We start from the raw sequence: 230,686 nt of genomic DNA, 5'->3' as shown, positions 1-230,686 counted from the left end.
TTAATATTTAGCTGGAATGAGTCTAGTTCTCTTCTCAGAAAGAATAACTAAAACATTTTGTCCTTCATTTATTACAGGATTGTCTTTATCTTCTTTAGCCTGTACAATGGTGATAACACCTGTTGCACGCACAGCTGCTATAGCATTTCTTAAAAGTCTGCTACCTTCGTAATAATCATCTTTCAAATTCGATCTATCAACTTGTACGATATATTCTATACCGTTTGATGTTCCCAAAGCAGCTTGCATTGCTGCACCAGTAACACCTCCAACAATAGCACCACCAACAATTAGAGCTAAGTTGTTACTTCCACTAGCAGCAACCGCCCCACCAGCAACAGAGCCAGCCAGAGCACCAGTTGTATTATCGCCGAGTTTTTCATTCTCCGTAATTTTTATATCTCTTTTGGCAAGAAGCTTTCCTTCCAACACAATATTTAACGTTGAGTCACTAGTATATGTATTCGCTGCAAGATTTCGACCGCAACTAGAAAGAGTAGAAGCGATTATAAGAATCAGAAAAGAACATAAAAATTTTTTTATCATAAAATACTCTTTAATAATTATAGCTACCCTGTTGGGTACTGTTACATTGATAGTAAAAAAGTTGTTACGAACCTAAGAGGTTGTCGGAAATAACTAAGCAAAACTTAATTATTAAGTCACTTATAAAAAAGCTAGTAAGTAAAATAATGATAACACAAGTTTTAAAAAAAAGAAGAAATAATTTAGATAAATAGCAATTATAAATTATACAATTCGGAATTATAAGTTTTGGTGATAGTATTATACAATCACCAAGCGTCTATTAGCGAGGAGCCACTTTAGTGACATTGATGCAATCCAAGAATAATGGATTGCCACGAGAACTATGTGGGATAGCAATTATCTTTTTTACTTTTTTCTGTGATATGCTCACATCAAAAGAACCTATTCTGATTAATATCTGCATGTAAGATTGATTTGTAGCACATCCTGCCATACCTTTTCCCAGCCTTTGGTATGAGTAATATTAGGGAATATCTTTTGTTGTATACAATTTGAAGAACTAGCTTTTATATAGCCATGCATAATACTGCTAGGTACTATTTTATCCTTGCTTCCTGAAATATGTAATTGCGGGATATTATTGATTTTTATGGCATAATCTATGGGATTTAATGACTTCTTTAATCCATATACTTTATGGTGTTCACTAAAATTTTTAATATCAAGATTACCTGCTACAGTTATTATATCCTTAATATGTTTATTTCTTGCTGCCACCAAGATAGCAACACCTCCCCCACCAGAGAAACCAACTAAACTAGCTGGCTTATCATTATTTATACTATTTATTACTATATTTGTTGATTCTATAACCTCTTCAGCCATTCTTTTGTCTGTCCAATAGACTTGATTACAATTAGGATTAAGCTCTACTGGTGTATATTGGCATGGACGAGCTATATAAACTACATTAGGTCTAGTATCAAGAGTAGCAAGCTTAAACAACATAATCTTGGAAGGAGTTGGATTGCTAGCGACAGTATAACGTCCAATACTTCCATCACCCTCAATATAAAATACATAAGGGCTATCTTTATCCGAGATATGTTGGTAGGTTGTAATGACAAAATCCCCAGCCTTAACAAGTTTCTTCTCAAACCTGTTTATTGATGCTAGTTTTTCTGCTTCCTCAACCCTTGTTTCTATAGACGAAACACAAGAAGAAAGAGCCAGAGATACAGAAACTACTGCAACTCTAGAAAGGTATTTCATCATCTAAATCGCTATGGTCAAAGTTAGTAACCGTATTTTTGGGTACAACAGTATCTGATGTTTGAATACCAACGCCTCTAGAATCTAACAATATAAATTGCGAGTTAAAATTCTGCAGCACTATTTCTGTCGTATATTTTTCATGCCCAAGGTTATCTACCCATTTTCTAGTTTGTAAAATACCTTCTAAGTAAACTCTAGTTCCTTTTTTGGCATAATTCTTTACAACAGATACCAACCCTTCATTAAATACTACCACTCTATGCCATTCGGTTTTTTCTTTCTTTTCTCCAGTAGTACGATCTTTCCATGTCTCAGAAGTAGCAACACTAAAACTTGCTATCTCTTTACCGTCTGCCGTATGCCTAATTTCTGGGTCACGCCCTAAGTTACCTATTAATATTGCTTTATTTAAACTACCTGCCACAAATCTTCACCATCTAAAATAATATTTTATTATTGCAATAATAATTCAAAACAACCTATAATGCTACAAGTTTTTTGAAAGTTCCTTAAAAATTTATGATAAATTATGATGCAAGAATATATTAAAGTTCGCGGTGCTAAGGAGCATAATTTAAAGAATGTAAATGTTGATATTCCAAGAAATAAGTTTGTGGTAATTACCGGTCTTAGTGGTTCTGGTAAATCTTCACTAGCTTTTGATACTATTTACGCAGAAGGGCAACGTAGATATGTGGAAAGTCTATCTTCCTATGCTAGGCAATTTCTACATCTTCAGGATAAACCTGATGTTGAATCAGTCTCTGGTTTGTCACCGGCAATAGCTATTGATCAAAAAACTACATCTAAAAATCCACGTTCTACAGTAGGTACTATAACTGAGATTTATGATTATTTGAGATTACTATATGCAAGGGTAGGAGTACCTTATTCTCCAGCAACAGGTCTACCTATAAAGAATCAAACCATATCAGAGATGATAGATGCTATTCGTGATTTTCCTAAGGGAAGTAAATTATACATTTTAGCACCCATTATCAGAGGGCAAAAAGGTGAATTCAGACGTGAAATTCTTGATCTTAGAAAACAAGGTTTTGGCAGACTGGTAATTAACAATGAAATTTATGAGATTGATGATCTACCAAAATTTGATAAGAATAAAAAACATAATATTGAAGTAATTGTTGATAGGATTTCTCTAGAAGGTGATTTAGGCAATAGACTTGCAGATAGTTTGGAAATAGCTCTTAAATTGGCAGATGGTATAGTATATGTCGAGATTGTTGATTTACCAAACGGAGTAGAAACCCACCTTACTAAAGGTTCGAGAATCATTTTTTCAGAAAAATATTCTTGTCCAGTTTCTGGTTTCCAGATTACTGAGATAGAACCAAGAATCTTTTCCTTTAATAGCCCATTTGGTGCTTGTCCTAAATGTGAAGGTCTTGGCAAAGAATTAGTTCTTGATAAAGAATTGATTATTCCAGATGGCAAAATTAGTATTAAAGATGGAGCTATAGCACCTTGGGGTAAAATATCCTCAAAGTTCTTTTTAGAAACATTAAGAGCCTTGGCAAGTCATTATGAGTTTTCATTAGACACTCCCTTTATAGAACTACCACATACTACACAGCAAGTATTGCTCCATGGCTCGGGTGAAGATACTATAAAGTTTCAATATCATGATGGTTCTAAATCTCGGGTTATACAGCAGCCTTTTGCTGGAATAATACCTAGCTTACAAGAAAAAGAACATAAGGATAATTCTTCTGTAGTAAAAGAAGAATTATTAAAATACAAAGCAGAACACAAATGTACAGCTTGTGAAGGTTATAGATTAAAGACAGAGTCTCTTTGTATTAAAATTGCTGATATGCATATAGGAAAAGTATCTGCCTTGAGTATTTTACAACTACAAAAATGGTTTAATCAATTAGACCAACAGCTTAATAAAAGACAAGTAGCTATTGCCGAGCGTATTTTAAAGGAAATCAAGGAAAGGTTACAATTTCTTATGAATGTTGGTCTTGAATATCTTGCTTTGTCTAGAGGGTCAGGTACTTTATCTGGTGGAGAAAGCCAGCGTATTCGTTTAGCGTCACAAATTGGTTCAGGACTTAGTGGGGTGTTATATGTACTTGACGAGCCGTCAATTGGTTTACATCAGCGTGATAATGCTCGCTTAATAGAAACTCTCAAAAATCTTCGAGACCTTGGTAATACAGTTCTGGTTGTTGAGCATGATGAAGAAACAATGTATGAATCGGATCACATTATTGATGTTGGACCAGGTGCTGGTATTCATGGTGGACATATAGTAGCCCAAGGAACAATTGAGGAAATTAAACAATGTGCAAATAGCATAACTGGCAGTTATTTAAGTGGTAAACAATTTATTGAAGTACCAGCAAATACTCGAATATCCTCTTCCGGTAAGGTAATAGCCTTAACTGGAGCTGTGTCTAATAATTTACAAAATGTTAATATTACAATCCCTTTGGGTAGTTTTACAGCAATAACCGGTGTATCCGGCGGAGGAAAATCAAGCTTAATAATTCATACTTTATATAAAGCCGCTTTAAAGTTTTTAGAACCATCTTCAAAAGTCTTTCCGGGAGAATATAAATCAATTACCGGTCTTGAATATATTGATAAGGTTATTGATATCAATCAGTCGCCAATAGGTCGCACACCAAGATCAAACCCAGCAACTTACACAGGGGCATTTACCCATATTAGAGACTGGTTTGCTGAACTACCAACTGCAAAAACTCGGGGTTATAAAGTTGGTAGGTTTTCATTCAATGTTAAAGGTGGGAGGTGTGAATCATGTCAAGGCGATGGTCTGATTAAAATAGAAATGCATTTTTTGCCTGATATTTATGTAAAATGTGATGTGTGTAATGGCGATAGATATAACAGAGAAACTCTTGAAATTAAATATAAGGATAAGTCTATATCTGACGTTCTTAGGATGACAGTTGAAGATGCTATGAGCTTTTTTGAGAAAGTACCATTAATTTACGAAAAACTGGTTACTTTAAATGAGGTAGGACTTGGTTATATAAAAATTGGTCAATCGGCTACTACTTTGTCTGGGGGTGAAGCACAAAGGATAAAATTAGCTAAAGAATTATCAAAACGCTCAACTGGTAAAACTTTATACATACTTGATGAACCAACAACAGGTTTACACATAGATGATATTAATAAATTGCTTAAAGTACTACATAAATTAGTTGACATGGGTAATAGCGTGGTAGTTATTGAGCATAACCTAGATGTTGTAAAAACAGCGGATTACGTTATAGATGTTGGTCCTGAGGGAGGGGATAAAGGTGGAGAAATAGTAGCTACCGGGACTCCGAAGGATATTGCTTGTTGTAAAGAGAGCCATACTGGAAAATATTTAAAAAATTACCTATAATTAGCTTAGTGGACAAAAATTTTGCTATATACTATATGATATAATGGATCGATGGTTATTATGAAAAAGGCAGTGGCTTTAGTAAGTGGCGGTGTAGATTCAGCTACCGTACTAGCAATGATAAAAAAAATGAATTACGAAATTTATGCCATAAGTTTCAACTATTCTCAACGCAATAATGTTGAACTGGAGAAGGTTAAGCAATTAGTTCAGAACTATAACGTCAAACAACATAAAATTATAAATATTGATTTACGTAACTTTGGCGGATCAGCTCTCACTGACAATGCCATAGACGTACCAAAATATAAAGATCATAGTGAATTACCGGACAATATACCAGTTACTTATGTACCAGCACGTAATACCATATTTTTAAGTTATGCTTTAGGATTTAGTGAAATAATAGGAGCTTTTGATATTTTTATAGGGATACACGCAACTGATTCCGCTAATTATCCAGATTGCCGCCCGGAATATTTAGTAGCTTTTAATAATCTGGCAAATCTTGCAACTGCTGTAGGAGTATCAGGTAAACAAATTACCATTCATGCTCCCTTAATAAATATGTCAAAGGGAGAAATTATCAAGGCTGGTCTAGAATTAGGGGTAGATTATTCTAAAACGATTTCTTGTTATGATCCATCAGATGAGGGGTTGTCTTGTGGCACATGTCATTCATGCTTAACTAGACTTAAAGCCTTTGAAGAAAATAATGTAACTGACCCCACTAATTATAAAAAATAAATTATCTTCTAACATATGCTTAACCCATCTATATACCATCAATTTCCTATATTAGACCTAGGTGATATAGTTCTTAGGGAATTAACTAGTGATGATTCCGAAAACTATTTTACCTATATGAATAAGTCAGAAATGCTACCATTCCTGACCGAACAAAATTGTCCATCGGACACAGCTCAAGCTACTGATGAGATAAGATATTGGTCCAGCTTATTTCATAATCATCGGGGATTTTACTGGGCTATTTCCCTCAAAGATACTAATAAACTTATAGGGACTGCTGGGTTTAATAGTGTTTCTGCAATGCACCTCAAAGCAGAAATAAGTTACGATCTTGATCCGGAATTTTGGGGTAAAGGAATTATGCTAAAATCTATCAAAACTATTTTAAGATTTATCGAATATGCTGGAATTGTTCGCACCCAAGCAACTGTTATAACTGACAATACTCGCTCAATTAATGTTTTGGAACGATGTAATTTTGTTAAAGAGGGATTGCTCAAAAAATATGAGATTGTGCAAGGAATAAATAGGGACTATTATATTTACGCTAGAGTGCTGTAGCGAGCGTTCACGGAAAAAAGTTAAAGTACAAGATGTTATTGCGAGGAGTGTGTAAACACGACGAAGCAATTGTAAGTTTAATCGTTTTCTGGATTGCTTCGTCGCCACTAAAGTAGCTCCTCGCAATAACGTCGTTTAAGCACCGATTTAACTAGTCTCATAGCTATACTAAAAAAATAATGAAAACAGCTATTAGTGGAACATAAAAATCTGCTATATATATAAGTTGTGAATTAAAGGAGGACAAAATGAAGCTACCTATAGCCGATAAGATCGATTACAGTTTTTTATTGCACGGTCAGAAAATTACAGATGAATATAACTGGCTTAGAGATAGCGAATGGCCTAATGTTAGCGATAAAAAAATCATAGAATATTTACAGGCAGAAAATAAATACTCCGAGCAATTTTTTGAGCCATTACAAAAAGAAAAAGATAAAATCTTTGAGGAGTTAAAGGGCAGAATTAAACTTGCTGATCAGTCAACTTATGTAAAAAAAGATAATTACTATTATTATACCAGAACTGAAGAAAATACTGAATATCCTATATATTGTCGAAAAATGGGGTCAATGGATGCTCCGGAAGAAATTATATTAGATATCAATGTTATTGCCAAAGATAATAAATTTACTGATCTAGGTCTAGCATCAATCTCCCCCGATCATACGCTACTAGCTTATAGTGTTGATTTCACCGGTGATGAAAAATATACAATTAAAGTCTATAATTTAAAGACCAAAGAATATTTACCAGATGAAATACATAATGTGAGTCGCAATATAATTTGGCATGAATATCTGAAAGGGTTCTTTTATATGCCGATTAATGAAAATTTTCGTCATGATAAATTAATGTTTCACTCTTTAGGAGATATCACTTCCAATGACAAGTTAGTATATCAGATAACAGATTCATTATATCAGCTGAACGTTAGTAAGTCATCCAGTCGACAATATATTTTCGTTGATGTATCTGGTCATAATGAAAATGAAACATATGCTGTAGAAATGTCTGATCATAGCTTTCAGCCTAAGCTTATTAGACCTCTAAAGGGAGGAGTTTTTTATGATGTTGAGCATAATGGTGATAATTTTTATATTAATACCAATGAAGGGGCAAAAAACTTTCGCATAGTATTAGTAAATGTGCATAATTTTCAAAATGATTTATGGGAAAATAATTATATACCAGAAGACCCAACTAGATATTTAGCTAGTTTTAATATTACTAACAATTATTTAATAGTTAATTATCGTGATCAAGGATTACCAGTTATTAAAATAAAGCATCTTAAAGAGCAGAATGAAAAAATTATTCATTTCCCGGATGCTGCTTTTACTGCTTCAGCCTTATCTACTAATTTTGATGAAGATGATATTCGAGTAAATTATTCTTCGCTTGCTAGACCGAACACCACTTATAGTTATGATTTTAACAGTGAGCAACTATCAATATTGAAAGTACAGGAAATACCAAGTGGCTTTAATCCTGAAGAATATATGGTAGAAAGAATATTTGCTGATAATGATGGGGTTAAAGTACCAATTACCTTATTATATAAAAAATCGTTGTTTAACAAGGATGGGAAGAATCCTTTATATTTATATGGTTATGGTTCATATGGTATCAGCATACCAGTATCCTTTAGGAATACAGCTATTTCTCTTGTAGATCGAGGGTTTGTTTATGCTCTTGCTCATATTAGAGGTGGAGACGATCTTGGGCATGATTGGTATCAAGCTGCTAAATTCCTCAATAAAAAAAGAACTTTTGATGACTTTATTGTTTCTGCTAAACAGTTAATTAAAGAAAAATATACTAGCCAGGGTAATATAGTAATTTGTGGAGGAAGTGCAGGAGGGATGTTAATTGGAGCGGTCATTAATGAACAACCAGAATTATTTAAAGCAGCCCTTGCCCATGTACCTTTTGTTGATGTATTAAATACTATGCTCGATGAAGAACTGCCATTAACCCCTAGTGAATTTAAGGAGTGGGGCAATCCTAAAGAGCTAGATTATTTTAACTATATTAAGTCTTATTCTCCGTATGATAATATAAAAGCTCAAAACTACCCGAGTCTATTTATCACGGCTGGAATTTCTGACCCTAGAGTTGGGTATTGGGAAGCAGCTAAGTGGGCAGCAAAGATTCGAGCAACAAAAACAGATAATAACATATTATTGCTAAAAACTAATATGGATTCAGGGCATAAAGGTTCTTCTGGTCGTTTCGATTATCTAAAAGAAGCAGCCGATGAGATAATATTTATATTTAGGGCTTTTGGCATAATCAGATAGTATAGTTAACCGGATTGTAAGCGTTTACGGTTTTTTTGCTATTTTCTTATGATGAATAAAAAATATGCTCACCAAGCGTCATTACGAGGAGCCGCTTTGCGACGACGCGGCAATCCAAAAAGTGACCAGGAATAGATTGCTTCGTCGTCTACGCCTTCTTGCAATGACGTCTTGTACTTTAACTTTTTTTCCGTGAACGCTCACGATTCTATAGTTACTATTATGTAGACGTTTTAGTTATATCATCATATCTCTTCAATCTAGATAATATAGGTTCTAAATCAGATAGCTTAATCATACAAGGTCCGTCACTTGGAGCATCATCTGGCTCTTGATGAACTTCCATAAAAATACCAGCGACTCCAACGCTAACAGCTGCCCTTGCCAGTATTTCAACATATTTCCTCTCGCCACCACTACTATTGCCTATACCACCTGGCTGCTGAACCGAATGGGTTGCATCGAAAATTACTGGAGCCCCAGTTTCTGCCATAATTGGTAAACTACGCATATCTGATACTAATGTATTGTAACCAAAACATATTCCCCGCTCGGTAAGCATGATATTCTTAGCCCCAAAGCTTTCCAGCTTAGCATGGACATTCTTCATATCCCAAGGAGCAAGAAACTGTCCTTTTTTCACATTAACCACCTTATTGGTCAGTGCTGCAGCCCGCAATAAATCTGTTTGTCTACATAAAAAAGCGGGAATTTGGATTATATCAACAATTTCAGCAACCCTGGCACATTGACTCTCTGTATGAACATCGGTAATAATGTGACAATTAAAGGTTGATTTTACCTTATACAAAATTTCTAGCCCTTTGTCAAGCCCACTACCACGAAGACCATTAATTGAAGTTCTATTTGCTTTGTCAAATGATGATTTATAAATAAATGGTATGTTAAGTTTAGCCGTAAGAGTCACAAGCTTGTCTGCCATAAATAGTGCATGATCTAGAGTTTCTATTTGGCATGGTCCAGCAATCAAAATAAATGGTAGAGCATTGCCAATTTTGATATTATGTAAGTCAATTATTTTTTGCATAAGTACAGTTGCTCCTTAAATTCTATTTCGCAATAGGCAAGCTAGATTCTTGTTGCTTATCATCAACTTGCTCTATTTTCTTAATTATTCCCGAATTCTTCTTAGAAGACAGATTAGCCAGAATAACAGCGTTAATCATAAATAACGTGGCAAGTACTACCGTAGTTCTAGTTAAGAAATTAACCACCGTCCGACCTGCAACAACACCCATAGTCCCATTACCACCACCAATACCACTTAATCCATCACTACCAGTCTTTTGCATCAAAATTACAATAATTAGCAATATTGCTATCACAATATGAACAAAAAGTAATATATTTATCATTTTTTAAAAACCCTAATAATTTAACCCTAAAAATAATTAATTAATTATCGTAGACAGCCTCCTAGCAATAGACCTCTTGCATAACCTAATCTAATTGGTAATTTTGTTGTCAAAACTCGTCTCCGTTCCTCACGTACATCTTAGTACGCTGCGGTACTCGACTTCGTTTTTCCTAAAAATTCCTCAATTATCTTTAGGTTATGCAAGAGGTCTAATGATGCCAGTTCGAGTTAGCTATATTTAACATTTGAACTAGCATTTGATAATCAAGTGAGGATTTGCCAACCATAACCCCATCAATATTCTGTATACTTAATATCTTTTCTATATTATCTAAATTTACAGATCCACCATATACTAAGCTGATATTATTTGCAACTTGCCTTTGCTTGAGATAATAATTAAGGGCATCAAATATTTCTGTTAATTCTTCTTGTCCAGGAGTAATCCCTGTTCCTATAGCCCAAATTGGTTCATATGCTACTATTAAATTTTGTTCACCTACTATATTTGGCAAAGATTCCTCTAACTGCTTTAATAAAAAATCTTTATAATTATTGTTTTGTCGTATAGCTAAATCCTCTCCAATACAAATAATAGGGGTGACTTGAGACTCCAAACAATTTTCTGCTTTTTGTCTTATTAATGCATTAGATTCTTGCAAGAAATTTCTTCGTTCACTATGACCAACAATAGAGTAATTAATTTTACTCAGTTTTAATAGTAAGCTAGAATATTCTCCAGTGTAACTCCCCTGCCCAGCAAATTGACTAACATTCTGTCCACAAAACTCTAAAAATTTGAATTTGTCAGATAGATAAGCAAGATAAGGAACAGGAGGAGCTATAATAAGCTGATTATTATACTGTTGTTCTGTAAGCTTAGTACAAAATTTAAATGCCTCATCTAAGCTCATATGCATTTTCCAATTAACAATAATAAGTTTTTTCATAAAAATCACTTGCAGATATTAGTGGACGAACTATTTTAGTGTATTGTAAACACTTAAAGAAGAAAAATTTTATATTTATGTTAAATAATATTAGAAACGCTGCTGATAGTTTTGTAATGCGTATTCTACTTGGCGTAATTGCCTTCGCCTTTGTTGGATGGGGAATTAAAGATGTATTGCATACTAGCAATAATTTTGATTTGATTACCTTTTCTGATGCAAATAATATTAGCCAAGAAGATTTTCTAAAAGAAAAAGCCGAACAAATTCGGGCTATTCAAAGACAAAGTGGCGCAAATCTTAGTGAAGAAGATATAAAGCAGTTAAATATTGATAATTTTATTATTAAAAAACTTATCAATAACCGTATTATCAACTATTTAGTTGGCTATTATAATTTAGATTTAACTGATGATACTGTGATCGAGTTAATTAAGGAAAATCCTAATTTTAAGAATGAACATGGTCTATTTGACATAGAGAGATTTAAAGGTTTTTTAAAAAATTCTTACATTAATGAAGAAGATTATTTGTCTGACATTAAAGAACATACTTTAAAGAATCTTCTAATTAGCATTTTTATAGAATCATTTCCTGCGCCAAAGATAATGGTCAAAAATATTGTAGATTACATAGCTGAAACAAGAGATGTAGAACTTGTACAAATTGATCTACGACGTCAATCTAAAGACTTAGTAATAACTCCTCCAACCATATCGCAGTTAGAAGATTTATACCAAAATAACCTAACATTGTTTGAAGTACCGGAAAAACGTAATTTGTCTTATGTAAAAATATCAAGTGAAATGTTATGCCAAAAAGTTCATAATAATGATGAGGAGTTATTAAATTTTTATCAGGACAACAAAGAAGAATTTGCTAATAAAAAGTTTAGCGAGGTCAAAAAACAAGTTAACGAATTACTGCAACAACAAAAAGCAGAAGAATTGAAACTATTAATGATTAAAAATCTAGAAGATGACGTTGCATCTGGCTCAAGTTTAACAGAAATTGCTGGGAAATATGAATTACCCATACAAAATTTAGAGTCTATAAGTTATCAGGATTTAGCAGTTAATAAAATTGATATTGCCCAAAATGCGGACAGTATTTTTGATCTTGCAGAAGGGGAATTATCATATCCAATAGAATTAACTGAAAAAGGAGCTTTTATATTGGTTGAGATTAAGTCTATTCAACCAAGCAAAGTGCAAGAATTCTCGGTAGTTAAAGAGCAAGTGCAAAAACTATGGAATGAACAATATTTAAAAGGTCTAAATTTAAAAACCATAGAAACTATTGCTAAAGAGTACACCCCAACTAAGAATAAAGAATTTTTGAAAGTTATTACTAGCCAATCTACAGCTTTTTCTAGGTCTGAAATTCATAATAATCATCAGCTACCAGCAGAATTATTATCAGCAATTTTCCGGACTAATATTGGCTCCAATACTCCAGTTTTTCAGTCAAAAGATAAGGCGTATTTTGCTTATATAAAATCAAAGAAAATTGATAAGAAAAAAAACCAGGAAATTCAGAAAAAAAATGAGAAGGATATTGCAAGTGCCATACAAAATAATGTTATTGATGAGATGATTAGCTATGCTATCAAGAAAAACAAAATGAAACAGGTGGGATCGTAAACATTTTTAATTAATTTTCCGCCTGAAGAAATTTGCACTATCATATTAGAACCTAATATAAAGATAAAGGTATGGTAAGAATAATTGAGCAATAAAGAAAGTTTAATTAGGTTCAAATATGGAAGAAATAAGGAAATACCCAATTAGTGAAAGCAAATTTAAAGAATTAATAGAGCCAATAATAAAAAGAGAACTCAGGAAACCAGGACGCCAATGAAAGTGAGTCATTATAAATTTTTTTGTGGCGTTCTGTATGTACTGAGGACAGGAGTGCCCTGGCGTGACCTTTCATCAGAATATGGAAATTGGCACACAATCTATACAAGATACAAAAGATGGAGTGAGAATGGATTCTTTTGGCACTTGTTGTATCACCTTCAAAGCGTTAAACAGTTGTTAATGGACATAGTATTTGTTGATGGCTCAATTGTACCATTACATCGACATGGAGGAGGTGCTTTAAAAAAATAAAGGTTCACAATCAACAGGTAGGGGTAGGAAGGGATTAGGTACTACAATCCATTTAGCAATTACCAGTAATGGTTGTATTAACTGCCAATTATTTCCCGCTCAAAGGCAGGATTGCAAAACAGTTGAGCAATTATGGCCTTGGGAAGAAATTGACTTTGTTGTTGCGGACAAGGGATACGATAACGGCAATATTAGAAATTTTATCAAATCAAAAAATGCTATTCCCGTTATTCCATATAAAGGAGTTTATTTGCCTAATGACTCCAATTTAACGCCAGAGGATTTTTATGATACCAAAATTTACCGCAACAGCATATTATTGAAAGGCTTTTTGGCAGACTTAAGGAAAATAAAAGAATTGCCATGCGTTTTGATAAGCTTGATTCCACCTTCCTCAGCTTTATCGCATTGGCTCTTGCTAAATTATTTAAATTATTTTGTTAACAGTGCCATATATAGTAAAGGCAGTTGAGTTATGTTAGTGATTGTGATAATATAAAATGAAAAATGTCAACTAGCCCATACAGTATAGATTTAAGAGAAAAAGTAATAAAATATCTAGAAGCAGGAAATAGTCAAAGGTCAGCATCTAGAGTTTTTCAATTGAGCCCTACAACAGTAAATACATGGCATGTAAGGTATAAGAAAGAAGGTCATTATCAAGCAAGGAAGTATAAAGGAGCAAAGCCTAGTATAGAAATGGATGATTTTATCAAGTATGTAGAAGAAAATCCTAATAGCAAAACGGAAGATATTGGTAAGAAATTTGGGATAAGCGCTAGTGGGGCAAGATATTGGCTAAGACAATTGGGATTTAGTTATAAAAAAAAGCCTTTACCTATGTGGAAGCTAATGCTGAAAAGCGATGTAAGTATTTAGAAGATATCAAAGATCTAGCTACAGATGCGCTTGTGTATATAGATGAGAGCGGAATAGAGATGAACATTACCCAAGATAGAGGTTGGGGAAAGAAAGGTCAAACACTACAAGCAAAGAAGAGTGGGAAGTATTACCAAAGGACGAATATTATAGCAGGTTTGGTAGGTAATAAATCTATAGCCCCTTTTGTATTCAATGGCACCTGTAATACCGAACTATTTAATAATTGGGTAGAGCAATTTTTGATAAAAGAGCTTATAGCTGGTCAAGTTGTGATTTTAGACAATGCTGCTTTTCATAAGTCTAAGAAGACTAAAGATTTAATAGAATCAGTAGGATGTAGGGTAATATTTTTACCACCTTACTCTCCTGACCTAAATCCAATAGAGAAATTTTGGGCTAATATGAAAAGGTGGATTAAACAAAAAATCGGGCTTTCACAAGAATTGTATAACACCATTTGTGCATTCTTTGCTGTAACATAACTTAACTGCTTTTGCTATATCTTATAACAAAAGTGTGAGGTACTTATGTATGTTTATTACGTATTTTTATATATAATCTATTTTGAAATTTACACACTTTTTGGTATAGAACCACTGGATTTATGATAGAATCATAAAAGTCTAATTAAAGTATCTAAAAATACTGAATCAAATGTTTGTACCAATTCAGCATCAAACCAATAATATTTACAACTAGCAGAGCTTAAAATTATCTAGAGCAGTTATGTTACTAATTAGATAGTGGTTTGGTATTACTTGTTTTTCGATCATTATGAAACAATTAAATTATTTTAACCAACTAAAAAATTTGCACCTTTATGAAGTGGATTTTAGAAATGAAACAAATGACTTATGTTATATTGGTTTTCTCTAAATATATTTCTACAATTTTATGCCTTTTTTGCACTAGGAGCCTGTCGGAGAATAACGAATTTACTCTAATTAATGCTCAATTTATAAAACAAGCCGTAGGTGGTACGGTAAATTTTCTTATTTTTTAAGATATTTTCTATTTTCAGACAGATTCTTAGGCTCATAGTTACTTAAACTTAAATTATGAACTATCAAGATATTATTGCAGCATTAAGAAATGACCCTAATTTTGATGAAGTCAAAGTTAAGGAGGCACTTAATTTTGCCATAAAGCATTACAGAGATAATAATCACCAATTCATAGAAATAGCAAAAACCATCACCTCAGTATACCCTGATACCAGTTCTACTATTGCAGCATTACTGTTCTTTAGTTTTGCAAAAGCTAACTTAAAGGCATCTAAAATTCAACATTTTAATACTGAAATATCTAAGATATTTAATGCATTAACTAAGCTTTTTCAAATTCACAACACATATCGCCATGATACAATACAGGAGACTATCAAGTTATTATTATCATTAGAACCTAATATAGGAATAAGAATCTTATTAATTAGATTTGCATATTTACTGAATCAAATAATATTTGACTCAAAAGTATCAGATATTGAATATTATTTAATTAGTAATGAAATAAGTAAGATATATGTACCATTATTTCAAGAAGTAACAATAGAGAACATTAAAACTGCATTACAAGATGCTTGTTTAACAATATTACATCCACAGTTACAAGAATTGATAGTCACTAGTTTAACAGAACAATATCCCAATCAACAACAGTTAGTTATTAGCACCATTAATACATTGCATGATATTTTATCTGTTGTAGACATAGCATATATAGTAAAGGCAGTTGAGTTATGTTAGTGATTGTGATAATATAAAATGAAAAATGTCAACTAGCCCATACAGTATAGATTTAAGAGAAAAAGTAATAAAATATCTAGAAGCAGGAAATAGTCAAAGGTCAGCATCTAGAGTTTTTCAATTGAGCCCTACAACAGTAAATACATGGCATGTAAGGTATAAGAAAGAAGGTCATTATCAAGCAAGGAAGTATAAAGGAGCAAAGCCTAGTATAGAAATGGATGATTTTATCAAGTATGTAGAAGAAAATCCTAATAGCAAAACGGAAGATATTGGTAAGAAATTTGGGATAAGCGCTAGTGGGGCAAGATATTGGCTAAGACAATTGGGATTTAGTTATAAAAAAAAGCCTTTACCTATGTGGAAGCTAATGCTGAAAAGCGATGTAAGTATTTAGAAGATATCAAAGATCTAGCTACAGATGCGCTTGTGTATATAGATGAGAGCGGAATAGAGATGAACATTACCCAAGATAGAGGTTGGGGAAAGAAAGGTCAAACACTACAAGCAAAGAAGAGTGGGAAGTATTACCAAAGGACGAATATTATAGCAGGTTTGGTAGGTAATAAATCTATAGCCCCTTTTGTATTCAATGGCACCTGTAATACCGAACTATTTAATAATTGGGTAGAGCAATTTTTGATAAAAGAGCTTATAGCTGGTCAAGTTGTGATTTTAGACAATGCTGCTTTTCATAAGTCTAAGAAGACTAAAGATTTAATAGAATCAGTAGGATGTAGGGTAATATTTTTACCACCTTACTCTCCTGACCTAAATCCAATAGAGAAATTTTGGGCTAATATGAAAAGGTGGATTAAACAAAAAATCGGGCTTTCACAAGAATTGTATAACACCATTTGTGCATTCTTTGCTGTAACATAACTTAACTGCTTTTACTATACCATATCTGGGAGAGTTAAATCTTATTATTCTATTGCTAAGAAGATAGTACAGAAGTCTAGTAAAGTAACAGAATTATTTGATATTATTGGCATTAGAGTAATAGTAGAGGAAGAAGGTCAATGTTATAAAATATTGGATACTATTTATAATAATTATAAACATATTCCAAAACGATGTAAGGATTTTATTAAGTTTCCTAAGAAAAGTGGTTATCAATCATTACATACGGTAATAGTTAAAGATTCCCAGAAGATAGAAGTACAAATACGTACTAAAAGGATGCATCACATTGCACTATTTGGTAGTGCATCACATTTGCAATATAAAATGCCATCAATAAGAACTAACACTACTCTACATAGTGTTTATGATCTATTAAATAAATATATATTAGATATATTAAACCCGTTTACTATCAACATCAGACTGAATGATGTTAGAATAGCTAATGAGTCAGTTGCTCTAAGATCAGAGGTGACATGGTTAATAACACAAGATATTGAGATATCACAGTTGCATTACCGATTTTCCTACCAAGAACATGCTGCATATTATGTTGCTGAAATTATAGCAGTTAATATCATTGAAGTAAATCAATTATCTCGACAGTTAGTTAATATTGATGACAGGATAGATATAGATGCTGTTAGGACGTCACAAATTCAAGAACAATATTTAGCAAATATACGAACTAGCTATCAAGAGCATGATAATCTAATATCAGGCGTTAATAAGCAAGTTGATCATAACCAACAATATGCTGAAGCATTACTCAATAAACCACCATACATCAAGACTGATCTACCACTTGATAATATGGATAATGATTACAGGGACAATCATAGTATCCAAAACAATAAGAAATCAAATACCTTAGAAGTAATAAAGAATAATGCAACAATAATACCAGACCCATCAATAGAACTATTAGAAAAGCTATCGCCCCCAGAGCCATCTCAAGAGACAGTAACCACCCACTATCAAGATATTGACTGGTATTCAGAGTTAATATCATTAAAATCTAAGACAAGCACAAATGCACAGAATGATTGCAGTGTGCCAATAAGCACTGAAGAGTTTTTGCAAATTACTTCTGCTAGGGAGTTGGCAGGAGATACGGAACGTAAAATTACAACATACATAGATGTAGCTGAGAATTTATGCCCCGACTCAAAGACAAAATTGTCAGCAGCAATAGATTTACCAAAGATATCTATTAGACTTCCTGCAAAAGTTGCTTATGTGAAAGGATTTGAAAGAGACTCTTCACCTCAAACCGCAGTGTACTATAGTATATGTGAGGATTCTAGTACCCCATTATTGTCCAAATTACCAGCAGAACTAGAGTCTTGCAGGGATTATATAAATCAGATAACACGTCGAACTACATCAACACAGCTGTATTGTTTGGTGACAAAAATATTCATGATCTTAATAAAGACTCATGGAGAATTCCAATTAAAACAATTGCCTCTATACTACAAAAAGATCCCATTACTATTGATCTTCGAGACGAGAAAATAAAAGATTCAGACATTGAAGCACTTGTTTCTATACTAAAAGAGTATAATATTACACACTTGACTCTTAATACTAATGATAAATCTTATAAGATATTTAAGGCATTTATTTCTCTACTAAAAGATACTAATATTATACACCTTAATCTTGGATATAACGACATATATGACGAAGAATTTGAGATGCTTGCTTCTATACTTAAAGATACTAATATTACACACCTTAATCTTGAACATAACTACATAACAGGGATTGAGATATTTGCTTCTACACTCAGAGATACTAAAATTACGCACCTTAATCTACAAGGCAACCAAATAGCAGAAGATTGTGCTAAAACACTTGTTTCCATATTAAAAGACACTCAAATTATATATCTTAATCTATCAGGTAATAATATAGGAGATACTAGTATATCAAGTGTTGAAAATGATACACTTACTTTACCACAAGATACTAAAATTACATATCTTGACCTTGGATATAACAGTATGGGTGATGCAGAAATTAAGACACTCGCCTCTATACTACAAAACACTCAAATTACATATCTTAATCTTGAATACAATAAGATAGGAAATTTAGGAGCGATAGAACTTGCTTCTGTATTAAAAGATACTAAAATTACAAAGCTTATTCTTGATGGTAACCTTATAGAGAATAAAGGAATTAAGGAACTTATTTCTATACAAAAAAATACTAAAATTATCATTACTTTTAAAGAACAGCAGAAAGAGACATATGATAGTGGATATAGTACGTGTGAAGAGGATATAGAGGATTATAATCTTCAAAATATGGAAATAAAAGGTTCAGATATAGAGGCACTTGTTCCTCTACTAAAAGATAGTATTAGTACCCACATAGATCTGAAACACAACTACATCAATACATTCGTCGAACAGAATCTTCATTCTGTTGAAGAATGTGAGCCTACATTAAAAACTAGAATTATGTATCTTGATCTAGAAGATAATGCAAGAGATATTTTTGATATTACAGCTCTTACTTTTATATTAAAGCATATTGAAGTTGAACATCTTAATCTAGCATGCAATCGTATAGGAGATGATAATGATAATATGAAGAAACTTGCTAATATATTGAAGGATACTAAGATTAAACACCTTGATCTTCAAAACAATCTCATAAATGATTTAGATATTGAGGCACTTGTTGCTATATTACCAAAAACTAATATTACACACTTAAATCTTAATGATAATGAAATAACAACTAAAGGAGCAAAAATACTTATTGATACATTAAATAATACTAAGCTTGAAAAGCTTGATCTTAAGCATAACTATATAGAAGATAAAGATATAGTGACTGATCAAAAGCCAATAGATTGTCAAATTGATTTTGATGATCAAAAGACTATTTATCCTGGAGATTTTTATCCTGGAAATTTTCCTAAACTACAAAATATTACATATCCGTTGCAAGACAGAATAAAAGATAACAGCTCCCCTGTATCTCAAGTAGAGGATAAATTTTACCATTCAACGAATCACGATTATCAAAAAAGGTTAGTGGATGAAAAGAGTGAATTATTAGGAGAGACAAGTCAATCATTTATTTTGTCAGAAAACTTTTGACATATCAGTTGAAGTAGTTGAGATTTAATCTTACATTTAGTAAAATAAACAAATTATTAAATGGAGATTAAAATGAATTTAAATCAGAAAATAATAAGACCAAAATAGGATTACTTGAACTAGCAAAAAGCTTAGGAAATGTATCTAGTGCATGTAAGACAATGGGGTATAGCAGAGGTAGTTATTATAGATTCAAGGAATTATATGAGAATGGTGGCGATGAAGCCTTGTATGAAATAAGCCGTAAGAAACCCATATTGGCTAATAGAGTTGATCCATATGACAAGCTTCATGGATTGCCATGCTCACATACGTTCGCTCGCAATGACGGAGTATATCCAACCCAAGCGTCTATTAGTGAAGAACCGCTTGGTGGTGACGGACAATCCATTTTCAATTACTTTCTTGGATTGCTTCGTCCGCTCACGCCTTCTCGCTAATAGACGTCTTGTACTTTAACTTTTTTTCCGTGAATGCTTACTACCAAATTACTATTTTAAAGCTTTTAAACCTTCTTCAAGACCTTTCGTGGAAAATGGCAAATTTACCTGTTGACCGGCTGAATTCATAAAACCAACAATAGGATTATCATAGCTTGATAAAATGGTTTTAAGATCAGTGTCTGATATATCAGCAATAGCCTGGCAAGAATCTTTTGTGCAATTAACGTACTTACCTGGAGCAACTAATTTTTTGGAACTGATAATAGACGTACCTGGAGCAACAGAAACGTCAGTAGGAATTATTTGTATCATTTTTAAATTTCTTTCCTTACCGCTACCAAAATAGCCTATTTGATATATAGCCAACACCTGTTGTTTATCATCTTTAGTAGAATTAAGAGCCTGATTTAAAAAACAAATCCGTTTTTTATCAGCACTTGTGGTGCATTTAACTACCCAATCTGAAAAGGCTTGCCCTTCTTTAACCGCAGCATCAACTCTGATAGGATTACCAAAAAATAACCCTAAACCTATTACAGCAAGACCGGCTGTAACAAATAATGATTTTTTAACACATTTTGTCATAAATTTTACTAATTTATTAATTATTTAATATTATCTGGTAGGCAAAGATAAGTTCAAATAGTTGATCCATATAAAAATCGTGCTTATTCGAACTTAAAAACTGAAATATATCTAAATTTAATGTATTTGTCAATCATCTGCGATAAAAATGTCGATTTCCTGTTTAAGATTTTGAATCTTTTCTGGTAAATCTAAATAAGCAGCTATCGCCAAAAATAATCCTAAATATTTTTTAGGATCGACTAAATTTGCTAGATCGTCATAAATTTCCGAGGAGTCATTGGTAGAAAATTTATTATATAATTCTACAATTTCAAAAGATGGGCTTGCTGTAAAGGCAGTTTGTAATAACTCAATATTCTTATTACTCCATTTAGAGGAGTTTAAAGATAGATAAAGATTTAGTGCTTCAATATGGGAAGCTATAAGTTTAATAGCTGATTCTAAATAATATATCGCCTCTTTTGTTTGGTTAGTCTCTAACATATTTTTAGCAGCTATAACATAATAATCAGCTATTTTGTTTTTAAGAGACTCTAGTTTCTGTCCGTCAACTCTGCTAAGTTTAGATACCACAAAAACAAATTTTGTCCATAGAGCAAGTTTGGCATAACAATTAAGTAAAATTTCTAAAGTTTCACTATCAGATTCATTTAAGTTAAACGATCTAACAGCATAATACTCAGCTATGTCATACATATTATTCTGATAATGTATTTGTGCGAGTCTTTTGGTAACAAAAGGAATATAATGTTTAGATTGTTCTAATTCCTGAAAATATTTTATTTTTACTGAAATATCTAGTTCTGATTCTGCTAAAAGTAAAATATGAAACACCTTATTTTCCTGGCTTAAACGGTAAGATATTTTTTGGCTCGTTACTGCTGATTTTAATTTTTCACCAGAAACGTATTCTGCCATAGCTTTCATTAGTAAGTAATTATCGTTATTGGCTCTTTTAGTAAAGAAAAGAGCTTTTAAATTAGTAGGTAGATTAATAATTAAACATAATATTTTAACAGAAATAGCAGTAAAAAGTGTAAGTAATATATATAAAATAACGAAAGTAAAAAATGTTGTTTCTAGATAATAGTCATATAAGTTTAAAGTTAATCTTGAGTCAAGTTGATTTAACATAGAAAAACTAAAATATAACAACAAAAATGTAATACAAATTATCAATAATCTTATCATTAGTTTACTCTACGAATTCTTGTTGTAATTTTCTTGTTGTAGTTCTTCTGAATAAAAGAAATTAATAAAATAATCTAGGTTTCCTATTATTTTTAATTTCAGCTTTTCTTTATCTTTGAGGCTACTAGATTTTTTTTCAATTTTGATAAATTGCTTGATCCAGCAATCGGTTTTTGGAAAGATCCTTACTAAACCTAAATTATTATCAAGTAAATAATTTTTATTATAATAGTGCATATCTATCAAAATATTTTTTATTTTTGCAGGTAACTCCATAGTTTCAATTTGATAAAGTTGCTCTGTATAATCTTTATCTTGCAGAAAATTCTTTACCAGAAGATTGATGCTAAGTAAATAATTACTGTAAACATTGGAAGGGGCTTTAGATTGTTCTGGTTGGTGGGGGGTACTCACAGAAGAATTATCATTATCTTCCTGAGGTGCATTCTCCTCTAAATTGGTAGTATCTGAAGATGGGGGGATTTCTTGTATTGTTACGTTATTAGATAACTTAGAATCCGTCTTTTTATTATTTAAAAAAGTCATATAAGTTATCGATATGGCAAATAATACAACCAAAATAATTGTAAAAATAATAGGGTTGTTTCTACGGACTTTTATTATATTAGTTTCTGATTTTTGCATTATTTTGGGCATTATAAATTAATAATTCTAACATTTGCTGAGGTTGTCCATTATCACAATAAACCACATTTTTAGTAAAAGAGCTAATAATATTTGCTACTTTTTTACTTATAGTAATAACTAAACTATTGGCTAAGGATTCTAGCAAATTATTTTTTATTAATAATTCAATAAAAGTCTTAGTGCAGTTCTGTGAATATAGTAGAATAAAATTGATGCCCTTTTCAATTTCTGCTATGTGCTGCAGCTTAGTTGCATATTTTACCTGATAAATAATGTGTCTTTTAATCGCTTGAGGTAAATCTTGGGTGATTTCATTTGACGACAAATATACGGTTTGGTGATATATTTCTGGTGGAATGTTTTCTAGCAGCTCTTGTACATTGCTAGCAACATATTGCACTATAAAATTATTTTGTTCTAGAATTAATTTTGATGAATTACCGACTATCCACATATTCTTCTTTTCGATATTTTGATGTCTGGCTAGGATTTTAGCAGCAAATTTACTAGTGATAATGACATTAGGATAATCATATAAAAGGGTACCATCTAATGGCAAAGTTTGATATTCCACTAAAGGACAACATATATAGTTAAAGCTACATTGATGATTACGCTGCAACTCTTGAATAATGTCGTAATTATCTTCTAAGCTTCTAGTTAATAGCACCGATTTCATAGAGCCAGATCATTGGATAATTTTTGATAATCTATGGCAAGTGGATTAGGCCCAATAATAGATAAAGTAGGTTTGCTAGCAAATATTTTGTTAGCAATATTTATGATATCTCGGTTTGTTATATTCATAATATATTCAATAGTGTCCTCAATAGGTAAATATTTGCCAAAAACAGCAAAATTCTTACCAATTTCTTCTGACTTATAAGATGAATCTTCTTGGGATATATGGATACTAGTTTTTAATTGTATTTTAGCCCGATCAATTTCTGAATCTTTGATCTCTACAGAAATATTGTTAATTTCATTGACTAATTGTTCTGCAAGAAATGGTAGTTTATCATGACTAGTGGAAACGTATATGCCAAAAATCCCACTATCATAGTGTGAGCTATTATAGCTACCAATTGAGTAGGCAAGTCCAAGCTTTTCTCTGATTTGTTGAAATAATCTTGATGACATACCGTTACCAAGTATTAGTGACAGAGCTTGAGTATGATATAATTGCTGTATGTTAAAATAGGGTACACTTTCGAACCCCAGAACTAAGGTAGTTTGCTCAAGTTCTTTGGTAATAACACTATGCCCCCCAGTGTATCTAGCTTTCTCAAAATGATTATTTGGTTTATCTTTTAATGAACAAAATAATTTTTCAGCAAATTCTACAATTTGTTGATGCTCAACATTTCCTGCCACTGATAAGTAAATATTTCCGGCATTATAATGTTTATCAATATAATTGCTAAAATGTTCCTTATCAAATTTTGCTAAACTGTCATAAGTTCCCAAAATTGACCGACCAAGTGCTTGATTTTCATAAGCACTACTGTAAAATTTTTCGTGAATAAGCTCATCGGGATTATCCTGTACACAAGCAATTTCTTGTAAAATCACCTGATATTCTTTGGCTATTTCTTCTTCTGAAAAAACTGAATTTTGCAAGATATCTGCCAATATTTCTAGAGCAGTATAACAATTCTCACTCAATATTTTTGAGTAATAAACAGTCTGTTCATGACCGGTATAAGCATTAAACTGCCCTCCTATAGAGTCAAATTCTTCGGCAATTTGCTTAGCGGTTCTAGTTGTTGTTCCTTTAAATGCCATATGTTCAAGAAAATGAGATATCCCTATTTCTGAATATTGTTCATAGCGGCTACCTACATTAACAATGAGATTAATAGCTACGGATTTTATATTAGGCATATGGTAAGTAACAACAGTTAGTCCATTGTTAAGTTTGCTTGAGTTAAAGGTCATTTTATCACTTATTTATTAGTTTAAAGAGTATAGCTTAGTATTACGTTGTCATTGCGAGGATGCATGAGCCAACGAAGCAATCCAGAAAGGTGTTGTAAAATGGATTGCTTCGACCATTACATGGTCTCGCAATGACGCATATGCACCCCAACCGTCATTGCGAGGAGCCACTTTGGTGGCGACGAAGCAATCCATTTCTAATCTAATCACTTCATGGATTGCCACGCTCACGTACGTTCGCTCGCAATGACGCCAGAAGGTGGATTGCTTCGTCGACCTATGTCTCCTTGCAATGACAGTAATACTAATCAAGTACAGACAAAAAATATAACCATTTACCAATACTTATGCAAGAGGTCTATTTATTTACTACATATTTTTATATATATTTAGTATAATAGACTTTTGTATAATCTAAAGATATTCTCGTGTTTAAAAAAATCAATTTCGCTAAAATGCATGGATTAGGTAATGATTTTGTGATTATCAATCAGCGTGATTTACCTATAAATTGTGATTTACAGCAATTATCGCTAAATATCTCCAATCGTCGTACTGGTATTGGTTGTGATCAGTTTATTATTTACGATCAAAAAACTAATTACTATGAAATGGCTGTATATAACCAAAATGGCTCAAGTGCCAAATTATGTGGGAATGCTTCAAGATGTCTCACCAAGTTGTTACATCTTGATTTCGGTATAACAGAAGTTACTTTAAAAATATACGGAAAAGAATTGTCTTGTAAGATATTAAGTGACAACGAGATCGAGGTGAATACTGGGGTAGTTAGTTTTGAGGAAGATTGGATGCCTTCAGCCGAAAAGATTTGGCCAATTATGGAGCGTTATATGATTGATATCAAGGAAGTTATTTGTGCTGATATTGGCAATCCACATTTTATTATTTTTAGTGATTTAGCTACTAAAGATAAAGAAATAATTGGAGAGAAATTACAAGCAAAAGAGTTGTTTACTGATGGGGTTAACGTTAATTTTGCTTCAATCAAGGATAATAAAATTTATTTATCGGTTTGGGAAAGAGGAGTTGGCTTAACTCTTGCTTGTGGTAGTGGGGCATGTGCTAGCTTTGCTTCAGCAGTAAAGCTTGGCTTTGTTAGCTCTCCTTGTGAAGTAGTCTTTCAATTAGGTAGTCTACAAATGTCAAAACAAGGGGAGAATATCATGATGCTTGGGTCTACTGCTTTAGTGGTACGTGGAGAGTTTTTTTATGGCTAAACCACAAGAAGTCGTAACTCAAGAGGTTGTAACTTTTGGCTGCCGATTAAATATTTATGAAAGTGAAGTGATTAGAACTAACTTAGCTCTTTCTGGTTTAGAAAATGTCATGGTATTTAATACTTGTGCTGTCACTAAGGAAGCTGAAAAACAATCACGTCAAGCAATTCGTAAAGCTAAGAAAAATAACCATAATGCAAGAATTATTGTTACTGGCTGTGCTGCTCAGAATAACCCAGATATTTTTGCTAATATGGTTGAGGTCGACAAAGTACTTGGTAATGAGGAAAAATTGATTGCTAGCAATTATCAATTTACTGAAGAAAAAGTAGCAGTAAATGATATAATGTCTGTTACGGAAACTGCTAATCATCTGGTGGCTAGCTTTGATGGCAAATCTCGGGCTTTTATTCAAGTGCAGAATGGTTGTAATCATCGTTGTACCTTCTGCATTATACCTTATGCTAGAGGCAATAGTCGCTCAGTCCCAATGGGAGTGATAGTACAGCAGTTAAGGACATTAGTAGCTAATGGGTATAATGAAGTAGTATTTACCGGAGTTGACGTTACGGCATATGGATCAGATTTACCAGGAACTCCAACTTTTGCCCAGATGATTAGAAGGATTATAGGGTTGGTTCCGGAACTAAAAAGACTTAGATTATCTTCTATTGATGTAGCTGAAATCGATGATGATTTGTTTGATTTGATGGCTTATGCTCCACAAATTATGCCGCATTTTCATATTAGTTTACAAGCTGGTGATGACATGATACTTAAGCGTATGAAACGTCGCCATAATCGTCAAAATGTTATTGATTTTTGTCATAAATTGCGTAACTTAAGAACAAATGTATCATTCGGGGCAGACATTATAGCTGGTTTCCCGACGGAAAATGAGGTAATGTTTGAGAATACAAGAAAACTTATCTCTGAGGCGGATTTGCAATATTTACATGTTTTCCCGTATTCTGAGCGTGATGAAACTCCAGCTGCCAGAATGCCGCAAGTAGCAAAATCTGTTAGAAAAGCTAGAGCAGAAATTTTAAGGGTAACAGGGGAGCAACAATTACAACAATTTTTCCAAAGGAATATAGGGCATGAAGTGGAATTACTTGTAGAGCAAAATAACATAGCTCATACAGAAAATTTTATTCCGGTAAAGTTGCAAGGTAATTTTGACGTTGGGCAAATTATTAAATCTCGGTTAGTTGCTATAGAGGATAATTATATGATTTCAGAAATTTTGGTATAGTAGACTTACCTAGGCTCTGTGAACAAAATTTTAATTGTTTAGATTTCGACTCTTTTTAGCTGCAAATTATAAGATTTTTTTGAAATAGAACTAACTATTCCGGCAAAAATCTTATTAATTTTCGCTTAAAAATACTCAAAATCTAAACAATTAAAATTTTGTTCACAGAGCCTAGCATAAGTCAAAATCTGATAGAGATATATGTAGTTTTATCAATTTAATATTCTTTTATGACAAAAAAGTTAAAGCATGATTCATTAGTTAAAACAATAATGGCTGATCCTGTGGCAGCACAAGAATTTCTGGAATATTATTTGCCTAATGATTTTAAGAGTTTAGTAGATTTATCAAAAATAACAGTAGAAAAAGAAAGTTACATAGAAGAATCTTTAAACAAGAAATATAGTGATATAGTGTATGGAGTTGCTACCGAGAATCAGGGTAAGGCTTTTGTTTATGTGTTGATTGAGGCTCAGTCGGGCGTTGATTATTGGACAGCTCTGCGATTATGGAAATACACATTGTTATTATGTGAAAGGCATAAAAAAGGAAGAAAGAAATTACCATTAGTATATAATTTAGTAATTTATAATGGGAGGGAAGTGTATACTGCTCCTAGGAATTTATGGAGCTTGTTTACCGATGCAGTTATAGCCAAGAAAGTGATGACAGAAGATTATCAATTGGTCGATTTACAAAGCATGTCTGATGATGAAATAATGAAGAAGAAGCATGTTGGGATGTTAGAATATATGCTCAAGCATATACATGAGCGGGATATGATAAAGCTTTGGGAAGAATTTCTACAAAGGTTTAAATTAGAGATATTAATTGATAAAGAGAATGGTTATATTTACTTAAGATCGTTTTTATGGTACACTGACATAAAATTACCTGAGGCAAGACAATCAGAATTAGAAGAGCTACTAGCTAAGTATTTGTCAGAAGAAGAAAAAGGGAACATTATGAGAACTGTTGCACAAAAATATATTGAGGAAGGTGAAGCTAGAGGTATCCAGCTAGGCGAGAAGCTAGAGGCGAAGCTAGAGGCAAAGCTAGAAGAAATTTCGAAGTGGCAAGAAATCTTCAGAAAGCTGGAATATCGATTGAGATAATATCTCAATCTACTGGGTTAACTAAAGAGCAAATTGAAGAATTAGAATAAATATAAGTATTCTTACAATTGCCACGCCACCTAACTAGGACTCGCTAATAGACGTCTTTTCAACTACTATTTCCTTAGGTTGACACCTATGTGCAATGACGCTAAGGCTAAATACTAATCGGATTTATAACGTTGTCAATTTAAGTTAATTCACTATATAAATAATTGCTATGAAAAAATTTAAAAGCATTGCTGTCTATGGTGGCGGTAGCTGGGGAACTGCACTAGCCTGTCAAGTGGCAAGGTGCTATGATGATGTGTCGATATTGGTACGTGAGAATAGTATTATCCAGGAAATATTAAATAATCGAACTAATAGCAAATATCTTGGTTCTGATATTACATTACCAACTAATCTAGTTCCTTGTGATAATTTATCAGCTTTACTAGACAAAGAAGTAATAATTATTGCGGTACCATCTTTTGTTTTCCAAGAAACTTTGAAGATATTAAAAGATGCTGGGATATCTGAAAGCGTAGCGTTATTAGTTGCAACTAAAGGATTTGGCAGAGACCCTACGGAGTTATTATCTGATAAAGTAAAAGCCATATTACCAGCTAATCCTTTAGCCTTTATAGCTGGACCTAACCTAGCTAAAGAGGTTGCTCAAGATTTATTAACTTCAGTAACCATTGCTTCTTTAGATGTTAATCTTGCCAGACGACTAGCAATTAGTTTGGCATCTCAACAGTTTAAGGTGACCATAACTGACTATATGGTAGTGATGCAAGTGGCGTCGGCTGTTAAGAATATTATAGCAATAAAGAGTGGTTGGTATGATGCAAAAGGTTACGGACAAAATGCAAAAGCCGGACTTATAACTCAAGCGATTCAAGAAATAAGAATTTTATCTGAGGCTATTGATGGAGAGCTTGGAGATGCTTCTATTTTGTGTGCTCCGGGTATATTAGGGGATTTGGTGCTAACTTGTTATTCTAAGGAATCACGAAATACTAGATTTGGTTATGAGCTTGGTAAGCATTTAGATGTTGAAAATTTTTTAAATCAAAATTTATACTTAGTGGAAGGGATAGAATCTGCTAGACTGGTACTGGATCTCATAAGAAAGTATAACCTAGTACTGCCTATTATTGAATCAGTAATTAAAGAACTGAAGATAATATGAAATTCTTTAGCAAATTACCGCAAACATTATCACAAATAGTTAGTAAAATAATATTATTAGAATGTTGTTTGTTATTAGTAATTTTTCCGCTAGAAAATTTTAGAATTAACACAGAAACTGTTATTTTTCCAGCTTTTGAAGTTAGTTTACTTTACTATTTTGCTACATTTTATCATATTGGTTTTTGGCTAATATTTTTAGTAGGAATAATTTTTGACCAATTATATTCTATGCCAATTGGTACAAATTCCTTGGTTCTTGTAACTGCTCACATAATTTTACAATTTGCTGGAAAATTCTTTATAGTTAGAAGTTATTTGACAAATTTCTTGATTTTTGGGTTATATTATTTTTTTATATTACATTTTAGATATTTGCTAATTTTAACTAAAGGTCTATCTTCCCAAGGGTATCTTACGATGTTAATGCACTATCTTACTACGATATTTTCCTATAATTTGCTACGAATTCCTCTTGATAAGGCATTGTTCCCCAAACGTCAAGGAGAGGAAGTTTAACCCTCAAACGTCATGGCTCAGAGCTACTTTAGTAGAGACAAAGCAATCCAGAAAAGTATTAGAAATGGATTGCTTCGACTATTACATGGTCTCGCAATGACGTTTGGTATAGTCAATTGATGAGAAGTTGGGGACGTTGTCACTCGTCGCTCGCCTATTACTTATAGGCGTCGCTCCATCGCTCCTAGCCCCAAATTCTCCTGAATTGACTATATCTAGTACTACAAAAACATAATAGGAATCGCTATCAAAAAAATATGCTAAATAATAAAATATTACATAACCAGTTAATATCAAGACGGTCTTTTCTGATAGGTTCAGGAAAACTGACATTATTTTCATTATTGGCTGGAAAAATGTTTTATATGCAGTTATTTGAAAGTGATAAATATCGTACTTTATCTGATAAAAATCGTATAAGTTTTATTCTAGTTCCGCCATTCAGGGGACAAATTTATGATGTTAACGGTAATGTTTTAGCTACCAACCAAACTTGTTTTAGGTTATTACTGGATATGCATGAGGCTAATAATTACAAACAGGAATTAATTCTAGTAGCAAATATCTTGCAACTAACTGAAGAAAAACAAAATTACATTAATCAAAAAATAAAAAAAGCCAATAAACGTGTTCCTTTACTGATATTAGATAATCTTAGTTGGCAACAAATGTCACTCATTGAAGAACAAAAGTTAAATTTAACTTCTGTTTTTGTAGATGTTGGTTATGTAAGATTTTACCATTTTTCAGAAGCGGCTTGTCATGTAATAGGTTACACTGGACAGATTAATGAGCAAGAGAAACAAGAGCTAGAAATCAATAATTTAGGGGATTTTAATATTGGTAAATCTGGTGTAGAAAAATATTATGAAGAAAAGTTACGTGGGAAATTTGGTTATAAGCAGATAGAAGTAAATGCTTTAGGCAAACAAGTCAGAGAAATTACCAATCTTCCAAGTCAACAAGGAGAGGACTTACATCTAAATATTGATGCAGAGTTACAACAAAGAGTGCAGCCTTATTTAACTAAACAAGGCTGTTCGGCTATAGTTATTGATACAAATAATGGTAATGTTTTAGTGCTGGCTATGTCGCCGGTATTTGAAGCTAATAATTTTGTAAAATTGTCTCAAGATTATTGGCAAAGTTTAATTAATGATCCTTATAAGCCGTTAATTAATAAAACCATACAAAGTACTTATCCACCTGGGTCTATATTCAAAATTATTACAATTTTAGCTGGTTTAGAGAGTGGAATTAAACCAGATAAAACGGTTAATTGTACTGGGGATTCAGTATTAGGTACTAATAGCTTCCGGTGCTGGAGTCGTCATGGTCATGGCACAGTGGATATGTATAATTCCATTAAGCATTCTTGTAACTCTTATATGTATGAAATAGCTCGCTTAACAGGTCATAAAAAAATATTAGATATGGCAAGAAATTTTGGTTTCGGTACAAAAACTGGTATTGATTTGACTGGAGAAGCCTCAGGTTTCCTTCCTTCAGAAGAATGGAAAATGAAAAAATTTAACTCTAAATGGACGATTGGTGATACTCTTAACTTATCGATAGGGCAGGGATTTTTATCAGCTACTCCAATCCAGTTAGCTAGGTTTGTAACGGCAATTGCTAATAATGGGAAATTGTATAATCCTAGAATTGCTAAAGATATATCGGTATTTGATCAGGTTAACATCAATCAAAAATACTTAGATATTTTAAAAGAAGGCATGTATAAAGCAGTTAATACTGAAGGAGGGACGGCTTATTATAGTAGAATTTTGGCAGAAGGACATCAATTAGCTGGTAAAACAGGTACGGCACAAGTACAAGCAAAAGCTAATATAGATGATGATTTAAGTAGTAAATCAGTTGTTTGGCAAAGGCGTAACCATGCTATATTTGCCGGATTCGCTCCCTACCAACAACCTCGTTACTCTATTCTGGTCTTTGTCGATCATGGCGGAGGTGGAGGTAGGGCAGCGGCTCCTATAGCCAACAAAATTATGACTATGGTGCTTGATAAATATAGCTAACTCGATTATTAGACTTCCTGCATAAGTCAAAAAAGCCCTCGGGATTTTTAGGAGAAACGAAGCCTGCTACCTTCACATTCTTAGCACTTTTCTATCTCGAAGATAAGTCGCCTATAAGTAATAGGCGAGCATTGAGCGACGACATCACCAACTTCTCATCAATTGACTATATCTGGTAGAAAAGATATATTGGGATTATGGCTTAGTGAAAATGAGGGAGCAAAATTTTGGCTTGGTAATTTTAATGAGATGAAGAATAGAGGACTAAAAGATATACTGATTGCCTGTAGTGATAATCTTGCTGGTATGTCTGAGGTGATAGAAGCAGTTTATCCAAAAACTGAACATCAATTATGTATCGTATAAAGATAGGAAGCAATTAGCTGTTGATTTAAAGCCGATATATACTGCAGTAGCGGAAGAACAAGCCCATTTGGCGTTAGTATCGTTTGAAGAAAAATGGAATAAACAATATCCACAAATTGCCAAATCTTGGTATAATAACTGGAATAATTTAATGACCTAATTTTGGAAATTTACACAGTTTTTTGGATAGTCCCATGAAAGCAACATTATATATTTTAAGTGTACTTGGACTTGGGGCAATAAAAGCTAGTATAGTAAAATCTCTTGATAGCAGTATTCCTGTTTCTTTAGTGGTATTTTCCCAATTTTTTCTTTGTATTGTCTATTTTTTACCAAAAGTTATAAAATCTGGTGGTAGATTAATAGTGTCGCAACATTATTGGGTATTAATTAGCAGGGGATTATTAGGTACAGCATATTGGTATTGTGTGTTTTTATCAGCAAATTACTTGTCTCTTTTCAATGTCAGTGTACTTACAAATCTTTCTCCACTTTGGGTGTTACTAATAACTGGCATTTTTATTGATAAATCTATTAACAAAGAACTATTATTTTTAGCGATAATTGGCTTTATTGGGTGCTTATTAGTATTAAAACCATCAAGAGAAATTATAAATTTGGGAGCAATTTTTGGATTATTTAGTGGAATATTTATGGCACTAACTCCCATATCAACAAAAAGTTTGTTGAAAATAGAGAATTCAGATAGAGTACTAGTATATTATTTTGGGATAGCTTCTCTTAGTATGTTACCTTTTTTAATGAATTTTGCTATAACACAAGTATCTTCAAAGGATTGGATTATGCTATTAATCAATGCTCTGTTGATGCTTTTACACCAAATATTATTAAATAAAGGATTAAAAATTGGTTTAGTTACTGAAATAAGTATTTTAGCTTATAGCAGTGTTTTGTTCTCTTTAATTTTAACAGTAGTTATTTGGCAAGAAATACCAGATATTTTCTCAATTGTTGGAGCAATAATAATCTCAAATGGAATATATATAGCCAGGAGACAAAAATCATGATCAGAAAGCAAACCAAAGTTTTGGGAACATATTTAGTGATCGTTCACGAATTTTTTTGTTATTTTCTTATGATGAATAAAAAATCTGCCTCGCCAAGCGTCATTGCGAGGAGACCGTAAGGTCGACGAAGCAATCCAGGAAAGTGATTAGAAATGGATTACTTCTTGGCTTAAGCCTTCTCGCAATGATGTTTTGTACTTTAACTTATTTTCTGTGAACACTCACAAAAAATGAGCAATACCGCCAAAATAATGAAAACAGCTATTAGTGGAACATAAAAATCTGTTATATTTATAGATATAGCCGAATTTGCAATAACTTGTTATATCTAATTCAGGTTAATTATATTTTGAACTATTCTCAACAACCTCCTAGTAATATTGGATATTGGGTAATCTTTTATGATAAGAAGAATAATTATATTTACTATCATTGCAATTTCATTGTTAATATGCTCTATATTAGTTGCTGTAAACTTTGTTGACTATAATTCTGTCAGTAACAGTTTTGTCAATGAATTAAAAATTTCTCCTCAAAATCTAAAAAACATAAAAATAACTAAATTTCCTATACCTTATTTGACTATTGATCGTATAAAAGAAGATGGAAGGCTAGAATTAGAAAATATAAAAATTTACTTTGCTCCATGGTCATTATTAATTCTTAGACCAAAAATTAGTGCTGTAACCATAAATAATGCCACAATATATTCAGATGAGCAGGATTTTGACATTATAAACCATGATAGGATAGTTAGTTCATTGATAACAAATGGTATAATAGATATAAATTTTGATGTTAAAAATCTGACTATTCTAAATAAAGATAACCAACCTATTCTTACTTTAAATAACTGCTCTCTATTTAAAAACAATCCTATTTCTAGTAAAATTTCATTCAAGGGAAATGGGGGGTATGTGGGAAAATTATCTGGATTCTTTGAAAGAAATGCTAATCAAATAAATCTGGACCTTACTATCGCTAATAGTGATTATAATTTTCACCTGTTAGAAACCTATATAGATTCTAAACTAATAAATGGCAAAGCAGAATATCTAATACAACATTTAGCTGATATATTACATATTCTTATACCAGATTTAGATTCTTTATTTAGAAAAATTAACCCGAATGAAAAGATAAATATCAAGTTTGACATTTTGTCTACTCCTCAATTACTCAAACTAGAAAATATAATTATAGATTCTAATTCACTAGCAGGTAACGGTTCAATATATTTGAACAAAAGTGACGAGGTCACTAGTATAATAAAATTACATTTTCCTAAGATAGATACAAAATCACTAATTACCTCATCAAATAATATTAAACAATTTAGCAATTCAGTCTTTGGGTTAAGGTTTCTCTTTGATAACAAATCAATTATCACCAATATTTTAGTTGATCAAATAATATTAAATAATGATGAGGTATTAAATAATACTAAAATTTTGCTTAATTTAGACAAAGGGGTATTAGTGGTTAATGATTTTTCTGGTACAATAAAATCTGGAGGAAATTTTCAATTTGTAGGTAATGTAACTCAAAACTCAGTAAGAAGTATATTTGATGGCACAATTTACTTGCAACATAATGACCTTAATTCTGTATTGAATACTTTAGGTTATCAACAGGCAGTTAGTAAAAAGCCTACAGCTTTTATTTTATCCTCAGATTTAAAACTAACTTTAATAGATGTATATTTACAAAACCTTATGCTGAAAACTGAAAACACTAAAGTTACCGGTAATATTACGGCTAGATTTATTGGTTCTATGCCGCATTTTATAGCTATTCTTGACTTCTCCTCGATAGATTTAAATAGAGAGGATTATCCGATAATTTCTCCAATGGTGAAATTTGCCAAAAGTTTGTCAGAAAATATGAAAGATGAATCATATCTAGCTAAATATATTCCCATTAGGACAGTTGATTATTTAGGTAATTTTGATATCACGATCAATGATATACTTATGGAAAATAATTCATTTGGTAAAGCATATATATTAGCAAATATTTCGCCAGGTAATATTGAAATTAGTAATCTTGATATAAGAACCAATAGTGATTACATCAATCTTAGTGCCAATTTGTTAGCAAATAATATTAAACCACAATTAGAAGTTACAATAAATGATGGTTCTCTTAATGTTAACTATTTAACGGCTGAATCTTTACTTAATCTACGAAATAAATTACTAAATGAATTTGATTTAGAAAAAATAGAGTTAAAATTAGATGGCATGTTATCAAAAATAATGCAGGATGCTCTAGTATTACAAGATATTAAATTTGCTTTAGCAAATAACAATACCTTATTTAAAATCAGTAACCTTGAAGCAAATCTACTTTCTGGTAAATTAGCAGCAGAAGGTAATATTTTATTAGATCCATATACTCTTAACTTTGTTTATGCCCTAAATTCTATTGATTTAGCTCAATTATCTAATATCTTTCCGAAAGGGTTACTAAACAATTATGGGGGGATGAGTATCAATGGAACACTCGCCACTAATGGTGATAGTTTAAAAAAATTGTTATATGAGCTTAGCACTCAATCAGAGTTTGTCGTAAAAAATGCTAAAATCAGTAACTTTTCCATTGATTCATTTATAGAAAAAGTTAATAATAAAGATTATAATCTTAAATATTTAAAAGAAGATTTAGCCCACGCTGTGTATCAAGGGCAAACTGAGTTGGATAGTTTGCGTGGCAACATTCAGTTAAAAAATGGTATAGTTACAATAAAAGATGTAGTATTTAATACGAAATATACTAGTGGGTCTGCATCATTAGCTGTAAATGTATATAATTGGGACATGACATTATCTTCAATATTATCTTTCTATATAGCAGACTTAAAACTTAATTTAAACGATTCTAGTAATCAAAATACTCCTGTAAATCTTAAAATAAAAACATCAGGTACTATGTTAGACCCTATAAAAACGTTAGATGAAACTGAATTAACAAAGGCTTTAGAGAACAAAAAAAAATCTACAATTACAAAATAATAAAGGTTATTATTAAAAATTTTTAAGGATTACAGTTTAGGATAATTTTTTATCTTAACGATATTTTAATCTTGCTATGACTTGTAATATTGTTATATCTTAACAAGATATATAAAAATATATAATTATGTTAATGCGATTACAACTATTGCTATTTTTTTCCTGTATAATAACGTTCAGTATAAGTTCATGTCCTGCTTATGCTGCAAAAAAGCCGGTATCTTTGCCAACTCAGACAAGTCTTGTTGTAGATTGCAAAACCGGTAGAATATTGCATGATAGAAATTCTACTACTAAAATATATCCAGCTTCATTGACAAAACTAATGACCTTGTATTTATTATTTGAAGCAGTAGAATCTGGCAGATTATCAATGAACCAAAAATTATATGTTTCAAAAAATGCAGAAAGAATGTTGCCATGTAAGCTAGGGCTTAGAGCGAAAGAATCTATTACTGTAAGAGAGGCTATTTTAGCCCTAATTGTTAAATCTGCAAATGACGCGGCTATGGTTGTAGCTGAAAATATCAAAGGTAGTGAGGAAAAATTTGCTCAGTTGATGACTATTCGGGCTCATCAGCTTGGTATGAGAGATACTTATTTTAAAAATGCTTCTGGATGGCATCATCCTTGTCAAAAAACTACCGCTCGGGATCTTGCTAAACTATCTATAGCTATTAAGCGAGATTTTCCCAAATATTATAGTTATTTTTCTAAAAATAACTTTGTTTTTAGAGGTAAAACTATACGAGGGCATAATAAAGTGAATGAAACTTATGAAGGAGTTGAAGGGTTAAAAACTGGCTATACCACTCCAGCTGGCTATAACTTGATTACTGCTGCAACTAGAAAAAACAAATCATTGGTTGCTATTGTCACTGGTGGCAGATCTGCTGAGTCTAGAAATTTGCAAATGGTAAAACTATTAGATACGCATTTTGATAAACTGAGCAGTAATAAGACAATGGCTAATAAATTGATAGCAAAGATAACGGTACCATCAAAAACATATAGCAGAAAAATAAAGTCAACTAAAGTTGCAACAAATCTTAAAGTAAAAAACAAAAAAAAGCTGGTTCAAAGTTAGGGAGGGGTAAGTAATCTCAATTTGGTATAAGAATAAGCCTTTTAAAGATATGGTTAATAGTATAGTCAATTGAATAGGGAGAATATAAAAGCAAAAATGAGCAGATTGGTACAAAAAGAGGGGGGACATATTCAAAGCAATCTAACTAAAAAACAAAAAAAGGTCGTTTTGTTACTCTCAGTCGGTACATTCTTAGAATATTTTGATCTGATGCTCTATATACATATGATGGTAGTTCTTAATGAACTTTTTTTCCCAAAATATGACCCGTATGCAGCACAATTACTTTTATCCTTTACTTTTTGTGCTACATATTTATTGAGACCTATAGGGGCGTTAATTTTTGGATGGATTGGTGATAATGTAGGTCGTAAATCAACCGTTATTATCACCACTTTCATGATGGCAATTTCTTGTCTTATCATTGCTAATTTACCAACTTATGCTGAAATAGGTATCACTGCTACTGTGATTTTATCAATATGTCTTATTGTGCAAGGTATTAGTTCCATGGGAGAAATAATAGGGGCAGAGCTATATTTGACTGAAACTATAAAACCACCACAACAATATTCAGCTGTATCATTATTGGTTTTCTTATCTATATTAGGGGGAACATTTGCTTTGGGCATTGCATCTATTGCTACCTCTTGCAATTTCAATTGGCGTTATGCTTTTTGGTTTGGTGCATCAGTTGCGTTAATTGGTTCAGTAGCTAGGACGACTTTACGAGAAGCCCCAGAATTTGTCGACACAAAACGGCGAATAAAAAGAATTTTTGCAGACATTAATGAAGAACAAGATATACTAAAAAATAACCCTATTTGGACAAAAAAAGTTAATAAAATCACAACCTTATCTTGTTTTTTAATGGGTTGTACTTGGCCGGTATGTTTTTATTTAGCATTTGTTTATTGTGGAGAAATTCTTAGAAATAATTTTGGTTATACGGCTGAACAAGTCATTCGCCAAAATGTCTTCGTTTCAGTGGCAGAAATGTTAGGAATTTTGCCATTGGTATATTTAAGTTATTATATATATCCTATAGTGATTTTAAAAATCAGACTAGTAATTTTCTGGGGTTTTATTTTGATTTATCCATACTTATTAAATAATGTTAGAACGCCATTTGATATTCTTTTACTCCAGTCATTTATGATGTTTTTTGTACCTCGTTTCACTCCAGCTACATCAATTTTTTACAAATATTTTCCTATTTTTAAACGTTTTACTTATTGTGGTTTTATATATGCTGTATCACGTATGGTGATGTATGTTATCACATCTTTTGGGCTTATTTATTTAACAGAATATTTAGGTAATTATGGATTGCTGATTATTACAATTTCAATCATGATTGGATATAGTTTTGGCATATTGCATTTTGAAAAATTAGAGAAAACGACTGGAAATTATCCTAAAAAGAAAAAATGGTTTCTCTTAATGAATTAGGTAGTATTATATGGTTAAATGATGTCTAAAGAAGGTTTAATTTTTGTTGGTGTAGTACTATCAGCACAAGGAATAAAGGGCAATGTTATAGTAAAATCTTTTACTATTCCAAATACTAATATCATTAAAATGAATTTAGTTGATGAATTAGGAGAAAAAATTATTCTTAAACTACTTAGTCAAAATTCTAAAGGTGATATAATATGTAGATTTAACCAAGTGAATAATAGAACCTCCGCTGAAGGATTAAAAGGATGTAAGCTTTTTTGTCATAGGTCAGATTTCCCTTCCTTAAGTGAAGAGGAATTTTACATTGAAGACTTAAAAGGTTTATTAGTACTAGATGCCAATTTAGTCGTTATCGGAAAAATTATAAATATTTTTAATTTTAATGCAGGTGATATTATTGAAATTGAGTTTGTCAACAATAAAACAGTAGAGTTATTTCCTTTTAACAAACAGTTTTTTCCAGTAATTACTAAAGAACATGCTATTCTTACAAAATTCGAGTCATCCTGAAATAAATTCAATTAGAAATGGATTGCTTCGACCATTACATGGTCTCGCAGTGACGCTTGGTGAGTAGATTGCTTCGTTGCCACTAAAGTGGTTCTTCACAGAGCCTATAGACGTTTGTAAACTTTGAGTACTCCTTGTTTAGCTATAGAACTTAACATGCTGTAATATATTCCTTGCAGCCTCACTAGCAGAGAGATTTGTAACATCAAGCTCAAATAAATTAGGATGAGAAATTTGAATTAATGGATATTCTGGATAAACATCTTGTACATCGATTGATTTATAACGAAGCAGCCTATCTAGATGTTGAATTCGTTTAATATTTTCTTCTTCTGAAATCAGTAATTTTACTGGAATAAACACTGATCTGCGATTTATTGCTAGCTGTTGTACTTGGTTAAAAAGCTTACGATCACCATCAACTTCATACAGACAATTGGTAAGAACATAACTATTACTAATTTCTTGGCTTAAAAAATTAAAAATACCATCTCGTATAAGTCTAATTGCATCCCAAGCAAATTCTGGAATAGGAGTTAATCCATCATAATTTAGTAGTGAAAAAATAGGATTATTGATATGTTGGTTATCACATATACTATAACCAGCCCTTGCTATTTCTTTTGCTATAGTATACTTTCCGGTTCCTGGTTTTCCTATTAGGTAGATAATAATAGTAGCCACTTTGTTGATCTCACTTCTTCAAATTTTCTGCAGTACATATAAGAACATTACCATCAATTTGTATTATGCGAAGCGTGTCTCCTTTATACGCTGATTTTACAGAGTCTCTGCTGAGTTTGGCATTCATAATCGTTCCTGACCACAATACCTGTCCTTTTTCTCCTACTAGGAGTTCATTACTATATACTTGTACTTCTTGACCGAACATATCAGAATACTCGTATTTACCATGTTTTTTGCTAACATAGAATTTTAGTGGATACCATAAAATAATCAACCATATAAAAGAAGCAAAACCAAAAACTATATACTGGTATTTTAAAAGATTCGGATAATTACTCAATATTATTGTATTGGATATTCCGCCTAAACCCAAAAATAAAAAACCAACATTTGGAATATTAGCAAATTCTATAATTATACAAATAATGCCAGCGATCAGCCACCATTCTACTATTGAAATTTCAAAGATGCTCATATGATACCTTTAATTAATCTTCGATTCTGAGGTTATTAATTAAGACAATTCCTACTATAACTCCTGGTTAAACAATTGTAAACAACCATATCCTATCTCATTAAAAACAGGAATATTATAATTATTAAAAAAATAAAGAAATACACAAAATGACTAGGCTCTGTGAACAAAATTTTAATTGTTTAGATTTTGAGTATTTTTAAGCGAAAATTAATAAGATTTTTGCCGGAATAGTTAGTTCTATTTCAAAAAAATCTTATAATTTGCAGCTAAAAAGAGTCGAAATCTAGCAATTTAAATTTTGTTCACAGAGCCTAGAATAATAACGAATGGAATGATAATAAGCTAAGTTTACTTTGAAATAATTTTAGTTGGTTCAAGCAATTATCATTTAGTCATGAACAAATGTCTTTAAAAACATTATAACATTAGCTATATCTTGAGGCTTATTTAAACCAGCAAAAGACATCTTTGTTCCAGGTATATATTGGCTAGGTTTATGCAAAAAATGAAATAAACTTTCTTCATCCCATATTCCCCCTTTGCTAGATAGAGCAGTTGAATATTTATAATTCTCTGCTTTAGCTTTTTCCGTCCCAACGATATTCCATAGATGTGGTCCAACCTTATTAGCTTTACTATTGTCAAAGGAATGGCACATTAAGCATTTTTTTGCTATTTCCCTTCCCGCCTCAGCATTAGCAGTTTTCATCAATTCCTCTATATTCACTGGTGCTTCCGCAATCGCGTTCGCATCAGATCCATTAGGCGAATCTTCTGTTACTTCTACTTTGTAGCCTCGAGATTCAGGATGTAAAACTGGCTTATACAGAATATCTGTTATAAACCCTACCATCATTGCAATTAAACTGGCTAATAAAATAGAAGCAGCAATTTTATTTAACTCTATTCCAGACATATGTTTAGTGTCGTCTCCGTAGAGAGAATATGTATTACCATAAGATAGTTTTGTACTGGAGCGGGTGAAGGGATTCGAACCCTCGACTTCGACCTTGGCAAGGTAGCGCTCTACCCCTGAGCTACACCCGCTTTTAAAACACTGCAAATGGAAAAATAATTATTCTTATTCCAAATGGAGGTAAAAAGACTCACTTGTACGAAACAAATCATAAATATAGGATATACTATAAAAAGATCAAGAAGAAATAACATCAAAAGAAATTTAAATGTTATTCATGATCCTGCACCGAAGTAGGGATGACATTAAAACCATAGATATTTATCTTAAAATAATATAAAAATATCTTGCTTAAAAACACTAAATCAACTAAAAATCATTACTTTAATATTAATTAATTTGGAACAAATTATGGGTCAAAAAAACAATCCTAATGATGGTTTGTCAAAGAATCAAACCAATGATATTAACTATGATGATTTTCCTTATGAAAGTTTTCCTTTTGCTTATACAAGACCAGAGCATTTAAGAACTATAGGTCTAGTATTTGGCATGCAACCTCCTATGGTAGAAAATGCTAGGATACTTGATATTGGTTGCGGTGAAGGCGGTAATATGATTGATTTTGCCGAAAGTTATCCAGAATCTTATTCTTTAGGGATTGACTTGTCAAAAGTACAAATTAATAACGGATTGGAAGTAGTAAAGAGTTTAGGTCTAAAGAATATTGAGCTAAAATGTTTATCGATATTGGATATTGATGAATCATTTGGTAAATTTGATTATATAATTTGTCATGGGGTAATTTCTTGGGTGCCGGATGTGGTTTGTAACAAGATTTTTGAAATATCTAGTAAATTATTAAGTCCTAATGGTATTGCCTTTATCAGCTATAATACTCTGCCAGGTTGGAATATGCAGAAAACTATTAGAGATATGATGATGTTTCATAGTGCTATCTTTACTGATAACCATGATAAACTACAACAAGCTAAATTATTATTAGATTTTGTTAGTGATTCTCTAGAAAAATCAGAGAGTCCTTATTCTAAGTTCTTACAGCACGAAACTAACTTTCTTAAGAAGTTAGGCAATTCATATTTGTTACACGAATATCTCGGAGAAGAGAATACAGCTTTTTACTTCCAGGAATTTGTAAGTAACGCTAGAAAACATAATCTGAATTATCTTGGAGATTCCTCACTTTCTGCTATGTTTGTCGGTAATTTGCCGGAAAAGACGGCAGAAAAATTACAATCGATAAATGATATTGTAAGAACTGAACAATATATGGACTTTATTACTAATCGTAAATTTAGAACTACTTTGTTATGTCACAATAATGTCATGATCAATAGGACAATTGAACCAAGTAAATTATCTGACTTCTATACTACTTTTAATATCATACCAGTCAGGCTTGAAAGTGAGGTGGATTTAAACAATGCAGTAGAAAATTTGGAATTTTATTATAATAATTCAGAATCCCCTGGTATTTCAACGTCTTCTTCTATAATGAAGACCGTCTTCTATGTTTATGCCGATAATATTGGTAATCCTTTGACTTTAGATCAAGTCTCTAAACTGGCTATGAAAAAGTTAGAGAAATTCCAACTTAAAGATTTTAAGGAAGAATTAGATTCTGTAATTATAAAACTGGTGTTACAAGGGTATGTGCAAATATTCGCAACAAAACCTAGCTCAATATATGATGTCTCATCAAAACCAAAAGTAAGTGAGTTAGTAAGATATCAGGCTCAAAAGTTAGGACAAACTAATTTGGTTGTGACAAATCGAATTAATGCTTTGGTTCCATTGCAATTGCATGAAAAATATATTATTGAACTATTAGATGGTACAAATTCTATCCAGCAGATTGAAGAAAAAATGTTTGAAAAATTTGCTTCTGGACTATTAGTGGCGTCTAATAAAGATGGTATAGTAAGTGATGAAAAACTTTTAAAGCCATATATTATACATTGTGTAGGTGTTTGCTTACAAAAATTCAAAATGAATTATTTATTAATTGGATAAAGTGATGTTAGTTGAGAAAATTAAGAGCAAAGCTGAATATGAAGAAATAAATGTAATTATCGAGATTCCAATGGCAAGTAATCCAGTAAAATATGAGATGGATAAGGAGTCAGGAGCGATATTTGTTGATAGATTCATGCAAACTGCCATGTTTTACCCTGGTAATTATGGATTTATCCCACATACTCTGTCAGAAGATGGTGACCCAGTAGATGTATTGGTCATAGCACATTATCCTGTTGTACCTGGTTGCGTAATTAGATCACGCCCCATTGGGGTTTTAATGATGGAAGATGAATCTGGATTGGATGAAAAAATTATTGCTGTGCCTAGCTCTAAGCTAGATATTACTTTTGATTCAATAGAAGATTTAGATAGTCTTTGCCCGATTCTAAGGCAACGAATAGTACATTTCTTTGAACATTATAAAAATCTAGAAAAAGGTAAATGGGTAAAGATAATTGGCTGGGAAAATGCTAAAAAAGCCAAAGAGTTAATTGATACAGGTATATCAAGGGCAAAGAGTTAGCTTTGATATAGTGGCATATACTCAAAATTGGAATAACAAATGAAAGGCGAGGGATATACATTATTTCGTTCTGGAATTATAATAGCTTTATTTACCTTAATTTCTCGTATATCTGGTCTTGCTAGAGAATTATTTGTCGCTTCATTATTTGGAGCTGGTAGTGTTGCTGATAGCGTTAATGTTGCTTTTAAATTACCCAACCTATTTAGGCGTATTTTTGGCGAAGGGGCTCTATCAGTCGTTTTTGTACCTATTTTTAATACAAAAATCATAGAATCTCGTGAGGCAGCACGCCATTTCACCGGTATTATATTTACTATTTTACTAATTACTTTAGTAATGGTAGTAGTGCTAATGCAACTTATGATGCCTTCCTTAATGTTTATTATTGCTCCTGGTTTTCATGAAGATCCAGAGAAATTTAATTTAACAATTGCTCTGTGCCGTATCACTATGCCATATTTGGTTTTTATTTCGATAGCGGCGATGCTTGGGGGTATTCTAAATTCAGTAAAGAGGTTCGCAGCTTTTGCTTTTTCTCCGATTATTTTAAATATTCTTGTGATTATTACAACGGTAGCATTACAAGAATGTATATCTGCCCCTATATCGATTAGTTTATCTCTGGTGATTGCTGGCTTATTACAAATCATTTTTATGTTTTATTGTGTCATTAGAGTTGGTTTATCGTTTCCGCTAGTTTTTGATCCATATAATAGAGATGTAAAAAAGTTTTTGTCCAATATGGGGCCAGCGGTTGTTAGCTCAGGATTTCAGCAGCTTAGCTTATTTATCTCGCAATCAATAGCTAGCTTCATCGAAGGGGCGATTTCAATATTATCTTATGCAGATAGAATATACCAATTTCCTTTATCAATAATAGGGGTAACTTTTGGTACTATATTATTACCAGAATTATCGAAAACCTATCAAATGAATGATTTAAAGAAAGCGGCAAATATCCAAAATAATGCTATTAAAGTTGGGCTGTTATTATCTTTACCAGCGGCTTTTGGTATTATTGTGCTATCAGAACCAATCATTCATATAATATATCAGCGGGGGGCTTTTACCTATGCTGATACCATTAAAACCGCTGAGGCTATTTCTGCTTTTTCCCTTGGTTTGCCAGCTTTTATACTTGGCAAAATTTTGACCCCGATTTTTTATGCTAATCATGATACAAAAACTCCTTTAAAAATAACCTTATATTCCCTTACGGTGAATACTATATTAAATATTATTATGATGAGGCAGTTTGGTCACCTTGGTATAGCTCTTGCCTGTTCTATTACCGCTTGGTATAATGTTTGGTTGTTATACGTACACACAAAGAAATATGGTCTTTCTTTTATTGATGCAAAATTATACTTATTTTGTGGCAAGATTTTATTAAGCTGCATAATAATGACACTAGTAATTTGGGTAATTAAACATTATTATGCCCAATATTATTATACCGAATTCTTATTAGTAAAAGCTTTTATGCTAGCAGCAACAATTATAGTTGGAGTAGCAACGTTTTTTCTAATGGTTTTTTGTTTTAAGCTTTATCCAAAGAAATGTATTAATGATGAAAACTGAGTCTAATTATCAAGATTTTTTGAAGACTATAGCCATGATAACTATGGTAATAGATCATTTGGGGTTATATTTTTTTCCTGAGTACGAAATAATGCGAGTTATTGGTCGTACTACTATGCCGATTTTTTGCTTTTTTGCTGGCTATAATTTTCATACAAAACCAAAAATTAGAATTTTGGTAGTTGGAGTTCTGCTATATATTTTTACTACCATATTATTTAGGGAATTTACTGTAACTAATATACTTATCCCTATTTTTTTAGGACAATGCTATCTTTATTATTTTCGTAATAGCTTAAATAATTTTTTCTATAAAGGCTATTGTCATGTTGTTTTCCTTGGCTCTCTTTGGTTCTGTAGTTGGTTCCTTATTGATTACGGAACCTTATCTATGGCTATCATGCTACTTGGCTATATTGCTAAGCATGATCTAGGTAATCTTAGGCTTACCATTGCAATATCTATAATTTTGTCCATAATGCATACCATAGCTATTTTTCAGTTTTCGTATATTTACGTATTTATAGTCATTATATTCGGGGTTTTAGGATATATATTTATGGTCGCAAGAAATTTTGAGCAGAAACTTGCTGTAAATTTACGGATTATCAGTCATAATGCTTTATATATCTACGCTATACATCTAGCAATTTTACAATTTTTATTTTTTAAACTCTACTTATAGCTCAAAATATAATTACTTTAGTAGACTTCCTGCATAAGTCAAAGAAGCCATCGGGATTTTTAGGAGAAACGAAGCCTGCTACCTTCGCGTCTTATCTTCCAGATAAAAAAGTGCTTGAAACGTCTAAGTAATGGGGTTCGCAGAGATTTTTTATGAGATTTGTAGTCATGTAAATATTACTTTTTACTGTTAAAGCACATTCTCATCAGCATTTCTTCAATTTATCTGGCATAATGATGCACCAAATGACAACATGTAGTCAGTAAAGAAAATTTAATTTCCTATCCCATATACCGCATACTAATCCCTTTTTATGGCATAATTTTTGCTCCTTCTCATCTGGAAGATAAGAAGCGAGTTTTGCAAGGGGTCTAATGACGGAAGTATAGCTAATCGAGTTAGCTACAAAGTTATATCCGAATCAGAGGAGAGTTCTCCTGACAGTTCTAATCCACTATCTATTGGTGAAGTTGATTGAGCTAAACTATCTTGACTAACTGTATATTCAGATGGTTGATTAGTTGCTTTTTGCGTTGGTACTTCTTCGTTAAGTATCTTAAAAGCCTGATCTAAATATTTGGTATCATTTTTGCCAACATGTATTGCATGCATTCCATTGTTAGATGCTATATATCCATTATTGGGATCATCGTCTATTAAAACAACATTTTGATTATTATCAACACCAAAATAGCCCTTAGCTTTTTCTATATGGTTCTGTTTACCCATGTGAGACATTCCCTCTCCAAGGGGATACGACACTACCAGAATTTTTTCAATTGCCTCTTTTCCTAAGAGCTGATCAAGAGCATATTTGATGGCATCAGGATATGAGCAAAAAGATACAATGGCTATATGACATTCTACTTTTAATGCTTCTTTCAATAGTTTTACTAATTGATCCTTGTTTTTCCAACCTTTTGTTTCATCTGCTAGGAATCGATCTACATGAGGTCTAAAATCTGATATTTTTCTTAATAGTTCTTTGTTTTGTTCATTTTCTGTTTCATTTGCTAGAAACTCCTCTAAATACTTCGCATTAGGTACAAAGGCATCACTAAGAAACCGCTCTAGAGAGTGTTTTACCATTGTTCCATCAAAATCAACACAGAGTAATGTATTATCAGATTTAGTTCCCAGCTCTAGTTTAGTTTTTTTTTCCCAAGACTCATTTTCTTGCTTAACTTCTGGTTTGCTAAAATCCAAATGGAGGGATTTTGGTAATAATGATAATCTTTTTGACATCTGTTCTCTTATGTTTAGTTTATTATTTTTGCAATAGGTAGCTTATCGGGAAACCTAAAAACTCGTAATCTAATAAACTAAAATTCCAAATTCTACAAGTACAAATTATTTAACTTAAAAGTGTTCTAGTTGTTTCCGACAGCATCCTAACCCCAAATTCTCCGGAATTGACTATATATAATAAAAATACTATACAAACAGTATAAGAACTCTATTCCCTTTTGATCTATTATGCTCTATAATGCAAATCAAAAAATATATTAAAGGTTTTTGATGTCTGCTATTCGCAATATTGCTATTATCGCCCACGTTGATCATGGTAAAACCACTCTAGTTGATAATATGCTTAAGCAAAGTGGAACTTTCCGAGCAAACCAGGAAGTAGCAGAGCGTGCTATGGATTCAAATGACCTGGAACGTGAACGTGGTATAACCATTTTAGCTAAATGCACCTCCTTGATGTGGAAAGATATCCGTATCAATATAGTTGATACTCCTGGTCACGCTGATTTTGGTGGCGAGGTAGAACGCATTCTTACTATGGTAGATGGGGTTATACTACTAGTTGATTCTTCTGAAGGCACAATGCCTCAGACAAAATTTGTGTTGTCAAAAGCTCTGAAACTTGGTTTAAAACCAATTGTTGTTATCAATAAAATTGACCGCCCTGATAGAAGGGTAAGTGAAGTAGTCGATGAAGTATTCGAATTATTTATGGCATTAGAGGCAAATGATGAACAATTAGATTTTCCTATTATCTATGCTTCAGGGCGTAGTGGTTGGGCATCGCGTCATTTAGAAGATGAACAAAAAGACCTTGCTCCACTTTTTGATTTGATAGTATCTCATGTGCCTACTCCTATTGCTGATAGCGATGCTCCCTTTTCTATGCTTGTTACCACTAGAGAATATAACCCATATTTTGGTCGTGTGCTTACCGGTCGTATCCATAGTGGGACAATTAAGACTAACCAAAATGTTAAAGTGCTTAATCGTGATAATATGGCAATTGAAAATGCTCGAATAAGTAAAATACTCTCATTTCGGGGACTAGAACGTGTAGCTGTCGATGTTGCATATGCTGGAGATATTATTGCCATTGCTGGAATTCAGGATGCTACTGTAGCTGATACGATATGCGCTCCTGAGATAATGGTAGCACTGCCATCCTTACCTATAGACCCACCAACATTATCTATGACCTTTGGAGTAAATGACTCTCCTCTTGCTGGACGAGAAGGTTCAAAACTTACTGCTAGAGTTTTAGGCGATAGATTGATGCGAGAGATCGAAAGTAACGTAGCAATACAGGTCAGCCAAACTGAAGAAAAAGATGCTTTTCAAGTTGCAGGTCGTGGCGAGCTACAATTAGGAATATTAATCGAGACTATGAGACGTGAAGGTTTTGAGCTATCAATCAGCAGACCATGCGTATTATTCAAAGAAGATGAACAGGGGAAGAGATTAGAACCAATTGAAGAAATCCAAGTTGATGTTGATGATGATTTTGTTGGGGTTGTGGTTAAGTCACTTGCCATACGTAAAGCAGAAATGACTGATATGCGTCCATCTGGTGGCGGTAAAACTAGAGTAACATTTTTAGGACCATCACGTGGTCTTATTGGCTATCACGGTCAATTCTTAACTGAAACTCGGGGTACCGGTGTTATGAACCGTGTTTTCCATAGCTATGCTCCCTATAAAGGAGCTATTGAAGGAAGGCGTAATGGAGTGTTAATTTCTAATGGAGATGGTGAAGCTGTTGCCTATGCTCTATGGAATCTTGAAGATCGTGGAAAAATGTTTATAAACCCTAATGAACTAGTATATCAGGGAATGATTATAGGAGAACATAATCGGGATAATGATCTAGAGGTCAACCCTCTAAAAGCCAAGCAATTGTCAAATGTCAGGGCTTCAGGTAAGGATGAAGCTATGCGGCTCATTCCACCAATCATTATGAAATTAGAACAATCTATCAGCTATATCGAAAATGATGAAAGGGTAGAAGTTACTCCTAAATCAATTAGACTTCGTAAGGCAATGTTGAATCCTAACGACCGGAAGAGATCGGAAAGACGCGAGGGCTAACTTTTTGGGGTCATCTTGAAAATGATCGGGAATGGATTGCTTCGTCGGCTACGCCTTCTTGCAATGACATTTAGGGACTTAATAATATCAAAAATCTATTCGGGTTAGCTATATAGCTCTATTCAAGGTCTAGGGTGCTAATCCCATGCTGGGTTTTATCCCATTTGAAGGGCATAAAAACAATCTGCCAAATAGCCTTATAGCTTGCTACCGTGTGCAGTAAAAAATACAAAGACCATACTAACAAGGCAGCAACATCTAATACTCGAAAATTAGTTATTTTGCCTTTTTTGCTCAGTAAAATAAAAAAAGCACTGCCATAAAGGTACGAAAAAGCAAAAAAACTATTAACTATCCACAAATAATTAACTACAGCCAATTTATTAATTTTAATAGTTATTATTAGAAATGGTACACAACAAAAACCATAAGAAGAAAAACCAATAAAAATGAAAATAGTAATTATTTGATAGAATTTAAACCTTTTATATTTGTCTTTTTGGGCAAGGAATACCAAAAATGTTTGGATAAATCCTTTTATCCAACGAGACCTTTGATTTATCCAATTGATAATATCTATAGGCGATTCCTCTAAAGTATAAGAATCGATCATATGAACTTTATAACCAAATGAATATAGCCTAATTCCTAAATCAGCATCCTCAGTAACATTATAAGCATCCCAGAAGCCTATTTTTTGTAAAGCATCAACCTTAAAATGATTGCTAGTTCCCCCAAGAGTCACCGGTAAGTTCATTATACTTAAACCTTTTAGAAGATATTTAAACCATAAACAATATTCTATACTAAAAAGCTTAGTGAGTAAATTTTCATTCTCATTATAAAAATTAAGTTTAGCTTGCAAACAGACATATTCTTTTGGTAAACTATCAAAGGTTATTACGGCTTTAAGAAGTTGATCAGTATCAGGGATATCTTCCGCATCATATATTACTACATATTTTCCTTTACAATATTGCATGGCATAGTTAAGAGCTTTCGGTTTAGTTCTAGGTAGAGTAAATGGCACTTTAATCAAATGTATATAACAAGGTAATTCATATAGAATGCTTTCCTTGATCATCAAATAATCATCTGCTTCAACAATGATTTTGACATCTAATTTATGTTTAGGATAATTAATATTAGCAATACAACTAATTATTGACTTTAATTTGCCTGATTCTTTATATAGTGGGAGTAAGATAGTATAAATAGGTAGGGAATCATTGGAATATATATCACTAATTTTAAATATGGTATCTGGCGTAATTGCCGCTTGGTTAAATAGTATAATTTTTAAAATATTTTGTGAAAAATAACAGATAATATTAATTATATGAAAAAGATGTTTAAAATTAAGTAATATAGCAAAATATATCAAAAAAAATATGATAATTGACTTAGTGTAATTGATGTTTTTTGCTATCATGTATAATGAGAGAAATTCAAGAAAATATTTGGATTTGATGATATTCAAGTGACTAAAATTTCGTTCAAGTAATTGATAAAAATCATTCTTTCTAACCAACTTAATTTGCACGTTATAATGTATGGCTGATAACTTTCCTAAATAGGCTAGGTCATTTATAGCAAGCACCTCATTACTTTTACCGTTTTCATAAATGAAATAACCATTTCTGACATATTGATCAATTTTTGAATAATCATAAATCTTAACCTGTGTTTCTTGTACACTTAATAGTGGCAATAATTTATACTTATATAAAATTTCTATAACCATCTCATTATTAATAATCCCTTCTTCGATTATCGTGTTAAAAAAATCATTCTCAGCTAATTTGAGCTTAATATGAGATATTTGTAAATCAGTAACTAGCCGTTCTTTTGCTAGGTTCTGTTGACAAAAATTTTAACGTAACCATATTAAAGTTCCAACGAAATTTAGAAAAGCTAAGAAAGTGGCTGGAGCCTTATCAAATCTAGAAAATATACGCCTAAAATGTTTGATTTTACCAAATAAGCACTCAATTAAATATCGTTCCTTATAAGTATGTTTATCATATTCACGTTGTACTTTACGGTTAGATTTTGGTGGTATAACAATCTCACACCCCTTATTTTCTAAACTTTCTACAAATGCACTACTATCGTATCCTTTATCGGCTATCACAGTCGTATTCTGAACATCTTGAGTAAGATTTCCCGCTTGAGTTATATCATTTCTTTGCCCAGCAGTTAGTATAAACTTTAATGGATTACCAAGGGCATCAACAAGGGCATGAATTTTAGTACTAAAACCACCTCTACTTCTACCTAAAGCCGCTTCTTCTTGATTACCTTTGATATATCCAGATGAGCAAGCATGTGCTCTCACAATAGTTGCATCAATCATAATTGATTCCATATCTGCATCTACTTTAACATAATCCATTAAATCCTCCCATATACCTTTGTCAACCCATCTCTTAAATCTGCGATAAATACTGTACCAACAACCATAATCATCAGGTAGAAGACGCCATTGGCAACCTGTTCTAACAATAAACCATATTGCTTCAATAAAATGTCTCGTTTTTTCTTCATTCTTGTTGTGTATACCATTTCTTTCCTTAAAAAATGATAAAATTACTTCCCATGCTTGTTCTTCTATGTAATACTTCATATTGGTAGTTCCTTTTTTTGATAACTAGAAACTACCATTTCTTCTTACTATGGCAACTTTTTATTCCTCTTGCCTAACTATAATTTTTGTCAACAGAACCTAGAATATCTAAAAATTCTATATTCAGGCTCCTTATATATCCATCCATATTGAAAATATTACTCCCGATATTTTATAACGTTGCTTAATCAGGCTTTTATCCGAAAAATACCCTATTTGTGTTGTTATACTATTTTTCTTTAGATTACCAAACTTAATATTTTTTGCAATTGAAAATTGCTTATATAAAGTTTTATTATAAATATTACCGTAATTTTTTCTAATATAATATTTGGCAAAGCTTAATAACATAATGCCATTTTTAAATTCAACGCCCTCAGATATTGAAAAACTATAATGACTTCTTTTGCCATATGGATTATTTAGGTTCTGCCCAAAACTCAAAATACCTTGAGCAAATACTGAAGTTTCACCTAAAATTGTCCGTATTTTTTTGGATATTGCTGATAACAATAATAATTCATAAGAAAATTGCTGCTCACACCCATCTTGAGTTATGTATATTCTTGGCTGAACTGAGACTACCCGATGAATATTCTGAAAAAGCTTAATTTTATAAAATATACCAATTTCTTTATTGTTAGATAGGTAGTTCATATCATTACTTCCCTGAAATTTATTTTCTTTATAAAGCAATTGAATAGCTAAATTTTGGTTATTATTAATGCCATATTCGATAGCAAAAATTCTCATTAATTGATCTTGGTATGAAGATATTTCTCTTGAGCTACGTTCTAAAGATTGAATTTGGCAAAATAACTTATTATACAGAGCTGATGAATTGTTAACCAACTTGATACGTTCTCTTAAATGGGCTAGTTTACGCTGAATTTGTAAAAAGAGATCGGCTCTTATTTGCTTAATATTTTCAGAATTTTTATCGATAGTAGCAGTAGTAGCCATATATCTATACCTACCTGAGTCGATTAACCAAGCTGATCCATAAACCTTATTTGCTATAGAAATTATAAATAATAATATAAAAATGATTGTTATTTTCACTTAACAGCAACTAATAGTTTAAATTTACTAAAATACAACCTATTATAAATTTAGTAAAATTAAATATAACCAACCCGATTAATATATTAATGTATTTAGTTAGCTTGAAATATATCAAGTAGCATGCTATAATTTTTACTAATTTGTCTTAGTGATCGATATAAAGTAATATATGATAGTGTATAATTATGGCTGAAGTTTTTTTTAATGGTCCTGCCGGTCGGATTGAAGGACTATATACTAAATCTAGTGATTCTAAAGCTCCACTTGCTTTAGTATTACATCCACATCCACTTTACGGTAGCACTATGAATAACAAAGTGGTTTATTATGTGTATAAAACATTAGTGTCTAATGGATTTACAGTACTCAGAATTAATTTCCGGGGAGTTGGACGTTCCCAAGGAGAGTTTGATAATGGTGTTGGCGAAATGACCGATGCTGCAACAGCACTTGATTGGTTACAGCTTAACAATCCTACTGGTAGTATAAATTTGATAGCAGGCTTTTCTTTTGGAGCATGGGTAGCCATGCAACTTATCATGAGAAGACCAGAGATTAATAATTTTATTATGGTATCTCCACCAGTAAATAAATATGATTTTTCTTTCTTGTCTCAATGTCCTATTTCTGGCTTTGTAATACAAGGTGACAAAGATAGTATTGTGTCAGAAGAATCAGTGCTTGAACTGGTAGGTAAATTGTCTAAGCAAAAACATATAACTGTTGACTATAAGCTCATCCAAGGAGCCGATCATTTCTTTCGGAATAAAATTGGTGAATTTACCCAGGCAATTAGTGATTACTTACAATTAAGGTTATTGAATAATGAGATTACTCATTTAAATAAGGACTTTCTTACTGAAGGAAATTTGGCAAAAAAATCTCTTAAAAAAGTTTTCTTAGATTAACAATGAACCATTGGTTATAAATAAAAAAAATAGGTCTCTATGGCAAATCAGGAAGAAACTAAATTATTACTACGCAATAAGCTATTTGAAGCTTTAAAAGAAATTATAATTGTAGATGGTAAAAACCCAGATAAAAGACTACTTAAAAAATGTGGAAGAATTGCCGATAGTGTAATAGCACTTTCTCAAGACCCATCAGAATCTAATATTAATTTGTATAAAAAGGAATTGAAGAATTTTCCATATTCTGGACACATTTTAGGTAAAACATTAAAGATAATAAAAGAGATGTTTCCTGGAGAGCAAAATCAAGACATAAGGGAGATAATAGATATCCCTCTTATGGACGCATTTAAAGAAAGTAAATTAGCAGCAGCACCCAGAACAGAAGGAAATAAACCGATACCAGCACCTAGAACAAACAAACTCGAATCTATGTTACGTGATAGAGCAATTTTGAAGCAGAGTGGTTTTTCACTAAAGGGCAATAAGCAAGCTGGTGTATCTGCCGGATATATTGCTCAAGAAAATAAGACAGGTAATACTTTTATTTTAAAACATTTCTATAAAAGCTATAAGGATTGTTTAACCGCAGATAAACAAAAGTGGGATAAACAAGCTTTGTCAGACAGAACTGACGGTGTACAGGAGTTAATAGGTTCTTCTATGTATCAGTTTTTATTGTATGATCGTGCCCCTAAAGAGGAATTAGTAGTACCTAATAAAGCCAACAACAACTCACTTTACGTCCGCTCCAAATTCTTTGACAATGTGGTGCAACTTTCAGAATTTTCTGGTTTATTAGGTCAGACCAGAGTTAGAGGTAATAATTTAAACTTACAAAAACTAGAAGGGTTTGAAAAAGTCATTGCTGCTTGTCATATGTTAGGAGAAGGGGATTACCATGCCGGTAATTTGATGGTACAAGACGGTAAAACTGTAATGAAAATAGATCACGGTAAATCTTTTATGACTTTTCATCAAGATTTTGGTTCTATGATCGAAGAAACATATAAAATGTTTTCCCATGATGGAGTTGGATATACTGAAGCTATTAGGCAAGGTAACTTATCATTTAGCATTGAAAAATATAGTAAATCATTAGAGCAAATGATACATCAGTTAGATGAGCAGCAAATAGAGGCTATGGTTGATCAAAAAGTTGATGAATTGAAAAAAGTTGGATTTGATCCAAAAGGTCTCACTGTTAGTGCAAGACTCCAGGATAATAACTTTGAAAACATATCTATTAATAACTTTGATGAATTAAGAATATTTTATAAAGAAAATATAAAGGAAAATCTTAATAACATGAAAGAGATTGCAAAATCAGCAGATATAGTGAGCAAATTTAGTGACGTCTCTCCTGAATTTAAAAAAGGTCAGTGGTTAGAAACTTTTGCTCACTCACCTATTAAAGATCCAGTAGCATACGCAGCTCACCATAATATTCAAATTGAAGGGAAAACTGCTCTAGAATGGGCTAGTGAAAATGATTATCAAATTAAAGTTCCTGTTCATCCTGTTACAGAAATCGTTCAGGAAACACAATGGAAAAGAAGTAAGGATGGAGCATGGGAAGAACAAAAAGTCTCAGTACCTAAAACTCAAAAAAGTGTAACAAGTTTGGATCCAGCACAATATGTTACAGATATAGAAAAGCTTCTAAAATCTTTTGAAGATAAAGTTGATGACTTCGCACAAAAGACAATAAAAAGCAAAAAAATCACTAAAGAAAAAGTAGAACAATTTTATGACAAATTATTAACCCATCTTAACAAAAAACAATGTCTCACTGATAAGGATGTTGAGAAAATAAAGGCAGACCCAGAGTATAATCTGAATATTCAAAATACAACTAAATTAATAGAAATGACAACACCTAATTTAACTAATATGGATAAGATGTGTTATAAGGTAGCAAATTTTTGTAAAAAAATAGGGCTTTCTAGTTTATCTAACCATCTTATGAATAAGATTACTCCTGAAAATTTATCTAATATCCAGAAGATAGAAAATGTTTTAACTGAGAGCATCAAATTTAAAGAAACATTGCTAAAACCTAGAGTAAGTAAAGAAGTAATCCAAACAAAAGATCTTATACCTCAAACAAAAAAAACAAAATTGGGTAGGAGTTAATTAGTAGGAGTTCTTTGCATTATAAACCTTAATAAGTTTTAGATGTCTCATGCGTCATTGTGAAAAAGTGCTTTACGGCAACGCAGCAATCCTAGGCTCTGTGAACAAAATTTAAATTACTAGATTTCGACTCTTTTTAGCTGCAAATTATAAGATTTTTTTGAAATAGAACTAACTATTCCGGCAAAAATCTTATTAATTTTCGCTTAAAAATACTCAAAATCTAAACAATTAAAATTTTGTTCACAGAGCCTAGAAATGACCAGGAATGGATTGCTTCTTGACTTACGCCTTCTCGCTACTTATCTTCCAGATGGAGAGGAGCAAAAATTATGCTATAAGACGGGATTAGTATGCGGCACAATGTCTAAAAAATTAAATTTTCTTTACTGACTACATGTTGTCATTTGGTGCATCATTATGCCAGATAAATTGAAGAAATGCTGATGAGAATGTGCTTTAACAGTGGAAATTGATGTTTAAAAATATTATATCGATTAATTTAAATCATGTCAAGTAAAAAGTGATATTTACATGACTACAAATCTCATAAAAAATCTCTGCAAACCCCATTACTTAGACGTTTCAAGCACTTTTTTATCTCGAAGATAAGGAGCTAGCACAAATCTTAAAGATTAATTTACTGATACTGCCTCAACCTTGATAACTCTAGCCTCTGAAACGTATAAAACTTTTCAGGGTTCTGAAATGCCTCAAAAATGCAAAATGATAAAATTCGTATTTCAGAACCTTGAACTGAATGGCAAAAAACTTGAGACCTCTCTACGTTTCCTGTTCGATATTTTTGAAAAAACGACCACTCGTACGGAAGTGGCGGGGCGTAGTGAACAATTTCCGAACCCAGTCAGATACCAAATTGCTTATTATACAAGTAATTAAGCTCTATTATTAGAGCTTCGTTATTTCATATTCTAACTCCATATTTTTTCCACAAAATGCTAAGGAAATTTTTAATATTTGTTTTACATGTGAGTACTCTTTTATTTTACTATCATATTTTTTATCAATAATTTGTTGCAAGCCAGTTTTGGCTATATCAGCTAGACTTTCTGAGGATTTAGCTACCTTGTACTCAACGATAATCGCATTCTCTCCCCTACCAACTATAGAAGTTAAGATATGATCACACCGACCATGTCCAACCTCTCTATTTGACTCTATATTATACCTAACCGTCAGAGGGGCAAGCAAGCCCCCAACTAGATTATGGTAATCTTTTTCCTCAGTTAAATCGTGATATCTAGTTGATCTTAGTAAATATTTTTGTAATCTTTCAGCAAATTGATCAATTTGTTGATTGGTTAATAACTCGATAAAATTATCATAATCACTGATATTAATGTTTAACTTTTTAGTAACCCACTGTATCACTCGCTCAACATAAATATTACGCACTTCTTTATTTGGTATGCTCAAACTATATCTTGGATACTCTTCATTATCATTTGCTAGCATTGGACTAAGATAACCAGTAAATAATAGTAAACTAAAAAATACATTGCTGTTGTCTGCTAGATCGGCAAAGGAAATTTGTTTATATAATCTTTTCACTATAGATTTTCCTGCTAACAATTGATCTAACTCTTGTTGCATCTCATCTGAGAGCAGTATATGATCAATCCAATCAGTCCCACCACTATCAATCCAATAATGATCAAGCTTGCCTTTACTTGCCAAACATTGCATAATCGACCATGGATTATAAATGACTTCTCCACCAAAATTATAGCCATTATACCAATTTTTAATTTCTTCTGAATTCGTAGTGGTTGGCACTTTGCTTAATAATTCATCAACTTCAGTTTGAGTAAAACCGTAACTGCTAGAAAATCTTTCATCTAGTAAACTACATTCAGTTAAATTATTCAAATCTGAAAACAAATTAGCCTTAGCAACACGCAATATACCAGTAATAACACCTTTTTGTAATGAATCATTGGTTTTAAGACTATTACCAAATATTGCCCGAAATAGAGCTAATACTTCCTCAAACTCTTCTGCCTTACTGCCAAACTTCATATATGCACTATTAATTGGCGTATCATATTCGTCGATTAATATATAGACTTTTTGATTAAAATGTTTATAAAGTAAATCGCTTAAAAATTTCAAACTATTTTTAATGTCATCTTCTATTAACTTGCCTGTAAAATATCTTTGTAATATTTCTTTTTGTGCATCAATCAATAATTTTTCATCTTGTTTTATATAACGCTCTAAATAACGATGCTTGGCAAATAAATTAATTATTTGACTTTTAATTCCCACCTCAATTTCCTCATAACTACTTCCTCTAACACCCTTAAAACTTATAAGAATAACTGGAAATTGACTTTGGCGTTTCATAGAGTTTGCTACATTAGCAATTTTTAATGGCTTTAGTTCTTTAGTTTCATCAAAACCCAAATCCACCTCTCCTCCACTAAACAACTTATAATTAACTCTTTGTTCTTGCGGCAAGGGTATCCCATACTCATCCACCTCTATCTCAAAGAATCTCCGCACCATATCCATATTCAGACTTTTACCCCACCGCCTTGGACGGGTGATTAAGGTGACTTTACCACTATCTTCTAGCAACTCTTTGATCATTAGACTTTTGTCAACAAATATGTCGCTATTAATCAACAAATCGTAAAAGTCATCGGTACCAACAAACATTCTTGGCTGATAATTATTGTGGTTTTTTTCTTTCATATTTTACTCAATCAACTAAAATTCACTCTTATGTCTAATAATTTATAACAACTCATGAACATGGTATTTACTCATAACTTGCTTATATGCTTTATTATAACATAATAATAACTTGCACTAACTATTTATCAGTAAAAAATTATAAAATTTTTTACTCCTTATCCCAAATTTGCGTAATAAAGTATTTTAGAGATTTTTTATCTAAGGAGTCGTAAGAAAATAATATGTATAAATTAAATTCTACCTACAACTAAAATTATATAATCATTGTATAATTGCCACTAAACTAAATATTTCACTAGTTTTTTATAAAATACACTTTACATACCAAAATATATTATATACCTTATAAAATATATAGGTTTTTAGAAATAAAGGAATTTATAGTCAATACAAATTAGGTTCTTGATATTGTTACAAGTTCCTAAACGTCATTGCGAAGAGGCATGAGCCGATGAAGCAATCCAGGAAAATGGTTAAATTTGGATTGCTTCATTGTGCTTTGCTACTACTCGCAATGACTATTGGGATACATATACGTCATTGCGAGACCATGTAGTGGTCGTGGCAATCCAGAAAATGATTAAAAATGGATTGCTTCGCTACTGCTCGCAATGACGGAAAAGCTATCTAGAACTTTAACGAGTAGCTATATGAGGAATTTTGGAGATTATTGAAGTAAAAAACTAAAGAGGTTTTATGTCAAAAGAAAGATTACAAACACTAAGAAATAAATTTAATAGTTTAAGCAATAATCCACTGATGGATATTGATGGGAATTTGAGTAGTTTGCAGAGTAAGCTGAGTAGTGAAAAATCCAATAATAATAGCTATATATCGCAAAATAGTAGTTTATCGTCACAATTATCACAAGCTCAAAACGATCTTGCTAATAAGCAAAATACTCTTCGTAATGCTCAAAACGATCTTGCTAGTAAGCAAAGTACTCTTAATAGTACTCAATATAGTCTTAGTAATATTCAATGTAATCTCACTAGTAAGCAAAATAATCTTGCAACATTACAAACTAAGCTTAACGGACAACAGGCTTTAGTAAGTAAAATACACGAATATTTAAGCGATTTTCAGGATAATCCTGTATCTATCACAGGAATGGTAGAAAATGATCAGCTAGCTGCCAAGCTGATTGGTGAACTAGCACAATTAAATTTGGAGTAAATTTATGAGAATACGAGATTTTATAAAAGACAATATTGCATACGCTGAGGAACTTGTTGAATATAAGGAATTTCGAGTGGAAACAGAACTTTTATCTGCAAATGTAACATTAAAAGACAATGGTTGTTTATCACAAGTTACAACTTTAAAGAGGATACAAAAGTTTATTTTACATAATGGTCAGGAAAGACTTTTCCACGAAGAAACTAAAACTGTTTGCTGTGATGGAGCTCTAATAATTAGCAATCACTTTTCTGATGCTGGTAATAGTGAGAGTAAAATATTTACTCCTCTTAATAATGCCTTAAACGTAATTGCTCCAATACTTGACATAATTCCGGAGATTACTTCATACCAAAATAGTAATAGTAGTTATATAACACAAAATTCCTAAAAGAGTCAGGAGGTTGCTCGAAAGAAACAGGAAGTTTCTCAAAAAAGCCAAGAGATTTCTTGGAAGAATCAGGAAGTTTCTCAAAAGACTCAAGAAATCGCTCAGAAAAATCGGGAAATTACCGAAGTACAGCAAAAGATAGCAGGGTTGCAGTCACAGGAGAATAGTTTGCAAAGCCAGATAAATAGTTTCCAAATTGGTAATAATATTAAGGCATTAAATGCTAAACAAAAAGCTCATATTCTACAGAAACTTTGGGATAGTAGTGATGCAGATTCTGTTTCAGTAATTAATGCTATCAAACAATATGGTTTTGATCCGCATTATGTACATAAAAATGGTCAATCTTTGACCCAGTTAGCTTTAAGCAGAAATGATGTTGCTTTATTTGATTTGTTAATAGCTAATAAAATTGATTTCAATATTAGCAATGCCAACCTAACTATCTTCAAGTTAGTGTTGAATTCAGGTAATAACAATTTCATTAATAAAATGTTTGCCACGGGGCAAGATTTTACTAAATCGCTATTAGATGTGGTACTAAAAGATGACGCGGTGATGCTTGACAAAATATTTAGTCATAAAGCAGAATTAAGCCAGGTTAGCTATTCAGGTTACAGCCTATTACAATTGGCATTAAAGCATGGTTGCTATAAAGCGGCAGAACAAATATTACGATCTAATCCTCAGGCGATCAATCAACTAACAACCAAGGGATTGTCTGCGTTACAACTAGCTGTGCTAACGGATGATAAGCCAGGGATAGAGTTGCTGAAAAAGTTTGGAGCAAATTTTGAGCTTGAGTTAAAAAATGCTATTAGCAAAAATTATGGAAAGAACGTTACTAAGATATTAGAAACTAATCCGGAACTACTAAATAAATTAGAAGCCCAAGGTAATAGTCCTTTATACCATGCTTTGTTACAAAATAAGCTGGCAATAGCAGACGCTTTGTTGAATAAGGGAGCTGATAGTAAAATAGTTATGCAAAAGGCTTTGGCAGAAAATAATTTACAGATGGTTAAGGATTTAGTTGCTTTAAATGCTGATAGTGCAGAACTAGTAATAAGTGACAATAAACCTGCTTTGTATCTTGCATTAGAACAAGATAAAACAGAGATTGCTAAATTGTTATTAAAAACCAGTGATTTAATGTCAGTGGTTAAATTGTCAGCAGATAAAGCACAAGCTAATATTGCCGTAAAATTAATTAAGTTGCAACCTAGTTTATTAGCCAATTTAGCTCAAATAGAGAATAGTAAGGTAATCGAGAAGTTACTTGAGGATTCTGGGTTTATATCGCTTGTAGAATCTTTAGCAGACAATAATGGTAATAATTTACTGCATCTTGCTTGTAAAAATAATAACCATCAATTAGCCACAGAGATTTTAGAAAAAAATCATATTGATGTTAATAAACAGAATAGTGAAGGTAAAACAGTTTTTCATATATTGTTAGAGAATTCAGCAGATTTTGCAGAAAAATCCCAGTTAGCGGAGGTTCTTTTAAAACACCATCCTGATATTCATGTATCAGATACTAGCGGTCATACACCAATCGATTTAGCTGTAGAACATTATGCAGGGATACTAGCTATGTTCTATCAGCAAGATTTGATGGGGGATAGTACTCATACAGAGCTTAATTAAATTTATTCACTATCTCAAAAGTAGTTTTAATAACTTTTGAGATAGTGGGGTAGTAGCGAGATGTTTGATTTCTATGTAAGTAGCGACAAAGCAGTTTTAGAGTTACATAATGAAGATATTGATTATATAAGGATTTATAATAATTTAATAGACCCTACTGATACTATTTATTGTATCTTACCTTTCTCACGAGATAATAAGCCATTATATTGGCATAGTACTACTACACTTACAGGTCCTCCTGCCGATTTAGTAATTCTTACCCAAAACCTCAACCGTAGTAGTTTGTCTGTTGAAGATGCAGATTTCAGGCAGTTTCGTAGTATTACAGTTAGTGATAATAAGTTTTATCGGGATGGTGATAGGTTTTTGGTAATTCAACAAGACGAACATAATAACAATTCTGTTACTTTTAGAAATTGTCAGGCTTTGAATGCTGATTTTTTCTGTAATAAACTTACCTGGATAGGTGGTAGGGTAAAAAATAATTTATCTGTTGAATTACATGGTTTAAATAGTGAGCTAACAATAAAAGGTAATGATGAGGCAAGAGCGGTCATCGGCACTCTAATTATACCAGAAAATATTAAGCCACTAAGAGTTTGTTTAGAAAATGTTGCTATTATAACTAATTTTTCTTGCGAAAATGTAAAAACCCTATCGCTTAAGAATGTTAAGTATGGTAGTGGAGTTTGCAAATTAATAGCTGAAGAAATAGAAGAATTATCTAATTTTCAGAATCTTAGTACTGAGTTTATTGTTAAGTCAGAAATAGCTAATATTGGATCATTTATCTCACCGATAGGCAAGGTCTATATTGATGTTTATTCATTCATTGAATTTAAGGCTGATGGTGATGGTAGGTTTCAAGGGCTAGACCTAAATATTGATGTGAGTCGAGCAATTGAGAAAAAGATCGAGATGCCATATGGTATCGTTAAATTTGACAAGATCAATATTAAAGGAGCCAGTGTCATCGATATTCCAGGCATTTTAATAGCTGAGCAGGTGGAAATCATTAATTGCCTACAATTAAATCTCAACGAATCAAGAATAGGACATTTAAAATATCAAGCGGCTCAAGGAAAAGTATTTTTTGGTAAACATTCTGCTAAAACCACGATAATTGATAGTTTGTGGTTAATAGGTAATATCACAGCTAATTTTCAAGGACCTACCGAACTATTTGATCTAGATAGTGAAGGAAGGAGTCATATAGTTATCCTCAGCGATTATAAAGGAAAATTTATCAAACTAAATCTTAATCTTGATGCCAGACGAGATAATATTAGTTCTGATAGAGATGGTTATTTTGGTTTGCACATTCAGAATGCTGGTAATAAGAAAGTTGAAATAGATGCAATTTTAACCAAGCTAAATAGTTTTAATATTAGTGGTAGTGTGAAACTTGGGCAGATTATTTGCCAGCCTATTGATAGTAAATATAATTTAATTCAAATTAATGTTCAGTATCTATCTCACATTAGCATTGATGGTTTTTTTGCTGGATTTGATCATAATATAGTTATTGAAAAAGCTACTGGAAAAATTAGCTTAGTTCAATCAATGGATAGAGCTTTATCTACTAGCCAAATTATTGCTGGTATTAATTGTGCAATGCAAGATTTTTTAACTATCAGGGCTGGTCAAGGTTTAAGCTTTCATGGCAATATTAAAGTTATCGATGGTAATATTGAGTTATATAGCCTCTTTGGCGTATTATCAGCAAGAGGCTCACTCACATCTGAACAAATCAAACTTTTAGCTATTGGGGGAAGTCTTGACATTAGTGCTCATCTTAATACCAATAGTTTAGTTACCTATTCTAAGACAGACTCTTACATACGAGATACTATCATCAATGCTATTCAATTTTAGCTCACACAATAGGACATTATATCCAAACTGGTAGTAATGTTACCACCAGTAAGACTGTGATTGTCAGTGAGAATGGTGATATTATGCTGAGAGCTTCATCGATGCAATCGGCTCTATTAGAAATGACCAGTGGTAAGGATATTGGAGTAGATAAATCTAATATCCAAGCAACTGATCAAAGGTATAGAAGTGATAATACTTATATAATGGATAGTAATATTTCTGGGCAGACTAGTAGTATCCAATCTCAGAAAGATATTGGTATTATTAGAACTAATATTATGGTTCAACAAGTTACTAATCAAACTGGTCAAGACTTAATGGTAGTGGCGTCTAATGTTACCAGCCATCAAATGGCAAATGTGGCGGGTAGAGATATTGCGGTTAGTAATTCACAGGTAAGTAGCCGTCTGTTAAAGGTTGTCAGTGATAGAGATACTAGAGTCGATACATCTAATATCCAGGCAACTGACCAAAGTTATAGAGGTGATAATGTTTATCTAACCGATAGTAATATTTCTGGACAGACTAGTAGTTTACAAGCTCAGCAAGATATTGATATTCTTAGATCTAATGTTATTGAACAGCGAGTTACTAATCAAGCTGGTCAAGATTTAAGAATAGTGGACTCTAATATTACCAGTCGTCAAATGGAAAATGTGGCGGGTAGAGATATTGGAGTAGATAGTTCTAATATCCAGGCAACTGATCAAAGTTATAGAGGTAATAATGTTTATGTAACTGATAGTAATATTTCTGGACAGACTAGTAGTTTCCAATCTCAGAAAGATATTGGTATTGTTAGATCTAATATTATTGAACAGCAAGTTACTAATCAAGCTGGTCAAGATTTAAGAATAGTGGAGTCTAATATTGCCAGTCGTCAAATGGAAAATGTGGCGGGTAGGGATATTGGAGTAGATAAATCTAATATTATTGGTCAGCAAGTTACTAATCAAGCTGGTCAAGATTTAAGAATAGTAAACTCTAATATTGCCAACCATCAAATGGAAAATATGGTGGGTAAAGATATTTCAGTTAGTGATTCATCCATTATTAGTAGATTATTAGTCAATTATGCTGAAGGGAGCGTAACGTTCAGCAACTCTCAAGTCTTTGCCTCTCAAATGTTTACCGATACTCAGAAAAATATTACTATTGATGGTAGTAAAATTTTATCTGATAATAATTTATTTTTTAGAAGCATAGCTAATTATCTAGCAATTAATAGTGATATATCATTAAGCCAGTTTCCGACTAATTTATTCTTATATAATTCTAGTGCTAGAGATAGTAATGGCAACTTGCTAGTAAGATGTGGCTTCCCATTTAAAGAAATAGAAGCACTTGGTTTAGTAGATGCTAGAGGTTACAGTAGCCCTTCTTCTAATGAGTTTCAGTACCATTTAATTAATAGTAGTAAAATTGATCTTAGCATTTTTCAGGCAATAGCTGAGCAAAACCCTCAAAGCATTATTATTGATGCACATACTGGAGCAATAATTGGTAGCAGGTTAAGTGCTAAAGATCATCAGGTAATTATTAAGACGAAAGATGGTTTAGAATTACTGCCATTATCATTATACAATGCTACGATGTTTAGTGGTGGATTTAATGATCTTGGTATCAAATCCGTCATTAGCAAGATTGAAGCTGGAGCAATAGATATTGATGCTGGAAGTTATCTCAAAAGCGTAGGGGTATTATTAAGAGCTAATTCAGGTAGCTTAAAAGCAGATTACATAATGGATCAATCGTTTATTAAGGAATCGGCTGCCCGGCATGCTAGTTTACAAGCATTAAAACCATGGCTTAAGGCACCAGAATTATATGATATGATTGTAAATGACCAAATAGTTCCTACTAGGTTAGAATTTTCAGAAATCACTAAAATTGATCTTGGTAAGGGTAAGATTGATTTATTCTATCCTTATAGCAGCAAGCGAGTAGATTTAAGGCAGAGAGAAGGTGATGTAACCATAGAACGTGACGTAGATTTTCCTTATGAAGTAATGGCAGTGTATGTGGATTCAGGGAAGATATTCTTTGGTATTCCTAAGGTAGAGCAGTATTTTATTAGAAAATTTAGTTGGTTTGGCAGTAAGACTAAAATGTATGAACGCCACGTTACCGATCATGTACATGTTACTGGACAAAATTTATTTTTCGGGGCATCAGGTGACATTGAAGTACATGGCACAATTCAGGCAAGTGGTGAGTTAGGACTAAAAAGCAGTGATGGTGATATTAAGCTATCAGCTGACGAGATAGAGGTCAATAAAACTATCAAATGGAAATCCTTTTTTGGGAAAGATTTAACCTTTAACTTTAAAGAACCAGTCATCAAACAATCAGTTCTGAGAGCAGAAAATGCTTATATGATGGCAAATAATATTGAAGTTATCGGTAGCTTAATCACTATAAAAGATCATTTTCAAATAGTCAGTCAGAATAATATCAAGGTACTACCTATTGCCTTAATGACCAGCTATTGTCATCATGCTGGCAAAACTACTACCAGTGAGACCGCTATAAAGCATGTAGTATCGGAAATTAATGCCAGCATATTAAATATAGATGCAGGTAGAGCTGTGGGATTTATTAGCACCTTAATTGAAGTAGAAGAGATGAATCTGCATGCCGAAGACTTAAAAATTGGTCATGTGAAAGATATATTTGATAAGCAGGTGGAATTTAAAGGCAAGAAGAAGTTGTTTGGAGGTAGAAATAGCTGGACTAGTCATGATCACACTGAAACAGTTTTGCCAACGGTGATCAATGCTGGTAATCAGAGGATTGTTATTGATCAGGATGCTACTATAGAAACTGCCCAGATTTTTGCTGAACAGGATATATTAATGCAAGTTGGCGGTAACCTAACTGTCAAAGATGGCTATAATCTGCATATCCATGACTATCACAAGAAATCCTATAGTCTATGGTCATCTGATGGTAATTCGATGACATTTAATAGCACCAAAAATGTCAGAGAGTTTAATGAAGGGCATGATAGCGTACCAACTATTATCTGTGCTGGTGGTACTTTCTATGGAATAGTTGGTGGGCAAATGCATATTCTAGGCAGCAAGATTATTGGGCAGGATATTCATCTAGTAGTACCCAATGGTTTAAAGCTAGAAGCCTCAAAATATACTGATAAATCACTAATTTTCTGTAGTGAATCTGGTTTTAAGGTTGGTTTTTACCACAAAGGTAAGAGTGAAGGTGGGTTTAGAGCAGCAGCAACTGTAGATAGTGATCAGCAGAAATTATGGGACCAGCATTTAAATTCTTCTGAATTAGTAGCCTCTAATGCCCTAACTATTATGGCAAAAGACGGAACATTTGAGCAAATCTCTTCGGATATATCTGCTAAAATTATTCAAGTAGAAGCACGTAACTGGCAAGCAAAAACCTATGATACTGAGACTATCGCCAAACATATTGAGCAGCATGCTGAATTAGGGATAAAGCTTGCTGTTAAGCAAAATGTCACTAACGTTATAGATAAAGTTAAAATGTTGGTTACCAAGAAAGGTAGCCATGTTGTTGATAATCTTGATCGAGTTTTTAAAGCCTACGATGCATATAAATCATTAGCCATGTTACCAACTAATGCAGTAAATGTTGGTTTGTATGCCTATTTATCTGCCAGTCAGAGTGAAGAAATGACCTGTTCTACCGTAGCCGTAGATAATATTATTAATGGTGAAACGATCATTGCCCATGTTAAAGATGATATTCGTTTTCAAGGCGTGAAGATGACAGCGAAAGATGTCGATTTTACTGCCGCTAATTTTACCTTTGAAACTAGTAGTGATAAATATAACTATCAATATTAGTGGTCGAACAAAAATATGCTATAATAAGTGGGGGAGACAAAATTGAACAGGCTAAGGGGGTAGCAGCTAAGGAACAACAAGTTGCTAAAACTAGAGACCACACTGAACTGCCAGCTCATCCTGAACATAGTGAAGAACCTGGTCAAACTAAGGATGAGCTAGATGTTAAGTTACAGAAGATTATTCAAGAATTTGTTAAAGATAAACCAGAATATGCTGAGAAAATTAACAAAATAGGTTATAAGGAACTTAAAGAACAATTAGTAGAATATACCACATCCAGTCATGACCAACTGCAGGAACAAGATTGGTGGGGAAACATCACTAGTGGTATTAAAGAATTATTTGGAGTAAATGAAGCAGAAGCTGCTCTTCCATTAATAATACCGGTGGCTGAAATAATTAAATATGGTGGTGCAGCCTTAATTTTATCTCTCACAGCATCTAAATTAGCTAGTGAAAGTGATGGAAACAATTGGCAAAGCGACTTTGAAAAAAGAAAACATGATGATAGAGGTAAATCATCTGATACTACTAGTCAGCAGCAGAAAACTGCCACCTCTAGCAGCTTCATGCCTAATCTTGATCCGGATGATTTTGAACCTGATGATGAGGAGGATAAGACATCAAGAAAACAAAATTGTGAAAAATCTGAAAGTCCAATATGGAAGGAGTTAAAACCTTACAAAGGAAAAACTAAAACTAACGGACTGAGTGGAAATAAACAGAGATTTTACGAATGGGATCATACTCATAATGATATAGAAATATATGATAGTAATGGTTGTCATCAAGGCTCAATAAATCCAAAAACTGGAGAATTATATAAAGAAGCAGTTAAAGGGAGGAAACTTGGAATATGGTAAAATAAAAGCACAATATTATTGTTGTGCTCAATTCAGTTTTCATATGAAGGAAAAAGAAAGGATTATTATTTATGATCCAATGAACCGTTCACATCTAATAAAGGTTGATAAGCATATAGGACAAGAAATAGATTTTTGCCCTTGGTGTGGTACTAAATTACCTGAGAAAGTATCATATGACAAATGGTGGAATATTCTAGAAAAAGAATATAATATTACAGATCCTAGAAATTCAGAAAAAGAAAGAGTACCAGCTGAATTTTGGACCGACGAATGGTGGAAAAAACGAGGACTATAATGCGGTAAGAAGCAATTTGCAACAAACCTCTTCCAAAATTTAGAAGACGAAATAACCCAGGCGGAAGCAAGTGGTAGTAGTAAAGCTGATCTGCAAGCAATGTTACATATTTCGCAAGTATTTTACAAAAAGGAGCAAAGTGATGCCATCAAAGAAGGCAGACCAATAAAAGATTTTGGGGAATTTGCTCAGCATCTAAACCAACATATCTACAACGATTCAATCTTTGCTGGCAAAGTCCACGATAATATAGTTAAAATTTTACTAAAAACCCAATTAGTGGTCGAACAAAAATATGCTATAATAAGCGGGGGAGACAAAATTGAACAGGCTAAGGGGGTAGCAGCTAAGGAACAACAAGTTGCTAAAACTAGAGACCACACTGAATTTCCAGCTCATCCTGAACATAGTGAAGAACCTAATCAAACTAAGGATGAGCTAGATGTTAAGTTACAGAAGATTATTCAAGATAACCCAGAAATCAACCAGAAAATAGAGGAGCATGGAGGATATGATAATTTAAAACAACGATTGGTAGAAATAGCGAAAGAATTATTTGGTATATCAGAGGCACAGGCTTGTCCTGCTCCTATGATAGCAGCTGGGATAGCGACTGGTGGGGAGGGTGCTGTAGCAACTGGAACTGCTTTTGGAGGAATTGCGGCAGTTAATGCAATTACGGATATTCCTAAAAATGCATTGGTAGCATGGTTGTTTAAAAATATAGGTGATGGATCTTCCGGTCAAATTCTTAAAATTGCACTTACACTTGCTGTAAAGCCAGAAAGTGTAATGAATATAATGAACCCACAACAACAAAATGACTTTGAAAAAAGAAAACATGATGATAATAGTAATAAACCATCTACAAGCAAACAACAGCAGAAGGTGTCTGCTACTTCCTTTATGCCATCAGATCCAAATGATAATGATCCTGATGATGAATTCTCCCATTTTAAAAAGAAAGATGGGTCAAATCGCTATGAATGTGAAAAACAAGAGAGTCCTGAATGGAAAAGCTCTCAAAACTTTAAAGATGAATTTAGAACTAATGGTGGCACTGGCAAAAATAAAGAATATTATCGTTGGGATATGAAACATAAAGATATTGAAATATATGATCATAAAGCTCGGTATATTGGTTCAAAAGATCCTGTAACTGGAAAAATATATAGACAAGGGGATATGAGAATACATCCTAAACTGGAGCATTTAATATGAAATTTTGCTGCAAAGACTTTCCAAGCAAACAAAATGGTCGAGCAATAACTTTTTATTGCGAACGTACCGAAGATTCAATTATTAATTATTATCCAAGAGAAAGAGATTATTTAACAATTCATGGAGAGGCAACTGGTTATAGTATACAATATTGTCCTTGGTGTGGAACTAAGCTACCAAGGGAGTTGTGGGATGAATGGTATGATATTTTAAGTAGTGAATATGGAATAGAAGACCCCACTGAAAATGATAGAGAAAAGGTACCAGCCGAATTTTGGACCGATGAATGGTGGAAGAAGCGAGGATTATAGTGCAGTAAAAAGCAATTTTAGACAAACCTCTTCCAAAATTTAGAAGACGAAATAACCCAGGCTGAGGCAAATGGTGATAGTAAAGCTGATCTGCAAGCGATGTTACATATTTCGCAAGTACTTTACAAAAAAGAACAAAGTGACGCCATCAAAGAAGGCAGACCAATAAAAGATTTTGGGGAATTTGCTCAGCATCTAAACCAACATATCTACAACGATTCAATCTTTGCTGGCAAAGTCCACGATAATATAGTTAAAATTTCACTAAAAACCCAATTAGTGGTTGAACAAAAATATGCTATAATAGGTGGGGGACAGGCTAAGGATAATCAACCATTTGCCCCAAACATACCAGCTAGCAACAAGCCAGTTGCTGAATCAGCCGAGTTTAAATGGACTGAAGAGGGGATAACAAAGTTACTTGCCACTAATCCTGCAAACAAGATAACACCACCAATACCACCATTAGACATAATGGTTAGAGAGCAATCACTGCCGACTACTTCAAGAACGGTAGCTATTTCTGACATATCAGTAGAGGAAAGCAATATTAAAAACTTAAGCGATGATGAGCTAAGAACCGCATTTAGGTCAGTAACAAGTGGTACAAAATATATTTTCTTTGGACCAGATGAATATGGTGCAAAAATAATAGAAGAACATAAAAAACGATTCCCTGAGGCAGAAGGACAAAAAAATATAGAAGTATTAGGAGTGAGATTACTCTTTAATCCACTAATTAACCTAGCAGTGAAAGAAGCTACTGGTACTAAATTGCTAGGTGAGACTGACCCTACATATCTTGTACCGACAAGAGTTGCTTTACCTACTGTTATAGTAAAGGCAGTTGAGTTATGTTAGTGATTGTGATAATATAAAATGAAAAATGTCAACTAGCCCATACAGTATAGATTTAAGAGAAAAAGTAATAAAATATCTAGAAGCAGGAAATAGTCAAAGGTCAGCATCTAGAGTTTTTCAATTGAGCCCTACAACAGTAAATACATGGCATGTAAGGTATAAGAAAGAAGGTCATTATCAAGCAAGGAAGTATAAAGGAGCAAAGCCTAGTATAGAAATGGATGATTTTATCAAGTATGTAGAAGAAAATCCTAATAGCAAAACGGAAGATATTGGTAAGAAATTTGGGATAAGCGCTAGTGGGGCAAGATATTGGCTAAGACAATTGGGATTTAGTTATAAAAAAAAGCCTTTACCTATGTGGAAGCTAATGCTGAAAAGCGATGTAAGTATTTAGAAGATATCAAAGATCTAGCTACAGATGCGCTTGTGTATATAGATGAGAGCGGAATAGAGATGAACATTACCCAAGATAGAGGTTGGGGAAAGAAAGGTCAAACACTACAAGCAAAGAAGAGTGGGAAGTATTACCAAAGGACGAATATTATAGCAGGTTTGGTAGGTAATAAATCTATAGCCCCTTTTGTATTCAATGGCACCTGTAATACCGAACTATTTAATAATTGGGTAGAGCAATTTTTGATAAAAGAGCTTATAGCTGGTCAAGTTGTGATTTTAGACAATGCTGCTTTTCATAAGTCTAAGAAGACTAAAGATTTAATAGAATCAGTAGGATGTAGGGTAATATTTTTACCACCTTACTCTCCTGACCTAAATCCAATAGAGAAATTTTGGGCTAATATGAAAAGGTGGATTAAACAAAAAATCGGGCTTTCACAAGAATTGTATAACACCATTTGTGCATTCTTTGCTGTAACATAACTTAACTGCTTTTACTATAGTGGTGGCAACAAGATATTAAAAGATCCGGCACCAAAGCATAAAATTATAGAAGGAAAAGCAATTAATTTAGAAACCCCAGAAACATCTGGACTACCAAAAGAACCACACCTTCCAACCCACAGTGATATTACTGCTAAAACTAAAATTGTAGAAAAAACTTCGATGCTTGCTAATAAAGTTGAGCAAGAATTACCAACTTCTGAAGTTGGAGAAGTGAAATTAGGGGCATCAAATGTAGCTAGTGATCTACCATTACAAAAACGTATTGAGACAGTTACCGGTATTACAAAACCTGTAGACCTTAAACTAGAACAATATACTACATATCTTAAACAATATGAAAATTGGTCTCAACTTTCAGATTTAGCTAAAAAAGTGCCAGGAGAATTGGGCGTAGCAGTTTATAATAATAAGATGGATGGATTAAAATGGAAAAAAGGTGGGGATAGTATTAGAATAGATAAGGGAAATCCAGCTGCTAAGTACGTAACCCAGCAAGTTGACCATGTAGCAATAAGTTATAATGGTAAAGTTGTTGATCATACTGGTAACAATTATATCTTTAAAGATGAGGTAACTGGTGGCGTGTATAAGATGGATCGGGCTATGTTTGATGTTGGGAAAAGAAATGCAGAACACGGTTTTGATTTAAATATGCAAATAAAAGAGCCAACAAAACACCCAGATGCCCATATTCCAGCAGATCAATGGGCTAAATGGAAAAGTTTTCATAAACCAGATTAAGAGGTAATATTAATGACAACAAAATTTCTATTATATCCTCAACTTCGCATGGAAGTTAAAGGTTCATTTGAAGATTTAGCCGATTATGATAGGCAAATGAAAGAATGGGTGGACGAGCAATATCCTCATCCTTATAGTGATAGTTTGACATATTATGTAATAAACACATTATACGATAGTTGTGATTTGGATAAATATAAAGAAAGCAACATTGGTGAAATATTATATGACGAGGATGAAGCACAGCAAATCTATAAATTTTGTAAATGGTTTGGAGATTTAATAGATTCAATATCACTACATACTAATGAAACAAATTCAGATTATTTAAATCACCCAGAATGGTCTAAAGTTTATATTGGAGCCAAAGAGATGTATGAATTGATGGATAGAAATGATAAAAAATATCATTTTTCCGAAATAGCAAATAGTTAAAGTGTAGAAGTCAAGATTTAATCTTACAGACCCCATAAATTAACTTATTAGATTGTCAGATAAATTTTGACTGTCAGATAAGTGTTCAAGATACAAGATATCATTATTTTTTTCAAACGCTAATTTTTTACTATCTTTAAAGGTTTGCATTGGAGTTTTACCATAGCAATACTTGCCGGAATGAGGACGTTCGTTATTATAATAATGTAACCAGGTATCAAGATCTTTTTGCAATTCAAAAAGTGAATTGTAAATCTTTTTACGCATTGCAGTATCATAAAACTCATTTTTCATGGTTTTATGAAACCTCTCACATATCCCGTTAGTTTGAGGGGAATATGCTTTTGTAACGGTGTGTTCTATTCCTTCAATACTTAAAAACAATTCAAAGGCATGATGTTCTATATTTCCTTTATATTCAGTACCACGATCAGTTAATATACGTAGTATAGGAATACCTTGTTCTTCGTACCAAGGTAGAACTCTATCATTTAACATATCAGCAGAGGTTATAGCTGTTTTGTCTGTGTATAATTTGGCATCCGTCACCCTGGAATATCTATCGATAAAAGTTTGACCATAAACCTTACCTATTCCTTTAAAGTTGCCAACATAGTAAACATCTTGACAACCAAGATAGCCTGGATGTTCTGTCTCTATTTCCCCATGTGCCTCTTTAAGATTCTTACGATTCTCCAAGACACGTAATTGAGCTTCCGTAAGTATAATGCCATCCTGAGCCATTTTAGTTTCTAAAGCTACTAGCCGTTTCTTAAGATTATTGAGATCGTTCCTAAGCCAGATAGATCTAATGCCGCCGGGAGATACTAAAATCCCATCTTTTTTTAATTCGTTCGATACACGAAGTTGACCATAAGCGGGGTACTCTATTGCCATGTCTAATACCGCTTTCTCTACAATAGGATCAACTCTATTAGCCAATATGGGTTTCTTACGGCTTATTTCATACAAGGCTTCATCGCCACCATTCTCATATAATTCCTTGAATCTATAATAACTATCTCTGCTATACCCCATTGTTTTACATGCACTAGATACATTTCCTAAGCTTTTTGCTAGTTCAAGTAATCCTATTTTTGGTCTTATTATTTTCTGATTTAAATTCATTTTAATCTCCATTTAATAATTTGTTTATTTTACTAAATGTAAGATTAAATCTCAACTACTTCAACTAATTATTATTTTTTAAAACCTTCAGATATCTTGTCAACTGTTTTTAGGCAATGCCTGACAAGTTGCTGATGAGTTCTTGACAGAAGAGTTGACTTTATATATATTGCAACTTGTCTATATGCCATAGATATTAATAAAGGGGGTGTAGCTCAGTTGGTTAGAGCGTCTGCCTGTCACGCAGAAGGTCGCGGGTTCGAGTCCCGTCACTCCCGCCAATTCGGCACAACTTGCTACTTTTTGCATTTCTGCGAATGGAAAAGCCAGAACGTAATGCATCTTACAGCCCTCGAGTGTTAGGTTCGAAAATATAAAATTTAATAATTCCCTTTTTTCAGCAATTGTCGAACCTCTAAAAGTTTCATAGGCGTTTCTGCTGATACATATAAGGTCTGCAAGCTTTTTAGAAAGCTTATCATCTACTTTGTCATAACTCTTAATTAATTCAGTTAATTCATATTGTCTTTCCTTTAATTGAGCTTTCTTATGCAAAAATTCTTCTCTAGTTAAGGTGCCATCTGTTAAGAAATCCATCAATCTATTGAGTTTATTTTGAATAACGGTATGCTCTTGTTTTAATTCGCCAACTTCAAGGTTAAATTCATAAGCATTGCCTTGATTGACATTTATTAAATAATCCATTATTTGTTTTAACATCTCAGGATTTTTTATTTGTAAGGTTTTTAATACTTCCTCAATTTGTCTTAATATTTCATCTTCCCTAACCCAAATAGCCTTTTTAGGATCTTCTGGGCTCCAAGCTCTTAAGTAAGTCCATTCTGATATTTTGCCATTTTCATATTTTTTACTCTTAGTATCAGAAGTAATTAAATTACCGGTAACGGCACATTTAAGGATGCCTCTAAATAAAAATTCTTTACCTCGATATTGAAAAGGTTTTTTATGCCAACCCATACGTACTGCCTCACAAGCTTTAAAAATTTCTCTATTAGTAAGTGTTTGATAATGATGTAACCATAACTCTCCTTTTACTCTCATTTCTCCATAATAAAAAGGATTTTGTAGTATGCGATATATAACTGACTTAACAATATGATAGCCCTTCTTACTACGCAATCCCCAATCCTTAGCTTTGGTTACCATTTCTGATAAGGTATAGGCTCCTGTAGCATAGGTGTCAAATATCTTGCTAATAATACTACCATTAACTGGATCAATTACTATTATCCCTCTACCCCTTTCATCCCGTTTATTTAAATATCCAATAGGAGCAGAACCATACCACTCCCCATGAACTTCTATTTTTTGCTTAAAACTTTTTCTAACATTTTCACTTAATAAATCAGTATGACTTTTAGCGACTACCACGCTTATGCCCCACATCATTAATTCATGACCACTTGACTGCTGGTGAATAACATAACCTTCACTGTTAAAATGCAATTCCAATTTACCTTGTTTAACTAGCTCATCTAGTATAGGAAATTCTTTTTGGCTTCTTTGAACACGATCAACTTTATCAACAACAAAAGCGATAGGTTCTCGCTCTTTCTTAATGAATTTGATAATTTCCATAAAATGTTTATGATTACCTTTGGTAGAAGATTCAATAAGTTTAAAGGTTTGTATAATATGCAAACCTTTACGTTCGCAATATTTTTCTAACCGATCTTTTCGTACTTCAAGTGAGTAACCTTCCTCCTGATCTTTAGAAGAAACACGCGATAAAATAATTGCCTTTACCGCTTTGTTAGTCATTATTAAACTCCTTTATTTCTGATAATTTTTTTATTGTAAAAGATACTATAATGTTCTGCATAATGGGTAGTTTTTGATGAAAGACCATATGGCGAACTACTAATATCTTTAAATACTAATTTGCTAGAGATTTTGACATCCAAAAATAACGTTTGTCATTCCAACTGTTATTCTAACCAGTTTCCCAATAAAGTCAATCTTTAGTTGCCGATTCTTTTTCTTTATCTATTCTAAGTCGAATCTCGATAAATCTTTGGCAAAACCTTATAAAATTTCTTGCTAGCCTTCTTGATTCTTCTTCACTTATCTCTTGATCATGTGAATTACGAATGGTTAATGCTAAATTATTAAATATTTCTTCTGGTGTTCTTTTATCTTTATTCATATTTTTTCTCATTTTTTTATCACTTTATATTTTAATTGTTCTAGTAATTTTTTTCCAAGAGTTCTGTACTAATTCCATAAAAATCATTAGGAGTAACAACTCCATGAGTTGCTAAAAAAATTCTTTCCATCACTTTGGGTCTTGGGATGGTTTTTTCGTAGAGATATTTGTAAATGTGAGCTGGTGAGACTTTAAATAATTTAGTGACCTTACCGGTTGTTAAATTATTTACTTCTATCCAAATTGATAGTTTCATAATAACCTTTAAATAAAAATTAATTGTAATGTGAATATATCTAGAGGAACGGTTTTTAGCATGATATCTAGTATTTAATGTTATTTATAAAATAAAATTATTAACTTGTGGGGAAGGGTAACTTTAAGCAATTAGTTGTATTAATAAGTATGAGTTTTCTAGAGCTTTCATTAACTGGACTAATAACCCTTATGGCTATCCTGCCAAAGATCGGTCAGGAAAACTCGCCATGATTGAGCCAGCCCATTTAGGCAATCTTATGAACAAGATTACTTCAGGGATAGCACCAAAATCAACAATAGAACCAAATATGATAATTAATTAAAGAAAAATTAACTAAGGAGAAATTATATGAATTATTACGATTTTAACAATGCTGAACCAATTAATTTTAATTTAATCCCGCAAGGAACTATTGCTAAGGTTAGTCTGATGATTAGGGATGGTGGTTATAATGACCATGAACAAGGTTGGTTTGGCGGTTATGCAACTAAGAATGAGCTAAGCGAAGCTGTCTATTTAAATTGCGAGTTTACCATTTTACAAGGTGAATATGTAAAACGCAAAATATGGGGGTTGATTGGTTTATATAGTCAGAAGAAGAATAACCACTGGGGTGATATAGGACGCTCCTTTATTCGCTCTATGTTAAATTCAGCTAAAGGTTTTAGCGACAAAGATAATTCAGATGCTGCCCAGCTAGCAAGAAGGATTAATAGTTTTGCTGATTTAAATGGTTTAGAGTTTATAGCTAAAATTGACATTGAAACTGATAAATTAGGAAATCAAAAAAATGTTATTAAATCAGCTATAGATACCAGCCATAAGGATTATACTAAATTTATGGATAGTAGAACTGATTTAGCTAGCTGGATGTAGATATGCTAGATTTTAATCATCAACTGAAAACATATCATCAAATATCCGATCGGCTAAATAAGTTAATAGATCAAGCATTAGAGCTTGAAAGGCAAGCTGGGCAACCTCGTAAATATCTTGGTGCATCTCGTTTGGGAACACCTTGCTCTAGAGCATTGCAGTATGAGTATATCAGCAGCAAGCAAGGAATCAATCCTAACTTTAGAGGTCAAATATTAAGGATCTTTGACATTGGACATTTATTTGAAACATTAGCTATTAGGTGGTTAAAAGCCGCTGGTCTTGAGCTAGTTACCAAAGATCAGCATGGTAAGCAATTTGGTTTTGAGGTAGCGGATAAGAGAATTGCCGGTCATATTGATGGTATTATTTATAAAGCACCTAAGCAACTTGGCATAAACTGCCCTGCTTTATGGGAGGCTAAAACAATGAATAATAAAGCATGGAAAGAACTTGCTCGCAAAGGTTTGGTATTATCTAAACCTTTATATGCTGCTCAAATTGCTCTATATCAAGCTTATATGGAGGAAAGCATAGCTGGTATTTCTATAAATCCATGCTTATTTACTGCTATTAATAAAGATAATTGCGATATATATCATGAGCTTATCCCATTTGATGGAGAGCTAGCCCAAAGAATGAGTGATAAGGCGGTTAATATTATCCGTGCTACTGAAGTTGGCGAGTTATTGCCACGAACCTTTAACAGCAGAGAATTTTATGACTGCAAAATATGTTCATATCAAAATAAATGTTGAGACTGCAAGACTGAAGGTAAGTTATGAACATTCTGCCGATTAAGGATGATATTCAAACGTATTTTTGGGTGGTTTTTGGTTATCTTGACGGATTAATACCCTTACGTTCCTTTGCTGAAAAAGGTAGTAGTAGTAATAAACTACCGACTAATATATGGATTAAGGCTGATGATTCTATGACTAGTAAAGCTTTAAACTTTGCTAACATAGCTAATCAGAGACGAGCAGCTTTTTGTGTCATTCCAGCAATTGTTGAACAGTACGGTCAAGCTTCTAGTAACAGCATCAAGCAAATGCAGGTACTACTGATTGATATTGATGATGGTGATGTAGAAGGTAAGTTATTCTTACTGGAGCAAACTCTAGGTCAAGCTACTATGATTATTGAATCAGGTGGCGTTACCTGTGAGGGTTTAGCCAAAATCCATGTTTACTGGCAATTAACTAAAGCGATAGAAGGTAATCAGTTAAAACAATTACTAGAACTTAGATATCAAATAGCTCATATTTTCGGTGGCGATACTCATTTTAAATCGGCTCATCAACCAATTAGGGTAGCAGGTTCAGTCTATCATAAAGGTGGGATAGCTAAGTTAGTTAAAATTAGAACTTACACGCCAGTAGAATATGAACTTGAGCCATTAATTCAGTTGGTTAAGGAACTACCACTCAATAATCTAGCTAATAATAATTTTATAACCACTTCCGCTTTACCAATCAATAAGATACTTACTGAAAAGGTTTATGAAGGAGGCATAGGAGAACAAACTAGGTTTAATCATTTAACTAGAGTAATTGGTTATTGGCTGCGTCGCTGCCATGATGGGTTGATTAGCGAAGATAAAGCAATAGAAGAAATCTATAGTTATAATCTAGCTAATGTATTACCTGCATGGTCAATTGATAAAATAAAGCAGATGGTTAATGGCTTATGGAAAGTACATATAGAAAAATATGGTACTCCTAAACAGCAACCACAACAGATTACCAATACAGTTATCAGCTTCTCTTTAGGCGATTTTCTAGCTGATCATAGTCAACTGCCACAGGATATAATTGCTCCACGAATCTTAACACCTAGCGGTATATTAAGTCTTTGGCGGAGCCCCTAAAGTTGGTAAAAGTGATTTTTTATTATCACTATTTGTTCATATGTCAGCAGGTAAAGAATTTGTTGGGTTTAAACCAGCAAGACCATTAAGGATATTTTATTTGCAAACAGAAATTGGTTACCATTATATGCGAGAGAGGTTACAAAATATCCAGCTGCCAAAAGAGTTGCTTGATAAGGCAGAAACTAATTTGCATATTACAGCTAATAATAGATTACTGCTCGATGAACAAGGAGTCAATATTGCTGCTAAACATATTAGACAGATTTTCCCTGAACATCCACCGGATATTATTGCCATTGACCCTATTCGCAATAGTTTTGATGGTGGTAGACATGACTCTACCGAGAACGAAAATGATGCCATGATGTTTTTTCTGCAAAATAGAATTGAGTTACTGAGAGATAAAATAAATCCTCATACTGGCATTATTCTTGTTCATCATACTAAAAAAATTAGTCGTATACAATTTGAAGATGATCCATTTCAAGCATTTAGTGGAGCAAGTAGCTTGAGAGGTTATTATACTAGCGGGATATTATTATATAAACCTGAGATAGATAGTAATAATCGTCATTTAATTTTTGAATTGCGTAATGGCAAGGAGATTGGCAACAAGATTATTCATAAGGTTGCTGGTATATGGGAAGAGTTAAATCCTATGGAGAAACGTATTGCATATAAAGTAAAGGGTAAGCTTTACGATCGCGAACGTGAACGCCGTATTAAGGTTATTATTAAACTACTTGAGGCAGATGCTTTAAGAGGTAAGTTTTATCTAATGAAACAGTTTGCTCAAAAATATCAGAATTATATAGATTTAGGTGGTAGAAGAGCGATTTATGATGACTGCTCAGTTGCTGCTACTCAAGGAGTAATTAAGTTTTTTGATAATCCTGAGGAGTATGGAATAAAGCTCGCAAGTGTTGTTAACGCAAGCTTTGGTTATATATGTACTGAAAATATGATGATGGAAAAAGAGGAAGTCATCAATATTGAAACTGGAGAAACAATAAAAAATTATATTCAAATACCACCCACGCATTACAAATGTGATGGTGATGGAAGGAAGAAAAAGATACTAAATAATAATAACTGGCAAATAGATTTAGAAAAAATTGGTGAAAATACTGTAAATAAAACAAATTTAAAATGCAGCTCATAATGCATAGTGCATAATGCATTTCATAGTGCAGTGCATGATGAAGTCAGCCGCAATGCCTTATAAATACTGCAATTGTAGAGAATTCCATAATGCATCTGCACTACAAAAAGAAATGCATTAAGGGGTTGCTCTCTAGCCCTTATTTATCAAGGGATTGCAGCCAGCTTCATAATGCAGCATTTTCCCCCTTTATAAATAAAGGGCTTTTTAATAAGCCCAATTTATTTTACGGGGTAATTCACCTGAGTCAAAAATTAGCTGGATTAAACTTTGAAAAATCATTGAGGAAAAAATGAAAGAAGAAAAAATAGTGGATAACGCCTAACCAATTGTCTATTTTTCACATTATATTACTTAGTGCTTTATAGTTTTTGTGCTATACTGCTTCTTAGGTACTAATAACTACTAATAGCAGCATATATGGATAAAATAACTCCTCGCGTGGATTTAGCTTTCAAAAAGATCTTTGGTGTAGAAGAGAATAAGGATTTGCTGATATCCTTGATTAATTCTATCGTTGGACAAGAGGATCAAGTGGCAGAGGTAACTTTGCTTAATCCATATAACCCTAAAAACTTTAAGAATGATAAACTCTCAATATTAGACGTTAAAGCCAAATCTGTTGATGGCAAAAGGTTCAATATTGAGATTCAAATTAGCGACGAAGCTGATTATGATAAGCGAGCTTTATATTACTGGACTAAATTATATACTGAGCAATTAAAGGTAGCTCAGGACTATTCGACCTTAAGCAAAGCCATTGGTATTCATATACTTAATTTTACTTCTATTCCTAAAGTAGATAAATATCACAATGTTTTCCATATAGTCGAAAAAGATAGTGGCTTGTTGTATTTCAAGGATCTCGAATTACATACTATTGAGCTTAATAAGTTTACTGATAATTCTCATGAGGAATTAGCTGATATACTGAAAAAAGTAAAAGACTCTCTAGATATGTGGTTAGCTTTTTTAACAAGACATGACCTACTTAACAAAGATAATTTGCCTAAAGAACTGGACAATATTGCCTTAAAAAAAGCTCTAACAGTGCTAAATGTTATGAACTTTACTGACGAAGAAAGAGAGGCCTATGAAGGTCATCTCAAATGGCTGCGTATAGAAGCTAATACTATCAAGAAATTTGAGGATAAAGGTAGAGCGGAAGGTAAAGAGGAAGGTAGAGCGGAAGGTAGAGTGGAAGGTAGAGTGGAAGGTAGAGTGGAAGAAAAAATATCTATGGCAAAAGAAATGCTATTAAACAATGAGTCGATGGAAAAAATTATTAAATACACTAAGTTAAGTAAATCTCAAATAGAAAATCTAAAATGACTTACGATTCTCAAACTGTTACTGCTCTAAAATCGACAATTGGTTAGGCGTTATCATCTTCTTAATCTTCTTGTCGTATAATATTGAGGACAATTTGTCAATTCCCTTCTAATTGCATAATGTACCAATATGAATATTAATAACTACAAAACATCAGACATTGCTCATAACTTAAATATAAGCACTCGTAGAGTTCAACAATTAGTAAAAATTGGTATATTACCTGCTCCAATTGAAGGTCAATATAATCTAGCTTGTTGTATACAAAACTACGAACAATATTTGCAAAAAAAGTTAGTGCAAAAAAATCAAGGTCAAAGTACGTCAAGTTATGGTAACGTAGTTACTCAAAAACTACGCTTACTAAAAGCCCAGGCTGATAAAGTCGAATTTGAGGTAGAAATATTGGAGGGTAAATATATTTTAGCGACTGAAGTAGAATTATTATGGTCAGGATTAATAATAGCCTTTCGCTCAAGAATGTTAAACATACCAACTAATTTGGCTAGGCAATTAATGACAGTTAGTAATGACTTTACAGCAATAGTTAATATTCTTTCGCAAGAAATAGAACAAGCTTTGTTAGAGCTAAGCAACTATCAGCATGACCCAGCAGATGAATCATTATCAACTGAACCGACAAACGATGATCAGTCGGATAGCGAAGATAGTAGCTCCGCCACTTAAGCTTTTAGTAAGCACATGGGCTGATTGTTACCGAAAATTATCTAGTGAATCTTCAGCTGAATCAGGAAGTTCGAGAGCTAATAAGGCTCCCTATCAACGGGAGATTATGGATGCTGTATGCAATCCGAATATTGAAATGATCATAGTAAATAAATCTTCTCCTAAATATATTTTATCTATACTTACTTCAGAACAAATTGAGCGGAATTATTATAATAATGATTACACCGTATTATTAGTTAAGGAAAGTTCAGGAGAATTTGGGGCTAGGAGCGATGGAGCGACGCCTATAAGTAATAGGCGAGCATTGAGCGACAACGTCACCAACTTCTCATCAATTGACTATAAAGCTATTAGAAGATGTTTTAACTATGCAGCACGGTACTAAGTAATTATTCCAGAAGGTAATAAAAGAGACATTGCTAAAATATCACATGAAATTAAGGGGGCATTAACCATCAAAACCATATCCCATGCCAATGAGTTATTGAATGTTGTTTTTATTAACAAAAAATAAACATATTTTAACATAAAATTAGTTGACTATTTAATGCAGGTTATATTTAATTAAAAATGTAACTATTGCTAACAAGGTTTAAACACGGTGAAAATACGATATATGGCTGATAATTTTGAGGACGATAAAGACGATAAAAATAATAAAGGGCAGAAAGATATAGCGTATTTAGCTCAGTTTGATAATGTTGTTAATGATATCAAGTTACAGATTCATACTACTAATCCAGCTGAATTGGCAAGGCTTAATGCTTCCATAACCAGCTTGTTGAATAGCAATCTTCCACCTGAGACATTAGCCAAACTACAAAATTTACAAGCATTCGTTAGAGAAAGAGAAGAGCAAGCTGAACAAGTTGTACTTTCACAACAATTAGAAGAAGAAAGAAAGGCTGAAGCCGATAGGCTGGCATCTTTATTAGAGAGGGAAGTAAAAGAAGCTGCAAAACTTGAACAAATTCACCAGGAAACTGCGAGATTGGAAGAACAACATAAAGAATTTACAAAAGATGCAGATGAGTATTTATCTGCAATGAAAGACGAGAATGCTAAATTAGATGATGTAATTAAAGATATTGAAAAAGATGGGGATGTAAATCAAAATAAACTACTACCACTCATAAAAACAGAAGAACAGATAAAAAAACAAAACGAAGAATATAAAAAATTATATAAACATCGTGACGAAATACACAAACATTATAATGAAGTAAGTACTCATCATCAGGGATTGCTAACAGAAAGAAAAAGGTTAGGCAATGAGCTTACTGCCAAGGAAAAGACAGAAAAACCTCAATCACCAACTATAATTAATACAAAAGAACTAATAAAGCATCAGGATAAGAAAATCAAGGCATTTGAGCCTGTTTTGGCAAAAGTTATGGAACAGAAAAAAGAGGTAGATGCTGGAATTCAAGAATTGGAGGAAGCTAAAGTAGAAGCTCAAAAGCAATACACAAAAATCGATAAAATAGCCGAAGAATGTAAAGGCACAGATCCTGGGAAACACAAAATATTAAAGCAATTTACTACTTTGCTCAAAAACCAAGATAATGCTGTTACTAATGATGGAAAGATTGAAGATACACTTCTCCGCAGTGAGGTAATAGATAGGTCAAAAAGGGAAAAGAAATCAGAGTATGAAGTCGATGGGTTAGGAAATGACGACACTTCACAACAACATATTAAAGCTACTAAAGTGGAAAAAGGAGAAATAGCTAAAATCCCCATAAATGTTAAACACATGATAAGTAAAGCTACTGTTTCAGCAGAAGATAAAATTTCGCCTTTAACTACCCCAAACAATATAAAAAAAAATACTAAAGGACAAACTAAATAAGGTGGATAGCTATGACAAAATTAAAGCAAAATAATTATTTAGATCAAGCTAAAACCTTAATTAGAACTGCTAATAATTTATATGACCATGCTCTAGATGGTCTAAGTAAAGTAAATATCATAATAGAGGAACATGGATTAACACCAGAAGTAATTAGTGGTTCTAAAGCAATGCATTTTGAATTAAAAGAAGCTTTACTATTTGGTAAAGGAGAGGCGGCTGCCGGGCTTGCCTATCTTTATCGTGAAGGCTTGGGAGTAGAGAAGAGCGAATATAAAGATAAACTCTATGTATCTATTGGAGCTAAATTAGGTGATTCATCTTGTCAGGAATTGCTACCTCAACGGAATCATAAAGATGTGGAGTTAGAAGCCAAAAAATGGCTTAAGGCTATCAAGGTAATTACTAAAAAATATCCCAACAAGGATGCAGAGATAACTTCAGCAGATACAGTTTGGGTTCAAGGACAATTGGAACATTATTGTGGAAAACAGCATTCATCGTATCCAGCAGCTATGTATGTTCCATCATCTACTCCAAGCAATATCAAGAGGAATACTAAAGGTCAAACTAAATATAGGTAGGTAAACGATATGACAAAATTAAAGCAGAGTAATTATCTAGATCAAGCCAAAACTTTAATTAGGACGGCTAATAATTTATATGACCATGCTCTAGATGGTCTAAGTAAAGTAAATATCATAATAGAGGAACATGGATTAACACCAGAAGTAATTAGTGGTTCTAAAGCGATGCATTTTGAATTAAAAGAAGCTTTACTATTTGGTAAAGGAGAGGCGGCTGCCGGGCTTGCCTATCTTTATCGTGAAGGCTTGGGAGTAGAGAAGAGCGAATATAAAGATAAACTCTATGTATCTATTGGAGCTAAATTAGGTGATTCATCTTGTCAGGAATTGCTACCTCAACGGAATCATAAAGATGTGGAGTTAGAAGCCGAAAAATGGCTTAAGGCTATCAAGGTAATTACTAAAAAATATCCCAACAAGGATGCAGAGATAACTTCAGCAGATACAGTTTGGGCTCAAGGGCAATTAGAGTATCATTGTAAAGAACCGCAACCGTTATATCCAATACTTCCCCATAATGAAGGTGGGGCATCTACTGGTTCTATGCATCCGCTTGGACAAGTAGATGAAACGGCAATGACTGGTAGAGATTCTGAGGATTCTAGCTGTTGTGTAGTTATGTAGGGTTTAGAAAATGTTATTGTGAGGAGGCGTAAGCCGACGAAGCAATCCTGACAAGTTTTATGGATTGCCACGCTCACGTACGTTCGCTTGCAATGACGGAGTAATGTTAGCCAGGTTAGGTGTAAGTTTAGAAAACGTCATTGCGAGGGGAGCTGTAGTAGTGATGAAGCAATCCAATTAAAGTTAGGGAATAAAAAAAATAAATAATACTGCAAAAATAATGAAAACAGCTATTAGTGGATCAAAAAAATCTGTTATATTTATAGATATAAGCGAATTTGGTATAGCTTGTTGTTCTGGATTGCTTCGTTGACCTGCGGTCTTCCTCGCAATGACAATGACATCGCGTCATTGCGAGGAGGCGTAAGCCGACGAAGCAATCCAATAAAGTGTGGATTGCCATGACCTACTTGCGTGGTCTCGCAATGACACATATAGAAATTATGTTTAATAAAATAACCACTGGGGAAATATGAACTATATGAAGTCAACAGCAACATTGAGTGAATTATGAGTAAAGCTGTTCCAGAAAATACCAGGATTATACCTAATCAGCAGACCAGCCTTACAAAAGAACAAAAAGAAGCTGTTGGTTTACTATCAATTGGTACATTCCTAGAATATTTTGATCTGATGCTATATGTTCATATGGCGGCGTTTCTTAATGAGTTGTTTTTTGAGCCAACTGATGCTAAGACAAGCTCTTTAATGATATCATTTGCTTTTTGTACTACCTTTATTTTCCGACCTGTTGGGGCAGTAATATTTGGGTGGTTGGGCGACAATATCGGACGTAAATCTACCGTGATCATCACAACTTTTATGATGGCTATGACATGTCTGGTGATGGCTAATCTACCTACTTATGCTCAGATAGGGATTACCGCTACCTGGGTAGTAACAATCTGCCGGGCTTTGCAAGGTATATCTTCTATGGGAGAGATGACAGGGGCACAACTTTATTTAACGGAAACCATTAAGCCACCAGTGCAATATGCAAGTGTCGGGTTAATGGGGGTTTGTTGTGACTTAGGGGGGTTAATGGCTTTAGGGGTTGCCTCACTTGTCACTATGCATGGTTTTAACTGGCGTTTGGCATTTTGGATTGGTGCAGCAGTGGCATTAGTTGGCTCTGTTGCCAGAACAACCTTGCGAGAAACCCCAGAATTTGCTGATGCCAAACGTCAAATCAAAAAAGTTTTTGAAAAAGCCAATATTGATACAGCTAGCTTAACAAACCACCCAATATTGCAAGAAAAAGTTAATAAAAAAACCGTCATAGCTTTCTTTTTATTAAAATGTGCTTCACCGGTATGTTTTTATTTTCTTTATATATATTGCGGTAATATTTTAAAAACTAATTTTGGTTATACCATGGCTGAAATTATTCAACATAATTTTATTGTCTGTCTAATGGCGTTCTTAACCATATCAATATTATCTTATTTAAGTTTAAAAATATATCCATTACTAATCATAAAAATTATACTGATCATATGCTCTATTTTTATCATATTTTGTCCATATTTATTGAATCATATTAATGCTCCTTATCAATTATTTTTGATACAATTGGTTATGGTTTTATTATATGAATGCTTAGGTCCTGCTGGTCCCATTCTTTATAAATGCTTTCCGGTATTTAAACGTTTTACCTATATTAGCATTATATTCGCTATATCTCGAGCTTTGATGTATATCATTACCTCTTTTGGTTTTATTTACATTACTGACTATTTTGGTCATTGGGGATTATGGGTCGTTATGGTTCCGATGATTATCGGTTTTGCTTACGGACTATTGTATTTTGAAAAATTGGCAAAAGAGTGTGGCGATTTACCTATTGCTTTTAGAGACACGGCTATTTATTCCGAAAAAAACAATTATTCGAGTCAACTATGAGTGAATTAGTTCAAGAAAACACCAGGATTGTACCTACTCAGACTAGTTTATCGAAAGAACAAAAAGAAGCTGTTGGGTTACTCTCAGTAGGGACTTTCTTGGAATATTTTGACTTGATGTTATATGTCCATATGGCAGTATTGTTGAATGAGTTATTTTTTCCACAGAGTGATCCGCACACTACTACTCTTCTGTCAGCTTTCTCCTTCTGTGCTACTTTTGTTTTTCGACCAATTGGTGCTTTGCTATTTGGTTGGATAGGCGATAAAGTAGGTCGCAAAGTTACGCTGTTTGTCACAACTTTCATGATGGCATGTTCTTGTTTGGTGATGTTTAGTTTACCGACTTATGCACAAATTGGCATTACCGCTTCGGTATTAATCACTATTTGTCGGATAGTGCAAGGTATGTCATCCTTAGGAGAAGCAGTAGGTGCTGGATTATATTTAACGGAAATGACTAAGCCACCAATGCAATATCCTGTTGTTGGTTGTATTTCAATATTTGCTGGTTTAGGTGGAGTATGTGCTTTAGGTATTGCAACGTTGGTTACTTCACATGGCTTTAATTGGCGATATGCTTTTTTATTTGGTACAGTGATTGCCTTAGTGGGAGCTATGGCAAGAACAAGACTTAGAGAAGCACCAGAATTTGCTGATGCAACCAGAAGGCTGCTAAATAAACTTAAAACTTTCGGTTTAGAGAAAAAGGATATTACTAATCAAGAAATGCTAAATGAAAAAGTTAATATAAAAACTATATTAGCTTATTTATCAATTGAATCTACAGGACCAATTATTTTCTATTTTGTATATATACATTGTGCTACTATGCTGAAAAGCACCTTCAATTATAGTGCTGAACAAATTATTAGTCATAACTTGTTTGTTATAATGGCAGAGCTAATTACCAGTATTCTAATTACTTATTTGTGTTATAAGATATATCCAATAAAAATTTTAAAAATAAAATTAGTAATTTGTGCTAGTATTATTATATTTATGCCCTATATATTAACTGCAGCTAGCTTAACAAATCACCCAATATTGCAAGAAAAAGTTAGTAAAAAAACAGTAATAGCTTTGTTTTTATTCCAATGTGCTGGACCAGTAAGTTTTTATTTTATTTATATATATTGTGGTAATGTTTTAAAAACTAACTTTGGTTATACTATGGCTGAAGTTATTCAACATAATTTCATTGCCTGTATAATAGAGTTTCTAACCATATCAATATTATGTTATTTAAGTTTAAAAATATATCCATTACTAATACTAAGAGTTATATTGATTATATGTTCTATTTTTATCATATTTTGTCCATACTTATTGAATAATATTAGTTCTCCTTGTCAATTATTTTTGATGCAATTTGTTATGATTTTATTGTATGAATGCTTAGCTCCTGCTCTTCCCATTTGTTATAAAAACTTTCCGGTATTTAAACGCTTTACCTATGTTAGCGTTATATTCGCTATATCTCGAACTTCGATGTATGTAATCACTGCTTTTGCTTTTACCTATCTTTATGATCATTTTGGTCATTGGGGATTATGGATTATTATGGTTCCAACAATTATCAGTTTTGCTTACGGACTATTGCATTTTGAAAAGTTGGCAAAAGAGTATGGCGATTTACCTATTGCTTTTAGAGACACGGCTACTTATTCCGAAAAAAACAATTATTCGAGTCAATTATGAGTGAATTAGTTCAAGAAAATACCAGGATTATCCCTGATCAGCAGACCAGCCTTACAAAAGAACAAAAAGAAGCTGTTGGTTTACTATCAATTGGCACATTCCTCGAATATTTTGATCTGATGCTATATATCCATATGGCAGTATTGCTCAATAGCCTGTTTTTTCCCAAAGATGATCCAAACTCTGCATCTCTTTTTATTGCGATTGCATATAGTATCACTTTTGTTTTTAGACCATTTGGAGCATTACTGTTTGGTTGGATAGGAGATAATATTGGTAGAAAAATAACCATTATTATTACAACCTTTATGATGGCAACCTCGTGTTTTATCATGGCTACATTACCAACTTATGAACAAATTGGCATTACGGCTTCATGGATTATTAGTATATGTCGTGCAATACAAGGTATATCTTCCTTAGGTGAAAGAGTGGGAGCAGAACTATATTTAATGGAAATAACAAAACCACCAATGCAATATCCTGTCGTAACAATAATTACGGTTTGTGCTTCCTTAGGATCAATGTTTGCATTAGGGTTAGGCTTCTTAATTACTAACTATGGGTTTAATTGGCGTTATCTTTTTTACTTTGGAATGATAATTGCCATTATAGGTACAGTTGCTAGAACTAAGTTAAGAGAAACACCAGAATTTGCTAATGCAAAATTGCGATTAAGAACATTTTTTGATACGCACTATATTGATAAAAAAATATTAAAAGGTGACATCATTTTAGAAGAGAAAGTACAGAAAAAGACAGTATTATTCTATTTTTTAATTCAATGTGCTGGTCCAGTGCCAACATATTTTGTGTATTTTTATTGTGGTAATATACTCAGGAATTCTTTTGTTTATAGTGTTGGAGATATTCTTTATCATAACTTTCTTATTTCAATAATACAACTACTTACTACGTTGGTATTATTGTATCTAAGTTATATAATATATCCTTTAAAGATTCTTAAAGTTAGGTGGATGATTTTTTTTGCTTTTATAATATTTTGCCCTTATTTCCTTGATAAGGTCAGTACCCCGATACATTTATTTATAATACAAGTGTTGATTATATTATTTGCACCTGACTCCTCTCCAGCTAGTGCCATTTTCTACAAATATTTTCCTATTTTTAAACGCTTTACGTATAGTAGTTTTGTATATGCTTTAGCACATGCCATAATTTCCATTGTTACATCTTTTGGTTTCATATATTGTACAAAATATATGGGGCAACTAGGGATATTATGTATTATGTTACCTATAGTAATGAGCTATGGATTTGGAATATTTTATTTTGCAAAATTGGAGAAGGTAACTAGTAACTACGAATCATATTAGTCTCTTCGTCAAAAAATTGCTGGAGTAAGAGATCATTTTAAAATAAGACGCTTTTTGACTGTAAAGACTAGTTATTGGTTTTGTAATAAGTATGTATTACTTTAGAACATAATTCTGCAAAATTTTGTTCAATTGTTGGTGTATTGTAATACATGCTAAGACTCATAAACCTACTAAGAGTTTCTACTATAGTTTTCCTAGCTTTTTCTGAAGATTTAGCCCCAATAGTTTGCAAATTATGCAGTCGATCAAATAGCTTGATCAATAAGACATCATATTTTTTCTGTTGAAATAATATATTCAATGTTTCCGCCGAGCTAATCTTGCCGTGAGGCTTGTTTCTGCTTAAATCTTCTACTTGACTAGCAATATGCTCTCCAAAAACACTTGCAATCATACTTCTAGTAAGCTTTGTATCCTCTATAGTATCATGTAGGATGCTGGTAACAATAATGTCAGTGCGGTAAAGATGATCAGAAACCATATATGCTACCTCTATCGGATGAGAGTAATAGGGATCGCCAGATTGTCGCATTTGGCTACCATGATATTTTTTGGCATAATATATACCTTTTTTAACCTCATTCATATTTACTGGTATAGTTACTTGCTGATTCAGCTCAACTAGTTTATTAACTAACCTATCAGCATATTTACAGTTTACATACCTTGCTTCCCAATTATTACTATCTTCCATTTTAATACCCACCATATTACTTTAATTATAGAGTATATTAAACTAGAAATTAAAATACTACTAAATGATTTATTATATGCTTCTTAAAATAATAAGTATTCTGTTATATTTAAGTTACATTCAGATATAAATCAATTGAGTCTTATATATTTCCAACTATAATGTTCTAACTTTAATATAAAAATATTATCTGTTTTAATTCAGTATAATCAATACGTCGGTCTAAATGAACAAAATTTTTATGGATACCGATAGTCCAATCTAGTTGCCAAGCAGTGGCAATTAAATCGCCTTTAATGGTTTTATCTAGGGTTAGAACGTCAAAGGCACAGCAGCCTCCTCCACTATGGTGCGGGTAGTCGTAAATATGAAAGGAGTTTTTAGCTCCGTTGATTTTCTTGTTATACTCTCGGCAACGGCAACCTGAACTAACAGACATTGGTTTATTAAAAATCTTGCGTAAATTTACTAATTTCTCTGCAAATCCAGTAGCTAGTACTATTTTCCCTGTTTGTTTGCAAGCTAATTCTTGATAGGTAAAATATGGGATATAATATGTATTGTTCATATTTATTTTATAATTTTAACTTTTATTTGGTTGGTTTCTTCATTTTTTCTAATAGGCGTTTTGGTTATAAATCTTAAAATAATATTAATAATGGCAATAATAGTAACGCTCATTGCGGTTTGGTGTTCTTCTGATAGTTCAATATTAAAATCAGCTAGCCAAGCAGTTAATATAGTGACTAGGTTAAATATAATGGTTCTAAACCCTTGTAATTTTTGCATAAATATACCTTTTAGTTGTTTTGAAAATTTGTTATTTGAAGATTAATCTTATAATGGCTATGTTAGGATCGTAGGATTATGGGGTGGTAAATAAGCTTTATATAGAAGTAATGGGAATTATGACTTTTGCCATTTTTCACCATCAAATCGATAATGACTACCATCATCGTCTAATACTACTTCTAGCCATTTATACGGTATAATAAACCGCCAGCCATGTTCTAATTTTTGAGCGATGTTATTCTCGTGACCAATAAATTCTTGTTCGGCGTTTGCACCAATTATATATAGTTGACCAAGTTTTTGGTTATCTATCTCTACTTCAGGAGAGGTGATACCAATAGCTTGCACTACTGGATTTATCAGTATATCAAGTAAACTAAGAGCTTCATTATGGGTAATTTCTTTCTGCACCTGCCCACTATGAATCAAAGGTAGTTTTAATCTAGCTGTGTGTGACATGTGAGTTAGTTAATATTATCTAGAGATATAGTGGTTTCGTAACCTCGACCTACCAAGCTAGAGAGTTGCTAAATAGTGGCAGTTAGGTTTCGAGCAATCAAGCTTTGGTTTGTTACAGTTGAATCAGCTAATTGTTGCTCTTTGCTGTATATTACGCTTTGACAAGATGATTCCAATATTCTGACTAGTTGTTGATCGCGTTTAATATCAATTTCATATTTCTCAAATTCTTTATTAATTGGCGTGTCAACATAATCATGCCACTCATTATCAACTCTAGCTCTTCTAATCCAGCTGATTATAATATTATAGTTTTCATCGTGTTTAGCTGTAACATGAACTGGAGCAAATGGTTTCAGACATTTACCAGTATAGGTAAAAGTAACAGGGGTTGTTTCAGCAAGAGTTTTGCCTATTGATATAGCTTTATAATGGATTGGACGACCAATTAAATTATTATTAATTGGTATTAGAGTTGTTGCATCTGTTAGCATAATAAATCTATCGCCTATTTGGTGGTTATTAATTGCCCATTCAGTGCCTTGCCTGCCTCTTAGAAGTTTGCTTAATTTGTATTTATTAGAACCAATTAGCTCAGCTTCTTGGAATTGAATCAGTTCATTGCCTATTAGTGCTTTATTAGCACCATTTAATAAAGTTAGCTCATTTACAGTTTGTAGCCTACCATGTAATAACTGAATGACAATGATATTTTGATTATCAATAATTAAACTAGATGCTGGTAAAAAATTATTTAATAAAAAACCTGATATAGCTTGATTAGTTGTAGTGAATAGTGGTTTATAATTCTTACCATCTTGGCTTTGATAAATTATTGCTCCATTCCAGTTGCTATCATCAGCATTTACTATTAGCTGCAACGTACCTTGTTTACTACCGTATCCTCCATATCCTATATAATTGTCTGATGAAAAAATAGGAACTTCTATTAGCTGTAAAATAGATGTAGCTATTGGTTTTGGTATGTCACATTTCTTTGGAAGATAGTTGGTATTACTAGGCTCTGTTGACAAAATTTTATGTTAAGTTATCAGAGGAGAATAAAGAAGTTGCAATAGTAAGAAGAAATGGTAGTTTCTAGTTATCGAAACGAAGAAACTACCGATATGAAGTATTACATAGAAGACCAAGCATGGGAAGCAATTTTATCATTTTTTAAGAAAAAAAAAGCTATACACAACAAGAATGAGGAAAAAATAAGACAGTTTATTGAAGCAATATGGTTTATTGCTAGAACAGGTTGTCAATGGCGTCTTCTGCCTAATTATTATGGTTGTTGGTACAGTGTTTATCGCAGATTTAAGAGATGGGTTGACAAAGGTATATGGGAAGCTTTAATGGATCATGTTAAAGTAGATGTAGATATGGAATGTAAAAGTCAAGATTTGATCTTACAGACCCCATAAATTAACTTATTAGATTGTCAGATAAATTTTGACTGTCAGATAAGTGTTCAAGATACAAGATCTCATTATTTTTTTCAAACGCTAATTTTTTACTATCTTTAAAGGTTTGCATAGGCGTTTTACCATAGCAATACTTGCCGGAATGAGGACGTTCGTTATTATAATAATGTAACCAGGTATCAAGATCTTTTTGCAATTCAAAAAGTGAATTGTAAATCTTTTTACGCATTGCAGTATCATAAAACTCATTTTTCATGGTTTTATGAAACCTCTCACATATCCCGTTAGTTTGAGGGGAATATGCTTTTGTAACGGTGGGTTCTATTCCTTCAATACTTAAAAACAATTCAAAGGCATGATGTTCTATATTTCCTTTATATTCAGTACCACGATCAGTTAATATACGTAGTATAGGAATACCTTGTTCTTCGTACCAAGGTAGAACTCTATCATTTAACATATCAGCAGAGGTTATAGCTGTTTTGTCTGTGTATAATTTGGCATCCGTCACCCTGGAATAGCTATCGATAAAAGTTTGACCATAAACCTTACCTATTCCTTTAAAGTTGCCAACATAGTAAACATCTTGACAACCAAGATAGCCTGGATGTTCTGTCTCTATTTCCCCATGTGCCTCTTTAAGATTCTTACGATTCTCCAAGACACGTAATTGAGCTTCCGTAAGTATAATGCCATCCTGAGCCATTTTAGTTTCTAAAGCTACTAGCCGTTTCTTAAGATTATTGAGATCGTTCCTAAGCCAGATAGATCTAATGCCGCCGGGAGATACTAAAATCCCATCTTTTTTTAATTCGTTCGATACACGAAGTTGACCATAAGCGGGGTACTCTATTGCCATGTCTAATACCGCTTTCTCTACAATAGGATCAACTCATATTAGCCAATATGGGTTTCTTACGGCTTATTTCATACAAGGCTTCATCGCCACCATTCTCATATAATTCCTTGAATCTATAATAACTATCTCTGCTATACCCCATTGTCTTACATGCACTAGATACATTTCCTAAGCTTTTTGCTAGTTCAAGTAATCCTATTTTTGGTCTTATTATTTTCTGATTTAAATTCATTTTAATCTCCATTTAATAATTTGTTTATTTTACTAAATGTAAGATTAAATCTCAACTACTTCAGCAGTAATAGTTTGAGGATCGTAAGTCATTTTAGATTTTCTATTTGAGATTTACTTAACTTAGTGTATTTAATAATTTTTTCCATCGACTCATTGTTTAATAGCATTTCTTTTGCCATAGATATTTTTTCTTCCACTCTACCTTCCACTCTACCTTCCACTCTACCTTCCGCTCTACCTTCCGCTCTACCTTCCTCTTTACCTTCCGCTCTACCTTTATCCTCAAATTTCTTGATAGTATTAGCTTCTATACGCAGCCATTTGAGATGACCTTCATAGGCCTCTCTTTCTTCGTCAGTAAAGTTCATAACATTTAGCACTGTTAGAGCTTTTTTTAAGGCAATATTGTCCAGTTCTTTAGGCAAATTATCTTTGTTAAGTAGGTCATGTCTTGTTAAAAAAGCTAACCACATATCTAGAGAGTCTTTTACTTTTTTCAGTATATCAGCTAATTCCTCATGAGAATTATCAGTAAACTTATTAAGCTCAATAGTATGTAATTCGAGATCCTTGAAATACAACAAGCCACTATCTTTTTCGACTATATGGAAAACATTGTGATATTTATCTACTTTAGGAATAGAAGTAAAATTAAGTATATGAATACCAATGGCTTTGCTTAAGGTCGAATAGTCCTGAGCTACCTTTAATTGCTCAGTATATAATTTAGTCCAGTAATATAAAGCTCGCTTATCATAATCAGCTTCGTCGCTAATTTGAATCTCAATATTGAACCTTTTGCCATCAACAGATTTGGCTTTAACGTCTAATATTGAGAGTTTATCATTCTTAAAGTTTTTAGGGTTATATGGATTAAGCAAAGTTACCTCTGCCACTTGATCCTCTTGTCCAACGATAGAATTAATCAAGGATATCAGCAAATCCTTATTCTCTTCTACACCAAAGATCTTTTTGAAAGCTAAATCCACGCGAGGAGTTATTTTATCCATATATGCTGCTATTAGTAGTTATTAGTACCTAAGAAGCAGTATAGCACAAAAACTATAAAGCACTAAGTAATATAATGTGAAAAATAGACAATTGGTTAGGCGTTATCCACTATTTTTTCTTCTTTCATTTTTTCCTCAATGATTTTTCAAAGTTTAATCCAGCTAATTTTTGACTCAGGTGAATTACCCCGTAAAATAAATTGGGCTTATTAAAAAGCCCTTTATTTATAAAGGGGGAAAATGCTGCATTATGAAGCTGGCTGCAATCCCTTGATAAATAAGGGCTAGAGAGCAACCCCTTAATGCATTTCTTTTTGTAGTGCAGATGCATTATGGAATTCTCTACAATTGCAGTATTTATAAGGCATTGCGGCTGACTTCATCATGCACTGCACTATGAAATGCATTATGCACTATGCATTATGAGCTGCATTTTAAATTTGTTTTATTTACAGTATTTTCACCAATTTTTTCTAAATCTATTTGCCAGTTATTATTATTTAGTATCTTTTTCTTCCTTCCATCACCATCACATTTGTAATGCGTGGGTGGTATTTGAATATAATTTTTTATTGTTTCTCCAGTTTCAATATTGATGACTTCCTCTTTTTCCATCATCATATTTTCAGTACATATATAACCAAAGCTTGCGTTAACAACACTTGCGAGCTTTATTCCATACTCCTCAGGATTATCAAAAAACTTAATTACTCCTTGAGTAGCAGCAACTGAGCAGTCATCATAAATCGCTCTTCTACCACCTAAATCTATATAATTCTGATATTTTTGAGCAAACTGTTTCATTAGATAAAACTTACCTCTTAAAGCATCTGCCTCAAGTAGTTTAATAATAACCTTAATACGGCGTTCACGTTCGCGATCGTAAAGCTTACCCTTTACTTTATATGCAATACGTTTCTCCATAGGATTTAACTCTTCCCATATACCAGCAACCTTATGAATAATCTTGTTGCCAATCTCCTTGCCATTACGCAATTCAAAAATTAAATGACGATTATTACTATCTATCTCAGGTTTATATAATAATATCCCGCTAGTATAATAACCTCTCAAGCTACTTGCTCCACTAAATGCTTGAAATGGATCATCTTCAAATTGTATACGACTAATTTTTTTAGTATGATGAACAAGAATAATGCCAGTATGAGGATTTATTTTATCTCTCAGTAACTCAATTCTATTTTGCAGAAAAAACATCATGGCATCATTTTCGTTCTCGGTAGAGTCATGTCTACCACCATCAAAACTATTGCGAATAGGGTCAATGGCAATAATATCCGGTGGATGTTCAGGGAAAATCTGTCTAATATGTTTAGCAGCAATATTGACTCCTTGTTCATCGAGCAGTAATCTATTATTAGCTGTAATATGCAAATTAGTTTCTGCCTTATCAAGCAACTCTTTTGGCAGCTGGATATTTTGTAACCTCTCTCGCATATAATGGTAACCAATTTCTGTTTGCAAATAAAATATCCTTAATGGTCTTGCTGGTTTAAACCCAACAAATTCTTTACCTGCTGACATATGAACAAATAGTGATAATAAAAAATCACTTTTACCAACTTTAGGGGCTCCGCCAAAGACTTAATATACCGCTAGGTGTTAAGATTCGTGGAGCAATTATATCCTGTGGCAGTTGACTATGATCAGCTAGAAAATCGCCTAAAGAGAAGCTGATAACTGTATTGGTAATCTGTTGTGGTTGCTGTTTAGGAGTACCATATTTTTCTATATGTACTTTCCATAAGCCATTAACCATCTGCTTTATTTTATCAATTGACCATGCAGGTAATACATTAGCTAGATTATAACTATAGATTTCTTCTATTGCTTTATCTTCGCTAATCAACCCATCATGGCAGCGACGCAGCCAATAACCAATTACTCTAGTTAAATGATTAAACCTAGTTTGTTCTCCTATGCCTCCTTCATAAACCTTTTCAGTAAGTATCTTATTGATTGGTAAAGCGGAAGTGGTTATAAAATTATTATTAGCTAGATTATTGAGTGGTAGTTCCTTAACCAACTGAATTAATGGCTCAAGTTCATATTCTACTGGCGTGTAAGTTCTAATTTTAACTAACTTAGCTATCCCACCTTTATGATAGACTGAACCTGCTACCCTAATTGGTTGATGAGCCGATTTAAAATGAGTATCGCCACCGAAAATATGAGCTATTTGATATCTAAGTTCTAGTAATTGTTTTAACTGATTACCTTCTATCGCTTTAGTTAATTGCCAGTAAACATGGATTTTGGCTAAACCCTCACAGGTAACGCCACCTGATTCAATAATCATAGTAGCTTGACCTAGAGTTTGCTCCAGTAAGAATAACTTACCTTCTACATCACCATCATCAATATCAATCAGTAGTACCTGCATTTGCTTGATGCTGTTACTAGAAGCTTGACCGTACTGTTCAACAATTGCTGGAATGACACAAAAAGCTGCTCGTCTCTGATTAGCTATGTTAGCAAAGTTTAAAGCTTTACTAGTCATAGAATCATCAGCCTTAATCCATATATTAGTCGGTAGTTTATTACTACTACTACCTTTTTCAGCAAAGGAACGTAAGGGTATTAATCCGTCAAGATAACCAAAAACCACCCAAAAATACGTTTGAATATCATCCTTAATCGGCAGAATGTTCATAACTTACCTTCAGTCTTGCAGTCTCAACATTTATTTTGATATGAACATATTTTGCAGTCATAAAATTCTCTGCTGTTAAAGGTTCGTGGCAATAACTCGCCAACTTCAGTAGCACGGATAATATTAACCGCCTTATCACTCATTCTTTGGGCTAGCTCTCCATCAAATGGGATAAGCTCATGATATATATCGCAATTATCTTTATTAATAGCAGTAAATAAGCATGGATTTATAGAAATACCAGCTATGCTTTCCTCCATATAAGCTTGATATAGAGCAATTTGAGCAGCATATAAAGGTTTAGATAATACCAAACCTTTGCGAGCAAGTTCTTTCCATGCTTTATTATTCATTGTTTTAGCCTCCCATAAAGCAGGGCAGTTTATGCCAAGTTGCTTAGGTGCTTTATAAATAATACCATCAATATGACCGGCAATTCTCTTATCCGCTACCTCAAAACCAAATTGCTTACCATGCTGATCTTTGGTAACTAGCTCAAGACCAGCGGCTTTTAACCACCTAATAGCTAATGTTTCAAATAAATGTCCAATGTCAAAGATCCTTAATATTTGACCTCTAAAGTTAGGATTGATTCCTTGCTTGCTGCTGATATACTCATACTGCAATGCTCTAGAGCAAGGTGTTCCCAAACGAGATGCACCAAGATATTTACGAGGTTGCCCAGCTTGCCTTTCAAGCTCTAATGCTTGATCTATTAACTTATTTAGCCGATCGGATATTTGATGATATGTTTTCAGTTGATGATTAAAATCTAGCATATCTACATCCAGCTAGCTAAATCAGTTCTACTATCCATAAATTTAGTATAATCCTTATGGCTGGTATCTATAGCTGATTTAATAACATTTTTTTGATTTCCTAATTTATCAGTTTCAATGTCAATTTTAGCTATAAACTCTAAACCATTTAAATCAGCAAAACTATTAATCCTTCTTGCTAGCTGGGCAGCATCTGAATTATCTTTGTCGCTAAAACCTTTAGCTGAATTTAACATAGAGCGAATAAAGGAGCGTCCTATATCACCCCAGTGGTTATTCTTCTTCTGACTATATAAACCAATCAACCCCCATATTTTGCGTTTTACATATTCACCTTGTAAAATGGTAAACTCGCAATTTAAATAGACAGCTTCGCTTAGCTCATTCTTAGTTGCATAACCGCCAAACCAACCTTGTTCATGGTCATTATAACCACCATCCCTAATCATCAGACTAACCTTAGCAATAGTTCCTTGCGGGATTAAATTAAAATTAATTGGTTCAGCATTGTTAAAATCGTAATAATTCATATAATTTCTCCTTAGTTAATTTTTCTTTAATTAATTATCATATTTGGTTCTATTGTTGATTTTGGTGCTATCCCTGAAGTAATCTTGTTCATAAGATTGCCTAAATGGGCTGGCTCAATCATGGCGAGTTTTCCTGACCGATCTTTGGCAGGATAGCCATAAGGGTTATTAGTCCAGTTAATGAAAGCTCTAGAAAACTCATACTTATTAATACAACTAATTGCTTAAAGTTACCCTTCCCCACAAGTTAATAATTTTATTTTATAAATAACATTAAATACTAGATATCATGCTAAAAACCGTTCCTCTAGATATATTCACATTACAATTAATTTTTATTTAAAGGTTATTATGAAACTATCAATTTGGATAGAAGTAAATAATTTAACAACCGGTAAGGTCACTAAATTATTTAAAGTCTCACCAGCTCACATTTACAAATATCTCTACGAAAAAACCATCCCAAGACCCAAAGTGATGGAAAGAATTTTTTTAGCAACTCATGGAGTTGTTACTCCTAATGATTTTTATGGAATTAGTACAGAACTCTTGGAAAAAAATTACTAGAACAATTAAAATATAAAGTGATAAAAAAATGAGAAAAAATATGAATAAAGATAAAAGAACACCAGAAGAAATATTTAATAATTTAGCATTAACCATTCGTAATTCACATGATCAAGAGATAAGTGAAGAAGAATCAAGAAGGCTAGCAAGAAATTTTATAAGGTTTTGCCAAAGATTTATCGAGATTCGACTTAGAATAGATAAAGAAAAAGAATCGGCAACTAAAGATTGACTTTATTGGGAAACTGGTTAGAATAACAGTTGGAATGACAAACGTTATTTTTGGATGTCAAAATCTCTAGCAAATTAGTATTTAAAGATATTAGTAGTTCGCCATATGGTCTTTCATCAAAAACTACCCATTATGCAGAACATTATAGTATCTTTTACAATAAAAAAATTATCAGAAATAAAGGAGTTTAATAATGACTAACAAAGCGGTAAAGGCAATTATTTTATCGCGTGTTTCTTCTAAAGATCAGGAGGAAGGTTACTCACTTGAAGTACGAAAAGATCGGTTAGAAAAATATTGCGAACGTAAAGGTTTGCATATTATACAAACCTTTAAACTTATTGAATCTTCTACCAAAGGTAATCATAAACATTTTATGGAAATTATCAAATTCATTAAGAAAGAGCGAGAACCTATCGCTTTTGTTGTTGATAAAGTTGATCGTGTTCAAAGAAGCCAAAAAGAATTTCCTATACTAGATGAGCTAGTTAAACAAGGTAAATTGGAATTGCATTTTAACAGTGAAGGTTATGTTATTCACCAGCAGTCAAGTGGTCATGAATTAATGATGTGGGGCATAAGCGTGGTAGTCGCTAAAAGTCATACTGATTTATTAAGTGAAAATGTTAGAAAAAGTTTTAAGCAAAAAATAGAAGTTCATGGGGAGTGGTATGGTTTTGCTCCTATTGGATATTTAAATAAACGGGATGAAAGGGGTAGAGGGATAATAGTAATTGATCCAGTTAATGGTAGTATTATTAGCAAGATATTTGACACCTATGCTACAGGAGCCTATACCTTATCAGAAATGGTAACCAAAGCTAAGGATTGGGGATTGCGTAGTAAGAAGGGCTATCATATTGTTAAGTCAGTTATATATCGCATACTACAAAATCCTTTTTATTATGGAGAAATGAGAGTAAAAGGAGAGTTATGGTTACATCATTATCAAACACTTACTAATAGAGAAATTTTTAAAGCTTGTGAGGCAGTACGTATGGGTTGGCATAAAAAACCTTTTCAATATCGAGGTAAAGAATTTTTATTTAGAGGCATCCTTAAATGTGCCGTTACCGGTAATTTAATTACTTCTGATACTAAGAGTAAAAAATATGAAAATGGCAAAATATCAGAATGGACTTACTTAAGAGCTTGGAGCCCAGAAGATCCTAAAAAGGCTATTTGGGTTAGGGAAGATGAAATATTAAGACAAATTGAGGAAGTATTAAAAACCTTACAAATAAAAAATCCTGAGATATTAAAACAAATAATGGATTATTTAATAAATGTCAATCAAGGCAATGCTTATGAATTTAACCTTGAAGTTGGCGAATTAAAACAAGAGCATACCGTTATTCAAAATAAACTCAATAGATTGATGGATTTCTTAACAGATGGCACCTTAACTAGAGAAGAATTTTTGCATAAGAAAGCTCAATTAAAGGAAAGACAATATGAATTAACTGAATTAATTAAGAGTTATGACAAAGTAGATGATAAGCTTTCTAAAAAGCTTGCAGACCTTATATGTATCAGCAGAAACGCCTATGAAACTTTTAGAGGTTCGACAATTGCTGAAAAAAGGGAATTATTAAATTTTATATTTTCGAACCTAACACTCGAGGGCTGTAAGATGCATTACGTTCTGGCTTTTCCATTCGCAGAAATGCAAAAAGTAGCAAGTTGTGCCGAATTGGCGGAGAGAAGGGGATTCGAACCCCTGACACGTTACCGTGAACACGCTTTCCAGGCGAGCGCCTTAAACCACTCGGCCACCTCTCCATAACTCTATACAAATTCAGCCACAGCTATAAAACTAAGAATTTGCTACTTCAAAGAATTGTTAGCATAATATTCACAATATTCTTTAACTGGGCAAGCAGGACAATTTGGTACTCGTGCTTTGCAGATATACCTACCAAGTAATATCAACCAATGATGAGCGTGTTGTAACCATTTTGCATCAATAATTTCAACTAATTCAAATTCCACTTTTTTGGGAGTATTACTACTTGCCAGCCCCAATCTTTTAGAGACTCTGAATACATGCGTATCAACTGCCATAGTTGGCTTACCAAATAAGCAATTCAATACTACATTAGCAGTTTTTCTGCCAACTCCTGGTAATTTAATTAATTCGTCAAAATTGTTTGGCACTTTGCTATCATACTTATCTATCAAAATACGAGAAAGTGCAACAATATTTTTTGCTTTGGTTATAAATAAACCTATTGATCTTATATAATTTTTTAATCCTTCTTCCCCGAGTTCTAATATTTTTTCCGGTGTATTATATTCTTTAAACAAAAATCTTGTTGCTTTATTAACCGAAATATCAGTTGCTTGTGCGGATAATACCACAGCTATTAATAGAGTGAAATTATTAACATATTCTAGTTCTGTTCGGGGATTAGAATTATTCTGGCTTAAAATTTCAAAGATTTTATCAACTATTTGAGCTTGCATAATATAACATTTAAGAGTAAAAAGAAGTTATAATTTTTATCAGGTTTGAGGATGTTAGAGAATAAAAATTTTGATTTTATAACAAATGAAATTGCTAATAACGATGTTGTGTTGTTTATGAAAGGCACTAGTAATTTTCCTCAATGTAATTTTTCTGCTACCGTTGTTTCTATCTTAAAAAAACTTGGCATAGAATTTCGTGATATTAATATTTTGACCAGTCTTAGCTTACGCGAGGATATCAAATCCTTCACTGATTGGCCTACCATACCACAGCTTTATATAAAAGGAGAATTTATAGGTGGCTGTGATATAGTACGTGAAATGTATGAAAATGGTGATCTTGTTACATTATTAAAAGATAAACATATAATATAATCAGCTTCTCATCAATTGACATATTTATTAGTAACAAAAAGCGTATCTGTACTCTGTTTTTATAAACGAGTACAACGTAATGAACATTGTTCGCACACGAATGCCCCAAAGCACATTAATTCATGATATTTTCAAAAAAACAATCCTTGAAAGACGTAGGCTGTGAAATTATTACACTTTTAAGCAAACTCATAAAATATAGTTTGCATTGAAAACTAATTATGTTATAAAGCGTGTGTTTTAAAAAGAAACATTTTATAACCCCGCCTATTTCTGCATTAATTAAAAAAATTCGAATATAGTTTTTGGTTATTCGATGCATGCATGTAGGATAAACAATATATGATAAATAATGTTAAATTTCATAAAATCCATAATTTCACTAAGACTCATTACTCCACTATTATTAATTACTAGTATATTTAATATGCAAGCTCACGCAGACACTGTAAAAACAAATGAAAATAATCATTATCTCATTACACGTGATTATTACAATAGTTTAATCACCTCTAATTCTCTCCCTATAGCAGAGCTTGGTATGTTGGTAAATATATTGCCCAAGGGTGGTGATATTCATCATCATTTTATCGGTGCTATTTATGCCGAAACTTTATTAGATTATGTTAAGAAGGAAGGCTTTTATATTGATCCTAACAGTTATGAAATTCTTAAAAAACCTACGAAAAAATGTATGACTGTAGATGAGATACGTGCTGATGTACACAAATATAATCAGCTCGTGTCACTTTGGTCAATAGAAAATTTTAACAATCATTATCACAAACAATTATCACCAGATGCCAGATTTTTTGATTGTTTTAACTATTTTGCTTGGTTAGAAAACTATATTATTAAAGATGGTTTGATAGATTTGAAGAATAGGGCAGAAGCAGAAAATGTACAATATGTAGAAACTATATTTCCTTTTGCCCCTATTAGTACAAACGTTGCTTTAGATGAGATTAATAAGTTAACCAGTAATACAGATGATCTTGCTATTAATCAGGTTTTAGCAAAAGCTACGTTATTATTAGAGCAGGATAAAGTTATAAACCAAGCTATTACTCATTGTTCAACAATAGTAACAGATGCCTCGAAAGATATTGACAATGATCACTTTACTCTGCGGTTTCAACCATATGTATTCCGTGAAAGTAAGCCATCTATGGTATTTTCTGGTTTGTATTCAGCCTTTTCTTTAGCACAAAATAATCCTAAAATAGTTGGGGTGAATATAGTCGGTACAGAAAACTCAGTTGTTGCGATCAAAGATTATATACTACATATGAAAATGTTTCGTTTTCTTAAACAAAAATTTCCTAATGTTAAATTATCTTTGCATGCTGGTGAATTAGCATTAGGGCTAGTTCCTCCAGAAGGGCTACGTCATCATATTCGGGATGCCATATTTATAGCCGGGGCAAATCGTATTGGTCACGGAGTAGATATTATGCATGAATCTAATCCTTACCAACTAATAAGCACATTAGTGGAAAAGAATATACCTGTTGAAATTAATTTAAGTAGTAATGAATTTATTTTAGAAGTCGTAGGTGATAATCATCCTATCAAGCTATATATGCGTTATGGGGTGCCAATCGCAATCTGCACTGATGATGCAGGAGTATTACGCAATAATTTAACTCAAGAATATTTATTATTTATTAGTCGTTATAAGCCATCTTATGATCAATTAAAACAAGTCGTCTATAATAGTATTAAATATTCTTTCTTAACTGAAGAGGAAAAGAAAAAACAACTTAATTTGCTTGATAAAAAGTTTATTCTTTTTGAAGAAGATATAGCTCTTCATAGTAAAGCGTTTATGGATATATCCAACAATGCAAAAAAAGAATAATATTTGATAGAAAAGAAAGCAGATGTAGTCATGAATCAACTATATCTAGGCTCTGTGAACAAAATTTAAATTACTAGATTTCGACTCTTTTTAGCTGCAAATTATAAGATTTTTTTGAAATAGAACTAACTATTCCGGCAAAAATCTTATTAATTTTCGCTTAAAAATACTCAAAATCTAAACAATTAGAATTTTGTTCACAGAGCCTAAAAGTTTTCACATTTTTTTTGAATATATCCTCTCTTCAATCTCGTGACGAAAATGACGAATTAAACCTTGAATAGGCCAAGCAGAGGCATCTCCAAGACCGCAAATAGTATGCCCCTCGATCATTTTAGTCACGTCTAACAATTGATCTATTTCTTCTATTTTTGCCTGACCTCGTACTAATCTCATCATAATTCGCCACATCCACCCTGTGCCTTCTCTGCATGGGCTACACTGACCACAAGATTCATGCATGTAGAATTTACTAAGCCTGGCAATAGCGTAAATAATATCCGTAGAATTATCCATAACAATAATTCCACCAGTCCCAAGAGCCGAGCCAGCTAATTTCACACTATCAAAATCCATTGCCAAATCTTCACATAGTGACTTTGGTAACAATGGTACTGACGAACCACCCGGAATAATAGCTTTCAGATTATCCCAACCACCACGTACACCTCCAGCATATTTTTCAATCAGCTCCTTTAAAGGTATGCCCATAGCTTCTTCAACATTACATGGTCTATTTACGTGACCAGAAATACAGTATAGCCCGTTGCACATTGGATGCTTCGTTATAAAATTCACCACGAATATATATATAGCAAGTATGTGCGTTAATAGCAAAACTGGCAAGCAAACAGCCTTCAAGCAATTTGTGCGGCTCATGTCTTAGAATATCACGATCCTTGCATGTACCAGGCTCTGATTCATCAGCATTAACCACTAAATAGCTAGGTTTCGGGTGTTCTTTAGGCATAAACGACCATTTAATACCAGTTGGAAATCCAGCACCGCTCCGTCCTCGCAAACCTGATTTTTTTATTTCATCAATTATCCATTCTCTACCTCTAATAATAAAATCTTTCGTATTATCCCAATCTCCACGTTGCTTGCTACTTATTATATCATATTTTTTCTGCCCACTAAGATTAGAAAAAATTTTATTGCTAGTTTGTAACATAATTTACTCTTAGAATATCTACAAATGAGAGTATAGATGAAGGTAAATAATTGTGAAGAATAAATTTAGGGGTTTTTATCAGGATGGTTTAAAATAATTATTGCTATCCCGAATTGGGGTATTACCTCAGAAAACATTTAACATTATTCTAATAAATACAAAAATAGGAAACAAAATTATTATTTTTTTGCCTTGACTTTTCAGTCCAGTATCCAATTATCGTGCTATTGCTTCAACACAACTACAAAATGGTATAGTCAATTGATGAGAAGTTGGTGACGTTGTCACTGGTTGCTTGCCTATTAGTTATAGGTATCGCTCCATCGCTCCTAGCTCCAAATTCTCCTGAATTGACTATAAAGTGGCGAAATCTTCACCAACTTAAAGTCAACATATCTCGATCTATTCTGAACCCTTTAAAACGCTCTAATACTGACATACCTAGTAGTGATATATCGAGACCACCAGTGCCTATATGAGCTTCAATATTTCTAAAGAAAGCTCTGTTATCAATCACTACACTATCTAATTTCACGGGGGCAGCCGTACTAGTACCATTAGCCGTCGAGTAAATTCTAGTGTAATGTAGTTTTGATAAGTCAAATCCTAGCATTTTAGCATCATTAGTAGTAAGGGCAACATCACTTGCTCCGGTATCAATCATAAATTTAATTTTTACTCCATTTACCAGTACGTCAATGTAAAAATGTCCGTCGCTACTACGGCTAATCACTAATTCTCCTTGTTTATTGACCCAATTATATGATGGTATTAGTACGGATATGACTCGTTGTGTGGTATAATTTAATTCAAATCTGAAAGCGTAACCAATAATTATGATCAAGAAAATTAGCCCCCAGATTAATAGCTGAATAGAGACGATCTTTACCCCCTTTTGATTGAAGAAATTATAAACGATACTGATAATAATCAAAATCATTACAAAGCAAGATATACTCTTCTGGCTACTCCAAGAGAATCCAGGAAATTGTGCATCTACCAATTTACGTATCAAGAAGGTAATGACCGTACTAATACATAAAAGCATTGTTAACTTTATAAGACTCTTATTGCTCACATTAAGTCACCTATATTCTCTAAAAATAATCTTGCTCTATGAGATTTTGGCTTTTCAAAAAATTCTGCGGCTGGCTGATCGGCTAGAACTTGCCCGTGATTCATAAAAATTATCCTATCCGCTATCGCTTTGGCAAATTTGATATGGTGAGTAACAACAATCATCGTCATTTGACTTTTTAATGAAGAGATAATTTCAATAATATCTTTAATATTTTCAGGGTCTAAAGCTGAAGTAGGCTCGTCAAATAACATTACCTCTGGATCCATCATTAAGGCTCGACAAATGGCTACTCGCTGTTTTTGTCCTCCAGATAGATTGATAGGAAAAGCAGTAACTTTTTGTTTTAAACCAAATTGCTCTAATAATTTTTTCGCCTTAGAAATGGCAGTCATCTGCTGCATTTTCAAAATATTAACAGGAGCATATATTAAATTATCCTGAACATTTAAGTGTGGGAAAAGATTAAAAGATTGGAAAACCATACCAATTTTAAGGCAAAGCTTCCTTTTATTCTTTTGAGTTAACTTTTTGTTATCAACAAACACTTGTCCAGTAGTAGGTATTTCTAACGCATTAATAATTCGTAATAAAGTGGATTTACCACTACCAGAAGAACCTATAATCGCTATAGTTTCCTTTTTTTTGAACTCAAGACTAACATCTTTAACAGCATAAATTTTACTATATTTTTTTGAAACCTTATCAACTACTATCATACTAAACTATAAATTTGTAACCATCATATAGAGGTTTTATATTGCTTGGCAATATTTTTGATATCTCGTGATAATCAATAAAATGATTCATATTAGTTAATAATATTTGTTGCGGTTTGTATTCATATTCCCACTGGAGGATTTTATCTAATCCTGCATGGCAATCATTAGATTCGTATGCCATACAATCTAATATCCACACTTTGATATTTCTTAAGAATGATTTGGACTCTGCCGGAAAATCTGCCACATCACTAGAATATACAAAATCATCTACTCTAATACCTAAACTATCTATAGGACCATGATGCTGTCTAAAAAATTGTACCTCTATGGTGTTAATTTTAAATTTTGCGAAAAAATCTACCGGTCTTGCAATCAGTCTATCCGGAGCAAACAAGTGTTGGTGACGATTCTCAGTTCTCAATGCTGTAGCATTATCAGTAAAAATTTCTAAAGGTCTTTTCTGAAAGAATGGAAATACACGTAGATCATCAATACCGTTAACATGATCTGCATGATAATGGGTTAATATGGCACTGCCCACTTTTTTAATCTTTTCTCGTAGTAACTGCTCCTTAATGTCGAAACCAAAATCAACAAGAATTTGACTATTACCATCATCCATATATATTGATGATCTAGTTCTTTTATTGTGACTTGAAGTCGAGGTGCATGTACTACAATCACAATTAATTATCGGTAGACCAAGTGATGAACCACATCCGAGTACTGTTATTTCTAGCATAATATTATTTACTTAAATCAAATAAAATTGAAATTGAAAATGTTTGAACTTTTATATAATTTCCAAGGTCTTAATCAAGAGATATTCTTGTGGATCAATAGAATAACTAACCACTTTAGCATAATAGCTTATATTCTACAAATCATCTCTTATTGTTTTAATATTATCAACTTTACTATCGTTTATTTGATATATTGCGTATATTTTTACATTCAGATAAAAAAGATTCAAGATTTTAATCATCGTCAGAGCAAATTTTGGGCTATATATAATAAAATGGTAATGATTGGTATAATTTATACGATATTCGGTTGTATTTATGCTCTACTTAAGTTTTCGGTTAATCTACCTAGACCATTTTGCTCATTGCCTATTAACAGTTTTGTAACAATTGCTAATATTGAACTTGAAAGATGTTTGTCTAGTTTTCCAAGCAGTCATTCTGGGTTAGCATTATTGGTTGCCTACTGTATTTGGTCATATATAACAATGAGACAAAAAATTATAACCATTTTGATTGTTATTTTAGTGGCGATATCACGTATTACTTTTGCTATGCACTACCCAGCTGATATTATTTATAGTTTCCTTATCACCATAATAATTATCATACTTGGCAGAATAGTTTTTAGAATTTTTGCCAATAACTTAATAAAATGGCTAGGAGGTTGCCTGCAATAACTAATTAATTTAATCTTTCATTGATCTACCTAATTTTTATTTTGAATAAATGCAACTTTGTTTTATAATGATATTATCCTAAAAACTCTCATATAGCTTTAATTTTATGCAAAATGTAGAAATTATTGAGACTATCTCTACATCAATATCATGTTCTGGCAGAGAGTCGCCTTATGATCATCCAAGAATTTATTTGGAAATTGATTCAGCCAAGGGTTCTATTATGTGTCCTTATTGTAGTAAAAAATTTGTGTTAATTAAGTAATGAAGATAAAACTCCTATCAGATAGTACTATAAATCGTATCGCTGCTGGAGAGGTAATTGAACGACCAGCTTCGGTGGTAAAAGAACTAGTTGAGAATGCTATTGATGCAGCTAGCACTAAGATAGATATAATGCTTGAACAAGCAGGGAAAAATCTTATTGTTATTTCTGATAATGGAGTAGGTATGTCTGAGGATGACCTAAATATTGCCGTAGAGCGTCATACTACTTCTAAACTTGATGAGCTAGATTTGTTAAATATTCACACTTTTGGCTTTCGCGGAGAGGCATTACCTTCTATAGGATCTGTAAGTAAGATGCTGATTACTTCAAAGGCACGTGGAGCTGATAGAGCATATCAGATGCAAATTAGTGGTGGGAATAATAAAGGAAGCAAGCCTACCATTCATAACGAAGGTACTAAGATTGAAATACGAGATTTATTCTTTGCTACTCCTGCAAGATTAAAGTTCTTAAGATCTGATAAAACCGAATTTGCAGCTTCAGTAGATGTAATAAAGAAAATTGCATTAGCTCATCCTAAAATCAGTATTAATTTATCTCATGATGGTAAAAATATCCTAAAAGTAAAAGGGCAAGATGGTAATTTTGACGAAATTCTAAAGCAAAGAATAATTGATATAGTAGGTTATGATTTTATTGAAAATTCGGTTCATATTAATCTACAAAGACCAGAAATTTCAGTATATGGCTTTACTAGTATTCCTACCTTTAATAGAGCTTCTGCTGAGGATCAGTTTTTATTTGTTAATAACAGACCAGTCAAGGATAAATTACTACAAATCGCTTTAAGAGTAGCATATCAGGATTACTTAGCTCGGGATAGACACCCAGTTTCAGTTCTGTTTCTACAGATAGATCCCCAAATGCTTGACGTTAATGTTCATCCTGCCAAAACAGAAGTAAGGTTTCACGATCCAAATACCATACGAGGATTGCTGATAAGCTCTATCAAGGATGCCCTTACCACTAAAAGTCATATGGTTTCAACGAATATTGCCACAACTGCCTTAGGTCTTTTTCGAAATACGGCAACTACTAATAGTGCTGTTAAAACAAATATACCATGGCAAAAAAGTCCTAGCTCTTCAAAAAAAATATATCAGGATAATTTAAGCCCACATAATTTAAACGTATCTGATAATAGCAGTATTTATCGAGTCCAGAATTTAACTCTCCCTAAATCCAACCAAAATAGTTCTAATATTCAACAGCCATTAATAAAGACTGAACCTCATGCTAAAGTAGAGGTAGTAGAGGACTCTATAGTCAATTCAGGAGAGTTGGATAACAGGAGCGATGGAGCAACGCCTATAAGTAATAGGCGAGCATTGAGCGACGACGTCACCAACTTCTCACTAACTGATTGTACTCATACTGATCACAAAAATGTGTCACTCGGAGCGGCAAGAGCACAATTGCACGGTACTTATATAATATCACAAACAGCAGATAGTATTGTTATCGTAGATCAACATGCAGCCCATGAACGTTTGGGATACGAAAAAATTAAACAGACGATAAGTAATAATGGATTAATTAAGCAGAGATTACTGATACCTGAGATAGTAGAATTACCAGATGTCAAAAGAGCCGATTTATTATATAATAAGAAGGTAGATCTTTCTAAATTAGGTTTAAGCATAGAAAAATTTGGCGAGCGATCCATCATTGTATCAGAGGCTCCAAGCCTATTAGGAGATATCAATATAAGCCAACTTATTCAAGACTTAGCAGATAATTTATCTGATCTTGGCGAAAGTATTTCCTTGATTCAATTGATTGAACATGTTACAGAAACATATGCATGTCATTATTCTATCAGAGCAGGTCGTAAATTATCTTCTGAAGAAATGAATGAATTGTTAAGGCAAATGGAGAAAACTCCTTTTTCAGGTCAATGTAATCATGGTAGACCAACTTACATTGAACTCAAACTCAAAGATATTGAGCGATTATTTGGACGTACATAATTGATATAGTCAATTGTAAAGAAAATAGTTTATCATGTTTTTAATGGAAATCGTAGTTTTCTATAATTTTCTGTTTTTAAATCAAGCATCGAATCGCTTCAAAGCTTAGGATCGATAATATTTACAGCCAATTGCTAATTGTCTAGCAATTGGCAATTGAGGTTAATATAATGTTTAACTATAATAATATATTTGATAATCACATAACTAGAATTAAACAAGAAGGCAGATACCGTGAATTTGTTCCTGTTCAAAGGCAGGCAGATAATTTCCCGTCCGCTTGGTATGTTGATAAAGAAATTGTCATGTGGTGTATCAATGATTATCTTGGAATGAGTAAGCACCCAGATGTCACCAAAGCTGCTCTAGAGGCTACAGCAAAATATGGCATTGGTTCTGGCGGTACAAGAAATATAGGTGGCAATAATAGCTGCATAATAGAATTAGAGCAAGAATTAGCAACCCTACATAATAAAGAATCAGCTTTAGTCTTCACTTCCGGTTATGTTGCCAATGATACCACCCTTGCAACACTAGCAAAAATAATGCCTAATATAGTTTTTTTCTCAGATGAGTTAAATCACGCTTCTATTATTTCTGGTATATGTAACTCAAAAGCTGAAAAACATATTTATCGACATATTGATGTTCAACATCTTGAAGAACTACTTAAAAAGGTAGATATTAATAGACCAAAGATTATTGTTTTTGAATCCGCTTATTCTATGGACGGATTATTTTCTCCAATAGAAAAAATAGTGAATTTAGCTAAAAAATATAATGCTTTAACTTTTATTGACGAAGTACATACAGTGGGTCTATATGGCAAGCATGGTGCTGGTATTGCCGATCTTCAAGGTTGTGCTGATAAAATTAATATTGTCCAGGGAACCCTTGGCAAGGCTTATGGTGTTATTGGTGGTTATATTGCAGCGGATCGTCAGATTATAGATTCTATAAGACTTACGGCTCCAGGTTTTATATTCACCACCTCTTTACCGCCAATTATCGCTTCGGCAGCAACTAAAAGTATTCATCATTTAAAAAATTCTAATATAGAAAGGGAAACTTACCAAAAGGTAATAGCCAAGGTAAAAAAATCTTTTGATCAAGCTAAAGTGAATTATTTTAAAAATGATAGCCATATTATACCAATAATTATTGGCGACCCAATTAAAGCCAAACAAGCCTCTAATATGTTGTTGAATGACTATAATATTTATGTTCAGCATATCAACTTTCCAACAGTACCACGTGGCACAGAACGCTTAAGAATCATTCCAACACCCAACCATACCGATCAAATGATTCAGGATCTTACCAAAGCTCTTGTTGAAATTCTTAGTGTACTGGATATATCGCCATCCATCAATTCCCATTCTATAATAAAATTACCTCTATACCCCGCAGCGTAGATATGGGACTGTTGAAAGAAGAGATAGGTATGGTATAATGGTTAAAAAGAAAAAAAGAGAGTTGTAGAATGTCTTCGAATCAAATGACGATGGTATGTCTAAATCAGTTAGTTAACGCAAATCATCAATATCGTAAATTTAAAGAATTAAAAACTATTGAATCCAAAGCTAATTATAAAGGTTATGGCATTTTGCGTCTTTTTAAATGCTTACTGTTACAATTTATCGATGGATAGTTTTGCTGTGGCTAGCTGGGGGAATATTCCATTAATCGAGATTCGCCTATAGAGACTCTACTACTGTTGGTGATTTGTATGTCGAGCCGATACAAGGCACAGCAAATGTTTTTATAAGAAAGCATTTGTGATTGGAAGAACATAATATTATACTTTTATATGACCATAATATATAGTAGATGATGTTAAAAATAACCATAGTTCTTTTGTTATAACCAAAAGAAAATTGCCTATAGCTAAAATTGTTCCTTTAGATTCAAATAAAGTTGATACTAATAAAAATTACTTTGGTTGCATGAAAGGAACAGTAAAAATAAAAGATGATATTATAAACTGTAACTTAGAACATGATTGGAAAGTTATCAATGACCAATGATCCAATGATTAATTTGGAAAGACTGACTTTAGATACTCATATTCTAATATGGTATACTGAAGGTATAAACCTATCAAAGGAACAAGTTAAAATACTCAAAATCTAAACAATTAAAATTTTGTTCACAGAGCCTAGAAAATATACGCCTAAAATGTTTGATTTTACCAAAGAAACATTCAATTAAATGGCGTTCTTTATAAATATGTTTATCATATTCACGTTGTACTTTACTATTAGATTTTGGTGTATAACAACCTCACATCCCTTATTTGCTAAGCTTTCTACAAACTTACTACTATCATATCCTTTATCGGCTATCACCGTCGTATTCTGAACATCTTTAGTAAGATTTTCAGCCTGAGTGATATCATTTCTTTTCCCAGCAGTTATTATAAACTTCAGTGGCATCAACGAGGGCATGAATTTTAGTATTAAAACCACCTTTGCTTCTACCTAAATTCTTGTTGTGTATAGCTTTTTTTTCTTAAAAAATGATAAAATTGCTTTCCACGCTTGCTCTTCTATGTAATACTTCATATTGGTAGTTCCTTGATTTCGATCACTAAAACTACCATTTCTTCTTACTATTGCAATTTCTTTATTCTCCTCTGATAACTTAACAAAAAATTTTGTCAACAGAGCTTAGGAAGGCTAGCTATATAATTTCACTAATTCTGCTTTTTTGGTTAAGGATTCTATGCCATTTAAGTCAGTAGCAGTTACCCATAGTTGTAATCCTAATTCTAGGAAAAGATCAATTAAATATTCTCGCCTTTTCTTGTCAAGATGGACAAAAACCTCATCTAACAGTAAAATAGGCATAGCGATATTTTCTTTAATAGAATAATTAACTTGGGCAAGTATTATTGCAATGAGCATAGCCTTCTGTTCACCGGTAGAGCAGTGTTTAGCTGGGGCATTTTTTTCTTTATTAATAACTATAAAATCACTTTTATGAACTCCAAAATTAGTACGATTAGACATTCTATCACGAATACGACAGCCCACTAATTCATTTTTTATAAAATCTACATCTATATCATAATTTTTTGATATTTTTTCTTCTATAACCCCATTAATTGATAAAACAGCTTTAGGGAACTCATTATCCAAATCATCAATGGTTTTTTGAATATGCTCTAAAATTTTTAACCTATTAACAGCAATTTGAATTGATAATTCTGCCATTTTCTCTTCAATTACTCCAAGCCAATTTGTATCAACTTGATCTTGTAATAGGATTTTACTGCGTTCATGCATATAATATTCATATTTAGTCACTATCCCTGCATGAGATGGATTAAAATTATACACAATCCTGTCAAAGAATTTACGTCTATCACTAACACCAGAAGAGAAAATACCATCCATTTGGGGAGTAAGCCAAATCATAGCAGAGAACTTGCTCAATTCATTATTTTGTATTTTAGCACCGTTAAATTCTGTAAGTCGCCTATTAGATTGACGTTTTAAATTTGTTGAAATTTCAACTAGTCCAAGTTTACTGTGTAGTAGCCCATAAGCCGAACAATGATCTGCCCCTCTTTGACAAACATCATCTAATTTTGCTGATCTCAAACCTTTACCAGGAGAAAATAGTGATATTGATTCTAGGATGTTAGTTTTACCACTACCATTTTCTCCTATTAATATAACAGGGTTATTACCAGTATTAATCTCTAAATCCTGAAAATTACGGTAATTCAGTAGCTTTAATTTTTGTAAGTAAATATTATTAATCAATAAATTGTCTTCCCACCACTTTTAAAATTTTGATGAGCCTTGTTTAATTTTTTAAGAAATTCTGGAGAATATGATTTAATATCACTTTTTGCTCCACCTTCATATTGTGTAGCTAAATCCATCCCGCCTTTAATCATATTATAAGCAAAATTTTCTTTCTTTGTTTCTCCAGCTATTCTTTTAGGATTCATAAATTTATAAACTTGGTATAAAGCAAAATTTTTAACTAAATGCCTTGCTTCCAATCTAGATTGACGACTTATACCATGTAGATTGTCTTTTGATTTTATCAAGCCGCGGTTAGCTTCTTTTACCAATTGTGAATGTTGTTGCATCAAATAACTACTTACTTCCGTAACATTCTTACTGATAAGTTGTTCATCAACTTTAAGATTTAATTTCTTGTTATTAAGTTTACCTAAATATTTTTGTATTAATATGATAATCTGCGTCTGTAATTTTGTTAGATCCATTGTTTGTTCGTTAAGACAAGCTAATATTTGTTCTATCTCTTGCTCGAAAGCGTCGTTTGCACTTAACTCATTGAAAATTTCCATTGCCTCATCGGATCCAAGTTCATCATCATTAGTGATACCTGCCAATGCATCCTTAATTTGGTCTGCTAATTTTCTAGAATCTTGCGGTTTTTTGTTATCTGTTTCCATTTGTTAGCCTCCTATTTACCAATTACTCAAACTAAGCAAATCCAGGAAAAGGATTAGAATTACTTTAGTTATTGCAGGCAGCCTCCTGCCTGCTAGCTAATCATTCTTGAGTAGTAAAGTGTCCTCTATAAGTTCTATATAACATAATCCCTCGACGCTCTTCAATTATAGTTTTGCATAATAAGGCTGAGTCAATAGCTTTTTGTCTTTTAGTAAATTTGTATTCTTTTTCTGAACATAACTCACTTATACTAATATTCTGCCAAACAAGTCCATCAAAAATTTTTGCTTTAATATAACCGCTTGACTTTAAATTCTCATAATCCCCTTTATTAAGGCTTAATGCATCGTCATTTAACAAAAGCTTAACATCCCCAACATATGAATTTACTATATGATCAACATATTTAATATAGACCTTACCGGTTAGTTCTATCATGCTAGGTATCATAATCTTCTATCTTGGTTTCTGAGATGGCTCAATAGACCTCTTGCATAACCTAAAGATAATTGAGGAATTTTTAGGAAAAACGAAGTCGAGTACCGCAGCGTACTAAGATGTACGTGAGGAACGGAGACGAGTTTTGACAACAAAATTACCAATTAGATTAGGTTATGCAAGAGGTCTAATAACTTCTCCTTAAAAATGATGTAATATTGGATCTTGTTCATCATATTCTTTTAACATATAACCACGCCCCCATACTGTATCAATGTAGTTTGTACCACCAGCAGCATCAGCTAATTTCCTACGTAATTTGCAAACAAATACATCTATAATCTTAATCTCTGGTTCATCAACACTACTATACAGATGATCTAAGAACATCTCCTTATTCAATACTGTTCCCCTACGTAAGACTAATAATTCTAAAATAGCATATTCCTTATTTGTTAAATGAACCTTTTTGCCATCAACTTCTACAATTCTGGTATCAAGATGAATACTTACCTTGTCAAACCTAACCACTGACTCAGAATGTCCTTTAGAACGACGAACAATTGCATAAATACGAGCAATTAACTCTTCGCGATTAAATGGCTTGGTAATATAATCATCTGCTCCACACGTAAGACCTTTAATTTTTTGATCAACTGTAGTAATACCCGATAAAATCAATATGGGTGTTTTTACTTTAGCAGAACGTAATCTCAGCAGAACTTCAAATCCACTAATATCCGGCAGCATAAGATCTAAGATAATTAAATCATAATTGTAAACTTTTGCTATTTCTATTCCTTCTGTACCAAACTCCACCACTTCACAAATAATTCCTTCTGAAGCTAAGGTTAATTCAATAGAACTAGCTATATCACTATTATCTTCTACTAACAATACCCTCATTGCATCTTTCTCCTTAACAAATTTTTTTAGTAAATTATTCTTTTTGTTACACGCTATGTTCTCATTTTATCTTTATAAGAGCAAGTAATTTTATAAAATAAGTTTCAAATATATTAGGTTGTTGTAAACATTCTTCTTTAAAATAGGTGATTTTATCCTCGAATCCTTAACAATCATCTAGCATACTGAAATCCTAGTAGGCGAAAACTCCTATAAATTTCCATATTTTACATAGCTGAATTTGATATAACAAGTTATATTTAAATTTTATTAACAGAATCTATAACTAACCCAAGTAGCTCCTCGCTAATAGACGTTTGTAAATGGAGTATAATGTTAGCCTTGGTTAGTTATATTAAGATTTATGCTATTTTAATCGGTATTTAATAGTAAGATTCAACACCCCACCACCAATAACTCCAACATAAATCTTAATATTATTCTTACCATTTCGTAAATGTGGAATCAGATCAAGTTGTGGTAACTTAGTTTTGTCATATATATCAGGAGCTTGCACAAAATCTTCTTTTTTACCAGTTTTAGAAATGTAAACAACACATTTGTCAGCTTGATAATCTCTACATTCTATATCCTTAAACTCATGATTAGGGGGGCCAGTATAAATAATTTTATCATTGACTTTAATCATTAAGTAATCATCATAATACGAATTAGCCTCACCTATTGTGAAAGAGGTTAGCATATTAGTATTGGGTACATCAATCTCATAATTTGCCCAATGTAATGTATCTATTAGGTAGGCTGTAGAATCGTATGAACCACCAAGTACCAAGGTACCAACTTTAGTTGAAGTATCATATCTATTTTTTACAGGAAAATTACTTTTAAAGTCGTTTGTATATTTGAAACTAAGACCATTATTCTCTTTACAACCAACTCCCTCCGGTAAGGCTTCGAAATCAACGCTTTTAGTAGCTATATTTAATAGGCAATAACGCTGTAGTGGTTTATTCGAATCAATTAATACCCAACCATCCTTGCAAGTACCTTGTGCCAAGTGACCTATTTCTGTATCTGGATCACTTATCTTATTAGACTTCCATGTTGCATTACCACTAATATCAGTCGGGGTAGAAATTGCTTTACACTTAGGGATATCAATTGGAGTACAAAAACCTAATTCCTGGGGGGTTTTATCTCGGATTGCAGCAATCTTCTGATTATAGTTAGGAGTCCCTTTTTCCTTATCAAAGGCATTAGTGTAATGCTGTCCAGTATTTATCTTGTCTCCTTGTGATGGAGCCGGATCAATTCTATTATTGGTATCTAGAGAAACTTTACATACTTCAACACCTTGTTTACGATTATTTGTATAACAATACATGGTATTGCATTTATAAATTGTGATACCTTCAATATTTTCTATAGAGTTACAATTAGTAATATTTTTACATAGAGGAAGGTGGTTTTGATATTGTGCACTTTTTTCCTTAAATTTTAAGCAATCAACTATATTTGATTCCAGTAGTTTTGCTAACACGCAATTAGTATCATTTACTCCAGGAATACATTTTTCTGTATCTTTGAATTGTAAACAGCCATGCGTTGCTCCTTGAATATATTTACCGTTTATATATTCAAGACCATTCAAGTATACTGCATCTGCAATAGCTGTACCTTTAGTATCATAGGGAACCTTGTTGTCTTTGTAGTTACCATATATCGTTGAAGGATTCATAGATTTTTCTCCAGAGAAGGGCATGGTAATATATGTAACTGGTGGGGTATTAGAAATATATGCCATGAAGGAAGTAAAATTATATCCTGCTAAATTTATTATTTCTTCTGTCTTTTGTGTCTCAGTTGAATATATCGACAATGGAGTAACAACAGTGCTAGTTAAATCAACCACTTTCCCTTCTTTGTCTAATACTTGGATTGACGCAACAAATTGAGGGGTATAATAGCTATTATTAGGGCAAATCACCTCGGGAATTACCCCACATTTTTGGGTTAAGATTTGGTAGCCATCTGTCACTCTTTTTTCACAGCCAATTAGCTGATCTCCTTCTATTACACAAATAGATTTTGGCTCATAACGAAAACTAGGTTCTAAATCAGTATCTAAAAAAGTATTTCTAACAATTGATACAGCAAAAGACCGCTTCTTGTCATTATTATCGTTGAGTTCAAAGATTTTTTGTAGTTTTAATAAATTGTTACCATCCTGATTTTGCAACTTGGGAAATTCAATATTAGCATCGATAAACTCACCAATATTAATCCCCCATATTTCTTGACAGGTAGTTTTATTATTTGTAGTACTACAATCAGGTAAATCATCAACATAGTAACTACTTGGCGTAGAGTGATTGCCTATTCTTTGGGCGTATACTATCCTGAAGCCATCTTCGCAACCATTTTCAGTAACACTACATTTAAAGTCAATTTTTGTATTAACGCAAGGTTTTGTATCATTAGGAACACATTTTTTTATTGCATCACGTTGAGCGGTAGCAATATGCATCCCTTTGGCTGAAGAAAATGAACCAAGATTGTTTATTAATACACATTTATCGGTTTTTTGAGGGTCTTCTTCATTTTTACAAAGAGGTACCATATTGTCTAAACTAATACGCACGACATTATGAATAAGATTATTCCTTAATTTAGATACTACACATGGTACATCTGAAGATTGAACAAACAAATCGTTTTCTTTCTTTTTGCTGCATACAGATTTGGTAGTAGGAGTAATAATGAATTTACCTAATTTAGGACAATATGGTGGTGGAAAAGGACCAAATGGTAATTCAACACAACCAAATTGATAATCATCAACAGTACGATTTAGTGTACCAATTGTTTTTAGGATATCTTTTGCTATATCATACATCCATTGCTGCTCAAAAATTCTTCCTATCCATTTAACTATTTCTTTTATAGTATCAAGACCTTGTGTATTGTCAGAACCCATCATATCTAACAACTTACCTAATAATCCCGATATACTCAACCCCTCCTTAATTTCTATTAAAAATATTAGGACTTTTGTAAGAGGGTGTAACGCATCTGTTTTATGAAGAGGTTGTCTCACTGGATTCCAGTCCAGCGGATCTAAGTGAACTCCGGTAGCTGAAACAAGATTTACCAAACCAGGATCACTATATGCACACAACTTTGGTCTACCAAATTTAATAGGTGTTCCATCATCTCCAATGATCAATTTATCATCTTCTGTAAAACCAACATCATTTAAGTGTTTTCCAGGAGTATAACCAGGATCTGCTGGCGTTCCTGTCTTATTAATATGAGTTGGTTCAACTGCCGGAATAGCAACTCTAGCACAAATTCTGAGTAAGGGTAAGGTATAAGCTCCAGGCCATATTACACATTCACCATCCCAATTTAAAGTAGTTGATTGATTCCAGCAGGCAAATGCATTACAACTTTGAGTTCTTATACGAATCTTTGGGGCAAAATAAGAGCTTTCTGTTGTACGTTCTGCACAATGCTGAAGATAAAATCCGATTCCACTTTTAGGAGGATCAAATTGAACTAAGCAATTATCTGTATCGCGTCCATCCCGCTTGTTCCATGGTGGACACAAGGGGTCTGGATATATTGTTCTTTTGATAACTTTGTTCCATGTTTCATCTATCTTACCGTAACCACAATTGCAGGGGTTAGTTATGCATTTTGCAACTTCATTCCAAAATGATGCTGCATAGCTATTGCCCGAGTAAATCAACAAGAAAAACACTAGATAATACTTTTTTAGCACCAAAACTCCCCTCCAGCTAAATATGATTTAATGCTATATACAAATGATTAATCCAACTATCAGGATGTCCTGGATATTGTTGTAATATTTCTTTATATATTTTCAGCTCCTCAGTTCCACAGGATAAAATCTTAACAATGCCAATTAAGCTTCCTATGCTTAATTCCACAGCAATAGATTGACTGTATTGATTTATTAAGAACATTCTAGAAGTAATTGTGAATTTCGATAATTTCTTTATTTCCGATTCATTTAACCCTAAAATTTGCTCTAAATACTGCGATTTTATTTCTGATGGTAAAATAATTTTAGTGTCTGTTAAGTCCAACCAATTTTGTAACACTCTAGTTTTTATCGACTGCAAATAACTAAAATTAAAATTACTCACCATAATTCCGTTATTTTTTACCAATCTATCAGAAATCTTCTCTGATATGTTATCAAAATTTTCGGGTCTATACAAGGAATCAAGATTATCTATTACTAATATTTTTGCATTCTTCCCTGTGACAGTTAGATGATAATTGAAAGCATATATTAACCCTACACATAAACTATTATGCTTAGTTAAATTCATTGAGAATGCTTCTAGAAGTTTTCTATCCGTTGGATAAAAACGTTCAGTAAAAGACTTTTCAGAGAAGAGATGCAGATTAAATCCTATTATATTGCCTTCAGATAAAGGAAATTTATCACTATCAAATATACTATCATATAATCCGCCTTCTGCATAATCTGTTAATTTTAGTTTAATTAACTCTCCACCTTCTATTGAAAAATCGATTATTTTTAAAATGGATGAAAAATTACGATCCTTATTATCTAAACTATGAATTTTATCGGCAAAAATTTCTAGAAAAGCTAATTCAATTTCGGTTAGAGGATAAAAAGAATGATTACAAATTATTTTAAGAAATTCAACAATAAAATGTCTTGATTCTAGAGTATCATCTAGTATAAATGGATTTATTAGATTTTTTTCCTTTTCAATCCACTGCCCTTCAATTGATTCAACAAAAATCTTTGAATCATTATTGTTGGAAAAATACAATATTGTTGGCTTATACTTAGTTGCTTCAGAAATTAAAAAATTTGTTAGTACAGTCTTACCAGTATTAGCTGTGCCAAAAATACAAGTGTTTCCTCTATTGTTACTGCTAGCGTGAAAATTCATAAAGTAAGGTGTTCCTTTCTCCGTTCTAAGCAGAGTTACCGCTTTACCCCATATATTATTTTGGTTTCCAGTTGGAAAATTATGTAATGAAGCTAAGGCAGCTGTATTTTCTATAATTGTTGGAGCCAACCTTCTAATGTAAGAAAAGTTGCCTGGGAGTTGTGCCCAAAATGTCGATTCTAAGTTTATATCTTCTCGCACATGGATAATCCCAATTTTAGCAAGTTCTTTAGATGCCTGGGCAATTGATTGATCCAATTTTTTTAAATCTGATCCTATAATAGCAATGGAAATTTGTTGTTTACAAAATTGGTTTGGGATTGAAGCATCAAGATTCATTATCTTATCTATTCCTGTAATTTCAGCAAGCTTAGCATCCTTACTAACTTGTAAAATATAAGCCTGTTCTTCAAATGCCTTAGATACATCTTTTTTATCAACGAAATAAAATATTTCTGTTGCTATTAATTCTACAGGCAATTGTAGAAATCCATCAAGGGCAGCCGATGATACTTCTTGATATTCCTTTATTGAGATAATGGATGCAAACTTTTTACCATGTTGACTTATTACTTCAATCTTATCGTTACCAACTGCATATTGATTAGACGCTAAAGCATTAGATAAATTGGCAATCGGCACTAGGCAATATTCCTCGTTGAGATGGACTATTCTACGATATAAAAACATCAAATCAGAGTAAGATTCCTCTCCTTCAAATCTTATTCCTAACTTTACGGCACCGAAATCTTGTAAATCGAGAAGTATGGTATCAACAGTACTATTTAGCATTTTAAAAACACTATCTAAGTAGTTATTTTGGTAATTAACAAGTTTGTCGAAAGACAAAGAAGTTATCAAAGAGTTGATATCTTTAACTTTAATGTTATTAGAATCATAAATTATTGAGATATATAAGGTGTTAACAAATTTATCATCCCAGTAATTTTTTTGTTGCCATAGATTGTGAATATTAGCTGGTAATAATTTATTGTAAGGAGTTGTGTCATCTAAGTTTGTCTTACGTCGTACCGTATGTATCCAGAATGCAAAATTTTTATTACGAACATTTTTCTTGATAGCATTACGCACTACTTCTCGTAGATTGAATAGCTTATCACTAATATTTTCTGGATTAATACCGTTTATTTGGATAGTTTGAAGCAATTCCCCATTCTTAGTTAACAGAGTATTTTCATTATAATGACAAGCAATTGGAATGAAATTCTCTGCAGAATTATTATACAAATCCTTATCAATTTTTCTTGAGTTACCAACTATTTTAAACACCAGTGATACCTACATATATTCTTTTGTTTTTAGCATAACTATCTTAATTTTTAGTGGACTGAATTCGTTCTAACCCACCCATATAACTCACCAAAACATCTGGAACCGTTATTGAACCATCAGTATTTTGATAATTTTCTAGAATTGCGATTATCGTTCTACCAATTGGTAAACCAGAACCATTCAACGTATGGGCAAAAGTAGTTTCGTTACTACCAAATTCTTTATATCTAGCTTTCATCCTTCTCGCCTGAAAATCTCCACAATTAGAACAGCTTGAAATCTCACGATATGTATTTTGACCTGGTAACCATACTTCCAGATCATAGGTTTTTTTTGCAGTAAATCCCATATCCCCAGTACAAAGCAACATAACTCTATATGGTAGATCAAGTTTTTTTAGAATGGTTTCAGCTGCATTAGTTATATATTCATGTTCACATTTAGATTCTTCTGCAGTAGTTATTGTAACCAATTCAACTTTACCAAATTGATGCATACGTATCATACCTCTAGTATCCTTACCACTACTCCCAGATTCTGATCTGTAACAAGGGGTATAAGCAACATAACGTATAGGTAATTCTTCTCTAGCTATTATAGTATCAGATACCATATTAACAAGAGGTACTTCGCCTGTTGGAATTAGCCTGTAATTACTCGTCGTTTCAAACGAATCTTCTGCAAATTTTGGCAATTGACCACTATTATACATAGCAACTGGTCGTACTAAAGATGGAGGAGATAACTCAATAAAACCAAATTCCTCAGTATGAATATCAATCATAAAGTTAATCAATGCCCGCTCTAGCTTTGCTAAATCTCCTTTGAGAGTTACAAATCTACTCCCAGACATTTTAGCAGTACGTACAAAATCCATCATACCTAAACTCTCACCAAGCTCAAAATGCTGCTTAGCTAACAATGGTGATGGTTTTGTTGTAATGTCTCCGACTGTTCTAATCAGCTTATTCATACTTCCATCAGTACCGTATGGCACGTCATCATCAGGAAGATTTGAAAGTACTCCCAGCATATCGTTAAGCTGATGATTACTATTTAATTTTAGAGTCAGTTCTTCTAATTTTTCATTTATATGATCCACATCACGCTTTAGTTCTTCAAATTCCTTACTACTCTTGTTAGGCATGTTACCTAAATATCTAGATTTTTTCTTTCTTGCATGCTGGAATTGTTGAATAAGATTAGTTAGTTGACGTTTGCTTTCATCTAGTTTAGTAATTTTATCGGACATTGGAGGAATTCCCCTTTTGATAAGTAAATCATCAAATTCCTGTTTATTTTCTCTAATCCATTTTATATCTAACATCTAATTTCCTCGGTTTTCTACAAATTTACACATAATAACTGAAGTTTCATATAATAAAAGCATTGGTATTGCAAGAGCAAATTGGCTAAGCACATCCGGTGGAGTTAAAATACCAGCAATAATGAAAATAATTATTATAGACCATCTTCGCTTGTTCACTAAGTCTTTTGCTGTTAATATTTTTAATAAATTTAATATTAGCATAATAATAGGCAATTGAAAGGCTACACCAAATGCAATAATTAACTGAATTACTAAGTTTAAATATTCGCTAATTCTAGCTTCTAGAACTAGTGGAATAATGACATTATGATCTTCAAAGCTCAAAAAAAATTGCCATGCACGCGGCATAACAAAGTAAAAAACAAAGACACCCCCACACCAAAATAAAATAGGAGACATAAAAAGAATAAAAGCCGCATATTTTTTCTCGTGTGAATATAATCCAGGTTTTATAAATAGAAAGCATTCTATGGCGATAATTGGTATAATCATGACAAAAGAAACAAAAGCCGCAAGTTTTATGTAAGTAAAGAATGCTTCAGTAAGACCAGTATAGATCACTCTTTTTATATTCGCATGACTTAATTCTGCAAGTGGTTCTAATAAAATATTATATATATTGCTACTAAAATAATAACAAATAATAAAACCAATAATGAATGCAGCAAATATTCGTAATAATCTAGCTTTTAACTCTAAAAAATGTTCTTTAAAAGTATATGATTTCATATAAAATATTATATTGAATTATGTTTAGGATAGTTTAAAAGTCGTGGAAAAACAATTTAAAGTGTCATGTGAGCGTTCACGGAAAAAAGTTAAAGTACAAAAAACGTCATTGCGAGCCACCGTAGGTGGCGTGGCAATCCATAAAAGAGTAAATTGCTTCGTCGACCTCATGGTCTCCTCGCAATCTGATGTATCCCCACGAAATTAAGTGTAGAAGTCAAGATTTGATCTTACAGACCCCATAAATTAACTTATTAGATTGTCAGATAAATTTTGACTGTCAGATAAGTGTTCAAGATACAAGATATCATTATTTTTTTCAAACGCTAATTTTTTACTATCTTTAAAGGTTTGCATAGGCGTTTTACCATAACAATACTTACCAGAATGAGGACGTTCGTTATTATAATAACGTAACCAGGTATCAAGATCTTTTTGCAATTCAAAAAGTGAATTGTAAATTTTTTTACGCATTGCAGTGTCATAAAACTCATTTTTCATGGTTTTATGAAACCTCTCTAAAAATGGTGGTCAGCTTATCTTTCATTTGCTATCTAAGCTACACTCAAATACTTCAATCATAATTACCACCAACCTTATGTTTTCCGAATGGCCTCAAGTATTTGGATGTAACAAAATGACAGCAGCACTGCTTGATAGAATTTGTCACAATTGCGATATTATATAAACTGGAAATGAGAGTTACCGTATGAAAAAAAAGAGCTAATATTTTGTAATTTAAGTGGGTCAAAATTGGACGCACTTACTGGGTCAATTTTCAACGCTTATTGACATCAGCTCGCAATGACGATTTTTAAACGCATTCCTATCTCAATTTTAGCGAAGACAAACCAATTAGAGCAAATATTATAGCTATAATCCAGAAACGTATCACAACTTTTGACTCTGACCAGCCATGTTTTTCAAAATGGTGATGCAACGGAGCCATTTTGAAAAGTCTTTTACCACGGGTAGCTTTAAAATAATATACTTGAATAATTACTGATAAGGTTTCAACAACAAATAGCCCCCCAATAATTGCTAGAACAAATTCGTGTTTGGCAATAACGCTAACAATACCAAGAGCACCACCGAGGCTTAGGCTACCAGTATCTCCCATAAAGATTTCTGCTGGCTGGGCATTAAACCATAAAAATCCTAGGCTAGCACCAACAATTGAAGCACAGAAGATAGTTAATTCAGAAATATTTGGTACATAAATAATTTGCAGATAATTTGCATAGAAACTATTACCCACCAAGTAAATAATTAAGGTAAAAGAACCTGCAGTAATAGCAATCGGCACGATGGCAAGACCATCAAGACCATCAGTTAGATTCACCGCATTTGATGCTCCAACTATAACAAACATACTAAAGGGAATGTAAAACAATCCCAAATCAATCAACAAATTCTTAAAAAATGGAATAGTCAGCAGATTATTTCCTTGATTATTGGCATCCCTTAACAGTAAACAAGCAATTAGACAAATAGTAAACTGAAATAATAATTTCTTCTTACCACTAACTCCTTTATGGTGGTTTTTTGTTACTTTAGCATAATCATCCATAAAACCAAGTATACCAAAGCTAATAAAGACAAATAACACTATCCATATATATTTATTAGTAAGGTCAGAAAATAAGAGAGTAGAAAGACAAACGCTGAGGATAATCATTATCCCGCCCATAGTTGGTGTCCCTACTTTGGCTTTGTGGGTTTCTGGTCCGTCATTACGAATTGGTTGCCCATATTTTTGTAAATTTCGTAAAGCTCTAATTATCCTAGGTCCTATCAAAAAAGAAATAGTCAAACTAAATAATATGGCAAGTCCGATACGGAAAGTAATATAGTGGAATAAATTTGCGACATGCAACTTATGTATATAGGGGGCAAGAAGGTTGTATATCACTAGTGTAACTCAAAAGATTGGATGATTTTACTAAGTTGGGTACTATTTGACCCTTTTATTAAGATTAATTCATTGCCCTTAAGTAATTTACTTAAGTTTTCTATTAACAGATCAACATTATCAAAATGTATTTTTTCTATTTCGTCTGGCAAAGATTGATAGATATATTGGGTATTATTGCCTACTAAAAAAACTCTGTTAGCACCAGAATCGAGAATTGCTGGTATTAAATCTTTGTGGAATTTTATCGAATTGTCCCCCAATTCTAACATATCACCTATTATAGCAATTTTTTTCTTGCCACTAAGCTGTTTTAGATATAATAAAGCAGCTTTTACTGATTCTGGATTAGCATTATAATAATCGCAGATAATTTGGTAGTCCTGACCATGATATTTGGCATTGATTAGCTTACCCCTACCATCCATTAATAATATTTTGCTTAATTGTCTTGCTGCTACATTAATATCTAAGTTCAATATGGCTGACATCTGAAGAGCGATAGTATAATTTCTAGCATAATGTTCTGGTACAAGGGGAATCTTGATATCTATTTTAGTATTATGAATCGAATAACGTAAACGAACTTGTTGGGTAATTTGTTGATATTCATATGATATTAAGCTACAATCTGCATATGGTGATGTGCCAAAACTATATATATTATTAATCGATAATTGCTTAAGATTTTGTAAAACTCGGTTATAATATGGGCTATCTAAATCTATAACAGCTATACCATCTTTTGACATTCCTTCAAAAATTTCACATTTAGCATCAACCAAATGCAGCTGAGACTGAAAAAATTCAAGATGAGCTTCTGATATTGTAGTAATGACTGATATATCAGGTCTAACCATTTTTGTTAGAGTTCTTATTTCTCCTGGATGATTCATACCCATTTCAAAAACAGCATATTCTATATCATCCGGTAGAGAAGCAAGATTTATAGGCACACCAAGATGGTTATTGAAATTTCCTCGACTAGCAAAAGTAGAGCCAAAGTGATTTAGTACAGTTTTGATTGCTTCCTTAGTTCCAGTTTTACCACTACTGCCAGTAACCCCAATAAACTTCGCCTGGGATTTTTGCCGTTTATACTCTGCCATCTGATGCAAAGCAGTTAAGGTATCAGGAACCATAATTACTTTTTCATCAGGCAGCCCTGTTATTTCCTGACTAATAATTACCGCATTTGCCCCACGTTCTAGAGCATGTAACGCATAATTATGTCCATCATTAGCTCCTTTAAGAGCAATGAACAAATCACCATCTGTAACGGAATTAGAATTGAATTGAACTTGTCCGCCATGAATATCAGGATGTACCTCTATATTCAATGCATTACTCAAGTCTCTTGCTGACCAAATCATTATATTATTTTAATATTATACACTACGCAAATTCAAGACAATTCTTACCCCAAATTTGCTTTAATTGTCAATAAGTTTATTTTTATTTTGTAGAGCTTTATTGGCTATATCGAAGTCGTTAAAGGGTAGTTTTTTATTACCGATTATCTGATAATTTTCGTGACCTTTGCCGGCAATTAGCAAAATATCATCTTTTTGTAAATTATGTATCGTCTCAGTAATTGCTATTTTTCTATTTTTTATTTCTATAAAACTATTAGTGATCGCTATAATAGCTGGTATAATTTGCTGCCGTATCGATTTTGGATCTTCGTTTCTTGGATTGTCATCAGTAATAATAATCTCATCGGCAATTTTCGCCGCAACTTGCCCCATTAATGGTCTTTTACTGCTATCTCTATCACCACCACAACCAAAAATTACTTTTAATAACCCCTTATCTGATTTTATTTTTCTTAACTCCAGTAAGCTTTTTTCCAAAGCATCTGGGGTATGAGCATAGTCGATAAACACATTACTATTACCTACTCTCTCTAAACGCCTTTTAACTGCTTTAACTTGCGATAACTTCGATATAACTTGTTCCAAAGGAAAGCCAGTCAAATGCACCATCATAACAGCAATCAGTAAGTTGCTAGCTTGAAAACTACCAACTATATCAGTAGTAAAATTATATTTTTGCCCTTTATAGTCACAAACCTTATGTCCAGGAATTGTGCTGTCGATAATTTTCAGATCACCATTCATACCCACTGTTAAAAACTTTATATTACGTTGTTGTAAATAATGTTTAATATAATCTAATTGTGCTATTTCCGAGTTTAACACAGCCGTTCCTGTTGGCAATAAATTATCTGTAAATAATTTTAGTTTGGCTAAAAGATACTTATCCATATTTTGGTGATAGTCAAGGTGATCTTGACTAAAACTAGTAAAGCAAGCAGCATTTACTTTTACACCACATAATCTTTGTTGATCTAAACCATGGCTAGAAGCCTCAAAAGCTACATATTTTGTGTTATTCTCAGTTAGCTTATGTAAAATATGTTTAAAAGTTATAGGATCAAGAGTAGTAAGAGCCGGGGATTTGTCTAAAATGTCTTGGACGCTTAAATCCAAACCACTGGCACATTCTACGCCAATAGTCCCGATAGAACAGCTTGGTACTCCTAATAATGTATATAGTTGCCTACAATATGATACTACCGAGGTTTTACCGTTAGTACCAGTAGCAGCTACCATATATGGTGGTAATAATGGGTAGAGAATATTAGCAGCTTGACTCAGTGCCAACCGTGCATCACTCACAAGATTTATATGTACATCATTGGCGGTAATATTGGGATTGTTTAAACTCTCAGCATCATCTGTAACAATAAATCTCACCCCTTTATTTATTGCATCATCAATAAATTTATTACCATCAGAATCCACTCCTTTAATCGCAAAGAATATATCACCAGCTTTAGCTAGTCTAGAGTCACAGCACAAACTGCAAGAGTTCATCTGACAGATAATTTTATTATCGAATATTTTTTGCAATTTAAATATAGCCTAATTAATTATTAAATAGTATATAAGTGTGTTTATCACGTATGGTAACCTATGTAAAGAGTTAGTATGATAACACTAAACCAAATTCACAGACACTTATTAGCGAGACCACAGTACTCCCATCATTGTGCATAGGTGTCATTGCGAGGAGCCGCTTTGCGGCGACGCGGCAATCCATAAAAACAACCAAAAATGGATTGCTTCACCGACCTTATGGTCTCCTCGCAATGACGGTGTGTTGCACAAAGTGCCTCCTAGCTAATAGCACCAGTTACTATGGATAACATACTAATCGGGTTAGCTATAGATAATTTTTGACAAAAATTTTACGGTCTCTCATGAAAAAGAAAGATTTATCAATTTTAATAGGTAATAGTCTGGATCATTTTGATACGGCTATTTATAGTTTCCTTGCTCCAATTTTATCAATCATCTTTTTTCCCAAAGATGATCCTATAGTTGCTTTGATCTTAACCTATAGCGTGCTAGCAACTTCAATAATTACTAGACCCGTTGGGGCAATAATTTTTAGTATGATTGCCCAAAAACGAGGGGCAACTATGGCTCTATCCTATTCATTGATAGGTGTTGCTATTACCACTATGTTAATAGGATTTATACCAACTTATCAAATGATTGGCTGGTTCTCACCATTGATGTTGCTCATTATTCGAACGATGTTAGGAATTTTTGGTGAAGGAGAAAGCTCTATTGCCAAATTATATATTCTAGAAAATAAGGTACAGACTCAAGGGCTAAAAGCATCATCTCTATATCAATTATCAACAATGCTTGGGATTATTATTGCTTCTTTGGTCAGTGCAATTCTAATTAGTTCCAATCATCATGAATATTGGCGTTTATGTTTTATATTAGGAGGAAGTACAGGGATTGTAGGAGGCTATCTTAGACGTTATGCCAATACATCTCAAAAAGCAATAGAACAAAAATCTTATACATTAAATATGATATTGAATATTATATTTAATAATAAATGCAATATTTTACGGGTGTCTATAGTTAGTGGCTTTTCCTACATGACATATGTCATACCTTTTATAGTGATGAATAGTTTTGTTCCTCTTATCACATCTATATCTTTGGAAACGATGATGAGTGTTAATACTCTCTTATTAATCATGGATGTAGCAATGATTCCACTAATATGGTATTTTATTAAGAAATATCGCCCTGTGGATATAATGCTTGTAAGCACTAGCATTCTGTTTATTAGTATAATACCATTATGGTTATATATGACAGATGCTTCTGTATGGTATGTTAATTTTGTCCGCTTATGGATTATTACCTTAGGGGTATTATTCGTATGCCCACTAAATTATTGGCTTAATAGCCTATTCCATGGTTCAGATAAATATATGCTGGTTAGTATTGGTGACGCTATAGGCACCCCAATATTTGGACGCTCTGCTCCTGCAGTGTGCATAGCTCTTTGGCACTTTACTAGTTCTTCTATATCTATAGGAGTTTATATTGCAATGATTACTTTAGCTACTATATGGGCGGTGAAGAGTCTGTAGCATTACTTGCTTAATATAGCTAATCCAGAAAGTGATCAAAAATGGATCGCTTCGACCATTACATGGTCTCGCAATGACGATTGGGGTGCATATATGTCATTGCGAAAAGGCATAAGCCGACGAAGCAATCCAAGAAAATAGTTAGAAATTGCTTCGTCGCTACTAGGCTCTGTGAACAAAATTTTAATTGTTTAGATTTTGAGTATTTTTAAGCGAAAATTAATAAGATTTTTGCCGGAATAGTTAGTTCTATTTCAAAAAAATCTTATAATTTGCAGCTAAAAAGAGTCGAAATCTAAACAATTAAAATTTTGTTCACAGAGCCTAAAGTAGCTCCTTGCAATAGACTTCTTTCATTAAGTCATAACTATTACAGTTGCAAGCATGTGATATGAAGTCAAATGGGTTAACATGCTTGTTATTGAGGCAAATTTCAAAATGCAAATGCTCTCCTGTACTGTTACCACTATTACCTTGCACTCCAATACTCTGACCTTTGATAACCATATCTCCTTCTTTTACGTGTATTTTTTTTAAGTGAGCATATTTAGTAATGAATTTATCTGAATGTTTTATTTCTATCAAATTTCCATAAGCACTTTTTCGCCTTACGGTGGTAATTATTCCATCAGCAGAGGCATAAATGGAAGAGTTTTTGTGTCCTTTTAAGTCTGTTCCGCAATGGAATTTTTTTTGTTTTTTCCTAGGATGTTTACGCATGCCATAATGACTAGTAACCTTTACATTATATTGTGGTAACATTATAGGAATAGTAGCAGTTAGTTTATCTAATTGTCCTAGCTCCTTAATATTATCAGAACTATTTTTATTACTAGCTTTTTGAACAAGTTGTAATTCTGTTTGAGATAAGAATTTATACTTATAATTTAACTTTAGCAACAAATCTTTAATCTTGGTTGATTTAATCATTGCCTGGCTATTAATTACTTGGCTATTAATATTCTTAGAGCCGATAGTTTTAAATTTTTGCAAAAAAGCCTTGTTATATTTTTCATTATTAATAATGAGACCAAAGTTTTTTGCATAAATACAGTCATTTTTACTTAGTGCTGCTAAATTATATTGTATAATTAAAGTGCCGTGATTTAGTTTGTAATCTTTTTGTAATTGCTGTGCCGTGACGTTTAAAAATGTCTTATTAACAGGTGAGGTGCTACATCCTTGTAGGAATAATATAGTTAATAATAATATAAAGGACTTAAGCATTTAGCTCCTTATAAAATTTGTTTACATAACCTAAGAAGCGATTGCTTTTTATACCAAAGATAAACAGGTATTCCGCTTAATACAAATGAGATAGCTTTTATTGTAACATTTAATGGTGTTTCATAAATAATCCATAGGCAAAAGGCAATTGATCCTAGGGCAATTAACCATTGATATGTTGAAGATTTTTCTGATTTTGTTAATAGTAACTTTAAAAAAGCTACGCTACAGGCTAGATATACAAATAAAAAAGAGATAACGGAAAAATCAATTATTTCGGTAATTTGTTCTGATAAATCTTCATTGGTTGTGCTAATCAATAATAATAATATTCCAATACAACTTATGACTAAACTCCAAATTGGAGCACCATTTTTATTTTGTTTAGCAAAAAAAGATGGCATTAAGCCGTCTTGGGCAAGTCCCAAAGCAATTTGTCCACTGATTAGTACCCAAGCATTTAACGTTCCAATACAAATAATTGAAGCAATCAAAGAAATAAGTAGATGCCACTGACCACCAAAAATTATTTGGGTGGCATCTACATAAGGAGCTTTAGAATGTATTAAGTCTTCTGGTGGGATTAAACCAATTATTCCAACGCTATTAATGAGATATAAAATAGCAACACAAAGCGTACCTATTACTACAGCTCTTGGTATTGTTTTTGATGGATTCATTACCGAACCAGCTTGAACAGTTGCTGATTCTAAACCAATGAATCCCCAGAATGTTAATAATGTTACCTTACCAAGAATTTGAGAAAAAGTTAAATTAGTTATTTGCTTATCCATAACAAAATTATTACTATCAAACTGATATAATGCCGCAATTGGCACTACTATTAATGGAATGAATTTTAGAATTGCTAGTATAAATTCAGCTCGCCCTGCTACTTCCACACCTTTAAGGTTTAGCAACATAATAGCAAATAACAATAATATCTGCAAAATTAAGATCACAAAACTATTACTCACCCCAATTAAAGGTGTTAAATATGTAATAGCTGAAATAACAACTACAGCCGTACTAACCCATGAAATAACCCAATAAGTCCAGCCGGTAAAAAATGCTACATCATTACCAAATGCCTTTTTTAAATAAACATGGGGTCCACCTGTTTGTGGGAATCGGCAGCAAAGTATAGCAAATAACAGTGCTAAAATTATAGCACCGCAGGAGGATACTACTCCTCCAACTAAACTAAAAATACCGTATGGTGCTAAACTTGCTGGTAATATTAAGACACTGGTGCCAATTTGACTACCAATAACTAAAGCAAAAACTGACCAAAAACCAAGCTTTTGTGACATATAATCCTGAATTGTATGATAAACCCTGAACTTATTTCAGGCAGTAGTAATTACAAACTGTACATAAAAAAATAAAAACTTGAAAATTGATAAACCAATTACTCAAGTTTTTGTAAACTATACACTAATAATATATTATTGAGAATAAACATAATTTTTTTGAAATAGGTATACTATTCCTTCAAAAATCATATTTATTCTCGCCGAAAAATAGCTCAAAATATAATTAATTAGTTACCGCAGGCCGCCTCTTAGTAGATGATTTTCAAACCCAAATTGAAGTAAGAATAATCGTTACATAGTGTTCTTATCGTAGGTTTGTTTAGTAATAAACATTCCTTTAGTAAAAGCAATCAACTTATTTTTATTGATCATCAGTTTGTAATTTCTCAACAAACCATTTAGTAGACTTTTCATCTACTTATTTACCATTTTGATTAAGGATTGTAAATATATTTTTATTATTATGTTGAGAACTTTGCTGAACTTATATACTCTATATACTCTATATACTCTTCTGCTTTGAAGAATTGCCTCAGTAAAACTTCGGGGTATTCGCGTCTGTCAATAAGTGTTGAAAATTGACCCAGCAAGTGCGTCCAATTTTGACCCACTTAAATTACAAATATTAGCTCTTTTTTTTCATACGGTAACTCTCATTTCCAGTTTCTATAATATCGCAATTGTAACAAATTCTATAGTCAATTCAGGGGAATTTGGTGCTAGGAACAATGGAGCGATTCCTATAAGTAATAGGCGAGCGACGAGTGACGACGTCACCAACTTCCCATCAATTGACTATATCAAGCAGTGCTGCTGTCATTTTGTTACATCCAAATACTTTTCATACTGCTTATTATCAGCAAGGAGAATCAGTATTAAAAGAAACTAAAAGAGGAGGTAGGAATCATTGTTATATGGATGAGGCTAATGAAAGTAAAATACTGGAATCTTATGATGAGGTTATAGCTGAAACCATAAGGCGTAATGCAACATTGAATTATGGACTACATCAGCTATTAAAATCTGAGCTTAAGACTAGAACACTCAGAGCTATTCAAAGTAGAATTCGAGCTGCAAAGTTTCCAGAGAAGAAAGATATAGATAATTTTATTTTTACTGCTACCCCAATAAGCCAAGAGCAAATTATGCATTTATATAGTTGTGAGTTTGTTAATAGTTCTAGAAATATAGTGTTAATTGGAGGGACTGGTACCGGCAAAACGCACCTTGCTATAGCCATTAGTGCAAGGGCAGTAAGAAAGGGTTATAAATCAAAGTTCTTTAATCTTGTAGATTTAGCAAACCAACTAGGTTCTGTTGACAAAATTTTTAACGTAACCATATTAAAGCTCCAACAAAATTTAGAAAGGCTAAAAAGGTGGTTGGGGCTTTATCAAACCTAGAAAATATACGCCTAAAATATTTGATTTTACCAAAGAAACATTCAATTAAATGGCGTTCTTTATAAATATGTTTATCATATTCACGTTGTACTTTACGATTAGATTTTGGTGGTATAACAACCTCACCCCCCTTATTTTCTAAGCTTTCTACAAACGCACTACTATCATATCCTTTATCGCCTATCACCGTCGTATTCTGAACATCTTTAGTAAGATTTTCAGCCTGAGTGATATCATTTCTTTGCCCAGCAGTTAGTATAAACTTCAGTGGGTTACCCAATGCATCAACGAGGGCATGAATTTTAGTACTAAAACCACCTTTGCTTCTACCTAAAGCTGCTTCCTCTTGATTACCTTTAATATATCCAGATGAGCAAGCATGTGCTCTTACAATAGTTGCATCAATCATCATTGATTCCATATCTACATCTACTTTAACATGATCCATTAAAGCTTCCCATATACCTTTGTCAACCCATCTCTTAAATCTGCGATAAACACTGTACCAACAACCATAATAATCAGGCAGAAGACGCCATTGACAACCTGTTCTAGCAATAAACCATATTGCTTCAATAAACTGTCTTATTTTTTCCTCATTCTTGTTGTGTATAGCTTTTTTTTTCTTAAAAAATGATAAAATTGCTTCCCATGCTTGGTCTTCTATGTAATACTTCATATCGGTAGTTTCTTGGTTTCGATAACTAGAAACTACCATTTCTTCTTACTATTACAACTTCTTTATTCTCCTCTGATAACTTAACATAAAATTTTGTCAACAGAACCTAGAATGTGAAAAAGTTGCTGGTCATGCAGGAAGGCTTGCATGTTCAATAGAAAAAATGGATGTTTTAGTACTTGATGAACTTGGTTATTTACCATTCTCTAAAAATGGTGGTCAGCTTATCTTTCATTTGCTATCTAAGTTACACTCAAATACTTCAATCATAATTACCACCAACCTTATGTTTTCCGAATGGCCTCAAGTATTTGGATGTAACAAAATGACAGCAGCACTGCTTGATAGAATTTGTCACAATTGCGATATTATAGAAACTGGAAATGAGAGTTACCGTATGAAAAAAAAGAGCTAATATTTTGTAATTTAAGTGGGGCAAAATTGGACGCACTTGCTGGGTCAATTTTCAACGCTTATTGACACCATACTTCCTCCCCGTGAAAAACGGTTAAAAATAGACCTTTTTGTAGGTCAATTTTGAGGAGTTTTAGAAAAAAACAGCCATGAAATAGCCATAGGAATTTTTTTAGAGAGTCGTAAAATTGCTGAAAAGCCTTTATATATGGTGGAGCCAGGGGGAATCGAACCCCCCACCTTTTGAATGCCATTCAAACGCTCTACCAACTGAGCTATGACCCCTAAAATATCCTATATAGTCATTGATGAGAAGTTGGTAACAGCATGCTACCCGATTCTCCTGAATTGACATATATACTCACATTATTTGCAGAATATACTTATTAGTCCAGTTTTATACTATAATTATAAAGCTGAATCCATAAATTTTTTGAATATTTCGCTATTTTCTAATATTTTAAGCTCTTCTTTACACCAAGGAGAAAAGTTGGCTGAGTATTCCTCTGTGTATAACTTAAAATCTTGCCATTTAAGTAATTTTACTTCTGCTATTTCTTGTTCATTTATTCTGATAACATCATCTGATAAAGCTAAATATATCGGACATATCTCATTTTCCACAATATTATTTATAGCAAATTTATAACGATAATTAGCAATAAAATATACTTTCTGCAAGCTGACCAAGCCTAATTCAAATTTTGCATGCCTATAAACAGCCTGCTCGTAAGTTTCGTTAATTTGTGGATGTCCACAAAAACTATTAGACCAAAAGCCACCCCAGGTTTTTTTGAGTAAGCTTCTTCTTTGTATCAAGATGTCCTTTTGACTATTGAAAAGAAACACAGAAACTCCTCTATGCAATGGTGTATTAGAATTATGAGCCATCAATTTATCCTCTGTTCCAAGAATCTTATCTTGTTCATCAACTAATACAACATGTATACTCGAATGCTTTGAAGAATTGGTTCTGCAAAACTTCGGGGCATTCGCGTGCTCATGTACTAAATGTACACTCCGCTCGCTCACCCCTTGTTTTACATTCCAATTCTCCAGATCATTCGAGTATATACTCTGTTCGTTTACCCTTTGTTTGTTATTCCCATTCTTCCGCTCATTTGAGTATGACATTAATGATTTACTCCTACTATAGTCAATTGATGAGAAGTTGGGGACGTCGTCACTCGTCGCTCGCCTATTACTTATAGGCGTCGCTCCATCGCTCCTAGCCCCAAATTCTTCTGAATTGACTATAACAAATATTTTTCTATAATAGCTAAATAATTACCTAAAATCTGTTGGTTTTTATTAACAAATTCTAAGGCATTAGTCTGATAAATTTTAGCTTCCTCGATACCAGTTTCAGATAGCAAATATTCCATTTTATTCAATAAATCACTTTCGTTTTGAATTTGCGTAGCAGCTTTATTTGCAAGCATTTCATTAGCAATATTAGCAAAATTACTCATATCTGGTCCAAATATAATATAATTAGCAAAATATGCTGGTTCAAGTACGTTATGTCCACCTTGTTTAAATGAACCGCCAACAAATGAAATATAAGATATGCTAAAAAATAATCCTAGTTCTCCAAATTTATCAACGATGTAAAGATCATCAGTCAGAATAGGTATATTTTGTTCAGACTTGATACTATAGGTTGAATTTAGTTGGGTACACGCTTTCCCTATATCATTTTTACGTTCAGGATGACGTGGAATTAGAATAAAATAGCAATTTGGATATCGTTGTTTTATTGGTTTTATAATATTCAGTAATACTGTTTCATCTTCCAGATGAGTGCTGGCAAATACGATGATTCTTTTAGCACTCATATATTGTGCTAAAATTGTTAATTCTTGTTCATTTACAGGTAATTTTTTGTTGGCAAATTTGATATTGCCTAAATTATTTATATTGGTCATACCAAGTTGCATAAATTTTTCATAATCGATGTTACTTTGAACAATAATTTCACTAAAATTAGAGGTGATTGCCCTAAAAAATGAGCTTATTTTTTTCCATGATGCAAATGATTTATCAGAAATACGAGCATTCAGTAATAATAATTTACAATGTTTCTTCCCTTCGCTAATTAGACATGGCCATAATTCTGATTCAATAAAGATTCCTAGAGTTGGTTGCCAATTTCTAAAAAATTTCTTAACAAAAATAATATTGTCTATAGGAATTAGTTGATGAACAGCATTTACAGGTAACTTTTGTTGTAATATTTTTGCAGAAGATTTGGTTCCTGAAGTAACCAAAAACTTTAAGGCGGTTTTTGGCATCGTTCTTTTTAGCCAAAGATCATTGATATTTTCAACTAAGGTAAGAGCTATCATAGATTCCCCTACACTGGCGGCATGTATCCAAACTAAAGTTTCATTTCGTTTAGTATGTGCATACCCAATGGCAAAACGTTCTCCTATACGCTTTATATCTTCTTTGCCAACAATAACTCTCAATACCAGTAAAAGAACATATAGTGGAAGAAATAGGAAACTTAAGATATGATATAAATAGATCATGAGTTTATTTCACTGATGTTTAATGCTTGGGCTAAATTAATATCATCTTGATTTTCACTGCCTATAAAAATTAGTGGCAAACCTATAAAAGCCGTTATTTTACCAAAAGGTAGCGGCATAATCAGTTTATCCCAACTTTTAAGTAAAAAATATCTAGAAGCCTTACAAGAAACCGGTATTAATTTTATATTATATTTTTGAGCCACTTTGTTAATATTACTATTTATTTTGTAAATAGGTCCACGCGGACCATCTGGGGTAATTACTATATTACTACCATTATGTAATTTTTTGATAATGGCTTTTAAAGCTACCACAGAATTTTTATTAGTAGAGCCATTTATTACCCCAAAGCCGAATTTATTGACAATATCACTAATTATTTTACCATCAGAATGAGGAGAAATAAGGGCATGAATGTCTTTATGACCGGTAAATATTCCCGGACCCAAAGCGAGCCTGTTATGCCAAAAAGCAAAAATTGCCCCTTTTTGTGCTAAAAATTGCTGTTCATTGTAACCATCTGGAAAAACAAACTGCCAACGACAGGTAAAATAAACCACTCTCAAATAACTATACAATAATTTAGTGACTACACTAAGTGCAAAATTATTCTTTTTAAGAAGTTTCTTGATCATTTTAATTGACGACAAGCATTTTTTATACGCAAGCACGCTTGCTCCAAATTTTTTATCGAAGTTGCGTAAGAAATTCTGAAATAATTTTCTAAACCGAATGCAATACCAGGAACAACTGCCACACTACATTCTTCAAGCAAATATTCTCCAAAATCGTTACTATCTTTGATAATTTTATTAGATGGGGTTTTAAGCCCAAATAATTCATTACATTTAGGGAATAAATAGAATGCTCCTGCCGGCTTATAACAACTAATACCCTTGATATCATTTAGGATTGATAATGTTAAGTCACGTTTTTCTTGAAAGTTTTTTGCATTAGACTTAATAAAATCTTGAGGACCAGTTAAAGCTTCAATGGCTGCCATTTGGCTTATAGAGCAAGGATTAGAAGTGCTTTGTGACTGAATAATAGCCATTGCCTTAATTAACGATTTAGTACCAGCTCCGTATCCTATACGCCATCCTGTCATAGAATAAGCTTTTGATACACCATTAACCGTAAATATTCGATCTTTTAAATCCGGTGCCACTTGAGCAAAAGTATAAAACTTAAAATCATCAAAAATAATATGCTCATAAATATCATCAGACATAATATTTACGTTGGGATATTTGCGTAATAATTCAGCAATATCAGCTAATTCTTGATAAGAATATGCCCCCCCTGTTGGATTACTCGGCGAATTAATAATTAACCATTTAGTTTTTTTGCTAATTACTCGCTCTAGAACATTAACAGTAAGTTTAAAATTATTTTCCATGTTACAATTAACAAACACCGGAATGCCGTCAGCTAATATTACCATATCTGGGTATGAAACCCAGTATGGACTAGGAATAATTACTTCATCACCGGGGTTAAGGGATGCCATAAACAAATTATAGATTACTTGTTTTCCTCCACTGGATACGATTATCTCGTCTAAATCATAATCTAAATTATTTTCATACTTGAATTTCTTCTGTACCGCTTGTTTAAGCTCCAATACACCATCAACATTAGTATATTTTGTTAAACCATCTCGCACAGCCTTAATTGCAGCTTCCTTGATATTATTTGGCGTATCAAAGTCAGGCTCACCAGCCCCAAGAGAAATTATGTCTTTGCCTAGTTTTTTTAGTTCAAATGTTTTTTTGACTAATGCCAAAGTAGGGGATGGCTTTATTAAATCTAATCGTTTAGCAATAAGTGACATAGTAGAACCTATATAATTTTATCAAGTATACTCAAATCATTAGAGTATATACTATATTTGTTTTCAAAAAACAATTCTTGAACGAGTTAAATTATTATATTATTATTTTATATATAAATTGATATGAAATAACAATATGACAAGTTTATCTATTACTTTACCAGATACTATAGCAAAAGCTAGTAATGAAGCTGCTAAAAAACTAGGGATATCTAGAACCGAATTTATTCGTCAAGCTATTATACATGAGTTGAGTAGTTTTCAGTTATAGTCAATTGATGAGAAGTTGGGGACGTTGTCACTCGTCGCTCGCCTATTACTTATAGGCGTCGCTCCATCGTTCCTAGCCCCAAATTCTCCTGAATTGACTATACCAGCTGAACAAGTTGCTATCGTAAAAAGTTTTACTGCTATGAAAAAATCTAAGAAATATATTGAAGAAATGGTGGAAATAACAGAAACCTTAAATTCAGAATTACCACAAGAAGAGAAGAAATGGTGGAGCAAAGAGAAATATTAGATTTATTTTATGTATAGTTAATTCAGGAGAATTTGGGGCTAGGAGAGACGAGTAACGACGTCCCCAATTTCTCATCAATTGACTATAATTATAGACAAAGTCATTAGTGCTAGTTAATATGTATGCTATTATATAGTTAACTCACCTTACGCATGGCATTTAAAAGTCATAGGAAAAATATCCTGGTGTCATTGCGAGGAGCCATTTTGGTGGCGACGAAGCAATCTAATGAATGTGGATTGCCACGACCACGTAGTGGTCTCGCTAATAGCATCTTATACTTTTCTGCAATTTTTAAATTGTCACGGGATTTATGCGTAAGGTAAGTAGTTCACAAAATCAAATTTCATAGACTTTATGTTTGGCAGCAAAATTATTTATAACAGTTACGGTTTAATAAAGGATAAGATGAAATCATGCTATCGTTTTTGCAAAAATTTTCCATCTTGGTATATGGAGAAAATTTTTACGTTCATCAATTATTTTACCGATGTAAAATACAAGGTAACACACTTAAAAGAAACTAATTTAAAGCTTGGTATAGAACATTTATATAAGAATAACTTAAATGACGCTATATTAAGGTTTAAATTGGTTGATAAATTTTTTTCTAATTCATACCAAGCTAATTCTTGCCAAGTTAATTACTGGCTTGGTTGGACATATTTCTTAAAAAATAATTATCAAAAGGCTTTGTATCATCTACAAAAAGCTTCTGAATTTGATCAAGTAAAGTTAGGGACTTTCTTACAAAATCATAATAATTTGTCAGATATCTCTCAGCAAATTTGGCATCAATATAGAAATCTTACGGCTGAATATTATAACAATAAATTTTGTAGTAATAAGCAACTATACCTACCTCATAATTTTGTCAGTAGGATTATGAGTGGCATAACAGATTTGCCTGATAATTACCGTATTTTGGAGCTAGGTAGTAATACAGGTTTAGTGGGGGCTGAGGTTAAAAAGCGTTTTCCTGATAGCTTTACTTTTACTGGTGTAGAAAGTTCAGAAGCCATGAATGTTTTTGCCCTAAATATGAATATCTATGATAATATACTAGAAGTTTCTATACCAGACTTTATTAAGCAACATTCTAATAAATATGATGTGATATTAAGTTTTAACGCTCTTTCTTTTACTAAGAATCTGTCAACTTACTTTAATGATATTTATTCAATAGTCGATAAATTAGGATATTTTGCATTTTGTTTGCCAATAAATAACGTTACAAATCTTTCATTAAAAAGAAAAGAATTTATTTTTGCTATAACAGATATCAAGGAAGCTTTAAGTCAAACTAAATTCACTGTATTAAGTAGTGAGGAATTAGTTATAGAAAAAAATGATAAATACTATATGGTGGTTTGTAAGAAAAATCATTGATGAAACCTATAATGAAGAGATTTATATTACTAGCATTAGTTATACTTAACTTTTTTAACCTAACCGTAATAGCGGACGTTCAAAATACTCAAGATAACGATGATTTTCAGTATGTTTATAGTGCCAAGAATGGTTGTATGCAAGTCTATGATCCTTATGAGAAACTGAATCGTAAAATTTTTGTCTTTAACTCCATTTTAGATTATCTGTTTTTGCGACCTATTACTATGGGCTATTCACAAGTTACTAATGATTATACCAAAGCTAGAGTGAGTAGTCTTCTAGATAACATTGCTATGCCTTTGACTGCTGTCAATTATGGCTTACAGATGAATTATGATCAAACTATGAAGAGCATATGGAGATTTCTTATCAATAGTACATTTGGTATAGGCGGATTATTTGACGTAGCAAGTAAAATTGGTTTAAAAGTTACCAAACAAACTTTGGGGAGTACTTTAGCTTATTATGGAGTAGGACCTGGACCATACTTAGTCCTACCATTTATTGGAGGTACTAATGCAAGAGATTTCACAGATCCAGTATTTACAAATAGTTATTTAAATCCTATAATGTATAGGGTACATAGGGATTTTGAAATGGTAGTATCTAGTGTACAAATTATAGATACTAGGTTAGGATTATTACCATTTACTGATTATATAACACGTAGTTCTACCGATCCTTACATAGCTGTAAGGTCAGCTACGCATCAAAATCGGGAATCTGTAATTGCCTACCCTAAGCAATTTAAATGCCCTAAACCTAACTAAATTATAGAAAATTATGAAAAAATTTATTGTTTGCTTAATTTTAAATTTCCTGTCTTTGTCAGCTTATTCAGCCGTTAATGATAATAATGCGGGAGTTGATAACTATGTTAATCAGCTAATAAAAGATGGGCTAGAGGTATTTAATGATCAAAATTTAACTCAAGATGGCAAAATTGCTAAGAGTAAGATGCTAATTTTAGCTAACCTGGATTTAGATTGGATGGCTAAATTTACCCTTGGTGTCTACAGAAGAACTTTAACCCCTGAACAAATTAAACAATTTACAGAAGTTTATGGTAATTATGTCAGTACAGTCTATGCTGATTTGGTGAAAAATTATCATGGTCAACAGCCTAAAGTTGAACAAGTGCGTATTCTTGATAAAGGTGAGTTTATGGTAGAAATGTTGATAGGAACAGCTAAAGTAAACTACTTGGTACGTCAAAAAGATGTAAGCGATAATTCTAGTTTTAAAGTTTCAGATGTTATTACGGAAGGTGTTAGTATGATCAGTTCCCAACAGTCAGAGTTCATGAATATTCTCAGTAATAGTGGTTTTGATACATTGATAGATGAATTGGTAAAGAAGTCATAAGCTTTTTCGTCATTGCCAGTGAACATGAAGCTTATTATGTGGATTGCTTTGTCGTGGGATTTCCGCACTCCTAGGCTCTGTGAACAAAATTTTAATTGTTTAGATTTTGAGTATTTTTAAGCGAAAATTAATAAGATTTTTGCCGGAATAGTTAGCTCTATTTCAAAAAAATCTTATAATTTGCAGCTAAAAAGAGTCGAAATCTAGTAATTTAAATTTTGTTCACAGAGCCTAGTAACGACGTATAAAATAATGATATTTAGGTTAGTATAAAAATAATAAAAATATTTTTCATAAAATGCTTAGTGCACATCATAATTAGTATATACTACGATGAGTTTGATGAATTATATTAATTAGCATGAAAATTCTTGCAGGTCTTAGTCACAAAAAATTAGCTAGACATTTAGCTAAGGAGCTAAATTGTCAATATGTGGAAACTTACATTACAACTTTTGACGATAGTGAGACAAAAGTACAAATCCTTGAGGACGTACAAGGGTGTGATGTTGTTATAGTGCAATCTATTTCTAGACCAACTAATAACCACTTGATGGAGCTTTTATTATTAGTGGATACGGTGAAAAGGGCAGGAGCCTCAAAAGTGACTGCGGTTATACCCTATTTGGGCTATAGTCGCCAAGATCGTAGATATGATAATTTTTCTCCAGTCCCTGCTCGTTTGGTAGCAAATATGTTGGAAATTGCTGGGGTTGATCGCATAATAACTGTTGATTTGCATTCACAGCAATTAGAAGGATTTTTTAAAATTGCTATACAAAATCTTGAGCCAATCAGTTTATTTGCTCCGATTATTAAGAACTATAATAATGCTATTATTGTGTCTCCAGATATTGGTGGTTTTGTACGTATAGGTGCAGTTAATAAGCTTTTTAACATGAATATGGCGGTTATTAATAAAAGCAGGGATAGTAAGGATCAATGCCAAATGTCAGAAATAATAGGTAACGTTTCAGGCAAGCATTGTCTATTAATTGATGATATTGTTGATAGTGGTGAAACCCTTTGTAAGGGGGCTAAGCTATTAATGGCAGTAGGGGCATTATCTGTTGATGCTTTTGTAACTCACCCTGTGCTTTCTGGGGCGTCTAAGAAAAATATTGAGAATTCTGATATAATGAACATCTATATAACTGATACTATAGAAACTACTGATTTACCTTCTAAATTTCATATAATATCCGTTACTCCAATTATTGTAGCAGCATTACAACCTATGCAAGATTATGACAAAATTATGAGGATTTAGGATTTTATTATGCACAATGCTCGTTGTACTCTTGAAATAGATTTAGCAAAAATTCGTACTAATTATCGTATTATTTCTGAAATTTGCAAAAATTCAAAAATTGCTGCTGTGGTAAAGGCTAACAGCTATGGACTTGGAGCCAATATTATCGCACCAGCATTACAGATGGAGAATTGTCAGAATTTTTTTGTAAACTCAGTTAATGAGGGGGTAGAATTACGTAAAGTGTTAGGAGCAAAATCTAATATTTTTGTGTTTCATGGTGTATTTTACAATGATGTTGAGGAATTTGGCAATAGCAACTTAATTCCGGTACTTAATAGTTTACAACAAATTGCCATATGGCAAAAGTTTGCTGCTGAAAAACAACAAGTATTACGCTGTACAATCCATGTTGATACTGGTATGCATCGTTTGGGAATGGCTGACATAGAGATGCAACGTATCATAGATAACCCTAACCTATTATCTGGTCTTGAATTACAATATGTTATAAGTCATTTATCTGCCTCTGAAATAGCGGATAATCCTTATAATTTACAACAATTAACAAAATTTAGATATTATCTAAACTATTTACCAACAGCTAAAGCTAGCTTAGCTAATTCTAGTAGTATATTTCTAGGACAAGAATATCATTTTGACTTAATACGTCCTGGTGCGGCATTATATGGGCTTAATCCTTTGGGAATTTCCTCGAAAAATCCGATGCATAACCCAATTAGGCTGACTGCTCCGATAATACAATTACAAGAATTACCGCCAGAAAGTTATATTGGTTATAATATGACTTTTAAAACAAAGCGTAATAGATTGATTGCTACCTTGCCTCTTGGTTATGCTGATGGTTATTCTAGGGCTTTTAGCAATTGTGGAGAAGTTTGTATTGGTTCCTACTTAGCTCCTGTAGTTGGTAGAGTGTCGATGGACTTAATTACCATTGATGTTACTGAACTACCACCAAATGAAATATTTTTAGGGCAACAAGTGGAGATTATAGGGGATTATTGTACCCCAGATAAAATAGCTAATATAATAAATACCATTGGTTATGAAATTCTTACCATGCTCGGTGACAGATATAAGAGAGTATATACAAATGATTATTAATATAGTTAATTTATTCGGTAAACATACTATTGCTTTCGCAAAAACTATAGGAGCTTTTTCTCTATTTACTATAGCGGTAGTTACTAGTATTTTTAGGCGTCCCTTATATGGCAACTTACTATTCAAGCAGTTGTTATCTATAGGCTTTTATTCCCTACCAGTTGTTGCGATGACTACCTTTTTTTCTGGGGCTGTACTGGCATTACAAAGTTATACAGGTTTTTCTCGTTTCTCGGCTGAAAGTTCAATAGCTACGGTGGTAATTCTGTCAATAACTAGAGAACTTGGACCAGTTCTTGCAGGTCTCATGGTGGCTGGTAGGGTTGGTGCATCAATTGCCGCTGAAATAGCTACAATGAGAGTGACGGAACAAATAGATGCTCTTTATACTTTGTCAACTGATCCAATAAAATATTTAGTTTTGCCAAGGGTGCTAGCTGCAGTTATTACCTTACCATGTTTAGTATTAATAGGTGATGTATTAGGAGTAATGGGTGGCTATTTGGTAAGTGTTTATAAGCTTAATTTTAACAGCTCTAGTTATATAGTAAATAGCTTTAAGTTTTTACAATCAATAGATGTTATTTCTGGGTTGGTAAAAGCAGCAGCTTTTGGTTTTATTATTTCAATAATAAGTTGCTATAGTGGATATTGCTCTGGAACAGGAGCAAAAGGAGTTGGAACTGCTACAACTTCGGCGGTAGTAAGTTCCTCGGTGCTGATTTTAATCAGTAATTACTTAATAACAGCATGTTTTTTTTAAAGTTATGAATAACCAATCAAAAATAAAAATACGCTCATTATATAAATCTTTCGGTAACCGAAAGGTACTTGATGGTATAGACTTGGATATAAAGCAGGATAGTTCGATAGTAATCCTTGGCGGTTCAGGAACTGGTAAATCAGTACTAATTAAGACGATAGTTGGGTTAATGCAGCCTGATAAAGGTAGTATAGTTGTTGATGGGGTAGAGACTGTCAATATCTCAAATAAAGATAGATTTAAAATGATGGAAACTATAGGCTTTCTATTCCAGGGGGGAGCTTTATTTGATTCTCTAACTGTTCAAGATAATATTACGTTTTTTGCTGAAAAATTGTATAAATTATCTCCCAAAAATAAACAAGAGTTAGCGGCATCTAAACTTAATTCGGTAGGTTTATCTAGTAAGATACTCAATCTTTATCCATCTGAACTTTCTGGGGGGATGCAGAAAAGAGTATCTTTAGCTAGGGCTATTTGTGGTAATCCTTTGATTCTTTTTCTTGATGAACCAACTACCGGTCTTGATCCTATCATGGCTAATGTTATTAATGAATTCATAATTAAAGTTCAAGAAGAGCTAAAAGCTACTACCATTACTATAACCCATGATATGAATAGTGCTTATATGATAGCTAAAGAGGTTGCTATGATTTATCAAGGGAAGATTTTATGGTTTGGAACAAAAGATGAGATAAAAAATAGTGATAATCCCTATTTGCAACAATTTGTTAATGGTTTAACTACTGGACCAATTGAGGTGTGAGTGTTCATGGAAAAAAGTTAAAGTACAAAATATCATTGCTTCGTCAGCTACGCCTTCTTGCAATGACGTTTGTGAATTTGACGTAATGTTAGTTGGAACTATATGGGAAGAATAATTGATTACTTAACCATTTCTGTCCCCTAATTGACAGTAGGGGATAAACTTGTTGTTTAATTTTTTGATAATATTGTTTTATATAACGTATTTCATCTTCGTTTAGCATTTTATAATCTATTAATTCCTTTGCATAAGGAACCATAGTAAGAGTATCAAACTCTAAATAATTTACATCCTGTAAGCTATTTCTGATATACATCAAATTTTCTATTCTAATACCAAATTCGTTGATTTTATAGTAACCCGGCTCATTGGACACAATCATACCTGGTTGTAAAATCACGTTACTGCGTAAATTAATATTTTGTGGTCCTTCATGGACATTTAAAAAGCTACCGACCCCATGACCTGTACCATGCGGGTAATCTTGCCCATCCCTCCACAAAAATTGTCGAGCTAATACATCTAAATGGCTTCCTGTAGTAATATTAACCGGAAACTTAATCATCGATAGAGCAATATGTCCCTTAAGAACTTGAGTATAACGTAATTTTTGTTCCTCGGTAGGGTCACCTATAGCAAAGGTTCTGGTTACATCAGTGGTACAGCCTTTATATTGTCCACCAGAATCAATTAATAATATACCTTTACCTAAGATTTTTTTTGCTTGATGGCTTGTTGCTCGGTAATGAATTATCGCACCATTTTCCTTAAAACCACATATAGTTGGGAAACTATTCGTAACATATTGATCTTGCTTAGATCTAAATTCAGTTAATATTTCTCCTAAATCATACTCAGTTTGCTCTTGTAAATTTGGTAGCTCAAACAAATATGCCAAGAATTCACATAGTGCTACCGCGTCATTAATATGAAAATTAACTGCGTGTTTAATCTCAATATCATTCTTAATTGCTTTAAATAGTTGACAAGGGTCGTTAATTTTTTCTACTAGTTTATTATTGAGCAAATCCATAATGTAACTTGAGACAAAATTTTCATCAACGAGAACCTTATTAGTCTGACCCAATATACCGGCAAACTTTTCTTCCGATAAAATAGTTATGTCAGGGCGAGCAATCATAATTTCTTGATTAGCTCTATTCGGGTTAGTAAATAAATATAGCTGGTCTTGAGTGATTAGAACTATAGCGAGCATCAATGGTGAATATGGAGTGTCACTTGCTCTGAGATTTAATAACCAACATATTGAATCTGTTGAAGTAACAATCATCGTATCGGCAGAATATTTAGTTAGTAGATTGCGGCATATGACAATTTTATTACTATATGATTGACCAGAAAATTTATCATCATGAATATATATTTTTGATGATGGCTGATCAGGTTTATCATACCAAATTTGGTCTATTAAATTATTAGATATCTTATGTAAACGGGATTTTATTTTAGAAAATGTTTGTAACTTAACATTAGTAAAGAGTTTCGAATCATATCCCAATATACCATCATTACCTAAATAGTTATCCCAAGGAAAATGTGCTAAATCTTTAATATCAAAAATCTTAAAAATTTCTTGATCTAGTTCATGTTTACTTTGTTCTAGATAACGACCATCTGTAAAAAATACCGCCTTACCTTTGCAAATCACCGCAATACCATTTGATCCGCTAAAGTTAGTTATATATTGCAGTCGCTTAGCACTTTCATGAACATACTCATTAAGATATTGATCGTTACATGGTACTATATAGCCATCTATTTTATACTTAGCAAATAGTCCTCTAATATTACGGATACGTTCTTGCATTAAACAACCTACTATTTACCCAAAAGAATTATCTGCTTCTTTCACTATGCGGTTTCTTAGTTACAGAGCTAACATGGCGGGGTGCAGCTTTTTCATCAGCCGAAACCTTAGATATATCATTTTTGATAGATTTGCCAATAAGTTGAGCGGCTTTTAGAGCTTCAGGACTTAGACCTTTTAAATTATCCTGTAATCTTGCTATCTGTTGTTCTTTTGTAAGCTGTGGAACTCTACCGAGCGTTCCATCAATAGATACTTTAAAATAATTAGCAACAGCTACCACTGTATCAGTAACTAGCATTTTTTGAGTATTCTCATCTTCTTTTAGAAAAGGACGGAATGCATCTTCACTAAAACCAAGCTTTTTCCCTAACTCAGACTGAGTTAAACCGTTTTTGACTAGCTCCTTATTGATAAAACTCCTTAAATTAGAACTTAATTCTTCTTTAGATAGTGGAGTATATTGTTGTTTTTCGCTAGAGACGAATTCCTTTCTACCTAACATTTCGTCAATAGAACAATCAAAATAATTAGCTAATTTGATTATGTTTTTTATCTCAGGACGCCGACCATCTAGCATCTTTCTCATAGTAGTTTCAGGAACCTCTGAAGCATCAGATAGTTTACCTACCTTTAGCCCTTCATCCTTCATTTTTGTTGTAAGGAATTCCTTTATATTTTCAAACCAATCCATTGAACATAATTTTTTATAAAATTTATCCGTGAAAAACGGTTTTTTTTCTTGACAGAAAAAAAACCTCATAGTAAAGTTATTCACCTTATCAAATGAACCTAAGAAATTCTTTTGCTAAGATAAGCTTTAGGAATCATAACTAATAAATTCAACCCTGTTAACGTATGTAAGTTGAATATAACAAAAAATGTTAATTAACCCTAAAAACCCAGCCATAAAAGGAAATACTTTATGAATATATACAATATTTACCCGATAATCAAATATATTTTTGATTATTTAGTAACTTTTTTATTAAAAATGCAACCTAAATTATTATTTTACTCAATAATTAATAGGAATACCTTTCCTATAATCATAATCAGGGGGTTTTGTGCAAAATGATCTTGAGGATAAAAAATTCAATATAAATGATAAAGATCTAAAACAGCTATATAGTAAGATTATGACTATATCAGGTTACATAATTGCTATGAGGTCAGATTGTATAAAAGAAGCTAAAAAGACGGAGGCTGCTCTAAAAATTCTAATCAGACGTACATATGATATTAGAGGTGGACTTTGGATATGTTTGATTACTATATGGTTTTTAGTCATACTTTTTCTGCAAAAAACTTTTAGCTAATAACTACACAGTTAATTGATTTGAATTTGTGAACCAGGGCTATAACTTAATCAAAGAAAATGGGAACAAGAGGATAAAAGTATAGTAAAATCAGATGCCTAGAAGCTGTAATTTCTCTGATTTCTTTCAGGCAGTTTGTCATATATAGTCATGTATGGATCTATCCGATAATACAAGAAAAAAATAATATATAACAGCAACAAAATCGAATGCAGTCATGTATCCGGCTTATAGTTAATAAATTACTTTAATTTTACCCTATAGCCCTGATGGAATTCGCTGGCTTACAAACTTATACTTATCATTTTGTCGACTTCTAAAGATCTATTGTCCGGTTCAGTTTCTTCGTAAGCTAAGGTTCGTCTTATCTACCATCAATATTATCATTCTTTCGCATATTCCGGATTAGAATCTATTAAATTTCTACTTACCTATAATATCATCTCGTCAACTATTTGTATCAATTCTTTAGCTACAAACTTTACTCTCGATATAATCATTACCTGAACTGAGTACTGCAAACACCACCCTTGCTAGTTTATTAGCTACTGCAACAGTTGTTTTATTATGCCCATTTCGTTCAGATAAATTAAACATCCACTCGGTAAACTTGCTATAATCTTTTTTAGATTTTTGCCGGAATAGTTAGTTCTATTTCAAAAAAATCTTATAATTTGCAGCTAAAAAGAGTCGAAATCTAGTAATTTAAATTTTGTTCACAGAGCCTAGCTTGTTTGACTAGCTATTCCATTAAAAAATCTAATTTCAACTTTATACTTTCTAATCACTTATCCTAAACTGGCATTATTAGGGTTAGCTATAATTATGTTATACTATATCATTGTGAATTGCATCAAGTGTAAGGTAATTGTATAAATTATTTGACTAGAGAATTGTTTGTTGCTATAAGATTCTTAGAGTGATGGGGCGTAGCCAAGTGGTAAGGCAACGGTTTTTGGTATCGTCATTCGGTGGTTCGAATCCATCCGCCCCAGCCATTCAGTACAACTTGCTACTTTTTGCAATTCTGTGAATGGAAAAGCCAGAACGTAATGCATCTTACAGCCCTCGAGTGTTAGGTTCGAAAATATAAAATTTAATAATTCCCTTTTTTCAGCAATTGTCGAACCTCTAAAAGTTTCATAGGCGTTTCTGCTGATACATATAAGGTCTGCAAGCTTTTTAGAAAGCTTATCATCTACTTTGTCATAACTCTTAATTAATTCAGTTAATTCATATTGTCTTTCCTTTAATTGAGCTTTCTTATGCAAAAATTCTTCTCTAGTTAAGGTGCTATCTGCTAAGAAATCCATCAATGTCAATAAGCCAAGAGCAAATTATACATTTATATAGTTGTGAGTTTGTTAATAGTTCTAGAAATATAGTGTTAATTGGAGGGACTGGTACCGGCAAAACGCACCTTGCTATAGCCATTATAGTAAAGGCAGTTGAGTTATGTTAGTGATTGTGATAATATAAAATGAAAAATGTCAACTAGCCCATACAGTATAGATTTAAGAGAAAAAGTAATAAAATATCTAGAAGCAGGAAATAGTCAAAGGTCAGCATCTAGAGTTTTTCAATTGAGCCCTACAACAGTAAATACATGGCATGTAAGGTATAAGAAAGAAGGTCATTATCAAGCAAGGAAGTATAAAGGAGCAAAGCCTAGTATAGAAATGGATGATTTTATCAAGTATGTAGAAGAAAATCCTAATAGCAAAACGGAAGATATTGGTAAGAAATTTGGGATAAGCGCTAGTGGGGCAAGATATTGGCTAAGACAATTGGGATTTAGTTATAAAAAAAAGCCTTTACCTATGTGGAAGCTAATGCTGAAAAGCGATGTAAGTATTTAGAAGATATCAAAGATCTAGCTACAGATGCGCTTGTGTATATAGATGAGAGCGGAATAGAGATGAACATTACCCAAGATAGAGGTTGGGGAAAGAAAGGTCAAACACTACAAGCAAAGAAGAGTGGGAAGTATTACCAAAGGACGAATATTATAGCAGGTTTGGTAGGTAATAAATCTATAGCCCCTTTTGTATTCAATGGCACCTGTAATACCGAACTATTTAATAATTGGGTAGAGCAATTTTTGATAAAAGAGCTTATAGCTGGTCAAGTTGTGATTTTAGACAATGCTGCTTTTCATAAGTCTAAGAAGACTAAAGATTTAATAGAATCAGTAGGATGTAGGGTAATATTTTTACCACCTTACTCTCCTGACCTAAATCCAATAGAGAAATTTTGGGCTAATATGAAAAGGTGGATTAAACAAAAAATCGGGCTTTCACAAGAATTGTATAACACCATTTGTGCATTCTTTGCTGTAACATAACTTAACTGCTTTTACTATAGTGCAAGGGCAGTAAGAAAGGGTTATAAATCAAAGTTCTTTAATCTTGTAGATTTAGCAAACCAACTAGAATGTGAAAAAGTTGCTGGTCATGCAGGAAGGCTTGCATGTTCAATAGAAAAAATGGATGTTTTAGTACTTGATGAACTTGGTTATTTACCATTCTCTAAAAATGGTGGTCAGCTTATCTTTCATTTGCTATCTAAGTTACACTCAAATACTTCAATCATAATTACCACCAACCTCATGTTTTCCGAATGGCCTCAAGTATTTGGATGTAACAAAATGACAGCAGCACTGCTTGATAGAATTTGTCACAATTGCGATATTATAGAAACTGGAAATGAGAGTTACCGTATGAAAAAAAAGAGCTAATATTTTGTAATTTAAGTGGGGCAAAATTGGACGCACTTGCTGGGTCAATTTTCAACGCTTATTGACATATGATGAAGTAAATAAAGTATTATTAGCAAGAAGTATAAAAAAATGAGATATTATATATTCATCTGATAGTCAAAACTTAACTGACAATCAGATGATAAATTTATAGTGTCTATCAGATCAAATCTTAACCTCTATATATAGGCTAATATAAGAAACATAATATTACAATGAAGTAAAAATAGGAAAATATCGACTATAAGCATAAAAATGAGGGTTCTGGAAATTCTTCTTTTGATAAATTAATTCATTGCCATCTAGATCAATAATATTCCCACCATTAGCTTTAATTAGTGCATGACCTGCTGCGATATCCCATTCCATAGTTGTTCCAAATTTGGGATAAATATCGGCTTTTCCTTCCGCTATTAAACATAATTTAATAGAGCTTGGTATGCTAACTATTTCGGTAATTAAATGTTTTTCTAAAAAACTCTTGGTATCTAAATTGAACCAACGTGAGCTAACAACAGCACTGTAGTGATTTCTAGGTAAGGCATCAAAACTTACTTCCACGTCATTTTGTTCAACCCTCAAAGCATTATTAGCATCTGTATAATGTAATTTTTGCATGGATGGTTGATAGATAAAGCCAATAACAGGCATACCATTTTTTATCAAGGCAATATTTACTGTATATGTATCCTCACCTTTTATATAACTTTTTGTACCATCAATAGGATCAATCAACCAAAATTGCTCTTCATTTAAAGTAACTATCTCTCTTTCTTCACAAATTACAGGAATATTAGGTGTTAATTCCATTAAACCATTATATATAAAATTACTAATTTCCTTATCAGCATTTGTTACAGGTGAATTATCCTCTTTATAACAAACTATTAGCCCTAAATCTCTTGTCATTAGAGCAATTCTTCCAGCATCGGTAATTAAACTTTTTAACGACCTAATTAAATTAACCATCATTTGTTATTTTCTATAAATTGCTTAGCATCATCATCTTCTAACCATTTTCCTGTTTTTAATAATACTTCTTGTTGCAACTTCACTATATTATCCTGTGGAGTACCCTTTAATTCTATAACAGCTAAATATTCTATACCATAATAATTGAGATCAACTGTCTTTAGAAAATTATCTATATCATTTAATTCACTTTTTTTATTCTCAAAAATTATAATGTTATCAGGTAAAATATTTGTGATACGCATAAACTCATATAGTGCCTGAGTTTTATTTAAAAAATCAGTAAATATTATGCCTTTATAAAAAATTGGTGACCTTTTATCATTCTCATCAAATTTTAATATTTCTTTATTATTAACTTTATCAGTAAATTTAATACCAAGTCTACTTAGTTGCTCATACTGCCATTCCTCATAATTTTCAATCCTTCTACATGCTGGGTTAATTTTAGTAAAACCAAAAACCAAAGCCCCAGAACTCTTTAGCTTATCAATAAATTTCGACCAATTAGCTTCTACCAACATAACTTGTCTTTGTAGTAGCAACTTAGCAATTACTTCATCTATATTGGAGCGATACTTTTTTAAAGCAGCAAGCTCCTCGGTAAACCCTGCATAAGGATTGGCATAACGAAACATATTAGACTTAGGTGTAATTATTGTATCATCAATATTGATTAGCACTAAGCTAGATCCATTAATTTTTTCAAATAAATTTTTTACCGTAACAGAATCTATAGAATAAGTGGGAATGATTATTGCATAACTCGTATATGGTAGCATAACAAGAATTAATAATAATTTTAATAAAAGGTTATTTTTTATTGTCATATGGATTTATGTTTTTCTGATTCTTAATTTTAACATTGCTTCTTTTTGTTGCATTTACCTTATTAATCAACTCATTAAATAATTTTACAAAATCATGAGAGTTGAATATTGATTCTTTTGTATCAGATAATCGATAATTATAACCAATAAACATTACCTTATCGTCATAATTTCTCAGTTGACTTTCCATTGAATTTAACTCACTAGAATTTTCATCAACCATTATTAGAACTTTTGGCATGAACTTCACTTCTATTAAAAAGTTTAATATTAACCGAAATAGAGGACTATTATTGCTGCTCAATATACCTTGATAAAATGTCTGATAAGTATTATCAAAAGGCTCCATATTATTAAAAATAAGATAGTTATGTTGAGGAAAACTATTAGATAAATCAATATTGAATTTTTTTAAATAATCAGCCTTCCATATTTCTAATTTCTTTATATTGTTAAAGTTACCAGTTAAACTACGGTCACTAACAATTACTGGACTTCCTTTATCCATTATACCTTTTATAAATTTAGGTAAATTGCTATCTAATAACTCATTTTTATACTCTGTAAACAATATTGTATCAATATAAACTACCTTTGATGCTTTAACTGATTTAAATAATTCAGATAGTTTAGATAATTCATTTTTATTCAGTTGGTTAATTGGTGGAAAAAATGATTTGAATATAACTTTGTCTCTTCCTAAAACCAGTAGGATATCCTCCGGGGGATAATTATTGCATAATTCTTGATATTCATTATTTATTTGTTCTAAACTATTAGTCTTAACAATCTTGCCATTTGCTATTAAGGGTAATAGTAGTAGTATGGAAGCAATATATTTATTGCATAATTTGATACTTTTCAAAGCAGAAGCGTATAGTTTTAATTTAGTTTCTTTAGTTAACATGGTATTTGCTCTTATTTTTAGTCATTGCAAAAGTAGAGTTTCAAAAGAGGTATATTATCTTGCCATTATGAATTCAATAGACCTCTTGCATAACCTAAAGATAATTGAGGAATTTTTAGGAAAAACGAAGTCGAGTACCGCAGCATACTAAGATGTACGTGAGGAACGGAGACGAGTTTTGACAACAAAATTACCAATTAGATTAGGTTATGCAAGAGGTCTAATATCAAGGTCAACTTTTTGCCATATCATCACAAGTAAGTATAGAATAATTTTTAAACATTGCTAAAGCAATACAACCCCTATCGCCTAAGGATAAACCATACTATTTTGTTTTTTTAATTATTGCGGAAGAATCAAATACTATCTTATTAGCCATTTTTTATATTTCTCAATTCTTCTATCTGGTATTCTTCATGCTTTTTGTTTATAAAATCATCCACCATTGAATCTTTTTTATCAGTTTGATTTTTTATAAAAATTGCATGCATCTCATCTATTATTTTATTAGCACTAATTATTTTTACTTCATCCTTATAAATTCCTAGGCTCTGTGAACAAAATTTTAATTGTTTAGATTTTGAGTATTTTTAAGCGAAAATTAATAAGATTTTTGCCGGAATAGTTAGTTTTATTTCAAAAAAATCTTATAATTTGCAGCTAAAAAGAGTCGAAATCTAGTAATCTAAATTTTGTTCACAGAACCTAGATTAACTTTATCACCAGGTTGTATATTAAGCACTCCTCTTATTTCTGACGGAATTAATACTCTACCATGTTGATCCATACTTGTTATTAGTTTTTCCACAATCTATACCTAAATGTTTATTTAAATAGTTTAACATTTAATATAATATGTCATTTAAATAAATTACACAATAAACTTATAAATTGCTGTCGATAACAAGGCATACCCTACAATTTTCATTCATCATCATAAAAAAACCGTAAACGTTCACTAGACCTCTTGCAAAACTCGCTTATGCTGAGGAATTTGAAGGAGACGCGGAACGCAGAACCGCAGCGTACTTAAATGTACGTGAGGATTCGAGTACCGCATCATTGTCCAAATTACCAGCAGAAGTAGAGTTTTGCAAGAGGTCTACGGAGATATGATTAATGGTTTTTTAGTTTCTGATAACCATTAACTATGCTACTTTCTTTTTTTATACCAGTATATTCAAGAGCAATATAATAATTGCTAACTTCAGAAATTCTTATACATTCATCTATATCATGGATATTATCGCTGTGTTGCATTTCTTCGTTCTTCGGTGCCTTCTCTCTTGCTTTTTCAATTGCTTCACTTCTTGATTGGGCAACTACCAAGGTCATAAAATGGTACTCTCCAAAGGAATTATTTTTATATGAACCAAGATTTACAAAAAACAAATGATTCTCACTAGCTGTAGGTTTTGTTTCCTGAATATGAATATTAAAACCATCCATACTATCCGCTATAAACCAAGAATCAATATGCAAGGATTCAGGTGTACCAATCCATTTGCCTTTAATCTGTTGAGACATATCTATATTTGATTTCCCAATTACAAAAACCACATCATGTATTTCTATATTGCATCCTTCAATCTTACCACCAAGGTAAAAAATACCCAATTTAGGATAGTTAAACATAAAATCCTGAAATTGTGGCATATAAAAAGTTCTCAACAAACAAATAAGATTATTTATGGTGCCGATAGAGGGAATTGAACCCCCGACCTACGCGTTACGAATGCGTCGCTCTGCCAACTGAGCTATACCGGCAATGGTGTTAATTTAACATTTTTGACCATTCTGGATCAGAAGCATCTTGAGGAGTAAGAATCTCTCTTTCATTATAACCGGTTAAATCAATGGAATATATACGATTTCTCCCGGCTTTTTTGTTTCTAGGAGGCCAACCTTTAGCAAACATAATTATCCTACCATTGGTTGACCAGCAAGGACTTTCAACCAGATACCCGCTAGTTATAATTCTTTCACTATTTTCTTCACCATTAGCAAGAGATTTCATCACCCCAATGGTAAAACCCTCTCTAGAAATTTTAGTAAAAGCTATATAATCCCCTCTAGGCGACCAACTTGGTGCCGCATAAACTCCTCCACCAAAACTGATACGTTCAACATTTGAACCATCAGAATTCATAATATATAATTGCCTTGATCCACTTCGATCAGAGTTAAAAACTATTTTACTGCCATCCGGTGAATAGCTAGGAGAAGTATTAATACCAATACCATTGGTCAATTGTTTAGTCACCATACTATTCAAATCAGTTTCAAAAATATGGGTAGCCCCATTTCGTGCTATTGACATTATAGCCTTATCCCCCTGGGGTGAAAATCTTGGAGCAAAGGACATACCAGGGAAATTACCAACCAATTTTTCTTTACCCGTTTTAAGATCACGAATGTAAACATGTGGTTTTTGCTTTCGTACATACGATAAATACATAATTTTATCTGCTTGCGGCGAAAATCTTGGAGTAAGAACTAGATTTTTACCATCTGACAAATATTGATGATTAGCACCATCATGATCCATCATAGCTATTTTCTTTACTCGCTTTAGATAAGGTCCACTCTCTGATACATATACTATTCTCGTATCAAAGTAACCTGAATCTCCAGTAATTTTTTCGTAAATTTTATCAGCTATTTTATGTGCCACCCTACGCCATAAATTTGCTGGTACTTCAAAAACCTCACCTATAAGATCTTTTTCTAAACTTACATCCCATAATATAAAACTAACCTTTAGCTTACCAGAAGATAGTTTGATAACTTCACCATTAATTAGCAGATTAGCATTAATTTGTCGCCAAGCAGCAAAAAGAGGCTTATGTTTTACCCCTACAATTTGTTCTATAAAAGAAGCCGTAGAAATCGGGCGAAACATGCCAGAATTCTTTAGATCATTAGATATTACACTAATTATATCAGCACCAATTACATTATTGCCACTATTATCTGCATCAAATTTATTAATGGCTATCGGCATTGGATCAACATGTCCACGTTCTATAACTATAGTTTCTATTGCATAACTATTAAAATTAACAACTAATAACAGTATAACAAATAAATGCTTGACCACTAATCCCACCTAGATCATTTTTAACAAATTATATCAATTTTTTTATTAGCTATACTATAGCAGATAAATTGTAAAACACTAAGTATTAGAAGGTAAAAAATAATAAATTTTGTGAAAATAATGAAGAGATACTTATACCTTGTTATCGACATAGCAAGAATAGTAATATTTGACATTCATAAATGATCAGGATACAATCAACAGATTATGGCATAAAATGTTATATTATGCACAAATCGCTAGCATGGGTATTATGGAATTTATACGTACAAAATTAGGGGATGGTGGCAGAGTCATTATTCCATCAATCTTTCGTCACAATCTTAGTCTAATGGCAGGAGATGACATTATCTTACATATGAAGGATGAGACAATTTATATTACCACTCCTAATCAAGCTTTATCCAAACTACAAGCAAAGGTGAAAAACCATATTAATGCCACTAGTCAAAATGTTTCCCTTGTTGATGAGCTAATAGCCATGAGACGTTTAGAGGCAATTGATGAGAAGTTGGTGACGTCATCACTCGTCGTTCTTGCTACCCAATTCTCCTGAATTAACTATAACTCACCTTACACATGGCATTTACAGGTCATATATCTCGTCATTGTGCATAGGCGTTAGTTTAAGAAAATAAATTAGAAAAGTCGTCATTGCGAGCCACCGTAGGTGGCGTGGCAATCCATTATTCATTAGAAATAGATTACTTCTTAGATTAAGCCTCCTCGCAAATAGCGTCAGATTAGCTATAATTTCGAAAAAAATCCAATGTTAAAAAAATACTGAAAAGATAAAATATTGAATAGGCAAATAATTTCTTAGCCTGTTTATTATCTTTATCACGAAACAAAGAAACAGCATAATATAGAAAAATTAGACCTAATATAAATGCCGTAAGCAAATATAAATGATTACTTATTCCTAAGCAAAATGGCATAAATGTAGTAATAAACATAATTATACTATAGGCAAGAATTTGTTTCTTAGTATAATAATCTCCCTTTACTACCGGCATCATCGGAACACCACAATTTTTGTAGTCTTCTGAGCGAAAAATTGCCAATGCCCAAGAATGCGGTGGTGTCCAGGTTAAAATAATCATAAATAAAGAAAAAGAGCCAAGAGAAATCTCATTAGTCACCGTTGCCCAACCAATCATAGGCGGTAATGCACCTGCCACCCCACCAATAACTATATTTTGCATGGTTGAACGTTTTAGCCACATAGTATAAATGAAGACATAATATAATATGGTTATTAATAACAATAAAGCCGATAGCAGATTAACGCAAAGACCCATCAGAAAAACTGAGAAGAAGGCAACAACCACACCAAAAGCTAAAGCGTCCCGTGGTTCTATAACCCCGGTAACTAGAGGTCTATTTTGAGTACGTTTCATTATGGCATCAATATCTCTATCATACCACATATTAATAGCTGCACTACTACCAGCTCCAAGCGTAATACAGAGCATAGCAATGCACGCTATAAATGGATGAATTACGCCTGAAGCAAGCCATAAACCAGAAAAGCTGGTAAATACTACAAGTGCCATCACTCTAGGTTTCATCAGCATAATATAGTCCATAACCGAGCTATTAGACCTTTTTTGACTAGTATTCATCTCTAGTTTTGTAAGAGGTCTAATATAATTAGAGGAATTATTCATATATCTTTATCTCAAGAAAATTTATTATTTCTAGGAAATCCACTAGGAGGGATTTTGCCAACAGAGCCTCGTCGTCCACGAAATGGTAAAAGATCTTTCTCTACCCTAGTCTTTTCTCCTATTTTCCAGCTTAATCCTAAACTACTGTCAAATATCTTAACATCCATCAGTTTGGCTTCTTTAAATTTTTGCAGAATTACGCCTTGTCCTCGTTTCATTATTGGTACTTCATTTAGATTAAATACTAATAATTTCCGGTTCTCACCTATACAAGCAAGACAATCACCATCTACTGGTAAGCAAGTAATACAATAATGATTTTCAGGAACTTGCATAATTTGCCTACCAAGTTTAGTTTGGGCTACTACTTCATCTGAATCAATAATAAATCCTTTGCCAATACTACTGGCTAGTAAAAGTTTTTGAGTGGGCTGATAAACAAACATACTCACTATTTCTTCATTACCAATATCTATAATCAGCTTTATCGATTCTCCATTGCCTTTCCCTCTAAATATATTATCACCTAGAATAGTGAAAAAACGCCCCGATGCACTAAATATAAGGATTTTGTCAGTAGTATAAGCCTCAAGAATAAAGTTTTCTGCATCGCCTTCTTTGTATTTTACAGTTGATAAATCATTATTATGACCTTTCAAAGAACGAATCCATCCCATTTTGGAACATATTATGGTGATAGGTTCTTTGGTTATAAAAGCTGAAATATCAACAATCTGAGCGACAATATTAGCCTCTTCAAAACTAGTTCGACGCATGCCTAATTTAGTAGTAAATCCAAACTTTGTTTGCACCATTTTTATTTCTTTCTTAACTATTTTCTTTAATTCATTCGGATCCTGTAAAATTTTCTGCAGATTTGCATGTTCTTTTTCCAGCGAAGTATGTTCGTTAATAATTTCTTGTTCTTCCAATTTTCTTAAAGATCTCAACCTTGTATTGAGAATTGCTTCAACTTGCAGATCAGTTAAACTAAATTTAGCGATCATTATTTGTTTAGGCTCATCTTCTTCACGAATAATTTTGATTATTTCATCCAAGTTTAGGTAAGCTATTCTTAAACCTTTAAGAATTTCCAATCTATGTTCAATTTTGCCAATAAGAAATTTGGATCTACGAGTAATAATATTTTGTCGGTGTAATAAAAATTCCTGCAATATTTCCAGTATATTAGCTACTTTAGGAATATTATTTGAACCTATAACATTCATATTAAGCTGGATTCTATTTTCTAGAACAGTTAATTTGAATAATGACTCCATAATTACATTAGGGTCACAATTACGATCTCTAGGTTCAATAATTAACCTTATATCTTCTGTCGATTCGTCCCTGATATTACCGATCAAAGGAATTTTTTTGTCTTTTAACAAGCCAGCTACTTGTTCGATAAGTTTAGATTTTTGTACTTGATAAGGTATTTCAGTAATTACTATCTGATATAAACCATAACTTAAATCCTCTTTGACCCATCTTGCCCTTACTCTAAAACTACCACGTCCTATACTATAGGCTTGGTGGATTGAATCAATTCTATCCACAATTATGCCACCTGTTGGAAAGTCAGGACCTTTGACAAATTGCAAAATATCGTTGACCTTTGATTCAGGATGGTCAATTAAATATATTAGTGCATCACATAATTCATGTAAATTATGTGGGGGGATACTTGTTGCCATACCAACTGCTATACCTTCTGAGCCATTAGCCAATAAATTAGGAAACATAGCAGGCATAATTACTGGCTCAGTATCTGAATCATCATAGGTAGCACGAAAATCAACAGTATCTTGATCTATATCTGACATTAATAAAGTACAGATTTCTGTCATTCTTGATTCCGTATAACGCATAGCTGCTGCATTATCGCCATCAATAGAACCAAAATTTCCCTGCCCATCAATTAATGGATATCTGAGAGAAAAACTTTGGGCAAGACGTACCAATGTATCATAGACTGCACCATCACCATGCGGATGATATTTACCGATTACATCACCGACAACTCTTGCACATTTCTTATAGCCTGAGGCTGGTTCTAACCTTAATTGCAGCATAGCATATAATAATCTACGATGGACTGGTTTTAACCCATCACGAACGTCAGGCAAGGATCTTGACATAATTGTTGATAGAGCATAGGAGAGATAACGCTCTGATAATGCATTACCAAAATCTATATGTTCTATTTTAGTATCATTGGTCATAAAAACTTTTTCTTATATTTATTTCCGATTCCGATAGTATAATACCCTAAATATATACTCACACTAATACAAAAATAGTATTAAATAGTAAAAATTATACTTTTTATTTTAATGGTTCTATATTTTACTAATTTTTACATTAAAGTGACTTTAATTTTCTTTGCAAACCGATAATTTAATATCTAGATATTAATTAAAATTTAATTAGTCCATTAAAATAGAAAGAGTGGGTAATAAGGTCTTTTTTAAAACTATAATCATAACCAGCACCTAGTTTAAATGGTAAGACAGATTGTACGTTTACATAACCTCCTAAAGTATATTTCACATTCTTTGCAGATGATCCTACAGGTTTTATGATGGGAACTACTATTGGGGCTTGATGTGATGTGTTAGTAAAAGTAATTATGCCTGTTGGATTATTTAGTAAAAGAGTATTGTCTAATTTGACGTGAATTTCAGGAATAATTGAAATATTTTCTACCAAAATATTTTTACTTAAACTTATTCCAGTTTCAAGTAATATTCTTTTGCCTTTCTTAGTTGGTACATTAATGTTAAACTCTTTCCTATATTCTGTAAAATTGTTTATTAAAAAATGATCAAATATTATTCCTACTATTGGTTTGAACAGAAATTTATCTAAATTCATTTTATAGTAAGTTTCAAGTTTTGCACGTGTTACATAACCGTTAGTCTCACTATTAATTGCAATATTATTCCGTTCTCCTTTGTTTTTAATAAAGGCTTTACCATATTTTAGATAAGAATTCAGATATATATTTGGTGATAATGTATGTTGGGTATAAATTGCTGCTACATGTAAAATAGTATTTTGCTTATCATTAAAGATGGTTTGCAATTTAGTATACGAATTTGCAAGAGCATATGCGATTCCTATAATAAAACTATCCAGGGGGCGTGCATCAAAACCTAAAATAAAACCTTGCTGATTATTTTTAAAGGCTAAAATATTTCCTTGTTGCTGTTGTTTGGTAATAGAGCTGATAAATTGAATCCATCCTCCTTTTTTAATATAATCATTATCTCCTGACGCTACCACATTTACCGTAGAATTATCTGTTAATGTATGGTTAGTTAAAGCATTAGAAATCGTATCCAAATAGTCAAATTCTATATATGTAGTATATTTCGATATATCTTGCTCAACATCAGGGTTAATAGGTGAAATATAACTATTTTCTTCAGCTAATGTTTGAGAAGATGGAATTGCTACTGAATCTGATTGTTCAGATTTTAAATTGGTTTGCTCAGTGCTTGAATCTGGTTGTTCGGATTCTGAATTGGTTTGTTTAGTGCTTGAATCTGGTTGTTCAGATTCTAAATTGATTTGCTCGGTTTCTGAATTGGCTTGTTTAGCTACTAAAGTTGGTTGTTCGTCTGCTTGGTCTGGTTGTTTAACTACTGAAGATGGAGGGTCATCTACTGGAGCCGTAGGTTCAGCTGCTATTGGCTCCTCTTCTGCAAACAATGTTTCTAACCCCAGACTGTCTTCAAATATTTCATATGGATCAACATCTGCATTATCGTGTACAGATACTGCAGCTTGTTGAATTACTGCATGCACAGGTTTCTCAGCTGCTACATCTGTTTGTATAGCTACTGAGGTTTGTTGTTCATCTACTATATCTGTTTGTGTAGCTACTGTTTGTGTATCTGCAGATTGTGTATTTACGGTATTTGTGTGTTCAGATACTAGGGTAGGATGGGCATCTACTGTAGCCGTCTTTGTTACTGGAGGCGTATCTGTTATTGTAGCAATCTCCATTACTGGAGCTTCCTCAGTTATTGGAGCCATATGTATTACTGGATCTGCCATTACTGTAGCCTTTTGTGTTACTGGAGAGGTTACTGTTACTGTAGCTGTATCCGGCTCTGTTATGGGGGGAATATCTGTTATTGTAGCAATCTCCATTACTGGAGCTTCCTCAGTTATTGGAGCCATATGTATTACTGGAGTTGCCATTACTGTAGCCTTTTGTGTTACTGGAGAGGTTAGTGTTACTGTAGCCATCTTTGCTGCTGGAGGCATATCTGTTGTTGTAGCAATTTCCATTACTGAAACTTCCTCGATTATTGGAGCTATATGTATTACTGGAGTTGCCATTACTGTAGCCTTTTGTGCTATTGGAGAGGTTAGTGTTACTGTAGCCATCTTTGTTACTGGGGGCATATCTGTAGCTCTCTCCATTACTGGAGATGTTTCTGTTATTAGAGCAATAGCTGCATTATCATGTCCAGCAATGCCCTTTTCAGCGGCCTCTAACTCATCTCTCAATGATAACGAATTTCTTGTTATAGGAGGTATATCATCTAATGACTCATCTTCAGAATCTACCCTTTTTCTTTTTCTAGATATTTGTTGTGGAGCAGTTTGATTAGATTCTGTGATTGTAGGTGATGGAGTATCTCTTATTGCTAAATTATCCAAAGAAGCATATCCTTCATCTTTCAACTGTTGCACAGCTTTATTAGGTTTCACCTGTTTATCATTCTCTACCGATGCAAACTCTTCAAATTCATTAGGTATATTTCTCCTTTCTGATTGAGCTAAGAGTAGTGAGCTAATCTTATCATCTAGAACACGTAACTTAGCTTCAAGGTCATTTCTTGTTTCTTTTAATTCAGCAATTTTATTTTCTTTTTTATCAATAGAAATTAATAGTTGATTGTGTTCACCAACTTTCTGTTCAAGCAATGGTATTTGTTCTTGTATGTCACTTATATTTTCCTGTAAATTTTTCAACTGTTCGTTTGCTACTTTAAGTTTAACAGAAAAAATTTCCCTTTCTTTTTCAAATTTATCAAAAAAATCCGCTTGCATTTCTTGAAGTTGAACAGAAAGATTCTCTTTTTTTTCTTTAAGTGTATCGGAGAGTTCTTGTGCTATTTCTTCACTAGTACATCTTTGCTTAAGAGTAAGTAACTCTACAGAAGAGTCTTCTAGAAAATCAAGCATTTCCGTAAACTTATTTCCATTCTCAAGTGGTTTTATTATTGTTAGATTTGTTGTGTCTAGTGCTATCAATTTATCATGAGCATCATTAATAATAGTCCATATTGTTTCCATATTCTTGGTAAATTCATCAATAGACTTTGGTGCTATTTCTTTACTATATAGGGAAAGATATTTGATCTCTGGTTGCGGTAAAGTTAAGAGCATTTCTTCGCTCTTCTGTTTTTCTAATTTATATTTGTCTTGCCGATCAAGTAATGCTGAGTACTCTATTTCTAGTGAATTAATTTCTTCTTTCAAATTTTCGCGATCATTCAATAATTTTATTTTTTGGGAAGATTTTTGTTCTAATTTTGTTAATTCATCACTGACTTTACCAATAGTACTCCATATTGCTTTTTTTTCATTCTTGAGGTGTTGTATATAAGTAATTGGGAGTGGGTGAGAGAATTGTCCTATTTCTTCATTAAATCCTACCGCCAAGACATCAGATACGTCAAATTTTTGCAATAAGAAAAATAAAAAAACAAAAACTAGATACTTTTTTACTAAATATTTATTAACAAAATAATTTTGTAACATGCTAAATATAACCATTCTATTACCTACCAATTAATCTATTTGTTAAAAATTAATTAATATTAACGTAGTTGTCACAGCAATGCAAAGCAAAAAGTGCAATTATAGTTTTATTATTAGGAAATTAAGTTGTTGTATGTTGTAAAAATCATAATTATAGATTAAAATCATATCATTAATAGAAATACGAGAAACAAGGAAAGTAAGGAAAAATACTAAATAATATAACCGCAGTTTGACATAAGGACGATAAGAAAGTATTTGAAAAGAAACTGTGAGGGACGATAATATTCTCTAAATGATAACAGTAAAATTGGAGAATGTATCATGTCTTACCTCACTGAGATTTTATACATAATTGATGATTTTGCAAGCCATTTTAAGGAGAAGCTTCACCTTGAACCACAGAGTAATCTAATGTACGTGAGGATTCGAGGATAGTACCCTACATTTTTTACTATTTTCTTATGATGAATAAAAAATCTGGTCACCAAGCGTCATTGCGAGGAGACCGTAAGGTCGACGAAGCAATTCAAAAAATGAACCAGGAATGGATTGCTTCTTGGCTCACGCCTTCTCGCAATGACGTTTTTATGCTGTTTAATACTTATACAATAAAAATTGTAGGGTGCTATGAGCTATACCACCCGATCTTCTTCTTGTGTTAAAAATTCCTCCAGCTTTTCTCTTGTGTAATCTTTTTCTTCTAAGATTACTTCATTGTCAAAAATATGTTGCACTGTTTTTTCTTCTAATAATGGACCTTTTAAGTGCTCAATAGATCGAGGGTTTTCTTGATAGAATTTTAATATTGCTTTTTCTTGACCTGGAAATCTCCTTGCTTGAGATATAACAGCATTTTTAATATCATCCTGTTCAATACGTAAATTCTTAACTTGCATATATTCGGATAACATCAGACCTACTCTAACACGACGTAAGGCTAGCTTATTATAGTACTCATTAATTTCTGCTTCTGATTTATCTTTAAATATTGAATCTGAGTCGTTACTTTTCTCCGTTTGAGATTTTAAAGTATCTACTTCCTGAGCTATTAAAGATTTGGGAACATTAAACGTTAATATCTCTTCTAATTGATCAAATAATCTCATTTTCATTAAAGTATGTATATGCTCCCTATATTCATCTGCTATACTTTTAGAAATATTAGTACGCAATTCTTCAACTGTCTTACAATTAAATTTCTTAGCAAACTCATCATCAACGACTATTTCATCGGCATAATGTACCGCCTTTACCTGAACAATAAATTTAGCAGGCTGACCTGCGATTTGTTCCATATGATATTCTTTTGGGAATGTAACATTAACCTCTACCTCATCTCCAGCTTTACTACCAATAAGCTGATCTTCAAACCCATCAATAAAAGCTCCACTACCAATTACTAATTTGTAATCTGTAACTTTACCACCTTCAAAAGGCTCATTATTGACATAACCAATCGCATCAATAGTAACTTCCTGCCATTTTTCTACTTTCCCTTTATTTTCTTTAGTATAATTTTTTGACATAGATGCAAGTTTATCTATTTGCTTATTAATATCCTCTTCCTCAATTACTAATTTTGGATAAATAACTTTAATTTTTTTAAAATCTGGTAATTCAACATCAGGTAGTAGCTCAAATTTTAGAGTAAATTCTAGATCTTCATTATCTTTATCACATAAATCTTCTAATTGAGGATTACCTACTGTTTTTAGTTTATGATCTTTTATAATATGCTGTACTGCGTGATTAATTTCATGGCTTACCACATCAGATCTAACAGATTGCTTATATTTTTGATTAACAATGTTGATTGGTACTTTCCCAGCACGGAATCCATTGAGTTTAACTTTTTTTGATAGATTATCTAATTCTTTTTGCACTTTATTGGCAATTTTAGAAGAAGGAAGGACTACTTTCACTTCAAAATTTAGATCTTCATTTTTAAGTTCTGTGACTTGCATACTAAAAAACTCATTAGCAATATTAAAATATCATGCAAAGACTTGAAGGGCTGCAAAATCACTCCAATTTTTGCGTTATTAATTTAGTGGTGCGGATGGAGGGACTTGAACCCCCACGCCTTGCGGCGCTAGAACCTAAATCTAGTACGTCTGCCAATTCCGTCACACCCGCATAGTGTATCTTGACTATTTATCAACTAGTCTCAGCTAAAAATTTTGTCAGACAGTCATAATACACATGATACAAGTTTTGTAAATCGCTAACTTTTGTATATTCATTAATTTTATGAGCTGTCTCAGATAATAAGCCAAATTCCACAACAGGACAATAATTTTGGATAAACCTCGCATCAGAAGTACCACCACTAGTAGATAATTTTGTAGATATTTGAGTTGTATCAGATACTACTTGAACAAAATCAGCAATTAACCCTGTTGGTTCTTGGATAAAATAATTAGCTGAAGATACACTACTTAATTCATATTTAAATTGGTATTTAGCACAATATTTGGTAACTATCTGCTCTATCAAATCTGTTATGCTAGATGACGAATGAAGATCATTAAAACGAACATTAAACTTTGTTGTAACTTTCCCTGCTATTACATTACTTATATCATTGCCTACATCAATAGAAGTAATTTCTAAATTTGACTGTTGAAAAAATTTACTCCCTTCATCTAATCGATAATTAACCAACTCATTAAGTATTTGAACTAAAGGATGAATCGGATTATTGGCTTGTAATGGATATGCCACATGCCCAGCTGTACCATATAGAGCTAAGTTAAAGTTAATACTTCCACGTCGACCAATTTTTACGGTATCCCCTACTTGATGTTCATTTGTTGGTTCGCCTACAATAGCAAGATCGATCAAATTATTATCATAGTCAATTGATGAGAAGTTGGGGACGTTGTCACTTGTCGCTCGCCTATTACTTATAGGCGTCGCTCCATCGCTCCTAGCCCCAAATTCTCCTGAATTGACTATATCTCGATGCAAATATTTTAGCATTTCTACAGTGCCATATTTGCCACTTCCTTCCTCATCACTAGTAATTAGAAAACTAATTGAACCATTAGGAACTTTAACACATTCAATGAACTGCAAGCTAGCAGCCAAAAAACATGCTATCGCTCCCTTCATATCAACAGTTCCCCTACCATAAATCTTCTCACCCACCTTACTTGCTATAAAAGGATCATTAAGCCATAATGCTCTATCACCTGCTGGCACAACATCAACATGTCCAGCAAAACAAATATTAGGACGAGCAGTACCATAAACAGCATAAAGGTTGGTTACTTTATAATTATCTTCACCAAATATTTTGGTTTCAGTCTTAAAACCATTTTTTTCTAATAAATTACCAATATATTCAATACAACCGTTACTCTTAGGGGTTATTGATTGAAAACTAATCAATTTTTCAAGAAGTTGTATATACATATTCCAACTATTCTCGGACAACCAAAACAGACACCCCAGAATGCCGCACAATTTTCGACGCATTGGGTCCTAACATATAATCTCTAAGCTGTGGTCGTACTGCTGAAATAATAATTAAATCAGCTTTTACTTCATTAGCGTATTGTATTATTTCATCATAGACCGCCCCTCGACCAATATGTAATTCAACTTCGATCTCCTCAGGCACATATTGTCTAATTAGTTCTGTTACTTGTACCCGATATTTTTCTTTTTGATCTTTTGCCCAGCTTTTAGGCAAATAATCCTCGACCATTTTCATACCAAAATCCGAGATGATATAAAGAAAATGTAATTTGGCATTAAAGATAGTAGCAAAACTTAAAGCTTTGGGTAATATCGCCTTAACCGATTGTTTATCCGACAAATCTAATGGTATTATTATATTTTTAAACACAATTAACAACTACTCCGATATTTATCTATTTCTTACTGCTGAATGTTTTGGCAAAATAAAGTTATTAGTATCAGCAAAATGATTAATATCGATATTATATAACATATAATTAGAATGTTTAAAATGTTTTACATTTTTATGAAACATACCAATAAATTTATCCAATAATTTAGCATCCATACTGCTATTAGTAACTAAAATTGCCGTTACTGCCACTGTATTCAAATCTGCAGTGATTCCAGGATATAATCTTTTATCCAGCAATCCCTTATGAAAAGCTTTATTAGTGGCTAGTAATTGTTCAATTTTATCATTTTCCATAGGTATAAAATCAATCCCGCAACTATTAGCCGTAAATCCTACTAAAGCATTAGGATGACCTACCGTCATAATCATCACATCAATTTTACCATTACAAAATTGTTTTATTGACTCTTCGTAACTCATTTCATCGCAATCTATTGGCTCTTTGGTAAAATTATATAACTTCCTGATAGCATTGTAAGTAATGGTATTACTAGACAATGACAAACCATTTGATATTCTCTTCCCTTCAATATCTGAAAAGCCTTTTATCTTATCCTTATCCTGTCCTTTTACCAAAACAGTAAAAAGCTCGTCATATAAATTAAGCACCTGACGCATTTCTTGCATTTTCTCTGTATTGGCATAATGCCCAACAGCTTCAAACGCTTCCAATGCTATATTGGATTGCACCAAAGCTAAATCTATCTTACCTTCTCTTAACAAAGTTAAATTTTCAACACCTCCATTGGTAGGTACTACTTCACAATTTACAGTTTTATCAGCTAAAGTAATGGTTCTACACAAATCCAATCCGATAGAGTAATAACCTTTCAAAATCGAACCAGAACCAATTCTTATTGTTTTTTGCGAAGCTAAGACACAATTATTAGTACAAAACAGACAAAAAACTACCAATAAAACTCTAAAATTGTTCATAAATATAATATACACTATAACTAATTGACCACTAATACTTTTTAAGATAAATAATTAAAAAAATAATCTTCTTTACCCTATTAGCAATGACAGCAATGTCTCAACGTCATTGCGAGACCGCGTAGTGGTCGAGGCAATCCATTTTTTATTGCTTTTATGGATTGCTTCGTTGACCTACGGTCTTCCTCGCAATGACAGCACGATGTGTACTTATTCGGTACTAATTCAGGTTAATTGACTATATCACTCTATATAATCATATCAAGTTCAGTTTTTTATACATTTCTTCATAAGATGAATATGTATTTATATTTAGACCTTTACTTGATTCTTTTAACACGTTAACAGATTCTTCGTTCTATTCTAATGTATATAGCTTCTCTTACAAAATTCATTATCGTATCTTTTTTAATAGCCACTTAAGTAAGTATATCAGTAAATTATAAAAACGGAAAACCAAATTTACATTAATTTCTTGGTAAAACCTTAAATTTAGGTAGTTCGTATAAAAAACTCCTATTCCTTATAATATTCTTCTCCAATTTCAATTTCAGCCCGGTTGTTTGACTTACGCCAATTATTGCTGTCCCTTAGTGAGTAGATACAGCCACAATATTCTTGCTTATAAAAATTCTCACGTTTAGCTATTTCATACATTCTACTACTCCCCCCTGATTTTCGCCAATTATAGGTCCAGTAAGTTATTCCATCGTAATGAGAGGCAGCTTTAATGCCTGATTCATTAATTTGGTTCATGTCTTTCCAGCGAGAAATACCAAGAGAACTGGTGATAACTTTAAAATTATTTTCATAGGCATAAAGGGCTGTACGTTCAAAACGCATATCAAAGCACATAGAACAACGTTTGCCTCTTTCTGGCTCCCATTCCATACCTTTGCTTCTTGCAAACCAATTTTGTACGTCGTAATCTGCATCAATAAAATTGATACCCATTTTTTCAGCAAAACGAATATTTTCATTCTTACGAATTTCATACTCTTTTTTAGGATGAATATTGGGATTGTAGAAAAAAATAGTTAAGTCAATACCAGACATCAACATTTTCTCCATAAGTTCTCCTGAACATGGAGCGCAACAGGAATGTAATAGAACTTTATTTTCACCATTCGGTACTGATAGGATTTCATTCATAATTAGTTACTAATTTTCTTTATAAAATTTTAAAATAACATACGATATAGCTAATCCAAATTCATTAGATTTAGATTGCTTCGTCGCCGCTAAAGCGGCTCCTCGCAATGACGCTTGAGTTTAAAACCCGTCACGACTCCCGCAATGACGTAAAAGATATTGCATTGTTTTGTAGAAAAATGCATAATAAATTATTATTTTTTATTAACAATAATTTTGTCACTAATATTGAATATTAGTCTAATTGAGAGATAGATGTTGAATAAAACAACTAATTTGCCTGAAGGCTTTGAGTATCTGGATCAAATAGATCCAACTATAATTCAACAAATGATGTATTATAGTACTAGGAATTTTATAGGAGAACGGATCAGGGGCTATAAAGCTCCTAGAGCTATACTAACTAAACAAGCCGCGATTGCCCTAAAAAATGTTCAGCAAGATATAAAAAATGATAACTATTCTTTAGTAGTTTATGATGCTTATAGACCCCAAAAAGCTGTACAACATTTTGTTGTCTGGGGAGAGGATACTGCTGATCAAAGAATGAAAGAATCTTACTATCCATACATTAATAAGACTGAAATTTTTTTGTTAGGTTATGTTGCTAAGCAATCACCTCATAGTCGTGGAAGTACGGTTGATCTGACTATTATTGAACTTGGAAAACAATTAAATACCAGCCCTAAAATGATCAAAAGAACCATAAAAGATGGTCGCTCCATACCCTATTTTGACGATAATACGGTTGACATGTGTAGTTCTGTAGACCTTATGGATTCGGTATCTTGTCATGATAGTGACCTAATTAATCAACGCTACTTACAAAATCGTAATTATTTACGGGCAAAAATGAAAAAGCATAATTTTGAGGAATATTCTCCTGAATGGTGGCATTATACTTTACAAGACGAGCCTTATAAAGATCAGTATTTTGATTTTGATGTTGAATAATGTTTGTAGCTAACCTGTTACTTCGTCATTGCGAGAAGCTTAGTTCGCAACACACCGTCATTGGGAGACCACGCAAGTAGGTTGTGGCAATCTACCTGCTGCCGTCATTGCGAGGAGGCGTAAGCCGACGAAGCAATCCACTCTTTATGGATACTCTTTTATGGATTGCCACGCCATCTACGGTGGGTCGTAATGACGTTAATTTTTAACCCTCCAAATCAATATTGTTTCAAATATAACACAACTAAACACAACTAATAGGAATTTGTAAAAAAATACTCCAAGTAGCTTGTAATTAATTAATTTTACATATATAGTACTTGCGTGGATATTCTAAAAGGTTTTATGTAGAATAGATAGTGTCATCCATGTAAAAAGGCTGTCGTCTCTGCAAAAAGGTATCATCCCCTCAAAAATGATATTATTCTTAGCAACGATGGGAATCTAAAAAAACTGATATTCCCGCTGTTGCTAAGAATAACATAAAATGAGGGGAAAATAACCAGAACTTCGTGTAGGAGGGACATAATTAGAACACGGAAAGGACATTAAGGTTTTAGAGTTAATTACTCCAAGAAACTGATTTAGAAAATAAATTAACTTAAATTAGGAAAAATTATGAATAACAAAAGAAAAAAAAGCAATTTCTTGAAAAATTTGCTGACTACTGCTTCTGTTGCCTCGGTGATAGTTGGTGCAAGTAGTTCAGCGTTTGCTGCTGCTCAGAGGAATTTAACAGCTAATCTAGATATGACTGCTGCTATTACTGCAGGCAACTGGGTTGCAGGAGATTGGATCACCTATGATAATGGTGGTAATTGGACTATTAATGCTAACGTTGCTGGGGGGAGAATTCTCTCAATTAACACTAACACTGCTGCTGCTGCTGCTGCTAATCCTCCTGGTATGCTAACCGTTAATGCTGCTACAACTATTGGTTCTATCGGTTCTGCTGGTAATAATCTTCTTGAGGTAAATATTGTTGCAGGTCAATCTTTAACTTTAAATGCTGCTGGTGGTGATGCTGCCCAGATTGCTCTTGGTGCTATCGCTCCTAACATTTATACTAACTTAGGTCCAATTGATTTCAATGCTGGTTCGATCTTAAATATTACTCCTGCTGTTGCTCATGACCTCGTTTTTGCTAAGGCTACAATACTTAATGGTCAGAATGCAACATTGAATATTAATAACCTTGCTTTCATAACACAATTCAACACAAATAGTTTTGCCTCAGCTAACACAATTAATATCAGCGATGGCAGTACTCTTCAATTTGCCACTGATCCTACTGCTCTTACTACATTACAACTTCAGCAAGGAGAGCATAGTGCTATCAACTTTGGTACTACTGGTACAGGTACATTGTTACTTACCTCTAAAGGAGCACCTGGTGCCCAGAATTTTACAGTTCAGTATGGATCGCTTGGTGGTAAAAATGCTGGTACTCTTACGGACGATTATGGTGTAATTAGTTTTGATACTACAGCTGCAGCTGGTGTGCTTTCTTCTAAGGTTGCTACAGCCGTAATAGGTCAAGATAAGGAGCATAGAGCTAAGAAACTCATAGTTCAAGCCGGTATGGGTGGTAATGCTGTTAATACTGCATCCGTTACAGGGAAAGTATATAGTAAGGAAATTGAGTTAAACGGTGGAACCATCATTTTCGGGGGTGGTGAAGTTTATGTAGGTGATGATGGAAAAACAAAAATGATTGTTGACTCAACAGTAATTATTCAAGATGATACTCATCTTGGTGAAGTAGACTTCAATAACACCGCCAGTACAATCAATGTTGCTGCTAACAAAACACTTGCAGGAGAATTTTATGGTCGCGTAGGTAAGAATGACAGAGCAGGAACGATAAATTTTGCTGCTGGTGATGGTAAATTTGATGGTAAGGCAGTTAGGTTGTCTGTTATTGAATCTGATGCTGGTACTTTGACATTTTCAGGAACTAAGGGAAATGATGTAGAGGAAATAAAAGCAAAGGCAGCTGGTGTACATTTTAGATTTGCTGATGGTTATGAATTGAGTGGTCATATTAATAAAACTGTTAATCCTTTTGCTACAGATCTAACTTTCTTAGGTGATGCTGAAATTAAGGGTACTATTTGTCAGGGTGGAATCCTTGGTAATATTAATATCACTGATAAGGATAAAACAGTAACATTAGATACTGATACGATTAATGCTGCTAATATCTTTACTGAGACTGGTGGAGGAACATTAGCCTTAAATAATAAATCTAAAAATGTAACCATTACAGCTCGAATAAGTGAAGTTGGTGGTGGTACTATTAATGCAAGTGAAATGACCTCTAACAATGATTTAATAATTGTGGGTGATATAGGAACTGATCCTTCTCAAAAAAACTCTAAGGCTTTAGATAAAATAGTATTGGCTGGACAGAATCTTCAATTTGTTGTTCTCCCTGGTGCAGGTTTTGTTAATGTTGGTGGAATTGATTTTAGCAACAAATCTTCGACAGTTAAGTTGGATATTGCTGATGTTAAGTATGCCTTGGGAACCTTGGGAAACGCAGAGAGTGCTAAAGTTGTAATTAGTGAAAATATCTCGCTATATAATACAAGCACTGCTGATAAAGGTATATTAAAGGAAATTCATTTTACAGGAGATAATATTTTAACTCTACATAGTAATGATATTGTTGCTGGCTCTATAACAACTAAAAATGCTGATCAAGGTACTTTAATTTTTGCTGGAAATTCTACTCTGAAAGGTAATATAGGAAAAGAGGAGCGTAAATTTAAAGAAATCCAAGTATTGGAAGGTGTTGAGGCAACTACATCTGGTGTAGCTTACCTTAAAGAAGATGTACTCTTGGCAAACAGATCTGTATTAAATATAGATAGTGACTATTATGTTAAAAGAGTTGTTAGTACTGACGCTGCTGGTGTTGGAACACTAAGATTTACTAATAAGGATAAGGTAAAATTAGTAACATCTCAAATTCAATCTTCTGCTCGTGCTACTAATGCTGGTAATGCGATCGAGAGCTTAGAACTGAATGGTGGTAATGTTCAATTAGTTAATAGCGGTATATCATTCAAGAATATTAATTTCACCACTAAAGATAAAGCTATCTTAGAGTTAGGTGAAGATATGCAACTTGCGGGAATAAATGTTAAGAGTAGTGCTACCGAAATGCCTACAATTCAGTTGATAAACGCAAAAGATGATGAAATTACTGCAGGTCAGCATATTGGAGAGAAAGCTCATTATGTTGATATACAACTTACTAAAGATAATGCTTTAAATGTTAAAAGCCAAGATGCCTTTATTGCTGTAAGTACTAAAACTAATAATTCAGGTGTTGTTAACTTTGAGGTTGCTGGTGGTACTAATTTAGTGGTCGATTATTTAGGTTCTGAGAATAGCCGCTTAAAAGAGGCTAATTTTAAATCAAATGTCGAAAACCGTGGTAGTACACATGTTCAAAAAGCTACGATTTATGATGGTATGACTTATACAGCTAGTGGAACAGTAGCCGGTGATGTATTAAATATTGGTAGTACTGATGGTGGTGCTACTGCTAGCTTTAAGGATGGTGTTATTTTAAAAGATACTCTGATCAATGTAGGAACAAATAACAAAATCAACTTTACAGGTAATGCTACAATTATTAGTAATATTGGTAAATCTGATAATAAATTTGATGAAATTAAATTTAATGGAGACAAAAACAGTACTGCAACCTTGGGCTGTGATTCTATAAGTGCGAAAACAGCTAACTTTGGTAAAGAAAAGATTAAAGTTGCTGCTAGTGATGTTACACTTGATGCTGTTTCACATATCGATGCAAATATTGATTTAGGTTCTAATGAGCTATTCTTAAAAGAAGGCGGAACTTGGGGAAAAGATGTTAGTATTACAACTACATTAACTGCAAATGGTAAACTTGGTTCTATTAGACTTGGTAATACTGTTACTGTTGCTGCTGATTTACCAGTAAAGGTTCAGACTATAGGTATTCACATTATTGATGATGCTTCTTTACAGGATTATCGTGATGCTACATTTACCCTCATAGATGGTGATAAATACTTAGTTATGAAGGATGGTAAAATCACACTCACTGGAATGCCAACCACAAATCGTGCATATACTGAGTGGGTTATTGAAAGTAAAGATGGCAAACAAGTGATTACACGTAAGGTCAATGAACGCGAAGGTATGAAAAGTGACTTGAATCAGTTTGGTCATAATTCTATCAATGATGAAAATGTTGAGGCACTTCTTACTGCAAAACGTGGTACTGATGGAGCAAAATTTGCGGATGATGTAAGTCTTATACTAGATAAGAAAGTACGTAAGGATGTCATGGATAGACTTTTCAATAGTGAAAATGCTCATGTAACCACAGCATGTGCTGACGTTGCTCGTCGTGTTGCTAATAGTATTGATAATATAGTCCAGAACAGAAATACTAGAATGGCTGTTGCTGCTGGGTCTGATGATGGTAATGCATCAATGGGTGCATGGATTATGCCACATTATAGCCAAGCTACTCAGGATCAGGATAAAAAAGATAATTCTATTGGCTATACATCAAAATCTTTTGGTGGAGTCTTGGGTTTCGATACTTTATTTAATGAGAATCTAACAATCGGTGCTGCTGTTAATGTCGCTAAGACTGATATGAAATTTAAAGGTTATAAAGACGAAAAAGCCAAAATTGGTACTTTTGGGGTCTCTCTTTATGGGTCACAACAACTTGATAAAGATTTTTTTGTACAAGCTGTGGCTTCCTTTAGTTCAAGTAAAATTGACAGTAATGATGTTAGAAAAGTATCTAGTAAGGTTCATACTAGTGGTAAGGAAACTGCTAAAGCTAGTTATGATTCTATGTCTTTCGGCGGAGAAGTATTATTTGGTTACAATGCTAAACTAGCTGACTCAGTATCATTAACCCCGACTGCTGGAATTCGTTATACAAGATTTAATGATGCAGAGCATAAGGAAACTGGTACAACACATCAAAATAAGATCTTTGCTAAGAAAGAAGCCAATATAGTTGAAGCTGTCATCGGGGCTAGAATTGCAACTACTATAGATACTGATGGTATTGCAATAACTCCTGAACTACATGGTTCTGTTTCTCACAAATTAAGTGGTAAATCAGGAAAAGTTGATGCTAGATTAGATGGCATGACTGATCCGTTTGTTACTAGAACTGAGAAAGGTAGCAAAACATCATATAATGTTGGTGTAGTTATTGGTGCTAAAGCCGGAGTTATGGAGTATGGAGCTGGTTATGATGCATATTTAGCTAATAAATATGTTGCTCACCAAGGTACTCTGAAAGTTCGTGTAAACTTCTAAACTAATCATTTAAGTTTACTTATCTATTACTACAAAAGGGCTTCCTTTCCAAAAGGAAGCTCTTTTTGTTTGTATACTCAAATGATTTGAGTATATTATTGGCTCTGTTCAGAAAAAAGTACAAGACGTCATGGCTCAGGGCTGCTTTGCGGCGACGCATCTTATACTAATTATCTTTGAATACAGAATTAATAATCCAATTCCAACTAGTGATAGATTTAACAATTTGAGGACTTGCTTCATATTTTAATATAGCATCCGACATTCTATTTAACACATCCTCCATTGAATGAAATAATTTGTTGTAAAAGAATTTTTCTTTTATTTCTTCCCCCACATTCTCAGCAGGAATGTGGGGTGTGGTATAAAAAACTCCTCCCAACCAGTATATATATTATTGTTTCAACTATTTTATAATTTCATTAAAAAAGTTTTGTATTGTTTTTGTAGTGTTTTTTTGTTAAAACTCCCCAAAATTGACCTACAAAAAAATCTATTTTTCACCCTGTTGCAAGGGGGAAAAATATGACAGAATCATTAATTCTTCCTAACGCTTTAGTTGAAAATCCTGATGTTATCTTTTATAATATAGTCGGTAATTTCGTCCCGCCTGAATGGTGAAACCTTACCAATAATTGTGGTAAACAATTAAGTAAAACTTCTCGTCAACTCTTGTCATTGATAGTTTCTCGTCTACAGTTTGAAGTAGTTGAGATTTAATCTTACATTTAGTAAAATAAACAAATTATTAAATGGAGATTAAAATGAATTTAAATCAGAAAATAATAAGACCAAAAATAGGATTACTTGAACTAGCAAAAAGCTTAGGAAATGTATCTAGTGCATGTAAGACAATGGGGTATAGCAGAGATAGTTATTATAGATTCAAGGAATTATATGAGAATGGTGGCGATGAAGCCTTGTATGAAATAAGCCGTAAGAAACCCATATTGGCTAACATAGTTGATCCATTTTTGGATTGCTTCATTGTTCTAAAGTAGCTCCCCGCAATGATGCCAATTTAATTTCCTACTAAACTACTAGCAAATGCAGCCGGGTCAAACGGCTTTAAGTCATCTACCTTCTCTCCTATCCCTAAAAAACATACTGGTAAGGCGAATTTTTGTACTACACCAACCACTACACCAGCTTTTGCCGTACCATCTAATTTAGTAACTATCAGACTTGTTATATTAGCAATAGCGGTAAATTGCTCGACTTGGTTATAGATATTTTGTCCAGTAGTTGCATCAATTACTAATATACTATGGTGGGGAGCTGTATCATCAATTTTCTTAATAACCCTAACAATTTTGGCAAGTTCTTCCATCAAACTCTTCTTGTTATGTAACCTACCAGCTGTATCAATAAATAATATATCCACATCATTTTTTATGGAAGACTGCATAGCAAGATAAGCAACACTAGCAGGTTCAGCTGATTCTTCGCCGGTGATAAACATTGAACCACTTTTATCAGCCCAGCTAGATAATTGATTAACAGCGGCGGCTCTAAATGTATCACAAGCGGCAATTGCTACTTTCTTACCTTGTTTACGATAAATACTAGCCAGCTTACCTATTGTGGTAGTTTTTCCTGAACCATTAACGCCACAGACTAATATGACATTAAGCTTTTTATCGTGTAATTCAAAATTTTTACTAGCCTTGATCAATAATTGCCCGATAATGTCGGCAAGCTGCTCTTTGATTACCAAGCTACTTACTTCTTTATCAAATTTGATAGCTCTTAGTTTATTGACCAGTTCTATTGCCACAGAAGCAGTTATATCTGCCGATATTAACAACTCCTCTAATTCACTTAAAGTTTGCTCATCTAGTTTTTTTTTATAAAATATTTGGTCAATGCCTGAAGATATTTTATTGGAACTATTGACTAATACCTGTTTTAATTTAGTAAATATAGAGGTCATTTTATTGCCGCTCTTTTAAGTCTGTCATTAATTGCAACACCGATACCAATTTCTGGGATAGAGGCAACGGCAATTGCTAATCCATTTAATTCTGCATAATTATCCAATATTCTAAGACTGGCAAATAAGTTGCTAGCAGCGATAATTAAGTCTCCAGTTAAACTTAAATTAAGCGAAAAATTGCCCTTTAGCTTACTATTAGCAAAATTAAGACCTACCTCATTAGCTTCCAAACTCTCTGCATTCAGTCTCATTTTAACTTTTGGCGAGTAATGTTTATTGATCATCCCTGGGGCTTTAATTTGTATCAAGGAAGGAGCTTTGTCTATTTTCTTACCAATAACCTTCTCTAACGCTTCCAACGTAATAAAACCGTCTCGCAAAATAGTTAAGTTATTAGTAGTACTATCTACTATGGTTGATTCTATACCATATTGACACTCATAATCACTCGAATTATCTTCTAAAATAAAAACATCTTTCTCACCTGAAAAATGCTCTTTTACATGATCTAAAGTAGTAGCACTAATGTAACCTGATGGGTTAGCACTAGGTGCCGCTATCGATGTGCCAGATTTTCTTATTAGCTCCAAAGCAATATTATGCGATGGTATACGGAGTGCAACCGTTGTTAGTCCAGCTAATAATGATTTAGCGATATTGGCTTCACTTTTTAATGGCACAACAATCGATAAAGGTCCAGGCCAAAATACTTCACTTAATTTAAGAGCATCTGCATTAAATTCCCCGATAGTTTTAGCTTGGCTCATGGTTGCCACGTGAACAATCAGAGGGTTTATGCTTGGACGCTTTTTTACCTTAAAAATTTTCTGACAAGCTTGCTCATTACTAGCATCTGCTCCAAGTCCGTATACTGTTTCTGTGGGAAAGGCTACTATATTACCAGATTTAATAAATTTGGCAGCCTGCCTTAATATATCCGTCATAAAGCACTAAATTTTGCTAATTTATTAAATAATTGTCTAACCATTTTTAATAACAATAAACGATTATTAGCAATTATACGATCTTCATCTTTAACCATCAAATTATCAAAAAAATCATTGATAGGTTTCAACATTTCCAGTAGTCCTCTCAATGCTTTAGTAAAATCCTTTTCGGCAATGGATATGTCTATTTGCTTAGAAACGTTTTCCAACGATGAAAATAATTGTTGCTCATATTGTGAAATAAAAGCCTCCTGATTAACATCTCCTGCTATATTATTACCTTCTAATATATTATTTGCTCTTTTGTAAATAGTTAATAAATTCTCGCCCTCAGATCCAGCTAAAAACTTTTGTAAAGCACTAAGCTTTATTTCGCTAATCATTAAATCTCCTTCAATATCAAAATCAAGCACTGCATTAATTAACGATAGATCATAATGATTCTTGAAATAATATTTGGCTCGCTCTTCTAAAAACTCTAAAATTATCTGACTACTTTTAGTATATGTTATGTTTTCTTCAGAGTATAGCTGAATTACATACGCAACTAATTGCTTAATATTAATAGTTAGTTTATTAGCTAAAATTGTCCTAATAATACCTAATGCTTGTCGTCTAAGTGAGTAAGGATCTCTTGAGCCACTTGGTTCTTCTCCTATTAATATCAAACCTACTAAACTATCCAATTTATCGGCAATAGCCAATATTGCAGTATCCCCCATTGGTAAACTATCCGATGGACCTTGTGGTTTATAATGGTCTCTTATTGCCAAGGCAATCTGATCATTTAACCCTTCAGATTTGGCGTAATAATATCCCATAATACCTTGCAGTTCGGGGAATTCTCCTACCATTTCAGTTGTTAGGTCGCTTTTACAAAGTCTAGCTGCTACTTGCAAATCCTGACTTCCTGACATTAGACTTCCTGGATAAGTCAATCTAGTTGGTGATTTTGTCGTTGAAACTCGCCTTCGTTCCTCACGTACGTCTATGTACGCTGCGGTACTCGGCTTCGTTTTTCCTAAAAATCCATCAACTATCTCTGACTTATCCAGGAAGTCTATTATATAATTACAAATATTAGCAATTCTCTCCGTTTTTTGTCTTATACTACCAATCTTTGCGTGGAAAGTTATCTGCTCAAGTTTTAATAATCTAGATTCTAAGCTGTTAGACAAATCCTGCTGATAAAAGTATAAAGCATCAGATAATCTAGCAGCCAATACTTTCTCGTTACCACTTACTATAATATTTTGATCATGTCGCATATTACTAACAAAAAGAAAATAAGGGGCGAAATTACCAGCCTGATCAAAAGTACTAAAATATTTCTGATGAGTACGCATTGAGCTAATCAGCACTTCACTAGGTAACGTCAAAAATATCTCAGGTATTTTACCGACCATAACCACTGGCAATTCTACTAGCCCTGTTACTTCTTCTAATAATTTCTCATCATCTTTTATTACTAAATTAAGTGACTTGGTTATTTCTGATAGTTGATTTTTTATTATCTCCTTGCGTTCTTGTTGATCAATAATGACATTACTTTCCCGCAGCTTATTCTGGTATTCAGAAAAACTGTCTATACTCAAATGCTTTGAAGAATTGGCTCCGCAAAACTTCGGGGTATTCGCGTGCTCACGTAGATTTACTACGCTCCGCTCGCTCACCCCTTGTTTTTCGTTCCAATTCTCCAGATCATTTGAGTTCGCAATCGGTTCAGGACTAAGAAATCTATGCCCAAAAGTAATATTATTTGCCGTCAAATGCCCATATTTAATTGCTAGTATTTCACCATCAAATATACATAAAATATTCCTAAGCGGTCTAATCCAACTTATATCATAATTCCCCCAATGCATAGATTTTGACCAAATATACTTACTAATTGCTTTAGGAATTATCTCTTGCAATAATATTCGTATATCGGTTTCTGCGGTACTCTTTACTATTATATAATATAATTGCCCTTGCACTAATAGCGTAGACAATTTATTTTGCTCAATATTATTTGCTCGACAAAATCCTTCTATAGCTTGTTGTGCTGCCGAAACTTTTGGTCCTCTTATGATAATTTCTTTTGGTGGTATAAATTTCGGTAAATTTGTAATATATATAGCAATACGCCTAGGTCCAATAAATACCTGAACATCAGCAACTATCTCACCTTCCTGCAAAATTGTCGTAAATATGGTTTTATAAGCTTCTGCCGCATTTTTTTGCATCAAAGCTGGTATCTCTTCGCTAAAAAGCTCTAATAATAACTCACTCATATAATTCTTCTTTATCTTCTAATTCTAACCATTTATGACAGCATATTTTTGCCAAGTTACGTATCCTGAGTATGTAAGATGCTCTCTCTGTTACGCTAATTACTCCCCGAGCATTTAACAGGTTAAAAAGATGGCTAGCTTGAATACAATAATCATAGGCTGGTAACAGTAAATCTGCGGCAATTAATTCATTACATTGTTTTTCACTATCAATAAAATGCTGAGATAATATTGCTGTGTCAGCTAATTCTAGATTAAACTTAGAAAATTGCTTTTCAGCAGCAAAATCTACTTCACCATAGGTTAAAGCTTTTTCTCCAACCTGACCATTCCAGTCAATATTTTTAACTTCATTGATACCTTGTATATAAAGTGCCAGACGCTCTAAACCATAGGTAATCTCACCAGCCACTGGGCGACAATCAATACCACCAATTTGTTGCATATAAGTAAATTGCGATACTTCCATACCATCACACCATACTTCCCACCCAAGTCCGGCAGCTCCAAGACTAGGAGACTCCCAATCATCTTCAACAAACCTAATATCATGTTTTTGCAAATCTATACCAAGACATTCAAGGCTTTTTAAATATAGTTGTTGTATATCGTCAGGAGATGGTTTTAGTATAACCTGAAATTGATAATAATGCTGCATTCTATTCGGATGCATGGCATATCTACTATCATGAGGACGCCGAGAAGGTTGAACAAAAGCTACAAACCAAGGTTTTTTACCAAGAGTCCGTAATACAGTGGCAGGGTGAAAAGTGCCAGCTCCAACGTGAGCATCATATGGTTGTAAAATTGCACAGCCATAATCCTGCCAATAATTTTGTAAGGTCATGATAATTTGTTGAAATGATAATTTTTGCATGTTGGTAATTTTGTTTGTTCTTTCAAAAAAATAATATAGCTAATCAGGTTACTATTATTTCGTCATTGCTAGGAACCGCTTTGCGGCGACGAAGCAATCCAGAAAAGTGATTAGAAACGGATTGCTTCGTCGCTACTAAAGTAGCTCATCGCAATGACGTTTGTGGTGCATATAAGTCATTGCGAGACCACATAGTGGTCGTGGCAATCTATTTGGGTCACTTTCCTGGATTGCTTCGTCGCCGCAAAGCGGCTCCTAGCAATGACGAACTAATACTAATCAGGTTAGCTATATTAAATCTTACTCCACGTTCCCATTGGACTCTGTTTATAACAATCAATTATCGGTGTTGCAATAGTTAGTTCATTTATTGTTTTAATTATTAAACTTAAATTATCTAAAGCATCGTATATTATAATTACTCTCTGAAAATGTGCAAAATTTTTGTTATTAAGAATTTCTTGTATATCAAATGGGGCAATAATTATTAGGATGGTAGCCTGATTAGGATTCTCTAACTGATGAGTAATATAGACTGGTTGCTTCTCTGGTAATGGATCAAGTTTACTACCATGCGGAATAAACTGTTTTCTAGAATAAGTCCATATCATCTTATTTAGTGATTCTTGTACTTCAATATCTGGAACTAAAACCACAATTCTCAAATTGCTATGGTAAGATTTTTCTACTAAAAGACAGCTTGTCTTATATACTAATCCTTCAGTAGTGTGATAAAAACTAAATTGTTGCATGATTTTTCTCTTTTCTAAATCTTAAGTAATTTATCAATTATATTGATAGTTGCTGTCAACTATCAATAGCCCTCTATCTAGACCTTCTAGATCCTTATACACTTGCAGAACCGTATAGCCATGACTTACAAAAATTTCTGTAACAGATGCCACTTGATTAAAGCCAATCTCTAAAAATAATTTACCATTCTGTTTTAAAAAACCCTTAGCTTCTTTAGCAATTATGTAATATGACGCTAAACCATTATTTTCAGCAAATAAGGCTAAGTGTGGTTCATATTTTAGGGTCTCAGGAGACATATAAACAGTATCATCAAAGGAAATATAGGGTGGATTACTTACAATAATATCAAATTTTTGCTTTTTTAAATTCTCAAACCAGTTACTATTAACTATTTTAAATCTATCAAAAACCTTATATTTTATAGCATTTTGACGGGCAATAGCAATAGCTTCATTACTTATATCAGTAGCAGTTACATTAACATTGATATTAGCATTTAGCATTTCTAGTAATAAGCTTATAGCAATACAGCCGCTACCAGTGCCAAGTTCTAATATTGTTAACTCTGTTTTGAATGAACAATTTTTTTTAACATCCTTTAAAATCGCATCTACAATAGTCTCGGTATCTTGCCGAGGAATAAGTACTTTATCATTTATAATAAATTGGTAACTATAAAATTCCTTATATCCTACAATATAGGCTATTGGCTCTAGTGATCTACGTCTATTAACCAAATTCTCAAAAATAGTTTGTTGTTGCTGGGTCAATTCTTCTTCTGACCTTGCTAATAAATATTCAATAGACTTATTAGTCGCATGTTGCATCAATATGCGTGATTCTAAGTTAGCTGATTTAATGCCTACTGCTTGCAATTTGCTAGTAGCATAAATTAAGGATTCTTTTATATTCATGCGATTATCTCCGTAATATCCGGTGGTAGGGGTGATTCAAATTCTAATAATTTACCACTTACCGGGTGGGAAAAACTTATATACCAAGAATGTAATGCTTGCCTCTTGAAATCCATTAATTTTTGTGGTACTATGCTAAAATTGCAGTTAACTTTCCTACTATTTTTGCCATAAGTTTGGTCTCCCACTACAGAATGTTTTAAATGACTCAACTGCACTCTAATTTGATGAGTTCGCCCGGTAGTAAGTCGACATTCTAACATACTTATAATACCATTAAAAAATATTTCCTCTGTTTTATAATGAGTAATCGCCTCTTTACCACCAAATTTTAAAATAGTCATTTTTTGCCGTAAGATACGGTCTCTGCCGATATTATTTCTTATAACTCCTTCTTGTGGATTGATAATACCCCAAACTAGCGCTTTATATTTGCGTATAAGATTACGACTTTCTATCTGACTTGCAAGATGTACATGGGCAAAATTATTCTTTGCTACCACCATAAGCCCTGATGTATCTTTATCCAAACGATGAACAATACCAGGTCTTTCCAGCCCCCCTATGCTAGATAAAGATTTTGCATGGTGTAACAAGGCATTTACCAAGGTATCCTGGTGGTTTCCACTGCCAGGGTGAAAGGTCATACCAGCTGCTTTATTGATAACTATTAAATCTTCATCTTCATAAAAAATATCAAGTTTAATATCAGCTTCCTGCATTGTTAATGGATCAGGGGCTTTAAAAAATACTGAAATAATGTCATTCTCCTTGACCTTAAAGTTAGAATCAGAAATAATCAGACTGTTAACTTGTACTTGGGAGTCACATATCATCTTCTGAACTTGGCTTCTAGATGTTTTACTGATAAGACTTACCAAAGTCTTATCAAGTCTAAATCCATCTAGATTTTTGGGTATGTTATATTCTTCCATTACTTGAAATATTTTAAAATAATAAAATGACTCATTTAACAAAAAAAATCAACCAACTAAAATGGCTGCAAGCAATTGGTATAGATTATTATTTATCAGAATCAACTATTAATCAGCAAAAAATACAGATAAATTCTAATATTAAGAAAAAAAAACCAATGGCAGCTCCTATATATTCAAATGATTTGAAGAATGGCAACAACAAACAAGAGAATAGTGTGGTAAACTTAAGTAAAATGAAGCAGGTGAGCATCCCTAGCACTATTTGCGACAACAATTCTTCAAACCATTCGAGTATACAGCTTGCTAGATCTTTGGCTGACTCAGCTAGCAGTTTAGAAGAATTAAAAACACTATTAATGGATTTTAACGGTTGTGATTTAAAGAAATTAGCTAATAAAACCGTATTTGCTGATGGCAATCCACAAAGTTCTATCATGTTTATTGGAGAAGCACCAGGTAGTAGCGAAGATGCAGAGGGTATACCATTTTGCGGTGAAAGCGGTAAATTACTCGATAATGTCTTAGCCTCTATCAATATTTCAAGGAAACATAATGCTTATATTACTAATACGGTATTTTGGCGACCACCAGCCAATCGCCAACCAACACAAGAAGAAATAGATATTTGCCGACCTTTTGTTGAAAAACATATCGCTTTAATAAACCCAAAACTAATTGTTTTAGTGGGAAATGTTGCAGCAACTAGCTTGCTTGGTAAAAATGCTGGTATAAGTAAAATCAGACAAGAATATTATTTATATACCAATCAGTATCTTATCAAGCCGATTCAAACCACTTCTATCTTCCATCCTGCCTACCTGCTTAGACAGCCAATGCAGAAAAAAACTACCTGGTATGATTTAATAAAAATCCATGATTATATCAATACCAACGTCATTGCGAGCGAACGTATGTGAGCGTGGCAATCTAATATGGATTGCTTCGACCATTACATGGTCTCGCAATGACGGAGAGGCTATCTAGAGCCTTAAATAGTTAACTAATATAAAACAAAATAAAGTCAGTTGATGAAAAGAATTATAAAATGTTTATATCAGGCAATTTTAAAAACAATTGAACATGATGGGGTTGAACATTCAGGGTATATGTCATTTATGATACTCATGGCATTTTTTCCTTTTTTAGTTTTTTTATTAGCATTAACAAGTTTTATTGGTGCCTCAGAACTCGGGCAGAATTTTATAACTATCTTTCTTGAGAGTATGCCAGAATTGGCTACTGACTCAATAAAAACTAGGATAAATGAACTTAGTAAAACTCCACCTCAAAGCCTAATGACCGTAGCGATAGTAGGAAGTATATGGACCGCATCATCTTTTGTTGAATGTTTAAGAACAATCTTAAATAGGGTATATGAAATAAAATCACCCCCTCCATACATAAGACGAAGATTACTTAGCATAGTACAGTTCTTAGTAATCAGCATATTCGTTACTTTTGCTATGTTCATTTTAATTATAGTGCCAATAATATTGACAAAACTGCCGATGATTTTACAAATAATGGAAGAACATATGCTAGCTCTAACTATTTTACGATATGTTATAATTTTTTGTTCATTATTTATTACCTCATCATCATTATATTATATCGTCCCTAATATAACATTAAATTTTACAGAGGTAGTTCCTGGAGCTTTATTAACAGTAATTTTATGGGTGATAAGTGGATATTTATTATCTACTTGGATAAGAAGTTATAACCAATTAAGCATAATATATGGTTCACTTGGTGGTATAATAGGAACTCTAATATTCTTTTATATTATTAACATGATTTTTATATATGGTGCAGAATTTAATTACCTACTAAAAAAGCATCTCCCAGTTATTAAATAAAAGTAAAATTTTGTGAGTGTTCAGTTTTTTTGTATTTTCTGATGATGAATAAAAAATCTGCTCGCCAAGCGTCATTGCGAGGAGGCGTAAGCCTCCGAAGCAATCCATAACAAAAAGTCAGGTGTCACCCCTGCGTAAGCAGGGGTCTAGATTCCCGCCGTTGCTAAGAATGACAATAGTGGAACTATAATGAATATTATAACAAGAGAATTATCTATTCAATCCAATTATTACAAAGAAATTTTGTCAATAATTAGACTAGGTGGTGGAGTGGCAAGGGTTGTCGGGGGAGCTGTTCGTGATGCTATCCTTAATGTTGTCAATTATGATATTGATATAGCGACCAATTTATTACCGCAGCAAGTAACAGATATTTTATCAGCAGCCAACATTAAGGTTATCCCAACTGGCATAAAATACGGTACAGTTACGGCTTTATTAAATAATGAAACATTTGAGATTACTACACTTAGAAAAGACATGAAATGTGATGGTCGACACACTGAAGTTGTTTTTACTGACGATTTTATGGAGGATGCTGCTAGAAGAGATTTTACTATTAATGCACTAAGTTATTGTCCATTTGAGCATAAAATTTATGATTATTTTGGTGGAATAGACGATTTACAACAATCAAAAGTAATATTTATCGGACAGGCATTTGCACGAATTCAGGAAGATTTTTTACGTATCTTACGTTTTTTCCGTTTTTCCTGCTATTATGCAAGACAATTAGACCTTAATGGGTTAGATGCTTGCGTTAAATTGCGAGAAAATCTCAAATTATTATCAAAAGAACGGGTAAAATGGGAAATGGACAAATTGATTACCTCAGATAATAGTCCTAATATTTTGCAACAAATGTTTGATAATGGCATATTGCAAATAATATTACCAGTTAGTAAGTTTGATAAAAAACCTTTGATGGAAGCAATTAATTGCGGCTCTTTAGAGCCTTACGCTAGATATTCACTTTTATTCTACCACATAAATAACTTATCACTAAGTGATTTATTAAATTTAAAATTTTCTCGGCAACAAGCAAGCAAAATCATTACTATATATAGGTTTATTAATCAAGAAATCAACGAATTTACATTACGAGAAATTTGGTGGGAAACTGCAGATTATCCTGCAGATTATCTACAATGTATAAATATCTTGCTATCATTAGGCAAATTAAACAGAGCTACAGCAAATAAATTTCTAGATATATACAATGCTAAATCACGACCAATATTTCCTATCAACGGACATGACTTGCATAAAATAAATATTCATGGTAAAGACATTGGCACAGTGATAGGTAAATTAAAAAAGTCTTGGATTGCAAGTGATTTTACGCTTAGTAAGCATCAATTACTTGAATTATACTCAAATGATTTGAAGAATTATAATAATTGTCATACAATAAATTCTTAAGGCACTAAATTAGGGAAATGCTATAGTCAATTCAGGAGAATTTGGGACTAGAAGCGATGGAGCGACGCCTATAAGTAATAGGCGAGCATTGAGCGACAACGCCCCCAACTTCTCCTCAATTGACTATATTAGATGCAGAGTTAATATGACTATACTTAGTAACTTAGAAAAACCTCGTTGGTTATATCGTTTTGATAATTTTAAACGTGCTTTTGCTTTATTACGTGAGGCTATATATATAATGCGAGAACGTAAGGTAAGCCAGTTAGAACAAGAAGGAATTATTCAACGTTTCGAATATACATGGGAATTGACATGGAAAGTACTTAAAGATTATCTGGAATATAAAGGTGTTATACTGGAAACCATTACCCCAGCTGCTGTAATTAAAGCATCAATAGCTGCTAACTTAATCAAGAATGGTGAAATATGGATGGATGCTCTAGATTCTCGTAATAAAATGTCACATACTTATGACTTCAAAAAATTTGAGAAGATTATTATAGATATTGAAGAAAATTATTATCCTGAATTAGAGAACATGAATCTAAAAATGTTGGAACTTGCAGCAGAATATAGAAGGTAAACATGTCTAACCATGGATTAAGTGCAAAACAATTAAATACACTGCGTAGCATTTTGTTGCCCTTCTCAGAGAAAATCGATCGTGTTGGTTTATTTGGTTCACGTGCTACTGGTCTTTACCGTCCTAACTCCGATATTGACCTAGTAATTTATGGCTCACTTGATGAGAAGACTATGGATCGTATATTTACGCTACTTAATGACAGTAATTTACCAATCAAAATAGACTTACAAGTTTATGATTTGATCACCTGTTCTCCTCTTAAGGATCATATTGATAATAATATGCTGTTGTTATTTACACATGATCATTTTACAGATAAAACTCAACGTTTGTAGTAGTAAACTAAAGTCTGTTAGTGAACAGATTATTTATTGATCATAAAAAAATTAAAAAAAAATGAAAATTAATATTAGTGCTAGCATTTTTATTGCTATAATTATCATATTATTTAATTATGGAGCTTTTGCCAGTAGAAGTAAGGTGAAAATTGTTACTAGTATAACCCCACTAGCAAGCATTATAGCGATGTTAGTGAAAGACCAAGCAGAAATTGTTGCTATTGCCAATAACAATGATTGCCCACATCATTATAATTTAAGACCTAGTGATCTTAAAAAAGTTAAAAATGCAGATATTGTATTTTATATAGATGAGCAATTTGATGGCTTTGCTGGCAAATTAATGAATGGTCATAGTAAAAATGTCATTAAAATTAGTAATTTTCATGGGCTAAGAATTATTAGCAATAACTCTTATGATAATTGGCATATTTGGCTTGATTTAGACAATGTAAAACTATTATTAGAACAATTATTTCAGGTGTTATCTCAACGATTTCCTGAGATTAGTTCAGCTATTTACCAAAATCTTGAAGAAGCAAAAAAACAAATAGAGGAGCTTACGAAAATCAAACATCAAAGATTAACGTCTTTAACAGATGTTATCTTACTTAGTGATAGTCTAGAATATTTTTTTAATAATAGTCAAAAAAATGTTGCAAGATTATATAGCTCTGATCAGAAAAGCCTGAGATATATCAGTAATCTTGAGCATTTATTAAGCATGTCCAATAGTAAATGTTTATTACTAAGTACAGAGCAAGATGTTGCTCTTTATAAAAATTTTAAAGTAGAAATAGTGGAGGTTGAGAGTGAGAATTGGCAAACGACTAACATCAATAGTGATTTATTTTATAATCAATATTTAAAAATGATTAATCAAGTGTCTAAATGCTTAAATTATTAAATCCTTATTTTTTTAGTAAGCTAGTACGAACCATGTTACCATTATTGCTAGTTGCAATGTTAGTAGTAATGGGGTTGGGGTTATACCAAGCTTTGATAGTATCGCCACCAGATTACCAACAAGGTGATATGGTTAGGATTATGTATGTTCATGTACCAGCTTCTTGGATGGCACTAGGTATTTATACATTTATAGCTATTTGTAGTTTGTCTAACCTAGTGTGGAAAACTAAAATGTCCTTCTTAGTGGCAGTAGCAAGTGCTCCTATTGGGACAGTTTTTTGTATGATTAGTATAGTAACAGGGGCATTATGGGGAAAGCCTATTTGGGGAACTTGGTGGGTTTGGGATGCTAGACTTACCTCAATGTTCGTATTATTCTTACTATATTTAAGCTATATCGTGGTGGTGAATAGTGGTGATAGGATAAGCCGTACTGAAAAACCAGCCTCGGTGATTGCTTTAATTGGCTTTATCAATGTTCCCATAGTAAAATTTTCGGTAAATATTTGGTATAGTTTACATCAGCCAGCAAGCATTTTAAGGCTAGGTAGTCCGACTATTGATAATTCTATGTTATTACCCTTAGTGCTAATGTTTATAAGTAGCATACTATATTTTCTATTAGTGTTGGGTTTGAGATCTTGCATGTTAATTGCTAAATTCAAGGAGTATGACAATTTATGACTTATGTTGTTACCGATGAGTGCGTAAAATGTAAATATACTGATTGCGTAGAAGTATGCCCTGTCGATTGCTTCTATGAAGGGGAGTTAATGTTGGTAATTAATCCTGACGAATGTATTGATTGTGGAGTATGTGAGAGTGAGTGTCCGGTTAAAGCTATTAAGCCAGAATCAGAACAGCTGATTGACTGGATAGAGAGAGCTAAGTTTTTTTCCAGTAAATGGTCAAATATTACGGTTAAGAAACCAGCCCTACCGGATGCAGATAAATATCAGAACGAGAAAAATAAATTTGAAAAATATATGGAGAGAGCTTAAATTTTATTTATCCTTAAAAAAGCTAATACAAGTAGCATGCTAAATAAGGTAGTGAATAAAAAAAGATTGGACCAGTCCACATAGTTTGCACAAATACCAGATAAACAGGATAAAATAATGCGTACGAAAGAACTAAAAGAGGCAATAATTGAGTATTGTGTGGCAATCAATTCGCTATTGCATAAACTAGAAAAATAAATAGTAAGAGCAGTATTACCAAGTCCGCAACAGAAATTTTGTACAGTAATTGTTATAGTAAATATAACTATATCATGACCTACTATAGATAAAAACATCAGCATCAAGGGAGATAGTAATTGTAGACTACCACATATTAGGAGACTTCGAGATATTCCTACTTTTGCGGTTAATACACCACCAATAATCCCCCCTAAGGTCATTAGCACGAATCCATAGGTTTTTGAAATAGAGGCGATTTCTTGAGAGGTAAAGGACAAGTCAATAAATAATGGAGAACTCATTGCCATAGGAATTGAATCGCTTGCTTTATATAGAAAGATAAACAGCATAACGAACATCCAATTCGGATGGTTTCGTTTTAATAATAGTAAGCTATCACCAATAACTTTAGAATATTGAGTAAATGAAATTAAATTAGTAAAAATATGCTCTGTTTTTTTTATAGCAGGCTCTTGCATGTATAAGATTATTACCGGAGCAGCCATTGTTATAAAAAAGGTACATAGATATACCAAATACCAATTAAAGAGGCAAGATACATATAATGCCCCTGTACTATTAATAAGAATTCCTATGCGAAAGCCAGTGCTACTAAAAGTTGTAGCAATTGAGAGTTCTTCCTTTGTTGCAGAGCGTTCTATACGATAGGCATCTAAAATAATATCTTGAGTTGCCGCACAACAGGAAATAGTAAAATTTAAAATGGCAGTAATAGCTATGTTAACAGGGGGGGCTATAATTAAAAATCCACTAATAGCAACTAATAAACACGCTTGTACAGCTAGTGTCCATCCACGACGTTGACCAAATTTCCTACATATAATAGGTATAGAATATTTATCAATAAATGGTGCCAATATTGGTTTTAAGCAATATGGAATGGATGTTAGAAACATTACACCAATAATATCAGTTGAATATCCTGCTTGTGATAATTGGTAGTTAATAGTAAATGAGACTAATGAAAAATTTCCTCCCGACACTATCCCTAGAAAGAAGAAACAAATAAAATAAGATTGCTTGCGATTAGTTAACATATTCAGGAGTTATATCACCACCTTTTAGTCTTGGAAGATTAAATACCACAATTCCTTTCTTATTTCAATATAAATGCGAGTTTAGGATAAGGAAAGTCTAATCATTTTCCTGGATTGCTTCGTTGCTATTAAAGTAGCTCCTCGCTAATAGACATCTGTGAATTTAGCATAATGTTAGTCGGGTTAGCATAAAAGAATAATTTTTATAAAAAAATAATAACTTCTTTGCTAATATGTGCTAGAATCCGATATTAGGTTCTGTACACAGAGCCTAAGTAAGGTAATCAATTATTTTAGGCTAATGGATAAGGTATTAAGTTCTGTTCAAGAATATATTAAGTCTGGTGAATATTTTGTTGATGCTAGAAGATGGTATAATTTTGAATATCTATATCCACTTGTACAAAGATCATTTTTATTGATATTTACCGTAGTTTTCTTTGTATTATTTCTAGCTGTGGTGGTTAATTTTCAGACTTTATTACCAGCAGTTCGACAGGTAAGATACGCAATTAGTGCTGAATCTCTTAAAAGCGCGACGATAACTAATGCTAATCATATAAAAAGTGATGCCATCAATTCTATTGCAGACATTATGATTAGAAATTACGTGATACACAGAGAATCTTATGACTATGATTTTCTTCGCCCCCAGTTTATATTTATTCAGAATAGTTCTACACGTATAATATTTAGACAATTTGCCAATTTTATGAATATTGACAACTCATTGTCACCAGTTATGCGTTACCAAAGATCCTTAAGGCGTTCTGTTAATATATTATCAGTGGTTTATCATAAAAATAATAAGGCTGAGGTCATATTTACATCGATAGCAAAAAACTCCGCTAATGATATTTTGGAAAATATGGTATGGCAAGCGACAATAAATTTTGAAATAGATGCCATTAACATCCATTTACCTCCTAACTCAAATTTTAATTTTGTGGTTACTGGTTACAGACTTAAGTTAATAGAAGATAAAAGTAAGAAATAAGATGAAGCGATTAATAATATTGTTTGTGGTAGTATTTTCTGTAAATACTGCTTTAGCTGTTAGAGAATCTAGACCATTGCCGATCGATAGCAGAATTAGGGTAATGGTGTATAGTCCCGATGATGTATTTAAGTTCACCGGATACTACGGTTATCAAACTAGTATAGAGCTAGCAAAAGAGGAGGAAATAGTTAGTATTTCCATGGGGGATACTACTTCTTGGCAAATAGTACCAGCCGGTCATCGAATTTTCATTAAGCCAATGGAACAAGATGCTACCACTAATATGACGATTATTACTAACAAGCGAACTTACTTTTTTGAACTATATGCTGCAGAAGCTTCGGATATGAGAGATCCAGAAATGGTTTTTAATTTAAGATTTATCTATCCTGATGATGAAAATTCAGGGGATTATTTGCAAACTTATGTTACATCCTCAGCTAACCTAGATTTATCTCATCCTGAGAAATATAATTTTAATTATTCAATAAGTGGTAATGAATCAATTGCCCCAATTAAAATTTTTGATGATGGAGTGTATACTTACTTACAATTTAGAGATAAAAATGCTGAGTTACCAGCTATTTTTGCAGTTGATGAAGCTCTTAGAGAATCGATGGTAAATTATCGACTTGCTCAAGATAATGCTAATATGGTGATTATTGAACAGGTATTTCACAAACTGTCAATACGTCATGGCAAAAAAATAGTATGCGTGTTTAATGAAGCATTTAAGCCGTATTAATTAAGTTAAGTAACAATGTTTTTAGAAGCTATATATATCTCAAAAATTTTATATTTTTTAACACTGCTCGTATTAACTAGTGGTTTGTTTATAATGTTAATCAGTGATAATTATGTTCGTAAAATCATAGGACTTAGTGTTATGCAAAGCTCTGTGCTAATTTTTTACCTGATGCTTGGTAAGGTAAATGGAGGTATTGTGCCAATTGAGCGTAGTTTACTGCAGAATTCTCAGCTTTATGTAAGCCCATTACCTCAGGTGCTAATGCTCACGGCTATTGTTGTTGGTTTTGCTACATTGTCATTAGGGCTTAGCTTGATTTATCGTATTTCTAAGCAATTTAATACTATATCGGAGCATGAAATTAATTTTAGCGAAGCGACTCCGAATGATTGAAATAAATGATATTAATTAAACATTTTCCAGCTTTACAAGTATTGCTACCATTTTTTGGGGCGTTATTTTCAATACTAACTTTTCGTTATGTGCTTGTCACTCGAATTATAGCAGTTATTTCGATTGCACTAAGTTTATTTTTAAGTATTTATGGTTTATCGGTAATTAATAAAGGTGCCGTGTCATATGATTTTGGTAATTGGCATGCTCCCATAGGTATTGAATATAAGCTAGACTACCTGAATCAACCTATAATTACCTACATTAATGGTGTATTATTATTTTTTCTAATTTTCTGTAACAAATTGCTGGCAACTACCGTACTTAAATTTATTGATAAAAAAAGGCAATCGTTATTTTATGCACTTTTATTATTTGCCCATAGCGGATATCTCGGTATATTGAGTACTAATGACCTTTTTAACCTTTATGTATTTATTGAAATATCTTCATTAAGTGCTTATGCCCTAATGGCACAGGGTAATAACCTCAAGGCTGTTATCGGTGCTTTCGATTATCTTATGCTAGGTACAGTCGGGGCAACTTTAATATTAATAGCCATTGGATTTTTATTGAGTAGCACTGGCAGCCTTAATATGTCAGATATTTCAATGTTACTTCAGACAAATTATGACTGCAAAATAGTCAAGCTAGCTATTAGTTTTTTTCTAATTGGTGCTATATTAAAAACGGCTTTTTTCCCGATGCATTTTTGGATGATACGAAGCTATTCTTCGGTTGCTCCGGTCATTTTGACATATCTTGCCAGTATCTCCAGTATAATGGGTCTTTATATAATATTGAGGTTCATTCATTTTACCATTGACTATAGTATAATCATTAATGATTTAGCAATTTTTATCAAACCGATCGCTCTGGTAACTATTATTTTATGTACATATTTTGCTTGCCGAAGCAAAGAAAAAGTCAGAAATATTGTGATATATTCTTCGGCAGTACAAATTGGTTATATATTTTTGTTATTAGTTGTTCCTAGAGGTGAATTAATCCTAACTCCATTTTTGTTAGCTGATAGCCTTAATAAGATTGCTCTATTTCTAATAATTGCTTATTTTGATACTCATAGCGTACCCAGTATAGTCAATTCAGGAGGATTTGGTGCTAGGAGCGATGGAGCGACGCCTATAAGTAATAGGCGAGCGACGAGTGACGACGTCACCAACTTCTCATCAATTGACTATACCAGTATGTTATGGCGTGTCTTGGTAGTATTTAGTCTAATTTGTAGCTGTGGTTTGCCAATAAGTAGTATGTTTTTCATTAAGCTTTCTATTTTTGAGTTGTTGATTGTTGAAAATCTGTGGCTCGAGTTGGTGATTGTTGTTATCAGTTCTGCTATGTCATTACTTTATCATTATAAGATTGCCAAAAAACTATGTTGGCATCACTCTAATTATACAGCTAACCCGACTAATATCATGCCAAATTCTCAGTTGTCATTGCGAGGAGCTACTTATAGTAGCGACGAAGCAATCCAGGAAAACAATAAAATTGGATTGCTTCGTCGGCTTACGCCTTCTCGCAATGACGCCAGTTTACTATGGTTAAATGCTAATCACTCTAATTATACACTATTACAGTCTAACACTAAGTATAAATATTATGGGCTAATTTTTGTTAGTGTAATACAACTTCTCCTACCAATATTCTTAAACCAATTACAACTATTAGGAGGGCGTTAATGTACCCTTCTGTCACCCCTAGTTTTTTGATTATATCAACTTTACTTTTAGCTATGTTAAATTTAGTTACACCTTTTATCAGTAATAGTGATAATAATACGCGTAACTCTTTATTAATTACCATTAGTAGCTTCTTTTTTGTCAATATTTTAATTATTGATTGGTTATTTCTGAAGGGCGTAAGAGCCAATCTATCAATAACCATCTTTAGTAATTTTGCTATTGGATTGCATTTAGAAGCTCTCAGTCTCATTTTCTTAACCTTACTGAGCTTCTTATGGATTTGTGCATTAATTTACACCACTAAATATTTGGCAATTAATAATATTGATAATTCTAGTCGTTTTCTATTCTTCATTAATCTAAGCGTATTATCTGGGGGGATGGTAGCATTATCTTCAAATCTCTTTACGATGTTTATTTTTTATGAAATATTAACATTATCAACTGCTCCATTAATTGGTCATAGTGGTGGAGATAAAGTTATGGCAGGAGTCTATAAATATTTAAAAATATTGATGATCTCAGGGATATTACTATTCTTGCCAGCTATAATAATTATTTATGCTAAAGCAGGGCATGGTGACTTTACATCCCAAGGTTTTATCGAGCATTATTTTTCCAAAAATCAAACCATAATTTTGTTATTAATGTTTATTTTTGGCACATCAAAGGCAGCCTTATATCCTTTGCACCAATGGTTACCAGCGGCAATGGTAGCACATTACCCTGTAAGTGCTTTGCTACATGCAGTGGTAGTTGTTAAAACTGGACTTTTTTGTATTTATAAAATTCTGATATATATTTTTGGTCTTAAATATTTACACTCTATTTTTGCCGAATTTAATTGGATCATTTTCTTACCTATTATCACCATATTTTATAGTTCCTTTAAGGCATTAACTAGTGATAATATTAAGAAGATTCTAGCCTACTCTACGATTAACCAATTAGGGATAGCTTTACTTAGTAGCTTCATGTTTACCTCAAAATCTATAGGAGCAGCTATCCTACATTTATCTTCACATTCATTTACTAAAATCTGTTTATTTTATGGAATGGGAAGTATTTATAGCTTAAAGAAGACTAACCAGATATCTGACCTAATCAATGCTGGCAAAGAAATGCCAAAAACTAGCTTTATGGTATGTATTGCCAGTTTATCGTTAATCGGCATTCCCCCCTTTGGTGGTTTTATTAGTAAGTTTTATATTATGCTTGCCGCTGCTGAACAAAATCAAATATTAGTTATGGGAGTGCTAGCTTTAAGTACTTTATTCTCTGCACTTTATTTAGCAAAGCTTGTGATATCTCTTTATAAACCAACTATAGCTAATAGTTATAAAATGGTTTTAGAAAATAAACTGCCTACTACCATGATGGTTAGCCTAATTATATGTACATGTTGCGTCATATTATTCTATTTTATCCAGATTTTTATTAAGAAGTTTTTTATATTTATATGGTAGGTATGTTTTACTACTCAGCCTTGCTTATTCCTTTATTTATTCTATTTCTCTATTTTAAATTTAGAAAGACATTTTATATTACCTCAATAATCTATCCAATAGTTGCTGGTATATTATTAATTAATAGCCAAAATGAGGCGGTAATTAATCTGTATAATAATAGTTTTATTATTAATTTTAGTAATGAAAATAAATTAATAGCACTTGCTTTTATGGCGATAACGTTGGTGACTAACCTATATGCCATTAGCCAAAACAGGAAATTTGAGGTATTGATAGGTAGTTTATACTCAGCAGCTTCCTTGATCTGTTTATTTGCTGGGGATTTTATCTCGATGTTTGTTGCTCTAGAAATGATGATGATATGTGCCACTTTGTTAATTTTTTACGGTAATTGTAAAAATAGTATTAGGGCGGCAAGACAGTATTTCCTTACGCATCTTATAAGTGGTAGTCTTATCTTAATAGGGATTAGTTATATAATCACCAATAGTTCTAACATACAAATTATTTCTCTTAGCCAATTGATAGAGAACAGAGATGCTTCTTTTATCTTTTATGTTATAATACTTAGTGGTTGCTTAATTAATGTAGCGAGCATACCTTTTTCCGGATGGATTGTTAATTGTTATCCATTTGCCTCAACTTCAGGGATGATATATTTAACCAGCTTTACTAGTAAAATATCGATCATTATACTTCTTAAATTATTTAGTGGTTTAGAAATACTTAAATTCTTTGGATTATTAATGATTATATATGGTGGGGTTTATGCTTGTATAGAAGATAACATCAAAAGATCAGTCTGTTATCTTACTGTTTCTCAGCTTGGATTCATGGTGATTGCCATTGGCACAAAATCTCAACAAGCAAATTTAGGAATCATAGTTTTTCTTTTTGTCCATATATTGTATAAAGCTTTATTTGGTCTATATGTTGCTATATTAATAGATAAAGGTAATGTAGAAAATTGCTCTGAGATAAAAGGGCTTTACTCATGGAGAAGCCCTTTATTGCTTGGTAGTTTAATAGTTAGTGTATTATTCATTATAGCCTTACCTCCTCTTGCTAGTTTTGTTAGCAAAATTATTGTGACCAATGTTTTGGATCAGGATATTAATTATTATGCTATTTTCCTGTTAAAAATTATAACATGTGCAGCTTTATTTTCTACGGTTAAATACAAATATCTAATTAATGACTTTTATCCTATAGTGAATATTTTGAGCAGAGTCAGCTTATTGGTCATGCTATCGTTTGTATTGGCAACTAATTTCTTTTTAGAGCAAGGCTTAAAATTAGTATGGTCATCTTATCCTGTTGAAACACTTGATACAAATTGGTTGGATATAGTAAAGCAAGTAGTAGTAATAATAATAGGTATATTGCTTAGTGTGGTTTTTAGTAAAAAAATTTCTAGACGTTCAACTGCTAACATAAATTTAGATTTATTTCAGTTTGTTGAAAATAATTTTCGTCGTATTTATTACAAATATCACTTAGTGGGACACGATTTTAATGATAGACTAGGGGCGGAATACCCTATTTTGAAAAAAGTAGAAAAAAATGCTTTACGTAAGATAAAATCTTTGCATAATCAATCAACAAGTCTATTAGTAGTAATTATATTGTTAATTACTTTTACCCTATTGCTAATTAGCAGATAATTCTTGCTATTTTGCAACAATTTCCTGGGGATACATCAGCTCGCAATGACACTGATTGTTTTTGCCTACGACTTTTAAACTGTTCTGTTGCAGAATCCTACGAATTGGATTTGCAAATGTTGGATTATTCTAGTATATTTTCAATGATTTTTTATTCACTTTTAAATAGGCGAATATTTTCTAAATTGTTTTTCTAGAGATAATTTTGTGGTATATATATTAATTGCTTTAAGCTTGACTACATTAGTCTTAGTGCTAGGTGTTGTCTCTATGGCTATTGGCGGGAAAATTGACAAAAAATTTAGTTCCAAATTAATGTCGTTACGGGTTATATTTCAAGCAATTGCTGTATGTGTTCTTGCTTTTCTCTATCTTTCAAAATAGTATATCCATCAAAAACTTGTAAGTTAACATCATAATATGCTTGATCTATTTATCTTTAATGAGAAAAAAAAGCCTCAAACTAATAATTCGTATACAGCAAAAGATATTGAAGTATTAGAAGGGCTTGAGCCTGTACGTAAACGTCCTGGTATGTATATTGGCGGGACGGACGAGAATGCTATGCATCATCTTGTTTCGGAAGTGCTAGATAATGCTATGGACGAAGCTGTTGCTGGTTTTGCTAGCGTTATCACCATAAAGATGCATGTAAATAATAGTATCACTATCTCTGATAATGGTAGAGGAATTCCTGTCGATAATCATCCCAAATTTCCTGATAAATCTGCTCTTGAGGTAATTTTAACTCACCTTCATTCTGGTGGTAAATTTTCGAATAATGTCTATCAAACAGCAGGTGGTTTACATGGAGTTGGCATTTCGGTTGTTAATGCTTTATCCGACTACTTAGAGATTAAAGTATATAAGCAGGGTAAATTATTCAAGCAATCTTATTCCAAAGGGCAAAAATTGAATGATTTAACCAGCGAAGATATTGCCAAAAAATTAAGGGGAACATCTATCAATTTTCATCCTGACCCAGAAATTTTTGGAGAGAAACCATCCTTTTCACCAAAAAGAGTATATGAATTAGCCAAATCAAAAGCCTATTTGTATAGAGGGGTAACGATAGAGTGGCAATGTGAAATTGAAACTAAAAGCGATGTTCCAGCAACAGCTCTCATCCATTTTCCAGATGGTTTGAAAGATTATTTAATTTCTAAAATAAATTTGGAAGATTTAGTTAGTGGAGAGATTTTTTGTGGTAATATTGAGTGGGATCAGGATCACATAAAAGTGGAATGGGCAATTGCTTGGCATAAAAATGAAGACCAACCTTTTATTCAATCCTATTGCAACACTATTCCTACCCCTCTTGGTGGAACCCATGAGCAAGGTTTGCGTAGTGCATTACTGCGTGGTATAAAGGTATATGGTGAAATGACCGGCAATAAAAAAACCACTTTACTTACTATTGAGGATATTCTAGAAACTTCTTCTATTGTTTTTTCTATATTTATCCAAGAGCCAATATTTCAAGGGCAAACAAAAGAAAAATTGGTTTCGCCTGGGATTAATAAAATAGTAGAGAACATTGTTAAAGACCATTTGGATCATTGGTTGAGTAGTAATAAACTCGTAGCCAACCAGCTACTTGAACATATAGTTAATATTGCGGAATACCGAATAAATAAGCGTAACGAAAAAAATATTTCACGTAAAACTGCTACACAAAAATTGCGACTACCAGGTAAATTAGCAGATTGTACAAGAACCTCTCCTAATGGGACAGAATTATTCTTGGTTGAAGGAGATTCTGCCGGGGGATCAGCTAAACAGGCAAGAGATCGAGAAACACAAGCTATTTTACCTCTTAGAGGCAAAATTTTGAATGTTGCTAATGCAACTTTCGAGAAGATTACTAACAACCAAGAAATTCAAGATTTAGAGGTGGCACTAGCCTGTGGTAGTCTTAAAAATTATCGAGAGGAGAATTTACGTTATGAAAAAATAATAATTATGACAGATGCGGATGTTGACGGAGCTCATATCGCCTCATTGTTAATGACGTTCTTTTATCTTCGTATGCCGAAGTTAATATCTTCAGGTCATTTATATCTTGCCAAACCACCTCTTTATAGATTAACCCAATCTAATAAAACTTATTATGCAGTAAATGATCAACAAAAAACTGATTTAACTGCTAAATTATTAAAAAATAGTAAGGCTAAAATAGATATTGGTCGATTTAAGGGGTTAGGTGAAATGATGCCAGCTCAGTTAAAAGAAACAACAATGAACCCAAAAAATAGAACCATTTTAAAAGTTACTATAGATGATTTTGATAATATTGCTAAGATAGTAGACGATCTTATGGGCAAAAAACCAGAAAAACGTTTTCAGTTCATTTATAATCAGGCTTTAATTAAGATGGATACAATTATAAACAATTTAGATATTTAGGAGTACTATGTTCATACGCTTTATAATGTTATTATCAAGTTTTATCTTTTGTGCCAATATCACATTTGCTGAAGAACCAAAGAAAAAGAACGAATTATCAGATACAGCTTATCTCAAACAATTTCAAGAGGTCTTTGAGCGTATTAATAAAGACTATGTTCAAGAACCGGAAAAACAAAAAATGACTGATGCGGCTATCGAAGGCATGTTAACTTCGCTAGATCCCCATTCTAGCTATTTTACTGATGAGGATCTAAAAGATTTTCTTAATGAGACTAAAGGAGAGTTTGGCGGTATTGGTGTTCAAGTGCAGTATGATAATGGTGCCATCAAAGTCATTTCCCCTATTGATGATCTAGCAGCTTATAAGGCAGGTATAAAAGCCGGAGACTATATAGTCGGAGTTAATGATGAGTCTGTATCAACTTTGGGTTTTCATAAATCCGTCAAAGAGATGCGTGGAGAACCAGGAACAAAAGTGAAATTACTGGTAATTACAGAAGGTGAATCTAAGCCAAAAGAAATTGAACTTATCCGCGAAATAGTTACCATTACCCCAGTAAAAGCTCATTTAGAAAGAAATAATATAGCTTATATAAGAATAGGAACTTTTAATGAACATACCATTGAAGAATTAAAAAAATCTATGAAAACTTTAAAAGATGGTAGTAAAAATAACATAGAGGGTATTATTCTAGATTTACGTAATAATCCTGGTGGTTTGTTAGAGCAGGCTGTTGCTGTTAGCGAATATTTTATTGATTCTGGAGTAATTGTTACTACCAAGGGAAGAACCAAAAATAGTAACTCAGTATTTAATAGCAATAAATCTGCAGAAAAAGCTCCATTAGTTCCGATGATTGTTCTTATTAATGTTGGCTCTGCCTCAGCTGCAGAAATTGTAGCTGGTAGCTTGCAAGATCATAAAAGAGCGATAATACTTGGCACAAAATCTTTCGGTAAAGGATCTGTACAAAGCTTTTCGGTAATCAGTCCTAGAGCGGCTGTAAAGCTTACTACGGCTAAATATTATACCCCTAATGATCGTTCAATTCAGGCAGAGGGTATCGAACCTGACATATTTGTTGAGATGGTAAAAGTTGAATATCCTGAAACAAAAATGATAGATGGAAGATTCTCTGAAGCTTCTTTAAAAAATTACTTAAAAAACGATAACAAAAAAAATGATGATAAAAAAGTAGACTCTACAAATAAAGATAAAGAGCCTATTAAGAAAGCAGATGATACTACAAAAGATAAAGATAAAACAAAAACGACTGAATCGAAAAATACTCTAGACCAACTATCTGATCTTTATAAAAAAGATTATCAATTTGCTAGAGCTTATGATTTGATTATGGGACTAATTTTAACTAATAAAGCAAAAGGGCATTGAATTCTATGAAATATAAAAAAATACATCACTTAATCTTTTTAATTCTTTTATTAATTGGTTCAAGAACTATGGCTGACGAAATGAGAATTGGAGTATTGAGACATGATTTAGGGTATAAATTTGGACTAAAGGGTAAATTAAGACAACGTTATGAGAAGGGTTCTGACATTAATTTAGAATATCTTTTTAGTGACGAATACAAATTTTTATTTGGTTATCCTCATATAGGGACAAATATTAACAATTAGAAATATACTAGCAATATCTATACTGGGATTACTTGGCATTTTGATATCATGAAATATGTATTTTTAGAGGCAACTTTTGGATTTGGAATTCATAATGGTGAAGTAGAAAAATTACAGCAAAGAAGACGAGCCTTGGGAACAAGATTCTTATTTAGAGAAAGTCTTAGTTTAGGTGTAATGATTCAAGAGAAGCACAGTGTCGCCGTAATTATTGACCACTTATCTAATGCTGGTCATGGGAAATTTAACCCTGGTTTAACTAATTTAGGTATGCGGTATGGTTATAAATTTTAATAGACTTACCTAGGTTCTGTGAACAAAATTTTAATTGTCTAGATTTCGACTCTTTTTAGCTGCAAATTATAAGATTTTTTTGAAATAGAACTAACTATTCCGGCAAAAATCTTATTAATTTTCGCTTAAAAATACTCAAAATCTAAACAATTTAAATTTTGTTCACAGAGCCTATCATCCCTTGCTTTTACTCTAAATCTCTAGAAACCTATTTCAAGATACAACCATACAAATTGACTATCCCAGATTTTACAATACAATTCAATTATTTTCTTTCTTTGTATCTTGAGTATTATTGATAGTTGTTGATTGCTGTTGCTTCATCAATTTATTCTTTTCTTCTATTGAATTAAGGAAAAAATAAGTAAATGTTAGAAATCCAATTAGCATAGGAAGAAAAACAAATATAATGGCATTGCGTTTTCTAACAGATTCTTCACGATCTAAACGATCCTCTTGCTCTTCATATGTTTCCCCCAATTCATTACGCCATACATCTTCTTGTTCTGAATTATTTTCTAGCATTTTATACCTTCTATTAAATATTATTTACAATGGTTTAGATTATGTTAAAGCTTCTAAAGTAACCTAATTCTAGCTATTTTGCTACTAATAAATAGTTCAATTAGAAACCTTCATAGAGCATAGTAATTAAACTACAAAAATTATATATAAATTTAAATTAAATTAATATTTATTTTTTATTATATTAATTTAAATTGAATTTATTGTAAAGATTATATGGTTTCTAATTAAGTATAAAACCTTGCTATATCAATAATTTAGCCAATTTATGATATTATAATGGTAAAAAAAATATATTGCTAAAATGCTACAAAGCTAATTTTTTTAGATATATACTCAATTAAAATTAACCTGAAGAGTTGGTGAAGTGATCAGGAATAATGGTGTAGAAATTGTCATTAATTAACCTCCGTAATCTTCCATAATAATTTGGTAATATTTTCAAAAAAACAGTCTATTTTTTCTGTAATTTTCTCAAAATCCCAATAAATATTAGTCATATCTGTTTGTTTCTCATCTCCCCCTCCAATCAAACATTATGGGATCGTTGAAAGATAAAAAATTGTTCTAATTTCAAAGAAAATCTTTTGTCCAAAAAATTACAAAGAAATCATCAACTCTGATGTTTTTAAAAGATTGCAATTTTTTTATAAATTTTAGCTTTTTGTTCTGTCAGATACTTAATTTTACATAGTCAGAACGGTTAAGCGTTTCAAATTAAAACATATTGCATTCATAAATTCAGTGAATTGATTTTTTGCAATACAAATTCCTATTTTCTTTCTACTCTAGTTTCGCAAGAGCATACTGTTATTCAAAATAAACTCTATAGATTGATGGATTTCTTAGCAGATGGCACTTTAACTAGAGAAGAATTTTTTCGTAAGAAAGTTCAATTAAAGGAAAGACAATATGAATTAACTGAATTAATTAAGAGTTATGACAAAGTAGATGATAAGCTTTCTAAAAAGCTTGCAGACCTTATAAGTATCAGTACAAACGCCTATGAAACTTTTAAAGGTTCGACAATTGCTGAAAAAAAGGGAATTATTAAATTTTATATTTTTGAACCTAACACTCGAGGGTTGTAAACTGCATTACGTTCTGGCTTTTCCACTCACAGAATTGCAAAGAAGTAGCAACTTGTACAGAAATGGTGACCCCTACGGGACTTGAACCCGTGTTTTCACCGTGAAAGGGTAACGTCCTAACCGCTAGACGAAGGGGCCATAAACTCTTTAGTCCGTCTATTAATTCTTTAGCAATGAATCTATTTGAATGATTTTAAGAACTAGTAGCGTTCAGTTTATACAATATCTATGAAATATTGCAAGCATGATTTTATCGTTTCTTTTTCTTTTTTCCCTCTGTAGTTTTATTGAACCTACCAATATTCTTTACAAATTTTTGTAGTCCGTTTAATTCTGTACCATAAGTTTTCGTATATTCTCCCATTATATTTATATCATCTTTATGCGAATCACAAAGTACTAAAACTTCTTCTATTATATTTTTTTTATTAAAAGTAATTTTTACTATTTTTTGTTCAATTACTTTTGGTTCAAGCCATGCTCTCCTAGCTAAAGAACGTTGAACATAATACCAAGTATTAGGAGTATAGTCAGGTATAATTGTTGGCGTACCAACTAAATCTTCTACTTCCGATTTGTTAAGTTTTTTTTCTTCAAGTGTAGTTAATAAATTATCATCAATATACTGCCCCCTTGATTCTATAGTTTTACAACTACACAATGTGAGTAATATAGATGAAATAAGAAAAGTTTGAATTATAATGAATTTCATAAATTTTGTGTTTAAAATACCTAGATTTTGTAATGGAAATATAATATACTGCTATATCGATTTGACAAATACTTTTTATTCTAAAGTGTAATTTTTAAGAGGCTATATGGCAGTTCCAAAAAAGAAAACATCAAAATCAAGACGCAACATGAGACGTTCTCACCTTGCACTTGGTAAAATTAATGTAGTAATAGATTCTCAGACGGGAGAATATAAGCTTCCTCATCACATATCTTTAGCTGATGGCACATATAATGGTCGTCAAGTTATTGTCCAGAAGCAAGAAAAAGATGAAGAAGTAGCATAAACCACAATGACTTGTAAAATTCTTGGGTGTGGTGCCTATTTGCCGGAGCGTATTATTACTAATGCAGAATTATCGCTATCGGTTGATACTAACGATGAATGGATTCGCTCAAGGACTGGTATATTACAAAGACATATCGCAGCTGATGATGAATATACATCACATTTAGCTACTAAAGCTAGTCAGAGTGCTATAGATGATGCTGGATTAAATCCGGCATCTATAGATTTGATAATTACCTGTACCACTACTCCAGACAATAGTTTTCCTTCTACCGCCTCTAAGTTACAAGGTTATCTAGGGCTTGGTAATGTACCTTCATTTGACCTACAGGCAGTATGCTCGGGGTTTATATACGGTTTACATGTTGCCGACTCTTTGATGAAATCTAGAAAATATAAAACCATATTATTAGTTGGTGCTGAAAAAATGTCGTCTCTAATAGATTGGAGCGATAGAAATACTTGTATTTTATTTGGTGACGGTGCCGGTGCGGTAATTCTGCAATATAGCGATGATAATTCCGGTGTAATAGATAGTAATATTTATTCAGATGGTCGTTCTTGTGATATTCTTTACACTGATGGTGGTGTAAGCAGCAATGGCAGAAGCGGTAAAATAAAAATGAAAGGACAGGAAGTTTTTAGACAGGCAGTAGAAAAGATGAGTAAGACATGTGAAGAAATATTGTATAATAATCTTTTTACTGCAGAGAATGTTGACCATTTTATTCCACATCAGGCAAATGTAAGAATTATAGATGCCGTTGTAGATCGACTAAAAATCGATCCAAGTAAAGTAGTAAAAACGGTTGCAAAACATGCTAATTGTTCGGCTGCTTCAATTCCTTTAGCCCTTGCTTCTCTTAAAGCTTATGGTAATATCAAAAAAGGTGATATATTGCTTTTCACGGCTATTGGTGCTGGAGTAACTTGGGGATCGGCTTTAATCAGATGGTAGCAATTATGGTTGATTCAGGTGGATTTAATGATGATGAGAGAGACGAGACCAGCTTGAGTGAGTCCAAATCAATTAACTATACTACTATTACTAAAGAAAAAATTGCTTATATATTAAAAGCTAAATTGGGGCTATCAAACCTTATATGCGAAGAAATAGTTGAACAAATATTTAGCAATATTCAGCAAATAGTAAGCAAGCAAAGATTGACGTTAGAAGGTTTTGGCAGCTTCTGTACTAGCATAAAAAAACCTAGACCTGGTATAAATTTTCATACAAAAGAGGCGGTGATAATTCCAGAAAAACAAGTAATACGTTTTATACCTGCTAAAAAATTAAAATTATTAATTAATAAAAATGCAGGATAAAAAATATTACTCCATTAGCGAAGTAACAAAACTTCTAAATATTCACTCTCACCAGCTAAGATATCTAGAGCGTATGTTGCCAAACCTAGCTATACATAAGATACGTAATAGACGATATTATACAAGCCAGGATATTGAGTATTTGAAAACCCAGATGACAACAAAGAGTGTATCGATAGAATTAGAATCGCCTCTTGAGCTACTAGGTAATCAAATAAATAAGATTGATTGTCTAATCAAAAATTTTTATGAATTATCGTTAACTATCCAGCAAATTATTTCTGGAAGCCGTCATTGCGAGGAGCCACTTTGTGGCGACAAAGCAATCCAGGAAAGTGATTAGAAAGGATTGCTTTGACCATGTTCTTGCTAATAAGCATCTTGTATTTTCTCCAATTTCTGAACTATTATGGAGGTTATGCGTAAGGTGAATTAGTAATTAACATTATATTTAACTTAATAAGTGTAATCCTACCTTGCTTTAAACTAATATTTTTAAATCTATAATTATTATCAAACAACTATAATACTTGACAAAAATAATAGTTCGACTAGTTTTAGTGGTTATAAGATGCTTCTCCCACAGCTACCAAGTAGGTTTGTATACTCTTCTGCTTTGAAGAATTGGCTCCGCAAAACTTCGGGGTATTCGCGTACTCACGTACTTCATGTACGCTCCGCTCGCTCACCCCTTGTTTTACGTTCCAATTCTTCAAATCATTTGAGTATATAGAGAATCTATAGAAATCAAAAATTTAACAACAATGTAAAATTTATGTCACATTTAAAATATAAACGGGTTTTGCTAAAAGTTTCTGGCGAAGCCTTAATGGGTGATAAGCAATTTGGTCACGAATATTCTGTAATATTAAGGATTGCTGAGGATATAAAGGAAGCAATAGATCTTGGCGTACAGGTATGTGTGGTTGTTGGCGGTGGTAATATTTATCGTGGAACTAATTCTGCATTTGGTATTGAAAGAGCTGCCGGTGATTATATTGGCATGCTTGGTACGGTAATAAATGCACTTACTTTACAAAATATTATGGAAAGTTTAGGCGTTCATACTAGAGTCCTTTCAGCAATCCCCATGATGAGTATTTGTGAGCCTTATATACGTCGTAAAGCAAAAAGACATATAGAAAAAGGTAGAGTAGTAATTTTTTCCGGCGGAACTGGTAATCCATTTTGCACTACTGATAGTGCGGGTGTCCTAAGAGCCATTGAAATGAGTTGTGATTTATTATTAAAAGGCACTAAAGTTAATGGTGTATATGATTCCGATCCAACGAAAAACCCTAATGCAGTAAAATATTCCACTATCAGTTATACTGATCTTCTAAAAGAGAACTTACAAGTTATGGATATTGCTGCCGTTGCAGTGGCTAGAGAAAATAACTTGCCAATTAAGGTATTTTCAATTAGAGAGAAAGGTAACTTTGCAAAAGTACTGCAAGGAAAAGGTGAGTATACAAAAATTCAAGAAGATTAATAGATATGGATAAAACAACTATATATAAAGAGTTACAATCAAAAATGGATAGCTCGTTAAAAATATTGGATCACGAACTTAAGGGACTCAGAACTGGTCGAGCTTCAGTTAATTTACTTGATCCGGTATTGGTTGAAGCCTATGGAGATAAAATGCCTTTGTCACAAGTAGCAAGTCTTTCTACTCCAGATGCCAGGACTATCACGGTGCAAGTGTGGGATAAATCTATGATAAAAGCTGTAGAAAAAGCCATTACTGATGCAAATCTAGGTCTAAATCCGTCATCAGATGGACAATTAGTTAGAATTACCATTCCATTACTTACTGAAGAACGTCGCAAAGAGCTTGTTAAATTTGCTCACAAATATGGAGAAAATACTAAAATTGCATTGCGTAATATCAGAAGGGACGGTAATGAGGAGTTAAAAAAGTCAGAAAAAGATAATATCATAACTAAGGACGAACACCATAATTTTTCAGAAGAAATCCAAAAATTAACTGATGAGTATAGTAATAAAGTCGACTCGCATGTTAAGCAAAAAGAACAAGAAATAATGACTGTTTAAAAGTCTAAATTCCCTAATAACAATGATGTTATTGCCGTATATGCAGGAAATATACTGAATAATAAGGGACATATTTTTTAAAAAATGACTTCATGCTATTAGTGTAGATATATTTCATGGTATAATATTATTTTAAACAACATTGACTTTAAATATTTAGGTATATAATGATTACAAATGAAGAAGTACAAAGAATAGCAAAACTTGCTAGGTTTGATTTTAGCCAAGAGGAAATAAATAGTTTTTCCCAGCAGCTGACTGAGATCATGAATATGATTAACATTTTAAACGATGTAGATTGTAGTAACGTTCAACCACTTACTTCAGTTTGTGGTATGAACCAAAGAATGCGAAAAGACCAAGTATTGTATGGTGATCTCTCTGATGAGTTATTTGCTAACCTGCCAAATGATAAAGCAGAACTTGCCAGAGAAGTAAAATGTTTTGTAGTACCAAAAGTAGTAGAGTAAAATATGTCAGAAATTATAAAATTAACCATAACCCAAGCCCTGAAAGCCCTAAAGAGCAAAGAATTCTCATGTGTTGAGCTAACTAAAGCTCATATTGCAGAAATGGATAAGCATAAAGAGCTGAATGCCTATATTACTGAAACTACAGATACGGCTTTACAGCAAGCTAAAATTGCTGATCAAAATTACCATAAAGGAATAGAAAAGTCATTAGAAGGAATTCCCATCTCTGTAAAAGATCTTTTTTGTACAAAAGGAGTATTAACTACTGCAGGCTCAAGAATGCTTAGTAAATTTATACCAACATACGAATCGACTGTAAGTAATAAAGTGCAAGAGCATGGTACAATAATGCTTGGTAAGACTAATATGGATGAATTTGCCATGGGTTCTGCTAATATTACCAGCTATTTCGGTAACGTTATTAGTCCTTGGAAGGCTGTAGACGCACCTGCCACTCCACTAGTCCCAGGTGGTTCTTCTGGGGGAGCCTCAGCTTCTGTTAGTGCTTTTTTAGCTATGGCAGCTCTTGGAAGTGATACAGGTGGCTCTGTTCGTCAACCTGCCAGTTATACCGGGGTTGTCGGATTCAAACCAACATATGGTCGATGTTCTAGATATGGGATGATTGCTTTTGCTAGTTCGCTTGACCAAGCTGGCGTGCTTACAAGAACTGTTGAAGATAACGCTTTAATGCTACAAGCCATGATGGGATTTGATGAGAAGGATTCTACTTCTATCGACTCCGAGGTACCACAACTAAGGTCAGCATGTAATGCTAGTGTAAAAAATATGAAGATAGGCGTTCCATTTGATCTTATGAGAAAACAGGGTGTACAGCCTGACATTATTAAGATGTGGAAAAATACTATTGATATTCTTAAAAATGATGGGGTAGAAATTATTGATATTTCATTACCATATTCTAAATATGCACTATCTGCATATTATGTGATAGCACCTGCTGAAACCTCATCTAATTTATCAAGATATGACGGTGTAAGATATGGTTTTAGAGCAGAAAATGATGGAGTATCTATTGAAGAAATGTATCAAAAAACAAGGAGTGCTGGTTTTGGCTCTGAAGTTAAAAGACGTATTATGATTGGTACTTATTTGCTTTCATCTACTCTTATGGATGCTTATTATTTAAAAGCACAAAAAATAAGACGCTTGATTTCAGATGATTTTAACAAAGCTTTTGGGCAAGTTGAGGCAATAATTTTGCCATCTGCCCCATCCGAAGCCTTTAACTTAGGTGAGAAACAAGATAATCCTGTGACAATGTATTTAAACGATTTATTTACTATTCCAGCTAGTCTTGCCGGTCTTCCTTGTTGTTCTGTACCAGCTGCTTTATCTTCTAGAGGATTACCTCTTGGGATGCAAGTAATAGGCAAAGCCCTTGATGAATATAATACTTTAAAGGCGGCAGCAGCAATCGAGCGTGGTTCGAAAAATATTAGTTTTATATATTCTAATAAACGGAGTTAATTGGATTATTAGAGTTTAGAATGCCAGAGTTACCGATCTTATCAATAAGCATTTTCTTGCCTTTACTAAGTGCATTATATATCCTGCTGTTTATTAGACAGAGTAGGTCGGTTAATAAACAAGTTTATGCGATATATGTTGCAGTTTTAAGCTCTGTACTAACATTAATAGCTACTATTTGTTTATTAGTTCAATTTGATAGTACATCAAAACTTTATCAGTTTGTCGAATGCTATAATTGGGTTCAATATATAGGTCTTGAATTCCACATTGGAGTCGATGGAATCTCAGTATTTTTTGTTGTTCTGACCAGCTTTTTAACCCTTATCTGCATTATAGCTAGTCTATTTACCGTCAAAAAATATATTAAAGAATTTTTGTTTTGTTTTTTATTAATTGAATCTTTTTGCATTGGGGCTTTTTCCTCAATGAATTTACTATTATTTTACTTATTTTTTGAAGTAATATTAATCCCAATGTATCTAATTATAGGAATTTGGGGAGGTGAAAATAGAGTTTATGCGGCTGTGAAGTTCTTCCTCTATACTTTCTTTGGTTCGGTATTTTTCTTATTGTCGCTGCTATATATTTATAGCCAAGTTCACAGCTTTAATATGCTTGTTCTGAACGAATCAATACCTTTATTAGCATTATCGGTGCAGAGAGTTTTATGGTTGGCAATCTTTATAGCCTTCGCGGTAAAAGTTCCTATGCTACCATTCCACACATGGCTTCCTGATGCACACGTACAAGCACCAACTGCTGGGTCTGTCATTTTGGCTGGTATATTATTAAAACTTGGAGCATATGGTTTTTTACGAGTGTCATTACCAATGTTTCCAAATATATCAAAAGAATTTGCATTTTATGTATTAGTGCTGAGTATATTTGCTGTAATATATGGTTCATTAGTGGCACTAGCTCAAAGAGATATGAAAAAGATGATAGCTTATTCATCGATAGCTCATATGGGCTACGTTACTGCTGGGATTTTTAGTTTGACAGAAGTGGGAATTAAGGGGGCAATATATCAAATGATTAGTCATGGTGTGGTAGCATCTACTTTGTTTTTGATAGTTGGTACTTTATATGATAGATTGCATACTAAGGAAATAGACCAATATGGTGGTGTAGCAAATAAAATGCCAATACTTGCCACTTTGTTTATGATCGCCATGCTTGGCTCTATAGGTTTACCAGGCACTAGCGGTTTTATAGGAGAATTTTTAAGTTTAATAGGTATTTATCAAGCCAATATAGTGCTAGCTATGATAAGTGCTGTTGGTATTATTCTTGGAGCTGTTTATATGCTAAAACTTTACAAAGAAGTAATGCTAGGACAAATTACTAATGTTCAGGTTGCAAGCTTTAAAGATTTATATCTCTATGAAATGATTGCAATTATACCATTATGTATAACAATAATTTACTTAGGTTTGCTGCCAAATGCAATTATCAACATGCTTGATGTATCAATCCACAAAATTTTGTCACAACTATTATCTGTTGTAAAATAGTTGTGATATAGTCAATTGATGAGAAGTTGGTGATGTCGTTACTCATTGTTAAAAAGCGTGCAACTAGTCACACTACGCCCTGCCTTGATACGAAGATTTATGCTTATTGCTTTGCGAAATGTCCTGAGCCATTGATGAACACTTAGAGAACTTACTATCATGTCCCCCTAATTCTTTCAACGCTTTTCTAAACAATGGCATTTTTATATTAATATCGCTTGACTTTCCCCTAATAGCAGCAGACACAACCGAAGCAGCAGTCTTGATTACATTAACAATTTTTTGCCAAGTTGAAGGCATTTTTGTATCTTGTATTTTTATGCAGTCATTAGCTAATTCTTTGAACCCTTGATCAACACCCTTTATATCGCCTTGCTGATGTTTCTCTTTTATTGAGTTAATTTTGTTTTCCAGAGATTTTCCCCTTTCTTTTCCAATCACTTCAGACAAAGTATCTTGATTAGCAACTACTGTCTCTACAATATTGATTGTTGATGCAATAGTATTAGTACTATTTTGTTGGGTTAAATTACTTGCTATCAGAGTTGCTTTTTGACGTAACTCTAAATTATATAATTGGGAATTAAGACCTGGCTTAACAGATTGCACAACAGTAGGTTTTAACGGTGGTATAAGCTGGTTCTGTGGTTCAATAATTGGCGTAACAGTATGTTCTAACGGTGTTATAGGCTGGTTATCTAGTGTTGCATCCTGTTGTTTAGCAGTCTGTAGTTGTATAACCTCCTGCTTTGGTAACTGAGTTATCTTGCCTTGAACTTCCTTGCCTTTAAGGGATTGTAATTCAGCGTCTGTTAATTTTCTTAGGAAACCTATATCATCTACCACAGCTTTAATAGAAGGTTTGTTTTCCACAAAAGCCTTCTTCAGCATTGTTTCTAATTCTCCTTTTTCATAAGATCGTTCAAGAATTTTCTCCAGCTCTGTTTTCCGAAATTTACTCTCAAGGGTTGTTTTTAGTTTTGTTTTATAAAGTTGCTTAGTCAGCACCGCTTCTTTAGCTTCTTGAGTCGCTGCATTATCACGAATTAGTGCTAATTCTTTGGTATACAGAGAGCTTTGCCCTCTCGGAATGTTATTACTAAAAATATCTTCCATTGTACTTGCACCACTGCGGGTTCTACTTAATACCTCCTCATTATAATTGTCAATAAAAATTTCTGCTAGTTGGTTGATATCAAACTTTTTAATAATAATTGTTATCCCTTGCTTCTTGTCTCCTTTTTCAATTGTGCTTAATTCTTTAGCAGTAAAGTTATCAGTAATAATTTCTGGAAATAATTTTTCACCCCCGCATTTAGTAATAAATGTGTCTGCTAATTCTTCATGAGTAAAGTTATTAGTAATAATTTTTGCTAGTGCTTTGTTATCAAAATTGCCGCTAGTAAGTAGTTTTATTTCTGTAGTATCGTTAAACTTATCCAAAGATTCCTTTAAGCTTTTTTTAACCTCCTCATTAAGGTACTTATCTTGTGTGCCAAAGTCATCAACAAAAATTTTTGCTAATTCTACGTTACTATAACTACCATCACGAATTTTCTTTATTGTTTCTACATCACTGTTATTAGTAAAAAATTCTCTTAAATCTAGTTTCTTGTCAATATCACCAAGAGGAATTTGTTCCAATCCTACTTTCTGCTCATTATGTTCCATGACCGCACACGTAGCATTAAACCTAGATAATGCCATACGAGATAGCGGAATTTCTTCTGCTGCATGAGTTAATGCCTTATGAACATCAAAATTTTCTTTTATTAAGTCATCCGCAAAAAATATTAATCCATCTAAACATCCAGCCAAATTACCCTCTACCTGGTAGACACCATGCCGAAAATCTATATTCTGTTCATCAATAATTATATCTTTATATTGTGTCTTAATAGCCGAGTGGATATCTTTGATAAATCCTTGATATTTCTCTTGGTATTCTGGCTTAGCGTCTGGATTATTCTTAAATGATGTTTGATCAAGAACGGTTGTCCTATATTGACCATCCGTATCTTTGTATATTACTACTTCTACACTATGAGCTGTGCTGCTAGTACCTGTTGTAAAGCTTCCCAAAAATATCTCCTTAGATTCTCCGTTAACACTAATTTGTTTAATATCATACATATCACTATTACTAAAAATACCTGTGATACCATTTGCTTGATTATATGCTAATACCATAGCATTAGTTGTTTGGTTCTCAAGCCCGACTAAATATTTGTTATCATCTTGTACACATACAGCATATTTCTGGTTGTCAATATTTACAATAACAGGATCAATCTGTGAAACATTTGGTTTATTTGACTGATCAATTTTGTCATTATTTAACACAGCCTTGCTAATTGTATCTTGAAGGTCTGTTCTAGCATACTGAGTATCGCAGCGACTAAGCTCTTTAATAGCTGGATTATTTACTGCTAGATATTGTTGCTTGTCAAATAAGCCATTCAGTTCAGTGCGTAAATTTTCTAATTTAGGGGAAGGAACATTACCATATTTTACTATTATTTTAAAATATTCCTCCTTTTCATCAGAATTGATAGTATCAAAAAATTTAGTTAACGCACTTTCTAAGGAGCTTTTAGCTCGCTCATCTTCTTCAATCAAAAAAGAATAACCTCCTACTATCTTCACTGCTTCTGAAATTCTATCATTACTCATAAATATACTCCCTATTTGGTTCATTGTAACGGAACGCGTGAAAAACGCAATACATAACTTATATCCATAATTGATATGTACTATTCGAGATAGCTATTTTTTGTATATTTACCGCCTCAGTTAAAATGACTAATTGTCTATAATCCTAATACCCATAAGTTTCATACCAAATATTTTAATATATAGTCAATTCAGGAGAATTTGGGGCTAGGAGCGATGGAGCGACGCCTATAAGTAATAGGCGAGCATTGAGCGACAACGTCACCAACTTCTCATCAATTGACTATAATCGTCTTGTAAAATTTTGTCTATACTATGGCACCAATATCGGTAGTGATGGAGGAAGAGTTGACTATTTGTTGCATAATCCCTCCAGCTGAACACAAGTACTAAAGAGGGGTTAAGAGCAAATATACCCCTTATTTTCCAACTTGTAAGGAGCATATAGGGAGCATATGAATTGCTTTATAAAATTACAAAATCCCTGGAAGGGTAATAAGTATTGGCGGGGCGTAGTGAACAATTTCAGAACCCAGTCAGATACCAAATTGCTTATTATACAAGTGCTTACGCTCTATTATTAGAGATTCGTTACTTCATATTGTAACTCCATATTTTTTCCAGAAAATGCTAAGGAAATTTTTAATATTTGTTTTACATGTGAATGCTCTTTTATTTTACTATCATATTTTTTGTTAATAATTTGGTTGTAAGCCAGATTTGGCTATATCTGCTAGATCTTCTGAGGATTTAGCGATTTTATACTCGATAATCATCGCTTTATCGCCTTTACCAACTTTTGGGATCATCATCATATCTGGACGACCATCTCCTGATTCTTGTTCGCTCGATATTATATAACTAGAACCTAGCATATTAATAAAGCCGAGCATAAAGCCACTATAAAATAATTCGGCTTTTTTCTCTCCTGTTTGATAAAAACTAGTAGAATTAAGCAGTAACTCTTGCAAACGCTCTTTAAACGCCTCTATTTTACCATCTGGTAATAAAGTAACGAAAGAATAATAGCCAGAATTATCAATTTTTATTTGTTTAGTAACCCATTGTAGCATTCTCTTTTCATAAATATATTTCACCTCGTAGTTAGGAGCAGATAAATCATAAATATCTCTTTCTGGCATCTTGGTAGTTGTGTTTAGGTAGCCACTAAATAATAATAAGCTAAATAACCCTTCTGGTTGGTTAATATCAGCAAAATTTATATGTTTAGTAATAGAAGAAGTAATAGTTTTACCTGCAGCTAAAGCCTGGATATTTTGTTGCATCTCATCTGAAAGCAATACATGATCAATCCAATCAGTCCCACCACTATCAATCCAATAATGATCAAGCTTGCCTTTACTTGCCAAACATTGCATAATTGACCATGGATTATAAATGACTTCTCCACCAAAATTATAGCCATTATACCAATTTTTAATTTCTTCTGGCTTTGTAGTGGTTGGTACTTTAGTTAATAATTCATCAACTTCTGCTTGAGTAAACCCGTAACTGCTAGAAAATCTTTCATCTAGTAAACTACATTCAGTTAAATTATTCAAATCTGAAAACAAATTAGCCTTAGCAACAAGCAATATGCCGGTAATGAAGCCTTTTTGTAATGAATCATTGGTTTTAAGACTATTACCAAATATTGCCCGAAATAGAGATAGTACTTCCTCAAATTCTTCTGAATTATTGCCAAATTTCATATATGCACTATTAATTGGCGTATCATATTCGTCAATTAGTATATAGACCTTTTGATTGAAATGTTTAAAAAGTAAGTCACTTAAAAATTTTAAACTATTCTCAAGCTCTACTTTGTTAAACTTTCCAGAAAAATATCTAGTTAATTGCTCTTTTCGTCCGGCATCTAGCGTATCATCATCTTTTGCTTTTAAGTAATGATATTCCCTAAATAATTCAGTTATTTGATATCTGATTTTACTTTCAATTTCTTCATAACTACTACCCCTAACACCCTTGAAACTTATAATAATAACTGGAAATTGACCTTGGTAATCAAGCATAATCTCTGAGTATTTTGCTATTTGTAAAGGCTGTAGTAATCTTTTTTTACCACTAGTTAATCCTAAATCTACCTCTCCACCAGCAAATAGTTTATAGTTCACTCTTTGTTCTTGTAGTATAGGATTGCCATGTTGATCTACCTCTATCTCAAAAAATCTCCGCACCATGTCCATATTAAGACTCTTCCCCCAACGCCTTGGACGAGTGATTAATACGACATCCCCACCATCAGCCAATAGTTCTTTGATCATTAGACTCTTATCAACAAATACATTGCTATTAAGCAACAATTTCTTAAAATCATCAGTACCAACTAGCATGGTTGGTTGATAATTAGCGTCAATTTTGTTTGTTTCTTCTATCATTGTTTTCACCTGTTCCTTCCAACTATAATATCCATTATACTCCTTTTTTATTCTCCACTAATAGCTAATTAGCAAAATTTTTACTATAAAATTATAATATATCTCTTTTTTATAATTTGTACTAAAAATATGATAACTAGTTGGTTAAATACCTTTGTTAACAGTGTCTAGCTTAACCATATAATACCAATTGAAATAATTGACGCGGTATATTAATCCTTTAGTACCCTACATAAAATTATACTCTGGTATCATATGGCAACATCAGCCAAGGCTGCACAAAGTACCTGAAAAAAATTATAACTTCCTGGTATCTGATTTTATTATAATTTTTTCTCTCTATATTTTTATCTTCTTGTCGCCATTCTATTTGATTAAGCTATATGTGGTAAATAATAAGTTTCCTAAATTTATCTGTTGAAATCAGTGCATGAGTTGTTATTAATGATAGTAAATTTGCTTTACACAGTAGAGTAAAAGAAGAAATAGCCTAAATTATAATGACAATTCCTATCGGATTAGTTACAGCTATATAGAAAAAACTTTTACTGTGGTAGATTTATAACCTATAGAATAAATATTATGATAAATAGTATATAAATTGTTGTCATTAAAATTAAGAATGTGTAAAGATAATTAACTCAACAGTAGAATGGATGTTGAAACAACAACCTAACTTTTGAGATGATGCTTAATTAGCTGTAAAGCTGATTGCTAAACTAACACAATTAAAATGGGAGTAAATATCATGAAAACACAAAATGAATAGTTATCAAACAAAATTCTAATAACCAAACTGTAGCTAAAATATATTTTCATCATAGTGGCGTATACGATATAAAAATGTATGGTTCGCTAACTATAGGCGGTTCAGATGTCGCCATTGTGACAAATCAGTTGTAGTTGCAACACATCTTTATCATACGGAAGAGATAACAGATACAACTGCCATTCAGCAAAGTTTGATGGGAGATAGTTCGCATCATGATTGATAGTTTAAGGACTCTTTGAATTTATAATTTACTCACTATCTCAGAAGTCATTTTAACAACTTTTAAGATGGTGGGTTGTATTTTAGCAGGAGTTATGAACTTGATTGCATAGTACATAAAATGTGGACTCCTAAGCAGGTATTGATTTCCATTCAAGTAGCGATAAAGCAGTTTTAGAATTACACAATAATGCGATTGATTATATATGGATTTATAATAATTAAATGAACTCTACTAATACTATCAAGGTGATTATAGATATATTTAGGACGGTATTGAATTAACAAGGTAATAATTTATGAGTAAGAGTAACTTAGAAAGTTTATCTAATCAGTTAAGTCAGGCACTAGCACAACAGGCTACTTTAAGTGATCAACTACAAAAGCAAGTAAATATTTCTAATACTTTTAAATATTTATTCAATTCATATCGAGAATTAAAGGCTATTACTTTAAATCCCTTAATAGTAATAACCAAAACTATTTCTCCAGAGGAATTAGCTCATACTGATGTGCTTAAGGAAGCAAGTAAATCTCAACACTTAGCAGCTTTTGATCTTGCACTTGCCAAGATTACAGATTTAGATTATCAAGATATAGATGGCAAGACAGTTTTGATGCATGCAATTATTAATGGGTTTTATTATGGGGTTGATAAACTCTTGCAAAAAGGAGCGGATGTTAATTTAATAGATAAGCAAGGGGCGAATGCTTTGATATATTGTGCTCAGATTCCTCATATAAAATATATAAAACAGATTGCTGAGAAAACTGCTGATATTAATTATAAATCTGCCCTCTTTGATGGTGGTACAGCTCTTCATCTTATTATAGCTAATACGCAATGTTTTATTTTTCAGTGAAGTACAATTGGAATTAAAGTTAACTAATTTAGCATACTTTGATGTAGAGCAAGGAGGACATGCAGTTTGTGACTTAGAAAGTAATATGGGTGCAATAATGATAGGTAGGAGAGAGAGTGATGGGTACACAATACAGCAAGAAAAAACACTGGCTATCACTAAATTTTTAACCGATAGGGGGGCTGATATTAACGCACAGAATGATAAGGGGCTTACACCATTCTTTCTAGCTTGTACTCATAAATTTAACTATTTGGCTTCTTGTTTTGTCAATCAATTTCAGTTGGATTTTAGTATAAAAGATTTTAAAGGTAACATGTCTTTACATTATGCTACCCTTCTGGAAGATACTAATATTTTACAATTAATTTTAAACAAAGGGGTTGATATTAACAGCCAAAATAGTGGTGGAGGGACAGCTTTATCTTTTGTGATTTGTAATGATAAAAAGCCTATGGTAGAATTTTTACTAAATAAGGGGGCTGATGTTAATGTTGCAGCTAAAGATGGAGGGTATCCATTACATTTGGCTGTTAATAATAATGCATTAGAACTAATAAACTTATTAGTTAAGTATGATGATATAAATGCTAGAACTACTGATGAACATAAGGTTACTGCTTTATGGCTAGCAGCTCAAGATGGTAAGTTAGAGATAGTAAAAATTCTAGCAGACCTAGGAGCTGACTTAAATATTGTCCGAGTAACCACTGGTATGCCCCCTCTACATGTAGCAATGCAAAAAAAGCATCCTGAAGTAGCAGAAGAATTATTAGCCAGAGGAGCTGATGTTAATATAGTTGATGCTGGTGGATGGATAGCATTGCATTGGGGAGTAAATTTAGAAGATATTAATATTGTCAAAAATATTTTAACCAAAGGAACTAATATTAACGCCAAAAGTATCGTTGGAGCAACTTCTTTATTTTGTGCTGTATCGAATGGTAATAAATTAATAACAGAATTGCTAATAAACCAACAAGCAGATACTAATATTGCAAGTAATGAAGGTGTACTTCCATGGCATATAGCTAGTTTCAAAGGGTTCATTGAGATAATGAAGATATTAGCTCCTACAATTTTAGATATTGATTACAAAACAACTAATACTGAACAATATACTGCTTTATGGTTAGCATCGCAACAGGGGCATGTTGACATAGTTAAGTGGTTAATTGATAAAGGGGCTGATATCAATGCTATTCGTCAAAGTGATGGTTGTACAGCTTTGCAAACAGCAATATGTAAGGAACAGTTACAAGTAATAGAGTGGTTAGTTGCTAAAGGTGCAAACGTAAATAAAGCTGATAAAGAGGAGGCATCACCGTTATATTATTCTTTAGGTTATGCAGGGCAACCAATACAACCAAATATAGTTAAGTTTTTAGTTAGCAAAGGTGCGGATGTCAAACAATCAATGTATGATGGTGACACGCCATTACACATGGCATGTTATAGAGCTAATACTGGGGCAATAAAATTGTTACTTGATCATGGGGCATCAATAAACGAAGTAAATAATGATGGCTATACTCCATTGCATTTTCTAGTTAGTGCGGAAAATACTATTGAAGTGGATAAGAAGCTAACTGCGATAAAATATTTGCTAGAGCGTTCGGCATCTAGCACAGTCAAAAATAAAGAAGGTAAAAGTGCCATTGATTTAGCAAAAGATAATTTTCCTGAAGCTCTACCTTGGCTTGAGCATCCAGAAAATTTACCGTCTATTGGTGAGTTTGAAGCAAGTATTATAGGTATAAATGATTTTGCTATTTGATATATAGTCAATTCAGGGGAATTTGGTGCTAGGAACGATGGAGCGACGCCTATAAGTAATAGGCGAGCGACGAGTGACGACGTCACCAACTTCTCATCAATTGACTATAGCTAATCTGATTAGTATTTAGCCATAGCAGATTGACATCATTGTTAGAAGGCGTAAGTCGACTAAGCAATCCAGGAAAGTAACCAGAAATGGATTGCCACGATCGCTATTGGTTTCGCAATAACGGAATAATGCTAATCAGGTTAGCTATAGGAATTAGGAAGGAAGAAATTATGATGGTGTTAAAAAACTTTTGTGTTAAGGGTGATGATATATGAAACAACGTATACAAGAACTTTCTAACCAGAGAGCAACAGCGGTTAATCATAAGAACAATATTAATAGGGAATCGTATTATTATAATGAAACAGTAACAACAAAACATAGAACCTATATTTTATGGATAAATGCCGACCCCTATTATAAACAACACACAGAGAGAAGATTTAGACAAGGGGACTATGATAGAGATATAGCAGCGGCAAATGAGAGAATTAGAAATTTAGATTCACAAATTAACTCCTTAAGACAACAAGAAGAACAATCAAGGTTAGCGGCTATTGAGCAGGAGAGACAGCAAAAAATAGCTGCTGAAAAAGCAAGATTAGAGGCTATAGCTGCTGAAAAAGCAAAATTAGAAGCGGTAAAACATGGCAATGACGTAATAAGTGCTAATATTAGCCAGCAGCAAAAAGCTGTTTTGGATATGCTGAAATCAGCTGATAGCCAGCAGCGAGCATTTTTTTTATCTGAGCTATTTGGTAAGTATGATAGTGAATCAATGACAATGATTAGTATGATAAAATCTCTAGGAGTTGATGCTAATCAGTTAGCATATTATGCTATCAAGAAAACAAATAATGAATTATTTGTTTTAGCTCTAAATTATGGGGCTAATTGTTGTGATTATCAAATAGAGGGCAAAACATTATTACAACAATTAATACATAGTGGTAACGAAAGCTTTATTAAAAAGATTCTAGCAACAGGACAGGATTTAACTAGTACGGTAGTGGAGGCGATAGGTCAAAATGATATTGTTACTATCAGTAAATTATCATCTTATGATAATAGTCTCCTATCACAAAAATTTGCTGGTTATACGCTTTTGCAAATTGCCATTTCTGCACAAAAAGCAGAAATGGTTCAAAAGATTTTGCAGTTAGATAGTGCCAGTGCAAAAATTTTAACTAATAATGGTGAATCAGCTCTGAAAATTGCTGTTAGATCAGGGAATACAGAGATTTTAGAAATGGTAACTCTGCATAGCAATTTACAGGCAGAAATAGCTCAGCTTGGTTCGAAAGTTGAGCAGGCTCTGAAAGATAAGATATTAGAATACCAAGATATTGAAACTGTAATTAAACTGTTGCGAGGTGAAGAAATATCGCTACAACAATATTTGCTTAGCAAGCAAAACCATGAAAATGAGCATGAGCAAGTTAATAGTAATAAAGCTATTGAAGAAGGAGTTAGTGGAGTTGAGGAACAGCGTTTAGCTGAGGAGTTTAATACTCTGACAATATCCTTAGATCATGATATAGAGCATTGTAATGAAGATATAACCCTACAAGGAGAATATGGTGATTATTCTTCCCATTAATATGCTGTTTCATAGGAAACAGTTGGAAATAACTAAAATAATTCTATATTTGGCTCTTTTTAGCTGCAAATAAACATGATTCTCTTAGGGAATTGCAGAAGGGAATATCACTTACCAACAGCAAATAATTTGAATTAGCTAATATATGTAAATGTAAATGCCAGAATTATATGATAATTCTGCTACAGAAATTATAGGTAGCGGGGTTTTAGCTCTTGATGTAGTAAAGCAACCATATTTTAAAGAAATTGTAGAGTTTGCTCACAGTAGTGGGATTGTTTTACCTATCACACCTGATGCTACAAATGAAGAGATCAGGACTCAAGGTTATATATTAGTTAGTTCATTATTAGATAACATCATTGCTAGCCCCCAGAAAGAATCAAACTCTAATATTCTCGGTAAATGTTTAGATACATTAAAAGCGGTTGGAGAACATGGTAATGCTGTTCTATCCAGCTATGTTAACGATCAATTAATAACATTATTACTTAGCGATAATTATTCAGAGCATAGAACTACTATTTGTCATGTACTGATCAATGGAGAATATGTAGTTAGTGATCAGCAAAATATCAAGCTTAACACGTTAGTTATCTCTCTTGATTCCAATTTTTCCACTCCTATTATTGAATTATTATTAGCTAAAGGTAAGATTAGTACTGAAGTAATAGATAATGTACTAAAATTTATTAAGGCAAGTAAGATTGGTGGTACCGATAACTCAGTATATAAGCAGCAATTATTATTAATTGTTCAGAGTTTCAATGATAATAATTCTCTTAAAGAAAAACTAGCACCTCAAATATTAGACTTTTTCAAATTATTCCAAGATATAAGCTTTTTATCTGAAATGGCAAAGATAATTGGTAATGCAGATTTCTTTAAACCTGTCATTAATGAACTAAAAAATAACTTCCAATGTTTAGAAAAATTATTAAAAATAGAGAGTAAGGTTTGCCAAACAAAGCAAAAAATTATAAGTCAAGGTAGTGTCCCAAATCAATTTGGTTATCTGTTAGATAGTCCAGATGTTATTCTTACTGAAAATTCTTCAAAGTTTATATTAGACTTATATAATATTAATCTACCAAATAAAACTTGGTTATTAAATGATTATTATCAAGCTTTAAAATATACTCAAGTATTGTTAAATAAAATCTTACGATGTAAAATCCCTGTTAATACAGAATTCATATGTTGTTATGAGAAATATGTGACAGAGTTACTGCTTAGCTCTTATTTTCGTGCAGGTTATCCATCTATCTTAACATTTAGCACAAATATTTGTGCAATGCTATTAACGCAAGGCTGCAATATATCAGGGGAATGTTTGGAAGTCTTGATAAGTAGCCTTAGTAATAATCCGATAAATAATGCTAATCTTGCTAACATATCTGAAATATTAGCGAGATTAGCCTCGCATAATAAGATTCCAGTTTTGACCATCAATACAAGTATAGCATTATTGAAGAGCTGCACTAATAGTCCAAATCAAAATAATATCAATAATATTGTCGGAGCATTTGAGAATTTTGCTAGATTTAAGATTCAAGATGATAGTTTGACTGATATTATATGTGAGAAATATCTTGGTCAATCATTGGGGCTCGATCGAATATTAGGAACTTTGGAGATTATTGCTAGTAATTCAGGTAAGCTTCCTGAGCAGAGTATTAGTTCATTAACAGAGTTTATTCTAGACCTTGATAATGGGATAACATTACGCATTAGGGCAATAGAGTTGCTACAAAGAGTAGCAGGAGGAATAAGGGAGGAGGATGTATCTAAGTTACTGAAAGGAGAAAAGCAAACTATCTATATGGAAGTTGATTATAATAATAGTCAGCTACCATTAGCAAATAATATTGATTGGAAGCAATTTGATTTAGAATATTTACAGTCAATCAAGGATACTGGAGCTACAGGAGATATTTTAGATGATATTGGTGATAATAATCTAATTGCTAAAGAATCCAGTACTGAAGTAATAGATTATAAAACAGCACTAGCTGTAACAAAACTACTGGCTAAATATGCAGCAGCAAAACATGGTAGACTTACTGAGGTAAGTATTAATTCTTTGGAACAAGCATTAAATAATGATGTTCTAGCCGCAGAAGCCTTAGCAGCACTTGCGATTGTTGCTGAGAAGCATCCA

Annotated in this window: 208 protein-coding genes, 8 tRNA genes and 15 pseudogenes (1 of these 231 running past the window's edge); 131 read left to right on the top strand and 100 right to left on the bottom strand. The window is 32.7% G+C overall.

Features of this window, described 5'->3' with window-relative positions:
* The 3 genes from AAGD42_RS02780 to ssb form a co-directional block, all read right to left on the bottom strand.
* Nucleotides 1–546, bottom strand: a complete 546-nt coding sequence (locus AAGD42_RS02780; protein WP_341753171.1) for a hypothetical protein — start codon at nucleotides 544–546, stop codon at nucleotides 1–3.
* Between the two features lie 393 nt (nucleotides 547–939).
* Nucleotides 940–1,761, bottom strand: coding sequence for an alpha/beta hydrolase (locus tag AAGD42_RS02775; protein ID WP_410520956.1), 822 nt, complete (start codon nucleotides 1,759–1,761; stop codon nucleotides 940–942).
* Nucleotides 1,745–2,188 carry a single-stranded DNA-binding protein gene (ssb, locus tag AAGD42_RS02770; protein WP_341750618.1) on the bottom strand — a complete coding sequence of 148 codons (444 nt, stop codon included), beginning with the start codon at nucleotides 2,186–2,188 and terminating at the stop codon, nucleotides 1,745–1,747. The genes AAGD42_RS02775 and ssb overlap by 17 nt, the downstream gene beginning before the upstream one ends.
* Nucleotides 2,189–2,293: 105 nt before the next feature.
* On the opposite strand from ssb, the gene uvrA reads away from it, so the two are divergent.
* The 4 genes from uvrA (at nucleotide 2,294) to AAGD42_RS02750 (ending at nucleotide 8,766) form a co-directional block, all read left to right on the top strand.
* Entirely contained in the window at nucleotides 2,294–5,152 is a 2,859-nt protein-coding gene (gene uvrA / locus AAGD42_RS02765) for an excinuclease ABC subunit UvrA (RefSeq protein ID WP_341753169.1), read from the top strand.
* A gap of 60 nt (nucleotides 5,153–5,212) precedes the next feature.
* Nucleotides 5,213–5,899 carry a 7-cyano-7-deazaguanine synthase QueC gene (queC, locus tag AAGD42_RS02760; RefSeq protein WP_341750616.1) on the top strand — a complete coding sequence of 229 codons (687 nt, stop codon included), beginning with the start codon at nucleotides 5,213–5,215 and terminating at the stop codon, nucleotides 5,897–5,899.
* A gap of 15 nt (nucleotides 5,900–5,914) precedes the next feature.
* Nucleotides 5,915–6,463, top strand: coding sequence for a GNAT family N-acetyltransferase (locus tag AAGD42_RS02755; protein WP_341753168.1), 549 nt, complete (start codon nucleotides 5,915–5,917; stop codon nucleotides 6,461–6,463).
* Nucleotides 6,464–6,711: 248 nt separating this feature from the next.
* Nucleotides 6,712–8,766: a S9 family peptidase gene (locus tag AAGD42_RS02750; protein ID WP_341760762.1), complete on the top strand. Its 2,055-nt coding sequence runs from the start codon at nucleotides 6,712–6,714 to the stop codon at nucleotides 8,764–8,766.
* A gap of 220 nt (nucleotides 8,767–8,986) precedes the next feature.
* On the opposite strand, the gene kdsA is transcribed toward AAGD42_RS02750, so the two are convergent.
* From kdsA to AAGD42_RS02735, 3 genes are all read right to left on the bottom strand, one after another.
* Nucleotides 8,987–9,814, bottom strand: a complete 828-nt coding sequence (gene kdsA, locus AAGD42_RS02745) for a 3-deoxy-8-phosphooctulonate synthase (RefSeq protein ID WP_341753166.1) — start codon at nucleotides 9,812–9,814, stop codon at nucleotides 8,987–8,989.
* Nucleotides 9,815–9,836: 22 nt separating this feature from the next.
* Nucleotides 9,837–10,142 carry a preprotein translocase subunit SecG gene (gene secG, locus AAGD42_RS02740; RefSeq protein ID WP_094648920.1) on the bottom strand — a complete coding sequence of 102 codons (306 nt, stop codon included), beginning with the start codon at nucleotides 10,140–10,142 and terminating at the stop codon, nucleotides 9,837–9,839.
* A gap of 211 nt (nucleotides 10,143–10,353) precedes the next feature.
* Nucleotides 10,354–11,094 carry a triose-phosphate isomerase gene (locus AAGD42_RS02735; RefSeq protein ID WP_341753165.1) on the bottom strand — a complete coding sequence of 247 codons (741 nt, stop codon included), beginning with the start codon at nucleotides 11,092–11,094 and terminating at the stop codon, nucleotides 10,354–10,356.
* Nucleotides 11,095–11,171: 77 nt separating this feature from the next.
* On the opposite strand from AAGD42_RS02735, the gene AAGD42_RS02730 reads away from it, so the two are divergent.
* The 12 genes and pseudogenes from AAGD42_RS02730 to AAGD42_RS02685 form a co-directional block, all read left to right on the top strand.
* On the top strand, nucleotides 11,172–12,737 hold the full coding sequence (locus AAGD42_RS02730; RefSeq protein WP_341753164.1) for a peptidylprolyl isomerase: 1,566 nt from the start codon (nucleotides 11,172–11,174) through the stop codon (nucleotides 12,735–12,737).
* A 165-nt stretch (nucleotides 12,738–12,902) separates the two neighbouring features.
* Nucleotides 12,903–13,208 (top strand): transposase, encoded by a 306-nt coding sequence (locus tag AAGD42_RS07115; protein ID WP_410521049.1) that lies wholly within the window; start codon nucleotides 12,903–12,905, stop codon nucleotides 13,206–13,208.
* 19 nt (nucleotides 13,209–13,227) lie between these two features.
* Nucleotides 13,228–13,440 (top strand): annotated as a pseudogene (locus AAGD42_RS07110) (transposase); the annotation flags it as partial.
* 83 nt (nucleotides 13,441–13,523) lie between these two features.
* Nucleotides 13,524–13,652, top strand: a complete 129-nt coding sequence (locus AAGD42_RS07105) for a transposase (protein ID WP_410520955.1) — start codon at nucleotides 13,524–13,526, stop codon at nucleotides 13,650–13,652.
* Between the two features lie 63 nt (nucleotides 13,653–13,715).
* Entirely contained in the window at nucleotides 13,716–14,087 is a 372-nt protein-coding gene (locus AAGD42_RS02720; RefSeq protein WP_341749594.1) for a helix-turn-helix domain-containing protein, read from the top strand.
* Nucleotides 14,051–14,572, top strand: a complete 522-nt coding sequence (locus AAGD42_RS02715; RefSeq protein WP_341749620.1) for an IS630 family transposase — start codon at nucleotides 14,051–14,053, stop codon at nucleotides 14,570–14,572. The genes AAGD42_RS02720 and AAGD42_RS02715 overlap by 37 nt, the downstream gene beginning before the upstream one ends.
* Before the next feature lie 576 nt (nucleotides 14,573–15,148).
* Nucleotides 15,149–15,838 (top strand): hypothetical protein, encoded by a 690-nt coding sequence (locus AAGD42_RS02710; RefSeq protein ID WP_341753162.1) that lies wholly within the window; start codon nucleotides 15,149–15,151, stop codon nucleotides 15,836–15,838.
* A gap of 25 nt (nucleotides 15,839–15,863) precedes the next feature.
* Nucleotides 15,864–16,235: a helix-turn-helix domain-containing protein gene (locus AAGD42_RS02705; RefSeq protein WP_341749594.1), complete on the top strand. Its 372-nt coding sequence runs from the start codon at nucleotides 15,864–15,866 to the stop codon at nucleotides 16,233–16,235.
* Nucleotides 16,199–16,720 (top strand): IS630 family transposase, encoded by a 522-nt coding sequence (locus AAGD42_RS02700; RefSeq protein ID WP_341749620.1) that lies wholly within the window; start codon nucleotides 16,199–16,201, stop codon nucleotides 16,718–16,720. The genes AAGD42_RS02705 and AAGD42_RS02700 overlap by 37 nt, the downstream gene beginning before the upstream one ends.
* A 21-nt stretch (nucleotides 16,721–16,741) precedes the next feature.
* A pseudogene (locus tag AAGD42_RS02695) lies at nucleotides 16,742–17,059 on the top strand (bifunctional (p)ppGpp synthetase/guanosine-3',5'-bis(diphosphate) 3'-pyrophosphohydrolase); the annotation flags it as partial.
* A 1,085-nt stretch (nucleotides 17,060–18,144) separates the two neighbouring features.
* Nucleotides 18,145–19,863, top strand: coding sequence for a hypothetical protein (locus AAGD42_RS02690; protein ID WP_341753161.1), 1,719 nt, complete (start codon nucleotides 18,145–18,147; stop codon nucleotides 19,861–19,863).
* 72 nt (nucleotides 19,864–19,935) lie between these two features.
* Nucleotides 19,936–20,141, top strand: a pseudogene (locus AAGD42_RS02685) (helix-turn-helix domain-containing protein); the annotation flags it as partial.
* Between the two features lie 213 nt (nucleotides 20,142–20,354).
* Here AAGD42_RS02685 and AAGD42_RS02680 read toward each other — a convergent pair.
* The 5 genes from AAGD42_RS02680 to AAGD42_RS02660 form a co-directional block, all read right to left on the bottom strand.
* The gene (locus tag AAGD42_RS02680) at nucleotides 20,355–20,891 is read right to left on the bottom strand and encodes an invasion associated locus B family protein (RefSeq protein WP_341753160.1); all 537 of its coding nucleotides are present in this window, start codon (nucleotides 20,889–20,891) and stop codon (nucleotides 20,355–20,357) included.
* Nucleotides 20,892–21,020: 129 nt separating this feature from the next.
* Nucleotides 21,021–22,085, bottom strand: a complete 1,065-nt coding sequence (locus AAGD42_RS02675; protein ID WP_341753159.1) for a hypothetical protein — start codon at nucleotides 22,083–22,085, stop codon at nucleotides 21,021–21,023.
* A gap of 9 nt (nucleotides 22,086–22,094) precedes the next feature.
* On the bottom strand, nucleotides 22,095–22,730 hold the full coding sequence (locus AAGD42_RS02670; protein WP_341760761.1) for a hypothetical protein: 636 nt from the start codon (nucleotides 22,728–22,730) through the stop codon (nucleotides 22,095–22,097).
* Complete coding sequence (locus AAGD42_RS02665) at nucleotides 22,711–23,412, bottom strand: uroporphyrinogen-III synthase (RefSeq protein ID WP_341753157.1); 702 nt, start codon at nucleotides 23,410–23,412, stop codon at nucleotides 22,711–22,713. Before AAGD42_RS02665 ends, AAGD42_RS02670 begins: the two co-directional genes overlap by 20 nt.
* A complete protein-coding gene (locus tag AAGD42_RS02660) occupies nucleotides 23,409–24,671 on the bottom strand; it encodes a M16 family metallopeptidase (protein ID WP_250311293.1) in 1,263 nt (420 codons plus the stop codon). Before AAGD42_RS02660 ends, AAGD42_RS02665 begins: the two co-directional genes overlap by 4 nt.
* 428 nt (nucleotides 24,672–25,099) lie before the next feature.
* Here AAGD42_RS02660 and dapF point away from each other — a divergent pair, with 428 nt between their 5' ends.
* The 5 genes from dapF (at nucleotide 25,100) to AAGD42_RS02635 (ending at nucleotide 29,974) form a co-directional block, all read left to right on the top strand.
* Entirely contained in the window at nucleotides 25,100–25,909 is an 810-nt protein-coding gene (dapF, locus tag AAGD42_RS02655; RefSeq protein ID WP_341753156.1) for a diaminopimelate epimerase, read from the top strand.
* Nucleotides 25,902–27,164 (top strand): tRNA (N(6)-L-threonylcarbamoyladenosine(37)-C(2))-methylthiotransferase MtaB, encoded by a 1,263-nt coding sequence (gene mtaB / locus AAGD42_RS02650; protein WP_341753155.1) that lies wholly within the window; start codon nucleotides 25,902–25,904, stop codon nucleotides 27,162–27,164. Before dapF ends, mtaB begins: the two co-directional genes overlap by 8 nt.
* Before the next feature lie 230 nt (nucleotides 27,165–27,394).
* Nucleotides 27,395–28,279, top strand: a complete 885-nt coding sequence (locus tag AAGD42_RS02645; RefSeq protein ID WP_341753154.1) for an Rpn family recombination-promoting nuclease/putative transposase — start codon at nucleotides 27,395–27,397, stop codon at nucleotides 28,277–28,279.
* 220 nt (nucleotides 28,280–28,499) lie between these two features.
* On the top strand, nucleotides 28,500–29,456 hold the full coding sequence (locus tag AAGD42_RS02640) for an NAD(P)H-dependent glycerol-3-phosphate dehydrogenase (RefSeq protein WP_341753153.1): 957 nt from the start codon (nucleotides 28,500–28,502) through the stop codon (nucleotides 29,454–29,456).
* Entirely contained in the window at nucleotides 29,453–29,974 is a 522-nt protein-coding gene (locus AAGD42_RS02635; RefSeq protein ID WP_094649089.1) for a hypothetical protein, read from the top strand. The genes AAGD42_RS02640 and AAGD42_RS02635 overlap by 4 nt, the downstream gene beginning before the upstream one ends.
* A gap of 81 nt (nucleotides 29,975–30,055) precedes the next feature.
* On the opposite strand, the gene AAGD42_RS02630 is transcribed toward AAGD42_RS02635, so the two are convergent.
* Nucleotides 30,056–30,307 carry a palindromic element RPE2 domain-containing protein gene (locus AAGD42_RS02630; RefSeq protein WP_341753152.1) on the bottom strand — a complete coding sequence of 84 codons (252 nt, stop codon included), beginning with the start codon at nucleotides 30,305–30,307 and terminating at the stop codon, nucleotides 30,056–30,058.
* Here AAGD42_RS02630 and mrdA point away from each other — a divergent pair.
* The 7 genes and pseudogenes from mrdA (at nucleotide 30,232) to rimM (ending at nucleotide 39,479) form a co-directional block, all read left to right on the top strand.
* Complete coding sequence (mrdA, locus tag AAGD42_RS02625) at nucleotides 30,232–32,013, top strand: penicillin-binding protein 2 (RefSeq protein ID WP_341753151.1); 1,782 nt, start codon at nucleotides 30,232–30,234, stop codon at nucleotides 32,011–32,013. The genes AAGD42_RS02630 and mrdA overlap by 76 nt on opposite strands.
* A 162-nt stretch (nucleotides 32,014–32,175) precedes the next feature.
* Nucleotides 32,176–32,539, top strand: a pseudogene (locus AAGD42_RS02620) (transposase).
* 34 nt (nucleotides 32,540–32,573) lie between these two features.
* Nucleotides 32,574–33,407, top strand: coding sequence for a DMT family transporter (locus AAGD42_RS02615; RefSeq protein WP_341760760.1), 834 nt, complete (start codon nucleotides 32,574–32,576; stop codon nucleotides 33,405–33,407).
* A 401-nt stretch (nucleotides 33,408–33,808) separates the two neighbouring features.
* Entirely contained in the window at nucleotides 33,809–36,421 is a 2,613-nt protein-coding gene (locus AAGD42_RS02610) for an AsmA-like C-terminal region-containing protein (RefSeq protein ID WP_341753149.1), read from the top strand.
* 127 nt (nucleotides 36,422–36,548) lie between these two features.
* Complete coding sequence (locus AAGD42_RS02605; protein WP_410520944.1) at nucleotides 36,549–37,508, top strand: D-alanyl-D-alanine carboxypeptidase family protein; 960 nt, start codon at nucleotides 36,549–36,551, stop codon at nucleotides 37,506–37,508.
* A gap of 96 nt (nucleotides 37,509–37,604) precedes the next feature.
* Entirely contained in the window at nucleotides 37,605–38,960 is a 1,356-nt protein-coding gene (locus AAGD42_RS02600) for an MFS transporter (protein ID WP_341753148.1), read from the top strand.
* An 18-nt stretch (nucleotides 38,961–38,978) separates the two neighbouring features.
* Complete coding sequence (gene rimM / locus AAGD42_RS02595) at nucleotides 38,979–39,479, top strand: ribosome maturation factor RimM (protein ID WP_341753147.1); 501 nt, start codon at nucleotides 38,979–38,981, stop codon at nucleotides 39,477–39,479.
* Nucleotides 39,480–39,617: 138 nt separating this feature from the next.
* Here rimM and AAGD42_RS02590 read toward each other — a convergent pair whose 3' ends face one another.
* The 4 genes from AAGD42_RS02590 to AAGD42_RS02575 all read right to left on the bottom strand — a co-directional run bounded on the left by AAGD42_RS02590 (nucleotide 39,618) and on the right by AAGD42_RS02575 (nucleotide 41,691).
* Complete coding sequence (locus tag AAGD42_RS02590) at nucleotides 39,618–40,163, bottom strand: hypothetical protein (RefSeq protein ID WP_341750584.1); 546 nt, start codon at nucleotides 40,161–40,163, stop codon at nucleotides 39,618–39,620.
* A 10-nt stretch (nucleotides 40,164–40,173) separates the two neighbouring features.
* Nucleotides 40,174–40,641, bottom strand: coding sequence for an NfeD family protein (locus AAGD42_RS02585; RefSeq protein ID WP_341750583.1), 468 nt, complete (start codon nucleotides 40,639–40,641; stop codon nucleotides 40,174–40,176).
* Nucleotides 40,642–41,032: 391 nt separating this feature from the next.
* Nucleotides 41,033–41,560 (bottom strand): cytochrome c family protein, encoded by a 528-nt coding sequence (locus tag AAGD42_RS02580; protein ID WP_341753146.1) that lies wholly within the window; start codon nucleotides 41,558–41,560, stop codon nucleotides 41,033–41,035.
* A gap of 56 nt (nucleotides 41,561–41,616) precedes the next feature.
* Nucleotides 41,617–41,691: transfer RNA gene (locus AAGD42_RS02575), tRNA-Gly, on the bottom strand.
* A gap of 280 nt (nucleotides 41,692–41,971) precedes the next feature.
* Between AAGD42_RS02575 and AAGD42_RS02570 the strand changes: the two genes are divergently transcribed.
* From AAGD42_RS02570 to AAGD42_RS02555, 4 genes are read left to right on the top strand one after another with little or no spacing between them, the layout of a single operon-like run.
* Nucleotides 41,972–43,594, top strand: coding sequence for a class I SAM-dependent methyltransferase (locus AAGD42_RS02570; RefSeq protein ID WP_341753145.1), 1,623 nt, complete (start codon nucleotides 41,972–41,974; stop codon nucleotides 43,592–43,594).
* Between the two features lie 4 nt (nucleotides 43,595–43,598).
* Nucleotides 43,599–44,123, top strand: a complete 525-nt coding sequence (ppa, locus tag AAGD42_RS02565; RefSeq protein ID WP_341753144.1) for an inorganic diphosphatase — start codon at nucleotides 43,599–43,601, stop codon at nucleotides 44,121–44,123.
* Nucleotides 44,124–44,162: 39 nt separating this feature from the next.
* The gene (gene murJ, locus AAGD42_RS02560) at nucleotides 44,163–45,707 is read left to right on the top strand and encodes a murein biosynthesis integral membrane protein MurJ (RefSeq protein WP_341753143.1); all 1,545 of its coding nucleotides are present in this window, start codon (nucleotides 44,163–44,165) and stop codon (nucleotides 45,705–45,707) included.
* Nucleotides 45,694–46,392, top strand: coding sequence for a TraX family protein (locus AAGD42_RS02555; RefSeq protein ID WP_341753142.1), 699 nt, complete (start codon nucleotides 45,694–45,696; stop codon nucleotides 46,390–46,392). Before murJ ends, AAGD42_RS02555 begins: the two co-directional genes overlap by 14 nt.
* 402 nt (nucleotides 46,393–46,794) lie before the next feature.
* Here AAGD42_RS02555 and AAGD42_RS02550 read toward each other — a convergent pair whose 3' ends face one another.
* Complete coding sequence (locus AAGD42_RS02550; RefSeq protein ID WP_341753141.1) at nucleotides 46,795–47,637, bottom strand: hypothetical protein; 843 nt, start codon at nucleotides 47,635–47,637, stop codon at nucleotides 46,795–46,797.
* Between the two features lie 273 nt (nucleotides 47,638–47,910).
* On the opposite strand from AAGD42_RS02550, the gene typA reads away from it, so the two are divergent.
* A complete protein-coding gene (gene typA, locus AAGD42_RS02545; RefSeq protein ID WP_341753140.1) occupies nucleotides 47,911–49,728 on the top strand; it encodes a translational GTPase TypA in 1,818 nt (605 codons plus the stop codon).
* 118 nt (nucleotides 49,729–49,846) lie between these two features.
* Here typA and AAGD42_RS02540 read toward each other — a convergent pair whose 3' ends face one another.
* From AAGD42_RS02540 to AAGD42_RS02530, 3 genes are all read right to left on the bottom strand, one after another.
* Entirely contained in the window at nucleotides 49,847–51,472 is a 1,626-nt protein-coding gene (locus AAGD42_RS02540; RefSeq protein WP_341753139.1) for a glycosyltransferase family 2 protein, read from the bottom strand.
* 129 nt (nucleotides 51,473–51,601) lie between these two features.
* Nucleotides 51,602–52,354 (bottom strand): IS5 family transposase, encoded by a 753-nt coding sequence (locus AAGD42_RS02535; protein ID WP_341752561.1) that lies wholly within the window; start codon nucleotides 52,352–52,354, stop codon nucleotides 51,602–51,604.
* A 132-nt stretch (nucleotides 52,355–52,486) separates the two neighbouring features.
* Nucleotides 52,487–53,416, bottom strand: a complete 930-nt coding sequence (locus AAGD42_RS02530; protein WP_341753138.1) for a hypothetical protein — start codon at nucleotides 53,414–53,416, stop codon at nucleotides 52,487–52,489.
* Nucleotides 53,417–53,604: 188 nt separating this feature from the next.
* Between AAGD42_RS02530 and AAGD42_RS02525 the strand changes: the two genes are divergently transcribed.
* A complete protein-coding gene (locus AAGD42_RS02525; protein ID WP_341753137.1) occupies nucleotides 53,605–54,327 on the top strand; it encodes an alpha/beta hydrolase in 723 nt (240 codons plus the stop codon).
* Between the two features lie 39 nt (nucleotides 54,328–54,366).
* On the top strand, nucleotides 54,367–56,466 hold the full coding sequence (locus AAGD42_RS02520) for a hypothetical protein (RefSeq protein WP_341753136.1): 2,100 nt from the start codon (nucleotides 54,367–54,369) through the stop codon (nucleotides 56,464–56,466).
* Nucleotides 56,467–57,375: 909 nt separating this feature from the next.
* On the opposite strand, the gene AAGD42_RS02515 is transcribed toward AAGD42_RS02520, so the two are convergent.
* Nucleotides 57,376–59,184 carry an AAA family ATPase gene (locus AAGD42_RS02515; RefSeq protein WP_341753135.1) on the bottom strand — a complete coding sequence of 603 codons (1,809 nt, stop codon included), beginning with the start codon at nucleotides 59,182–59,184 and terminating at the stop codon, nucleotides 57,376–57,378.
* Nucleotides 59,185–59,883: 699 nt separating this feature from the next.
* Here AAGD42_RS02515 and AAGD42_RS02510 point away from each other — a divergent pair.
* The 14 genes from AAGD42_RS02510 to AAGD42_RS02445 all read left to right on the top strand — a co-directional run bounded on the left by AAGD42_RS02510 (nucleotide 59,884) and on the right by AAGD42_RS02445 (nucleotide 73,766).
* Nucleotides 59,884–60,363 (top strand): hypothetical protein, encoded by a 480-nt coding sequence (locus AAGD42_RS02510; protein WP_341753134.1) that lies wholly within the window; start codon nucleotides 59,884–59,886, stop codon nucleotides 60,361–60,363.
* Nucleotides 60,364–60,367: 4 nt separating this feature from the next.
* Complete coding sequence (locus AAGD42_RS02505; RefSeq protein ID WP_341753133.1) at nucleotides 60,368–60,757, top strand: hypothetical protein; 390 nt, start codon at nucleotides 60,368–60,370, stop codon at nucleotides 60,755–60,757.
* Nucleotides 60,758–60,925: 168 nt separating this feature from the next.
* On the top strand, nucleotides 60,926–62,407 hold the full coding sequence (locus tag AAGD42_RS02500; RefSeq protein WP_341753132.1) for an ankyrin repeat domain-containing protein: 1,482 nt from the start codon (nucleotides 60,926–60,928) through the stop codon (nucleotides 62,405–62,407).
* A gap of 60 nt (nucleotides 62,408–62,467) precedes the next feature.
* Nucleotides 62,468–64,285, top strand: coding sequence for a hypothetical protein (locus tag AAGD42_RS02495; protein ID WP_341753131.1), 1,818 nt, complete (start codon nucleotides 62,468–62,470; stop codon nucleotides 64,283–64,285).
* Nucleotides 64,286–64,386: 101 nt separating this feature from the next.
* A complete protein-coding gene (locus AAGD42_RS02490) occupies nucleotides 64,387–68,127 on the top strand; it encodes a hypothetical protein (protein ID WP_341753130.1) in 3,741 nt (1,246 codons plus the stop codon).
* Nucleotides 68,127–68,993, top strand: a complete 867-nt coding sequence (locus tag AAGD42_RS02485; protein WP_341753129.1) for a colicin E3/pyocin S6 family cytotoxin — start codon at nucleotides 68,127–68,129, stop codon at nucleotides 68,991–68,993. The genes AAGD42_RS02490 and AAGD42_RS02485 overlap by 1 nt, the downstream gene beginning before the upstream one ends.
* Entirely contained in the window at nucleotides 68,980–69,291 is a 312-nt protein-coding gene (locus AAGD42_RS02480) for a DUF6980 family protein (RefSeq protein ID WP_341753128.1), read from the top strand. Before AAGD42_RS02485 ends, AAGD42_RS02480 begins: the two co-directional genes overlap by 14 nt.
* Nucleotides 69,292–69,390: 99 nt before the next feature.
* A complete protein-coding gene (locus tag AAGD42_RS02475; RefSeq protein ID WP_341753127.1) occupies nucleotides 69,391–70,512 on the top strand; it encodes a hypothetical protein in 1,122 nt (373 codons plus the stop codon).
* Nucleotides 70,509–70,823 (top strand): DUF6980 family protein, encoded by a 315-nt coding sequence (locus AAGD42_RS02470; protein WP_341753126.1) that lies wholly within the window; start codon nucleotides 70,509–70,511, stop codon nucleotides 70,821–70,823. Before AAGD42_RS02475 ends, AAGD42_RS02470 begins: the two co-directional genes overlap by 4 nt.
* Before the next feature lie 99 nt (nucleotides 70,824–70,922).
* Entirely contained in the window at nucleotides 70,923–71,684 is a 762-nt protein-coding gene (locus AAGD42_RS02465) for a hypothetical protein (RefSeq protein ID WP_341753125.1), read from the top strand.
* Between the two features lie 25 nt (nucleotides 71,685–71,709).
* Nucleotides 71,710–72,081, top strand: coding sequence for a helix-turn-helix domain-containing protein (locus AAGD42_RS02460; protein ID WP_341749594.1), 372 nt, complete (start codon nucleotides 71,710–71,712; stop codon nucleotides 72,079–72,081).
* Complete coding sequence (locus tag AAGD42_RS02455; RefSeq protein ID WP_341749620.1) at nucleotides 72,045–72,566, top strand: IS630 family transposase; 522 nt, start codon at nucleotides 72,045–72,047, stop codon at nucleotides 72,564–72,566. The genes AAGD42_RS02460 and AAGD42_RS02455 overlap by 37 nt, the downstream gene beginning before the upstream one ends.
* Before the next feature lie 183 nt (nucleotides 72,567–72,749).
* Nucleotides 72,750–73,331, top strand: coding sequence for a hypothetical protein (locus AAGD42_RS02450; RefSeq protein WP_341753124.1), 582 nt, complete (start codon nucleotides 72,750–72,752; stop codon nucleotides 73,329–73,331).
* Nucleotides 73,332–73,343: 12 nt separating this feature from the next.
* The gene (locus AAGD42_RS02445; RefSeq protein ID WP_341753123.1) at nucleotides 73,344–73,766 is read left to right on the top strand and encodes an SCO4402 family protein; all 423 of its coding nucleotides are present in this window, start codon (nucleotides 73,344–73,346) and stop codon (nucleotides 73,764–73,766) included.
* A 39-nt stretch (nucleotides 73,767–73,805) separates the two neighbouring features.
* Here AAGD42_RS02445 and AAGD42_RS02440 read toward each other — a convergent pair whose 3' ends face one another.
* Nucleotides 73,806–74,894 (bottom strand): IS481 family transposase, encoded by a 1,089-nt coding sequence (locus tag AAGD42_RS02440; RefSeq protein WP_341753122.1) that lies wholly within the window; start codon nucleotides 74,892–74,894, stop codon nucleotides 73,806–73,808.
* Nucleotides 74,895–75,098: 204 nt separating this feature from the next.
* Here AAGD42_RS02440 and AAGD42_RS02435 point away from each other — a divergent pair.
* A tRNA-Asp gene (locus AAGD42_RS02435) sits at nucleotides 75,099–75,175 on the top strand.
* 721 nt (nucleotides 75,176–75,896) lie between these two features.
* Here the strand turns inward: AAGD42_RS02435 and AAGD42_RS07100 are convergent.
* The 4 genes and pseudogenes from AAGD42_RS07100 to AAGD42_RS02420 form a co-directional block, all read right to left on the bottom strand.
* Nucleotides 75,897–76,676, bottom strand: a pseudogene (locus AAGD42_RS07100) (recombinase family protein); the annotation flags it as partial.
* 2 nt (nucleotides 76,677–76,678) lie between these two features.
* The gene (locus AAGD42_RS02430; protein WP_341760756.1) at nucleotides 76,679–76,819 is read right to left on the bottom strand and encodes a hypothetical protein; all 141 of its coding nucleotides are present in this window, start codon (nucleotides 76,817–76,819) and stop codon (nucleotides 76,679–76,681) included.
* A gap of 50 nt (nucleotides 76,820–76,869) precedes the next feature.
* Nucleotides 76,870–77,073 (bottom strand): hypothetical protein, encoded by a 204-nt coding sequence (locus tag AAGD42_RS02425; protein WP_341760757.1) that lies wholly within the window; start codon nucleotides 77,071–77,073, stop codon nucleotides 76,870–76,872.
* A gap of 28 nt (nucleotides 77,074–77,101) precedes the next feature.
* Nucleotides 77,102–77,317 carry a hypothetical protein gene (locus AAGD42_RS02420; protein WP_341753102.1) on the bottom strand — a complete coding sequence of 72 codons (216 nt, stop codon included), beginning with the start codon at nucleotides 77,315–77,317 and terminating at the stop codon, nucleotides 77,102–77,104.
* A gap of 351 nt (nucleotides 77,318–77,668) precedes the next feature.
* Here AAGD42_RS02420 and AAGD42_RS02415 point away from each other — a divergent pair, with 351 nt between their 5' ends.
* The 14 genes from AAGD42_RS02415 to AAGD42_RS02350 all read left to right on the top strand — a co-directional run bounded on the left by AAGD42_RS02415 (nucleotide 77,669) and on the right by AAGD42_RS02350 (nucleotide 91,255).
* Entirely contained in the window at nucleotides 77,669–78,196 is a 528-nt protein-coding gene (locus AAGD42_RS02415; protein WP_341753103.1) for a hypothetical protein, read from the top strand.
* A 2-nt stretch (nucleotides 78,197–78,198) separates the two neighbouring features.
* Nucleotides 78,199–78,954 (top strand): hypothetical protein, encoded by a 756-nt coding sequence (locus AAGD42_RS02410; protein ID WP_341753104.1) that lies wholly within the window; start codon nucleotides 78,199–78,201, stop codon nucleotides 78,952–78,954.
* 23 nt (nucleotides 78,955–78,977) lie between these two features.
* Nucleotides 78,978–80,066: a hypothetical protein gene (locus AAGD42_RS02405; protein ID WP_341753105.1), complete on the top strand. Its 1,089-nt coding sequence runs from the start codon at nucleotides 78,978–78,980 to the stop codon at nucleotides 80,064–80,066.
* 40 nt (nucleotides 80,067–80,106) lie between these two features.
* Nucleotides 80,107–81,231, top strand: a complete 1,125-nt coding sequence (locus AAGD42_RS02400; protein WP_341753106.1) for an AAA family ATPase — start codon at nucleotides 80,107–80,109, stop codon at nucleotides 81,229–81,231.
* Between the two features lie 420 nt (nucleotides 81,232–81,651).
* A complete protein-coding gene (locus AAGD42_RS02395) occupies nucleotides 81,652–82,563 on the top strand; it encodes an Rpn family recombination-promoting nuclease/putative transposase (RefSeq protein WP_341753120.1) in 912 nt (303 codons plus the stop codon).
* Nucleotides 82,564–82,692: 129 nt separating this feature from the next.
* A complete protein-coding gene (locus tag AAGD42_RS02390) occupies nucleotides 82,693–83,250 on the top strand; it encodes a hypothetical protein (protein ID WP_341753119.1) in 558 nt (185 codons plus the stop codon).
* Complete coding sequence (locus tag AAGD42_RS02385; RefSeq protein ID WP_341753118.1) at nucleotides 83,210–83,638, top strand: hypothetical protein; 429 nt, start codon at nucleotides 83,210–83,212, stop codon at nucleotides 83,636–83,638. Before AAGD42_RS02390 ends, AAGD42_RS02385 begins: the two co-directional genes overlap by 41 nt.
* A 3-nt stretch (nucleotides 83,639–83,641) precedes the next feature.
* Nucleotides 83,642–83,767 carry a hypothetical protein gene (locus AAGD42_RS07095; protein WP_410520954.1) on the top strand — a complete coding sequence of 42 codons (126 nt, stop codon included), beginning with the start codon at nucleotides 83,642–83,644 and terminating at the stop codon, nucleotides 83,765–83,767.
* 87 nt (nucleotides 83,768–83,854) lie between these two features.
* Nucleotides 83,855–85,105, top strand: coding sequence for a hypothetical protein (locus AAGD42_RS02375; RefSeq protein WP_341760758.1), 1,251 nt, complete (start codon nucleotides 83,855–83,857; stop codon nucleotides 85,103–85,105).
* 11 nt (nucleotides 85,106–85,116) lie between these two features.
* Nucleotides 85,117–85,689 (top strand): hypothetical protein, encoded by a 573-nt coding sequence (locus tag AAGD42_RS02370; protein ID WP_341753116.1) that lies wholly within the window; start codon nucleotides 85,117–85,119, stop codon nucleotides 85,687–85,689.
* Between the two features lie 9 nt (nucleotides 85,690–85,698).
* Nucleotides 85,699–86,316, top strand: coding sequence for a hypothetical protein (locus AAGD42_RS02365; RefSeq protein ID WP_341753115.1), 618 nt, complete (start codon nucleotides 85,699–85,701; stop codon nucleotides 86,314–86,316).
* A 510-nt stretch (nucleotides 86,317–86,826) separates the two neighbouring features.
* Nucleotides 86,827–88,218, top strand: a complete 1,392-nt coding sequence (locus tag AAGD42_RS02360; protein WP_341753114.1) for an MFS transporter — start codon at nucleotides 86,827–86,829, stop codon at nucleotides 88,216–88,218.
* Nucleotides 88,215–89,918, top strand: a complete 1,704-nt coding sequence (locus AAGD42_RS02355; protein ID WP_341753113.1) for an MFS transporter — start codon at nucleotides 88,215–88,217, stop codon at nucleotides 89,916–89,918. Before AAGD42_RS02360 ends, AAGD42_RS02355 begins: the two co-directional genes overlap by 4 nt.
* The gene (locus AAGD42_RS02350; protein WP_341753112.1) at nucleotides 89,915–91,255 is read left to right on the top strand and encodes an MFS transporter; all 1,341 of its coding nucleotides are present in this window, start codon (nucleotides 89,915–89,917) and stop codon (nucleotides 91,253–91,255) included. The genes AAGD42_RS02355 and AAGD42_RS02350 overlap by 4 nt, the downstream gene beginning before the upstream one ends.
* Before the next feature lie 67 nt (nucleotides 91,256–91,322).
* On the opposite strand, the gene AAGD42_RS02345 is transcribed toward AAGD42_RS02350, so the two are convergent.
* The 5 genes from AAGD42_RS02345 to AAGD42_RS02325 form a co-directional block, all read right to left on the bottom strand.
* A complete protein-coding gene (locus AAGD42_RS02345; RefSeq protein WP_341753371.1) occupies nucleotides 91,323–91,952 on the bottom strand; it encodes an HD domain-containing protein in 630 nt (209 codons plus the stop codon).
* A gap of 172 nt (nucleotides 91,953–92,124) precedes the next feature.
* Nucleotides 92,125–92,520 (bottom strand): D-Ala-D-Ala carboxypeptidase family metallohydrolase, encoded by a 396-nt coding sequence (locus tag AAGD42_RS02340; protein WP_341753111.1) that lies wholly within the window; start codon nucleotides 92,518–92,520, stop codon nucleotides 92,125–92,127.
* Nucleotides 92,521–92,522: 2 nt separating this feature from the next.
* A complete protein-coding gene (locus AAGD42_RS02335) occupies nucleotides 92,523–92,741 on the bottom strand; it encodes a hypothetical protein (RefSeq protein WP_341750203.1) in 219 nt (72 codons plus the stop codon).
* A gap of 117 nt (nucleotides 92,742–92,858) precedes the next feature.
* A complete protein-coding gene (locus tag AAGD42_RS02330) occupies nucleotides 92,859–93,203 on the bottom strand; it encodes a DUF2793 domain-containing protein (RefSeq protein ID WP_341753110.1) in 345 nt (114 codons plus the stop codon).
* Between the two features lie 68 nt (nucleotides 93,204–93,271).
* Nucleotides 93,272–94,237 carry a hypothetical protein gene (locus AAGD42_RS02325; RefSeq protein WP_341753109.1) on the bottom strand — a complete coding sequence of 322 codons (966 nt, stop codon included), beginning with the start codon at nucleotides 94,235–94,237 and terminating at the stop codon, nucleotides 93,272–93,274.
* Nucleotides 94,238–94,291: 54 nt separating this feature from the next.
* On the opposite strand from AAGD42_RS02325, the gene AAGD42_RS02320 reads away from it, so the two are divergent.
* The gene (locus tag AAGD42_RS02320) at nucleotides 94,292–94,630 is read left to right on the top strand and encodes a transposase (RefSeq protein ID WP_341753108.1); all 339 of its coding nucleotides are present in this window, start codon (nucleotides 94,292–94,294) and stop codon (nucleotides 94,628–94,630) included.
* 1 nt (nucleotide 94,631) lies between these two features.
* Here the strand turns inward: AAGD42_RS02320 and AAGD42_RS02315 are convergent.
* The 6 genes and pseudogenes from AAGD42_RS02315 to AAGD42_RS02290 form a co-directional block, all read right to left on the bottom strand.
* A pseudogene (locus AAGD42_RS02315) lies at nucleotides 94,632–95,721 on the bottom strand (IS481 family transposase).
* Nucleotides 95,722–95,809: 88 nt separating this feature from the next.
* Nucleotides 95,810–96,733 (bottom strand): Rpn family recombination-promoting nuclease/putative transposase, encoded by a 924-nt coding sequence (locus AAGD42_RS02310; RefSeq protein ID WP_341753107.1) that lies wholly within the window; start codon nucleotides 96,731–96,733, stop codon nucleotides 95,810–95,812.
* Between the two features lie 420 nt (nucleotides 96,734–97,153).
* A complete protein-coding gene (locus AAGD42_RS02305; protein ID WP_341753106.1) occupies nucleotides 97,154–98,278 on the bottom strand; it encodes an AAA family ATPase in 1,125 nt (374 codons plus the stop codon).
* Nucleotides 98,279–98,318: 40 nt separating this feature from the next.
* A complete protein-coding gene (locus AAGD42_RS02300; protein WP_341753105.1) occupies nucleotides 98,319–99,407 on the bottom strand; it encodes a hypothetical protein in 1,089 nt (362 codons plus the stop codon).
* Nucleotides 99,408–99,430: 23 nt separating this feature from the next.
* Nucleotides 99,431–100,186: a hypothetical protein gene (locus AAGD42_RS02295; protein WP_341753104.1), complete on the bottom strand. Its 756-nt coding sequence runs from the start codon at nucleotides 100,184–100,186 to the stop codon at nucleotides 99,431–99,433.
* 2 nt (nucleotides 100,187–100,188) lie between these two features.
* Nucleotides 100,189–100,716 (bottom strand): hypothetical protein, encoded by a 528-nt coding sequence (locus tag AAGD42_RS02290; RefSeq protein ID WP_341753103.1) that lies wholly within the window; start codon nucleotides 100,714–100,716, stop codon nucleotides 100,189–100,191.
* 351 nt (nucleotides 100,717–101,067) lie between these two features.
* Here AAGD42_RS02290 and AAGD42_RS02285 point away from each other — a divergent pair, with 351 nt between their 5' ends.
* The 4 genes and pseudogenes from AAGD42_RS02285 to AAGD42_RS07090 form a co-directional block, all read left to right on the top strand.
* Nucleotides 101,068–101,283: a hypothetical protein gene (locus tag AAGD42_RS02285; protein ID WP_341753102.1), complete on the top strand. Its 216-nt coding sequence runs from the start codon at nucleotides 101,068–101,070 to the stop codon at nucleotides 101,281–101,283.
* 28 nt (nucleotides 101,284–101,311) lie between these two features.
* Entirely contained in the window at nucleotides 101,312–101,515 is a 204-nt protein-coding gene (locus AAGD42_RS02280) for a hypothetical protein (protein ID WP_341760757.1), read from the top strand.
* Nucleotides 101,516–101,565: 50 nt separating this feature from the next.
* Nucleotides 101,566–101,706, top strand: coding sequence for a hypothetical protein (locus tag AAGD42_RS02275; protein WP_341760756.1), 141 nt, complete (start codon nucleotides 101,566–101,568; stop codon nucleotides 101,704–101,706).
* Nucleotides 101,707–101,708: 2 nt separating this feature from the next.
* Nucleotides 101,709–102,488 (top strand): annotated as a pseudogene (locus AAGD42_RS07090) (recombinase family protein); the annotation flags it as partial.
* A gap of 721 nt (nucleotides 102,489–103,209) precedes the next feature.
* On the opposite strand, the gene AAGD42_RS02270 reads toward AAGD42_RS07090, so the two are convergent.
* A tRNA-Ser gene (locus AAGD42_RS02270) sits at nucleotides 103,210–103,297 on the bottom strand.
* A gap of 45 nt (nucleotides 103,298–103,342) precedes the next feature.
* Nucleotides 103,343–103,981, bottom strand: coding sequence for an endonuclease III (gene nth / locus AAGD42_RS02265; protein WP_341753100.1), 639 nt, complete (start codon nucleotides 103,979–103,981; stop codon nucleotides 103,343–103,345).
* A gap of 51 nt (nucleotides 103,982–104,032) precedes the next feature.
* Between nth and grxD the strand changes: the two genes are divergently transcribed.
* Both grxD and AAGD42_RS02255 read left to right on the top strand, forming a co-directional pair.
* Nucleotides 104,033–104,359 carry a Grx4 family monothiol glutaredoxin gene (gene grxD / locus AAGD42_RS02260; RefSeq protein WP_250312012.1) on the top strand — a complete coding sequence of 109 codons (327 nt, stop codon included), beginning with the start codon at nucleotides 104,033–104,035 and terminating at the stop codon, nucleotides 104,357–104,359.
* 427 nt (nucleotides 104,360–104,786) lie between these two features.
* Nucleotides 104,787–106,220 (top strand): hypothetical protein, encoded by a 1,434-nt coding sequence (locus tag AAGD42_RS02255; protein ID WP_341753099.1) that lies wholly within the window; start codon nucleotides 104,787–104,789, stop codon nucleotides 106,218–106,220.
* A 216-nt stretch (nucleotides 106,221–106,436) separates the two neighbouring features.
* Here AAGD42_RS02255 and AAGD42_RS02250 read toward each other — a convergent pair.
* The 4 genes and pseudogenes from AAGD42_RS02250 to AAGD42_RS02230 form a co-directional block, all read right to left on the bottom strand.
* Nucleotides 106,437–107,394, bottom strand: a pseudogene (locus tag AAGD42_RS02250) (NADH-ubiquinone oxidoreductase-F iron-sulfur binding region domain-containing protein).
* A 373-nt stretch (nucleotides 107,395–107,767) separates the two neighbouring features.
* Nucleotides 107,768–108,442 carry a TIGR02281 family clan AA aspartic protease gene (locus AAGD42_RS02240; RefSeq protein ID WP_341753098.1) on the bottom strand — a complete coding sequence of 225 codons (675 nt, stop codon included), beginning with the start codon at nucleotides 108,440–108,442 and terminating at the stop codon, nucleotides 107,768–107,770.
* A gap of 26 nt (nucleotides 108,443–108,468) precedes the next feature.
* Entirely contained in the window at nucleotides 108,469–109,191 is a 723-nt protein-coding gene (locus AAGD42_RS02235; protein ID WP_250310551.1) for an amino acid ABC transporter ATP-binding protein, read from the bottom strand.
* Between the two features lies 1 nt (nucleotide 109,192).
* On the bottom strand, nucleotides 109,193–109,939 hold the full coding sequence (locus AAGD42_RS02230; RefSeq protein WP_341753097.1) for an MBL fold metallo-hydrolase: 747 nt from the start codon (nucleotides 109,937–109,939) through the stop codon (nucleotides 109,193–109,195).
* 39 nt (nucleotides 109,940–109,978) lie between these two features.
* On the opposite strand from AAGD42_RS02230, the gene AAGD42_RS02225 reads away from it, so the two are divergent.
* From AAGD42_RS02225 to AAGD42_RS02205, 5 genes are all read left to right on the top strand, one after another.
* Nucleotides 109,979–110,620: a phosphatase PAP2 family protein gene (locus AAGD42_RS02225; protein ID WP_341753096.1), complete on the top strand. Its 642-nt coding sequence runs from the start codon at nucleotides 109,979–109,981 to the stop codon at nucleotides 110,618–110,620.
* Between the two features lie 106 nt (nucleotides 110,621–110,726).
* The gene (locus tag AAGD42_RS02220) at nucleotides 110,727–110,885 is read left to right on the top strand and encodes a zinc-finger domain-containing protein (RefSeq protein WP_341750129.1); all 159 of its coding nucleotides are present in this window, start codon (nucleotides 110,727–110,729) and stop codon (nucleotides 110,883–110,885) included.
* Complete coding sequence (gene mutL / locus AAGD42_RS02215) at nucleotides 110,885–112,879, top strand: DNA mismatch repair endonuclease MutL (RefSeq protein ID WP_341753095.1); 1,995 nt, start codon at nucleotides 110,885–110,887, stop codon at nucleotides 112,877–112,879. Before AAGD42_RS02220 ends, mutL begins: the two co-directional genes overlap by 1 nt.
* A 170-nt stretch (nucleotides 112,880–113,049) precedes the next feature.
* Entirely contained in the window at nucleotides 113,050–114,294 is a 1,245-nt protein-coding gene (gene hemA / locus AAGD42_RS02210) for a 5-aminolevulinate synthase (RefSeq protein ID WP_341753094.1), read from the top strand.
* Between the two features lie 462 nt (nucleotides 114,295–114,756).
* Entirely contained in the window at nucleotides 114,757–114,906 is a 150-nt protein-coding gene (locus AAGD42_RS02205; RefSeq protein WP_341753093.1) for a hypothetical protein, read from the top strand.
* A gap of 130 nt (nucleotides 114,907–115,036) precedes the next feature.
* Here AAGD42_RS02205 and AAGD42_RS02200 read toward each other — a convergent pair.
* The 11 genes and pseudogenes from AAGD42_RS02200 to AAGD42_RS02150 all read right to left on the bottom strand — a co-directional run.
* A pseudogene (locus AAGD42_RS02200) lies at nucleotides 115,037–115,363 on the bottom strand (transposase); the annotation flags it as partial.
* Complete coding sequence (locus tag AAGD42_RS02195) at nucleotides 115,360–115,542, bottom strand: hypothetical protein (RefSeq protein WP_341750138.1); 183 nt, start codon at nucleotides 115,540–115,542, stop codon at nucleotides 115,360–115,362. The gene AAGD42_RS02195 and the pseudogene AAGD42_RS02200, both read right to left, overlap by 4 nt.
* A gap of 15 nt (nucleotides 115,543–115,557) precedes the next feature.
* Nucleotides 115,558–116,646 (bottom strand): DNA replication/repair protein RecF, encoded by a 1,089-nt coding sequence (recF, locus tag AAGD42_RS02190; RefSeq protein WP_341753369.1) that lies wholly within the window; start codon nucleotides 116,644–116,646, stop codon nucleotides 115,558–115,560.
* On the bottom strand, nucleotides 116,646–117,314 hold the full coding sequence (locus AAGD42_RS02185) for a DUF5394 family protein (protein WP_341753092.1): 669 nt from the start codon (nucleotides 117,312–117,314) through the stop codon (nucleotides 116,646–116,648). Before AAGD42_RS02185 ends, recF begins: the two co-directional genes overlap by 1 nt.
* Nucleotides 117,315–117,414: 100 nt before the next feature.
* Complete coding sequence (locus tag AAGD42_RS02180) at nucleotides 117,415–117,765, bottom strand: hypothetical protein (protein ID WP_341753091.1); 351 nt, start codon at nucleotides 117,763–117,765, stop codon at nucleotides 117,415–117,417.
* Between the two features lie 189 nt (nucleotides 117,766–117,954).
* Nucleotides 117,955–118,659, bottom strand: a complete 705-nt coding sequence (gene ctrA, locus AAGD42_RS02175; protein WP_341753090.1) for a response regulator transcription factor CtrA — start codon at nucleotides 118,657–118,659, stop codon at nucleotides 117,955–117,957.
* Between the two features lie 367 nt (nucleotides 118,660–119,026).
* Nucleotides 119,027–122,404, bottom strand: coding sequence for a hypothetical protein (locus AAGD42_RS02170; protein ID WP_341760755.1), 3,378 nt, complete (start codon nucleotides 122,402–122,404; stop codon nucleotides 119,027–119,029).
* A gap of 16 nt (nucleotides 122,405–122,420) precedes the next feature.
* The gene (locus AAGD42_RS02165; RefSeq protein ID WP_341760780.1) at nucleotides 122,421–124,859 is read right to left on the bottom strand and encodes a VirB4 family type IV secretion/conjugal transfer ATPase; all 2,439 of its coding nucleotides are present in this window, start codon (nucleotides 124,857–124,859) and stop codon (nucleotides 122,421–122,423) included.
* A 52-nt stretch (nucleotides 124,860–124,911) separates the two neighbouring features.
* Nucleotides 124,912–126,198 (bottom strand): serine--tRNA ligase, encoded by a 1,287-nt coding sequence (gene serS / locus AAGD42_RS02160; RefSeq protein WP_341753088.1) that lies wholly within the window; start codon nucleotides 126,196–126,198, stop codon nucleotides 124,912–124,914.
* A pseudogene (gene tatC, locus AAGD42_RS02155) lies at nucleotides 126,176–126,930 on the bottom strand (twin-arginine translocase subunit TatC). The gene serS and the pseudogene tatC overlap by 23 nt, the downstream one beginning before the upstream one ends.
* A gap of 246 nt (nucleotides 126,931–127,176) precedes the next feature.
* Nucleotides 127,177–127,449 (bottom strand): annotated as a pseudogene (locus AAGD42_RS02150) (integrase core domain-containing protein); the annotation flags it as partial.
* Here AAGD42_RS02150 and AAGD42_RS02145 point away from each other — a divergent pair.
* Nucleotides 127,448–127,615, top strand: a pseudogene (locus tag AAGD42_RS02145) (ATP-binding protein); the annotation flags it as partial. The pseudogenes AAGD42_RS02150 and AAGD42_RS02145 overlap by 2 nt on opposite strands.
* Nucleotides 127,616–127,756: 141 nt before the next feature.
* On the opposite strand, the gene mraY reads toward AAGD42_RS02145, so the two are convergent.
* From mraY to AAGD42_RS02130, 3 genes are read right to left on the bottom strand one after another with little or no spacing between them, the layout of a single operon-like run.
* Complete coding sequence (mraY, locus tag AAGD42_RS02140) at nucleotides 127,757–128,842, bottom strand: phospho-N-acetylmuramoyl-pentapeptide-transferase (RefSeq protein WP_341750144.1); 1,086 nt, start codon at nucleotides 128,840–128,842, stop codon at nucleotides 127,757–127,759.
* A complete protein-coding gene (locus AAGD42_RS02135; protein ID WP_341753087.1) occupies nucleotides 128,842–130,215 on the bottom strand; it encodes a UDP-N-acetylmuramoyl-tripeptide--D-alanyl-D-alanine ligase in 1,374 nt (457 codons plus the stop codon). Before AAGD42_RS02135 ends, mraY begins: the two co-directional genes overlap by 1 nt.
* Nucleotides 130,216–130,275: 60 nt before the next feature.
* A complete protein-coding gene (locus tag AAGD42_RS02130; RefSeq protein ID WP_341753367.1) occupies nucleotides 130,276–131,721 on the bottom strand; it encodes a UDP-N-acetylmuramoyl-L-alanyl-D-glutamate--2,6-diaminopimelate ligase in 1,446 nt (481 codons plus the stop codon).
* A gap of 386 nt (nucleotides 131,722–132,107) precedes the next feature.
* Between AAGD42_RS02130 and AAGD42_RS02125 the strand changes: the two genes are divergently transcribed.
* Nucleotides 132,108–133,310 carry an MFS transporter gene (locus tag AAGD42_RS02125; protein ID WP_341753086.1) on the top strand — a complete coding sequence of 401 codons (1,203 nt, stop codon included), beginning with the start codon at nucleotides 132,108–132,110 and terminating at the stop codon, nucleotides 133,308–133,310.
* A 324-nt stretch (nucleotides 133,311–133,634) separates the two neighbouring features.
* Here the strand turns inward: AAGD42_RS02125 and AAGD42_RS02120 are convergent, their stop codons facing one another.
* A complete protein-coding gene (locus tag AAGD42_RS02120; RefSeq protein WP_341750147.1) occupies nucleotides 133,635–134,537 on the bottom strand; it encodes a M23 family metallopeptidase in 903 nt (300 codons plus the stop codon).
* A gap of 8 nt (nucleotides 134,538–134,545) precedes the next feature.
* Nucleotides 134,546–135,850 carry an APC family permease gene (locus AAGD42_RS02115; RefSeq protein ID WP_341753085.1) on the bottom strand — a complete coding sequence of 435 codons (1,305 nt, stop codon included), beginning with the start codon at nucleotides 135,848–135,850 and terminating at the stop codon, nucleotides 134,546–134,548.
* A gap of 794 nt (nucleotides 135,851–136,644) precedes the next feature.
* Between AAGD42_RS02115 and AAGD42_RS02110 the strand changes: the two genes are divergently transcribed.
* A complete protein-coding gene (locus tag AAGD42_RS02110) occupies nucleotides 136,645–137,256 on the top strand; it encodes an ATP-binding protein (protein WP_341760754.1) in 612 nt (203 codons plus the stop codon).
* On the opposite strand, the gene AAGD42_RS02105 is transcribed toward AAGD42_RS02110, so the two are convergent.
* Nucleotides 137,183–137,935, bottom strand: a complete 753-nt coding sequence (locus AAGD42_RS02105; RefSeq protein WP_341753366.1) for an IS5 family transposase — start codon at nucleotides 137,933–137,935, stop codon at nucleotides 137,183–137,185. The two genes, AAGD42_RS02110 and AAGD42_RS02105, sit on opposite strands and share 74 nt — an antisense overlap.
* Nucleotides 137,936–138,041: 106 nt before the next feature.
* Between AAGD42_RS02105 and AAGD42_RS02100 the strand changes: the two are divergent.
* Nucleotides 138,042–138,350: pseudogene (locus AAGD42_RS02100) on the top strand (ATP-binding protein); the annotation flags it as partial.
* A 208-nt stretch (nucleotides 138,351–138,558) separates the two neighbouring features.
* Here the strand turns inward: AAGD42_RS02100 and AAGD42_RS02095 are convergent.
* The 5 genes from AAGD42_RS02095 to AAGD42_RS02075 all read right to left on the bottom strand — a co-directional run bounded on the left by AAGD42_RS02095 (nucleotide 138,559) and on the right by AAGD42_RS02075 (nucleotide 142,720).
* Nucleotides 138,559–138,634: transfer RNA gene (locus AAGD42_RS02095), tRNA-Ala, on the bottom strand.
* A 123-nt stretch (nucleotides 138,635–138,757) separates the two neighbouring features.
* Complete coding sequence (idi, locus tag AAGD42_RS02090; RefSeq protein WP_341753083.1) at nucleotides 138,758–139,483, bottom strand: isopentenyl-diphosphate Delta-isomerase; 726 nt, start codon at nucleotides 139,481–139,483, stop codon at nucleotides 138,758–138,760.
* A gap of 119 nt (nucleotides 139,484–139,602) precedes the next feature.
* Nucleotides 139,603–140,883, bottom strand: coding sequence for a lipid IV(A) 3-deoxy-D-manno-octulosonic acid transferase (gene waaA, locus AAGD42_RS02085; RefSeq protein ID WP_341753082.1), 1,281 nt, complete (start codon nucleotides 140,881–140,883; stop codon nucleotides 139,603–139,605).
* Complete coding sequence (locus AAGD42_RS02080; protein WP_341753365.1) at nucleotides 140,880–141,521, bottom strand: lysophospholipid acyltransferase family protein; 642 nt, start codon at nucleotides 141,519–141,521, stop codon at nucleotides 140,880–140,882. The genes waaA and AAGD42_RS02080 overlap by 4 nt, the downstream gene beginning before the upstream one ends.
* Nucleotides 141,518–142,720: a pyridoxal phosphate-dependent aminotransferase gene (locus tag AAGD42_RS02075; protein WP_341753081.1), complete on the bottom strand. Its 1,203-nt coding sequence runs from the start codon at nucleotides 142,718–142,720 to the stop codon at nucleotides 141,518–141,520. Before AAGD42_RS02075 ends, AAGD42_RS02080 begins: the two co-directional genes overlap by 4 nt.
* 136 nt (nucleotides 142,721–142,856) lie before the next feature.
* Between AAGD42_RS02075 and AAGD42_RS02070 the strand changes: the two genes are divergently transcribed.
* Nucleotides 142,857–142,991 (top strand): ribbon-helix-helix domain-containing protein, encoded by a 135-nt coding sequence (locus AAGD42_RS02070; RefSeq protein ID WP_341753080.1) that lies wholly within the window; start codon nucleotides 142,857–142,859, stop codon nucleotides 142,989–142,991.
* On the opposite strand, the gene AAGD42_RS02065 is transcribed toward AAGD42_RS02070, so the two are convergent.
* Entirely contained in the window at nucleotides 142,982–143,227 is a 246-nt protein-coding gene (locus AAGD42_RS02065; protein ID WP_341753079.1) for a palindromic element RPE2 domain-containing protein, read from the bottom strand. The genes AAGD42_RS02070 and AAGD42_RS02065 overlap by 10 nt on opposite strands.
* 370 nt (nucleotides 143,228–143,597) lie before the next feature.
* Here AAGD42_RS02065 and AAGD42_RS02060 point away from each other — a divergent pair, with 370 nt between their 5' ends.
* The 7 genes from AAGD42_RS02060 to AAGD42_RS02030 all read left to right on the top strand — a co-directional run bounded on the left by AAGD42_RS02060 (nucleotide 143,598) and on the right by AAGD42_RS02030 (nucleotide 149,906).
* A complete protein-coding gene (locus AAGD42_RS02060; protein ID WP_410520942.1) occupies nucleotides 143,598–144,629 on the top strand; it encodes a methyltransferase domain-containing protein in 1,032 nt (343 codons plus the stop codon).
* An 11-nt stretch (nucleotides 144,630–144,640) separates the two neighbouring features.
* Complete coding sequence (locus tag AAGD42_RS02055) at nucleotides 144,641–145,402, top strand: VacJ family lipoprotein (protein ID WP_341753364.1); 762 nt, start codon at nucleotides 144,641–144,643, stop codon at nucleotides 145,400–145,402.
* A 13-nt stretch (nucleotides 145,403–145,415) separates the two neighbouring features.
* The gene (locus AAGD42_RS02050; protein ID WP_341753077.1) at nucleotides 145,416–145,997 is read left to right on the top strand and encodes a phospholipid-binding protein MlaC; all 582 of its coding nucleotides are present in this window, start codon (nucleotides 145,416–145,418) and stop codon (nucleotides 145,995–145,997) included.
* 361 nt (nucleotides 145,998–146,358) lie between these two features.
* Nucleotides 146,359–147,267, top strand: a complete 909-nt coding sequence (locus tag AAGD42_RS02045; RefSeq protein WP_341753076.1) for a ribose-phosphate diphosphokinase — start codon at nucleotides 146,359–146,361, stop codon at nucleotides 147,265–147,267.
* Between the two features lie 9 nt (nucleotides 147,268–147,276).
* Entirely contained in the window at nucleotides 147,277–148,377 is a 1,101-nt protein-coding gene (locus AAGD42_RS02040; RefSeq protein ID WP_341753075.1) for an alanine racemase, read from the top strand.
* Nucleotides 148,367–149,140 carry an MlaE family ABC transporter permease gene (locus AAGD42_RS02035; RefSeq protein ID WP_341753074.1) on the top strand — a complete coding sequence of 258 codons (774 nt, stop codon included), beginning with the start codon at nucleotides 148,367–148,369 and terminating at the stop codon, nucleotides 149,138–149,140. The genes AAGD42_RS02040 and AAGD42_RS02035 overlap by 11 nt, the downstream gene beginning before the upstream one ends.
* A 4-nt stretch (nucleotides 149,141–149,144) precedes the next feature.
* Nucleotides 149,145–149,906: an ABC transporter ATP-binding protein gene (locus AAGD42_RS02030; RefSeq protein ID WP_341753073.1), complete on the top strand. Its 762-nt coding sequence runs from the start codon at nucleotides 149,145–149,147 to the stop codon at nucleotides 149,904–149,906.
* An 88-nt stretch (nucleotides 149,907–149,994) separates the two neighbouring features.
* Here AAGD42_RS02030 and AAGD42_RS02025 read toward each other — a convergent pair whose 3' ends face one another.
* Nucleotides 149,995–151,734, bottom strand: coding sequence for an aminopeptidase P family protein (locus AAGD42_RS02025; RefSeq protein ID WP_341753072.1), 1,740 nt, complete (start codon nucleotides 151,732–151,734; stop codon nucleotides 149,995–149,997).
* 28 nt (nucleotides 151,735–151,762) lie between these two features.
* A complete protein-coding gene (locus AAGD42_RS02020; RefSeq protein WP_341753071.1) occupies nucleotides 151,763–152,428 on the bottom strand; it encodes a helix-turn-helix transcriptional regulator in 666 nt (221 codons plus the stop codon).
* A gap of 373 nt (nucleotides 152,429–152,801) precedes the next feature.
* Here AAGD42_RS02020 and AAGD42_RS02015 point away from each other — a divergent pair, with 373 nt between their 5' ends.
* Nucleotides 152,802–153,053 carry a hypothetical protein gene (locus tag AAGD42_RS02015; RefSeq protein ID WP_341749949.1) on the top strand — a complete coding sequence of 84 codons (252 nt, stop codon included), beginning with the start codon at nucleotides 152,802–152,804 and terminating at the stop codon, nucleotides 153,051–153,053.
* 468 nt (nucleotides 153,054–153,521) lie between these two features.
* On the opposite strand, the gene AAGD42_RS02010 is transcribed toward AAGD42_RS02015, so the two are convergent.
* Nucleotides 153,522–153,650, bottom strand: coding sequence for a hypothetical protein (locus tag AAGD42_RS02010; protein ID WP_341753070.1), 129 nt, complete (start codon nucleotides 153,648–153,650; stop codon nucleotides 153,522–153,524).
* 326 nt (nucleotides 153,651–153,976) lie between these two features.
* Here AAGD42_RS02010 and AAGD42_RS02005 point away from each other — a divergent pair.
* The 5 genes and pseudogenes from AAGD42_RS02005 to AAGD42_RS01985 all read left to right on the top strand — a co-directional run.
* Nucleotides 153,977–154,051: transfer RNA gene (locus AAGD42_RS02005), tRNA-Gln, on the top strand.
* A gap of 317 nt (nucleotides 154,052–154,368) precedes the next feature.
* A complete protein-coding gene (locus tag AAGD42_RS02000; RefSeq protein WP_410520941.1) occupies nucleotides 154,369–154,515 on the top strand; it encodes an ATP-binding protein in 147 nt (48 codons plus the stop codon).
* 25 nt (nucleotides 154,516–154,540) lie between these two features.
* On the top strand, nucleotides 154,541–154,912 hold the full coding sequence (locus AAGD42_RS01995) for a helix-turn-helix domain-containing protein (protein ID WP_341749594.1): 372 nt from the start codon (nucleotides 154,541–154,543) through the stop codon (nucleotides 154,910–154,912).
* A complete protein-coding gene (locus AAGD42_RS01990; RefSeq protein WP_341749620.1) occupies nucleotides 154,876–155,397 on the top strand; it encodes an IS630 family transposase in 522 nt (173 codons plus the stop codon). The genes AAGD42_RS01995 and AAGD42_RS01990 overlap by 37 nt, the downstream gene beginning before the upstream one ends.
* Nucleotides 155,398–155,424: 27 nt before the next feature.
* Nucleotides 155,425–155,790 (top strand): annotated as a pseudogene (locus AAGD42_RS01985) (ATP-binding protein); the annotation flags it as partial.
* Between the two features lie 231 nt (nucleotides 155,791–156,021).
* Here the strand turns inward: AAGD42_RS01985 and AAGD42_RS01980 are convergent.
* From AAGD42_RS01980 to tolB, 7 genes are all read right to left on the bottom strand, one after another.
* Nucleotides 156,022–156,783 carry a 3'(2'),5'-bisphosphate nucleotidase CysQ gene (locus AAGD42_RS01980; RefSeq protein ID WP_341749962.1) on the bottom strand — a complete coding sequence of 254 codons (762 nt, stop codon included), beginning with the start codon at nucleotides 156,781–156,783 and terminating at the stop codon, nucleotides 156,022–156,024.
* Complete coding sequence (locus AAGD42_RS01975; protein ID WP_341753069.1) at nucleotides 156,780–157,613, bottom strand: DUF2608 domain-containing protein; 834 nt, start codon at nucleotides 157,611–157,613, stop codon at nucleotides 156,780–156,782. The genes AAGD42_RS01980 and AAGD42_RS01975 overlap by 4 nt, the downstream gene beginning before the upstream one ends.
* Nucleotides 157,597–158,520 carry a DUF2608 domain-containing protein gene (locus tag AAGD42_RS01970; protein WP_341753068.1) on the bottom strand — a complete coding sequence of 308 codons (924 nt, stop codon included), beginning with the start codon at nucleotides 158,518–158,520 and terminating at the stop codon, nucleotides 157,597–157,599. The genes AAGD42_RS01975 and AAGD42_RS01970 overlap by 17 nt, the downstream gene beginning before the upstream one ends.
* A gap of 685 nt (nucleotides 158,521–159,205) precedes the next feature.
* Nucleotides 159,206–159,328, bottom strand: a complete 123-nt coding sequence (locus AAGD42_RS01965; protein ID WP_341749965.1) for an AbrB/MazE/SpoVT family DNA-binding domain-containing protein — start codon at nucleotides 159,326–159,328, stop codon at nucleotides 159,206–159,208.
* Nucleotides 159,329–159,636: 308 nt separating this feature from the next.
* Entirely contained in the window at nucleotides 159,637–160,176 is a 540-nt protein-coding gene (locus tag AAGD42_RS01955; protein ID WP_341753067.1) for a DUF1543 domain-containing protein, read from the bottom strand.
* 35 nt (nucleotides 160,177–160,211) lie between these two features.
* Nucleotides 160,212–160,287: transfer RNA gene (locus tag AAGD42_RS01950), tRNA-Thr, on the bottom strand.
* A 7-nt stretch (nucleotides 160,288–160,294) separates the two neighbouring features.
* Nucleotides 160,295–161,620, bottom strand: coding sequence for a Tol-Pal system beta propeller repeat protein TolB (gene tolB / locus AAGD42_RS01945; RefSeq protein ID WP_341753066.1), 1,326 nt, complete (start codon nucleotides 161,618–161,620; stop codon nucleotides 160,295–160,297).
* Nucleotides 161,621–161,789: 169 nt separating this feature from the next.
* On the opposite strand from tolB, the gene AAGD42_RS01940 reads away from it, so the two are divergent.
* A complete protein-coding gene (locus tag AAGD42_RS01940) occupies nucleotides 161,790–162,176 on the top strand; it encodes a hypothetical protein (protein ID WP_341753065.1) in 387 nt (128 codons plus the stop codon).
* A 187-nt stretch (nucleotides 162,177–162,363) separates the two neighbouring features.
* Here AAGD42_RS01940 and cyoE read toward each other — a convergent pair whose 3' ends face one another.
* The 9 genes from cyoE to AAGD42_RS01895 form a co-directional block, all read right to left on the bottom strand.
* Nucleotides 162,364–163,245, bottom strand: coding sequence for a heme o synthase (cyoE, locus tag AAGD42_RS01935; RefSeq protein WP_341753363.1), 882 nt, complete (start codon nucleotides 163,243–163,245; stop codon nucleotides 162,364–162,366).
* Between the two features lie 56 nt (nucleotides 163,246–163,301).
* Entirely contained in the window at nucleotides 163,302–165,515 is a 2,214-nt protein-coding gene (gene parC, locus AAGD42_RS01930) for a DNA topoisomerase IV subunit A (protein ID WP_341753064.1), read from the bottom strand.
* Between the two features lie 193 nt (nucleotides 165,516–165,708).
* Nucleotides 165,709–169,089, bottom strand: coding sequence for an autotransporter domain-containing protein (locus AAGD42_RS01925; protein WP_341753063.1), 3,381 nt, complete (start codon nucleotides 169,087–169,089; stop codon nucleotides 165,709–165,711).
* Nucleotides 169,090–169,709: 620 nt separating this feature from the next.
* A complete protein-coding gene (gene tig / locus AAGD42_RS01920) occupies nucleotides 169,710–171,041 on the bottom strand; it encodes a trigger factor (RefSeq protein ID WP_341753062.1) in 1,332 nt (443 codons plus the stop codon).
* 87 nt (nucleotides 171,042–171,128) lie between these two features.
* Nucleotides 171,129–171,213: transfer RNA gene (locus AAGD42_RS01915), tRNA-Leu, on the bottom strand.
* A 21-nt stretch (nucleotides 171,214–171,234) separates the two neighbouring features.
* Nucleotides 171,235–172,494 carry a succinyl-diaminopimelate desuccinylase gene (dapE, locus tag AAGD42_RS01910; protein WP_341753061.1) on the bottom strand — a complete coding sequence of 420 codons (1,260 nt, stop codon included), beginning with the start codon at nucleotides 172,492–172,494 and terminating at the stop codon, nucleotides 171,235–171,237.
* A 7-nt stretch (nucleotides 172,495–172,501) separates the two neighbouring features.
* Nucleotides 172,502–172,930 carry a universal stress protein gene (locus AAGD42_RS01905; RefSeq protein WP_341753060.1) on the bottom strand — a complete coding sequence of 143 codons (429 nt, stop codon included), beginning with the start codon at nucleotides 172,928–172,930 and terminating at the stop codon, nucleotides 172,502–172,504.
* A 21-nt stretch (nucleotides 172,931–172,951) separates the two neighbouring features.
* Nucleotides 172,952–173,893 (bottom strand): TAXI family TRAP transporter solute-binding subunit, encoded by a 942-nt coding sequence (locus AAGD42_RS01900; RefSeq protein ID WP_341753059.1) that lies wholly within the window; start codon nucleotides 173,891–173,893, stop codon nucleotides 172,952–172,954.
* 516 nt (nucleotides 173,894–174,409) lie between these two features.
* Complete coding sequence (locus tag AAGD42_RS01895) at nucleotides 174,410–175,045, bottom strand: epoxyqueuosine reductase QueH (protein ID WP_341753058.1); 636 nt, start codon at nucleotides 175,043–175,045, stop codon at nucleotides 174,410–174,412.
* Nucleotides 175,046–175,300: 255 nt separating this feature from the next.
* On the opposite strand from AAGD42_RS01895, the gene AAGD42_RS01890 reads away from it, so the two are divergent.
* Both AAGD42_RS01890 and AAGD42_RS01885 read left to right on the top strand, forming a co-directional pair.
* A complete protein-coding gene (locus AAGD42_RS01890; RefSeq protein ID WP_341753057.1) occupies nucleotides 175,301–175,999 on the top strand; it encodes a M15 family metallopeptidase in 699 nt (232 codons plus the stop codon).
* 618 nt (nucleotides 176,000–176,617) lie between these two features.
* Nucleotides 176,618–181,345 (top strand): autotransporter outer membrane beta-barrel domain-containing protein, encoded by a 4,728-nt coding sequence (locus AAGD42_RS01885; RefSeq protein WP_341760753.1) that lies wholly within the window; start codon nucleotides 176,618–176,620, stop codon nucleotides 181,343–181,345.
* A 166-nt stretch (nucleotides 181,346–181,511) separates the two neighbouring features.
* On the opposite strand, the gene AAGD42_RS01880 is transcribed toward AAGD42_RS01885, so the two are convergent.
* Nucleotides 181,512–181,682, bottom strand: coding sequence for a hypothetical protein (locus tag AAGD42_RS01880; protein WP_341760752.1), 171 nt, complete (start codon nucleotides 181,680–181,682; stop codon nucleotides 181,512–181,514).
* Nucleotides 181,683–182,109: 427 nt separating this feature from the next.
* On the opposite strand from AAGD42_RS01880, the pseudogene AAGD42_RS01875 reads away from it, so the two are divergent.
* Nucleotides 182,110–182,325, top strand: a pseudogene (locus tag AAGD42_RS01875) (helix-turn-helix domain-containing protein); the annotation flags it as partial.
* 41 nt (nucleotides 182,326–182,366) lie between these two features.
* Here AAGD42_RS01875 and ftsY read toward each other — a convergent pair.
* The 7 genes from ftsY to AAGD42_RS01840 all read right to left on the bottom strand — a co-directional run bounded on the left by ftsY (nucleotide 182,367) and on the right by AAGD42_RS01840 (nucleotide 189,986).
* Nucleotides 182,367–183,278 (bottom strand): signal recognition particle-docking protein FtsY, encoded by a 912-nt coding sequence (gene ftsY / locus AAGD42_RS01870; RefSeq protein WP_341753055.1) that lies wholly within the window; start codon nucleotides 183,276–183,278, stop codon nucleotides 182,367–182,369.
* Entirely contained in the window at nucleotides 183,275–184,216 is a 942-nt protein-coding gene (locus AAGD42_RS01865; RefSeq protein ID WP_341753362.1) for an L-threonylcarbamoyladenylate synthase, read from the bottom strand. Before AAGD42_RS01865 ends, ftsY begins: the two co-directional genes overlap by 4 nt.
* Before the next feature lie 5 nt (nucleotides 184,217–184,221).
* The gene (gene glyS / locus AAGD42_RS01860; protein WP_341760751.1) at nucleotides 184,222–186,504 is read right to left on the bottom strand and encodes a glycine--tRNA ligase subunit beta; all 2,283 of its coding nucleotides are present in this window, start codon (nucleotides 186,502–186,504) and stop codon (nucleotides 184,222–184,224) included.
* Nucleotides 186,497–187,381 carry a glycine--tRNA ligase subunit alpha gene (locus AAGD42_RS01855; RefSeq protein WP_341753053.1) on the bottom strand — a complete coding sequence of 295 codons (885 nt, stop codon included), beginning with the start codon at nucleotides 187,379–187,381 and terminating at the stop codon, nucleotides 186,497–186,499. Before AAGD42_RS01855 ends, glyS begins: the two co-directional genes overlap by 8 nt.
* A 293-nt stretch (nucleotides 187,382–187,674) precedes the next feature.
* A complete protein-coding gene (locus AAGD42_RS01850; RefSeq protein ID WP_094649769.1) occupies nucleotides 187,675–188,133 on the bottom strand; it encodes a DNA polymerase III subunit chi in 459 nt (152 codons plus the stop codon).
* 33 nt (nucleotides 188,134–188,166) lie between these two features.
* Nucleotides 188,167–189,051, bottom strand: a complete 885-nt coding sequence (gene prmC, locus AAGD42_RS01845) for a peptide chain release factor N(5)-glutamine methyltransferase (RefSeq protein WP_341753052.1) — start codon at nucleotides 189,049–189,051, stop codon at nucleotides 188,167–188,169.
* The gene (locus AAGD42_RS01840; RefSeq protein WP_341753051.1) at nucleotides 189,048–189,986 is read right to left on the bottom strand and encodes an RluA family pseudouridine synthase; all 939 of its coding nucleotides are present in this window, start codon (nucleotides 189,984–189,986) and stop codon (nucleotides 189,048–189,050) included. Before AAGD42_RS01840 ends, prmC begins: the two co-directional genes overlap by 4 nt.
* A 26-nt stretch (nucleotides 189,987–190,012) precedes the next feature.
* Between AAGD42_RS01840 and AAGD42_RS01835 the strand changes: the two genes are divergently transcribed.
* The 8 genes from AAGD42_RS01835 to fdxA all read left to right on the top strand — a co-directional run bounded on the left by AAGD42_RS01835 (nucleotide 190,013) and on the right by fdxA (nucleotide 196,107).
* Complete coding sequence (locus AAGD42_RS01835) at nucleotides 190,013–190,906, top strand: uracil-DNA glycosylase family protein (protein WP_341753050.1); 894 nt, start codon at nucleotides 190,013–190,015, stop codon at nucleotides 190,904–190,906.
* A 111-nt stretch (nucleotides 190,907–191,017) separates the two neighbouring features.
* Entirely contained in the window at nucleotides 191,018–191,848 is an 831-nt protein-coding gene (locus tag AAGD42_RS01830; protein WP_341753049.1) for a YihY/virulence factor BrkB family protein, read from the top strand.
* A gap of 189 nt (nucleotides 191,849–192,037) precedes the next feature.
* Entirely contained in the window at nucleotides 192,038–193,270 is a 1,233-nt protein-coding gene (locus AAGD42_RS01825; RefSeq protein ID WP_341753048.1) for a CCA tRNA nucleotidyltransferase, read from the top strand.
* Nucleotides 193,271–193,415: 145 nt separating this feature from the next.
* Complete coding sequence (locus tag AAGD42_RS01820; RefSeq protein WP_341753047.1) at nucleotides 193,416–193,856, top strand: nucleotidyltransferase substrate binding protein; 441 nt, start codon at nucleotides 193,416–193,418, stop codon at nucleotides 193,854–193,856.
* Between the two features lie 2 nt (nucleotides 193,857–193,858).
* A complete protein-coding gene (locus tag AAGD42_RS01815) occupies nucleotides 193,859–194,194 on the top strand; it encodes a nucleotidyltransferase domain-containing protein (protein ID WP_341753046.1) in 336 nt (111 codons plus the stop codon).
* 61 nt (nucleotides 194,195–194,255) lie between these two features.
* On the top strand, nucleotides 194,256–195,104 hold the full coding sequence (locus tag AAGD42_RS01810) for a metal ABC transporter substrate-binding protein (RefSeq protein WP_341753045.1): 849 nt from the start codon (nucleotides 194,256–194,258) through the stop codon (nucleotides 195,102–195,104).
* Nucleotides 195,089–195,790, top strand: coding sequence for a heme ABC transporter permease (locus tag AAGD42_RS01805; protein WP_341753044.1), 702 nt, complete (start codon nucleotides 195,089–195,091; stop codon nucleotides 195,788–195,790). The genes AAGD42_RS01810 and AAGD42_RS01805 overlap by 16 nt, the downstream gene beginning before the upstream one ends.
* A complete protein-coding gene (gene fdxA / locus AAGD42_RS01800) occupies nucleotides 195,787–196,107 on the top strand; it encodes a ferredoxin FdxA (RefSeq protein WP_341753043.1) in 321 nt (106 codons plus the stop codon). The genes AAGD42_RS01805 and fdxA overlap by 4 nt, the downstream gene beginning before the upstream one ends.
* Here fdxA and AAGD42_RS01795 read toward each other — a convergent pair.
* On the bottom strand, nucleotides 196,104–197,345 hold the full coding sequence (locus AAGD42_RS01795) for an MFS transporter (protein WP_341753042.1): 1,242 nt from the start codon (nucleotides 197,343–197,345) through the stop codon (nucleotides 196,104–196,106). The two genes, fdxA and AAGD42_RS01795, sit on opposite strands and share 4 nt — an antisense overlap.
* A gap of 301 nt (nucleotides 197,346–197,646) precedes the next feature.
* Here AAGD42_RS01795 and AAGD42_RS01790 point away from each other — a divergent pair, with 301 nt between their 5' ends.
* From AAGD42_RS01790 to AAGD42_RS01740, 11 genes are all read left to right on the top strand, one after another.
* Nucleotides 197,647–198,342, top strand: coding sequence for a VirB8/TrbF family protein (locus AAGD42_RS01790; protein WP_341753041.1), 696 nt, complete (start codon nucleotides 197,647–197,649; stop codon nucleotides 198,340–198,342).
* A gap of 1 nt (nucleotide 198,343) precedes the next feature.
* Nucleotides 198,344–199,090: a P-type conjugative transfer protein VirB9 gene (virB9, locus tag AAGD42_RS01785; RefSeq protein ID WP_341753040.1), complete on the top strand. Its 747-nt coding sequence runs from the start codon at nucleotides 198,344–198,346 to the stop codon at nucleotides 199,088–199,090.
* Nucleotides 199,091–199,126: 36 nt separating this feature from the next.
* Nucleotides 199,127–199,486, top strand: coding sequence for a Na+/H+ antiporter subunit C (locus AAGD42_RS01780; protein WP_094649174.1), 360 nt, complete (start codon nucleotides 199,127–199,129; stop codon nucleotides 199,484–199,486).
* Between the two features lie 5 nt (nucleotides 199,487–199,491).
* Entirely contained in the window at nucleotides 199,492–201,189 is a 1,698-nt protein-coding gene (locus AAGD42_RS01775) for a proton-conducting transporter membrane subunit (RefSeq protein WP_341753039.1), read from the top strand.
* Nucleotides 201,189–202,658 (top strand): proton-conducting transporter membrane subunit, encoded by a 1,470-nt coding sequence (locus AAGD42_RS01770; RefSeq protein ID WP_341753038.1) that lies wholly within the window; start codon nucleotides 201,189–201,191, stop codon nucleotides 202,656–202,658. The genes AAGD42_RS01775 and AAGD42_RS01770 overlap by 1 nt, the downstream gene beginning before the upstream one ends.
* Nucleotides 202,652–204,325 (top strand): proton-conducting transporter membrane subunit, encoded by a 1,674-nt coding sequence (locus AAGD42_RS01765; protein WP_341753037.1) that lies wholly within the window; start codon nucleotides 202,652–202,654, stop codon nucleotides 204,323–204,325. Before AAGD42_RS01770 ends, AAGD42_RS01765 begins: the two co-directional genes overlap by 7 nt.
* Nucleotides 204,326–204,532: 207 nt before the next feature.
* Nucleotides 204,533–204,709, top strand: coding sequence for an HIG1 domain-containing protein (locus AAGD42_RS01760; protein WP_341749805.1), 177 nt, complete (start codon nucleotides 204,533–204,535; stop codon nucleotides 204,707–204,709).
* A 36-nt stretch (nucleotides 204,710–204,745) separates the two neighbouring features.
* Complete coding sequence (parE, locus tag AAGD42_RS01755) at nucleotides 204,746–206,731, top strand: DNA topoisomerase IV subunit B (RefSeq protein WP_341753036.1); 1,986 nt, start codon at nucleotides 204,746–204,748, stop codon at nucleotides 206,729–206,731.
* Between the two features lie 7 nt (nucleotides 206,732–206,738).
* Entirely contained in the window at nucleotides 206,739–208,127 is a 1,389-nt protein-coding gene (locus AAGD42_RS01750; protein WP_341753035.1) for a S41 family peptidase, read from the top strand.
* Nucleotides 208,124–208,375 (top strand): hypothetical protein, encoded by a 252-nt coding sequence (locus AAGD42_RS01745; RefSeq protein ID WP_341753034.1) that lies wholly within the window; start codon nucleotides 208,124–208,126, stop codon nucleotides 208,373–208,375. Before AAGD42_RS01750 ends, AAGD42_RS01745 begins: the two co-directional genes overlap by 4 nt.
* 48 nt (nucleotides 208,376–208,423) lie before the next feature.
* A complete protein-coding gene (locus AAGD42_RS01740; RefSeq protein ID WP_341753033.1) occupies nucleotides 208,424–208,669 on the top strand; it encodes an acyloxyacyl hydrolase in 246 nt (81 codons plus the stop codon).
* Nucleotides 208,670–208,930: 261 nt separating this feature from the next.
* Here AAGD42_RS01740 and AAGD42_RS01735 read toward each other — a convergent pair whose 3' ends face one another.
* Nucleotides 208,931–209,194, bottom strand: a complete 264-nt coding sequence (locus AAGD42_RS01735; protein WP_341753032.1) for a hypothetical protein — start codon at nucleotides 209,192–209,194, stop codon at nucleotides 208,931–208,933.
* 836 nt (nucleotides 209,195–210,030) lie between these two features.
* On the opposite strand from AAGD42_RS01735, the gene AAGD42_RS01730 reads away from it, so the two are divergent.
* Nucleotides 210,031–210,285 carry a hypothetical protein gene (locus AAGD42_RS01730; protein ID WP_341753031.1) on the top strand — a complete coding sequence of 85 codons (255 nt, stop codon included), beginning with the start codon at nucleotides 210,031–210,033 and terminating at the stop codon, nucleotides 210,283–210,285.
* A gap of 63 nt (nucleotides 210,286–210,348) precedes the next feature.
* On the opposite strand, the gene AAGD42_RS01725 is transcribed toward AAGD42_RS01730, so the two are convergent.
* Nucleotides 210,349–210,423 (bottom strand) — tRNA-Glu (locus tag AAGD42_RS01725).
* Between the two features lie 112 nt (nucleotides 210,424–210,535).
* Complete coding sequence (locus AAGD42_RS01720) at nucleotides 210,536–210,997, bottom strand: outer membrane protein assembly factor BamE (protein ID WP_341753030.1); 462 nt, start codon at nucleotides 210,995–210,997, stop codon at nucleotides 210,536–210,538.
* A gap of 106 nt (nucleotides 210,998–211,103) precedes the next feature.
* On the opposite strand from AAGD42_RS01720, the gene rpmF reads away from it, so the two are divergent.
* The 4 genes from rpmF (at nucleotide 211,104) to AAGD42_RS01700 (ending at nucleotide 212,975) form a co-directional block, all read left to right on the top strand.
* Nucleotides 211,104–211,304, top strand: coding sequence for a 50S ribosomal protein L32 (gene rpmF / locus AAGD42_RS01715; RefSeq protein WP_341750951.1), 201 nt, complete (start codon nucleotides 211,104–211,106; stop codon nucleotides 211,302–211,304).
* Between the two features lie 6 nt (nucleotides 211,305–211,310).
* Nucleotides 211,311–212,264 (top strand): beta-ketoacyl-ACP synthase III, encoded by a 954-nt coding sequence (locus AAGD42_RS01710; RefSeq protein WP_341753029.1) that lies wholly within the window; start codon nucleotides 211,311–211,313, stop codon nucleotides 212,262–212,264.
* Between the two features lie 71 nt (nucleotides 212,265–212,335).
* Entirely contained in the window at nucleotides 212,336–212,632 is a 297-nt protein-coding gene (locus AAGD42_RS01705; RefSeq protein WP_341751043.1) for an HU family DNA-binding protein, read from the top strand.
* Nucleotides 212,622–212,975, top strand: a complete 354-nt coding sequence (locus AAGD42_RS01700) for a MerR family transcriptional regulator (protein ID WP_341753028.1) — start codon at nucleotides 212,622–212,624, stop codon at nucleotides 212,973–212,975. The genes AAGD42_RS01705 and AAGD42_RS01700 overlap by 11 nt, the downstream gene beginning before the upstream one ends.
* Before the next feature lie 214 nt (nucleotides 212,976–213,189).
* Here AAGD42_RS01700 and AAGD42_RS01695 read toward each other — a convergent pair whose 3' ends face one another.
* Nucleotides 213,190–213,348 (bottom strand): hypothetical protein, encoded by a 159-nt coding sequence (locus AAGD42_RS01695; RefSeq protein WP_341760750.1) that lies wholly within the window; start codon nucleotides 213,346–213,348, stop codon nucleotides 213,190–213,192.
* Nucleotides 213,349–213,407: 59 nt separating this feature from the next.
* Between AAGD42_RS01695 and pyrH the strand changes: the two genes are divergently transcribed.
* The 5 genes from pyrH to AAGD42_RS01670 all read left to right on the top strand — a co-directional run bounded on the left by pyrH (nucleotide 213,408) and on the right by AAGD42_RS01670 (nucleotide 218,171).
* Nucleotides 213,408–214,124 (top strand): UMP kinase, encoded by a 717-nt coding sequence (gene pyrH, locus AAGD42_RS01690; protein WP_250311057.1) that lies wholly within the window; start codon nucleotides 213,408–213,410, stop codon nucleotides 214,122–214,124.
* A gap of 5 nt (nucleotides 214,125–214,129) precedes the next feature.
* Nucleotides 214,130–214,690 (top strand): ribosome recycling factor, encoded by a 561-nt coding sequence (gene frr / locus AAGD42_RS01685; RefSeq protein WP_094649316.1) that lies wholly within the window; start codon nucleotides 214,130–214,132, stop codon nucleotides 214,688–214,690.
* A gap of 167 nt (nucleotides 214,691–214,857) precedes the next feature.
* Nucleotides 214,858–215,160: an Asp-tRNA(Asn)/Glu-tRNA(Gln) amidotransferase subunit GatC gene (gatC, locus tag AAGD42_RS01680; RefSeq protein ID WP_341753027.1), complete on the top strand. Its 303-nt coding sequence runs from the start codon at nucleotides 214,858–214,860 to the stop codon at nucleotides 215,158–215,160.
* A gap of 3 nt (nucleotides 215,161–215,163) precedes the next feature.
* Nucleotides 215,164–216,654: an Asp-tRNA(Asn)/Glu-tRNA(Gln) amidotransferase subunit GatA gene (gene gatA / locus AAGD42_RS01675; protein ID WP_341753026.1), complete on the top strand. Its 1,491-nt coding sequence runs from the start codon at nucleotides 215,164–215,166 to the stop codon at nucleotides 216,652–216,654.
* 20 nt (nucleotides 216,655–216,674) lie between these two features.
* Nucleotides 216,675–218,171: an NADH-quinone oxidoreductase subunit M gene (locus tag AAGD42_RS01670; RefSeq protein WP_341753025.1), complete on the top strand. Its 1,497-nt coding sequence runs from the start codon at nucleotides 216,675–216,677 to the stop codon at nucleotides 218,169–218,171.
* Between the two features lie 72 nt (nucleotides 218,172–218,243).
* Here AAGD42_RS01670 and AAGD42_RS01665 read toward each other — a convergent pair whose 3' ends face one another.
* Together AAGD42_RS01665 and AAGD42_RS01655 are read right to left on the bottom strand one after the other, a co-directional pair.
* Complete coding sequence (locus tag AAGD42_RS01665; protein WP_341753024.1) at nucleotides 218,244–220,844, bottom strand: hypothetical protein; 2,601 nt, start codon at nucleotides 220,842–220,844, stop codon at nucleotides 218,244–218,246.
* A 695-nt stretch (nucleotides 220,845–221,539) separates the two neighbouring features.
* Nucleotides 221,540–223,243 carry an AAA family ATPase gene (locus AAGD42_RS01655; protein WP_341753023.1) on the bottom strand — a complete coding sequence of 568 codons (1,704 nt, stop codon included), beginning with the start codon at nucleotides 223,241–223,243 and terminating at the stop codon, nucleotides 221,540–221,542.
* Nucleotides 223,244–224,533: 1,290 nt separating this feature from the next.
* On the opposite strand from AAGD42_RS01655, the gene AAGD42_RS01650 reads away from it, so the two are divergent.
* From AAGD42_RS01650 to AAGD42_RS01630, 4 genes are all read left to right on the top strand, one after another.
* Nucleotides 224,534–225,097: an ankyrin repeat domain-containing protein gene (locus tag AAGD42_RS01650; protein WP_341753022.1), complete on the top strand. Its 564-nt coding sequence runs from the start codon at nucleotides 224,534–224,536 to the stop codon at nucleotides 225,095–225,097.
* Between the two features lie 7 nt (nucleotides 225,098–225,104).
* On the top strand, nucleotides 225,105–226,874 hold the full coding sequence (locus AAGD42_RS01645) for an ankyrin repeat domain-containing protein (protein WP_341753021.1): 1,770 nt from the start codon (nucleotides 225,105–225,107) through the stop codon (nucleotides 226,872–226,874).
* A gap of 322 nt (nucleotides 226,875–227,196) precedes the next feature.
* Nucleotides 227,197–228,525 (top strand): ankyrin repeat domain-containing protein, encoded by a 1,329-nt coding sequence (locus tag AAGD42_RS01635; protein WP_341760749.1) that lies wholly within the window; start codon nucleotides 227,197–227,199, stop codon nucleotides 228,523–228,525.
* Between the two features lie 157 nt (nucleotides 228,526–228,682).
* Nucleotides 228,683–230,686: the 5' portion of a hypothetical protein gene (locus tag AAGD42_RS01630; RefSeq protein ID WP_341753019.1), read on the top strand. It continues 669 nt past the right edge of the window; the window shows 2,004 of its 2,673 coding nt (coding positions 1–2,004); it begins with the start codon at nucleotides 228,683–228,685; its stop codon lies beyond the right edge, outside the window.

This window comes from Candidatus Tisiphia endosymbiont of Dioctria linearis (assembly GCF_964026545.1).
In the GTDB taxonomy this organism is placed as follows: domain Bacteria; phylum Pseudomonadota; class Alphaproteobacteria; order Rickettsiales; family Rickettsiaceae; genus Tisiphia.
Note: the sequence above shows the minus strand (reverse complement) of the source record. Positions and strands in the feature narration are given on the sequence as shown.

Coding starts and splice junctions, on each gene's coding strand:
- AAGD42_RS02780 (WP_341753171.1), bottom strand. CDS start 546: ATGATAAAAAAATTTTTATGTTCTTTTCTGATTCTTATAATCGCTTCT.
- AAGD42_RS02775 (WP_410520956.1), bottom strand. CDS start 1,761: ATGAAATACCTTTCTAGAGTTGCAGTAGTTTCTGTATCTCTGGCTCTT.
- uvrA (WP_341753169.1), top strand. CDS start 2,294: ATGATGCAAGAATATATTAAAGTTCGCGGTGCTAAGGAGCATAATTTA.
- queC (WP_341750616.1), top strand. CDS start 5,213: ATGAAAAAGGCAGTGGCTTTAGTAAGTGGCGGTGTAGATTCAGCTACC.
- AAGD42_RS02755 (WP_341753168.1), top strand. CDS start 5,915: ATGCTTAACCCATCTATATACCATCAATTTCCTATATTAGACCTAGGT.
- AAGD42_RS02750 (WP_341760762.1), top strand. CDS start 6,712: ATGAAGCTACCTATAGCCGATAAGATCGATTACAGTTTTTTATTGCAC.
- kdsA (WP_341753166.1), bottom strand. CDS start 9,814: ATGCAAAAAATAATTGACTTACATAATATCAAAATTGGCAATGCTCTA.
- secG (WP_094648920.1), bottom strand. CDS start 10,142: ATGATAAATATATTACTTTTTGTTCATATTGTGATAGCAATATTGCTA.
- AAGD42_RS02735 (WP_341753165.1), bottom strand. CDS start 11,094: ATGAAAAAACTTATTATTGTTAATTGGAAAATGCATATGAGCTTAGAT.
- AAGD42_RS02730 (WP_341753164.1), top strand. CDS start 11,172: ATGTTAAATAATATTAGAAACGCTGCTGATAGTTTTGTAATGCGTATT.
- AAGD42_RS02720 (WP_341749594.1), top strand. CDS start 13,716: ATGTCAACTAGCCCATACAGTATAGATTTAAGAGAAAAAGTAATAAAA.
- AAGD42_RS02710 (WP_341753162.1), top strand. CDS start 15,149: ATGAACTATCAAGATATTATTGCAGCATTAAGAAATGACCCTAATTTT.
- AAGD42_RS02705 (WP_341749594.1), top strand. CDS start 15,864: ATGTCAACTAGCCCATACAGTATAGATTTAAGAGAAAAAGTAATAAAA.
- AAGD42_RS02680 (WP_341753160.1), bottom strand. CDS start 20,891: ATGACAAAATGTGTTAAAAAATCATTATTTGTTACAGCCGGTCTTGCT.
- AAGD42_RS02675 (WP_341753159.1), bottom strand. CDS start 22,085: ATGATAAGATTATTGATAATTTGTATTACATTTTTGTTGTTATATTTT.
- AAGD42_RS02670 (WP_341760761.1), bottom strand. CDS start 22,730: ATGCAAAAATCAGAAACTAATATAATAAAAGTCCGTAGAAACAACCCT.
- AAGD42_RS02665 (WP_341753157.1), bottom strand. CDS start 23,412: ATGAAATCGGTGCTATTAACTAGAAGCTTAGAAGATAATTACGACATT.
- AAGD42_RS02660 (WP_250311293.1), bottom strand. CDS start 24,671: ATGACCTTTAACTCAAGCAAACTTAACAATGGACTAACTGTTGTTACT.
- mtaB (WP_341753155.1), top strand. CDS start 25,902: ATGGCTAAACCACAAGAAGTCGTAACTCAAGAGGTTGTAACTTTTGGC.
- AAGD42_RS02645 (WP_341753154.1), top strand. CDS start 27,395: ATGACAAAAAAGTTAAAGCATGATTCATTAGTTAAAACAATAATGGCT.
- AAGD42_RS02640 (WP_341753153.1), top strand. CDS start 28,500: ATGAAAAAATTTAAAAGCATTGCTGTCTATGGTGGCGGTAGCTGGGGA.
- AAGD42_RS02635 (WP_094649089.1), top strand. CDS start 29,453: ATGAAATTCTTTAGCAAATTACCGCAAACATTATCACAAATAGTTAGT.
- mrdA (WP_341753151.1), top strand. CDS start 30,232: ATGCTAAATAATAAAATATTACATAACCAGTTAATATCAAGACGGTCT.
- AAGD42_RS02630 (WP_341753152.1), bottom strand. CDS start 30,307: ATGTCAGTTTTCCTGAACCTATCAGAAAAGACCGTCTTGATATTAACT.
- AAGD42_RS02615 (WP_341760760.1), top strand. CDS start 32,574: ATGAAAGCAACATTATATATTTTAAGTGTACTTGGACTTGGGGCAATA.
- AAGD42_RS02610 (WP_341753149.1), top strand. CDS start 33,809: ATGATAAGAAGAATAATTATATTTACTATCATTGCAATTTCATTGTTA.
- AAGD42_RS02605 (WP_410520944.1), top strand. CDS start 36,549: ATGTTAATGCGATTACAACTATTGCTATTTTTTTCCTGTATAATAACG.
- AAGD42_RS02600 (WP_341753148.1), top strand. CDS start 37,605: ATGAGCAGATTGGTACAAAAAGAGGGGGGACATATTCAAAGCAATCTA.
- rimM (WP_341753147.1), top strand. CDS start 38,979: ATGATGTCTAAAGAAGGTTTAATTTTTGTTGGTGTAGTACTATCAGCA.
- AAGD42_RS02585 (WP_341750583.1), bottom strand. CDS start 40,641: ATGAGCATCTTTGAAATTTCAATAGTAGAATGGTGGCTGATCGCTGGC.
- AAGD42_RS02580 (WP_341753146.1), bottom strand. CDS start 41,560: ATGTCTGGAATAGAGTTAAATAAAATTGCTGCTTCTATTTTATTAGCC.
- AAGD42_RS02570 (WP_341753145.1), top strand. CDS start 41,972: ATGGGTCAAAAAAACAATCCTAATGATGGTTTGTCAAAGAATCAAACC.
- ppa (WP_341753144.1), top strand. CDS start 43,599: ATGTTAGTTGAGAAAATTAAGAGCAAAGCTGAATATGAAGAAATAAAT.
- murJ (WP_341753143.1), top strand. CDS start 44,163: ATGAAAGGCGAGGGATATACATTATTTCGTTCTGGAATTATAATAGCT.
- AAGD42_RS02555 (WP_341753142.1), top strand. CDS start 45,694: ATGATGAAAACTGAGTCTAATTATCAAGATTTTTTGAAGACTATAGCC.
- AAGD42_RS02550 (WP_341753141.1), bottom strand. CDS start 47,637: ATGTCAAAAAGATTATCATTATTACCAAAATCCCTCCATTTGGATTTT.
- typA (WP_341753140.1), top strand. CDS start 47,911: ATGTCTGCTATTCGCAATATTGCTATTATCGCCCACGTTGATCATGGT.
- AAGD42_RS02540 (WP_341753139.1), bottom strand. CDS start 51,472: ATGGTTATAGAAATTTTATATAAGTATAAATTATTGCCACTATTAAGT.
- AAGD42_RS02535 (WP_341752561.1), bottom strand. CDS start 52,354: ATGAAGTATTACATAGAAGAACAAGCATGGGAAGTAATTTTATCATTT.
- AAGD42_RS02525 (WP_341753137.1), top strand. CDS start 53,605: ATGGCTGAAGTTTTTTTTAATGGTCCTGCCGGTCGGATTGAAGGACTA.
- AAGD42_RS02520 (WP_341753136.1), top strand. CDS start 54,367: ATGGCAAATCAGGAAGAAACTAAATTATTACTACGCAATAAGCTATTT.
- AAGD42_RS02515 (WP_341753135.1), bottom strand. CDS start 59,184: ATGAAAGAAAAAAACCACAATAATTATCAGCCAAGAATGTTTGTTGGT.
- AAGD42_RS02510 (WP_341753134.1), top strand. CDS start 59,884: ATGTCAAAAGAAAGATTACAAACACTAAGAAATAAATTTAATAGTTTA.
- AAGD42_RS02505 (WP_341753133.1), top strand. CDS start 60,368: ATGAGAATACGAGATTTTATAAAAGACAATATTGCATACGCTGAGGAA.
- AAGD42_RS02495 (WP_341753131.1), top strand. CDS start 62,468: ATGTTTGATTTCTATGTAAGTAGCGACAAAGCAGTTTTAGAGTTACAT.
- AAGD42_RS02490 (WP_341753130.1), top strand. CDS start 64,387: ATGCAATCGGCTCTATTAGAAATGACCAGTGGTAAGGATATTGGAGTA.
- AAGD42_RS02475 (WP_341753127.1), top strand. CDS start 69,391: ATGTTACATATTTCGCAAGTATTTTACAAAAAGGAGCAAAGTGATGCC.
- AAGD42_RS02470 (WP_341753126.1), top strand. CDS start 70,509: ATGAAATTTTGCTGCAAAGACTTTCCAAGCAAACAAAATGGTCGAGCA.
- AAGD42_RS02465 (WP_341753125.1), top strand. CDS start 70,923: ATGTTACATATTTCGCAAGTACTTTACAAAAAAGAACAAAGTGACGCC.
- AAGD42_RS02460 (WP_341749594.1), top strand. CDS start 71,710: ATGTCAACTAGCCCATACAGTATAGATTTAAGAGAAAAAGTAATAAAA.
- AAGD42_RS02450 (WP_341753124.1), top strand. CDS start 72,750: ATGCTTGCTAATAAAGTTGAGCAAGAATTACCAACTTCTGAAGTTGGA.
- AAGD42_RS02445 (WP_341753123.1), top strand. CDS start 73,344: ATGACAACAAAATTTCTATTATATCCTCAACTTCGCATGGAAGTTAAA.
- AAGD42_RS02440 (WP_341753122.1), bottom strand. CDS start 74,894: ATGAATTTAAATCAGAAAATAATAAGACCAAAAATAGGATTACTTGAA.
- AAGD42_RS02425 (WP_341760757.1), bottom strand. CDS start 77,073: ATGAGAAAAAATATGAATAAAGATAAAAGAACACCAGAAGAAATATTT.
- AAGD42_RS02420 (WP_341753102.1), bottom strand. CDS start 77,317: ATGAAACTATCAATTTGGATAGAAGTAAATAATTTAACAACCGGTAAG.
- AAGD42_RS02415 (WP_341753103.1), top strand. CDS start 77,669: ATGAATTATTACGATTTTAACAATGCTGAACCAATTAATTTTAATTTA.
- AAGD42_RS02410 (WP_341753104.1), top strand. CDS start 78,199: ATGCTAGATTTTAATCATCAACTGAAAACATATCATCAAATATCCGAT.
- AAGD42_RS02405 (WP_341753105.1), top strand. CDS start 78,978: ATGAACATTCTGCCGATTAAGGATGATATTCAAACGTATTTTTGGGTG.
- AAGD42_RS02400 (WP_341753106.1), top strand. CDS start 80,107: ATGTCAGCAGGTAAAGAATTTGTTGGGTTTAAACCAGCAAGACCATTA.
- AAGD42_RS02395 (WP_341753120.1), top strand. CDS start 81,652: ATGGATAAAATAACTCCTCGCGTGGATTTAGCTTTCAAAAAGATCTTT.
- AAGD42_RS02390 (WP_341753119.1), top strand. CDS start 82,693: ATGAATATTAATAACTACAAAACATCAGACATTGCTCATAACTTAAAT.
- AAGD42_RS02385 (WP_341753118.1), top strand. CDS start 83,210: ATGATCAGTCGGATAGCGAAGATAGTAGCTCCGCCACTTAAGCTTTTA.
- AAGD42_RS02370 (WP_341753116.1), top strand. CDS start 85,117: ATGACAAAATTAAAGCAAAATAATTATTTAGATCAAGCTAAAACCTTA.
- AAGD42_RS02365 (WP_341753115.1), top strand. CDS start 85,699: ATGACAAAATTAAAGCAGAGTAATTATCTAGATCAAGCCAAAACTTTA.
- AAGD42_RS02360 (WP_341753114.1), top strand. CDS start 86,827: ATGAGTAAAGCTGTTCCAGAAAATACCAGGATTATACCTAATCAGCAG.
- AAGD42_RS02355 (WP_341753113.1), top strand. CDS start 88,215: ATGAGTGAATTAGTTCAAGAAAACACCAGGATTGTACCTACTCAGACT.
- AAGD42_RS02350 (WP_341753112.1), top strand. CDS start 89,915: ATGAGTGAATTAGTTCAAGAAAATACCAGGATTATCCCTGATCAGCAG.
- AAGD42_RS02345 (WP_341753371.1), bottom strand. CDS start 91,952: ATGGAAGATAGTAATAATTGGGAAGCAAGGTATGTAAACTGTAAATAT.
- AAGD42_RS02340 (WP_341753111.1), bottom strand. CDS start 92,520: ATGAACAATACATATTATATCCCATATTTTACCTATCAAGAATTAGCT.
- AAGD42_RS02335 (WP_341750203.1), bottom strand. CDS start 92,741: ATGCAAAAATTACAAGGGTTTAGAACCATTATATTTAACCTAGTCACT.
- AAGD42_RS02330 (WP_341753110.1), bottom strand. CDS start 93,203: ATGTCACACACAGCTAGATTAAAACTACCTTTGATTCATAGTGGGCAG.
- AAGD42_RS02320 (WP_341753108.1), top strand. CDS start 94,292: ATGGTAGTTTCTAGTTATCGAAACGAAGAAACTACCGATATGAAGTAT.
- AAGD42_RS02310 (WP_341753107.1), bottom strand. CDS start 96,733: ATGGATAAAATAACTCCTCGCGTGGATTTAGCTTTCAAAAAGATCTTT.
- AAGD42_RS02305 (WP_341753106.1), bottom strand. CDS start 98,278: ATGTCAGCAGGTAAAGAATTTGTTGGGTTTAAACCAGCAAGACCATTA.
- AAGD42_RS02300 (WP_341753105.1), bottom strand. CDS start 99,407: ATGAACATTCTGCCGATTAAGGATGATATTCAAACGTATTTTTGGGTG.
- AAGD42_RS02295 (WP_341753104.1), bottom strand. CDS start 100,186: ATGCTAGATTTTAATCATCAACTGAAAACATATCATCAAATATCCGAT.
- AAGD42_RS02290 (WP_341753103.1), bottom strand. CDS start 100,716: ATGAATTATTACGATTTTAACAATGCTGAACCAATTAATTTTAATTTA.
- AAGD42_RS02285 (WP_341753102.1), top strand. CDS start 101,068: ATGAAACTATCAATTTGGATAGAAGTAAATAATTTAACAACCGGTAAG.
- AAGD42_RS02280 (WP_341760757.1), top strand. CDS start 101,312: ATGAGAAAAAATATGAATAAAGATAAAAGAACACCAGAAGAAATATTT.
- nth (WP_341753100.1), bottom strand. CDS start 103,981: ATGCAAGCTCAAATAGTTGATAAAATCTTTGAAATTTTAAGCCAGAAT.
- grxD (WP_250312012.1), top strand. CDS start 104,033: ATGTTAGAGAATAAAAATTTTGATTTTATAACAAATGAAATTGCTAAT.
- AAGD42_RS02255 (WP_341753099.1), top strand. CDS start 104,787: ATGCAAGCTCACGCAGACACTGTAAAAACAAATGAAAATAATCATTAT.
- AAGD42_RS02240 (WP_341753098.1), bottom strand. CDS start 108,442: ATGCTTTTATGTATTAGTACGGTCATTACCTTCTTGATACGTAAATTG.
- AAGD42_RS02235 (WP_250310551.1), bottom strand. CDS start 109,191: ATGATAGTAGTTGATAAGGTTTCAAAAAAATATAGTAAAATTTATGCT.
- AAGD42_RS02230 (WP_341753097.1), bottom strand. CDS start 109,939: ATGCTAGAAATAACAGTACTCGGATGTGGTTCATCACTTGGTCTACCG.
- AAGD42_RS02225 (WP_341753096.1), top strand. CDS start 109,979: ATGTTTGAACTTTTATATAATTTCCAAGGTCTTAATCAAGAGATATTC.
- AAGD42_RS02220 (WP_341750129.1), top strand. CDS start 110,727: ATGCAAAATGTAGAAATTATTGAGACTATCTCTACATCAATATCATGT.
- mutL (WP_341753095.1), top strand. CDS start 110,885: ATGAAGATAAAACTCCTATCAGATAGTACTATAAATCGTATCGCTGCT.
- hemA (WP_341753094.1), top strand. CDS start 113,050: ATGTTTAACTATAATAATATATTTGATAATCACATAACTAGAATTAAA.
- AAGD42_RS02185 (WP_341753092.1), bottom strand. CDS start 117,314: ATGGAAACAGATAACAAAAAACCGCAAGATTCTAGAAAATTAGCAGAC.
- AAGD42_RS02180 (WP_341753091.1), bottom strand. CDS start 117,765: ATGATACCTAGCATGATAGAACTAACCGGTAAGGTCTATATTAAATAT.
- ctrA (WP_341753090.1), bottom strand. CDS start 118,659: ATGAGGGTATTGTTAGTAGAAGATAATAGTGATATAGCTAGTTCTATT.
- serS (WP_341753088.1), bottom strand. CDS start 126,198: ATGTTAGATATAAAATGGATTAGAGAAAATAAACAGGAATTTGATGAT.
- AAGD42_RS02135 (WP_341753087.1), bottom strand. CDS start 130,215: ATGATTTGGTCAGCAAGAGACTTGAGTAATGCATTGAATATAGAGGTA.
- AAGD42_RS02130 (WP_341753367.1), bottom strand. CDS start 131,721: ATGAACTCTTGCAGTTTGTGCTGTGACTCTAGACTAGCTAAAGCTGGT.
- AAGD42_RS02125 (WP_341753086.1), top strand. CDS start 132,108: ATGAAAAAGAAAGATTTATCAATTTTAATAGGTAATAGTCTGGATCAT.
- AAGD42_RS02120 (WP_341750147.1), bottom strand. CDS start 134,537: ATGCTTAAGTCCTTTATATTATTATTAACTATATTATTCCTACAAGGA.
- AAGD42_RS02115 (WP_341753085.1), bottom strand. CDS start 135,850: ATGTCACAAAAGCTTGGTTTTTGGTCAGTTTTTGCTTTAGTTATTGGT.
- AAGD42_RS02105 (WP_341753366.1), bottom strand. CDS start 137,935: ATGAAGTATTACATAGAAGACCAAGCATGGGAAGCAATTTTATCATTT.
- idi (WP_341753083.1), bottom strand. CDS start 139,483: ATGTCATACTCAAATGAGCGGAAGAATGGGAATAACAAACAAAGGGTA.
- waaA (WP_341753082.1), bottom strand. CDS start 140,883: ATGATCTATTTATATCATATCTTAAGTTTCCTATTTCTTCCACTATAT.
- AAGD42_RS02080 (WP_341753365.1), bottom strand. CDS start 141,521: ATGATCAAGAAACTTCTTAAAAAGAATAATTTTGCACTTAGTGTAGTC.
- AAGD42_RS02075 (WP_341753081.1), bottom strand. CDS start 142,720: ATGTCACTTATTGCTAAACGATTAGATTTAATAAAGCCATCCCCTACT.
- AAGD42_RS02070 (WP_341753080.1), top strand. CDS start 142,857: ATGACAAGTTTATCTATTACTTTACCAGATACTATAGCAAAAGCTAGT.
- AAGD42_RS02060 (WP_410520942.1), top strand. CDS start 143,598: ATGTTTGGCAGCAAAATTATTTATAACAGTTACGGTTTAATAAAGGAT.
- AAGD42_RS02055 (WP_341753364.1), top strand. CDS start 144,641: ATGAAGAGATTTATATTACTAGCATTAGTTATACTTAACTTTTTTAAC.
- AAGD42_RS02050 (WP_341753077.1), top strand. CDS start 145,416: ATGAAAAAATTTATTGTTTGCTTAATTTTAAATTTCCTGTCTTTGTCA.
- AAGD42_RS02045 (WP_341753076.1), top strand. CDS start 146,359: ATGAAAATTCTTGCAGGTCTTAGTCACAAAAAATTAGCTAGACATTTA.
- AAGD42_RS02040 (WP_341753075.1), top strand. CDS start 147,277: ATGCACAATGCTCGTTGTACTCTTGAAATAGATTTAGCAAAAATTCGT.
- AAGD42_RS02035 (WP_341753074.1), top strand. CDS start 148,367: ATGATTATTAATATAGTTAATTTATTCGGTAAACATACTATTGCTTTC.
- AAGD42_RS02030 (WP_341753073.1), top strand. CDS start 149,145: ATGAATAACCAATCAAAAATAAAAATACGCTCATTATATAAATCTTTC.
- AAGD42_RS02025 (WP_341753072.1), bottom strand. CDS start 151,734: ATGCAAGAACGTATCCGTAATATTAGAGGACTATTTGCTAAGTATAAA.
- AAGD42_RS02020 (WP_341753071.1), bottom strand. CDS start 152,428: ATGGATTGGTTTGAAAATATAAAGGAATTCCTTACAACAAAAATGAAG.
- AAGD42_RS02010 (WP_341753070.1), bottom strand. CDS start 153,650: ATGTTTAATTTATCTGAACGAAATGGGCATAATAAAACAACTGTTGCA.
- AAGD42_RS02000 (WP_410520941.1), top strand. CDS start 154,369: ATGTCAATAAGCCAAGAGCAAATTATACATTTATATAGTTGTGAGTTT.
- AAGD42_RS01995 (WP_341749594.1), top strand. CDS start 154,541: ATGTCAACTAGCCCATACAGTATAGATTTAAGAGAAAAAGTAATAAAA.
- AAGD42_RS01980 (WP_341749962.1), bottom strand. CDS start 156,783: ATGATGGTTAATTTAATTAGGTCGTTAAAAAGTTTAATTACCGATGCT.
- AAGD42_RS01975 (WP_341753069.1), bottom strand. CDS start 157,613: ATGACAATAAAAAATAACCTTTTATTAAAATTATTATTAATTCTTGTT.
- AAGD42_RS01970 (WP_341753068.1), bottom strand. CDS start 158,520: ATGTTAACTAAAGAAACTAAATTAAAACTATACGCTTCTGCTTTGAAA.
- AAGD42_RS01955 (WP_341753067.1), bottom strand. CDS start 160,176: ATGCCACAATTTCAGGATTTTATGTTTAACTATCCTAAATTGGGTATT.
- cyoE (WP_341753363.1), bottom strand. CDS start 163,245: ATGAATACTAGTCAAAAAAGGTCTAATAGCTCGGTTATGGACTATATT.
- parC (WP_341753064.1), bottom strand. CDS start 165,515: ATGACCAATGATACTAAAATAGAACATATAGATTTTGGTAATGCATTA.
- AAGD42_RS01925 (WP_341753063.1), bottom strand. CDS start 169,089: ATGGTTATATTTAGCATGTTACAAAATTATTTTGTTAATAAATATTTA.
- tig (WP_341753062.1), bottom strand. CDS start 171,041: ATGCAAGTCACAGAACTTAAAAATGAAGATCTAAATTTTGAAGTGAAA.
- dapE (WP_341753061.1), bottom strand. CDS start 172,494: ATGTATATACAACTTCTTGAAAAATTGATTAGTTTTCAATCAATAACC.
- AAGD42_RS01900 (WP_341753059.1), bottom strand. CDS start 173,893: ATGAACAATTTTAGAGTTTTATTGGTAGTTTTTTGTCTGTTTTGTACT.
- AAGD42_RS01895 (WP_341753058.1), bottom strand. CDS start 175,045: ATGAATGAAATCCTATCAGTACCGAATGGTGAAAATAAAGTTCTATTA.
- AAGD42_RS01890 (WP_341753057.1), top strand. CDS start 175,301: ATGTTGAATAAAACAACTAATTTGCCTGAAGGCTTTGAGTATCTGGAT.
- AAGD42_RS01885 (WP_341760753.1), top strand. CDS start 176,618: ATGAATAACAAAAGAAAAAAAAGCAATTTCTTGAAAAATTTGCTGACT.
- ftsY (WP_341753055.1), bottom strand. CDS start 183,278: ATGACCTCTATATTTACTAAATTAAAACAGGTATTAGTCAATAGTTCC.
- glyS (WP_341760751.1), bottom strand. CDS start 186,504: ATGAGTGAGTTATTATTAGAGCTTTTTAGCGAAGAGATACCAGCTTTG.
- AAGD42_RS01855 (WP_341753053.1), bottom strand. CDS start 187,381: ATGCAAAAATTATCATTTCAACAAATTATCATGACCTTACAAAATTAT.
- AAGD42_RS01850 (WP_094649769.1), bottom strand. CDS start 188,133: ATGCAACAATTTAGTTTTTATCACACTACTGAAGGATTAGTATATAAG.
- prmC (WP_341753052.1), bottom strand. CDS start 189,051: ATGAATATAAAAGAATCCTTAATTTATGCTACTAGCAAATTGCAAGCA.
- AAGD42_RS01840 (WP_341753051.1), bottom strand. CDS start 189,986: ATGGAAGAATATAACATACCCAAAAATCTAGATGGATTTAGACTTGAT.
- AAGD42_RS01835 (WP_341753050.1), top strand. CDS start 190,013: ATGACTCATTTAACAAAAAAAATCAACCAACTAAAATGGCTGCAAGCA.
- AAGD42_RS01830 (WP_341753049.1), top strand. CDS start 191,018: ATGAAAAGAATTATAAAATGTTTATATCAGGCAATTTTAAAAACAATT.
- AAGD42_RS01825 (WP_341753048.1), top strand. CDS start 192,038: ATGAATATTATAACAAGAGAATTATCTATTCAATCCAATTATTACAAA.
- AAGD42_RS01820 (WP_341753047.1), top strand. CDS start 193,416: ATGACTATACTTAGTAACTTAGAAAAACCTCGTTGGTTATATCGTTTT.
- AAGD42_RS01815 (WP_341753046.1), top strand. CDS start 193,859: ATGTCTAACCATGGATTAAGTGCAAAACAATTAAATACACTGCGTAGC.
- AAGD42_RS01810 (WP_341753045.1), top strand. CDS start 194,256: ATGAAAATTAATATTAGTGCTAGCATTTTTATTGCTATAATTATCATA.
- AAGD42_RS01805 (WP_341753044.1), top strand. CDS start 195,089: ATGCTTAAATTATTAAATCCTTATTTTTTTAGTAAGCTAGTACGAACC.
- fdxA (WP_341753043.1), top strand. CDS start 195,787: ATGACTTATGTTGTTACCGATGAGTGCGTAAAATGTAAATATACTGAT.
- AAGD42_RS01795 (WP_341753042.1), bottom strand. CDS start 197,345: ATGTTAACTAATCGCAAGCAATCTTATTTTATTTGTTTCTTCTTTCTA.
- AAGD42_RS01790 (WP_341753041.1), top strand. CDS start 197,647: ATGGATAAGGTATTAAGTTCTGTTCAAGAATATATTAAGTCTGGTGAA.
- virB9 (WP_341753040.1), top strand. CDS start 198,344: ATGAAGCGATTAATAATATTGTTTGTGGTAGTATTTTCTGTAAATACT.
- AAGD42_RS01775 (WP_341753039.1), top strand. CDS start 199,492: ATGATATTAATTAAACATTTTCCAGCTTTACAAGTATTGCTACCATTT.
- AAGD42_RS01770 (WP_341753038.1), top strand. CDS start 201,189: ATGTACCCTTCTGTCACCCCTAGTTTTTTGATTATATCAACTTTACTT.
- AAGD42_RS01765 (WP_341753037.1), top strand. CDS start 202,652: ATGGTAGGTATGTTTTACTACTCAGCCTTGCTTATTCCTTTATTTATT.
- parE (WP_341753036.1), top strand. CDS start 204,746: ATGCTTGATCTATTTATCTTTAATGAGAAAAAAAAGCCTCAAACTAAT.
- AAGD42_RS01750 (WP_341753035.1), top strand. CDS start 206,739: ATGTTCATACGCTTTATAATGTTATTATCAAGTTTTATCTTTTGTGCC.
- AAGD42_RS01740 (WP_341753033.1), top strand. CDS start 208,424: ATGAAATATGTATTTTTAGAGGCAACTTTTGGATTTGGAATTCATAAT.
- AAGD42_RS01735 (WP_341753032.1), bottom strand. CDS start 209,194: ATGCTAGAAAATAATTCAGAACAAGAAGATGTATGGCGTAATGAATTG.
- AAGD42_RS01730 (WP_341753031.1), top strand. CDS start 210,031: ATGGATTTCTTAGCAGATGGCACTTTAACTAGAGAAGAATTTTTTCGT.
- AAGD42_RS01720 (WP_341753030.1), bottom strand. CDS start 210,997: ATGAAATTCATTATAATTCAAACTTTTCTTATTTCATCTATATTACTC.
- rpmF (WP_341750951.1), top strand. CDS start 211,104: ATGGCAGTTCCAAAAAAGAAAACATCAAAATCAAGACGCAACATGAGA.
- AAGD42_RS01710 (WP_341753029.1), top strand. CDS start 211,311: ATGACTTGTAAAATTCTTGGGTGTGGTGCCTATTTGCCGGAGCGTATT.
- AAGD42_RS01700 (WP_341753028.1), top strand. CDS start 212,622: ATGCAGGATAAAAAATATTACTCCATTAGCGAAGTAACAAAACTTCTA.
- pyrH (WP_250311057.1), top strand. CDS start 213,408: ATGTCACATTTAAAATATAAACGGGTTTTGCTAAAAGTTTCTGGCGAA.
- frr (WP_094649316.1), top strand. CDS start 214,130: ATGGATAAAACAACTATATATAAAGAGTTACAATCAAAAATGGATAGC.
- gatC (WP_341753027.1), top strand. CDS start 214,858: ATGATTACAAATGAAGAAGTACAAAGAATAGCAAAACTTGCTAGGTTT.
- gatA (WP_341753026.1), top strand. CDS start 215,164: ATGTCAGAAATTATAAAATTAACCATAACCCAAGCCCTGAAAGCCCTA.
- AAGD42_RS01670 (WP_341753025.1), top strand. CDS start 216,675: ATGCCAGAGTTACCGATCTTATCAATAAGCATTTTCTTGCCTTTACTA.
- AAGD42_RS01665 (WP_341753024.1), bottom strand. CDS start 220,844: ATGAGTAATGATAGAATTTCAGAAGCAGTGAAGATAGTAGGAGGTTAT.
- AAGD42_RS01655 (WP_341753023.1), bottom strand. CDS start 223,243: ATGATAGAAGAAACAAACAAAATTGACGCTAATTATCAACCAACCATG.
- AAGD42_RS01650 (WP_341753022.1), top strand. CDS start 224,534: ATGAGTAAGAGTAACTTAGAAAGTTTATCTAATCAGTTAAGTCAGGCA.
- AAGD42_RS01635 (WP_341760749.1), top strand. CDS start 227,197: ATGAAACAACGTATACAAGAACTTTCTAACCAGAGAGCAACAGCGGTT.